At 41.3% G+C, this 230,686-nt stretch carries 221 protein-coding genes, 5 tRNA genes, 1 other RNA gene, 2 pseudogenes and 1 riboswitch (1 of these 230 cut by a window edge); of the genes and pseudogenes, 135 read left to right on the top strand and 94 right to left on the bottom strand.

Annotated features, from left to right (window positions below):
• Positions 1-64: 64 nt before the first annotated feature.
• A complete protein-coding gene (locus L3Q70_RS14735; RefSeq protein ID WP_237114516.1) occupies positions 65-652 on the top strand; it encodes a YceI family protein in 588 nt (195 codons plus the stop codon).
• A complete protein-coding gene (locus L3Q70_RS14730; protein ID WP_237114515.1) occupies positions 652-1,170 on the top strand; it encodes a DUF1285 domain-containing protein in 519 nt (172 codons plus the stop codon). The genes L3Q70_RS14735 and L3Q70_RS14730 overlap by 1 nt, the downstream gene beginning before the upstream one ends.
• Positions 1,171-1,174: 4 nt before the next feature.
• On the opposite strand, the gene yihA is transcribed toward L3Q70_RS14730, so the two are convergent.
• On the bottom strand, positions 1,175-1,822 hold the full coding sequence (gene yihA, locus L3Q70_RS14725) for a ribosome biogenesis GTP-binding protein YihA/YsxC (RefSeq protein ID WP_062568510.1): 648 nt from the start codon (positions 1,820-1,822) through the stop codon (positions 1,175-1,177).
• Positions 1,823-2,105: 283 nt separating this feature from the next.
• On the opposite strand from yihA, the gene L3Q70_RS14720 reads away from it, so the two are divergent.
• The 3 genes from L3Q70_RS14720 to L3Q70_RS14710 all read left to right on the top strand — a co-directional run bounded on the left by L3Q70_RS14720 (position 2,106) and on the right by L3Q70_RS14710 (position 4,602).
• A complete protein-coding gene (locus L3Q70_RS14720; protein ID WP_062568511.1) occupies positions 2,106-2,738 on the top strand; it encodes a c-type cytochrome in 633 nt (210 codons plus the stop codon).
• A gap of 752 nt (positions 2,739-3,490) precedes the next feature.
• Positions 3,491-4,090: a Der GTPase-activating protein YihI gene (gene yihI / locus L3Q70_RS14715; protein ID WP_237114514.1), complete on the top strand. Its 600-nt coding sequence runs from the start codon at positions 3,491-3,493 to the stop codon at positions 4,088-4,090.
• The gene (locus tag L3Q70_RS14710) at positions 4,087-4,602 is read left to right on the top strand and encodes a DUF2489 domain-containing protein (protein ID WP_193987880.1); all 516 of its coding nucleotides are present in this window, start codon (positions 4,087-4,089) and stop codon (positions 4,600-4,602) included. The genes yihI and L3Q70_RS14710 overlap by 4 nt, the downstream gene beginning before the upstream one ends.
• 72 nt (positions 4,603-4,674) lie before the next feature.
• On the opposite strand, the gene hemN is transcribed toward L3Q70_RS14710, so the two are convergent.
• Positions 4,675-6,048 (bottom strand): oxygen-independent coproporphyrinogen III oxidase, encoded by a 1,374-nt coding sequence (hemN, locus tag L3Q70_RS14705; protein WP_193987879.1) that lies wholly within the window; start codon positions 6,046-6,048, stop codon positions 4,675-4,677.
• 271 nt (positions 6,049-6,319) lie between these two features.
• Between hemN and L3Q70_RS14700 the strand changes: the two genes are divergently transcribed.
• The 5 genes from L3Q70_RS14700 (at position 6,320) to L3Q70_RS14680 (ending at position 10,776) form a co-directional block, all read left to right on the top strand.
• Positions 6,320-6,396: transfer RNA gene (locus L3Q70_RS14700), tRNA-Ile, on the top strand.
• Positions 6,397-6,611: 215 nt separating this feature from the next.
• On the top strand, positions 6,612-7,496 hold the full coding sequence (locus L3Q70_RS14695) for a sce7726 family protein (RefSeq protein WP_237114513.1): 885 nt from the start codon (positions 6,612-6,614) through the stop codon (positions 7,494-7,496).
• A complete protein-coding gene (locus L3Q70_RS14690) occupies positions 7,457-8,371 on the top strand; it encodes a sce7725 family protein (protein WP_237114512.1) in 915 nt (304 codons plus the stop codon). Before L3Q70_RS14695 ends, L3Q70_RS14690 begins: the two co-directional genes overlap by 40 nt.
• Positions 8,372-8,635: 264 nt before the next feature.
• Positions 8,636-9,421: an RES family NAD+ phosphorylase gene (locus L3Q70_RS14685; protein WP_237114511.1), complete on the top strand. Its 786-nt coding sequence runs from the start codon at positions 8,636-8,638 to the stop codon at positions 9,419-9,421.
• Between the two features lie 494 nt (positions 9,422-9,915).
• Positions 9,916-10,776: a phage integrase N-terminal domain-containing protein gene (locus L3Q70_RS14680; RefSeq protein ID WP_237114510.1), complete on the top strand. Its 861-nt coding sequence runs from the start codon at positions 9,916-9,918 to the stop codon at positions 10,774-10,776.
• Between the two features lie 63 nt (positions 10,777-10,839).
• On the opposite strand, the gene L3Q70_RS14675 is transcribed toward L3Q70_RS14680, so the two are convergent.
• Together L3Q70_RS14675 and L3Q70_RS14670 are read right to left on the bottom strand one after the other, a co-directional pair.
• Positions 10,840-11,601, bottom strand: a complete 762-nt coding sequence (locus tag L3Q70_RS14675) for a hypothetical protein (RefSeq protein WP_237114509.1) — start codon at positions 11,599-11,601, stop codon at positions 10,840-10,842.
• 37 nt (positions 11,602-11,638) lie between these two features.
• The gene (locus tag L3Q70_RS14670) at positions 11,639-11,905 is read right to left on the bottom strand and encodes a helix-turn-helix transcriptional regulator (RefSeq protein ID WP_138616106.1); all 267 of its coding nucleotides are present in this window, start codon (positions 11,903-11,905) and stop codon (positions 11,639-11,641) included.
• Positions 11,906-12,017: 112 nt separating this feature from the next.
• Between L3Q70_RS14670 and L3Q70_RS14665 the strand changes: the two genes are divergently transcribed.
• The 6 genes from L3Q70_RS14665 to L3Q70_RS14640 all read left to right on the top strand — a co-directional run bounded on the left by L3Q70_RS14665 (position 12,018) and on the right by L3Q70_RS14640 (position 15,984).
• Positions 12,018-12,227 (top strand): hypothetical protein, encoded by a 210-nt coding sequence (locus L3Q70_RS14665; RefSeq protein WP_237114508.1) that lies wholly within the window; start codon positions 12,018-12,020, stop codon positions 12,225-12,227.
• A gap of 55 nt (positions 12,228-12,282) precedes the next feature.
• A complete protein-coding gene (locus L3Q70_RS14660; protein ID WP_237114507.1) occupies positions 12,283-12,660 on the top strand; it encodes a hypothetical protein in 378 nt (125 codons plus the stop codon).
• Positions 12,661-13,177: 517 nt separating this feature from the next.
• Positions 13,178-13,378, top strand: a complete 201-nt coding sequence (locus L3Q70_RS14655) for a helix-turn-helix domain-containing protein (protein WP_033032042.1) — start codon at positions 13,178-13,180, stop codon at positions 13,376-13,378.
• An 8-nt stretch (positions 13,379-13,386) separates the two neighbouring features.
• Positions 13,387-14,184 (top strand): replication initiator protein A, encoded by a 798-nt coding sequence (locus L3Q70_RS14650; protein ID WP_267145282.1) that lies wholly within the window; start codon positions 13,387-13,389, stop codon positions 14,182-14,184.
• Positions 14,185-14,539: 355 nt separating this feature from the next.
• Positions 14,540-15,514, top strand: coding sequence for a hypothetical protein (locus L3Q70_RS14645; RefSeq protein WP_237114505.1), 975 nt, complete (start codon positions 14,540-14,542; stop codon positions 15,512-15,514).
• A complete protein-coding gene (locus tag L3Q70_RS14640) occupies positions 15,511-15,984 on the top strand; it encodes a Panacea domain-containing protein (protein WP_237114504.1) in 474 nt (157 codons plus the stop codon). The genes L3Q70_RS14645 and L3Q70_RS14640 overlap by 4 nt, the downstream gene beginning before the upstream one ends.
• A gap of 60 nt (positions 15,985-16,044) precedes the next feature.
• Here the strand turns inward: L3Q70_RS14640 and L3Q70_RS14635 are convergent, their stop codons facing one another.
• Entirely contained in the window at positions 16,045-17,361 is a 1,317-nt protein-coding gene (locus L3Q70_RS14635; protein WP_237114503.1) for a tyrosine-type recombinase/integrase, read from the bottom strand.
• A gap of 412 nt (positions 17,362-17,773) precedes the next feature.
• Here L3Q70_RS14635 and L3Q70_RS14630 point away from each other — a divergent pair, with 412 nt between their 5' ends.
• From L3Q70_RS14630 to L3Q70_RS14620, 3 genes are all read left to right on the top strand, one after another.
• Positions 17,774-18,259, top strand: coding sequence for a hypothetical protein (locus tag L3Q70_RS14630; protein ID WP_237114502.1), 486 nt, complete (start codon positions 17,774-17,776; stop codon positions 18,257-18,259).
• On the top strand, positions 18,256-18,678 hold the full coding sequence (locus L3Q70_RS14625; RefSeq protein ID WP_237114501.1) for a hypothetical protein: 423 nt from the start codon (positions 18,256-18,258) through the stop codon (positions 18,676-18,678). Before L3Q70_RS14630 ends, L3Q70_RS14625 begins: the two co-directional genes overlap by 4 nt.
• A 120-nt stretch (positions 18,679-18,798) precedes the next feature.
• The gene (locus tag L3Q70_RS14620; RefSeq protein ID WP_193987876.1) at positions 18,799-19,221 is read left to right on the top strand and encodes a hypothetical protein; all 423 of its coding nucleotides are present in this window, start codon (positions 18,799-18,801) and stop codon (positions 19,219-19,221) included.
• Positions 19,222-19,358: 137 nt separating this feature from the next.
• On the opposite strand, the gene galE is transcribed toward L3Q70_RS14620, so the two are convergent.
• The gene (gene galE, locus L3Q70_RS14615; protein ID WP_193987875.1) at positions 19,359-20,372 is read right to left on the bottom strand and encodes a UDP-glucose 4-epimerase GalE; all 1,014 of its coding nucleotides are present in this window, start codon (positions 20,370-20,372) and stop codon (positions 19,359-19,361) included.
• A 211-nt stretch (positions 20,373-20,583) separates the two neighbouring features.
• Here galE and L3Q70_RS14610 point away from each other — a divergent pair, with 211 nt between their 5' ends.
• A complete protein-coding gene (locus L3Q70_RS14610; RefSeq protein ID WP_237114500.1) occupies positions 20,584-21,087 on the top strand; it encodes a DUF3016 domain-containing protein in 504 nt (167 codons plus the stop codon).
• A 134-nt stretch (positions 21,088-21,221) separates the two neighbouring features.
• On the opposite strand, the gene L3Q70_RS14605 is transcribed toward L3Q70_RS14610, so the two are convergent.
• Positions 21,222-21,512, bottom strand: a complete 291-nt coding sequence (locus L3Q70_RS14605) for a prephenate dehydrogenase (RefSeq protein WP_237114499.1) — start codon at positions 21,510-21,512, stop codon at positions 21,222-21,224.
• Between the two features lie 72 nt (positions 21,513-21,584).
• Here L3Q70_RS14605 and L3Q70_RS14600 point away from each other — a divergent pair, with 72 nt between their 5' ends.
• Positions 21,585-21,797, top strand: coding sequence for a hypothetical protein (locus L3Q70_RS14600; protein WP_237114498.1), 213 nt, complete (start codon positions 21,585-21,587; stop codon positions 21,795-21,797).
• Here L3Q70_RS14600 and epmB read toward each other — a convergent pair whose 3' ends face one another.
• Positions 21,798-22,811 (bottom strand): EF-P beta-lysylation protein EpmB, encoded by a 1,014-nt coding sequence (gene epmB, locus L3Q70_RS14595; protein WP_193987871.1) that lies wholly within the window; start codon positions 22,809-22,811, stop codon positions 21,798-21,800. It lies immediately after the preceding gene.
• 41 nt (positions 22,812-22,852) lie between these two features.
• Between epmB and efp the strand changes: the two genes are divergently transcribed.
• Together efp and epmA are read left to right on the top strand one after the other, a co-directional pair.
• Positions 22,853-23,419: an elongation factor P gene (gene efp, locus L3Q70_RS14590; protein ID WP_062568522.1), complete on the top strand. Its 567-nt coding sequence runs from the start codon at positions 22,853-22,855 to the stop codon at positions 23,417-23,419.
• 67 nt (positions 23,420-23,486) lie between these two features.
• Positions 23,487-24,461, top strand: coding sequence for an elongation factor P--(R)-beta-lysine ligase (gene epmA, locus L3Q70_RS14585; RefSeq protein ID WP_237114497.1), 975 nt, complete (start codon positions 23,487-23,489; stop codon positions 24,459-24,461).
• A 68-nt stretch (positions 24,462-24,529) separates the two neighbouring features.
• Here epmA and L3Q70_RS14580 read toward each other — a convergent pair whose 3' ends face one another.
• Positions 24,530-26,629 carry a TonB-dependent receptor gene (locus L3Q70_RS14580; protein ID WP_237114496.1) on the bottom strand — a complete coding sequence of 700 codons (2,100 nt, stop codon included), beginning with the start codon at positions 26,627-26,629 and terminating at the stop codon, positions 24,530-24,532.
• Positions 26,630-26,780: 151 nt separating this feature from the next.
• Between L3Q70_RS14580 and L3Q70_RS14575 the strand changes: the two genes are divergently transcribed.
• From L3Q70_RS14575 to L3Q70_RS14540, 8 genes are all read left to right on the top strand, one after another.
• The gene (locus L3Q70_RS14575) at positions 26,781-27,170 is read left to right on the top strand and encodes an acyl-CoA thioesterase (RefSeq protein WP_062568525.1); all 390 of its coding nucleotides are present in this window, start codon (positions 26,781-26,783) and stop codon (positions 27,168-27,170) included.
• A 189-nt stretch (positions 27,171-27,359) separates the two neighbouring features.
• A complete protein-coding gene (locus tag L3Q70_RS14570; protein WP_284438293.1) occupies positions 27,360-27,695 on the top strand; it encodes an META domain-containing protein in 336 nt (111 codons plus the stop codon).
• Positions 27,696-27,760: 65 nt separating this feature from the next.
• A riboswitch (TPP riboswitch) is annotated at positions 27,761-27,862 on the top strand.
• Between the two features lie 146 nt (positions 27,863-28,008).
• On the top strand, positions 28,009-29,961 hold the full coding sequence (gene thiC, locus L3Q70_RS14565; protein ID WP_237114495.1) for a phosphomethylpyrimidine synthase ThiC: 1,953 nt from the start codon (positions 28,009-28,011) through the stop codon (positions 29,959-29,961).
• 68 nt (positions 29,962-30,029) lie between these two features.
• Positions 30,030-31,034 carry an FAD-dependent oxidoreductase gene (locus L3Q70_RS14560; protein WP_237114494.1) on the top strand — a complete coding sequence of 335 codons (1,005 nt, stop codon included), beginning with the start codon at positions 30,030-30,032 and terminating at the stop codon, positions 31,032-31,034.
• An 8-nt stretch (positions 31,035-31,042) separates the two neighbouring features.
• Positions 31,043-31,240: a sulfur carrier protein ThiS gene (gene thiS / locus L3Q70_RS14555; RefSeq protein WP_171041525.1), complete on the top strand. Its 198-nt coding sequence runs from the start codon at positions 31,043-31,045 to the stop codon at positions 31,238-31,240.
• Between the two features lies 1 nt (position 31,241).
• Positions 31,242-32,024 carry a thiazole synthase gene (locus tag L3Q70_RS14550; RefSeq protein ID WP_193987866.1) on the top strand — a complete coding sequence of 261 codons (783 nt, stop codon included), beginning with the start codon at positions 31,242-31,244 and terminating at the stop codon, positions 32,022-32,024.
• Between the two features lie 15 nt (positions 32,025-32,039).
• On the top strand, positions 32,040-33,563 hold the full coding sequence (gene thiE / locus L3Q70_RS14545; protein WP_193987865.1) for a thiamine phosphate synthase: 1,524 nt from the start codon (positions 32,040-32,042) through the stop codon (positions 33,561-33,563).
• A 1-nt stretch (position 33,564) separates the two neighbouring features.
• Entirely contained in the window at positions 33,565-34,332 is a 768-nt protein-coding gene (locus tag L3Q70_RS14540; RefSeq protein ID WP_237114493.1) for a HesA/MoeB/ThiF family protein, read from the top strand.
• Positions 34,333-34,383: 51 nt separating this feature from the next.
• Here the strand turns inward: L3Q70_RS14540 and asd are convergent, their stop codons facing one another.
• Both asd and rsgA read right to left on the bottom strand, forming a co-directional pair.
• Positions 34,384-35,250: an archaetidylserine decarboxylase gene (asd, locus tag L3Q70_RS14535; RefSeq protein ID WP_171038291.1), complete on the bottom strand. Its 867-nt coding sequence runs from the start codon at positions 35,248-35,250 to the stop codon at positions 34,384-34,386.
• 18 nt (positions 35,251-35,268) lie between these two features.
• Positions 35,269-36,327, bottom strand: coding sequence for a small ribosomal subunit biogenesis GTPase RsgA (gene rsgA / locus L3Q70_RS14530; protein WP_193987862.1), 1,059 nt, complete (start codon positions 36,325-36,327; stop codon positions 35,269-35,271).
• A gap of 122 nt (positions 36,328-36,449) precedes the next feature.
• Here rsgA and orn point away from each other — a divergent pair, with 122 nt between their 5' ends.
• From orn to L3Q70_RS14505, 5 genes are all read left to right on the top strand, one after another.
• Positions 36,450-36,995: an oligoribonuclease gene (orn, locus tag L3Q70_RS14525; RefSeq protein WP_237114492.1), complete on the top strand. Its 546-nt coding sequence runs from the start codon at positions 36,450-36,452 to the stop codon at positions 36,993-36,995.
• A 259-nt stretch (positions 36,996-37,254) separates the two neighbouring features.
• Positions 37,255-37,330: transfer RNA gene (locus L3Q70_RS14520), tRNA-Gly, on the top strand.
• Positions 37,331-37,402: 72 nt separating this feature from the next.
• Positions 37,403-37,478 (top strand) — tRNA-Gly (locus L3Q70_RS14515).
• A 99-nt stretch (positions 37,479-37,577) separates the two neighbouring features.
• Positions 37,578-37,653: transfer RNA gene (locus L3Q70_RS14510), tRNA-Gly, on the top strand.
• A 258-nt stretch (positions 37,654-37,911) separates the two neighbouring features.
• Positions 37,912-37,987 (top strand) — tRNA-Gly (locus L3Q70_RS14505).
• A gap of 69 nt (positions 37,988-38,056) precedes the next feature.
• Here the strand turns inward: L3Q70_RS14505 and L3Q70_RS14500 are convergent.
• From L3Q70_RS14500 to L3Q70_RS14490, 3 genes are all read right to left on the bottom strand, one after another.
• Complete coding sequence (locus L3Q70_RS14500; RefSeq protein ID WP_237114491.1) at positions 38,057-38,482, bottom strand: secondary thiamine-phosphate synthase enzyme YjbQ; 426 nt, start codon at positions 38,480-38,482, stop codon at positions 38,057-38,059.
• Positions 38,479-38,946: a chemotaxis protein CheX gene (locus tag L3Q70_RS14495; protein ID WP_062568535.1), complete on the bottom strand. Its 468-nt coding sequence runs from the start codon at positions 38,944-38,946 to the stop codon at positions 38,479-38,481. Before L3Q70_RS14495 ends, L3Q70_RS14500 begins: the two co-directional genes overlap by 4 nt.
• Before the next feature lie 76 nt (positions 38,947-39,022).
• Complete coding sequence (locus tag L3Q70_RS14490) at positions 39,023-39,457, bottom strand: transcriptional repressor (RefSeq protein WP_062568536.1); 435 nt, start codon at positions 39,455-39,457, stop codon at positions 39,023-39,025.
• A 95-nt stretch (positions 39,458-39,552) separates the two neighbouring features.
• Here L3Q70_RS14490 and L3Q70_RS14485 point away from each other — a divergent pair, with 95 nt between their 5' ends.
• Both L3Q70_RS14485 and L3Q70_RS14480 read left to right on the top strand, forming a co-directional pair.
• A complete protein-coding gene (locus tag L3Q70_RS14485) occupies positions 39,553-40,173 on the top strand; it encodes a MarC family protein (protein ID WP_062568537.1) in 621 nt (206 codons plus the stop codon).
• 98 nt (positions 40,174-40,271) lie between these two features.
• Positions 40,272-40,751: a hypothetical protein gene (locus L3Q70_RS14480; protein WP_193987860.1), complete on the top strand. Its 480-nt coding sequence runs from the start codon at positions 40,272-40,274 to the stop codon at positions 40,749-40,751.
• Between the two features lie 238 nt (positions 40,752-40,989).
• On the opposite strand, the gene L3Q70_RS14475 is transcribed toward L3Q70_RS14480, so the two are convergent.
• The gene (locus tag L3Q70_RS14475) at positions 40,990-42,378 is read right to left on the bottom strand and encodes a HipA domain-containing protein (protein ID WP_237114490.1); all 1,389 of its coding nucleotides are present in this window, start codon (positions 42,376-42,378) and stop codon (positions 40,990-40,992) included.
• Positions 42,362-42,628: a helix-turn-helix transcriptional regulator gene (locus L3Q70_RS14470; protein WP_083515294.1), complete on the bottom strand. Its 267-nt coding sequence runs from the start codon at positions 42,626-42,628 to the stop codon at positions 42,362-42,364. The genes L3Q70_RS14475 and L3Q70_RS14470 overlap by 17 nt, the downstream gene beginning before the upstream one ends.
• 612 nt (positions 42,629-43,240) lie before the next feature.
• Here L3Q70_RS14470 and dusA point away from each other — a divergent pair.
• The 7 genes from dusA to L3Q70_RS14435 all read left to right on the top strand — a co-directional run bounded on the left by dusA (position 43,241) and on the right by L3Q70_RS14435 (position 48,072).
• The gene (gene dusA, locus L3Q70_RS14465; protein ID WP_267135527.1) at positions 43,241-44,254 is read left to right on the top strand and encodes a tRNA dihydrouridine(20/20a) synthase DusA; all 1,014 of its coding nucleotides are present in this window, start codon (positions 43,241-43,243) and stop codon (positions 44,252-44,254) included.
• Positions 44,255-44,490: 236 nt separating this feature from the next.
• Positions 44,491-45,165 carry a PspA/IM30 family protein gene (locus tag L3Q70_RS14460; protein WP_237114489.1) on the top strand — a complete coding sequence of 225 codons (675 nt, stop codon included), beginning with the start codon at positions 44,491-44,493 and terminating at the stop codon, positions 45,163-45,165.
• Positions 45,166-45,175: 10 nt separating this feature from the next.
• Positions 45,176-45,382: a PspC domain-containing protein gene (locus tag L3Q70_RS14455; protein ID WP_193988998.1), complete on the top strand. Its 207-nt coding sequence runs from the start codon at positions 45,176-45,178 to the stop codon at positions 45,380-45,382.
• 9 nt (positions 45,383-45,391) lie between these two features.
• Positions 45,392-45,718 (top strand): hypothetical protein, encoded by a 327-nt coding sequence (locus L3Q70_RS14450; protein ID WP_062568543.1) that lies wholly within the window; start codon positions 45,392-45,394, stop codon positions 45,716-45,718.
• An 80-nt stretch (positions 45,719-45,798) separates the two neighbouring features.
• Complete coding sequence (locus tag L3Q70_RS14445; RefSeq protein ID WP_237114488.1) at positions 45,799-46,305, top strand: copper chaperone PCu(A)C; 507 nt, start codon at positions 45,799-45,801, stop codon at positions 46,303-46,305.
• Between the two features lie 8 nt (positions 46,306-46,313).
• Positions 46,314-47,300: a DUF2333 family protein gene (locus L3Q70_RS14440; RefSeq protein ID WP_237114487.1), complete on the top strand. Its 987-nt coding sequence runs from the start codon at positions 46,314-46,316 to the stop codon at positions 47,298-47,300.
• Between the two features lie 4 nt (positions 47,301-47,304).
• On the top strand, positions 47,305-48,072 hold the full coding sequence (locus L3Q70_RS14435) for a TIGR04219 family outer membrane beta-barrel protein (protein WP_062568546.1): 768 nt from the start codon (positions 47,305-47,307) through the stop codon (positions 48,070-48,072).
• Positions 48,073-48,102: 30 nt separating this feature from the next.
• Here L3Q70_RS14435 and L3Q70_RS14430 read toward each other — a convergent pair whose 3' ends face one another.
• Complete coding sequence (locus L3Q70_RS14430; RefSeq protein WP_193987857.1) at positions 48,103-48,990, bottom strand: TIGR03899 family protein; 888 nt, start codon at positions 48,988-48,990, stop codon at positions 48,103-48,105.
• A complete protein-coding gene (locus L3Q70_RS14425; protein WP_237114486.1) occupies positions 48,959-49,444 on the bottom strand; it encodes a hypothetical protein in 486 nt (161 codons plus the stop codon). The genes L3Q70_RS14430 and L3Q70_RS14425 overlap by 32 nt, the downstream gene beginning before the upstream one ends.
• 277 nt (positions 49,445-49,721) lie before the next feature.
• Between L3Q70_RS14425 and L3Q70_RS14420 the strand changes: the two genes are divergently transcribed.
• Together L3Q70_RS14420 and L3Q70_RS14415 are read left to right on the top strand one after the other, a co-directional pair.
• Entirely contained in the window at positions 49,722-51,917 is a 2,196-nt protein-coding gene (locus tag L3Q70_RS14420) for an EAL domain-containing protein (RefSeq protein ID WP_237114485.1), read from the top strand.
• A 122-nt stretch (positions 51,918-52,039) separates the two neighbouring features.
• On the top strand, positions 52,040-54,220 hold the full coding sequence (locus L3Q70_RS14415; protein ID WP_237114484.1) for a YgiQ family radical SAM protein: 2,181 nt from the start codon (positions 52,040-52,042) through the stop codon (positions 54,218-54,220).
• 75 nt (positions 54,221-54,295) lie between these two features.
• On the opposite strand, the gene mgtE is transcribed toward L3Q70_RS14415, so the two are convergent.
• The 12 genes from mgtE to L3Q70_RS14355 all read right to left on the bottom strand — a co-directional run bounded on the left by mgtE (position 54,296) and on the right by L3Q70_RS14355 (position 63,660).
• A complete protein-coding gene (gene mgtE / locus L3Q70_RS14410) occupies positions 54,296-55,654 on the bottom strand; it encodes a magnesium transporter (protein ID WP_062568551.1) in 1,359 nt (452 codons plus the stop codon).
• A gap of 210 nt (positions 55,655-55,864) precedes the next feature.
• Positions 55,865-56,137, bottom strand: a complete 273-nt coding sequence (locus tag L3Q70_RS14405; protein WP_062568552.1) for an HPr family phosphocarrier protein — start codon at positions 56,135-56,137, stop codon at positions 55,865-55,867.
• A gap of 13 nt (positions 56,138-56,150) precedes the next feature.
• On the bottom strand, positions 56,151-56,996 hold the full coding sequence (rapZ, locus tag L3Q70_RS14400) for an RNase adapter RapZ (RefSeq protein WP_062568553.1): 846 nt from the start codon (positions 56,994-56,996) through the stop codon (positions 56,151-56,153).
• Positions 56,997-57,449 carry a PTS IIA-like nitrogen regulatory protein PtsN gene (gene ptsN, locus L3Q70_RS14395; RefSeq protein WP_062568554.1) on the bottom strand — a complete coding sequence of 151 codons (453 nt, stop codon included), beginning with the start codon at positions 57,447-57,449 and terminating at the stop codon, positions 56,997-56,999. It lies immediately after the preceding gene.
• A 3-nt stretch (positions 57,450-57,452) separates the two neighbouring features.
• Entirely contained in the window at positions 57,453-57,740 is a 288-nt protein-coding gene (gene hpf, locus L3Q70_RS14390; protein WP_062568555.1) for a ribosome hibernation promoting factor, read from the bottom strand.
• A gap of 26 nt (positions 57,741-57,766) precedes the next feature.
• The gene (locus L3Q70_RS14385) at positions 57,767-59,266 is read right to left on the bottom strand and encodes an RNA polymerase factor sigma-54 (protein WP_237114483.1); all 1,500 of its coding nucleotides are present in this window, start codon (positions 59,264-59,266) and stop codon (positions 57,767-57,769) included.
• A gap of 109 nt (positions 59,267-59,375) precedes the next feature.
• Positions 59,376-60,101 (bottom strand): LPS export ABC transporter ATP-binding protein, encoded by a 726-nt coding sequence (gene lptB / locus L3Q70_RS14380; RefSeq protein ID WP_062568557.1) that lies wholly within the window; start codon positions 60,099-60,101, stop codon positions 59,376-59,378.
• Positions 60,098-60,619 (bottom strand): lipopolysaccharide transport periplasmic protein LptA, encoded by a 522-nt coding sequence (gene lptA / locus L3Q70_RS14375; protein WP_062568558.1) that lies wholly within the window; start codon positions 60,617-60,619, stop codon positions 60,098-60,100. Before lptA ends, lptB begins: the two co-directional genes overlap by 4 nt.
• Positions 60,609-61,163 (bottom strand): LPS export ABC transporter periplasmic protein LptC, encoded by a 555-nt coding sequence (gene lptC / locus L3Q70_RS14370; RefSeq protein WP_062568559.1) that lies wholly within the window; start codon positions 61,161-61,163, stop codon positions 60,609-60,611. Before lptC ends, lptA begins: the two co-directional genes overlap by 11 nt.
• Positions 61,160-61,711, bottom strand: a complete 552-nt coding sequence (gene kdsC / locus L3Q70_RS14365) for a 3-deoxy-manno-octulosonate-8-phosphatase KdsC (RefSeq protein WP_062568560.1) — start codon at positions 61,709-61,711, stop codon at positions 61,160-61,162. The genes lptC and kdsC overlap by 4 nt, the downstream gene beginning before the upstream one ends.
• A gap of 2 nt (positions 61,712-61,713) precedes the next feature.
• Positions 61,714-62,685, bottom strand: coding sequence for a KpsF/GutQ family sugar-phosphate isomerase (locus L3Q70_RS14360; RefSeq protein WP_062568561.1), 972 nt, complete (start codon positions 62,683-62,685; stop codon positions 61,714-61,716).
• A 3-nt stretch (positions 62,686-62,688) separates the two neighbouring features.
• Positions 62,689-63,660: a calcium/sodium antiporter gene (locus tag L3Q70_RS14355; protein WP_193987852.1), complete on the bottom strand. Its 972-nt coding sequence runs from the start codon at positions 63,658-63,660 to the stop codon at positions 62,689-62,691.
• 246 nt (positions 63,661-63,906) lie between these two features.
• Here L3Q70_RS14355 and L3Q70_RS14350 point away from each other — a divergent pair, with 246 nt between their 5' ends.
• The 7 genes from L3Q70_RS14350 to murA are packed head-to-tail and all read left to right on the top strand — an operon-like array spanning position 63,907 to position 68,572.
• A complete protein-coding gene (locus L3Q70_RS14350; protein WP_083515295.1) occupies positions 63,907-64,725 on the top strand; it encodes an ATP-binding cassette domain-containing protein in 819 nt (272 codons plus the stop codon).
• Complete coding sequence (gene mlaE / locus L3Q70_RS14345; RefSeq protein WP_062568564.1) at positions 64,718-65,497, top strand: lipid asymmetry maintenance ABC transporter permease subunit MlaE; 780 nt, start codon at positions 64,718-64,720, stop codon at positions 65,495-65,497. The genes L3Q70_RS14350 and mlaE overlap by 8 nt, the downstream gene beginning before the upstream one ends.
• 13 nt (positions 65,498-65,510) lie before the next feature.
• The gene (mlaD, locus tag L3Q70_RS14340; RefSeq protein ID WP_062568565.1) at positions 65,511-66,059 is read left to right on the top strand and encodes an outer membrane lipid asymmetry maintenance protein MlaD; all 549 of its coding nucleotides are present in this window, start codon (positions 65,511-65,513) and stop codon (positions 66,057-66,059) included.
• 2 nt (positions 66,060-66,061) lie between these two features.
• Entirely contained in the window at positions 66,062-66,748 is a 687-nt protein-coding gene (locus L3Q70_RS14335; RefSeq protein ID WP_237114482.1) for an ABC transporter substrate-binding protein, read from the top strand.
• A complete protein-coding gene (locus L3Q70_RS14330; protein WP_062568567.1) occupies positions 66,741-67,034 on the top strand; it encodes an STAS domain-containing protein in 294 nt (97 codons plus the stop codon). The genes L3Q70_RS14335 and L3Q70_RS14330 overlap by 8 nt, the downstream gene beginning before the upstream one ends.
• Positions 67,035-67,039: 5 nt before the next feature.
• Positions 67,040-67,297, top strand: coding sequence for a BolA family protein (locus tag L3Q70_RS14325; RefSeq protein WP_062568568.1), 258 nt, complete (start codon positions 67,040-67,042; stop codon positions 67,295-67,297).
• 15 nt (positions 67,298-67,312) lie between these two features.
• The gene (murA, locus tag L3Q70_RS14320) at positions 67,313-68,572 is read left to right on the top strand and encodes a UDP-N-acetylglucosamine 1-carboxyvinyltransferase (RefSeq protein ID WP_237114481.1); all 1,260 of its coding nucleotides are present in this window, start codon (positions 67,313-67,315) and stop codon (positions 68,570-68,572) included.
• A 55-nt stretch (positions 68,573-68,627) separates the two neighbouring features.
• Here murA and L3Q70_RS14315 read toward each other — a convergent pair whose 3' ends face one another.
• The 3 genes from L3Q70_RS14315 to L3Q70_RS14305 form a co-directional block, all read right to left on the bottom strand.
• Entirely contained in the window at positions 68,628-69,710 is a 1,083-nt protein-coding gene (locus L3Q70_RS14315) for a trypsin-like peptidase domain-containing protein (protein WP_062568570.1), read from the bottom strand.
• 98 nt (positions 69,711-69,808) lie between these two features.
• Positions 69,809-71,161, bottom strand: coding sequence for a Do family serine endopeptidase (locus L3Q70_RS14310; protein WP_062568571.1), 1,353 nt, complete (start codon positions 71,159-71,161; stop codon positions 69,809-69,811).
• Positions 71,162-71,327: 166 nt separating this feature from the next.
• Complete coding sequence (locus L3Q70_RS14305) at positions 71,328-71,771, bottom strand: YhcB family protein (protein WP_062568572.1); 444 nt, start codon at positions 71,769-71,771, stop codon at positions 71,328-71,330.
• A 176-nt stretch (positions 71,772-71,947) separates the two neighbouring features.
• On the opposite strand from L3Q70_RS14305, the gene zapE (L3Q70_RS14300) reads away from it, so the two are divergent.
• From zapE (L3Q70_RS14300) to L3Q70_RS14265, 8 genes are all read left to right on the top strand, one after another.
• Positions 71,948-73,036 carry a cell division protein ZapE gene (zapE, locus tag L3Q70_RS14300; RefSeq protein ID WP_237114480.1) on the top strand — a complete coding sequence of 363 codons (1,089 nt, stop codon included), beginning with the start codon at positions 71,948-71,950 and terminating at the stop codon, positions 73,034-73,036.
• 276 nt (positions 73,037-73,312) lie between these two features.
• Complete coding sequence (rplM, locus tag L3Q70_RS14295; RefSeq protein ID WP_062568574.1) at positions 73,313-73,741, top strand: 50S ribosomal protein L13; 429 nt, start codon at positions 73,313-73,315, stop codon at positions 73,739-73,741.
• Between the two features lie 8 nt (positions 73,742-73,749).
• Entirely contained in the window at positions 73,750-74,142 is a 393-nt protein-coding gene (gene rpsI / locus L3Q70_RS14290; RefSeq protein WP_095209788.1) for a 30S ribosomal protein S9, read from the top strand.
• Positions 74,143-74,766: 624 nt separating this feature from the next.
• Complete coding sequence (gene petA / locus L3Q70_RS14285) at positions 74,767-75,357, top strand: ubiquinol-cytochrome c reductase iron-sulfur subunit (RefSeq protein ID WP_062568575.1); 591 nt, start codon at positions 74,767-74,769, stop codon at positions 75,355-75,357.
• Positions 75,357-76,622, top strand: coding sequence for a cytochrome b N-terminal domain-containing protein (locus tag L3Q70_RS14280; protein WP_062568576.1), 1,266 nt, complete (start codon positions 75,357-75,359; stop codon positions 76,620-76,622). Before petA ends, L3Q70_RS14280 begins: the two co-directional genes overlap by 1 nt.
• A complete protein-coding gene (locus tag L3Q70_RS14275; RefSeq protein ID WP_062568577.1) occupies positions 76,619-77,356 on the top strand; it encodes a cytochrome c1 in 738 nt (245 codons plus the stop codon). Before L3Q70_RS14280 ends, L3Q70_RS14275 begins: the two co-directional genes overlap by 4 nt.
• A gap of 79 nt (positions 77,357-77,435) precedes the next feature.
• Positions 77,436-78,062, top strand: coding sequence for a stringent starvation protein SspA (sspA, locus tag L3Q70_RS14270; protein WP_062568578.1), 627 nt, complete (start codon positions 77,436-77,438; stop codon positions 78,060-78,062).
• Positions 78,062-78,502, top strand: a complete 441-nt coding sequence (locus L3Q70_RS14265; protein ID WP_062568579.1) for a ClpXP protease specificity-enhancing factor — start codon at positions 78,062-78,064, stop codon at positions 78,500-78,502. The genes sspA and L3Q70_RS14265 overlap by 1 nt, the downstream gene beginning before the upstream one ends.
• A 59-nt stretch (positions 78,503-78,561) precedes the next feature.
• On the opposite strand, the gene dolP is transcribed toward L3Q70_RS14265, so the two are convergent.
• Genes dolP through L3Q70_RS14245 form a run of 4 tightly spaced genes read right to left on the bottom strand, consistent with a single transcriptional unit; the run spans position 78,562 to position 82,020 of the window.
• Positions 78,562-79,128 carry a division/outer membrane stress-associated lipid-binding lipoprotein gene (dolP, locus tag L3Q70_RS14260; protein WP_062568580.1) on the bottom strand — a complete coding sequence of 189 codons (567 nt, stop codon included), beginning with the start codon at positions 79,126-79,128 and terminating at the stop codon, positions 78,562-78,564.
• Positions 79,121-79,714: an SIS domain-containing protein gene (locus L3Q70_RS14255; RefSeq protein ID WP_062568581.1), complete on the bottom strand. Its 594-nt coding sequence runs from the start codon at positions 79,712-79,714 to the stop codon at positions 79,121-79,123. Before L3Q70_RS14255 ends, dolP begins: the two co-directional genes overlap by 8 nt.
• Positions 79,715-79,746: 32 nt before the next feature.
• Positions 79,747-80,118 (bottom strand): YraN family protein, encoded by a 372-nt coding sequence (locus L3Q70_RS14250; RefSeq protein WP_062568582.1) that lies wholly within the window; start codon positions 80,116-80,118, stop codon positions 79,747-79,749.
• A 24-nt stretch (positions 80,119-80,142) separates the two neighbouring features.
• Positions 80,143-82,020 carry a penicillin-binding protein activator gene (locus L3Q70_RS14245; RefSeq protein ID WP_062568583.1) on the bottom strand — a complete coding sequence of 626 codons (1,878 nt, stop codon included), beginning with the start codon at positions 82,018-82,020 and terminating at the stop codon, positions 80,143-80,145.
• A gap of 61 nt (positions 82,021-82,081) precedes the next feature.
• On the opposite strand from L3Q70_RS14245, the gene rsmI reads away from it, so the two are divergent.
• From rsmI to L3Q70_RS14225, 4 genes are all read left to right on the top strand, one after another.
• Entirely contained in the window at positions 82,082-82,939 is an 858-nt protein-coding gene (gene rsmI / locus L3Q70_RS14240; RefSeq protein WP_237114479.1) for a 16S rRNA (cytidine(1402)-2'-O)-methyltransferase, read from the top strand.
• 42 nt (positions 82,940-82,981) lie between these two features.
• Positions 82,982-83,347, top strand: an RNA gene (rnpB, locus tag L3Q70_RS14235) — RNase P RNA component class A.
• Positions 83,348-83,630: 283 nt separating this feature from the next.
• Positions 83,631-83,873, top strand: coding sequence for a DUF465 domain-containing protein (locus L3Q70_RS14230; RefSeq protein ID WP_237114478.1), 243 nt, complete (start codon positions 83,631-83,633; stop codon positions 83,871-83,873).
• Between the two features lie 169 nt (positions 83,874-84,042).
• Complete coding sequence (locus L3Q70_RS14225; RefSeq protein WP_237114477.1) at positions 84,043-86,727, top strand: M14 family metallopeptidase; 2,685 nt, start codon at positions 84,043-84,045, stop codon at positions 86,725-86,727.
• A 29-nt stretch (positions 86,728-86,756) separates the two neighbouring features.
• On the opposite strand, the gene L3Q70_RS14220 is transcribed toward L3Q70_RS14225, so the two are convergent.
• Positions 86,757-88,601, bottom strand: a complete 1,845-nt coding sequence (locus L3Q70_RS14220) for a metallophosphoesterase (protein ID WP_237114476.1) — start codon at positions 88,599-88,601, stop codon at positions 86,757-86,759.
• A 49-nt stretch (positions 88,602-88,650) separates the two neighbouring features.
• Positions 88,651-91,407: a TonB-dependent receptor gene (locus tag L3Q70_RS14215; protein ID WP_237114475.1), complete on the bottom strand. Its 2,757-nt coding sequence runs from the start codon at positions 91,405-91,407 to the stop codon at positions 88,651-88,653.
• A 233-nt stretch (positions 91,408-91,640) separates the two neighbouring features.
• Here L3Q70_RS14215 and L3Q70_RS14210 point away from each other — a divergent pair, with 233 nt between their 5' ends.
• The 4 genes from L3Q70_RS14210 (at position 91,641) to L3Q70_RS14195 (ending at position 97,063) form a co-directional block, all read left to right on the top strand.
• Positions 91,641-92,180, top strand: coding sequence for a sigma-70 family RNA polymerase sigma factor (locus L3Q70_RS14210; protein WP_062568589.1), 540 nt, complete (start codon positions 91,641-91,643; stop codon positions 92,178-92,180).
• Positions 92,181-92,225: 45 nt separating this feature from the next.
• Positions 92,226-93,107: a FecR domain-containing protein gene (locus L3Q70_RS14205; protein WP_237114474.1), complete on the top strand. Its 882-nt coding sequence runs from the start codon at positions 92,226-92,228 to the stop codon at positions 93,105-93,107.
• A 71-nt stretch (positions 93,108-93,178) separates the two neighbouring features.
• Positions 93,179-96,043, top strand: a complete 2,865-nt coding sequence (locus L3Q70_RS14200) for a TonB-dependent receptor (RefSeq protein ID WP_237114473.1) — start codon at positions 93,179-93,181, stop codon at positions 96,041-96,043.
• Between the two features lie 99 nt (positions 96,044-96,142).
• A complete protein-coding gene (locus tag L3Q70_RS14195) occupies positions 96,143-97,063 on the top strand; it encodes an NPP1 family protein (RefSeq protein ID WP_237114472.1) in 921 nt (306 codons plus the stop codon).
• Positions 97,064-97,125: 62 nt separating this feature from the next.
• On the opposite strand, the gene L3Q70_RS14190 is transcribed toward L3Q70_RS14195, so the two are convergent.
• Positions 97,126-98,586 carry a Gfo/Idh/MocA family oxidoreductase gene (locus tag L3Q70_RS14190; protein ID WP_237114471.1) on the bottom strand — a complete coding sequence of 487 codons (1,461 nt, stop codon included), beginning with the start codon at positions 98,584-98,586 and terminating at the stop codon, positions 97,126-97,128.
• Between the two features lie 274 nt (positions 98,587-98,860).
• Here L3Q70_RS14190 and L3Q70_RS14185 point away from each other — a divergent pair, with 274 nt between their 5' ends.
• From L3Q70_RS14185 to L3Q70_RS14160, 6 genes are read left to right on the top strand one after another with little or no spacing between them, the layout of a single operon-like run.
• The gene (locus tag L3Q70_RS14185) at positions 98,861-100,126 is read left to right on the top strand and encodes a D-tagatose-bisphosphate aldolase, class II, non-catalytic subunit (protein WP_237114470.1); all 1,266 of its coding nucleotides are present in this window, start codon (positions 98,861-98,863) and stop codon (positions 100,124-100,126) included.
• A gap of 23 nt (positions 100,127-100,149) precedes the next feature.
• Entirely contained in the window at positions 100,150-101,268 is a 1,119-nt protein-coding gene (locus tag L3Q70_RS14180; protein WP_193987834.1) for an SIS domain-containing protein, read from the top strand.
• Between the two features lie 17 nt (positions 101,269-101,285).
• Positions 101,286-102,209: an ROK family protein gene (locus tag L3Q70_RS14175; protein WP_193987833.1), complete on the top strand. Its 924-nt coding sequence runs from the start codon at positions 101,286-101,288 to the stop codon at positions 102,207-102,209.
• Complete coding sequence (nagA, locus tag L3Q70_RS14170) at positions 102,187-103,350, top strand: N-acetylglucosamine-6-phosphate deacetylase (RefSeq protein WP_237114469.1); 1,164 nt, start codon at positions 102,187-102,189, stop codon at positions 103,348-103,350. The genes L3Q70_RS14175 and nagA overlap by 23 nt, the downstream gene beginning before the upstream one ends.
• Positions 103,351-103,365: 15 nt before the next feature.
• On the top strand, positions 103,366-105,060 hold the full coding sequence (locus L3Q70_RS14165; protein WP_237114468.1) for a GMC family oxidoreductase: 1,695 nt from the start codon (positions 103,366-103,368) through the stop codon (positions 105,058-105,060).
• Positions 105,053-105,565: a hypothetical protein gene (locus L3Q70_RS14160; protein WP_237114467.1), complete on the top strand. Its 513-nt coding sequence runs from the start codon at positions 105,053-105,055 to the stop codon at positions 105,563-105,565. The genes L3Q70_RS14165 and L3Q70_RS14160 overlap by 8 nt, the downstream gene beginning before the upstream one ends.
• 30 nt (positions 105,566-105,595) lie before the next feature.
• Here L3Q70_RS14160 and L3Q70_RS14155 read toward each other — a convergent pair whose 3' ends face one another.
• The gene (locus tag L3Q70_RS14155; RefSeq protein WP_237114466.1) at positions 105,596-106,927 is read right to left on the bottom strand and encodes a sugar MFS transporter; all 1,332 of its coding nucleotides are present in this window, start codon (positions 106,925-106,927) and stop codon (positions 105,596-105,598) included.
• Positions 106,928-107,087: 160 nt separating this feature from the next.
• Between L3Q70_RS14155 and agaR the strand changes: the two genes are divergently transcribed.
• The 3 genes and pseudogenes from agaR to tatA all read left to right on the top strand — a co-directional run.
• Positions 107,088-107,852: a transcriptional repressor AgaR gene (gene agaR, locus L3Q70_RS14150; protein WP_062568600.1), complete on the top strand. Its 765-nt coding sequence runs from the start codon at positions 107,088-107,090 to the stop codon at positions 107,850-107,852.
• 314 nt (positions 107,853-108,166) lie between these two features.
• Positions 108,167-110,983, top strand: coding sequence for a TonB-dependent receptor (locus L3Q70_RS14145; protein ID WP_237114465.1), 2,817 nt, complete (start codon positions 108,167-108,169; stop codon positions 110,981-110,983).
• 70 nt (positions 110,984-111,053) lie between these two features.
• Positions 111,054-111,203: pseudogene (tatA, locus tag L3Q70_RS14140) on the top strand (twin-arginine translocase TatA/TatE family subunit); the annotation flags it as partial.
• Positions 111,204-111,221: 18 nt separating this feature from the next.
• On the opposite strand, the gene L3Q70_RS14135 reads toward tatA, so the two are convergent.
• Positions 111,222-112,295: a mechanosensitive ion channel domain-containing protein gene (locus L3Q70_RS14135; RefSeq protein WP_062568602.1), complete on the bottom strand. Its 1,074-nt coding sequence runs from the start codon at positions 112,293-112,295 to the stop codon at positions 111,222-111,224.
• 122 nt (positions 112,296-112,417) lie between these two features.
• Here L3Q70_RS14135 and L3Q70_RS14130 point away from each other — a divergent pair, with 122 nt between their 5' ends.
• The 3 genes from L3Q70_RS14130 to L3Q70_RS14120 all read left to right on the top strand — a co-directional run bounded on the left by L3Q70_RS14130 (position 112,418) and on the right by L3Q70_RS14120 (position 115,292).
• Positions 112,418-113,395: a YihY/virulence factor BrkB family protein gene (locus L3Q70_RS14130; RefSeq protein WP_062568603.1), complete on the top strand. Its 978-nt coding sequence runs from the start codon at positions 112,418-112,420 to the stop codon at positions 113,393-113,395.
• 73 nt (positions 113,396-113,468) lie between these two features.
• Complete coding sequence (locus L3Q70_RS14125; RefSeq protein WP_237114464.1) at positions 113,469-114,311, top strand: pirin family protein; 843 nt, start codon at positions 113,469-113,471, stop codon at positions 114,309-114,311.
• Between the two features lie 9 nt (positions 114,312-114,320).
• Entirely contained in the window at positions 114,321-115,292 is a 972-nt protein-coding gene (locus L3Q70_RS14120; RefSeq protein ID WP_193987827.1) for a glutathione S-transferase family protein, read from the top strand.
• 31 nt (positions 115,293-115,323) lie between these two features.
• On the opposite strand, the gene L3Q70_RS14115 is transcribed toward L3Q70_RS14120, so the two are convergent.
• The 4 genes from L3Q70_RS14115 to L3Q70_RS14100 form a co-directional block, all read right to left on the bottom strand.
• Positions 115,324-115,899, bottom strand: a complete 576-nt coding sequence (locus tag L3Q70_RS14115) for an AAA family ATPase (protein WP_193987826.1) — start codon at positions 115,897-115,899, stop codon at positions 115,324-115,326.
• 95 nt (positions 115,900-115,994) lie between these two features.
• A complete protein-coding gene (locus L3Q70_RS14110) occupies positions 115,995-116,252 on the bottom strand; it encodes a hypothetical protein (RefSeq protein WP_062568607.1) in 258 nt (85 codons plus the stop codon).
• On the bottom strand, positions 116,249-116,698 hold the full coding sequence (locus L3Q70_RS14105; RefSeq protein WP_062568608.1) for a hypothetical protein: 450 nt from the start codon (positions 116,696-116,698) through the stop codon (positions 116,249-116,251). Before L3Q70_RS14105 ends, L3Q70_RS14110 begins: the two co-directional genes overlap by 4 nt.
• A 5-nt stretch (positions 116,699-116,703) precedes the next feature.
• Complete coding sequence (locus tag L3Q70_RS14100) at positions 116,704-117,045, bottom strand: DUF883 domain-containing protein (protein ID WP_130149392.1); 342 nt, start codon at positions 117,043-117,045, stop codon at positions 116,704-116,706.
• Between the two features lie 470 nt (positions 117,046-117,515).
• Here L3Q70_RS14100 and mraZ point away from each other — a divergent pair, with 470 nt between their 5' ends.
• The 16 genes from mraZ to lpxC all read left to right on the top strand — a co-directional run bounded on the left by mraZ (position 117,516) and on the right by lpxC (position 135,241).
• Entirely contained in the window at positions 117,516-117,974 is a 459-nt protein-coding gene (gene mraZ / locus L3Q70_RS14095) for a division/cell wall cluster transcriptional repressor MraZ (RefSeq protein ID WP_036971213.1), read from the top strand.
• 30 nt (positions 117,975-118,004) lie between these two features.
• On the top strand, positions 118,005-118,940 hold the full coding sequence (rsmH, locus tag L3Q70_RS14090; RefSeq protein WP_062568610.1) for a 16S rRNA (cytosine(1402)-N(4))-methyltransferase RsmH: 936 nt from the start codon (positions 118,005-118,007) through the stop codon (positions 118,938-118,940).
• A complete protein-coding gene (ftsL, locus tag L3Q70_RS14085; RefSeq protein WP_062568611.1) occupies positions 118,940-119,266 on the top strand; it encodes a cell division protein FtsL in 327 nt (108 codons plus the stop codon). The genes rsmH and ftsL overlap by 1 nt, the downstream gene beginning before the upstream one ends.
• Complete coding sequence (locus L3Q70_RS14080) at positions 119,263-121,080, top strand: penicillin-binding transpeptidase domain-containing protein (protein ID WP_062568612.1); 1,818 nt, start codon at positions 119,263-119,265, stop codon at positions 121,078-121,080. The genes ftsL and L3Q70_RS14080 overlap by 4 nt, the downstream gene beginning before the upstream one ends.
• Positions 121,073-122,551 (top strand): UDP-N-acetylmuramoyl-L-alanyl-D-glutamate--2,6-diaminopimelate ligase, encoded by a 1,479-nt coding sequence (gene murE, locus L3Q70_RS14075; RefSeq protein WP_193987824.1) that lies wholly within the window; start codon positions 121,073-121,075, stop codon positions 122,549-122,551. The genes L3Q70_RS14080 and murE overlap by 8 nt, the downstream gene beginning before the upstream one ends.
• The gene (gene murF, locus L3Q70_RS14070; protein ID WP_237114463.1) at positions 122,548-123,936 is read left to right on the top strand and encodes a UDP-N-acetylmuramoyl-tripeptide--D-alanyl-D-alanine ligase; all 1,389 of its coding nucleotides are present in this window, start codon (positions 122,548-122,550) and stop codon (positions 123,934-123,936) included. Before murE ends, murF begins: the two co-directional genes overlap by 4 nt.
• Positions 123,930-125,012: a phospho-N-acetylmuramoyl-pentapeptide-transferase gene (gene mraY, locus L3Q70_RS14065; RefSeq protein WP_193987822.1), complete on the top strand. Its 1,083-nt coding sequence runs from the start codon at positions 123,930-123,932 to the stop codon at positions 125,010-125,012. Before murF ends, mraY begins: the two co-directional genes overlap by 7 nt.
• Positions 125,013-126,338: a UDP-N-acetylmuramoyl-L-alanine--D-glutamate ligase gene (gene murD / locus L3Q70_RS14060; RefSeq protein ID WP_193987821.1), complete on the top strand. Its 1,326-nt coding sequence runs from the start codon at positions 125,013-125,015 to the stop codon at positions 126,336-126,338.
• Positions 126,335-127,507: a cell division protein FtsW gene (ftsW, locus tag L3Q70_RS14055; protein ID WP_062568617.1), complete on the top strand. Its 1,173-nt coding sequence runs from the start codon at positions 126,335-126,337 to the stop codon at positions 127,505-127,507. Before murD ends, ftsW begins: the two co-directional genes overlap by 4 nt.
• Positions 127,504-128,580 (top strand): undecaprenyldiphospho-muramoylpentapeptide beta-N-acetylglucosaminyltransferase, encoded by a 1,077-nt coding sequence (gene murG / locus L3Q70_RS14050; protein ID WP_193987820.1) that lies wholly within the window; start codon positions 127,504-127,506, stop codon positions 128,578-128,580. Before ftsW ends, murG begins: the two co-directional genes overlap by 4 nt.
• Positions 128,580-130,031 (top strand): UDP-N-acetylmuramate--L-alanine ligase, encoded by a 1,452-nt coding sequence (gene murC / locus L3Q70_RS14045; protein ID WP_062568619.1) that lies wholly within the window; start codon positions 128,580-128,582, stop codon positions 130,029-130,031. Before murG ends, murC begins: the two co-directional genes overlap by 1 nt.
• Positions 130,028-130,948, top strand: a complete 921-nt coding sequence (locus L3Q70_RS14040; RefSeq protein WP_193987819.1) for a D-alanine--D-alanine ligase — start codon at positions 130,028-130,030, stop codon at positions 130,946-130,948. The genes murC and L3Q70_RS14040 overlap by 4 nt, the downstream gene beginning before the upstream one ends.
• Position 130,949: 1 nt before the next feature.
• On the top strand, positions 130,950-131,729 hold the full coding sequence (locus tag L3Q70_RS14035; protein WP_062568621.1) for a cell division protein FtsQ/DivIB: 780 nt from the start codon (positions 130,950-130,952) through the stop codon (positions 131,727-131,729).
• On the top strand, positions 131,726-132,958 hold the full coding sequence (gene ftsA / locus L3Q70_RS14030) for a cell division protein FtsA (protein WP_062568622.1): 1,233 nt from the start codon (positions 131,726-131,728) through the stop codon (positions 132,956-132,958). Before L3Q70_RS14035 ends, ftsA begins: the two co-directional genes overlap by 4 nt.
• Before the next feature lie 21 nt (positions 132,959-132,979).
• Complete coding sequence (ftsZ, locus tag L3Q70_RS14025) at positions 132,980-134,227, top strand: cell division protein FtsZ (protein ID WP_062568623.1); 1,248 nt, start codon at positions 132,980-132,982, stop codon at positions 134,225-134,227.
• Positions 134,228-134,329: 102 nt separating this feature from the next.
• A complete protein-coding gene (lpxC, locus tag L3Q70_RS14020) occupies positions 134,330-135,241 on the top strand; it encodes a UDP-3-O-acyl-N-acetylglucosamine deacetylase (protein ID WP_062568624.1) in 912 nt (303 codons plus the stop codon).
• Between the two features lie 59 nt (positions 135,242-135,300).
• On the opposite strand, the gene yjjG is transcribed toward lpxC, so the two are convergent.
• Genes yjjG through L3Q70_RS14005 form a run of 3 tightly spaced genes read right to left on the bottom strand, consistent with a single transcriptional unit; the run spans position 135,301 to position 137,475 of the window.
• Positions 135,301-135,975: a pyrimidine 5'-nucleotidase gene (gene yjjG, locus L3Q70_RS14015; protein WP_062568625.1), complete on the bottom strand. Its 675-nt coding sequence runs from the start codon at positions 135,973-135,975 to the stop codon at positions 135,301-135,303.
• Between the two features lie 11 nt (positions 135,976-135,986).
• Positions 135,987-136,526 carry an inosine/xanthosine triphosphatase gene (yjjX, locus tag L3Q70_RS14010; RefSeq protein ID WP_062568626.1) on the bottom strand — a complete coding sequence of 180 codons (540 nt, stop codon included), beginning with the start codon at positions 136,524-136,526 and terminating at the stop codon, positions 135,987-135,989.
• Positions 136,527-136,575: 49 nt separating this feature from the next.
• Positions 136,576-137,475 carry a phosphoribulokinase gene (locus L3Q70_RS14005; RefSeq protein WP_062568627.1) on the bottom strand — a complete coding sequence of 300 codons (900 nt, stop codon included), beginning with the start codon at positions 137,473-137,475 and terminating at the stop codon, positions 136,576-136,578.
• A 166-nt stretch (positions 137,476-137,641) separates the two neighbouring features.
• On the opposite strand from L3Q70_RS14005, the gene L3Q70_RS14000 reads away from it, so the two are divergent.
• Both L3Q70_RS14000 and L3Q70_RS13995 read left to right on the top strand, forming a co-directional pair.
• Positions 137,642-138,511 (top strand): hypothetical protein, encoded by an 870-nt coding sequence (locus L3Q70_RS14000; protein WP_237114462.1) that lies wholly within the window; start codon positions 137,642-137,644, stop codon positions 138,509-138,511.
• A 64-nt stretch (positions 138,512-138,575) separates the two neighbouring features.
• Positions 138,576-138,941, top strand: a complete 366-nt coding sequence (locus L3Q70_RS13995) for a hypothetical protein (RefSeq protein ID WP_062568629.1) — start codon at positions 138,576-138,578, stop codon at positions 138,939-138,941.
• Positions 138,942-138,982: 41 nt separating this feature from the next.
• On the opposite strand, the gene L3Q70_RS13990 is transcribed toward L3Q70_RS13995, so the two are convergent.
• From L3Q70_RS13990 to L3Q70_RS13965, 6 genes are all read right to left on the bottom strand, one after another.
• Positions 138,983-141,553: a M1 family metallopeptidase gene (locus L3Q70_RS13990; RefSeq protein WP_237114461.1), complete on the bottom strand. Its 2,571-nt coding sequence runs from the start codon at positions 141,551-141,553 to the stop codon at positions 138,983-138,985.
• Between the two features lie 112 nt (positions 141,554-141,665).
• Positions 141,666-142,343 (bottom strand): hypothetical protein, encoded by a 678-nt coding sequence (locus L3Q70_RS13985; protein ID WP_237114460.1) that lies wholly within the window; start codon positions 142,341-142,343, stop codon positions 141,666-141,668.
• Between the two features lie 102 nt (positions 142,344-142,445).
• Positions 142,446-142,796, bottom strand: a complete 351-nt coding sequence (locus L3Q70_RS13980) for a DUF2750 domain-containing protein (RefSeq protein ID WP_062568632.1) — start codon at positions 142,794-142,796, stop codon at positions 142,446-142,448.
• 17 nt (positions 142,797-142,813) lie between these two features.
• Positions 142,814-143,392: a glutathione S-transferase N-terminal domain-containing protein gene (locus tag L3Q70_RS13975; protein ID WP_237114459.1), complete on the bottom strand. Its 579-nt coding sequence runs from the start codon at positions 143,390-143,392 to the stop codon at positions 142,814-142,816.
• Positions 143,393-143,449: 57 nt separating this feature from the next.
• Positions 143,450-143,731: a peptidylprolyl isomerase gene (locus tag L3Q70_RS13970; protein ID WP_237114458.1), complete on the bottom strand. Its 282-nt coding sequence runs from the start codon at positions 143,729-143,731 to the stop codon at positions 143,450-143,452.
• A 77-nt stretch (positions 143,732-143,808) separates the two neighbouring features.
• The gene (locus L3Q70_RS13965) at positions 143,809-144,378 is read right to left on the bottom strand and encodes a glutathione peroxidase (RefSeq protein WP_062568635.1); all 570 of its coding nucleotides are present in this window, start codon (positions 144,376-144,378) and stop codon (positions 143,809-143,811) included.
• 73 nt (positions 144,379-144,451) lie between these two features.
• Between L3Q70_RS13965 and L3Q70_RS13960 the strand changes: the two genes are divergently transcribed.
• From L3Q70_RS13960 to L3Q70_RS13935, 6 genes and pseudogenes are all read left to right on the top strand, one after another.
• Entirely contained in the window at positions 144,452-144,943 is a 492-nt protein-coding gene (locus tag L3Q70_RS13960) for a GNAT family N-acetyltransferase (RefSeq protein ID WP_062568636.1), read from the top strand.
• A 143-nt stretch (positions 144,944-145,086) separates the two neighbouring features.
• Positions 145,087-147,042, top strand: a complete 1,956-nt coding sequence (locus L3Q70_RS13955) for an ATP-binding protein (protein ID WP_237115277.1) — start codon at positions 145,087-145,089, stop codon at positions 147,040-147,042.
• A gap of 21 nt (positions 147,043-147,063) precedes the next feature.
• On the top strand, positions 147,064-148,191 hold the full coding sequence (locus L3Q70_RS13950) for a response regulator (protein WP_237114457.1): 1,128 nt from the start codon (positions 147,064-147,066) through the stop codon (positions 148,189-148,191).
• Positions 148,192-148,494: 303 nt separating this feature from the next.
• Positions 148,495-148,719, top strand: a pseudogene (locus L3Q70_RS13945) (integrase core domain-containing protein); the annotation flags it as partial.
• A 170-nt stretch (positions 148,720-148,889) separates the two neighbouring features.
• Positions 148,890-150,494 (top strand): AAA family ATPase, encoded by a 1,605-nt coding sequence (locus L3Q70_RS13940; RefSeq protein WP_237114456.1) that lies wholly within the window; start codon positions 148,890-148,892, stop codon positions 150,492-150,494.
• On the top strand, positions 150,487-151,326 hold the full coding sequence (locus tag L3Q70_RS13935; RefSeq protein WP_237114455.1) for an HNH endonuclease: 840 nt from the start codon (positions 150,487-150,489) through the stop codon (positions 151,324-151,326). Before L3Q70_RS13940 ends, L3Q70_RS13935 begins: the two co-directional genes overlap by 8 nt.
• 368 nt (positions 151,327-151,694) lie before the next feature.
• Here the strand turns inward: L3Q70_RS13935 and queG are convergent, their stop codons facing one another.
• From queG to L3Q70_RS13900, 7 genes are all read right to left on the bottom strand, one after another.
• Complete coding sequence (gene queG, locus L3Q70_RS13930) at positions 151,695-152,828, bottom strand: tRNA epoxyqueuosine(34) reductase QueG (RefSeq protein WP_237115276.1); 1,134 nt, start codon at positions 152,826-152,828, stop codon at positions 151,695-151,697.
• Positions 152,829-152,900: 72 nt separating this feature from the next.
• Positions 152,901-154,118 carry a methyl-accepting chemotaxis protein gene (locus tag L3Q70_RS13925; protein ID WP_237115275.1) on the bottom strand — a complete coding sequence of 406 codons (1,218 nt, stop codon included), beginning with the start codon at positions 154,116-154,118 and terminating at the stop codon, positions 152,901-152,903.
• A gap of 84 nt (positions 154,119-154,202) precedes the next feature.
• A complete protein-coding gene (locus L3Q70_RS13920; RefSeq protein WP_062568637.1) occupies positions 154,203-154,901 on the bottom strand; it encodes a glycerophosphodiester phosphodiesterase family protein in 699 nt (232 codons plus the stop codon).
• On the bottom strand, positions 154,898-155,764 hold the full coding sequence (locus L3Q70_RS13915) for a DMT family transporter (RefSeq protein ID WP_193987811.1): 867 nt from the start codon (positions 155,762-155,764) through the stop codon (positions 154,898-154,900). Before L3Q70_RS13915 ends, L3Q70_RS13920 begins: the two co-directional genes overlap by 4 nt.
• Before the next feature lie 87 nt (positions 155,765-155,851).
• Positions 155,852-157,378 carry a polyamine aminopropyltransferase gene (locus L3Q70_RS13910; protein WP_237114454.1) on the bottom strand — a complete coding sequence of 509 codons (1,527 nt, stop codon included), beginning with the start codon at positions 157,376-157,378 and terminating at the stop codon, positions 155,852-155,854.
• Positions 157,368-158,186 carry a hypothetical protein gene (locus L3Q70_RS13905; RefSeq protein ID WP_237114453.1) on the bottom strand — a complete coding sequence of 273 codons (819 nt, stop codon included), beginning with the start codon at positions 158,184-158,186 and terminating at the stop codon, positions 157,368-157,370. The genes L3Q70_RS13910 and L3Q70_RS13905 overlap by 11 nt, the downstream gene beginning before the upstream one ends.
• A 20-nt stretch (positions 158,187-158,206) precedes the next feature.
• Entirely contained in the window at positions 158,207-159,055 is an 849-nt protein-coding gene (locus tag L3Q70_RS13900) for a DUF350 domain-containing protein (protein WP_228074320.1), read from the bottom strand.
• Between the two features lie 181 nt (positions 159,056-159,236).
• Here L3Q70_RS13900 and rnr point away from each other — a divergent pair, with 181 nt between their 5' ends.
• The 3 genes from rnr (at position 159,237) to L3Q70_RS13885 (ending at position 164,536) form a co-directional block, all read left to right on the top strand.
• Complete coding sequence (rnr, locus tag L3Q70_RS13895; RefSeq protein WP_193987808.1) at positions 159,237-161,720, top strand: ribonuclease R; 2,484 nt, start codon at positions 159,237-159,239, stop codon at positions 161,718-161,720.
• Positions 161,717-162,463, top strand: a complete 747-nt coding sequence (rlmB, locus tag L3Q70_RS13890; protein ID WP_062568643.1) for a 23S rRNA (guanosine(2251)-2'-O)-methyltransferase RlmB — start codon at positions 161,717-161,719, stop codon at positions 162,461-162,463. Before rnr ends, rlmB begins: the two co-directional genes overlap by 4 nt.
• 168 nt (positions 162,464-162,631) lie before the next feature.
• Entirely contained in the window at positions 162,632-164,536 is a 1,905-nt protein-coding gene (locus tag L3Q70_RS13885; protein ID WP_237114452.1) for an alpha/beta fold hydrolase, read from the top strand.
• A 97-nt stretch (positions 164,537-164,633) separates the two neighbouring features.
• Here L3Q70_RS13885 and L3Q70_RS13880 read toward each other — a convergent pair whose 3' ends face one another.
• The gene (locus tag L3Q70_RS13880) at positions 164,634-165,560 is read right to left on the bottom strand and encodes a manganese-dependent inorganic pyrophosphatase (RefSeq protein ID WP_062568644.1); all 927 of its coding nucleotides are present in this window, start codon (positions 165,558-165,560) and stop codon (positions 164,634-164,636) included.
• Between the two features lie 150 nt (positions 165,561-165,710).
• Here L3Q70_RS13880 and L3Q70_RS13875 point away from each other — a divergent pair, with 150 nt between their 5' ends.
• On the top strand, positions 165,711-166,202 hold the full coding sequence (locus L3Q70_RS13875) for a hypothetical protein (protein ID WP_062568645.1): 492 nt from the start codon (positions 165,711-165,713) through the stop codon (positions 166,200-166,202).
• A gap of 11 nt (positions 166,203-166,213) precedes the next feature.
• On the top strand, positions 166,214-167,023 hold the full coding sequence (gene mutM, locus L3Q70_RS13870) for a bifunctional DNA-formamidopyrimidine glycosylase/DNA-(apurinic or apyrimidinic site) lyase (protein WP_062568646.1): 810 nt from the start codon (positions 166,214-166,216) through the stop codon (positions 167,021-167,023).
• Between the two features lie 45 nt (positions 167,024-167,068).
• Here mutM and L3Q70_RS13865 read toward each other — a convergent pair whose 3' ends face one another.
• Genes L3Q70_RS13865 through L3Q70_RS13850 form a run of 4 tightly spaced genes read right to left on the bottom strand, consistent with a single transcriptional unit; the run spans position 167,069 to position 170,627 of the window.
• A complete protein-coding gene (locus tag L3Q70_RS13865) occupies positions 167,069-167,524 on the bottom strand; it encodes a DUF3299 domain-containing protein (RefSeq protein ID WP_228074505.1) in 456 nt (151 codons plus the stop codon).
• A gap of 41 nt (positions 167,525-167,565) precedes the next feature.
• Positions 167,566-168,852 carry an ABC transporter permease gene (locus L3Q70_RS13860; protein ID WP_237114451.1) on the bottom strand — a complete coding sequence of 429 codons (1,287 nt, stop codon included), beginning with the start codon at positions 168,850-168,852 and terminating at the stop codon, positions 167,566-167,568.
• On the bottom strand, positions 168,839-169,537 hold the full coding sequence (locus L3Q70_RS13855) for an ABC transporter ATP-binding protein (RefSeq protein ID WP_062568649.1): 699 nt from the start codon (positions 169,535-169,537) through the stop codon (positions 168,839-168,841). The genes L3Q70_RS13860 and L3Q70_RS13855 overlap by 14 nt, the downstream gene beginning before the upstream one ends.
• A 16-nt stretch (positions 169,538-169,553) precedes the next feature.
• On the bottom strand, positions 169,554-170,627 hold the full coding sequence (locus L3Q70_RS13850; protein ID WP_193987804.1) for a CDP-glycerol glycerophosphotransferase family protein: 1,074 nt from the start codon (positions 170,625-170,627) through the stop codon (positions 169,554-169,556).
• A 217-nt stretch (positions 170,628-170,844) separates the two neighbouring features.
• On the opposite strand from L3Q70_RS13850, the gene L3Q70_RS13845 reads away from it, so the two are divergent.
• From L3Q70_RS13845 to L3Q70_RS13825, 5 genes are all read left to right on the top strand, one after another.
• Positions 170,845-171,951, top strand: a complete 1,107-nt coding sequence (locus L3Q70_RS13845) for a phosphoribosylaminoimidazolesuccinocarboxamide synthase (RefSeq protein WP_237114450.1) — start codon at positions 170,845-170,847, stop codon at positions 171,949-171,951.
• Between the two features lie 171 nt (positions 171,952-172,122).
• The gene (locus L3Q70_RS13840) at positions 172,123-172,776 is read left to right on the top strand and encodes a methylamine utilization protein (protein WP_062568651.1); all 654 of its coding nucleotides are present in this window, start codon (positions 172,123-172,125) and stop codon (positions 172,774-172,776) included.
• The gene (locus tag L3Q70_RS13835) at positions 172,769-175,084 is read left to right on the top strand and encodes an EAL domain-containing protein (RefSeq protein WP_237114449.1); all 2,316 of its coding nucleotides are present in this window, start codon (positions 172,769-172,771) and stop codon (positions 175,082-175,084) included. Before L3Q70_RS13840 ends, L3Q70_RS13835 begins: the two co-directional genes overlap by 8 nt.
• The gene (locus L3Q70_RS13830; RefSeq protein ID WP_193987800.1) at positions 175,071-175,904 is read left to right on the top strand and encodes a DUF3034 family protein; all 834 of its coding nucleotides are present in this window, start codon (positions 175,071-175,073) and stop codon (positions 175,902-175,904) included. The genes L3Q70_RS13835 and L3Q70_RS13830 overlap by 14 nt, the downstream gene beginning before the upstream one ends.
• On the top strand, positions 175,904-176,323 hold the full coding sequence (locus L3Q70_RS13825; RefSeq protein WP_062568654.1) for a group 1 truncated hemoglobin: 420 nt from the start codon (positions 175,904-175,906) through the stop codon (positions 176,321-176,323). Before L3Q70_RS13830 ends, L3Q70_RS13825 begins: the two co-directional genes overlap by 1 nt.
• Here the strand turns inward: L3Q70_RS13825 and L3Q70_RS13820 are convergent.
• Entirely contained in the window at positions 176,320-177,219 is a 900-nt protein-coding gene (locus L3Q70_RS13820; protein ID WP_237114448.1) for a glycosyltransferase family 9 protein, read from the bottom strand. The genes L3Q70_RS13825 and L3Q70_RS13820 overlap by 4 nt on opposite strands.
• A gap of 489 nt (positions 177,220-177,708) precedes the next feature.
• Between L3Q70_RS13820 and L3Q70_RS13815 the strand changes: the two genes are divergently transcribed.
• A complete protein-coding gene (locus L3Q70_RS13815; protein ID WP_237114447.1) occupies positions 177,709-178,548 on the top strand; it encodes a sulfurtransferase in 840 nt (279 codons plus the stop codon).
• Here the strand turns inward: L3Q70_RS13815 and L3Q70_RS13810 are convergent.
• From L3Q70_RS13810 to L3Q70_RS13800, 3 genes are all read right to left on the bottom strand, one after another.
• Complete coding sequence (locus L3Q70_RS13810; protein ID WP_237114446.1) at positions 178,523-180,061, bottom strand: sulfotransferase; 1,539 nt, start codon at positions 180,059-180,061, stop codon at positions 178,523-178,525. The genes L3Q70_RS13815 and L3Q70_RS13810 overlap by 26 nt on opposite strands.
• 108 nt (positions 180,062-180,169) lie before the next feature.
• Positions 180,170-182,602: a TonB-dependent receptor gene (locus tag L3Q70_RS13805; protein WP_237114445.1), complete on the bottom strand. Its 2,433-nt coding sequence runs from the start codon at positions 182,600-182,602 to the stop codon at positions 180,170-180,172.
• A 180-nt stretch (positions 182,603-182,782) separates the two neighbouring features.
• Positions 182,783-183,139: a DUF5522 domain-containing protein gene (locus L3Q70_RS13800; RefSeq protein ID WP_193987795.1), complete on the bottom strand. Its 357-nt coding sequence runs from the start codon at positions 183,137-183,139 to the stop codon at positions 182,783-182,785.
• 43 nt (positions 183,140-183,182) lie between these two features.
• Here L3Q70_RS13800 and L3Q70_RS13795 point away from each other — a divergent pair, with 43 nt between their 5' ends.
• Positions 183,183-183,506, top strand: a complete 324-nt coding sequence (locus tag L3Q70_RS13795; protein WP_062568660.1) for a hypothetical protein — start codon at positions 183,183-183,185, stop codon at positions 183,504-183,506.
• 40 nt (positions 183,507-183,546) lie between these two features.
• Here the strand turns inward: L3Q70_RS13795 and L3Q70_RS13790 are convergent, their stop codons facing one another.
• Positions 183,547-184,515: a class 1 fructose-bisphosphatase gene (locus tag L3Q70_RS13790; RefSeq protein WP_062568661.1), complete on the bottom strand. Its 969-nt coding sequence runs from the start codon at positions 184,513-184,515 to the stop codon at positions 183,547-183,549.
• A 161-nt stretch (positions 184,516-184,676) separates the two neighbouring features.
• Here L3Q70_RS13790 and L3Q70_RS13785 point away from each other — a divergent pair, with 161 nt between their 5' ends.
• Both L3Q70_RS13785 and L3Q70_RS13780 read left to right on the top strand, forming a co-directional pair.
• Positions 184,677-187,106 carry a zinc-dependent metalloprotease gene (locus L3Q70_RS13785; RefSeq protein WP_237114444.1) on the top strand — a complete coding sequence of 810 codons (2,430 nt, stop codon included), beginning with the start codon at positions 184,677-184,679 and terminating at the stop codon, positions 187,104-187,106.
• 104 nt (positions 187,107-187,210) lie between these two features.
• Complete coding sequence (locus L3Q70_RS13780) at positions 187,211-187,993, top strand: YggN family protein (protein ID WP_062568663.1); 783 nt, start codon at positions 187,211-187,213, stop codon at positions 187,991-187,993.
• 53 nt (positions 187,994-188,046) lie between these two features.
• Here the strand turns inward: L3Q70_RS13780 and L3Q70_RS13775 are convergent, their stop codons facing one another.
• Both L3Q70_RS13775 and rsuA read right to left on the bottom strand, forming a co-directional pair.
• Positions 188,047-189,672, bottom strand: a complete 1,626-nt coding sequence (locus L3Q70_RS13775) for a methyl-accepting chemotaxis protein (protein ID WP_062568664.1) — start codon at positions 189,670-189,672, stop codon at positions 188,047-188,049.
• A gap of 115 nt (positions 189,673-189,787) precedes the next feature.
• On the bottom strand, positions 189,788-190,486 hold the full coding sequence (gene rsuA, locus L3Q70_RS13770) for a 16S rRNA pseudouridine(516) synthase RsuA (RefSeq protein WP_062568665.1): 699 nt from the start codon (positions 190,484-190,486) through the stop codon (positions 189,788-189,790).
• A 58-nt stretch (positions 190,487-190,544) separates the two neighbouring features.
• Between rsuA and zapE (L3Q70_RS13765) the strand changes: the two genes are divergently transcribed.
• Complete coding sequence (gene zapE, locus L3Q70_RS13765; RefSeq protein ID WP_062568666.1) at positions 190,545-191,657, top strand: cell division protein ZapE; 1,113 nt, start codon at positions 190,545-190,547, stop codon at positions 191,655-191,657.
• Between the two features lie 58 nt (positions 191,658-191,715).
• On the opposite strand, the gene L3Q70_RS13760 is transcribed toward zapE (L3Q70_RS13765), so the two are convergent.
• On the bottom strand, positions 191,716-194,736 hold the full coding sequence (locus L3Q70_RS13760) for a TonB-dependent receptor (protein ID WP_062568667.1): 3,021 nt from the start codon (positions 194,734-194,736) through the stop codon (positions 191,716-191,718).
• A 336-nt stretch (positions 194,737-195,072) separates the two neighbouring features.
• Between L3Q70_RS13760 and L3Q70_RS13755 the strand changes: the two genes are divergently transcribed.
• Positions 195,073-197,202 (top strand): winged helix-turn-helix domain-containing protein, encoded by a 2,130-nt coding sequence (locus tag L3Q70_RS13755; RefSeq protein ID WP_237114443.1) that lies wholly within the window; start codon positions 195,073-195,075, stop codon positions 197,200-197,202.
• A gap of 2 nt (positions 197,203-197,204) precedes the next feature.
• Here L3Q70_RS13755 and L3Q70_RS13750 read toward each other — a convergent pair whose 3' ends face one another.
• Both L3Q70_RS13750 and L3Q70_RS13745 read right to left on the bottom strand, forming a co-directional pair.
• On the bottom strand, positions 197,205-197,534 hold the full coding sequence (locus L3Q70_RS13750) for a 5-carboxymethyl-2-hydroxymuconate Delta-isomerase (protein WP_062568669.1): 330 nt from the start codon (positions 197,532-197,534) through the stop codon (positions 197,205-197,207).
• 11 nt (positions 197,535-197,545) lie between these two features.
• A complete protein-coding gene (locus L3Q70_RS13745) occupies positions 197,546-198,133 on the bottom strand; it encodes an outer membrane beta-barrel protein (RefSeq protein ID WP_193987791.1) in 588 nt (195 codons plus the stop codon).
• Positions 198,134-198,236: 103 nt separating this feature from the next.
• Here L3Q70_RS13745 and L3Q70_RS13740 point away from each other — a divergent pair, with 103 nt between their 5' ends.
• The 6 genes from L3Q70_RS13740 to L3Q70_RS13715 all read left to right on the top strand — a co-directional run bounded on the left by L3Q70_RS13740 (position 198,237) and on the right by L3Q70_RS13715 (position 203,180).
• Positions 198,237-198,707, top strand: a complete 471-nt coding sequence (locus L3Q70_RS13740; protein ID WP_062568671.1) for a CreA family protein — start codon at positions 198,237-198,239, stop codon at positions 198,705-198,707.
• 3 nt (positions 198,708-198,710) lie between these two features.
• A complete protein-coding gene (locus L3Q70_RS13735) occupies positions 198,711-199,493 on the top strand; it encodes a hypothetical protein (RefSeq protein ID WP_062568672.1) in 783 nt (260 codons plus the stop codon).
• Between the two features lie 7 nt (positions 199,494-199,500).
• A complete protein-coding gene (locus L3Q70_RS13730) occupies positions 199,501-200,121 on the top strand; it encodes a LysE family transporter (RefSeq protein ID WP_062568673.1) in 621 nt (206 codons plus the stop codon).
• Between the two features lie 8 nt (positions 200,122-200,129).
• Entirely contained in the window at positions 200,130-200,645 is a 516-nt protein-coding gene (locus L3Q70_RS13725) for a gamma-glutamylcyclotransferase family protein (protein ID WP_062568674.1), read from the top strand.
• Entirely contained in the window at positions 200,642-202,189 is a 1,548-nt protein-coding gene (locus L3Q70_RS13720) for a serine hydrolase (RefSeq protein WP_193987790.1), read from the top strand. The genes L3Q70_RS13725 and L3Q70_RS13720 overlap by 4 nt, the downstream gene beginning before the upstream one ends.
• A gap of 70 nt (positions 202,190-202,259) precedes the next feature.
• Complete coding sequence (locus tag L3Q70_RS13715; RefSeq protein WP_062568676.1) at positions 202,260-203,180, top strand: histone deacetylase family protein; 921 nt, start codon at positions 202,260-202,262, stop codon at positions 203,178-203,180.
• On the opposite strand, the gene L3Q70_RS13710 is transcribed toward L3Q70_RS13715, so the two are convergent.
• Positions 203,177-203,470 carry a hypothetical protein gene (locus L3Q70_RS13710; protein WP_062568677.1) on the bottom strand — a complete coding sequence of 98 codons (294 nt, stop codon included), beginning with the start codon at positions 203,468-203,470 and terminating at the stop codon, positions 203,177-203,179. The genes L3Q70_RS13715 and L3Q70_RS13710 overlap by 4 nt on opposite strands.
• A gap of 78 nt (positions 203,471-203,548) precedes the next feature.
• Between L3Q70_RS13710 and L3Q70_RS13705 the strand changes: the two genes are divergently transcribed.
• Positions 203,549-206,047: an EAL domain-containing protein gene (locus L3Q70_RS13705; protein WP_237114442.1), complete on the top strand. Its 2,499-nt coding sequence runs from the start codon at positions 203,549-203,551 to the stop codon at positions 206,045-206,047.
• Position 206,048: 1 nt separating this feature from the next.
• Here L3Q70_RS13705 and L3Q70_RS13700 read toward each other — a convergent pair whose 3' ends face one another.
• The 13 genes from L3Q70_RS13700 to rsmD form a co-directional block, all read right to left on the bottom strand.
• Entirely contained in the window at positions 206,049-206,858 is an 810-nt protein-coding gene (locus L3Q70_RS13700; RefSeq protein WP_062568679.1) for a DUF2797 domain-containing protein, read from the bottom strand.
• A gap of 45 nt (positions 206,859-206,903) precedes the next feature.
• Positions 206,904-209,402, bottom strand: a complete 2,499-nt coding sequence (locus tag L3Q70_RS13695) for an EAL domain-containing protein (RefSeq protein WP_237114441.1) — start codon at positions 209,400-209,402, stop codon at positions 206,904-206,906.
• 93 nt (positions 209,403-209,495) lie between these two features.
• Positions 209,496-210,782, bottom strand: coding sequence for a phosphoribosylamine--glycine ligase (gene purD / locus L3Q70_RS13690; RefSeq protein ID WP_237114440.1), 1,287 nt, complete (start codon positions 210,780-210,782; stop codon positions 209,496-209,498).
• A gap of 16 nt (positions 210,783-210,798) precedes the next feature.
• Positions 210,799-211,617, bottom strand: coding sequence for a methyltransferase (locus L3Q70_RS13685; RefSeq protein WP_237114439.1), 819 nt, complete (start codon positions 211,615-211,617; stop codon positions 210,799-210,801).
• A 96-nt stretch (positions 211,618-211,713) separates the two neighbouring features.
• Positions 211,714-213,300 (bottom strand): bifunctional phosphoribosylaminoimidazolecarboxamide formyltransferase/IMP cyclohydrolase, encoded by a 1,587-nt coding sequence (purH, locus tag L3Q70_RS13680; protein ID WP_062568683.1) that lies wholly within the window; start codon positions 213,298-213,300, stop codon positions 211,714-211,716.
• A gap of 252 nt (positions 213,301-213,552) precedes the next feature.
• Positions 213,553-213,843, bottom strand: a complete 291-nt coding sequence (gene fis / locus L3Q70_RS13675; protein ID WP_002957804.1) for a DNA-binding transcriptional regulator Fis — start codon at positions 213,841-213,843, stop codon at positions 213,553-213,555.
• A 21-nt stretch (positions 213,844-213,864) separates the two neighbouring features.
• Entirely contained in the window at positions 213,865-214,836 is a 972-nt protein-coding gene (gene dusB, locus L3Q70_RS13670; RefSeq protein WP_062568691.1) for a tRNA dihydrouridine synthase DusB, read from the bottom strand.
• A gap of 271 nt (positions 214,837-215,107) precedes the next feature.
• Positions 215,108-215,989 (bottom strand): 50S ribosomal protein L11 methyltransferase, encoded by an 882-nt coding sequence (gene prmA, locus L3Q70_RS13665; RefSeq protein ID WP_237114438.1) that lies wholly within the window; start codon positions 215,987-215,989, stop codon positions 215,108-215,110.
• A 65-nt stretch (positions 215,990-216,054) separates the two neighbouring features.
• Complete coding sequence (gene rpoD, locus L3Q70_RS13660) at positions 216,055-217,914, bottom strand: RNA polymerase sigma factor RpoD (protein WP_237114437.1); 1,860 nt, start codon at positions 217,912-217,914, stop codon at positions 216,055-216,057.
• Between the two features lie 119 nt (positions 217,915-218,033).
• Positions 218,034-219,785, bottom strand: coding sequence for a DNA primase (dnaG, locus tag L3Q70_RS13655; RefSeq protein ID WP_062568694.1), 1,752 nt, complete (start codon positions 219,783-219,785; stop codon positions 218,034-218,036).
• Positions 219,786-219,920: 135 nt separating this feature from the next.
• Positions 219,921-220,367 (bottom strand): GatB/YqeY domain-containing protein, encoded by a 447-nt coding sequence (locus L3Q70_RS13650; RefSeq protein ID WP_062568695.1) that lies wholly within the window; start codon positions 220,365-220,367, stop codon positions 219,921-219,923.
• A gap of 21 nt (positions 220,368-220,388) precedes the next feature.
• Complete coding sequence (gene rpsU, locus L3Q70_RS13645) at positions 220,389-220,604, bottom strand: 30S ribosomal protein S21 (RefSeq protein ID WP_002957797.1); 216 nt, start codon at positions 220,602-220,604, stop codon at positions 220,389-220,391.
• Positions 220,605-220,749: 145 nt separating this feature from the next.
• Positions 220,750-221,367 carry a 16S rRNA (guanine(966)-N(2))-methyltransferase RsmD gene (rsmD, locus tag L3Q70_RS13640; protein ID WP_062568696.1) on the bottom strand — a complete coding sequence of 206 codons (618 nt, stop codon included), beginning with the start codon at positions 221,365-221,367 and terminating at the stop codon, positions 220,750-220,752.
• A gap of 211 nt (positions 221,368-221,578) precedes the next feature.
• Here rsmD and ftsY point away from each other — a divergent pair, with 211 nt between their 5' ends.
• The 5 genes from ftsY (at position 221,579) to glsB (ending at position 227,260) form a co-directional block, all read left to right on the top strand.
• Positions 221,579-223,441, top strand: coding sequence for a signal recognition particle-docking protein FtsY (ftsY, locus tag L3Q70_RS13635; RefSeq protein ID WP_237114436.1), 1,863 nt, complete (start codon positions 221,579-221,581; stop codon positions 223,439-223,441).
• Between the two features lie 55 nt (positions 223,442-223,496).
• Entirely contained in the window at positions 223,497-224,174 is a 678-nt protein-coding gene (gene ftsE / locus L3Q70_RS13630; protein WP_062568697.1) for a cell division ATP-binding protein FtsE, read from the top strand.
• Complete coding sequence (gene ftsX, locus L3Q70_RS13625) at positions 224,171-225,157, top strand: permease-like cell division protein FtsX (protein WP_062568698.1); 987 nt, start codon at positions 224,171-224,173, stop codon at positions 225,155-225,157. The genes ftsE and ftsX overlap by 4 nt, the downstream gene beginning before the upstream one ends.
• Before the next feature lie 239 nt (positions 225,158-225,396).
• Positions 225,397-226,260 carry an RNA polymerase sigma factor RpoH gene (rpoH, locus tag L3Q70_RS13620; RefSeq protein WP_062568699.1) on the top strand — a complete coding sequence of 288 codons (864 nt, stop codon included), beginning with the start codon at positions 225,397-225,399 and terminating at the stop codon, positions 226,258-226,260.
• A 79-nt stretch (positions 226,261-226,339) separates the two neighbouring features.
• Positions 226,340-227,260 carry a glutaminase B gene (gene glsB / locus L3Q70_RS13615; RefSeq protein WP_062568700.1) on the top strand — a complete coding sequence of 307 codons (921 nt, stop codon included), beginning with the start codon at positions 226,340-226,342 and terminating at the stop codon, positions 227,258-227,260.
• Positions 227,261-227,266: 6 nt separating this feature from the next.
• On the opposite strand, the gene L3Q70_RS13610 is transcribed toward glsB, so the two are convergent.
• A complete protein-coding gene (locus tag L3Q70_RS13610) occupies positions 227,267-228,571 on the bottom strand; it encodes an inosine/guanosine kinase (RefSeq protein ID WP_062568701.1) in 1,305 nt (434 codons plus the stop codon).
• A gap of 231 nt (positions 228,572-228,802) precedes the next feature.
• Here L3Q70_RS13610 and tadA point away from each other — a divergent pair, with 231 nt between their 5' ends.
• Entirely contained in the window at positions 228,803-229,300 is a 498-nt protein-coding gene (gene tadA / locus L3Q70_RS13605; RefSeq protein WP_062568702.1) for a tRNA adenosine(34) deaminase TadA, read from the top strand.
• Here the strand turns inward: tadA and L3Q70_RS13600 are convergent, their stop codons facing one another.
• Positions 229,301-229,474: a hypothetical protein gene (locus L3Q70_RS13600; RefSeq protein WP_162898022.1), complete on the bottom strand. Its 174-nt coding sequence runs from the start codon at positions 229,472-229,474 to the stop codon at positions 229,301-229,303.
• Between the two features lie 100 nt (positions 229,475-229,574).
• Positions 229,575-230,686, bottom strand: partial view of a membrane-bound lytic murein transglycosylase MltF gene (mltF, locus tag L3Q70_RS13595; RefSeq protein ID WP_237114435.1) — the 3' portion only. 367 nt of this gene lie beyond the right edge of the window; 1,112 of the gene's 1,479 nt are visible here — the last part of the coding sequence; the start codon falls outside the window, past its right edge; it ends in the stop codon at positions 229,575-229,577.

The raw sequence follows: 230,686 nt of genomic DNA, 5'->3' as shown, positions 1-230,686 counted from the left end.
TGCACAAATTAACCTAGATGATACCATCAAAAGTGATTCTTATTTACTTTCGAAGGAATGCGTTATGTTTAAATCTATGGCAATTGCTGCCTTTTCATTATCGAGTTTATTAGTTGCCCCTTTAGCCAGCGCAAACTGGCAAGTTAATAATGAGCAAAGCAAAGTGAGCTTTGTCTCTATCAAGAAGAATTCAATCGCTGAAGCACACCATTTTAAAAAGCTATCAGGAGGCTTGAACGAGCAAGGTCAATTAAAATTAATGATTGATTTGACGTCTGTGGAAACTCTCATTCCAATTCGTAACGAGCGTATGACTAAATTACTGTTTGAAACACATGAATTTCCAAACGCAATTTTGACGGCAGATCTCAGTAAAACACTTGCAACCCTTAAATCAGGCCAACATGTACTAAAAGGTTTAAAGGCTGAATTAGACTTTCATGGTAATAAGAAAGAGTTAACGATTGATGTACTTGCTAATATGTCACCGAAAGGCGATGTAACCGTATCATCTCTTACGCCAGTTATTATTAATGCAAGTGATTTCAAAGTAACAGAAGGCATCAGCGAATTACAAAAGCTAGCGGGTTTACCATCCATTGCAACAGCTGTCCCTGTTACTTTTTCGCTCACGCTTGATAAAGAAAAGTAATGCAATCGCTTGCTGAGTTAGAAGCCGCCCTTCAGACACCCGATAAACCGTTTGATCAATGGCAGCCACAAAGTTGTGGGCAATTGCCAATAACGATTGATGCGCAAGGGCGGTGGTTTTATGCCGGCAGTGAAATAAAACGCGAGGCAATGGTTAAACTCTTTGCCTCCGTGCTTTGCCAAGAAGCTGACAGCTATTTTTTAAAAACGCCTGTTGAGAAAATGGCTATTACAGTCGATGATGTCCCCTTTATTATTGTTGATTGGCGTTTTGAAGAGACTGAACAAGGTCGTGCGCTTTGCTGTGTTGATAATTTACAGCGCAACTGGTTGGTATCAGAAAAACAGCCATTAGAGCTACGTGAATTTGCTGGGGTGAGTGTACCTTACTTACAATTGGCCCATGGCTTGGCTGCAAGGGTATCGAGAAAGGTGTATTATCAGTGGGCGGAAATAGCCTGCTCAGACGAGCAGGGCTATTACATAGCATCATTAGCCAAGCGTTATTACTTAGCTTGATTGGTTACGCTTCTGGTTGTTCTTCAGACTCAGGTGCTTGAGCTTCAATTGGTCCTAAAAACCACTCATCTAGCTTTTTAGCAACTTCAGGTAAGCCTGTGCCTTTTAATGAAGAGAAGGCATGAACTGTAATATCACCCTCTAAGCTGCTTAACTCACGGCGAACGTGTAAAACTTGCGCTTTACGTGCGCCTTGTTTGAGTTTGTCGCACTTGGTTAATAGTGCCAGCACAGGAATTTCACTGCCCACAGCCCAGTCGATTAAGTCACGGTCTAAATCTTTTAACGGATGGCGAATATCCATTAAAACAACGATACCTTTTAAGCTTTGACGCTTTTGTAAGTATTCACCTAGCGACTTTTGCCATTTTTTCTTCATTTCGATAGGAACTTTAGCGAAACCGTAACCCGGTAAGTCGATAAGGCGTTTATCGGCATCAAGTTCAAAGGTATTGATCAACTGAGTACGACCTGGTGTTTTAGAAGTACGTGCTAATTTTTGATCTGTTAAGGTATTAAGGGCACTTGATTTACCCGCATTCGAACGACCAGCAAACGCGACTTCAATCCCCGTATCAGCAGGTAAGCGTGAGATATCAGGTGCGCTAGTAACAAAGGACGCAGTATTATATTTGATACGAGATTTGAGCACAGGCTCTCCTAGTCTTTTAAAAATAATGGTAGTCAGTGGCCTAAATCCACTCAAGGCTCGTATTTTATACTATTAAAGCAGCATTCAAAAGCGTATTTAAGAGTGCTAAGCTGGCTTTGAACGAGGAAAATTTCTAGGTAGAAACTTAATCTAAGTCAAATCCCTATAAATTATGAGCTTAATGTGGGCAGAAAACGTGCCAGAGAATTTATTATCGTGTAGAATATAGAAATCACAACATCCATATTGTAGATGATACAGGGTCGGAAACAGAGAATTCACCATGAAAAAAATAGCACTATCTTTAACTATATTGCTTGGTACGTTGTCAGCAAGCAACGCAACAGCATTTGATGGCGATGTAAACGCAGGTAAAGAGAAATCGGCAACGTGTGCGGCTTGTCACGGCCCAGACGGTAATGCACCGGTTACTATCTACCCTAAAATTGCAGGCCAACACGCAGATTATATCTATAAACAATTACAAGAGTTTAAATTAGGTATGACATCTGGTGGCAAAGAAGGTCGTATGGATCCAGTCATGAGTGGCATGGCAATGCCACTTAGCGATCAAGACATGAAAGATCTAGCAGCTTACTTCTCTTCTTTAAATATGTCTGAAGGTACAACACCTAAAGATGTAGTCGAAGTGGGTCAACAGCTTTATAAAGCAGGCGATGCTGAGCGTGGCATTCCAGCATGTGCGGCGTGTCACGGTCCTCGTGGTAACGGCACGTCACTTGCTAAATTCCCGAAAGTTTCGTTTCAACATCCTGAATATATTAAGTCGCAACTTGAAAAGTTCCGTGATGGCACGCGTAATAACGACTTAAACGGTATGATGCAAGACATCGCTAAAAAACTAACAGATAAAGACATCGAAGTGCTTTCAAAATACTTAGGTGGCTTACACTAAAGTCTGATTGCGAGCTGTATTGCTTCGCACTAAAATTTATTTAGTTTGTAAAAAGCAGCGTAAGCTGCTTTTTTTATCTTTATCCTGTGTCGAAATATCCTACTCTTGTGTGAGACATTGACCATACCTTGGTGTGAGCTAAGTCTTATTTTTATTTTATCTTTAAATGTAACTTATTGTTATTGAATGAAATGAGCTTGTTTCAATATCTTCAATGTAAGAAAAGTTATATAAATTAGTTGTAACAAAATTATTAATAAGTAAATTAACCACTGTCGCTGAAACAATAGAACAACATGGACAATGTTAATAAGGAAAGTCATTGCGGCGAATCTTTAGGGGTAGACACTGGTTAGGTGTCCTAAAGGAAATAACAAAAAAGTGTCAGGATTGACCGAGAATAATAAAAGCTCATGGAAGTTTAATAATAAAAACAAAATGGAATGCTACACGGAAGGTAAAAATAATAACAAAATGGAAAACAATAATAATAAAAATAATAAAGACTAAAAAAGTCGAAGGGAGAAGTGTCCAGATAACTGGCGCTCAGATTAGTAGGCGGTAGAGATGTTTTCTCTACCGCCTTTTTATTTGTCCTGTTACAATAGCCCCCGTTTATACGATAAGTATAAAAAGTGCGCAGGTTATCGTGTTGACCAATATCATCCGCACACACCAAATTCTTCTGGTTATGCCAGCATTACAATGCCTAGAGGCGTTGTGCACAACCTCTTAAGTGAGACGATCAAGATATGAGTAGAAAGAAAAAGTCGCGTAAAATTCCATCGAATGGTCCAGTACGTCTAAGTAAAGAAAAGCTTAGAGAAATGCGCGCATTAAAAGAGCAGCGAGTAAAGAAAACAAAAGGGGCAAAAGCCGGTACTCGCAATGCACCTGATGCTTTAAAAGATGATAAAGCGACAACAAACAGTCAGCCTAAAGATAAGCGAACGGGCAGTAAAAAGCCTGTTTCATTGGTGGCACCAAAAGCTGAACCAAAAGTTGAAATGAAACGTAACTTAAAACCAATGGTTGAGCTCAAAAAGGTGAATGAGCCTGAGTTAACGCCAGAGCAAGAGTTAGAGGCACTTGAAAGTGACGAGCGCCTGCTTAAGCTTGTTGAGCGTCATGAACGTGGCGAGTTACTAACAGGCAAAGATGCCAAATACTTTAACAGCCGTATTGCGCGTCACCAAGCGCTCTGTGAGCTTTTAGGTATCGAAGATGAAGATGATTACGAAGACGACTTTGAAGATGATTTTGATGCTGAAGGCGAGTCTGATTTTGATAAGTACTTATCAGACGATTTAGCGAATGAGTGGTTTGATGAAGACGATGAGGATGAGCGATGAGCATAACCTTGATTATTGCCATAGTAATTGGTGCGGCAATTATCGCAGGGCTTGCGTTTTATGCAGGACAACTTCTGTATAAATTAAAAGAGCAAAATAAGCTGATCGCCAAGAAGCAGGCTGAGCATGAGCAGCAGCTTGCAGCATCAAAAATGAAACGTAACGCAAAATTGGCTGATAGCATTCACTTGATAGCGCGTGCTATGAATGAAGAGCAGTGTGAATTTTCAGAAGGCTGCTTACGTATCTGGGTATTGATGTCTCAATACAGCTTTGCTGAAGAGTTCGAGTTGAGTGAGCGCTATCCTGGCATTTTTAAAATGTACGAAGTGGTCAAAGATATGCCAACTCACGATGCCCGTAAAAAATACTCTAAAAAAGAGGTTTTCAAGATGGATACAACTCGTTGGCGTGCAGAAGAACAACATAGCGACGAGATAAAAGCAGATTGTGCACGTTTGATCGAAGAATTTAAAGCTGCACCTGGCAGTGAAAACGTCGTATTCAATTAAGCGGGTTGGTAAAGCCGTTATAAAAAAGCAGAGCATTTTATTGCTCTGCTTTTTAGTTTGGGCGTGAAAATATCAAATAACCCGTGAAAAACGTGTTTGTTTGATTTGTTGTTGTAAGTGCGCATCAAAGCACATACAAATAATACGAATAAATAAGTTACCACGTGCAGTGACCGTGATTTTATCTTGGCTAACTGACACTAAACCATCAGCACGTAATGGCTCGAGAGCGAGTAGAGCTTCACTGAAATAGCTTGTAAAGTTAATTTTAAACTGCTGCTCGATTACAGGAATATCAAGCTCAAACTGACAAATCAGTTGTTTTATTACAGCTGCACGCAAGGTATCGTCATCACTGAGTAAAACACCTTTACATACCGCGCTGCCAAAACCTTCTTGCACAGCTTTATAATAGTGCTTAAGCTCTTTTTCATTTTGTAAAATGGCATTGCCAATTTGCGAAATTGACGACACACCTAAGCCTAATAAATCACATTGACCATGCGTGGTGTAGCCTTGGAAGTTGCGGTGTAACTGACCTTCGTTTTGTGCAATAGCTAGCTCATTATCTTTACGGGCAAAGTGATCCATACCGATAAACTGATAGCCTGCAGCTAACATCTGCTCAAGCGTATTTTTAAACATTGTGAGCTTGTCACTAGCAGACGGTAAGTCGGCATCCTTAATTTTACGCTGCGCTGCAAATCTATCTGGTAAATGAGCATAGTTAAATACCGAGACGCGATCTGGGTTTAATTCAATTAACTGCGCAATCGTCTCTTTAAAGCTCTCTGGAGTTTGTAGTGGCAAACCGTAAATCATATCTGCATTAATTGATTTGAAGCCAAGCTCACGAGCCTCACTGATTAAACCTTTTACTGACTGCACGCTTTGCGGGCGATTAACTGCCAGCTGTACAGCATCATTGAAATCTTGAATACCAAACGAGACACGATTGAAGCCAAGCTTGCGCAGGTGTACTAGCATGTCATCAGCTAAAGAACGAGGATCAATTTCAATACCGCGCTCGGCATCATCAGCAAAATTAAAGTGCTGCTCAACCAATGCCATTAAACGGCTCATTTGCTCTGCCGATAGAAAGGTTGGTGTTCCCCCCCCTAAATGCAGTTGTTCAACGCTATAATCAGCAAATAGCGTTGCCTGCTCAGCAATCTCAAGCGCCAAGTTATCTAGGTATAAATCGGCTTTCGATTGATGACGAGTGATTACTTTATTACAACCGCAGTAATAACAAAGCTGACTGCAAAATGGGATATGGATATACAAAGATAAAGAACGGCTCTTCGAGGCCGCAATCGCATTGATCATATCTTGTTGTTTATAACCATCAGCTAAAGACAATGCAGTGGGGTAAGAAGTGTATCTAGGCCCAGAAATATTGTATTTGTTGATCAAAGATTGATCCCAGCTTGGTAAATTTATCACAGTCAGCACTCCGCAATTAATAGAGTGACCATTTTAACGAGTTTACTCATTCTGCTATTTGATCTAGGACAATATCGACGCCTACAAACTAGCCAGCATAGCAGAGGTAATTGAAAAATAGATAAGTTTACTATTTGAGCAGTTAGAGTATTGATTGTTAAAATAAAGAGTTTTGCTAGTGACAAGGCTAAAAAAAGTTTTTATACTGCAACCCGCTTTAGAGACTTATGTCTATAAACGCATCTAAAAAATTAGCTTTCGCTAATAGCATGGCCCCTTAGCTCAGTTGGTTAGAGCACACGACTCATAATCGTTAGGTCCCCAGTTCAAGTCTGGGAGGGGCCACCATTTTTACAAGCTTCCCAAGTAAACACCTACTAACAGAAATTACCCTGTGCTACCTCTGTGCTACTTTTTATTATATACTCTACTCTATGATAATAACCATAAATTATATAAATTGGTTCAGAACCTGTTTTTGTATATAGTGTTTAAATCAAGGAATAAGAAATCGTATATTTTACGATCTCATATAGACAAGAACATGTTACTTGGACACTAAAATGACTTATTCACCAAGAGAAGCTTCAAAGTTATTTAATAGCAAAACCTTATCATCAATCGCGGATGGTGATTTTTCATTCATCCATCAAGTTTCTAATAACTTTTTAGATCTAGAGTTCGACAAAAGTAAAATTCGATGTATTTTTAATTTAACTTTTGAAAAACTGCTTAAAGAGTATCGTTCAGAATATATATTCAAAAATATTGTCGCTCAACGACATTTAGTTGGACGACACTCATTAAAAACAGCCACTATGCTTACAGAGTTCAGAGTTGGTAATAGTAAAGCTGATTGTGTGATTCTAAACGGTAAATCTACATGTTATGAGATAAAGACTGAATACGACTCACTAGCACGATTAGAAGATCAGCTTAATGATTATTCAAAGGTTTTTGATGAAGTTTTTGTTGTTTGTAGCCCAAACCACATTGCAAGTGTCTTGAAAAATACATGTGAACACATTGGAGTTTTGGAGCTCACTTCTCGTAATTACCTCAGCGTTAAAAGAAATGCAAAATACAGAAAGACAACACTAAATGTACCAACGTTGTTAAAGTCCATGAGAAAAGAAGAATATATAGCGCTAACTTCCAGGGTGATAGGACAAGTACCTAATGTTCCTAATAGCCAGCTTGTTGCTACATGTTCAGAAATGTTATCAACAGCTTGTAATATTGAAGTTGGCAAAAGTTTTGTTGAAGTTTTGAAGAAAAAACGTTTAAATAATGACAGGTTAATAAATGGCCTACCAACTTCTCTTCTTAATGCAGCAATTAGCTATAAGTTTTCAAGCAGACAAGAAAAGCAGTTGTTGAACATTTTCAATGTGAACAAGGATGAACAATGTATTTCCCCTACCTCAGAGGTAAACAGTTTGATCTGATAGCTATTAGAGAGCTCTCTGATAATTTACCAAAAGAATTGTTTTGCCCAATAATTGAGCCAGTTAGAACTAATCTTGCACCTCTACTAAAAACTATAAAGCACTTGAATAATAATAATATTTCTCCTGTTATTATCGTTACTCCTCAAGTTGGTGATTGTGTAGGAGAAACTGATTACCTTCTGGATGGGTTAGCTGGTGATGATTTGGAGTACCTACCATGTGTAGTTATCAAAGGTGGAAATTACCAATTAGCAACAGAAACTATTCGTAAAATAAATAAGCCTTATGCAGTGCAAATTACAGATGGAATAAGTGCTGAATGTATCGATATAGCTAACAACTCAGAGTTAAATATTGTAGATAGTGATTTCCCTCCAGGAGCGTTAACTAGAATTAGAAATGTAGTGTTATTTGGTGACTTTTTCCAAAAGCAAAAAAGAAATGCTGATTATAAATTAGAGTCGGGGTTTTCTCATCTTCATACAACTTTTTCTAATCTAGCTAATGCTGTGGGATTTAGTGATTATACTATTGTTAGTAGTGAGTACTCAGAGTCAGGTGGGCCTGCTTTCGTCGTTACAATTCATATGTCTTATATTAATAAAACTATGTTCGATGAAATGTTTATAAGGCATTACTCATCAACAGATGATGGCACTCCAGCGGATCCTGCTGCTAAGTTTGCCGAAGCGCTTCAAAAAATGGTAGCTGATGCGAATGCAATAAACAGCATTTTCTTCCAGTCTAGGGCATTGGATGAGTTTAGAAAATTACATGAGCGTGGACATTTTCCTGGTTTAGGGCATGTAAAAAAGCTATCAATAGAGCATCATATAGAAACTGTATGTCACTACCTTAAGTCAGATAATTAAATGAGTTCTTGTTGTCTAAATTGCTTTACAGATAAAGCTATAATAGAGCTCATTCAAAGGGAGGGGGTATTTGGTTTTTGTTCTTTTTGTCATTCAGACGATATTCTATGTGTGGAGCCAAAGAGAATAAGTAACATCCTAGAATTGCCTCTTATTTGTCTTTTTCCAAATGAAAATGGTAAGCAGTTACATGAGCTCTATCAATCTGATCTGATGCTTATTAGTAACAGGGTCGAATGCGCTCAAACACTCTTGAATGAAATTATGGACGATGAGTATTTGGGTAGATGTTATTCTTTAAAAGAGTCTATTACTGATTATCAAAATGCATGGGATGATTTTAAGGATCAACTTATTAAGATAAATAGGTTTTTTCCTCGAAGTTCTTTATATAGTCGCATATTTACTTCTGATTTATTGATTGAAGATCAATCCACAGTTGAGTCTGGTGTATTTCTAAATACAATTGAAGCATTAAGTAAAACACGTCATAGAAACCATGTGTTTTATAGAGCAAGAATCTCCGAAGAAGAGTTACTTTCTAAGGATATGGGGGCTCCTCCTCCAGATAAAGCTGCTGCGGGAAGGGCTAACCCGATAGGCATTCCTTATTTATATTTAGCTGAAGAGTTTAATACTTGTTGCAGAGAGGTTAGGCCAAGTAATGGTGCTACCCTTTATGTTTCTGAAGTTTTAGTTTGCAGAGAATTGAAATTAGTAGATCTGACATCTCCGAAGCTAAAAATCTCCCTTCTTAAGTTTGTGGAAGACGAATTAGAGTTAGTTTTAAAGTTCCTTAATTTATTGCAGCAATTTGCTGATGAGTTATCCAAGCCAGTTTTACCTGAGAAATCTCACTTGGAGTATATACCAACTCAGTTTTTATGTGAGTATATTCGGACAATTGGACCTTATGATGGGATTGTTTTTAACAGTTCTTATGGAAATGGGAAGAATGTCGTACTTTTCTCAGGAAGTGATTTAGAGATACAAACTCCAACTCCACATAAAGTTACTTCAATAGATGTAACAACATGTGAAGTTTTTTAGTCGTACCTACTCGAAGAGGTAGGGACGACTCACAGAGTCGCCTACCTCAAGGCCACTGCTCATGATGCCTTGAGAACTATTATCAAACCGCAAAATCGCAAGGCCAGAAGAGGGAAGGGTATCCACTAGAAAAAATAGCTATTTGCAATCTAAGATCAATATGCTAATTTAAATATGAAATAGCTCACTTTGAGCAAATAAGAAAACGGGCGTTTTCCAACTGCCCTCGACACGTCAAGAGGAGCTACAACCGTAGCTGTCAGGCTCAACAGAGCCAGAATAGTAATTACCAAAACCACTATAGTCTGCGCCTTGAATCAACAGACTCAGTGCCGCTTTGCTTGTTTGCTTTTGATCAGCCAGCCCATGTGTCTTATGACAACTTTTTTAGTTATGCACTAACTAAGTGGCTTTAAAACTTACCTTTATTGGCTTACGCCCCCTGATCTTCGGTTTTGGTTTTCTATCTTCCACTTAAATTTTGAGGAGTTGATATGAGCCAGTTGGGATATTCACTAAATCAGTTAAACATTAATAACAAAGAGCGTAGTCATGCTACACGTCAAAATAGGAAGAGCATTTTTAATCTTGTTGCTAAACAGCTTCATGGCTTTGGCTTTAAGTTAAAAGATGCAAAAGGGTTAAAACCTAAACACGTAAATGCTTTAGTAAAGCATTGGCAAGATCAAAAGCTTGCAAACAAGACTATCAAAAATCGAATGTCGGCCATTAGATGGTGGGCAGACAAAGTAGGTAAACGTAATGTAGTCGGTCGTACTAATGATGAATACGGTATTGATAAGGTACGCAATAGTCCTTTGGGGAAATCCAAGGAGCTTGATATGCAGAAGCATGCACAGATTAATTGCCCATACGTAAAGTTTTCACTGCGCCTACAACAAGAGTTTGGACTACGCCGAGAAGAGGCGATAAAGTTCAATGTCAGCTATGCAGATCAAGGTAATTATATCCGCTTAAAAGGCTCATGGACTAAAGGCGGTAAACCCCGTACCTTACCTATCCTGAAAGAGTCACAGCGCTCTCTGCTTGATGAAGTTCGCTTTTTTACACGCTCATCATTAATTCGCGTGACAGACCGCTACGTAGACCAAATGCGCCGCTATGAGCGCGAAACTAATAAGGTAGGCCTTAGCAAAAATCATGGTTTACGCCATCACTATGCCCGTCAACGTTATCTAGAACTAACTGGTTGGCAATGCCCCGCTAATGGAGGGCCACGTCGTATGCATTTAGTAGGCAAAGAACGAGAGCTAGATTACAAGGCACGAATGATAATTAGCCGTGAGCTTGGACATGAGCGGTTTAGTATTACGTATACATATTTGGGGAGCTGATCATTAAACGTGTGAAGTATCACAGCACTTATTTTTGAGGCTATAAAATTAGGCATGCCTAATTTAATAGTCTCCAATGTCTATAAATTTGCTGTCAGCAAGTGTCCACTTATAATAAAAGTCTCGGTGATTTCTGGGAATACAAATAGCTCCCTTATCAAGTTCTATTTTTACAGCGCCAATAATCCCGTGTGCTGTGAGTGTTCCTAAACTCTGCCAGTTTTGTATTCGATTAAGATCTTCTGCAAAAAGAGGCGGATGAAATTTATAAACGGACAGCTGCACATTGTGTATTTGTTCATCACAATCAATTACCCCTAATATAAGTTCATCTATCCCATCACCATCGATATCAAATTGTGCAACTATATATTCATTTGTATTTTTAGGGCATAAAGGTGGTTCATCTACTTCTTCGTAACCAACATTGAAGAACTTAGGTAACTCAATCGATTGACCCCTGTCAAAATATACCCTAAATCTCAGGTCTGTTTGTTCAAAGTAAGCGCAAATTTTTGTTGGGTACTGGTGAAATTTTTGCTTAATCAGGTTAAGTTTCAAAATATCGCCATTGAGTATTTCACTGATAGTTAGCTCACATGCATTAATCTTGCTTGAGCCTGATAGGCTTTTGAAGTTCTTCTGTTGAAGTTTGATGTGCTCAAACCAAGGAATTAAGTCACTTCTAATAAGTGGAAAGATACTAACGATTGCTAACATTAAAACAATTATTGGTTCTAAGTTCTCTTCGGGAAAAAAGATCCATGTTACAGCTAATAGAATGACTAAAATTAACAACCAGAATGAGATTGTGGGCTTTCTCATTAAAACTCCTTTTAAAAATTTACTATGCCTAAGTTTATTAGCTCACAGACCAAGTTAATATACTTTCAGCCAATTCATCTTCGATACAAAACAGGTACGCAGTTGGCACTTCTAAAATATCAGCCAGAGCTTTCACTGTTTTAAAGTCTGGAGAATGTACGCCTTTTTCGTACTGGTTCATTCTTGCTGATGCTGCAAACTGATCCATTCCAGCCAAAATTCCCAACTGTTTTTGCGATAGCCCTTTGGCTTTTCTTGCCTCTTTTAAGCGTTTTGGAAATGGTGATTCGTCATTAGTTTTCATTATTTATTGTTCTTAGCTTGAAAACTAAGAGTTTCTTAGCTTTAATTGAATCTAGATACTAAGGAATCCTTAGTTTTTGCTTTTGTAACGAATTTAGTTTGGAGGAATGAATATGCTTGAAACATTTGTGTGTATATCAGTCGGGACTATCTACTTGTTGGTAAGTATATTTACAAGTGATGAGCAGTCGTCGAAAGAAAACGAGCAACTAGATAAATTGAATGATGGTATGGGCAATATTATCGCTGATGGTGAATTTATGTCGCATGCAGAGGCAGAAGATGCTCAATCACGTGGTGAGCTTTACGACACCTATTACTAATCACTTAAAGAATAGGGGAGCAAAATTAGGCATGCCTAATTTTAAGGAGCAATTTATGCTACTTTTAGAGCTATACAAAAATGTTGAGCTAAGGCCATTCATCCCAGTAGTCGTTGAGTTTCAAAGCCGCTTGGCTGGTATCGAAGCTGAATGTGAACCATTAGGGCTATCATTTGAGAAAGAATTGCAATCAGAGCAAGAAATGTTTTTTGCTTTGATTTCTCAAAAAGCGTTTGCTTTCGATGTGACAAATGAAACCGGTGAGGTTTGGGATATTAGATTAGAGCCTTTCAGTCATTTTAAGTCTCGAAGCAAAAAAATAACTTTTCCCTTTATGGGTTGTAATGAGCAGAAGCAACAAAATATTAGTGAGTGGATTATTGCTTTGTGTAATTGGGAAGGATCTTTTCTATACTCAAGTGCAAAGCATTAGCAGAGATTGCAGTTATGACAATATACGAATGGTTTCAAATGTGGATTTTAATGGTGTTAGCTATTAGAGCCACTCGTCGTTACGACAAGTTAAAAAATAGCCTTTTTGCAGCAATTAAAGAAGGCAGGATTTAAACATGGCTCCTGTACTCGCTGGTTGCGCTTTGATTTTAAGCCTTGTGATCTTCTTCGCTGTTTTGTTTTATTTCAAATGTAAGTGATATTGCATAGAGCCTCTCCAAAAGCCTACTTAAAAAGCTTATCAAGCAAATTTTTTTGTAGGTGTTTTTATTAGCTAATCCCATTTTAAAAAAATAATAACTATAAAAATCAAATGGTTAGTTTTTATAGTTACTAAGTTGTGTTGCTTTCCCCTAAAACATTAAAAACCCCCCGAAAGTTCCCCTAGCTTTTAAAGGACAACTGTTGGAACACTAAATTACCATTGTTGCTCAACTAATTAATAATGTGTTGAGCTAATAATTGAGCTCAACACTTACGCTTTGAGGTCAATAATAATGGAAAAGGTATTTTATCGTTCGGAAGAAGTAGCCGACTTACTTTTTATCAGCAAACAAGCTCTTTTTAATCAAATCTCTAAGAACAAACAAGGCTGTGGAAATTACCCATTACCACCGCATATTAAAATTGGCGCTCGATTACTTTTCCCTGTTGAAGACTTTCACAACTGGTTAGCTTCTCAACCAAGAAATAAGTAACGCTAGTTATGGCGTATTTCGAGTGCAAAATGACTCATGTCAATTTGAAATCAGATATGTTTTCAATGGTGTGGCCTGTGTTTGCATTAGACGGAAAGTCTAAAGGTACGTTAGATTTCTCATATAAAGGTGTATCGATAAAAATTGTTCCGAGCGTCCAGGGTCGAGCAACCATCAAAGATAAAGAAGTACTCATTTATTGCTTGAGCCATATCATGGCTGCAAAAAATGCTAAGTTAGAGCTCAGTAACACAGTTCGCTTCAACACCTATGATTTCCTAAAGGCTACAGGGAGAGGAACATCAGGAAAAGAGTACAAACTTGTTGAAAAGGCTTTATATCGACTCGCAGGAACTTTAATTACGACTGATTACAAGTTTAATGGCCGAAGATTTTTGGAAAATATGGGTCTCATCGAAGGCTTTAAGTTAATCGAAGGTAGTGGTTTAAGCCGCTGGCAAGTAACATTGCCCGATTGGCTCATTGAGACGATTGATGACAATGATGTATTAACATTACATGAAGACTACTTTCAATTATCAAAACCATTTGATCGCAGACTTTATGAAGTCTGCCGGAAGCGCTGCGGTAGGCCTTCTAAGCAAGTTATCAAATTAGATAATTTACGAGAAAGAATCGGTGTAAGGCTACCGCTATCAGCTTTAAAGAATCGTATCCAAAAAATTAAAAAAATTTTAGATTATCGAATTAGAGTTGAGAGCGATGACGTATTAATTTTTCGTGATACTGAAAGCGGCAGAAGACAGCTTGCAAAGTTTGAAGTTGAACGTTTACGAAAAGGGTAATGGGCAGATAAGAATCGTACTTTTGGTTTTGGATAGTATCGTACTTTTGATCCAAACCATCGTACTTTTAGTTTTTATGAGTCGTACTTTTGATTTTTTATCTTTTCTGGAAGCGTTGTATTTACTGCATATTTGAAGCGCTAAACGGGTAGGGTTGTGAAACGTATTTAAATATATAAATAAACCCAAAATAGGTAATGATTAGTAAAAATATATTTAGAGGAATCTAAAAAATATTTTATTTACATTGTTAATATCTTTTTGATACCACACTTTTTAATTCCGTTTTAAAAAGTAAGGTGGGGGTGTTAATATCAGCGTATAGTTAATACTTGAACTTTCAGGGAAGATTAGATTGTTTAGCAAATTTGGATTTAGTGGTAAATCGGACATTTTCATAAGACTTGGAGATGGCTTTGGTAAAGGGTTGTTTATTTTTTTTGCGACATCAGGGACTATATTGCTGTCTTTTGGTAGTGCTTTCGCTGGCAGCTTCGATTTAAATAAAAGCTGGGGTGAAGTAAGCGGTATCCCTGACAGTGTGAGCTTTATTCTTTTTAATCCATATTCAGTTTTAGGCTTTGGTGCTTTACTTTTTTTGTTGGGCGCAATAGGCACATATCAAGACCAAGGTAAACAAAATAAAAGAATGGATGAGCTTTCAGTCGAAAATCAGAAGCATGCTGAGACTAAAAGTGCACTCAATACTGCTCAAGAAGAGGTACAAGAAACTAAGTCTAAACTAATTGAAAAGCATAATGAGCTCGTTACTACTTTTCTAAAAGGTGTATTCAGGCAGCTAGACTTAAATACTCATGCTAGAGTATCACTTTACTATGAGCATGATGAAGAATTTTATATTTTGGCTAGGTATTCGGCAAATCCCACGTACTCTAAAATTCATAGGCAAAAGTTCCCTTTAAATCAAGGGGTTATAAGTAAGGCTTGGCAGCATAATTGCCACGAGGAGAATAATTGTCCATCCGCAAGTGCTGACTTTAATGCATATCGGCAATACTTAAAAGATACTTATTCGTACGAAATTGATAAAATAAATGCTCTAGCGATGAATAGTTGTAGGTATTACGCGAAAGCAATTGTGGATGCAGATGTTCATATTGGTGTTATAGTATTTGAAAGTACGCAAACAGATTTCCTTGAAGGTACTCTGAAAGTAGATGTCAATACTTACTGTGAGAGCCATCAAGGACAAATTTCTAAATTTGTGAGAGATAGTTTGAACTTTGACAAAGAGGTAACAATCAAACGTTCTGGCGTTCAATTATCAGTTGAAGATGATTTATTAGAAGTGTTAGGAGGGGGATCATGAATAAACTACAAAATATTATCGCTTTTATTTGTGTGCATTACCCATACAAATCAGAGCTAACGAAAGCAAGAGTAACAAAACTTGTTTATTTAGCTGATTGGTTTTCCGCACTTCTTGATAAACAACAGATGACTGATATTAAATGGGTATTTAATCATTATGGGCCTTATGTAGATGATGTGGTTGATGCTGCGCATAGTTCTTTTGGTTTTAAAATAGAGCATCAAAGTACGATGTATGGCTCATCAAAATATGTTTTGTCTTATAATGGGAAGGAAGATGCTATTAAGTTAGCAGAACGAGATAAAGACATATTGAATGCAGTTATGGAAAAGACTAAATCGATGTATTTTAATCAATTTGTTGATTACGTTTATTCCACATACCCTGTTAAAACAAAAGAAAGATACTCAACCTTTAATTTAGTTAAACTTGCAGAAAATTATAAAAGTAAAGAAGCTGCAATTTGAGGATCGTCAATAAAAAGTCCCTAAAAGGGACTTTTTTGTTTAACATGTACTAGCTCAGACTCAACTTAACAAAGTGCTCATCAACTCAACCTTCTGTTCCTTAGTAAAGCTTGCCAACAGACTTTTCATTTCACTCATTTTATTTTCTGGCTCTCGTTCAATCAAACCAGCATATTTGGCTATTGTTTCTGTTACCTTTTCTGCGGGCTCTTTAAGCTCTTCAGCGGTTAAAATTAAATAGCCAGCAGTTACATCACTTTTATCTGTAATATGGTTTAGAAGGCGTTTCAGGAGGTATCCTGATACTCCGCTACTCTCAGCCATTGATGTAAATGTACGGCGCAAATCATGCGAAGTGATTTTTACTCCTGCAATTTGGCATACATGTTTCAACGTTTTTTTAGGATCAGTGAGGTAGCCCTTTTTACTGTTTGTCCCAAACACATAGTCAGATACTTTGTATTCTTTTCGTCGATTAAATATCTCAGCTAATCGATCTGTAATAGGAAACTCGACGTCCAAGCCATTTTTTGTATCTTCTAAAATGAATATCCTATCTTCAAGGTGTACTTGTGACCAAGGAAGTTGCAGTAACTCTGATCTTCTTAGGCCTGAAAAGGTTAAAAATTCTAGGTAATCACAAAAAGCAACGCGGCTATTTTGACGATACTTGGCAGCTTCATTTCTAACTTCATATAGCGCGTCTATGAATGGTTTTAGTTGTGAACGGCGCAGTCTTGTTGTTTTACGCTTTACATTATTCCAGCTTCGTTTTTCAGAAAGAGCATCTACAGGATTTTCTGGAAATAATGAACGACCTTCTGAAGATTTGTATTCAGCCTTAGCAAAGTTAAATAAAGCACGCATTAGGCGCATGGTATAATTTGCCTGAGCAGGGCTTCTTGAGGTGATTTCTCGTTGGCGTTTTAAAATCATTGTTTGATTAATATCGGCTAAGCGCTTGTTATGCCAGTCCGGTAGATAGCAGTCCATTTTTTGCTTATAACCTCTTTCAGTTATAGGCTTAAGAGCTCTAGATTCGATGTACGAATCAAAAGCTTCTTTCAAGGTAACTGAAGCCGCTCTAAACTGGCGCTTAAGGTCATTAGGATTAATACCCTCAGCGATATCTGCCATTACCTTTCTAGCCATTCGCCTTGCATCATCGAGTGCAATTGATGGAAAGTAACCAAGGGTGACATTAATAGGGGTGTCTCTCCCTGGGATCTTTTTATAAACTCTAAATGATTTTTTACCAGCTACGCTCACATCTAAAATCAGTCCTGACAATAGGCTGTCATAATAGCGAGTGCGTTTACCGTTTGATTCAATCTTTTCAAGCGACAATTCTGTGAAGCGAAATTTTGTGTCAGACATATGGTGCTACCTCTGTGCTACTTTGAACGTAAAATTTAACGTTCTGAAATACATAATGATTTATGCATCAGAGGTATGGGTTATTCAATAACCCTATGATATAGCTATGAAAATTAGTAAATGGTTATATCAAAAAGTAACTCGTAGTAAGTCCTTATTTTGCAACTCATAATCGTTAGGTCCCCAGTTCAAGTCTGGGAGGGGCCACCATTTTTACAAGCTTCTCAAGTAAACACCTACTAACAGAAATTACCCAAACTATTTTTACAATAATTTACGAGCTGTATTGGCTTTTGACCAACAAGAACATTCAAGTATAGAAAGTAATCAAAAATTGATGTCCCCTTTTTCTTTTATTAACGAGGGAATATTATGTCAACTGAAAAAATGATCGAACGAAATAATAGGTGTATTGCGCGATAAAATCAGAAATGCAGATACAAAAACCGTTATGGGCTGTGTTGCGATTGCAACGAGCGCGGATATGTTATCTGGTGCAAAACTATCTAAGTCACAATATAGTCATATTGTTAATAACCCTCAGCGATGTAATTTAATTAAAATCGCTTTATATAAAGATTTAACTAGATTAATAACAGAGAAAGCTATACCCAAATTATTATCTGCTGCAGATCCAACTTCAGATTTATCTGAAGTAGCTTTTATGTCCGAAGCATTAGCTGATGCTGCTGGCGAGACTTTAGAATTAAAAACTGGTATACCTGCATTTAAAACAGTAGCTGTTTTGAATGCATTAAGTGCAGGTATTCAAATTAAAACCATGTGGGATATACAGGCGATTGAAAGTAGCTTTGCGCAAAGTCCCATGCAGTTTGAAAAGTTATTCGCCGATTGGAGAAGCTGGAATATCGCAGAGCGTTATCAGGTGGCACAATGAAAAAGTTTTTAGTTTTATTATTACCAAGTACATGCTTTGCACAGTTTTCAGATTTATCTTTGTGTGAGGATAAGCAAACTATGCTAGGTATGGACTTTTATGATAAGTGCGTAGGTGTAGCAGACGCCTCTGTACAAAAGTTAAAGTCTGATATAACAGCGAAGCAACTTTATGATTACATCACAATGGGCATCAAAGATGTGAACGCTTTGGAAAAACACCTTTCTGATGACTTGATTGGTATAGTGCACGCATTAATATCGATTGACCCAAACCCGCTTTATTACACGACTGTTGGTAATAATATTTTAGTGAACACAAGAGAAGGGCTAAATATTTTTGAAAAGCATGATGGCTACTGGTTGCAAAAGTTAGTATCAAATAGACCTCATGAGGAATATGATTCATCCGAAAACTAATTCAATATTGAATAACCATTTTAGTAAACCTCACTTATACAGCTTGAGGTTTAACGCAGATTAAAAGTTATTCGCCGATTGGAGAAGCTGTAACATCGAAGAGCGTTATCAGGTGGCACAATGAAAAAGTTTTTAGTTTTATTATTACCAAGTACATGCTTTGCACAGTTTTCAGATTTATCTTTGTGTGAGGATAAGCAAACTATGCTAGGGGTGGATTTTTATGATAAGTGTGTGGGTGTGGCAGATGCCTCTGTACAAAAGTTAAAGTCTGACATAACAGTAGAACAGCTTTATGATTACATCACAACGGGCATCGAAGATGTAAATGCTTTAGAAAAACACCTTTCGGATGACATGATAGGTAGGGTACATGCATTGATATTGATTGATCCAAACCCGCTTTATTACACGACTGTTGGTAATAATATTTTAGTGAAGACTAGGGAAGGGCTAAATATTTTTGAAAAGCATGATGGCTACTGGTTGCAAAAGTTAGTATCAAATAGACCTCGTGAGGAATATGATTCATCCGAAAACTAATTCAATATTGAATAACCATTTAAGTAAACCTCACTTATACAGCTTGAGGTTTAGTGTAGATTAAAAGTTATTCGCCGCTTAAAAAGCCGGCATAAACACCGGCTTAAAAACATATTTAAAGCGCTAATACTGGCTGATTACTTATAACCATTAGGGTTATTGCTTTGCCAACGCCACGTATCTTGCATCATTTCATCAATACCTCGCTCAGCTTGCCAACCTAGTTCATTGAATGCCTTTTCAGTTGCAGCATAACAGGCGGCTATATCGCCAGAGCGACGTGGTGATATTTGGTAAGGTACGGCTTGACCACTGGCTTTCTCGAAGGCGTTGACCATCTCTAGTACTGAATAGCCGTTTCCTGTGCCAAGGTTATAAATATGGGCACCTGTATTATCGGCAATGCGTTCTAGTGCTTTTAAGTGGCCTAATGCCAAATCAACCACATGGATATAATCACGAACACCGGTACCATCTTTTGTATTGTAGTCATCGCCAAATACGCTGAGTTTTTCGAGCCTTCCTACAGCAACTTGTGAAATATACGGCAATAAATTATTTGGAATATCATTAGGGTCTTCACCAATGAGGCCTGATTTGTGCGCCCCTACAGGATTGAAGTAGCGTAGTAATGCTAGGGCAAAACGGTCATCTGATTTAACAATGTCTTGCAGTATCATTTCAACCATAAGCTTAGATGTGCCATATGGATTGGTTGTGCCACCCACAGGAAAATCTTCACGAATAGGTAAACTCGCAGGGTTACCATAAACGGTTGCAGATGAACTAAAAACTAATTTGAATACACCTGCATCACGCATGGCATCCACTAATGTAAGGGTACCTTGTACATTGTTTTGATAGTACTCAATAGGTTCAGCAACAGATTCGCCTACAGCTTTTAAACCAGCAAAGTGGATGACGCTATCAATGTTATGATGCTTGAAAATCTCATCAAGGCATTCTCTATCTTGTACATCTCCTTGATAAAAAGTAATTTCTTTTTCAGTGATTTGCTTAACGCGTTTAAGCGATTCGTTGGATGAGTTACTTAAGTTATCAAGAACAATAACTTCACTGCCTTGTTGGAGTAGCTCTAACACTGTATGAGAACCGATGTATCCAGCTCCGCCGGTGACTAAAATGGCCATAAAAGCTCTAAGATTAATACGTGGTTGAATAGCCTCTATTTCATCATACTTTGTAGCAAAATTATATTCTAAATTTACAATAGTAAGGGGTGTCTATTGTCTTGCTTTGGGTTACATTTTATACCATATTGGTTACAAGTGAACGATGTGGTTAAGCTATAGTTAAAGGTGACTGTTTAGTTTATATAATCGTATTTCGATGGAGAGAAAGATGAATACATTAAAGAAAATAACTCTCGCTATGATATTTGTATTGCCAGCCTTCACTTATGCGGGAGAGGCAAAGATAAAATGGCACGATTTTGATGACTATCGGGATGTACGCCCAGGGAATAACTCGACTAAAGGATCATTTCATAAAAGTGTAGCGAACAACCTTGAAAAACACTTTAGCAAGCTTGCTGAAAAACTACCAGAAGGGTATACGCTGAATGTTGAGGTGACGGATCTTGATCTTGCTGGTGATGTTCGTTTTGGTTCGATGAACGAACTGCGCATTATTAAGCCAATTTATTTTCCTAGAATCGATTTAAATTATTCAGTGACAGACAAAAGTGGCAAGGTATTAAGCGAGGCCAACGATGTAAAACTCAAGGACATGGGCTTTATGGATCGTATGAAAATGGGCCGTGATGAAGCTTATTATTACGATAAACGTTTAATCACGGATTGGTTTGAAGATGAGCTATTACCATCGTTAAACCTTGGCGAGTAATCACTATAAGCTGTAAGCCGTCAGCCATCAGTTAGGCACGGCCAAGCAGGCTTGACGTCTACGTTTGATGTAGGCGTGAAATTTATTCCGCGCGATAGCCTCTATTTACAATAAATGAAATAGAGGCTTCTACGTTACTTGAACGTCGCTAATAGTTGTAATAACTGTTGAAGCTTAATAACTGTTTTTTTCAGTTTTTCTTCGTCCATCCCGTCGTTGCTTAAGCTTTCTACATCAGCAGCAACATCGAGAACATAAGGTTTAAAGCGTTTGGCTTCAAATTCAAAACCAGCGTCTTGTGCAAATAAGGCTTTAAACTTACCATGGCCTTGTTGTTGTAGGTCATCTAATTTTTTATCGGCATCAAGTGCCTGACGATAAACAATTTTTAAATTAGCATTGAGCTGTTCAATGATCGAATCCATTTTTTTCCTAAAGCTTTAGACTGCAATGCCGATATAGTACGTGGATTGTTATAAAAAGTCAGGTAGTGAACTATGAATATATCAGGATCAAATTTACCGGCAATGAGTGGCAGTGGCGAAAGTGCGGAGCTTTATAGTGCTGCTCTTGCAAAAAAACAGCAAAAAGCTGAAGGTGCTGCTGCACTTGCGCTTATTGAAGGTGCTGCAGTAAATACGAGCGCCGCACAAACACCTGCAAAGTCTGTAACCGCAACGCTGGGTAATAATATAAACGTATACGTGTAACTAAACTAGATTGAGGTCGATAGGGGTTTTACTTTTTTCGCCACCGATCTCTCTAACTAGTTTGGGGACTAAAAACCCAGGTAATGCTGCTAGCATGTCTGACATTATTTTTTTTGCTAGTTGCTCAGGTATATCAAAATGACTCGCCCCTTCCACTTTATCGAGTAGGTGCAAGTAATAAGGCAGTATGTCAGCATCGAATAGAGCCTCACTGAGGGCTATTTGCGCGCTTGCTGTATCATTTATATCTTTTAATAACACCGCTTGATTTAACAAAGTGACCCCCACTACTTTTAGCTTTTGCATAGCCGCTTTAAAGTCATCATCAATTTCGTTTGCATGATTAATATGGTTGATAAACACCACTTTTAAAGGTGATGCTGCAAAACGGGCACACAGCTCATCGGTAATTCTTGCTGGGATCACCACAGGCAAGCGGCTATGAATACGTAGGCGTTTAATTTGTGGAAGCTGTTCTAACTCATCCATAAACCAACTAACAGCATCATCTTTAGCCATTAATGGGTCGCCACCACTTAAAATAACTTCGTTAATGTTGGTATCTGCTTTTATATAGGCGAGGGCTTCAATTAAGCTGCGCTTATTCAATTGATTTTCTTGATACGGAAAGTGGCGTCTAAAACAATAACGACAATTGACCGCACAGCCTGTTTTAAACATAACCAAAACACGAGAGCGATACTTGTGTAATAAACCAGGTTGGTCGTTATCTTGCTCTTTTAATGGATCTTTGTTGTATCCTGTTTGTGCTAAAAATTCTTGGTGCCTTGGCATTACTTGCAGCAAAAGTGGGTCGTTGATGTCGCCATAACGCATTTTTTTGATAAAAGGCTGCGGCACGCGGACAGGAAAAAGACTGCGTGCTTTGAGGTCTTTTTCGTCTACTTTGCTTGATAATCCTAGCATTTCTAGCAAGCGTTCAGGGCAAGTGACAACATTTGCCAATTCTTTTTGCCAGTTTTTATGCAAATTTACTTCATTTCTTTGTATCATTGACACGTAGACTACTCGAAATTATTTAGACAGAGGAAACGATGGCGAATTATAGCACCAATGAGTTCAAGGGCGGCCTAAAAATTATGTTAGACGGCGAACCTTGCAGCATCTTAGAAAATGAAATGGTAAAACCAGGTAAAGGCCAAGCGTTTAACCGTGTTCGTATTCGTAAACTTATCACAGGTAAAGTACTAGAAAAAACATTCAAGTCAGGTGAAACAGTTGAAGGTGCAGACGTAATGGATACAGATTTAGCGTATCTATACACTGACGGTGAGTTCTGGCACTTTATGAACAACGAAACATTTGAGCAAATCGCTGCTGATGAAAAAGCGCTTGGCGACAATGCTAAATGGTTAGTTGAAAATGACGTGTGTACAATCACACTTTGGAACGGTAGCCCAATCGCTGTGACGCCACCAAACTTTGTTGAATTAGAAATTACTGAAACAGATCCAGGTCTAAAAGGTGATACAGCGGGTACTGGCGGTAAACCAGCAACATTAAGCACAGGTGCTGTTGTTCGTGTTCCTCTATTCGTTCAAATCGGCGAAGTGATCAAAGTTGATACACGTAGCGGTGAATACGTGAGCCGTGTTAAGTAATAGGCTTAATTAAGCAATTTATTATAAAATCCCAGCTTCTGCTGGGATTTTTTTTGGGAATCACTTTATGTCTAATGTCCTTTGGCAACCAAGCGCCGATATTGAAACATTACGCGAGCGCGCTGCAATCATTCGCTGCATTCGTGAGTTTTTTTACACTCGTGATGTGATGGAGGTTGAAACGCCCAGCCTTAGTGCTGCCAGTGTAACCGATGTGCATTTAGCCACATTTAGCACAAAGTTTGTTGGCCCAGGCCATGCTGGTGGCTTGCCATTGTATTTACAAACGTCACCTGAGTTTGCCATGAAGCGTTTACTTGCTGCGGGCTCTGGTGCTATTTTTCAGCTTTGTAAAGCATTTCGAAATGAAGAAGCAGGAAGCCATCATAACCCTGAATTTACAATGCTTGAGTGGTATCGCCCTGGTTTTGATGAATTTGCGCTTATGGATGAAATGGATGAGCTTATGCAATTAGTGCTCGGCGTAGAACCCGCAGAGCGACTAACTTATCAGCAAGCCTTTATTAATGCTTTAGCTGTAGACCCTTTAACGGCTGATATCAGCACATTACAGCAACTAGCAACAGAGCAGGGTTTTGCCGATATTGCTGCGCATGAAACACATCGCGATACCTTGTTGCAGCTATTATTTTGTATGAAGGTAGAGCCAACGATTGGCCAAGAAAAGCCTTGTTTTATCTATCATTTTCCGGCTTCGCAAGCAGCGCTTGCACAAATTTGCCAGCATGATGAGCGGGTAGCAGGGCGCTTTGAGTTGTATTTTAAAAATATGGAACTGGCAAATGGCTTTAATGAATTAACGGATGCTAAAGAGCAGGCTGCTCGCTTTAAAGAAGATAACCAATACCGTGAAGCGAATGGCTTAAAACAAGTGCCAATGGATGAGCGTTTAATAGCAGCACTTGAAAATGGGCTACCGCAATGTGCGGGTGTGGCACTGGGAATTGATCGACTCATTATGCTGGCAACCAATAAGCAAAAGATTAAAGACGTACTCGCCTTTGATGTTGAAAGGGCTTAATTGTAGAGCGGGTTTACCCCGCGATTTTCGTTGATTTTAAAAGCGCGACATAAAGTCGCGCCTACGATTTATAGCTCGTAAATAAATGTCACGCCGGCAACCATAGGTTCGCCTAGTTGTGTGTAAGTGTGAGTCGCGTAACCATCTAATGGGTCGTTACCAAACTCAAAGCCACGGGTTGGTACGTCTTCGTCAAATAAGTTACGTGCCCATGCATTAATGCTCCAATTATCACTTTCATAACCAAACGAAGCATTCACTAAGTTAGTGCTTGGCGCTTTTGAGTTATGGCTATCAGAGAAGTAGTAATCGTCTTTGCCTTCTACACCAATTGATGCGTAAAGTGCTGGCGTAAAGTTATAGCGCGCAGTGAATGCATATTGGTATTTAGGTGCTTGTGCTTGGTCACGACCATCTTGATCAAGGCCTGATTGTGCAACAAAGTCATTAATTTCAGTGTGTAGATAACCCGCACTACCAGTGAGTAGCAGATTATCGGTGGCTTGGAAGCTGCCTTCAATTTCTAAACCGTAGTTTTCGCCAGAGCTTGCGTTATCGATATAGCCTGTGAACTTTTGACCTTCAACTTGCCATGATTTTAGCTGCATATCTTCGCGATACATGTAAAAAGCGGCGAGGCGTAATACAAATCTATCGTCAAGTGAGCTGCCTTTCACACCAAACTCACCGCTCCATAAATATTCAGGGGCAAATGATGTGTGATTCGCAAAGAAATCAGCATCTAGATTTAAGCCTTCATCTTTTGCTTTTGCCAGTGCTTCAGAGTTAATACCGCCCGCTTTGTAGCCACGAGTAATACTGGTGTAGATCATGGTGCGATCAATCACTTGGTATTCAAGTGCAAGCTTACCACCTACCATGACATCATCGGTTTCTTCAATAAAGCCATTGTTATCAATGTAGTCGCCTTGGTATTGCTCAACGCGCAGACCCGTAATTAAGGTTGTTTTTGGTCCTATAGGGGTTGCTACTTGACCATATGCAGCGATGTTGCTGGTTTCATAATTTGAGGTAAATGGTTGTGTCAGCCATGTGTATTGGCGTTCTAAATCAACTTCACGACCTTGATAATAAATGCCCGCTACCCATTCGCCAGACTTGCCATTAAATTGCAGTTCGGCCGCTTGATCTTTACGATCACGCAAGTAAGTATCTGTTGAGCTATAGCCCCACTCATGTAAACCTGCGGCGCAAAGCTCTGGCTGAGCTTCATCGTTACACACCCAATCTTCGTCAAAACTGTAAAGTAGCTCACTGTCGATACCTGACACATTAAGGCTTACATCAAATAAATCGAAGCCGGTGTACGTATTGGCAAGGCCAACTGCAATGCTTTCTTGGTTATCTTCGCCAGGCTCATCAGCAACACTGTAACGGCTATTATCGAGTGTGAATGCATCGTAGCCATTATTAATATCAATATAGTGAACACTCAGTTCTGTGCGTAAGTTATTTGTTAGCTGGCTGTGTAATTTAAAGCGAGAAACGAGCTCGTCTTGTCGCTGGGTATCTTTATTTAAATAACGGTTTTCAACATAACCATCAGACTCTCGTTGATAAATGCTGGCGCGCACTGCGGTGTCGTCGGTAATACCCGTGCCGGCAGCAATACCTGCCTCATAGCTGTTGTAATTACCTGCGCCAAGCTGCACTTTTACACTTGGATCAAGGGTTGGTGCCGCTGATTCCATTTGAATCATACCGGCAAGCGCATCAGCACCAAAGCGTGTGCCTTGAGGTCCACGGTAAATTTCAACTTGGTCAACATCAAATAATAATGAACTACCACCAAGGCCAGAGTAGTTAATACCGTCGATCACCAAACCTACAGATGGGTTAATTGGGTCAACAAACTGTGAGCGCAAACCAACACCACGAATTTGCACATAACGACCACGTGATGCGCCAGACGTAAAGTTCACATTCGCGGCACTTGCTAGCATCTCATCTAAAAACTTAGCGCCTCGCTGATTGATCTCATGATCAGAAAATAAGCTGGCGCTGGCGCTAAGTGTTTGAATACTTTCTTTTTGGAAATCACCAGTGACTAAAATTTTTTCTAGCTCACCGTCTTCAGCATAAGCGATTGTTGATGCTGCAAATAATGGCAAAATAGCAGCAGATAATAATGATAAACGTCGTTTCATGCGGTTCTTAACTCTATTTTAGGGACTGCTATTCTAGCAAGCCTGCTGGCCAAATGGCTATTGCTACCCAAACAAAGTGAATCTTTAGGTTGTTTAGGTATTTATGATATAAACGCAGGCAATTATACGTAAATTGATTAGGAATACGACTATGACCTTTAAAGTTGACTTTAAAGTGCGAGATTATGAGTGCGATTTACAAGGCATTGTTAACAACAGTGTGTATTTTAATTATCTTGAGCACGCACGTCATGAGTTTTTACATGCTAAAGATATCGATTTTGCAAAATTAGCCAAAGAAAAAGTGAATCTTGTGGTGCTTCGCAGTGAAATGGATTACAAAGCCTCTTTAGTACCTGGCGATGAATTTTATGTTGTGGTAGAACCTGAGCGAGTTAGTCGACTAAAGTTTGCTTTTAGACAAACTATTTATCGTAAATATGATGATAAAGTTATGTTGCAAGCATTTGTAATTGGCACGTCAGTTAATGAAAAAGGTCGTCCTTTTTTACCAGAAGAAATCGATAAGTTATTCAAATAACCCGTGTTGTTCTATAAAGAGCTAGCTTAGAACATTTTTTTACAGATAAAACATGTTTTTTTAACGATCAAACACGTTAAATATTGTTATCATTACTAAATTGAAAATAAAGTCGAAAAACATATGAAGCTAGTCGCCTTGCCAATTCTTTTTGTATTATTTTGTGTGGGATGCTCATCAACTGGGAGCGTGTCAAGCGAACACTTAAAATACACACAATGGCAGCTATCAAAAATAAATGGTTTATCTATCCCTGTGTCACAAAGTGCATCAATGCGTTTTATTGAAGCCATGCAAATCAATGGCTTTGCGGGCTGTAATAAATTTTTTGGTGAAGGGCAGCTCGTCGAAGACACATTGAAAGTAAATAAGCTAGGTATGACTCGTAAGTCATGCGGTGAAAAAGTGGATGAGCTAGAACAGAAATTATTAATGACTTTAAAGCAAGGCGCAGCAATTTCACTGAATGATGAAAAGTTGGTGTTACAAGGCGAGCATCACTTCACTTTTATCGTTAAAAACTAAAACGCTTAGCTTGCAGCTATTTTTTAACTCACGTACACTCATTGTGTTTTTATAAAACAACGAATTTAAACTTGTCGGAGTGCCTTTAATAAGGCTGAGATCGCGAAAGCGGGATCCGTGAACCTGATCAGGCTAACACCTGCGTAGGGAACAAGCTGCCTCACCGGGCGCTTGTGCGCCAAATATAGGGGCATAAGCGGCATATAGGCTGCAACAGTAAGTGTTTATCTTACTAACGATCCAATGGCGTTTGCCACTCTCTATTGCACTTGCAATATCTGACAAGACAACCCTTAAAGCAATGAGGTAAGTCATGTCAAACACACCAACTAAACCGTCTCGCCGCGAAACACGTGCGGCTGCATCAGATTATATTTACAACCTAACCGGTCAACCTTTTCCTAACTCACATAAAGTCTATGTTGAAGGCACACAAGAAAACGTACGTGTGGGAATGCGTGAAATCACCCTTAGCGATACCTTTATCGGTGGTACTGAAGAGAACCCCGTATTTGAACCCAATGCGCCAATTCGTGTTTACGATACTTCGGGCCCATACACTGACCCTGATTTTCAACTTGATGTACGTAAAGGTCTTGAAAAGTATCGTGAAAAGTGGATTGAAAAGCGTGGTGACACTGAAATTTTAGACTCAGTGACGTCGCAATTTTCTCAGCAGCGTATGGCAGATGAAGGGTTAGATCATATCCGCTTTGAACATCTACCAAAGATCCGCCGTGCCAAAGCGGGTAGAAACGTTACCCAAATGCATTATGCGCGACAAGGTATCGTGACGCCTGAAATGGAATATGTGGCGATCCGTGAAAACATGGGACGCGAAAAAATTCGTGAAGAGTTACTCGCAGCCCAGCACAAAGGCGAATCGTTTGGCGCCAGCATTCCTGATTTTATTACCCCTGAATTTGTGCGTGATGAAATTGCCCGTGGTCGTGCCGTGCTTCCTAACAACATCAATCACCCAGAAACTGAGCCGATGATTATTGGCCGAAACTTCTTAGTTAAAGTGAACGCGAATATTGGTAATTCGTCGGTCACTTCATCAATCGAAGAAGAAGTAGAAAAAATGGTGTGGTCTACTCGTTGGGGCGCTGACACGGTAATGGACTTATCAACGGGTCGCTATATTCACGAAACCCGTGAGTGGGTGGTACGTAACTCACCAGTACCAATTGGTACCGTGCCGATTTATCAAGCCCTTGAAAAAGTAAACGGTGTTGCCGAAGACCTAACGTGGGAAATTTTCCGCGATACCTTGATTGAACAAGCAGAACAAGGTGTTGATTACTTTACTATTCATGCTGGGGTATTACTGCGTTACGTGCCAATGACCGCAAAGCGTGTGACCGGTATTGTTTCGCGTGGTGGTTCAATCATGGCGAAATGGTGTTTAGCGCATCATAAAGAAAACTTTTTATATACTCACTTTGAAGATATTTGTGAAATTTTAAAACAGTATGATGTGTGTTTCTCATTAGGGGATGGCTTGCGTCCGGGCTCTATTGCCGATGCCAATGACGAAGCCCAGTTCAGCGAATTACGTACTTTAGGTGAGCTGACCAAACTTGCTTGGAAACATGATGTGCAAGTGTTCATCGAAGGCCCAGGCCATGTGCCAATGCATATGATCAAAGAGAACATGGAAGAGCAGCTAAAACACTGCGAAGAAGCACCGTTTTACACTCTTGGCCCATTAACCACGGATATTGCCCCTGGCTATGATCATTTCACATCAGGTATTGGCGCTGCGCAAATTGCGTGGTACGGCTGCGCCATGCTGTGTTATGTAACCCCTAAAGAGCATTTAGGCTTACCGAACAAAGAAGACGTTAAAGAAGGTTTGATCACCTACAAGATTGCTGCCCATGCCGCCGATTTAGCAAAAGGCCACCCTGGGGCGCAAGAGCGCGATAACGCACTATCAAAAGCGCGCTTTGAGTTTCGTTGGCACGACCAATTTAACATCGGTTTAGACCCTGAACGCGCTCGCGAATATCATGACGAAACGCTGCCGCAAGAATCGGGCAAGATAGCTCATTTTTGCTCTATGTGTGGTCCTAAATTCTGCTCAATGAAGATCACTCAAGAAGTACGTGATTATGCCAAAGATCTTGAGCAAAGAGGGATTGATTTTAATACCTTAGGTGAGGGCATCGAAATCAAAATGGTTGATGTCGAAGCCGAGATGAAAGCGAAATCAGATGAGTTCAAAAAAACAGGCTCTGAGATATACCACAAAGCAGTTTAGGCTAGTTGTAGGCGCGATTTTATATCGCGCTATTTGCTTAAATCTTATCGTTTAAGGCTGAGGTTAATATGTCTTACAACATTGCAGTGATTGGTTTTGGCTTAACGGGGCGCTTAGCGGCATTGGCGTTAAGTAAGCAGCATCAAGTTACGGTGTTTGAGCAAGATGATGAACATGCTAGCAACAGTGCTGGTAGCGTTGCTGCAGCGATGTTAGCCCCCCTTGCTGAATCAGTCCTGTGTGAACAGGATTTAGCCCTACAAGGGCTTAATAGCATCACTCGTTGGCAGCAAATTTTAAGTGAACTTGATGACGCTGTGTATTTTCAACAAACAGGCAGCTTGGTGGTTGCTCATCAGCAAGATAAGGGCGATTTACACAGTTTTGTGAGTCGCTTAAAACCGCTTGAAAGCTATCAAGCACAGACATTGGTTGGCACTCAAATCGCTGACCTTGAGCCAGAGCTAGCTGGGCGGTTCCATCAAGGTGTGTATTTACCTTGTGAAGGGCAACTCGATAATCAGGCATTTTATAGCGCTAGTTTTAAAAAGCTTACCTCGCAAAGAGTGCAATTTAACTTTGGCTGTAAAATTGCTTTGAACGCTCATCAAGTGAATGGGCAAAGCTATGATTATGTGTTTGATTGCCGCGGCTTAGGTGCTAAACAATCTGAACCTTTACTGCGTGGAGTAAGAGGGGAAGTGGCGCGTTTATATGCACCAGAGGTGAACCTAACCAGACCGATACGACTGATGCATCCGCGCTATCCAATTTATATTGCTCCTAAGCCAAATCATCAATTTGTGATTGGTGCGACTGAAATCGAATCGCAAGACCGAGGTAAAGTCACCGTACGCTCGGCGCTGGAGTTATTGTCTGCTGCTTATACGGTGCATAGCGGCTTTGCTGAAGGGCGTATCGAGAGCTTGCAATCGGGGCTTCGTCCAGCGTTTGCAGATAACCGCCCGAAAGTCACAAAACAAGGTCAAGTGATCAGTATTAATGGCTTATACCGTCATGGCTATTTACTTGCGCCTCAGGTGGTCGATGATGCAGTGAGCTTAATTGCTTAAGGATAAAAATGAATATTTTAATTAATGGTCAGTCAGTTACAGTGAATGATAATACATCGCTGACTCAGGCGTTAAGTCAATTTGGCGCAAGACCGCCATTTGCCGTTGCCGTTAATGGTGACTTTGTGCCGCGCAGCCAGTGCGACGCTAAAACCCTCAACGAAGGTGACAGCATTGAGCTATTGTCGCCAATTCAAGGAGGCTAGGATGGATAGTTTTTCGGTTTATGGTGAACAATTCACGAGTCGTTTACTGATTGGCTCAGCATTGTATCCTTCACCGAGTGTTATGCAGGATTCGATAGTGGCCTCACAGGCTGAGATTGTAACCGTTTCACTAAGACGCCAGCAAAGCGTTGCTGCGGGTGATGATTTTTGGCAATTGATAAAAAATACCGGGTTAAAAGTGCTGCCAAATACGGCGGGTTGCCATAGTGTGAAAGAAGCGGTGACTTTGGCGCAAATGTGCCGAGAAGTGTTTACCACTGACTGGATTAAGTTAGAACTGATTGGTGATGAATATAATTTACAGCCTGATCCAATTGCACTGCTCGAAGCCACTAAAATTTTATTGGCTGATGGCTTTAAAGTTTTACCTTATTGCACCGATGATTTAGTGCTGTGTCAGCGCCTCGCAGATTTAGGCTGCGAAGTACTTATGCCTTGGGGCGCACCGATTGGCACGGGTAAAGGTTTGCTGAATCCTTACAACTTAAAAATGATCCGTGAGCGCTTGCCAAACCATACGTTAATTGTTGATGCAGGCTTAGGTTTACCATCTCATGCCTGCCAAGCGCTTGAATTAGGGTATGATGCCGTATTATTAAATTCGGCAATTGCAGGTGCAGGTTGCCCAGTGACGATGAGTAAAGCGTTTAAGAGTGCTGTAGAGGCGGGGCGGTATAGCTATGTGGCCAAAGCGATGCCAGAGAAAGACGTAGCAAGCCCATCAACGCCGACGCTCGGTATGCCATTTTGGCATCAAGAATAAAATGTGAGGAATAACATGAATCAGGTTGTATGGACCATAGCAGGCTCAGATTCGGGCGGCGGTGCAGGAATTCAAGCCGACATTAAGGCAATGCAAAGTTTTAATGTACATGGCTGTACAGTTATTACTGCTTTAACGGCACAAAATAGTTTAGGTGTAGAAGCGCTAAACCCGATTTCAACAGAAGTGATTGAGTCGCAACTATTAGCCTTAGCCAGTGATATGCCTGCCAGTGTGATTAAAATTGGCATGCTTGCCAATGTGCAGCAAATACAGCTTATTAGTGAGCATTTAAAACATTATAAAGCAACTTGGGCAGAACCGCCTTTGGTTGTTTATGATCCGGTTGCCATTGCCTCGAGTGGTGATTTATTAACAGAAGAAGATACCGTTAGTGCCATCAAAGAGTGCTTATTACCATTAGTTGATGTAGTAACACCGAACACCCACGAAACGCAGTTATTAACCGGTGTTTATTTGATTGGCCCAAGCGCAGTGAAAGAAGCCGCTGAAAAGTTAACAAGCTATGGTGCAAAAGCGGTGATTATTAAAGGGGGTCATTGGGATTACCCAAGTGGCTATTGCATTGATTACTGCGTGCAAGGCGAACAAGCATATTGGCTTGGCAACGAAAAAATTCAAACTCCGCATAGTCATGGCACTGGATGTAGTATGGCTTCTGTTATTGCTGCGTGTTTAGCCAAACAGTATCCACTCAAAGATGCCTTTATTTTAGCGAAAGCCTATATAAACCAAGGTTTAAAAGCAGCCGTTCGATATGGTGAAGGGATTGGTCCTGTTGCACACACTTGCTTTCCAACAACGCTGGCGGATTACCCACAAGTCATCGAAGCGGGGAGTTGGTTAGGTGATGAGCTCGACTTTGATTGCCCAGTTAATTTTACCATGGCAGCAGGCTTTGCAGAATGTGACTCGAAACAGCTTGGGTTATATGCCGTTGTTGATACCCTTGATTGGTTAGAGAAGTGTTTAGCCGAAGGGGTTAAAACGGTTCAATTAAGAATGAAAAATGCAGACGATGCAGCACTTGAAGAGTCGATTGCAAGTGCGGTTATGCTGGGGCAGAAGTACGATGCGCAGGTGTATATTAATGATTATTGGCAATTGGCGATTAAGCACGGCGCTTATGGTGTGCATTTAGGACAAGAAGACTTACAAACCGCTAATTTAATTGCCATAAAAGAGGCTGGGTTACGTTTAGGTGTTTCGACCCATGGTTTTTATGAGATGCTACGCGCGCACAATTACAGACCAAGTTATATGGCATTTGGCGCTATTTACCCAACCACCACTAAAGACATGACGGGGCAAATTCAAGGCTTAGAAAAGCTCGAAAAATTTGTGCCGCTAATGGCCGATTATCCAACAGTCGCAATTGGTGGGATTGATTTATCACGTGCAGAGCAAGTTGCGAGTACGGGGGTTGGCAGTGTTGCAGTAGTACGTGCGATTACTGAAGCCGAAGACTACCAAACAGCCATTGCCAAGTTAAAACTGCTGGTCGAAGGTCAGTCTTAATATGAGCGCGTTAAGCGACAAAGAGCAAATTCGTTATAGCCGCCATTTACTATTAAAAGAGGTGGGGCATGCGGGCCAGCAAAAGTTAAAGTCTGCGCATACTGTGGTTGTCGGGGCGGGGGGACTTGGCTCTCCAGCACTGTTTTATTTAGCGGCGGCTGGAATCGGAACGCTCACTTTAATAGACGATGATAAGGTTGAGCTTTCAAACCTACAGCGACAAATACTGTATAAAATAAACCATATGGGGCAGGCAAAAACACAGGCAGCTGCCAAGGTGTTAAGCAGTTTAAATAATCAAATAACGGTTAAACCTTTATGCCAAAAGCTTGATGAAAGTAACTGTGCTGAGCTTCTTGAGGGTGCTGACATCATCCTTGATTGCAGTGATAACTTTGCTACCCGTTATTTGGTTAATCGTTATTGTTTAGCTAAATCTATCCCACTTGTATCAGCTGCTGCTATTGCAACACAGGGGCAGGTGATGAGTTTTGATTTTCGTCATAAATATAGCCCTTGCTATGGTTGTGTATTCCCGAAAATGGAGGAGCAAACAGCGCTTAATTGTGACAATGCTGGGGTATTGAGCCCGTTACTGGGGGTTATGGGGAGCATGCAAAGTTTATTGGCTATCAATATATTACTTGGCCATAAAGCGGGCAGTGAGTTTATTCAATTTGATGGGCTAACACTAAAACAGCAGCGCTTTAATATGCAAAAAGATAGTGAATGCTCAGAGTGTAATCGTGAGGGTAGGCGCGATTTATAGTGAATTTTAAGCAAACCACTTTTGCTAAAGTGGTTTGCTTAATTGAACTTATTAGTCGTTAATTTTCGCAAAGGGTGTGCCCATACGCGTCACTGTTTCTGGGTGTTGATCTGATAAGAACTCAGCTTGATTTGCACCCCAAGCTAAAATAACGGTAGAGCCTAACTTAAAGCGACCCATTTCTTCACCCTTCTTAAGGGTAATCGCATTGTCGCCTTCAGTTGGGTAATTCCAACTAAATACATCTTTACCCGCTGGTGGCGTGACTGTGCCTGCCCAGATAGTCTCGATGCTAGCAACAATTGTCGCACCAACCAGCACCATAGCTAGTGGGCCAATTTCGGTTTCAAAGATAGCCACAACACGCTCGTTACGAGCAAATAGGTTAGGTACATTTTGTGCTGTTAACGGGTTTACCGAAAATAAATCACCCGGTACGTAGATCATTTTGCTCAGCGTACCATCAACAGGCATGTGAATACGGTGGTAATCTTTTGGTGCTAAATAAATAGTCGCAAACTTACCGCCTAAAAACGGCGCTGTGTCTTCTTCTTTGCCACCAAGTAGTGCTTGTAAGCTGTAGTCGTGGCCTTTTGCTTGGATGATTTGACCGTCGACTACATCGCCTAATTGGCTAATTGCACCATCAACTGGGTGAGCAATAATGTCGCTTTCTTCAGCAAGTGGACGAATGCCTTCTTTTAATGGGCGAGTGAAAAACTCATTAAAAGTTTTGTAATGAGCTGGATCTGGGTATTTAGCCTCACTCATATCAATTTTGTATTGTTTGATAAACAATTTAATTAAGGCCGTTGTTAAGCCACCCGCTTTTGCTGCTGCTAACTTGCCAACCATGCGCGAAATGAAATGTTTTGGCATGGCATATTGCATAGCAATTTTGAATTTATCTAAACTCACTTGTTATTTCCTAAATAGTTATACGCGAGGAGCGCGTGCACCAGCACGGCCGTCGGCCATAGTTTCTAAAATTCGGTGGTAACTGTCAAAGCGAAGTTCTGAAATTTCACCATCATCAACAGCTTGGCGAATTATACAGCCAGGATCGTTTAAATGCTTACAATCGCGAAAACGACAGCCACCAATAAAATCACGGAACTCTTTAAAGCACCACGTAACGCGCTCAACATCTAAATGCCATAAGCCAAACTCACGAATTCCTGGTGAGTCGATTAGGTTACCGCCACTTGGTAAATGGTGTAATCGCGATACGGTGGTTGTATGCTGGCCAAGGCCGCTGTTTTCAGAGACTTCTTGAGTTAAAATTTCAGCGTCGGGTAGCACTGTATTGACTAAGGTTGATTTACCCACACCACTTTGACCAACAAAAATGCTGTTTTTATCTACCAGCTTTTGTTTTAGCTCATCTATGCCATGACCTGTTTTATTACTGACTAACAGTACTTGATAACCTAGCTCACGATAGATATCGAGAATTTCATCAATAAAAGCAAGGCCTTCATCGTCTATTAAATCTATTTTGTTAAGTACCAAAATAGGCTCAATACCCATGTCTTCACAGGCAACTAAATAACGGTCAATAATGTTTGGCGTAAACTCAGGCAGTACCGCCGAGACCATTAAAATTTGGTCGATATTGGCAGCGACGACTTTCACTCCGTCATAAAAATCAGGGCGTGTTAGTTGTGAGCGACGTTCATGGGTTGCTTCAATAACGCCTGCTAAGTCGCCTTCGCTGACTTTTGCACGGCGAAAAATAACTTCATCACCACACACAAGGCTTGATACGGTTCTGCGTATATTACAGCGCAGCACTTCGCCTGATTCGGTTTCGATATCGGCATGTTGGCCAAATCGACTGATCACAACCGCATTTTCGGCAGGGCCTAAATTATCATTTTGCCATTGCACTGCAGCCCCTTTCTGTTGCTTTTTATCTGCATTAGAGAGGCGTTTTTGGTGATTGGCCTTAATTCGACGTGATTGGCCTTTACTTAATTTCTTTTGTTTTGCCACTTTTGGCCCATAACTTGATTAAATGTCGGGCTTTTTGAAAAAAAAGCTTTAGGTCGACTGATGATACTAATATGATATATCTAAATGCGTTGGATCTAAAGGAAAGCACCGCTAAGGTAACTATGTCTTTTCATAAATCAAATCTTATCTGGCTCGACCTGGAAATGACTGGCCTCGAACCAGCAACAGATAAAATACTCGAAATTGCCACTGTTGTCACCGACAGTGATTTAAACATCTTGGCTGAAGGCCCTGTTATTGCTATTCATCAAAGTGATGAACTGCTTGATGGCATGGACGAGTGGTGTACAACTCAGCACGGTCAATCTGGTTTAACAGCTCGTTGTAAAGCAAGCACATTCACTGAACAAGATGCTATTGATCAAACACTGGCATTTCTAAAGCAATGGGTACCTGCGGGTGTTTCACCTATGTGTGGTAATTCTATCGGCCAAGACCGCCGCTTTATGAATAAGTACATGCCTGAATTGGAAAACTACTTTCACTACCGTAACCTTGATGTGAGTACAGTTAAAGAACTTGCACGTCGTTGGAAACCTGACGTATTAGCGCAAGTGAACAAAAAAGGTTCACATCTAGCCCTCGACGATATCAAAGATTCGATCATGGAATTAAAGGTTTACCAAGAAAAATTCTTTAATTTGTAAAAAACATTTGCAAACACATCGGATTATTGTAGAATCCTGCCCCGCTTAAGACGTTAACCCTCGTGGGGTTCGTATGTCTCTAAGTAATTGAATGCGGCACTAGCTCAGTTGCCGGAACGTTTTACCGCAACCTTCAAGGTTGTGCAGCAACGGACAAATTACTGACTACTTTTGAATGCGGCACTAGCTCAGTTGCCAGAACGTTTTACCGCAACCTTCAGGTTGTGCGACAACGGACAAATTACTGACTACTTATAAAGCGGCACTAGCTCAGTTGGTAGAGCGCAACCTTGCCAAGGTTGAGGTCACGAGTTCGAGCCTCGTGTGCCGCTCCAATTTCTCACTAAAAGAAATTGGCTTAAGTTTCAAGGGGAAAGTTGAAAGCATTAGCTTGAAACTAGAAAAATGCGGCACTAGCTCAGTTGGTAGAGCGCAACCTTGCCAAGGTTGAGGTCACGAGTTCGAGCCTCGTGTGCCGCTCCAATTTCTCACCAAAAGAAATTGGCAAGTTTCGAGGGGAAAGTTGAAAGCTCCAAGCTATTCCAACTTTTAACTTGAGTCTTATAACTAGTAACTTATTGTGCGGCACTAGCTCAGTTGGTAGAGCGCAACCTTGCCAAGGTTGAGGTCACGAGTTCGAGCCTCGTGTGCCGCTCCAATTTCTCACCAAAAGAAATTGATATAAGTTTCAAGGGGAAAGTTAAAAGCATGAGCTTGAAACTAGAAACTTGCAGCTTACAAGTTATTTATGCGGCACTAGCTCAGTTGCCAGAATGTTTAACCGCAACCTTCAGGTTGTGCGCCAACGGACAAATTACTGACTACTTTTGAATGCGGCACTAGCTCAGTTGCCAGAATGTTTTACCGCAACCTTCAAGGTTGTGCAGCAACGGACAAATTACTGACTACTTATAAAGCGGCACTAGCTCAGTTGGTAGAGCGCAACCTTGCCAAGGTTGAGGTCACGAGTTCGAGCCTCGTGTGCCGCTCCAATCTCTAGACAAATCCCAAAACACTTTTTCAAAACAATACAATCAAAAGCTAAGTTTTACTTACAGCTTTTAGAGTTGACCTTGAATCGTCGCGACAATACGTCTTGCACCACCCTGATCTCGGTGTTCACCTAAATAGATACCTTGCCAAGTACCTAGCATTAAACGGCCTTGATTAATTGGAATGGTGAGCTCAGCACCTAATGTACTGCTTTTTATGTGGGCTGGCATATCATCATCACCTTCATAATCATGACGATAATAACTTTGTCGTTCTGGCACAAAATGATTGAAGTGACTTTCCATATCCATCCTTACTGTGGGATCTGCATTTTCGTTAATAGTTAAGCTTGCAGAAGTATGCTGAATGAAAAGATGTAACAAACCAACTTTGTATTGCCTTATTTCAGGAAGTTGACGAAGTAGCTCGTCATCAATGATGTGAAAGCCTCGTGAACGAGGCTTCAATTGAATGGTTTTTTGCTGCCAGCTCATAGTTTATCAAAGCTAACTTCAATATTAGCGTTACCATCAGCTGAAGTGAATGGAATTAACACCTTAGCACCCTCACATTTATGAGCGATTGTATGTCCTTTACCAGACACAACGACAGGTGTTGCCATATCAAACTCATAGCCTTTTTCGCCGAGTAGGTTTTTAGCGCCACCTGTTACCATATTGGTAATTTCGCCCACCATGTCAGTGACTTCTTCATTGACTGAGTCTGGTCGCTCACCTAGCATTCTTTCCATAATGGTTAATGCTAGATTTTCATCAAAAGTAATTGATAGTGAGCCTTTTGTTTGTGGCCCCACCATACCAATCAAGCCTGACACATCGCCACGGGCTAACTCATCTTTTTTTAAACTTGGTTTACCCGGTTTTAATTCTGTTTGAGCCATGGTGCTCAATACATTCAATAATGATGATAAAAAAGGGTTGATGAACTCTACATTCATTGTTTATTTTCCCTCAGATTACGCAGTTAAACTGTTTTTCTAACTATAAGTGTAGTGGCTGTATGTGACAGCGCACTTAATCTTTGCAATTTTCACATTTACCGTGAGCTTCGATAGTTTGTCCTGAGACAATAAACCCACTCTCTGCGGCTAGGTTATTTAGTTCGTGTGAAATAACGGTTGAGTGTAATTCTTTAACATAGCCACAACTGTCACATATGAGTAATTGTACAGGGTGAATATGATCAAAATGATGGCACAACATAAATGAGTTGGTACTTTCAATTTTGTGAATAAAGCCAAGTTCTGACAAGAAATCGAGAGCACGATAAATAGTGGCAGGTTTTGCGCCTGACTCTGTTAATTTAAGTTGTTCTAATAAGTCATAAGCACCAACGCCACCCTGAGCACTTGCTAGCAGGCGGAATACTTTCTCACGGATAGGTGTGAAACGTGCCCCACGATTATCGCAGACTTGTTTTGCTTTACTGACGAGTGATTCTATATTCATCTTCTCTTATCCTTACGCTACCGTGATATACTAACATACTGTATTGTAGTTGCAGTGTTTTTATTCGCTAACACGTTTTATAGGGAGTTTTCTTAATGAATGAATTGCTTGCTGCATTCATTTTCTTTTTTGCCGTCATTGATCCTATCGGTACAGTGCCTGTTTTTATTGCTGTTACACGCTGGGATGACGCCAAATTTAAGCGTAAAGTTGCGTTAAAGGCAGTTGGCGTTTCTGCATTAGTTTTATTGTTCTTTGTGATTGCTGGTGAACTACTTTTAAACGCGATCAATATTCCGCTTTCAGCGTTTCAGATTGCTGGAGGTATCGTATTATTAATTTTTGCCTTGTCGATGATATTCGGTGAAAGTAAACCTGAAACTGAAATCAAAAGCGTTCGCGACAGTACCGAAACGGCTATTTTTCCATTAGCCATTCCTTCTATTGCCAGTCCAGGTGCCATGCTTGGTGCGGTGCTAATGACTCGAAATACAGAATACACTTGGTATGAGCAGCTTGTAACATCATCAATCATGCTTTCTGTATTAGTGATTGTGTTGGTTTTATTATTGCTCGCAACACATGTACATAAGTTAATTGGCGATAGTGGGGCAAGTATTATTAGCCGAGTAATGGGATTAATTTTATCTTCCGTGGCTGTGACTAATATTTTGGGGGGGATTGCCCATTACTTTGGTTTAGCTGTGACAGCATAATTTAAATTTAAAGTGCATTTTCAGTAATTTAAATTTTGAATTATTGCCTGCTTTTATCTAACTTAAAGGAAGGCAATATAAAATTTAAGGAACAAAGAATGCTCATTAAAAATGTTATTTTATCTATTTTTCTGATTTTTAGTTTAGGCGCTTGCATGGAGCCAACCTATGATAGTGGTAAGCTAAAAGTGATTGAAGTGACCGACCACGATTTTAAAATTAATGGGGAGAGCGCCGTTACGATAATTGTAGGCCATGCTAATGTGGCGGAATACAGCTTTTCTATTCGTAAAAGTGATCTTAAAAAGGGCACACTTTTGCAGTCTGAGTCTGATAACAATTCAAATGTGCGTGCCGATGGTACTTTCTTTAGCGAGTATTACGTACAGTCAAAAGATCATGATACACATGCATCCATTGAAATTGTAGAGATAGATCCTGCCCAGAAAGTTGCTCGCATTGCAGTGGGTGCTAAATTGGTTAATCTGAAAAATGAAGATTATAAAGAGCTTGAAATCACTGTTTTAGAGCTTACAGGCAAAAACCTTGAGCACCTTCTAAACGAAGTGAAAATTTAGTCTTTACATTTTTATTTTATTCATCGAAGAAGTGAGATTGCAGTACACTTCTTCGCCTCTTTTCATCATCTGATCTTCGATTAAGCCATGTGCCATTTTTCTGTAGCACCCATGTTAGAAAGTAATCATACACGCAAAAAAATCGATTTAATAATATGATTTATAAGTACTTTTATTCGATGTCTACTTATTGTCATGCCACTTTAATGAAATAAATAGAAATAGCTAGAAATCCACACTAAATTAAGTCGCTCATTTCCGTTATTTTATCCACTTCTGAACTTAGCTTTTCAACTGTTTCATCGATGATTTGAATACAGGTATCAACATGCTGTATTTCAGAATCAGTTAACTGCTGTTTAAGCGCATCAGCTTTGGCTAAATCAACAGAGCTTTGCACTTGTTTAATCATTTGCCTCATCAACAATTGCAGACGTGCGAGCGATATTTCGAATTCTTGGGCGAAGTCAGCCAACATGTAAGCGGTAAATGGGTGATTAAAATTACCTGCACTGCCAGAACCATATTCACCTATAGACATCGCAAATTGGTTTGCCATTGGTATTTTAGAATTTTCCTCAGCTTGTCTTGCTTGGATCTCTCGAATAATGGCCTCAATATTTACTAAATCGTAAAATGGCGTAAGACTTAGCCCTTGTTTACCCACAAAGAAACTGATGTTCTTGCCGTGCGCATCATAGTTGCGTACCAAAATATTAAAGGTCATCCAGCGTATAAGTTGTGTTTGGTACGCTTCGGCATTAGTTGTTTGTACATTAAATAGCTTCACAAAAGACACACCATCACGAATATAAATACCGTCGCCTTCATCACCATGTTGACGTTCGTATTTGTATGATGGGGGTAGGTTGGTTGCTTGGCAGCCATCGATAATGTGACGGCGCATAACACGCTGTTGCTCAGTTATTAACTTGCGGTCAAAACGGTCAATCACAAACACACTGACTTCTCCGTATTTTCGTACTGCTACGTTTGGTACATCAATACCCGAATGCTTTGCCAATAACATGGTAAATAACTCATTCACGGCGATAAAAGGTGCTTTTCCCGTTTCAAACTTAAAGATCTTATTGGAGCAAAGCTGGCCTTCACCAAACCCTAATTTGCCCTCAATTTCTAATAAGTTGAGTTTATCTTGTGCACCCGCGACTGATAGCCTTGTACGACCATCCCAATAAGTAATAGATTCTCCAGCATTCTTAAAACGAGCTAGCTTTTCGGTTAGTTCTTCATTAGTGACTTCTCGAAATGAAGTTTCGGTTTCTTCATTGTTTTGACTTGTAAATGATAACGCGCCAGATGTGTCAGCGCCGATGATCTTGATAAGCCCAAAGGTATTATTTTTGGAGATAGTTGTATTACTAATGATCTCTTCTAACCCTTTACCCTCAGGCAACAAGTTTTGTAAAAAGTTACGGACAGCCCTGTGATCAAACTCACCGTTCAAAGGCAGGTGGGGCGAGATAGCAAAACCCTCTTTGATCCAATCAGGCTCGTAAGTTAAGGTTAATTCGGTTTCAGAGCCTACAGGAATGGTTATTATCGCAATTTTACGACCATGACCGATATAAACGTTCAGGGTATTTAGATCAGTACCAGTCATCACTTACCTCTGTTCCTTCTTTGGAAGTAGCATCATCACAAAGAAGGCTAAATGAAAGACCAAGGTATTCCATTACTTTGAGTAGGTTCGTTAACTTTACATTGGTATTGCCTTTTTCTATTTTCACCAGCGTTGGCTTTGAAATCGATAATGCTTCAGATACATCTACTAAAGACAGCTTCATACCTGTTCGCTTTGCAGTGATCGCTTCAGCGAGTTGAGTCGGGGTAAAGCGTTCTGATAAGTTAGGCATGGCTGTTGCCTTAACCGCCTTACCTGTTCTGTTTGTTTTGGCTAAATTACCCATATAAGTTAATTATTATTTACTTTTAAATATAAAGTAATGCTGAATTGGTTATAAGTCAAATATAATTAACTTATAGGTTTTAAAAAGCCTTTTTTCTTTAAAAGTCAGTTATAATTTACTTTTAATTCTCTATCTAGGAGTCTAGGGACGTTTTAATAGCACTCCTTACTTCTGCACTTTGATGACCTTTGTAACATAACGAGTATTCTTGTATCCAATCATGCGCTTCTCCAATAGAAAGAATATGCATTGAGTGCATATCATCACTCAAAATTGCATAGGCTACGTCTAATTCGGAAGTGTTTTTTGTCTAGGCTTTCTGCCAGAACTCTTTTACTGAATGTTTTACTTTCGTTGTGTATAATCTTCTCTTTAGACTTCTCGCACTCTATATATTTTATAGCGGTAGTCACCAGAGGCAAGGCGGCGTTTTTCGATATTATGAAGCCATGATTTAACCCTAAGTTTTTGCTCAGTCCTACCCCGCGGGGGTGACTATGGGGCTCTCTATATCGAAACTCGCGGCGATTTAAGGTAATTCAAGGCAATTCAGACTATATGAGTAACACACTAAATAAGGGCTCTAGCCCAGTAATAGCAGGTAATACAGGGTTTAGACGGTTTAGCGTGGCACCCATGCTTGATTGGACTGATCGTCACTGTCGAACGTTTCACCGTAAAATGACTAAGCATGCTGTGCTATACACTGAGATGGTGACAACCGGCGCTATTTTATTTGGTAAAGGCGATTACTTACACTTTAATGAGCATGAAGGGCCAGTGGCACTGCAACTTGGTGGCTCTGACCCAGAAGCGTTGGCGAAGTGTGCTAAATTAGCGGCTGAACGCGGCTATCATGAAGTAAATTTAAATGTGGGATGTCCGTCTGATCGCGTGCAAAATGGTCGTTTTGGTGCTTGTTTAATGGCTGAGCCTAAACTCGTTGCTGACTGCGTTGCTGCAATGAAGGCCGAGGTAACTATTCCTGTTACGGTTAAAACTCGCATTGGTATTGATGAGCAAGACTCGTATGAGTTTTTGTGTGCCTTAATAGAAGCAAGTCATGATGTGGGGTGTGATGACTTTATTATTCATGCCCGTAAAGCATGGTTAAATGGTCTAAGTCCAAAAGAAAACCGTGAGATCCCACCTCTAGATTACCCGCGTGTTTATCAGTTGAAAACAGATTACCCACAACTGCACTTAAGCTTAAATGGCGGCGTGAAAACCATCGCTGATAGCATAGCTCATCTTGAGTATGTTGACGGTGTTATGATTGGCCGTGAAGCGTATAGTAATCCATTTATTTTATCTGAAGTGGATGAAAAAATTTATGGTGATGAAGCTTTTATGCTTAATCGTCATCAGGTTGTGCGCGCTATGTATGACTATATTGAAGATGAAATGAGTAACGGCGCTAATTTTTGGCATATTGCTCGTCACATGTTGGGGATTTTCCAAGGGCAACCAGGTGCGCGTGGTTTTAGACGTCATTTGTCTGAGAACGGGCACGGTAAAGCGGCTGACTTATCTGTTATGGATAAAGCCTTAAGTTTTGTCCCAGAAGCCTAATCATATATCTCGTTAAAAAAGCCACATTTTGTGGCTTTTTTTGATCCTAAAATTTGGTGAAAAAGTTAGCTTTTTAGTCAAATTAGTTATTTTTCATTCAGTCACTAGTCAGCCGAAAACTAAACTTAAGTCATTTAACTCTTTGTATTTATTTAATAAATTAATTTTATTTGTTAGTTGGCACAAGAATTGGAGTCTCCTAGCTGTATTAACCCAATTATCAACAGGAGAGTCACATGGGTGTATTAAATCGCGTAAATGACATTATTCAGGCAAATCTTTCTGCAGCACTCGATAAAGCGGAAGACCCTGAAAAGTTACTTAATCTACTCGTGCAAGAAATGCAGGATGCACTAACTGAATGCCGTGCAACCGCTGCGACATTTTTAACGCAAGAAAAGCAAATGAAGCGTGAAATAGCTGCAAAACAAACGAAAGTAGCAGACTGGCAAGCGAAAGCAGAAAAAGCGCTGAGTAAAGAGCGTGACGACCTTGCCAAAGCTGCACTAGTAGAAAAGCAGCGCTTAATTACAGAGATTGAAGCGCAGCAAGCTGAAATGGATAAGGTGGCTGAATCACTGTCTAAATTAACTGAAGATTGTCAGCGTTTACAAAACAAGCTTGCAGATGCCAAAGCCAAGCAACTGACCTATATGCAAAAAGAGCGCGTCGTTACAGCACGTTTAAGAGTAAAAGAGCAGTTGCATAGCAATAAGGTGACGGATGCACTAGCGCGTTTTGACTACTTAGAGCAGCGCGTTGAAAACATTGAATCGCAAGTCGAAGCGTACGAGTTAACGCACGCAGATGCTGCCAACTCAACCGCTGCTCAAATCGCTGCCTTAGAGAAAAATGAGGCAATCGATAAAGAGCTTGCTGATTTAAAAGCTACGATGAAGCAGTCAGCTTAGGAGGTTAATGATGAACACTTATCATACATCATCACGTTGGTACCGAGATTTAAGCAATAAGAAAATCTCGGGAGTGTGCAGTGGACTCGCTGCGCGCTTAGGGTTTCCAGTATGGTCTACGCGATTGGTGATGATCATATTACTGATTAATATGCCGCTGTTAATAGGCGTGGGTTATTTAGTTGCTCACTGTTCTTTACCAGTAAAAGGTTACTAGGAGTAGAGCATGAAAACGTTAGCTATCATCGTCTTAGCAATGCTATTGCTATGTACCGATGCAGTGTCATTCGTATCGTTTGACTCATGGCAGTTGCCGTTATCAATTGCTGATATGAGCTGGGCAGGGCTTGAAGTCATCGGTGCGATAGTGGCAGTGATTGCCGTTGTGGCAGGTGTTGCATTATTCACTATTGGCCTACTTGGCGCTGGTGTTGTTGCTGTGATAGGTGTTGTGCTTGCGTTTCTATTTGGCTCAGTGATGGTTGCATGGCCATTGTTGTTAATCGCCGCATTATGCTGGTTGATTGCTGATAACAAAAAATCAGCGGCTTAGCGCCTTAATAAACTGCCTTAATAAACAAAGTATGCTAAATTTAGCGGGTAAGTTGATGTCTTAACAAGGATTAAAGCACGATGAAGCTGTTACCCGCACTCTCTTTTCTTACTGCAAGTTTACTTTATAGCACTTTTTCATTTGCTCATAGTGGTCATGACCATACTGATAGCGCTGAAATTTCAGTCAGTAATGCGCAAGTCCGTGAGTTTTTACCCGCGAGCAAAGCCAGTGTTGCCTATTTGACTATCACAAACCCTAGCAATCATGCTGCTGTTTTAACGAAGGCTGAACTAGATGGTTTGGGGCGCGTTGAAATTCATCAGCATACACATGTGGATGGCATGATGAAAATGGAGCAGGTTTTATCATTAGAGATTGATGCCCACAGCAGCGTTGAGTTTAAACCTGGGGGGTATCATTTGATGGTGTTTGAGCCAGAAGATAAGCTACAAGCAGGGCAAGAACGAAAACTCACGCTATATTTTAAAGATGGAAATCGCGTTTTTACTCAAGCTAAAGTTGTATCTTTACAAACAATGACAGAAGAAAAACCGCAAAAAAGTAAAGAGCACTCACATCACTAGGAGATAATATGTCTGAACACAAAGGAAAAATAGCCAGTGCGTTGCTTATAATTTTAATTATTTTTTATGCAATTGCCGTTTATTGGAGTAGTGAGCCTGCTCGTATGGATGTGGTAAGCAAGGCGAAGCAAGAAGCACAAATGCGCGGCGATAAATTTGTGACGGGCTATACCACGACAAGCACACTGATCAACGTTGCTGATACACTGTTAAATAAACCGGGTGGTTATCTATCTAATGATATTATGCCACCGAGTGTAATGATGGATAATATGCCTGCATGGGAATATGGCGCGCTTGAGATGACGCGAGACTTAGTGTTGTCGATGCGAAAAGATTTTAGCCGTTCACAATCTCAATCAACAGAACATGCAGCACTTAAAAAGGCACAACCACAATTTAATATTAGCTCTGAGGCGTGGGCATGGCCTAGTGCAGAAGCAGAGTATCAAAAAGGTATCAATTACCTCATTGTTTACCGTAGCCAAATTGCCGACCAAAATGACAGAGACAGTCAATTTTATGCTCGTGCAGATAACTTGCGTAGCTGGCTAAAAGAGGCTGAGAAGCGCCTTGGTAGCTTAAGCCAACGATTAAGTGCCAGTGTCGGTCAAGAACGTTTAAACACAGACTTAGCCGGCGATACAGCGGCTCATCAAGCAACGTACACGCCATTGCAAAATCAAGTGAAAACATCTTGGTGGCAAATTGATGATGTATTTTATGAATCGCGAGGTGCAACATGGGCATTACTGCACTTTTTACAAGCGGTGGAGTATGATTTTGCCGATGTACTAGAAAAGAAAAATGCTCGAGTGAGCCTGCAGCAAATTATTCGTGAATTAGAGGCTACACAAGAAATAGTGTGGAGCCCGATGATTCTCAATGGCAGTGGGTTTGGCTTTGTAGCAAACCATTCACTGGTGATGGCAAATTATATTTCGCGAGCCAATGCGGCTCTAATTGAACTTAGCGAACTTTTAGCGCAAGGATAAAATGATGAAAAAGTACTGTTTAGCGGCCGCGCTGTCGATGGCCTGTTTAGCACCTACAGCACAAGCTGATACTTTATTGGGCCTGTACTTGGGTGTTGATGGCTGGCGGTCAGATAATAGTGGTAGTTTTGCTCAAAACGACAACTTACAAAACTTTAATTATGATGATGAGACATTCATTAGTTATTACGCGGCACTAGAGCATCCCGTACCTTTAGTTCCTAACTTTAAATTTAAGTACACTGAGCTTGAGCTAAATGGCTCAACAACCTTAGATGATACGTTTAGTTTTGGTGATGCTGATTACGTTGTTGGTACGCAAGTAGGCACGGTGAGTGATTTATCTCATATCGATTATATTCTTTATTACGAGATTTTTGATAATGATCTCGTTTCGATTGATTTAGGCTTAAACGCTAAGCAATTTGATGGTGATATCGTTGTCACTGGTACGTCACAAAATGGTGGCCCTGCATCAACAGAACGTGTTGATTTTTCTGGCTTCGTTCCTTTAGTTTACGGTCGTGCGGAAGTGGGTTTGCCACTGACAGGTATGAGCGTTTTCTTTGAAGGAAGTATGCTTGCGATTGATGATAGCAAAGTACAAGACTACCAAGTGGGTATCGCGTATGCGTTACTTGATAATCTTGCGATTGATTTAGACGTTAAAGCCGGTTACCGCTCAATGACCTTAGAACTTGATGATGTTGATGATATTTATACAGATATTGATGCATCAGGCCCATTTGCGGGTATTCAAGTACACTTCTAAGTACTTTACTTAGTAAAAGCAGCTGGCAGGTTATTTGGTTACTTGCCAGCTAGTTTCGAATTCCTCTTCCAACGATGTAGATACTATTTGCTTGTAGGCCTTGTTAACAGGTGAAGCGATAAGTTTTCTTAGCTCATCCCCCGTTTGTGTAAATTTATAATAGCTCAGTACTAAGTCATTACTTTTTGCTTTTAGGGTTAGGCGCTGATGCATAAAGCTTAAATTAAACTCTTGTCCGGCCTTTAAAACAGCCGATTCGATCTCTTTTCGGTATAACAGGTTAATATCCATCAGTGTCAAAATATCAGGAAAACTGACAGGTGTTTTACCTAAGTTTAATGACACCTTGTTACCTTTACGTAGTAAATCAAACAAGGAAGGCTTTTTATAAAAGCCCAACAAAATAAGGTTGCTGTTATCTTTTTCATTAAAACCACATAGCGACGTGCAGCGCTGAAGTGCGTCAGCTTCACGCTGAGTCATATGCTTGAGTGTTTGCAGGCTTTTTATGGAAAAAGTACCAGGCGAAACAGTTTCACCTGCCAATATCTTAGCCCAGAGCTTTTGCATTGAAGTATTGGCCGTATCTTCGCATAAACTTATGAAACGCTCTATCCAATCCGAGTCAGGTTGATGGCGTCCTGTTACATCAGGGCAAAAGCCCATTGCCATAGCCATGATTGTTTCTATGTTTTCTTGGCGTTTAATAAATTGAATCTCTTGACGAGTGTGAGCTCGCTCTAATAAGCCGACATCAGCCTTTATTTTGTAGGGAAGTTGTTGTTGCCCTTGTGAAGAATAGCTATCACTGTCTAGGTTATTAATTCTTGCAGAAGGGGACTTATGAATAGAATACCCGAGTTGGTTTTCTATAATATTGGCAAGGTTAACTCTTGCTTGTGCCGTTTTGACTGTCATCGCTGGCATTGGCCTTGTTGGTAGTGGTTAATTGCGCATGTGTTTTTATATTATTAAGCGCAAGCTTTACCGTGTTGTTAAGTATGTATTGGCTTAAAAGGGCAAGGTAGCCACCTATAATTGGGGTGTTTACCTCACCATGAAGCGTGCATATGATTTCAACATCATTGCCTTGATTTAAGTAACGAATAGAACCTCGAGCAATGTGTTCTTGGTTAAATAAAATGTTGAAGCTCATTCCTTCGTCGTTCATTTGTGTAATTGTCATTTCACCCGCTCCCCAGCGACTATCCCAAAATTGATGGGCGCCGACACCTTGACTTGGTTCTGCTATTGTAAACTGAATACTCGGATCGACTGCTTCCCAAGGTTGCCATTGTGGCCATTGGTTCAAGTCCGTAACGAGCGAGGCAATATCGTCACGCTTAGCGGTGACTGTTATTGCTTTATTCACAGTATATTGCTGTGCAAGCATCAGCCCAATTACTAAAATTATAAGGGCACATATAAACAGTGTCTTTATACACAGAACGAAGAGTTTAATAATCTCACCTCAGGTAATAATTTTATAGCTTTCATAACATTATACGTATCATAGACTATAATCTACACAATATAAGTTATCAGCAATGTATCATAGTCAAATTAAGTGGTAGAATTTTCCATCAAGGCTGTAAAATGGGACGGAACCATCGTTGCAGTTTTTAGATGGGTAGTCTAAGGAATTATTAATGGCATCAGAGAGTAACGACTTTTTATTTAGTGATCAGGATGATGAACAGCCGTTAGAGGAGTCTGTTTCGGATTTTTGGGATGTGTTAATCGTTGATGATGACCCAGAAATACATTCTGTTACTAAACTTGCCCTCTCTGGTGTAGAGTTTTGGGATAAAACGTTACGCTTTCATCACGCCTACTCAGGAGCCGAGGCGCTCACTGTCCTTAAAGAAAACCTATCAATTTCTGTTGTATTACTTGATGTTGTGATGGAGTCTGATGATGCAGGCTTGCAGGTGGTTAAACAAGTTCGCGAATGCCTAAATAACCATAACGTACGCATTATTTTACGAACAGGACAACCAGGTTATGCCCCAGAAGAAAAGGTAATTCGTGAGTATGATATTAATGATTACAAGACGAAAACAGAATTAACACGTAGTAAGCTGATTACATCACTGGTTACTGCTATTCGCTCCTATGAGCAAGTTTGTCAACTTGAGTTTCAAAGTCGTGCGCTGAATAACATTCTTTATGCTTCAAAAGCTATTTTAGGGTTTACTGATATTAAAGCATTTACGATGGCTGTGATTAAACAGTTATCGTTTATTTTAGATTGTGAGCCGAAAGGGGTCGTGTGTGGCTCCTTAGAAGATGATAATCAAATATGTGTGTTAGGGGGCTGTGCAGAATATAACAGTTTTATTGGACAAGGTATTGAACAACTTGATGATGGTCGCATTATTTTACAAGTTAAAAATTGCCTAGAGCAGTCACAGCACCAACATACAGATATCGATAGCACTTACTTACTGAAAAGTAAAAACCGTCAAGCAGCAATCTACTTGGAAACAGAGCATATTCCAAGCCCGTCACAACTTCAGTTTGCTGAAATATTCCTCACCAACGTCAGTGTAGGATTAGATAATGTGCGTTTATTTAATCGACTGCGTGATGCTGCCTATAAAGATATCTTAACGGGCCTGTCTAACCGCAATGATTTTATGAACAAAATTGAACGCTTCTACCAGCCAAATAAAAATGATTACGTATTTTTATTAATAGATGTTGCGCATTTTTCAGATATAAACAATGGCTTAGGTCAAGAAATTGGCAACCTGTTATTAATGGCCATCGTTGAAAGGCTTGAGCAAGAATACCCTAATGCAGAGCTAATATCGCGTATTGGTGCGGATGTGTTTGGTTTACTATTGCCAAAAGAGCAGTATGATCTTGAGCTACTTCGAGAGCATTTGAGTTTGCCATTCAATGCAGGAGAACATATTTTACCTATTAATTTTAAAATAGGTTTATGTAACCAAAGTGATTTTCAGCAAGCAGGGATTGAGACTTTAAAACTAGGTTATATCGCGCTAAACCAAGCTAAAAAGCAGTCAATGGAAGCTGTGGTAACTTATACGCCTGATATGGAAGAAAAAATGGCGTGGCGATTAGGAATTATTAGACAGTTACGTCAAGACTTTGAGCAACGTAAACTAGAAGTATGGTTTCAGCCACAACTTGATTTAACGACCCTTAAGATTATTGGCTGTGAGGCATTGTTGCGTTGGCCCTCTGGTAATGGTCAATATATTTCTCCGGCTATTTTTGTGCCTATGGCCGAAGATGCTGGCTTAATTGTTGATATTGGCCAATGGGTACTTGAACAAGCATGTATGCAGCAAAAGCGACTTGAAGCCATAGGCATCGAAATTAGTATAGCGGTTAATGTGTCAGTGCCTCAGTTTAAAGTGAAAGGTTACGCGCAGCAGGTAAAAGATACATTAAATCAATACCAAGTTAAGCCGCAATTTATAGAGTTAGAAGTAACAGAAAGCGTGGTTATGGACGAACTTGCAGGTGTCATTACCACCTTAAAAGAATTGAAAGAGTTTGGCATAGAGATTGCGATTGATGATTTCGGTACTGGTTTTTCATCACTCAGTTATTTACAACAACTCCCGTTAGATCGCTTAAAAATTGATAGGGCATTTGTCAAAGACTTACCAGATAAAGATAGTGAAGCAATTGCAGCGTTAATTATTTCTTTAGGTGCAAGACTCGGCTTGAAAACCATCGCAGAAGGGGTGGAAACACAAGCTCAAGCTGATTATCTTCTAGAGCTTGGCTGTGATGAAGTACAAGGCTTTATGTATGCTAAGCCTATGCCAGAAAAAGAGTTAATAACGTATTTGCAAGCCAAGCATTAAGTGGCTCTTTAAAAAATGCACCCACATGCTAACGCCCTTCAAATTGAAGGGCGTTTTGTTTTCTATAATAATGACTCATAGTGGGGTATAATTCGCCCCCTTTTGGTAGCAGAGTACATTTTATGAGCGCATTAAAAGCCGAGCGCGGCCTGTTTTCTTATCCTAAATATTGGGCCGAATGCTATGGCACAGCGCCATTTTTACCCACTACTCGCGCTGAGATGGATGCGTTGGGCTGGGATAGCTGTGACATTATTATCGTCAGCGGTGATGCGTATGTTGATCATCCTAGCTTTGGTATGGCGGTGATTGGTCGCATGCTTGAATCACAGGGGTTTCGTGTTGGTATCATTGCCCAGCCTGATTGGAACTCTAAAGATGCTTTTATGGCGTTAGGTAAGCCTAACTTATTCTTTGGTGTAACCGCGGGTAACATGGACTCAATGATCAACCGTTATACCGCAGAAAAGCGTATGCGTCATGATGATGCTTATACACCAGGTAACATAGGCGGTAAACGTCCTGACCGTGCGGTGGTTGTATATAGCCAACGTTGTCGCGAGGCCTATAAAGACGTGCCGTTGATCATCGGTGGTATTGAGGCGAGTTTACGTCGAATTGCTCATTATGATTACTGGCAAGAAAAAGTACGTCGAAGTGTGTTGTTTGATGCCAAAGCCGACATTTTAATTTACGGTAATGCTGAGCGTCCACTCGTTGAGGTTGCCCACCGCATCGCTGGTGGCGAAGCCATAGAGACTATTCAAGATATCCGCGGTACTGCGGTTATTCGTAAAGAGCCTTTACCTGGCTGGCGTGGTAGTGATTCCACTGCCATCGATAAAATCGGTAAGATTGATCCCATTCCAAATCCGTATGGTGCCGATGATGTTGGTTGTAGTAAGTCTGAGTTTAAACAAGCGGGTATTGATTTAACCGCCGAGGCTGCTAAACCAATTACTATTCAACCTGCACGGCCTAAGCCATGGGAAAAGACATACGTAAAGTTGCCAGCGTATGAGCAAGTCAGTGTGAATAAACCACTTTATGCCCATGCATCGCGTATTTTACACCAAGAAACAAACCCTGGCTGTGCGCGTGCGTTATTTCAGCGTCATGGCGATCGTTCTATTTGGGTCAATCCGCCTGCATTCCCACTTGAAACAGAAGAGATGGATGGGGTATTCGGTTTACCCTATCAGCGTATTCCACATCCAAGTTATGGTGATGAGAAAATCCCTGCCTACGAGATGATAAAAACCTCAGTGAATATTATGCGTGGTTGTTTCGGCGGCTGTTCATTCTGTTCGATTACTGAACATGAAGGACGCATTATCCAAAGTCGTTCTGAGCAATCTATCATTGATGAAATTGAGCAAATTCGTGACAAAGTGCCAGGCTTTACAGGGGTTATTTCTGATTTAGGTGGGCCGACAGCGAATATGTACAAGCTGCGTTGTAAGAGTAAAAAAGCAGAAAGTACGTGTCGTCGTTTATCCTGTGTATACCCTGATATTTGTAAGCACATGGACACTGATCACACGCCAACTATCGAACTTTATAAAAAGGCTCGTGGCGTTAAAGGCGTGAAGAAGATTTTAATTGCCTCTGGCGTTCGTTATGACTTAGCAGTTGAAGATCCTCGTTACGTAAAAGAATTAGTTACTCACCATGTTGGTGGTTACTTGAAAATAGCCCCAGAGCATACTGAAGATGGCCCGCTCTCTAAAATGATGAAGCCGGGTATGGGTGCCTACGATAAGTTTAAAGAGTTATTTGATAAGTATTCGAAAGAAGCGGGTAAGAAGCAGTACTTGATCCCGTATTTTATTTCTGCTCATCCAGGCACCAAAGACGAAGATATGGTGAACATGGCGTTGTGGTTAAAGAGTAATGACTTTAAACTTGATCAAGTGCAGAATTTTTATCCATCACCCATGGCCAATGCAACAACGATTTATCATACTGAGATGAACTCGCTGCGCAATATTAAAAACAATACTGAACAAGTGCCAGTACCAAAAGGTGCACGTCAGCGTCGCTTACATAAGGCTATATTGCGTTATCATGATCCAGCAGGTTGGCCAATGATCCGTGAAGCGCTGAAAAAAATGGGTAAGGCGAACTTAATTGGTAAAGGACCAAATTGCTTGATACCTGAAGAGAGCCGCAATGAGAAAGCAGCGAAAGGAAAGGGCGGTAAAGGCCGTGCAGCACTGACACGTCACACTGGTTTTAGCCAGTTTAAAAAGGCCAATACTAAACCTAGAGTTGGTAAAAATAAGCAGCGTGCAAGTAAATAGAAATAAAAACGGCCCTTAGAAGGGCCGTTTTTATTTATACCAATTCGCTTAATTAAGTATTATTGCGAATTGGTATTAGATCAACAACCAGGTTGCGGTGCCTAAAAAGGCAAAAATACCCACAATATCGGTGACGGTGGTCAGCACGACACTGCCTGCAAGAGCAGGGTCAATTTTCATTTTCTTTAAGATCAAAGGAATGCTCGCACCAGCAATACCTGCTGCAACGAGATTCATAAACATCGCAAAGGCAAGCACCGCACCGAGCTTAAAGTCCCACTGCCAGAGTGCGACAACACCGGCGATTAATATCGACCAAATAACACCATTTAGCGCCCCAATCGCGAGTTCTTTGAGTAATAAAAAGCGTTGGTTGGTTTGATTAATATGGCCAACGGCTATACCACGAATAACTAAGGTAAGTGTTTGGCTACCAGCAACTCCCCCCATTGAAGGCACAATTCCATTAAGTACCGCAAGGATTGGTAAGATTGCTAAGGTGTTTTCAAAGAAGCTTGCAACGATGGCAGCTAACAATGCGGTTAATAGGTTCACCCCAAGCCAAATAGAGCGACGCTGCGAGCTTTTCAGAACGGGTGCAAAGGTGTCTTCTTCATCATCAAGACCCGCAAGGCTAAGCATGCTATGCTCTGCATCTTCACGAATGACGTCAACGATGTCATCGATGGTTATACGACCAAGCAAGTGGGCGTTATCATCCACAACAGGCGCTGAAATCCAGTTATGACGCTCGAATAGTTGAGCAACATCACTTTCGTCCATCGAAATGAGAATAGACTCACATTCTTCATCCATTAAATCGCGAACAATTTTGTCTGATGGGCTGGTTAAAAGTGTTGTTAATGACAAGGCACCTAAAAAGCAATTATGTTTATCAACCACGTACAGATCATCTGTACCTTCAGGTAGCTCACCACGTAGACGTAAATAACGCAGTACAACGTCTAATGTGACATCGGGGCGAATAGTGACGGTATCACTATTCATTAGTGCGCCTGCAGAGCGCTCCTGATAAGAAAGTGCTTGGGTCGCTCTTTCTCTATCTTGCGTATCCATAGCCCCGACAACATCTTGATAAACAGTATCAGGTAAGCTACGAAGTACTTCACCTAAGTCATCATCGTCCATGTCCTCAGTTGCGGCGGCAATATGCTCAGGTTCCATCTGGGCAATAATGCCAAGGCGTACATCTTCTGAAAGCTCTTCAAGTACGTCACCACGTACATCTGGATCAACGAGTTGCCACAACATGCGGCGGATTTTATGAGGAGATGACTCAAGTAACAGTGCTGTATCGCAAGGTGCTGTTTTAGCTAGCATACCGCGCACTTGAACAAATTGACCACTATTAAGTGACTTGGTCACCTGTTTAAGTTGTTGTAGTGGGTAATCTTGTTCAAAGGCTTCTGGCATTGGCGTCCTTACAACTAAAAAAGTGAGCTCTGGCTAAATAAATACAGCATAGTTGCACAATAATAAATTTGCTGAGTTATCGTTTAAAGCAACCATTATATTAAGAATATTTGTTATATAAGATGAACGAATGACTTAAAAGTAAGATATTTAAGAGGAATTTAAATACCTAAGTTAAGTTTAACGCAAATCTTTCGTGCTTAGCAAATGCTATTCTTGCTCATGAAAGCGTTGTGCTATTAATTCACCTATTGCATTAAGTGCAGCAGTTGCATCAGGGCCTTCGCATACAACGCGTACTTCTTTACCTTGGCTGCTTTCTAATAACATTAGAGCAAGTACACTGTCACCTTCAGCTTCTTTGTCATCTTGATATAACATAATTTTAGCATCAAATTGAAGTGCAAGTTGTGCAAGTACAGTTGCTGCCCGAGCGTGTAAGCCAAGTTTGTTTTGAATTAAAAACGTATTTTCAGCATACATGTTAAAGCCCTTATTATAAGTCTTGCTCACGATGGCGAATTTTTACATTTGCATGGCTTTTCGCGAAACTTTCACCAATCGTCTGTGCTAAGTAAACCGAGCGATGCTGTCCACCTGTGCAGCCAATTGCGATCGTTAAATAGCTGCGGTTATTACGTTCAAGGTGTGGTAACCACGTTTGCACAAAGGTTTGAATCTGCCAAGTGAATTTTTGCACTATGCTATGGCTTGCAAGGTAATCTTTAACTGGTTGGTCGAGACCCGTAAGTGGCTTAAGATCTGGCTCCCAGTGTGGGTTTGGTAAAAAGCGTGCATCAAATACATAGTCAGCTTCTTTCGGGATACCATGCTTAAAGCCAAATGACATAAAGGTAATAATAAGCTTTTTGTCTTTTTTACCGAGAATCTTCTCACGAATTGACTCTGCTAGCTGATGTACACTTAAATCCGTTGTGTCGATCATAAAGTCGGCGCGGGTAATTAGTACATCGAGCAGTATTTTTTCTTGCTTAATTGCTAAATCGAGTGGTAAAGAATCTAAAGAAAGCGGATGTAAACGTCTTGTCTCAGAGAAACGTCTAATGAGTGTTTGATCATCACTATCAAGGTAAAATAAGGTTGGATTGGCGAAACCTGGCAAGTATTCAAGAATATCATTAAATTCTTGTTGCTCTTTTGGCAGGTTACGTACGTCGATACTGACTGCTATTTTGTCGTAATTATCAGAGACGCTGCGCACTAGCGAAGGTAATAGGTTTACAGGAATATTATCAACGCAATAATAACCAAGATCCTCAAGGACTCGTAAAGCGACTGATTTACCTGAGCCAGAACGGCCACTGATAATAATTAATTCCATTTATGCCTCTGATGCAATAACTTGAAACAGTTCCTGATCGGTTTTAGCGCTGCGTAACTGTTTACAAAATTCTTTGTCTTTTAGTCTATCAGCAATTGTTGATAAGGTCTTTAAATGAAGTTGGCAGTCTCCATCAGGTACGATGAGTGCAACAAAAATATCAACAGGGCGGTTGTCAATTGCATCAAAGTTAATTGGAGATTCGCTCACTATAATAAACGCATGCGGTTTATCAGCACCTGACATACGACCATGCGGAATAGCAATACCTCTACCAATTCCTGTGCTCCCCAATTTTTCTCGATTGAGTAAAGCATTAAGAATATCTTGCTGCGATAGATGAGGAAGCTGCTCATGAGCGAGTTCGCTGATAAATTCGAGAATTCTTTTTTTGCTATTAAAAAGGACCGCAGCTTTGCTGCAGTCCTGGCTAGTAAGTGAACTAAGTTTCATAATTTAGTGTCGAGCTAATTTCTCTTTGTGTTTAATTACTTGGCGATCAAGCTTATCAATTAGCGAGTCGATGGCCGCGTACATATCTTGATGCTCTGTAGAGGCAAACAGTTCGCCTCCGTTTACATGTAAAGTTGCTTCTGCTTTTTGACTTAATTTTTCTACGTCTAAAATGACATGAACATTATTAATATGATCAAAATGCCTTTCTAGTTTCGCAAACTTGGTGTTTACATAGTCTTTTAATGAATCTGTGATTTCTACATGACGACCAGTTAGGTTTAGTTGCATAAGCATTTTCCTTCTATGTAAAACGTCTAAATCAAGCTTTTACGCTGATTAGACGGCGGTATTGCTAGAGACTCTCGGTATTTTGCAATTGTACGTCTAGCTACTTTAATTCCTTGCTCAGCCAATATATCTGCAATCTTACTATCACTCAATGGCTTCGCTGAGTTTTCTGCGGCAATAAGCTTTTTGATTAAAGCGCGTATTGCCGTTGATGAACACTCGCCACCATTTTCTGTGCTGACGTGGCTTGAGAAGAAATATTTCAACTCAAAAATACCCCTTGGGGTATGCATATATTTTTGCGTTGTAACCCGTGAAATCGTCGATTCATGCATTTCGACCATTTCAGCGACATCATTTAGCACCATCGGTTTCATCGCCTCAGGGCCGTGTTCAAAGAAAGCCTGTTGTTGTTGAACAATACAGTTCGTTACTTTTAATAAAGTATCATTCCGGCTCTCTAAGCTTTTAATAAACCACTTAGCTTCTTGCAGATGAGAGCGAATAAACTGACTGTCGCTGCTTGATTTTACAGAGCGTGACATAGCCGCATATTGGCTATTCACTCTGATCTTTGGCATACAGTCAGGGTTAAGCTCAACGACCCAACGACCTTTTACTTTTTTTACTGATACGTCGGGTATGACGTATTCAGACTCTTCACGTACGATGCTATCCGCGGGCTTAGGGTTCAAGCTATGGATAAGCGTCATGACTTCTTTTAGCTCGTTTTCTTTAAGCTTAGTCTTTTTCATCAAAGTACGATAGTCGCGACTTGCTAATAATTCGATGTGCTCAGATAAAACCATTTTAGTTTCAGCCAAATAAGGTGTATCTGCATCGAATTGACGAAGTTGAATACATAGGCACTCTTGTAAACTGCGAGCACCAATGCCGACAGGATCAAATAGCTGTATTCTTTTTAGGACCGCTTCGACTTCATCAAGTTCTATTTCTTCTTCTTCATCATCGTTTTGATTAAAGCTTTCAACAATATCCTCACAACTGACGGTTAAAATACCTGAGTCATCAATAGCTTCGACTATAGCAACAGCAATTGCTTCATCAGTTGGACTAAATGGGGTCAACTGTAGTTGCCACATCAGATATTCGTGGAGAGTTTCGGTTGACGCACCTTGATAAATAGACTCATCTTCTGGCATTGGCCCTGAAGAGGTTGAAGGAGCTGCACTCATGTACTCATCCCACGTGACGTCCATTGCTAGGTCGTCACTAACGGTATCTTTATTGAGTGCATCACTGCTTTCTTGCTCGTACTCACTTGGTGCTTCTTCTGCCGTAGCAGTGACTTGTGAATCATCAGAGTCAGATTTTTGTTCGTTTTTACCGATTACGTCTTCACTGTAATCCGCTTCTTCCACTTCAAGTAGAGGATTACTATCAAGCGCTTCTTGTATTTCTTGCTGGAGATCCAATGTACTAAGTTGCAATAAGCGAATGGCTTGTTGCAGTTGTGGAGTCATTGTAAGTTGCTGGCCCATGCGCAGCTGTAATGATTGCCTCATGTATCCCTAACAATCCTTTTTAAATCATTTATTGATACTAATTTGAGTCAATATCAATATGTTGTCATTATTGTAAGTCTAGCAGATGCTCTAGTCGGTGGTGTATTGGTTACAACCTGAATTGCTCGCCTAGATAAACATCGCGTACGGTTTGGTCTGCTAATACGTGTTCAGGCGTGCCTGATGCAATTAGCTCCCCATGAGAAACAATGTAGGCTTTTTCACAAACATCAAGGGTTTCTCGAACATTATGGTCAGTTATTAGTACACCGATACCACGGTTTTTCAAATGCTCTATAATTTTCTTTATATCTAACACTGAAATTGGATCAACACCAGCAAAAGGCTCATCTAGCAGAATAAATTTTGGATCTGCGGCTAATGCTCGCGCGATTTCAACACGGCGACGCTCGCCTCCTGATAGCGCCATACCTTGGCTATCTCGAATGTGCTGAATACTAAATTCATCAAGCAGGTTATTGAGTGTTTCTTCTCGTTGCTGTTTTTTAAGATCTTTACGTGTTTCAAGAATCGCCATCAGATTTTGGTAGACCGTCAACTTTCTAAAAATGGATGATTCTTGGGGTAAATAGCCAATACCTAATCGAGCGCGATTGTGCATGGGTAATAAAGTGATGTCGTTGTCATCAATACTAATTTTACCTTTGTCGCTTGGCACTAGCCCAACAATCATGTAGAAGGTGGTGGTTTTACCTGCACCATTAGGGCCTAGTAGGCCAACAATACTGCCAGCTTCGACTTCTAGTCCCACATTTTTGACAACTTGGCGGCCTTTATAGCTCTTTGCTAACAGCTCTGCTTTTAATGTACTCATGGCTGGCCTTTATCATCTTTTTTATTATCAACAGGCACTAAGATTGTATGCACACGATCCGTTGAATTTTCGTCTTTTTCAGCACTAATGAGTTGTTGTTCCATGTCATAAGTTATACTTTTTGCACTGACTTTTTGCCCTGCTTGTGTCACTTGTGCATCGCCAACTAAAGTGAGTAAACGCTTTGCTACATCGTAACGTACTTCGTCTGCACTGGCGCTCATAACCGTGCCATCTTCTTGTTTTTCTTCAAAGTAGGCTGGCTTACCTGTGGCAATGATAAGTGAAACAGTACCATCAACCTCACCAGCATGTGCTTCTAGGCGATCTGCGGTAATACGACGATTACCATGGGTTATTTCTACATTTTCTTCAAAAATCCCGACTCCATTTTTTAACTGACCTACTTGGCGATCTGAGCTAATGCTGATAGGAGTACCCGCTTGGTCTGCAGCAGCGCTTGAAAACGCAATCAATAAGCTTGGGATTAGAAGTAATTTTTTAAGTTTATTGGTCATAGTATATGGTTCGTGTATGGTTAGTTAACTCGACGATTTCGGCTTTTAAATCAGCTTTTAAACCTTTACCGGTAATCTTTAAGTTTGGGCCTGTTAATGTAACAGGTTGTTTTGAGTACATAGTCATTTTTTCAATATCAACATTGATATTTTCTGCGTTGATATCTTCAATCATGCCATTATGAGTTAGATTTTTTGCAACAACGTCACCTTCAAAAATAAGTTGATCGTTTTCGTACAAGGTAGCCTCTTTTGCTTTCACCTGCCAAACCTGTTGATCCCCATAAATGGTAAAAATAGGCTGTTCAAAAAAAGTAAACCCTAATTGCTGGTATAGCTCCATTTTAGCCGCAGCGACTTTATGGCTGATGTTACCTTGCTCATCATACGCCGTTTGCTTTAGCGCAATGGCGGTGTAATCCGGTGTTGCGATTATCTCGTCTTCACTGTTTATTGCGCCTGTTGGTTGGCTAAAGTACGGATACCATAACCAGATCATGCAACAAACAAAAACAATACTCAGTAAAATACGGGCTATATTCATGCGCTGGTTCCATCAGTTGTTAACGCTTTCGCGTTTTCCAGCATTAATAAATCTGTAAGCTCTCGCACAGCGCCAAACCCTCCGGGTAACATGGTGGTGTAATGAGCGAGTCTTTTTATAAGTGGGTGAGCATCGTTTACAGCAACCGCAAAGCCTACTTTTTCCATGACAGGTAAATCAGGGCCATCATCACCGATATAGGCTATTTGCTCATCGCTCAAAGTCAGTTTGTCTTTTAATTCTTGATACGCAATAAGCTTGTTTTCTTGACCTTGATAAATGTGTTGTACTGTTAGGCTAGTCATGCGTTGCTGAACTATTTGTGAATGTCGCCCTGTAATAACCGCAACCTCAAAGCCACTATTTATTAATGCTTTAATACCAAAGCCATCTTTGGTATTGAACGCTTTGAGTTCTTCACCGTTATTTCCTAAGTAAATACGGCCATCAGAGAAAACGCCATCAATATCGCAAATGAGTAGTTTTATTTTCTGAGCACGTTGGCTTACATCGGTGCTTAATGGCTGATAAAGCTCGGCAAACGTCATCTTTAAAGTACCCCTGCTTTTAAAAGGTCTTGCATATTAAGTGCGCCAATCGGTGTATTACTTTCATCGATTATTATTAAACCGTTAATGCGTTTTCGTTCCATAATATTCAATGCTTCCGCAGCGAGCATATCAGCATGTGCGGTGGTGCATGAGCGCGTCATTACTTGGCTAATCGATGTGTTATGAATATCGACACGTTGCTCTAAAATACGGCGTAAATCACCGTCAGTAAACAGACCTGCAAGCTTTTTGTTTTCATCGACAATAGCTGTCATACCGAGGCCTTTGGCTGACATTTCTATTAGTGCATCTTTAACACTTTGGGATTCGGTAACGATAGGTGTGGCACTGCCAGTATGCATGACGTCTTCAAGGCTCAGTAATAAGCGCTTACCTAGGCTTCCCCCCGGGTGAGATAAAGCAAAATCATCGGCAGTAAAACCGCGCGCTTCAAGTAGGGCAACGGCTATCGCATCGCCCATAACTAATGTCGCAGTGGTGCTGGCAGTCGGGGCGAGGCCCAATGGACACGCTTCTTGGCTAACTTTGATGCACACATGGACATCCGATAGCTTCCCCATAGTTGAGTTAGGGTTACCTGTTAGAGATATCATTTTTGCGCCAATACGCTTAATAACAGGAATAATACCAAGCACTTCACTGGTTTCACCTGAATTTGAAATGCACATCACAACATCTTCACGTGTGATCATACCTAAATCACCATGACTCGCTTCACCTGGGTGAACAAAAAATGCAGGGGTGCCTGTACTTGCTAATGTAGCGGCTATTTTGTTGCCGATATGGCCTGATTTACCCATACCTATGACAATAATACGACCTGTGCAATGAAACATTAATTGGCAAGCATGTTCGAAATCAGCATTGATATACTGTTCAATTTCTCTTAATGCTTGCGCTTCAACTTCAAGAACTCGCTTACCTTGCGCAATAAAGCTTTGCTGCGTCATTTGTTATCCTATTTGACTGAAAATATAGCCTTGGTATGCAATAAATGCGACTAACAATAAACCACCTTCAATTCTATTGATACGACGAGCACCTCTTAAGTTCAATGACATAGCGATTAAAGCAATGGTTGCGCCAATCATAATCAAAGCATCTCGGTTAGCCGCTGAAGGGTCGATGATTGATGGGTTGATAATCCCTGCAAGAGGCAGTACCGCCAATAGGTTGAATAAGTTTGAGCCAACAATATTACCTAAGGCTAAATCATCTTCATTTTTTAGTACGCCGGCTATACAGGCTGCTAGTTCAGGTAAACTGGTGCCAATAGCAATGATGGTTAACCCAATCACCAAGTCGCTTAAGCCAAAGTATTTTGCAATATCTACTGCCGAACCAACCAGAAAGTGTGAACTGATAGGAAGAAGGATCATACCCACGACAAGCCAAAATAAAGCTGAACCTGTAGAAACATTATCAGGGATGTCTTCACACGCTTCAGAAACGAAAGGGTCATCCGCTTGGTTTTTATCCCTTAAAGAAATAATAACTAAGCCTGCAATAAAAACAATAAAGCCAATAAGGAGCGCAACACCCTCAGCAAATGAAAAGAAGTTATCAGAGAATATGTACCAAGAAGCCACCGACACTAATAGTACTAGTGGCATCTCACGTTTGAGTGTTGTTGAAGAAACAGATAAAGGCCTTAACAGTGCTGTAATACCTAATACTAGTAAGATATTAGTAATATTAGAGCCAACAGCATTCCCTACCGCGGTATCTGTTTTGCCTGCAAGGGCTGCTGATGCTGACACCATCATTTCCGGTGCCGATGAACCCATGGCAACAACCGTAAGGCCAATGATTAGGGTTGGGATCCCCATGTTTTTTGCCAGTGCCGCTGCCCCGTAAACAAAACGGTCTGCACTCCATACAAGTGCGGCAAAACCGATAATTAAAATGACAAAAGAAGTCACCATTTTTATACGCCAATATTACTTAAACAGATGACTGCAAATAGTAACAAAAGCAAACCTGAAAGTATAAGTAAAAGAATAGACTGAATGTTTTAAATGGGTGTTTTTTGGAAACTAAATTTAAGCGTGTATTAAGTTCGACATTTCTAGCATAGATTATTTTGATAGAAAATATTACAAAATTTTACGATTTGTTTTTTCCATCTTGACTAAAAAACCCTTAAAATGGCAAAACTAGTGAAAAAAGTTATGGAGAGCGACTTGTCGCAATCAATAGTAGAAATCAAGGATGTAACCTTTTCACGGGGCGATAGAATCATATATAAAAATATGACTTTTAACATTCCGAAAGGCAAAATTACCGCTATTATGGGACCAAGCGGCATTGGTAAAACCACCATGTTACGCTTAATTGGTGGCCAACTTAAGCCTGACGCGGGTGACATTTTATTCGAAGGGCAGAGTATCCCTAATATGTCACGCAAGGCACTTTATGCTGCCCGTACAAAAATGAGCATGTTATTTCAAAGTGGCGCTTTGTTCACTGATATGACTGTATTTGATAACATTGCTTTTCCCTTACGTGAACACACGCAACTCAGTGAAGACTTAATTCGTCTTGTCGTGTTAATGAAACTACAAGCCGTTGGTTTACGTGGTGCACAAGATTTGATGCCATCTGAGTTATCGGGTGGTATGGCAAGGCGTGCTGCACTAGCGCGTTCTATTGCACTTGATCCTGAACTCATTATGTATGATGAGCCTTTTGCTGGCCAAGATCCTATTTCGATGGGGGTGTTAGTGAAACTCATAAAATCACTTAATCAGGTGCTCGGTTTATCCTCTTTAATTGTGACACATGATGTCACTGAAGTTTTAAGCATTGCAGACCATGTTATTATAATTGCTGAACAAGGGGTGATAGGCGAAGGCTCCCCTGAGCAAATGCAGAACCACGAGTCTGAATTAGTACAACAATTCTTAAAAGGTTTGTCTGATGGCCCCGTGCCTTTTCATTACCCTGCTCCTGAATACAGTGAAGAGTTATTAGGAGTGCGCAATGTTTGATCTTTTGCAAAAGCTAGGACATAAAACCTTAGGGCGTTTTGCGGCACTGGGTCGTTCTACACAAATGTTATTTGGCGCCTTAGTCAATAAGCCGAACTTTAAAAAGGGCACGCCTTTACTTATACGTCAGTTGTATATGGTGGGGTCGCAATCGCTGCTTATTATTATGGTGTCAGGCTTATTTATAGGCATGGTACTTGCGCTCCAAGGCTACACTGTATTAGTTGGTTATGGTGCTGAGGACAGTTTAGGTCCATTGGTTGCACTTAGCCTATTGCGTGAGCTTGGGCCTGTGGTTACAGCACTGCTTTTTGCCGGTCGAGCGGGAAGTGCTTTAACGGCGGAAATCGGTCTAATGAAAGCAACAGAGCAACTATCGAGTCTAGAGATGATGGCAATTGATCCGCTCAAGCGAATTATTGCACCTCGATTCTGGGCTGGCTTCATTAGTATGCCCATATTAGCACTTATTTTTTCTGCGGTAGCTATTATAGGCGCTCATTTAGTGGGTGTTGATTGGCTTGGTGTTGACTCGGGTAGCTTCTGGTCAATCATGCAATCGCAGGTGTCGTTTCAACAAGATATCGTAAACGGCATGATTAAAAGTTTTGTTTTTGCCATGATCGTGACTTGGATTGCTCTTTATAAAGGGTATGACTGTATCCCAACCTCAGAAGGGATAAGCAAAGCCACAACAGAAACCGTTGTGCACTCGTCACTGGCAGTATTAGGTTTTGACTTTATTTTAACAGCGGTAATGTTTACCAGCTAATTAGGGTATAAAGATGAATTCACGGAAATTAGAAATTTTAGTTGGCTTTTTTGTAGCCCTTGGTATTGCTGCATTTGCGCTATTAGCATTTAAAGTTGCCAATGCGGGGATCAGCGGTAATGGTGAGACCTACCAGCTTAATGCAAAGTTTGAAAATATTGGCTCTTTAAAAGCGCGTGCGCCAATTAAAGTGGGTGGTGTTGTTGTGGGGCGTGTCGAGTCTATCTCCATTCATCCTAAAGAGTTTGTTCCTGTGGTTAACATGGCTATTGATGCGAACTATTTATGTAAGTTTTCGGATACGACATCAATCTCTATTTTAACGTCAGGTATTTTGGGTGAGCAATATTTAGGTATCAATCCTGTTATTGCGCCACAGTCAGCTGAGCAACGTTGCATGGGAAGTGAAGTCACTGCCGATGAGCAAGATGCAGGCTTAGATGAACTATTTGGTGTCGAGAGTAAAGCATTAGCTGATGGTGATTATATTACTGATACTAAATCAGCATTAGTACTTGAAGAACTAATCGGTCAGTTCTTATTCAACCAGGGTGGTGAGTAATTATGTTTAAGAAATTTTTGTTATGTTTAAGTGCTGTATGTGCACTAAGTGCACTAAGTGCCAACGCGGCTGAACCAACCGTCGATTTAAAAGATCCATATAAAATGGTGCGTGAAGTGTCTGACAATACATTCGCACGCATTACTAAAGATCAGCCATTAATTGCTAAAGACAAAGAGCACTTGCGTGTTATCGTTGAAGAAGAATTGATGCCATACATTGATTATAAATACGCAGCGCTGCGTGTTTTGGGTAATCATGTTTCAAAAGTAAGAGCAATCGAGGATAAGGCTGAAAAAGCAAAAGCAATTAAAGAGTTACAGCGCTTTATTGACGTGTTTCAAAAGTATTTAATTGCGACATATGCAGGTGTATTCACACAATATACAAATCAAAGTGTAGAGTTTGGCCCTGCTCAGCCTTTTAAAGGTCAAGACGTTGTTTTAGTTAAGACAAAAATTGTTGAGTCGGGCAAACCTGATATCAAAATTGATTTTAAAGTACGTGAAGATCGTGATGGTGATTGGCGCGCTTACGATATGATTGCAGAAGGGATCAGTTTACTGGATGCAAAGCAAAGTGAGTTCCAAGGTATCTTACGTCAACAAGGTATTGAGCATGTGAGTGACTTACTAGAGCAAAAGAGCCAACTGCCAGTGCAATTTAGAGGTGAAGGTGGGAATGAGTAAAGTATCGATTACTCAACTCGATGATGACCAATTTCGCGTCAGCGGTGAACTGACTCGAAATTCTATCGGTCATGAACGACTTCTGAATATGAAGCCACAAACTAAGCATAAAACATGGTATTTTGACCTTTCTGAGGTCTCTAGGGTTGACACGGCGGGCTTAGCTTGGTTAATTCATTCTTTCGCAGAATTAAAGCAGCAAGGTGTGCGCCTTGAGCTGAAAAACAGCCCTGATCAACTGCAGAAATTAATGCAATTAGGTCAGGTCACAAACCTTTTTGAGTGAGATTTATGGAAACAAGCCAAGTCGAAACGTTATTACGCGACGAATTAAAATTAGATGAAGTAATTGTTAAAGCAAACGGTAGCCACTATGAAGTGATTGCTGTTGGTGAGTGTTTTGATGGTTTATCTCGCGTTAAAAAGCAGCAACTGGTATATGCTCCATTAATGGCGACTATCTCAGACGGTACCATCCACGCAGTGTCAATCAAAGCATTTACACCAACAGAGTGGAAACGCGAACAAAAATTTATACTTCCACAATAGTCACAGGACCTCCTCATGGATCAATTTGTTATTCAAGGTGGTACATCACTGGCAGGTGAAGTCACTATCTCTGGCGCTAAAAATGCCGCTCTGCCAATTCTTTTTGCTGCACTGTTGGGACAAGGCAAAAGTACCTTTAGTAATGTCCCTCGCTTGCGCGATATCGGTACCACAGAAGCCTTGCTTAAAACCCTCGGTGCTGATGTAGAGTGGCAACAAGATAAGCTTGTAATTGATGGCGCAACCGTCAATAAGACACTTGCACCTTATGAATTAGTAAAGCAGATGCGTGCCTCGGTTTTAGCTTTAGGGCCGCTGGTTGCGCGTTTTGGCGAAGCCCAAGTATCACTGCCTGGCGGCTGTGCAATTGGTGCTCGTCCGGTTGATATCCATATTCAGGGCCTTGAGCGCATGGGCGCGGCGATTAAGGTTGAAAACGGTTATATAAATGCCAAAGTTGACGGTCGCTTAAAAGGTGCTGAGATTTTCATGGAAATGGTCAGTGTCGGCGCTACTGAAAACTTATTAATGGCGGCAACGCTGGCTGATGGTAAAACCGTACTTGAGAATGCAGCCCGTGAGCCTGAAATTACCGACCTTGCTAATTGCTTAATCGCAATGGGCGCAAAGATCACTGGTGCAGGTACGAGCCGAATCGAAATTGAAGGCGTTGAGTCGCTTTCTGGCTGTGAATATAGCATATTGCCAGATCGTATTGAGACAGGCACCTTCTTGGTTGCTGCGGCAATGGCCGGAGGCGAGGTACTGTGTAAAAATACCCACTACCATAGCCTTGACCCTGTGATTGAAAAACTGCGTGCTACCAATGCATTGGTTGAAGTGACAGATAACAGTATTTACCTAGATATGCGCGGCCGTGATTTAAAAGCCGTGAATATCAAAACCATGCCACACCCAGGTTTTCCAACAGATATGCAAGCACAATTTACTGCACTCAATGTTGTGGCAAAAGGCAGTGCAACAATCACAGAAACTATCTTCGAAAACCGTTTTATGCACGTGCCTGAGTTGCAGCGTATGGGGGCTAATATTCGTTTAGAGGGCAATACAGCGATTTGTGGAGATACCGATAAGTTGTCAGGTGCACAAGTAATGGCAACGGATCTACGCGCTTCAGCGAGCCTTATCTTAACGGGGATTGTAGCGCAAGGTGAAACGATTGTTGATCGTATTTATCACGTTGATCGTGGTTACCAGCGCATTGAGGATAAACTTAGCGCGCTGGGTGCTAATATTAAGCGCCGCTCAAATTAGTTAGAAAACGTTAAGTGTAAAAAAGGCCTAATACTAAGTTAGGCCTTTTTTGTGCTTATAATTTGGTTTCGAGTTCAGCAACTGTCACCATGATTTTCAATATTTTACCATCACGGTAGAGCTCAAATTCAATTTCTTTACCAGGTTCCGTGTTCCCAATTTTTTCAAGAACTTGCTGTGGGTTAGCGACCGATAAACCGGCGATCTTAATCACAATATCTTGCTCTTTAATACCCGCTTGCCAGGCAGGGCCTAGGGGATCGAGGTTATTAATACGCATTCCAGTGACGGGGGTGTAGTTGTCACTCACATCTTTACCCGTGCTATCAACAGCTGTACCCGTAAAGCCAAGATAGCCTCTGACAACTCGGCCGTGTTTAATCAGCTTGTCCATAATATCCTTCGCCAGTGAGTAGGGCACTGCAAAGAAAATACCTTGTATATCTAAATTTTCACGGGTCTTAAATTGTGCAGAAGTAATACCAACTAAATCACCCCGAGAATTAACTAATGCACCACCGGAGTTACCCACGTTTATCGCAGCGTCCATCTGGAGCAAGTTATTGTAAGGACTATCTGTAATTTTTTGTTTTCCTGTTGCACTGATAATACCTTGAGTAATTGTTTGCCCTAAATTAAGTGGGTTACCAATCGCTAAAACAACATCACCAACGCGAGGCTTGAAGTCATCATTAATCGGGATAACAGGTAAATGATCAGAATTGATCTTTAATAAGGCCAAGTCAGTGATTGTATCAAAGCCAATTAACTGAACATCATAGAAGCGACGACCATCAGTTAAGATAACAATGATTTGATCGGCATTATTAATGACATGGTAATTCGTTAAAATATACCCGTCTTGCGACATGATTACACCAGAGCCAAGCTCTTGAATGGTATTTTGTCGCTTGTAACGAGGTTGATTACTGATGCTCTCTGAAAAAATAGTCACTACCGAAGGCGCTGCACGATGGACTGCGTCCGCAAAACTCATATGTTGAGTGGATATTGCATCCGGTAGGCTGACATTCGGAAACAGCGCCGCGCGCATCGTAGGACTGAGCAAAACGACTAAAAAGGCAATGCCTAAGCCTGTGAAAAGTGGTGGAAGAATAAATTTTAAAAGTTTAAGCACAGTATTCTTATTATCAGTGAGCAATCCCTTAATGATGGCACAAAAAAAATAACAGCGGCAAGCACCACTGTTATTTTTTCATGATTAATCAATTAAGTTTATTGGATAAGAACAAAAATAAGCTCTCTTCCACGTTTTACACCTAGGACAATATTGCCTTGGGTGTTTTCAATAATCTTGTGCATATCTCGGATATTCTCAACGCGTTGTCGGTTGACTTGCATGATCACATCTCCCTCTTCCAAGCCTACTCGTGCTGCTGGTGAGCGAGCTTCTACCGAGGTAACCTCTACGCCTTTACCATCACTTTTTTGCGTGTTTTCAAGGGTTGCGCCTTGGAAAGCAGGGTGGGTTTCTTCGCCAGCGGACACTGAGCTTGCTGCACCATCTAAGGTAACGCTCACTGTTTTAACTTTACCATCACGATAAATGCCCAGTTTGACTTTTTTACCTTCACCTAGGGTAGCTATCTTACTGCGCAGTTCATGAAAACCACTGATCTCGCTACCATCAACACTAATAATGACATCACCAGCCTTTATGCCTGCTTTACTCGCTGCGGTATCATCCATTACTTGCATCACATAAGCACCTTGTTTCACATCGAGCTTTTGCGCTTTAGCAAGGCCTGCATCAAGTGGACGACCTGAAATACCTAGTGAGCCACGTCGAACCTCACCGTGCTCAATAATTTGGTCAACAAGGTTTTTCATCATGGTTGATGGAATGGCAAAACCAATACCTACGTTACCGCCTGAGGCGCCTAAAATAGCCGTATTGATACCAATTAGTTCACCGTTTAGGTTAACTAAGGCGCCGCCAGAGTTACCTTGGTTAATAGCAGCATCGGTTTGAATAAAGTCTTCATAGCCTTCTATATTTAAACCGCTGCGGCCAAGGGCACTGACGATACCTGATGTCACGGTGTGACTTAAACCAAATGGGTTACCAATCGCAACGGCAAAGTCACCCACACGAAGTTTATCTGAATCGGCAATCTTCAGGGCTGTTAAGTCTTCGGCATCAATTTGCAGCAATGCGACATCAGACTCTTTATCACTACCGATTTTTGTTGCTTCATACTCACGACCGTCCTCTAACGTGACGACCATTTTTTCTGCGTCTTCGATCACATGGTTGTTGGTGACTACATAACCCTCTTTTGCATCAATGATTACACCTGACCCAAGACCGCTAAACTGGCGTTTTTGGCTACCACCTCGGGGGACACCAAAAAAGTCATCAAAGGGTGTTGCACGGCGGCGTACTTCTTTTGAGCCAGAAACTTGGATACTGACAACCCCAGGGGTGATCTGTTCAAGCATAGGCGCTAAGGTAGGTAACTGTTGACCATTAACTGCAATAGGAAGTTTTGCAGTTGCAATCGCCGGACTCAATAATAAGCTTGACGATAAAAGGGCAGCACTAATAACAGATAATTTCATTTTCATAGTCTGGGTTTACTCCACTTCAGAGATTTCAGAGTTAAAGCAAATGAGGCGTGTTAATTTTTGATGTTAACTCGCCCAAAAAGAAAAAGGCTGCGTAAGCAGCCCTTTTCTTGGTTTAGATATAAAGCTGTTATACCTAAAGACTATGGGGTCAAAAAAAAGTTCATCAAGAGGCTTTAGAATGTTCTGAAACTTTATTTTCACCGGCAAACAAGCCACTCTCACCAACAACGTAGTCAGCTGGCTGAGCCTCGGCGTTTGAGCGATCGCTGCTGCGATCTTTTAATGAGTTTTGTAGCTGCTCAGTGGTTTCTTTCGAAAAGAAAGGCTCAGCAGGGTGCTGCTTCTTATCAGCAAGTAATAACTTATTTGTTTCTTCAACATGGTTAAGCAATTGGTCATAGTTATCCTTCATTTTAGATACTAGTTTACCTGTGCTTGCGAGATGATCAGCAACATCTTGGCGATATTGCTCAAGTGCATTGTTGGCTTGTTCAACTTGCTCTTCTAATTCGTCTTGTTTAAATTGCTTTTTAGTTACAAATGCGCCAATGAAGAATGCCGAGATTGCAACAATGATTAAAATACCTATCCAGGTAATAGTACCCATAAACCTACCCCTTTGGGAAAAATAACAAAAACTATGCTGTTGAAGCCTTTATAGTCCAATCTATATTAAAAAAAGCTTAATGTGATTGTGAAATCATACTGCGGGTTAATATACCCTGAGATACGATGCGTGTTAATATACTGTGCAAATTTAACTGTGTTTTATTGTAACGACCTATGACTCCTTGGCAAAAATACCAACAAGATTTACAGCGAGAAGACTTTGTACATGATGTAGCGCAAGAAAATGCAGTGCGCCATTTGCAAAGACTCTATGATGACCTAACGGCAGACAAACCCGCCGCGAAGGGATGGTTTGCCAAACTATTCTCTAAAGATAGCACGCCTAGCATAAAAGGGCTGTATTTTTGGGGCGGAGTGGGCAGAGGTAAGACCTATTTAGTTGATACGTTTTACGAAGCTTTACCCACCGAACGTAAAATGCGTGTGCACTTTCACCGTTTTATGCATCGCGTGCATGATGAGCTTAAAAAGTTAAAAAACACCCGTAATCCATTGAACGTTGTTGCCGATATCTTTAAGTCCGAAACAGACATTATCTGTTTCGATGAGTTCTTTGTACAAGATATTACCGATGCAATGCTGCTAGGTGGTTTGATGGAAGCATTATTTGAACGCGGCATTGTGCTCGTTGCGACGTCAAACATTGTGCCTGATGAGCTGTATCGTAACGGTTTACAACGGGCCCGTTTTTTACCAGCGATTGAGTTGGTAAAAGCGAATACCGAAATCGTCAATGTTGATTCTGGCATTGATTACCGATTACGTACACTAGAGCAGGCTGAGATTTTCCATAGCCCGCTTGATAAGCAGGCTGATGAAAATTTATTTGAATATTTCGATAAATTGTCGCCTGAGCCAGGTGTGCTTGATAAGGCAATTGAAATTGAAGGGCGGATGATCAAAACCCGTAAAGTTTCAGACTGTATTGCCATGTTTGAGTTTAGTGAACTGTGCGAAACAGCTCGCAGCCAAGTCGATTATATGGAAATAAGCCGACTTTATAATACGGTGATTTTGTCGAACGTAAAAGCACTTGGTCAGGCTAATGATGATGCGGCACGTCGTTTTATCGCCTTAGTGGATGAATTTTATGAGCGTCATGTAACCCTGATTATCTCCGCTGAAAAGCCAATAACCGAGCTGTATAGCGAGGGAAATTTAAATTTTGAATTTAAGCGTTGCATTAGCCGATTACAAGAAATGCAATCGCTCGAATATTTAGCAAAAGAGCATTTGGCATAAAGCTGTTGGCGCAATTTCTTTCTTTGAAATGTGCCTGACAAGCCTAGCAGCTATGCTTTATTTTTTAGAATAAAAAACGACCATCATATAGCAATGTGGTTTAAGTGCTGGTATACTCCCGCGTCTGCCACGTTGCGTTCTATTGCCTGATATTAGTTTAGCCTCTAATTGATGGCTCAAAGTCTTAAACTCGAAGGGGTTAAAGCATTCAACTTAGAGCGGTAATTAATGATAATTACCTGTGGTTTTAAATAAGAAAACATTGGATTTTAATAAATGAAAACGTTTGTTGCTAAGCCAGAAACAGTAAAACGTGACTGGTACGTAGTTGACGCTGAAGGTAAAACTTTAGGTCGCATCGCTACTGAAATCGCTCGTCGCCTACGCGGTAAGCATAAAGCTGAGTACACTCCTCACGTAGATACTGGTGATTACATCATCGTTATCAACGCAGAGAAAGTGACTGTTACTGGTAATAAAGCAAAAGACAAAATGTACCACGCTCATACTGGTTTCCCAGGTGGTCTTAAGTCTACTACTTTCGACAAGCTTCAAGCTGCAAAGCCTGAAATGATTATCGAAAAAGCTGTTAAAGGCATGTTGCCACGTGGTCCTTTAGGCCGCGCAATGTACCGTAAACTTAAAGTTTACGCGGGTACTGAGCACAACCATGCTGCACAACAGCCTCAGGTTCTAGACATTTAAGGAGCACTATCATGGCAAATCAATACTACGGTACAGGTCGTCGTAAAAGTTCAAGTGCTCGCGTATTCTTACGCCCAGGCACTGGTAACATCGTAATCAACAAGCGCTCTCTAGAAGAGTACTTTGGTCGTGAGACTGCTCGCATGGTTGTTCGTCAAGCATTAGAGCACGTAGAAATGACTGAAAAGTTTGACCTACACATCACTGTTTCAGGTGGTGGTACTACTGGTCAAGCTGGTGCTATCCGTCACGGTATCACTCGTGCACTTATGGAGTTTGACGAGTCACTACGTCCTACACTTCGTAAAGCAGGTTTCGTTACACGTGATGCACGTAAAGTTGAGCGTAAGAAAGTGGGTCTTAAGAAAGCACGTAAGCGTCCACAATTCTCAAAACGTTAATATTTACGTTTATCAGAATACCAAAAACCCAGCTTCGGCTGGGTTTTTTGTTTTCGTGTAAAAAGTGTATTGATTTATTCAGCCGCCACGGTTAACTCACAAACCATATTCTCATTCCTCACTTTAAGTGGCTGACTCTCAATTCGTGATAGAGGGGGAGCAAAATCAAGCATCCTTTACGCACAGATGTTTCTTTTTTTCGCTCGATATTTAACCGCTCTTAGTAATTCCTACGTATTACAGTAAAAAAACTTCATGATTTAGCAAAATTAGCTTAAATCCATCAGTTAATTGATGAATTTTTTTGCTACAATTGGAGGGCAAGTAATGTGAGTGAGTTCAACAACAGCTAATACAGAATTCTGTTTCCTCTTAGTGAGGTTGATCTTGGTCAGTATATTGTTTTTTTATATGCGTTATCATAAATAGCGGCTTCATACTCGAGCTAACCCAAATTAATAAAGTATTAAAACGGGTTTATTCAAGCATGAGACTGTGAATAACCTTGTTTTAATCAAGGCTTTTAATTATGATCGCGTCTATTTTGAAATTTCTAAAAATTAACCTGCTGTAACTGATGTTCTCAATATGGCAAGTGTTGGGAATCATAGTGGAGATAAGTGGATGAGCAATGCGCCTGTAGACAATGGCCGACGTCGCTTTTTAACCATAGCTACCTCTGTTGTTGGTGGTGTTGGTGCGGCTGGGGCTGCTGTTCCTTTTATTGCGTCTTGGAATCCAAGTGAGCGAGCTAAATCTGCGGGTGCGCCTGTAGAAGTAGATATCAGCAAGCTTGAGTCAGGACAATTAATACGTGTCGAGTGGCGTGGTAAGCCTGTATGGGTTATATCACGTACCCCGAGAATGCTTGAACAGATGAAAGAGCATGAAGGTCAACTTCGTGATCCTGCATCTGAAGAGCCTCAACAACCTGAATCATCAACCAATGAATACCGTTCACAACGACCAGAGATTTTCGTTGCTGTGGGTATTTGTACACACTTAGGTTGTTCTCCGAGCTTCTTACAAGGTGGCTTTGGTGAAAAAGTAGAGGGCACAGATGACGGTTTCTTCTGTCCGTGTCATGGTTCTAAATTTGATATGGCTGGTCGTGTATTCCAATCTGTACCTGCGCCATTAAATCTAGAAATCCCTCCGTACACCTTCATTGATGACACGACTATCTTAGTCGGTGAAGAAGAAGGAGTGGCATAATGTTTGGTAAAATTATTGGTTGGATCGACGATCGTATTCCAATGACACGTGTTTGGAACATGCATATCGCACAGTATCCAGCACCAAAAAACTTTAACTTCTGGTACTTCTTTGGCTCATTAGCCATGTTAGTACTTGTTAACCAAATCGTAACGGGTATTTGGTTAACAATGAACTTTGTGCCGTCTGCTGAGGGTGCTTTCGCATCGGTAGAATACATCATGCGTGATGTTGAATACGGCTGGTTACTTCGTTACCTTCACTCAACAGGTGCTTCAGCGTTCTTTATCGTTGTTTATCTGCACATGTTCCGTGGCATGATCTACGGCTCTTACCAAAAACCACGTGAGTTACTGTGGTTATTCGGTATGTTCATCTTCTTAGCACTTATGGCTGAAGCTTTCATGGGTTACTTACTTCCTTGGGGACAAATGTCTTTCTGGGGGGCACAGGTAATCATTTCACTATTCGGTGCGATTCCGGTTATTGGTGATGACTTAACGCTTTGGATCCGTGGTGACTACGTAATCTCTGGTGCAACGCTTAACCGCTTCTTCGCGCTTCACGTAATTGCGTTACCTTTAGTTATCGTTATTTTAGTATTCTTACACATTGTTGCACTTCACGAAGTGGGTTCAAACAACCCAGATGGTGTTGAAATCAAGCGTAAGAAAGGTTCTGTTGCTGAAGAAGATAAACCTAAATTCAAATTCCACGAGTATTACACCAACAAGAAAGACATTGTTGATGCAATCCCGTTCCACCCTTACTACACAGTGAAAGATATTGTGGGTGTGGTTGGTTTCTTAATCTTATTCTGTTGGGTTGTATTCTTTATGCCAGCGATGAATGGTTTCTTCTTAGAAGCGCCAAACTTCGAAGCTGCGAACCCACTGAAAACACCTGAGCACATTTTCCCTGTTTGGTACTTCACGCCATTCTATGCGATTCTGCGTGCTATCCCAGATAAACTAATTGGTGTTATCGCGATGGGTGCATCTATCGTAGTGCTTGCGTTACTACCTTGGATTGACCGTGGTTCGGTTCGCTCTATTCGTTATCGTTGTGGCTTACACAAGTTAAACATTGCTCAATTCGTGGTAACTTTCATTATCTTGGGTTGGGTTGGTGCAACACCACAAACTGATTTCAAAACGCTGTTATCACAAATCACGACTGTGACATACTTCATGTTCTTCGTATTGTTATTTGTTTACAGTAAGAATGAGAAAACTAAGCCATTACCAACGAGGTTGACGAAATGATGAAAAAGCTAATTATCGGTTTATTCGCATTGTTGCCATCGTTGACAATGGCAGCAGGTCCTTCGGTTCCGTTAATGGATGCGAACATTGACCTAAAAGACAATGCGTCTTTACAACGTGGTGCTAAATTGTTCATGAACTACTGTCTTGGTTGTCACCAAATGCAGTATCAGCGTTATGAACGTACGTTCCGCGATATCGGTATTCCTACTGAAATTGGTCAAGAACAACTTATTTTTGACGGTTCAAAAGTAGGTAGCCATATCAAAAACGCGATCGGTAAAGAAGATGCTGCTAAGTGGTTTGGTGCTGCGCCACCAGACTTAACACTTGTAGCACGTGTTCGTGGAACTGACTGGATTTATACATATCTGAAGTCGTTCTATAAAGACGAATCACGTCCGTTTGGCGTAAATAATATTGTTTTCCCATCGGTAGGTATGCCTCATGTTCTTCAAGAGCTGCAGGGTTTACCAACACCAATCACTGAAGAAGTCGAAGAACATGGTCATACTGTGACTAAAGTTGTTGGCACTGAAACAGATGGTACCGGTGAAATGAGTGACGATGAGTACGACCGTGCTGCTCGTGACTTAACTAACTTCTTGGCTTATGTTGGCGAACCGTCACGTTTAGAGTCAGAAGCGTTAGGTCTTAAGGTAATTGGTTTCCTAGTGATTCTATTTATCTTGGCATTCATGCTGAAGAAAGAATACTGGAGAGATGTTCACTAATCCTGGGCATGTTGAAAGGTAATTTTGTGATAGGGGCTTAAGCCCCTATTGCTGTTTTTGTAATATAATGGAGGTAGGCATGGCCGTAGCTGCCAATAAGCGCCCTGTAATGACCCTGTTTTCTGGTGCTAACTGTATGTATAGCCATCAAGTACGTATTGTACTTGCTGAAAAAGGTGTAAGTGTTGACATTCACCTGGCTGAAAAGGATAACCTGCCAGAAGCACTTCATGAAATTAACCCTTACGGTACAGTACCCACACTGATCGATCGTGAGCTTGGTTTATATCAGGCAAACATCATCATGGAATACCTTGATGAACGTTTTCCTCATCCTCCACTAATGCCAGTTTATCCGGTTATGCGTGGCCGTAGTCGTCTAATGATGCATCGCATTGATACTGACTGGTATAGCTTAGCTAACAAAATCTCAAGCGGTAGCAGTGAAGCAGCTCAAGCGCGTAAAGAGCTGACAGAAGCATTACTTGCAATTGCTCCTATCTTCTCTGAAGCGCCTTACTTCATGAGTGAAGAGTTCAGCCTAGTTGATTGTTACTTAGCGCCACTACTTTGGCGTTTACCAGAACTTGGTATAGAGCTTACTGGTGCAGGCGCGAAAGAGCTTAAAGAATACATGTTGCGTTTATTTGAGCGCGAATCATTCCAAGCTTCACTAACTGAAGCTGAGCGTGAGATCCGTTTATAATGACGCCTAATCGTCCTTATTTACTACGCGCTTTCTTTGATTGGATTGTTGATAATCAGTGCACACCGCATTTAGTTGTGAACGCTGATTTTCCTGCTGTACAAGTGCCAACTCAGTTTGTTCAAGACGGCCAGATCGTTTTAAACATTAGCCCATCGGCAGTTACAAATTTTGCTATGGATAACCAACAGCTAAGCTTTAATGCGCGCTTTGGTGGACAGCCTATGCAAGTATACGTACCCATGGGCGCTGTACTCGCAATTTACGCACGTGAGAATGGTGAAGGGACTGTATTTACTGCAGAAGAATTCATCGAGGACGAAGAAGAGTTTGCTCCGGTATTAGAAAGTGTTGAAACACCTGACGATATTACGCCAGATGATGAGCCGCCGACTAAACCAGAGAAGAAAAAAGGGTCTCACTTACGAGTGATTAAATAACCTTTCAGACTTACAAAAAACCCGCTTCGTAGCGGGTTTTTTATTATTAGTGGTAAAAGTTATAGGTATTCGAATACCTTAATGACTCGTTCAACACCTGAAACATTACGTGCCACTTCAACGGCTAAATTAGCTTCTGTATTGCTCACTAAGCCCATTAAAAAGACTTCGCCATTCTCTGTGACCACTTTTATATTATTGCTACTGATGTTCTCTGTGGTGAGTAATTGCGTTTTTACTTTTGATGTTAGCCATGAGTCGTGAGTTTGTGTGCTCATACCAATATTTGAGCTTATACGAATTTGGTTATGAATTTTACGTATGCCATCCACGCCTTCGATAGCACGTTGTGCTTCGTTTTTCATTTCTTGGTTAGCAACTTGCCCAATCATCAGTACAATGCCATTCACACTGATTACATTGACATTAGCAAATTTGTGCAGGCGCTCATTTTCACTTATAGCAATAGAGCTTTTAATTTCAATGTTGTTGTCATCAATTTGTGAGCCTATTGTACGGCGATCATTGGCTGAGGTGACAGCACCTGCTGTGCCAGCAACGACTGCTGCAGCGCAACCCTGTAGAAGTAATACGGTACTTATGACAATAAGAGACTGTTTAAACATTGTTTTCTTCCTGTGGGAATAAGGTTAAATCAATAAGCTCACCTAAGCAGTGTAAATTAACGAGATGAGATTCAACAATTCGACTTGGGCGTTTTGAAGGGACGCGGATCTCTACATCGTTAGGGCCTAATAAACCAACTAATTCTCCGCCATCATCACCGACTAATACAATGACTTTCATATCGCGGGTTAGCGCAGCCTCTACAGCAGAAATAATTTGTTTCTCATTGCCATTCACTGCAATAGCGAGTAGTAAGTCACCTTCTTGAGCAAAAGCGCGAATTTGTCTCGCAAAAGCTTCATGTTCATCGTTATGATTGCTTTGGCCAAGGTTAACTTGCTCTTGCGCAAGCGCAACAGCGGGTAGGCAAGGGCGTTCAGTTTCATAAAAGTTAATAAGTAAGCCTGCCATATGTTGTGCAAGCATATGACAGCTGGCGGTACCGCAACAAAGTAACTTATTTCCATTTATAAGACTTTGTGCAATGGTAAATGCTGCAGACTCAAGAGCACTTGGCAAAACTTCACCAGCGGCTATTTGGACTTGAATATTTTCGGTAAAAATCTTTTTAATAGTTTCTTGCATAACCTACCAGTAAGGCTTGTTGGCCTTTGATGTTAATATACATTTCTAAACCAGTTTATTTCACTATCTTGTTCACCTGTTATGGCGACGTAATCAATGCGCATACGCTGGTTGGGTAATTTTTTATCTGCAAGGTAATGGGCGATAGTTCGCCTAAGCCGTTGCTGCTTTTGTTGGCTAAGCGCATAATTTGCGCCACCACGAAGTTTGTTCTTTCTAAACTTCACTTCGACAAATACGAGTGTATTGCCTTCTCGCATAATGAGATCAAGCTCACCATATTGGCATAAGTAATTACACTCAATGGTTTTTAAGCCGTGCTGCTTCAGGTAGCTTTCGGCTTGCTTTTCATAATATAAACCTTTCTCGCGGCTATTTTGCCATAACTCTTTGAACCACGACATGACCTCATCCTTGAATCTTATTGGCTATTCTGCAGAGCTAATTCCTGAAGCTGACTGCATGAATAACGGTATAGGTTGCTCAGTTGCTAAATCAACAGCAATAATTTGTTTATTCTTATATTGCGCCCAATCTAAAGAACGTGTGACATGGCCATTGCTGGCAATGCTCAACTCGCCGCTGATACCATTAAAGCGCTTGCCTGCAACCATACTCAATTGTTTTACGCTTCCTAGCATACTGGTTGCATCATAGGTCATCGCAAATAAACGCTGGTTAATATCGGCATTTTCAGGCCAAAGGCGCTCATATTGCTGACGCAAGTTATGTTGCTTTATTTGACCTTCGAGCATCCAAGGGAGTTCCGTGAAATAAAGGCCATCTAGGTCACCTTTGTCAGTTCTATCTATTTGCTTACTATGACTTTTTGAACTAGCGTAAAGCGGAATACGTTCAGCAAAAGTACTGACATTAACATCTAAGTAAGGCTTAATTAGGCGTGTCTCAGTTGCATCTCCAAGAATATAGATAACATCCACATCGCTACGCGATCGCGTTTCGCTCTCAACCTCTTGCCTAAATAATGACTTAACTACTTTAATGCGCTCTTTACTTTGGTCTACTTCTAATAAGCCTGTAATAGTTTTAGGCATATCATCTTTACTAGCGTAAAAGCCAACTTGTGGTTTAACCTCACTATAGCGTTGCCACTGCTGGTTGAAGTATTCAACTAAGCGTTGGCCATTACTATTATTTGGTGCCAGCAGCATAGGTTTTTGGTAACCCGCTGTTAAAAAGCGCTCAAGTGCTTGTTGCACTTCATGTTCAGGGTTTAAAGCAAAGAAAAAGTGCTGTTGAGACACTCGTTCACCATCAAACGTATTTAGGTGCATAACAGGGTAATCAATAAGTGTTTGCGCTGTGCTTAATTTTTCAATATTGCTTTTGAGTAAAGGGCCAATAACAAAATCGGCTTTAAATTCACTGAGTTTTAGGGCAATTTCTGCCGCTGACAGCGATTCGTCTATAAATAAGGTTTCTTCTAGCGGATTGTTATCAAGTGCAGCGAGTACTCCTGCTTTGAGTGCATCGCCTAAACGTTCATTCGCGCCTGACTGTGGAATAAGCACCGCTAAACGGTTGACATTAAGAGGCTCAACTTGCACAAGCTCAGTGACTTTCTTAGGTAAAACCTCTGCGGCAGGGTGACCTGGATAGCGTCGCATCCAGTTGTTCATCGCTTGATGCAATTCAACCGGCGCCCCTAAATATACTTGATGATAAAGCGCTAAATTAACCCAACCTTGTTGCACAACAGAACCGCGGTTAAAGCGCTCTAGTGCATACGATGAAAGCTGAGTAAGGCTATGCCATAAATCCTGATTTAAATTTGCAACGCTAAAGTTGTTATCATTACTAATTGTTGAAGCCGCAAAATAATAGGGCATGGCTTGTTTTGGCAAACCTTGTGATGCGTAAACTCGACCCGTTAAATACTGATGCCAAGCCTTATGTTCAGGCAGACTTAGCTCAGGCTCAAGTACTCGTAGTTGCTCAAGTGCAAGATCGCTTTTACCTTGCTGCTCTTGTGCTAACGCAATATAAAGCTTGTTTTGAATTTGGTCTACGCTGGGAGTTGCTTCAAGCTCTAAACAGATATTTTCTAAAAGAGACCAACGCTCTTCACTAATCGCTGCATCTCGGGCTGTATAAAGTAGTTGGATTTTATCAGCACCTTGGCGATTAAGTGCCGTTTGATACATAGATTGTGCGTCGGTTAATTGTGACAGAGCACTACTCGATTGGCTCGATGGATTTTCTGTACTATTTGATGGTTTTTCGGTTGTGCTACAAGCCGATAACCCTGACAATACAATTAATAGACTAACAAGTTTAAGTCGCACAATGATTTCCCAATACGTTAACGCGATTTGCTTATATTACTGACTGACGCAGGAGACCTCAATGTTAAATGAGGACAATTCAGATAAAATCGGCACTCTTTACATTGTTGCCACGCCTATTGGTAACTTTGATGACATTAGCCAGCGTGCCATTCAAACCCTATCTGAGGTTGACTTAATAGCCGCTGAAGATACTCGTCATACGGGGAAGTTGTTAAGCCACTTTAATATCAAAGCAAAAACCTTTGCTTTACATGATCATAACGAGAAACAAAAAGCGCAGCAAATAGTTGACTGGCTTGAGCAGGGAATGAACATTGCACTGGTATCAGATGCCGGCACACCATTAATTAGCGACCCAGGTTATGCAGTTGTCAATTTATGTCGTGAACAAGGCGCACATGTAACGCCTGTGCCTGGTGCCTGTGCTGCGATCACTGCGGTATGCTGCTCAGGCTTACCAACTGACCGTTTTCAGTTTATTGGATTTACGCCAGCAAAAAGTAAAGCCAGACAAACTTTTTTTATGGAAGCGGTAAACTCAGGTATAACCAGCATCATGTATGAAAGCACCCACCGTATTATGGCAAGCCTTGATGATTTAGAAGAGGCGCTCGGCTCAGAGCAGCCTGTGGTGTTTGCGAAAGAGCTAACAAAAACCTTCGAAACCTTCTTTAACGGCAGCGTTGCCGAGCTAAAGCAGTTTTTAACAGATGATCCAACTAAGCAGCGCGGCGAAATTGTGCTTATGCTCCCTGGTAAGGTAAAGCAAAGTGATGATATTCCAGAAGATGCGCGCCGTATGCTTGGTTTACTCGAAGCCGAAATGCCACTGAAAAAAGCTTGTGGTGTTGTAGCTGAGTATTTTGGTTTGAAGAAAAACGCACTTTATAAAGCAATTATTGACGAAAAAGACTAATTCTTTACTGCATAGACGTGCGCGCTCAGGTATACTGCGCGCCGAGTCAGCCGAGATAATCGCTGCCTGCAACGAAAATGCGCAGGGGGAGGAAAGTCCGGGCTCCACAGGGCAGGGTGCCAGCTAACGGCTGGGGGGCGCGAGCCTACGACAAGTGCAGCAGAGAGGAGACCGCCAACTTCGGTTGGTAAGGGTGAAAGGGTGCGGTAAGAGCGCACCGAGCCACTGGTAACAGTTGGTTGCAAGGTAAACTCCACCCGGAGCAAGACCAAATAGGGTTCTATCATTTTAAATAATGAACGCGTGGCCCACGTGAGAACCGGGTAGGTTGCTTGAGCCATAGAGCAATTTATGGCCTAGACGAATGATTATCCACGACAGAACCCGGCTTATTGGCTGACTCACCAAATTAGATTAAAGCCCCGCAGCGATGCGGGGCTTTTGTTTTTTTGGGGAAGAAAATCCACTCCGCGCATACAAAACATCGCTTACTGGCTGACTCATCAAATTAGATCAAAGCCTCGCAGTAATGCGGGGCTTTTTGCTTTCTAAATCACAAGCAATTTTTAACCAAGTACTATTATTCCCTAATCGCCACCATTATTGATCTCGAACAAGGTTGCGACGTTGACTCTATTTTGCACAATGTTACAGTGAATTTGAAATCTAATTCTAATCAAAGGAGTTGCCCATGCTAGGCGAAAAACACTCGTTATTGAATGAATTCCCAGAGTTTAATGAATTAATCCACAACCTTGCTAAAAGTGATGCGCACTTTAAAAATACCATGCAGCGATATGATGATATGGATAAAGAAATTAGAGAACTTGAGCTCAATAGTTCTCCGATTGATGACAGTGAAATGCATGAAAAGAAACATCAAAGAGCGGCGCTGAAAGATAAGCTGTATGATTTCTTGAAGACCAAGGCATAAAATCAAATCACACCTAATGCCCCTTGCACTTATGACTCTCGCTGACAAGGGGTGTTATTTCCAGTTAACTCTAATTTAAGCCTTTCTAACGCTTTTAATTCCCTTATTTTCAATAGTTTTATATGTTGATAACTAGTTTATTTACGTTTTTCTAATGGGTGGAATTCATATGTTAGCAAAGGGAGCAATCAAAGCAGTCTCAATGTGCATGATGGCAATGTCTGTCAGCTTTAGTGCCACTGCAAGTATTAACAATACCGAAGTGATGTGGCCTGGTACTGTTTACAATACCGATATACCTACGTTTAAGCAGGTTCTTGGTTATGATGTAGGTGAGCGTATTACTAATTATAACGATATGCGCCGTTACCTCAGTGCCCTTGAAAAGGCGGCACCTAATCGTATTAAAGTGTTTAAGTACGCAAATAGCTGGGAAGGGCGTGAGCTGGTTTATGCGGTGGTTGGCACCGCTGAGCATATTCGCTCACTAGAAACCCTTGCGAATAACACACAAGCTTTGGCTGATCCGCGAATTACTTCTGAAAAAGAAGCTAAGTCGCTGATTAAAAACTTACCGACATCAGTGTGGCTTCAGTACGCGGTGCATGGTAATGAAATTAGCTCAACCGATGCCGCATTATTTACAGCGTATCACTTATTAGCAGCCCCTAATGATGCTGTTAACAATAAAATTTTAGACAATACAGTGGTCTTTATCGACCCATTACAAAACCCAGATGGTCGTGAGCGATTTGTTACTCGTTACTATGCAACCGTCGGTCTTGAGCACAGTGCCGATCGCTTAAGTGCAGAGCATAATGAGCCGTGGCCAAGAGGTCGAACAAATCATTATTTGTTTGATATGAACCGTGATTGGTTAGCACTTACTCAGCCTGAAACAAAGGGAAGAGTGGCTGCAATCAATAAATATAAACCACAAGTGGTGGTTGATATTCATGAAATGGGCGGCGATCAATCTTACTACTTTGCACCAGCTGCTCAGCCATTTAACCCACATATGACAAAAACACAAATCGCCAATATGGATGCGATTGGTCAAAATCATGCGAAGTATTTTGATGAGTTTGGCTTTGATTATTTTACCCGTGAAATTTTTGATGCCTTTTACCCAGGCTACGGCGATAGCTGGCCCGTATTTTATGGGGCGTCTGCATCAACTTACGAAGTAGGTTCAGCTCGAGGGCACGTGTTTGAGAAAAACACCGGTGAACTGCTCAGTTATTTTAATACCGTAAAACGTCAGTTTATAGCGTCAATTTCAACCGCAGAAGGTGCCGCCAATCAACGTGAAAAATTACTGGGTGATTTTTATCAATATCAAGTTGATGCGATTGATTCGGGTAAAGATAGCAAAGAGCGTGTTTATATCTTACCTAAACAAAGTAACCGTGAAGGCGCTCATAGACTCGCAACCTTAATGGCTGAACATGGTGTTGAAGTTAAACAAGCAACTGAAGACTTCAAAGCATGTGGCGTTAAGTATAAAGCGGGTAGCTATTTTATTGATACCGCACAGCCGCGTGGTGTATTTGTGCGTACCACGTTTACAGACCAAGTTGATATGGCTGAGGCATTTGTAAAAGAGCAAGAAAGACGCCGTGCGCGTAACCTTGACGATGAAATTTACGATGTCACAGGTTGGTCACTGCCGATGATGTTTAATGTTGATAGCGATAGTTGTGACCGTACTGTTAGCGCAGACAGCAAAGCGGTTCTGGCCGATGACACATTGCTTGGTAAAGTGAATAATCCAGAAGCTTCAGTGGCTTATGTTGTTGCCTGGGGTGATACGGCTGCAGCACGCTTTTTAACAGCAGCATTGCAAGCAGGCATTAAACTGAAAAGTGCTGACCAAGCATTTGTATTAGGCGATAAAACTAAGTACCCAGCGGGTAGTTTAGTAATCGAAAAGCGTTTAAACGACAAAGAACTACTTGCTAAAATTAGCAAAATCGCGGAGCAAACAGGTGCAATTGTTGATGGTGTCAATTCTAGCTGGGTGATTGAAGGCCCAAGTTTTGGTAGTAACAAAACAGTGCCCATGGTGGCGCCAAAAGTGGCGATGGCATGGGATGCACCCACCAGTGACCTAAGCGCCGGTAACACCCGTTTTGTTATCGAAAGGCAGCTAGGTTACCCAGTCACGGCGATTCGCACGCCAATGCTCGCATGGGCTGATTTAAGTGATTACCAGGTGCTTATTTTACCGGAAGGTGATTACGAGCAAGTGCTCGCTAAATCAGGCGCGGCTAATTTAAAAAGCTGGGTTGAAGCAGGCGGCGTGTTGATTGCCCTTGGTAATGCAAACCGCTTTACTAGTAATGCCGATTACGGCTTATTAGATGTTAAGCGTGAGCAAGCTTACCGTGAAGATAAAGCCGACAGCAGCGATGATAAAAGCAGTAAAGTGGCAGGGCAGCTGTTCACATCTCGTGATGATTTAAAAGCAGCAAGCATCGAGCCTCACACATCGCCAGACTATGTAGCGGGTGTACTTGCTAATGTTGAAGTAGACCAAGAGCATTGGTTAACAGCAGGGGTTGATAAAAACCTCGTTGCGGTGGCTTACGGTAACGATATTTACACACCAATAAAACTGAACTCAGGTAAAAACTTAGCATGGTTCACAGGTAAGGACGATGTGCTAGCAAGTGGTTATCTATGGCAGCAAAATAAAGCACAGCTTGCGTATAAGCCATTATTAGTTCATCAATCGCAAGGTAAAGGCATGGTGATTGGCTTTACACAATCACCAACCTATCGTGCTTACCTTGAAGGTATGAATGTACTGCTAACTAACACAATTTTCCGTGCTGCAGCACATGCTCAGTAATCGCAAAAAATAATAAAAACGGCATCGACTTAGGTGCCGCTTTTATTTATGGAATCACAGGTTTTTGCTGGCTTATTAGTTTTTAGATTCAGATCAATGATCAAGCAGCGGTCATTTTCACCTGCTGCTAGTTTTTCAAAAATAGTAAGCGCTTTGCTAAGGCCCACTTGTAGAGTACAGACATCAACTGTTTGCGCTATTTTACTCATTTGCCTTGGTAAGCATTGCCCCATAGCATTTAACTGCTGTGTTATCAGCTTATAAGTTTTGAAGTGTTCTTTTGAAATATCTTCAAATGCTAATGAACCTGCATTTCGTAGTAGGTAAAAGTCACGAATAAAATCAAATAAAGTGACTTTACTCAACAAAGCATCTGAAGCTTGCGTTATTGGAGGGCTTGTAGGGCTATCGTAAAGTGTTAATAGCTCCTGGAAGCTATATGAGATTAGCTGGGTTTTAAAACTGTCAGGCCACTCTTTAGGTATAAATCGCCATTTTGCGAGTCCGGCTAGGTGTTGCAAAGTAAATTGCTGATAGTTTTCGCTGCCTAGAATATCCGCAAGCCATTTTTCATCTGGATTATGCTCTGCTAAGTGATCGTATTCTCTCTCATAAGCAGGAAATAATGTGTCAAAGTTAGCTATGGAATCAAGTAGTACTGTATCAACTTTGGCTTCACTTCCAAGTATACTTACGAGCTTGTAAGCTGGGCGGTAAGCGCTTATGGATGGAGCTTGAATATTATAAAGCGTGTTTTTCTTTGCTCTAATTATACGGGTGTCATTCATATGCATATGGCCGCCAATATGCAAACGTAGCCCAGTTTCAGCTAACGCACTTTGCGTCTGATTTGTGGGTTTTCGAGTTAGTTGAAAAGCGTTGTCGCCGAACAAGTCCTTAATTGATTCACTTTGCTGATCGTAAAACTCTCCCATTGGAAAGTGACTAAATGCAATCAGTGTTTTGTGCTGTTCTTTTGCTGCGGTAACAAGCTGTTTTATCCAGCTTAATAAGTACGGCTTTTCCGTTAAGACCTTGTTGTATCCTGCATTGCCTGATCCCTTGAAAGTAAGTTGGTTATTCTTAAACTCAGGTAAATAAACATTGGCATCGATAGCTAAAAGCCATAACCCTGCAACAGGTTCAACAAGGTAACTCGTATCAGGGAGCATTACACAGTGCTTATTATCATTAGTGCACTGTTGGTACTGCCGCTCGGATAAAGAAGCGTGATTATTTAAAAAAGGTGTTTGCCATAGCAAGTCTTGGCTCTGTGGCTTTAAACCAAATTCAGACATCGCGTCCATGATTTCTTGATAGCCACCGTGGCTAATAGCATCATCGCAAAACAAGAAATCAGTATGAGGGGTTTTACACATAGCGTGGTCGTTACTAAAAATTGCCACCTCACGGCCTTGCTCATCTAAAAAGTCTGATTTACCAGCCGCACTTCTTATTGGCTTAACAGGATCATGATTGCCTGGAATAGCAAAAAAGCGCATTCCATAGCGTTTGCTGTAATCACTTAAAAGAGTTTTTAATCCCTTTAGGTGAACAGGTTGTCCGTCGTCGGTAAAATCCCCCGGTAATGCCACTAATTTCACGCCGCGTGCGGCAATATCATCTAGCGCTGCTATCAGAGCAAAGTAGTTTTCATTAAATAATCGAGTTGAGTGAAGCTGAGATTTCATGCTGCGAATAGAGACAGGCTTCGATTGGTTATCGAGCTTAATGCCAGCGAAGCCAGCTTGGCTAAAGTCAGCGTAAATATCGTGAAAATGTATATCTGGTATAAAAGCAATTTGCGTGTTTAGCTCTTTGGCATAGAGTTGAAACGTCGCAAAAAGCAGTGAAAGTAGTGCAAATAATCGCATTAATATAGCCTTACTGAAAAAATCGGGGCGCACCGCCCCGATGATCCGCTTAGAAACTGCCGCGTAAGCCTAATGAGAAGCGACGACCCGAGAACTCATACATAGTTGGGAAAGCAGGTGCTATGGTGTAGCCCGTGGTCTCCTCATCAGTGATATTGATGCCCTCAAGGGTGATTTTTATCGTGTCATTTATTTTGTAGCCAAACGAAACATCTGTTTGACCGTAAGCATCGCGGTAAACTGGATACATATCGCGTTCTATGTATTCAACATATTTATCTTTGTAGTTGTAAGAAATGCGTGCATCAAAGCTGTCATTCTCAAAATAAAAGGTAAGGTTATAGGTTTCGTCAGCTAAGCCTTCTGGTGGTGTTGGAATCGCTAAATCAGACGCGCCAGTGAGCGAGTTATCAAGCGTCGTATAGTTAGCATTTATACCAAAACCTTGTAACATTGGGTGGAAGCGGGAAAATGGAATTTGTGCAATAAATTCAAGACCACTTACATCATAAGACCCTTCAGCGTTTACTTTTTGATAAACGTCAAAATCATACACGCCATCGACAGTGCCATTGTCGTTATATTTAGTTACGTCATTTACAACACCTGTTAGGGATTCACGTACTACACCTTCAATTTCTTTTTCGAAGTAAGACACAGCAAGTAAACCACCTTCTTCTAAGTACCACTCTAGCCCGGTTTCCCATTGGTCTGCGTAAGTAGGTTTAAGATCAGGGTTACCGTCACGATATTTAAATTCACTTAAGCTAACTGTACGTTTGTAGGCAATATCAGTCAGTGCTGGGCGAATAAATGTTTCTGATGCAGCAGCGCGGAATAATAGGTTGTCTGTAAGCTCTAAACTAAAGTTAATGCTTGGTAGGGTCTCTTTGTAGTTACCTTCTTTTGAAATAGGCGCAGGCGTATAGCCTGTGCTACCGTCATCACTTTGTACTTGGTGATAGCCAGAAGAATTAACATCGGTATCGATATAACGGACACCCGCGTTTAAAGTAGCTGGTAATGTGCCAATATCAAATACAAAGTCAGCCATAGCGTAAATAGCGGTGGTTTTTTCTGATACTTCGTAAAACTCATCCGGTGCGAAATCTACTGCAAAACCATCGTAACGTAATTCATTTCGTGCATAATTATTTGAAATTTGACTCCAGTCTTGTTTAGACGATACATCAGATAGATACTCACCACCTGACACTAAATCTGAAATATCATGGATTTCGCTATCAGCTAAAGTACGTGTGCCTACCCATGATGAATCACCTGCAGAAGAGCCTGTAACTCTGTTACTACCATAATTACGTTGTTTAGATTTATCTGTATAACGCGCACCGAACTGTACTTTTGATAATGCAGGGAAGAAGTCTAGTTGAAAATGGCGGCTAAAATCGAGCTGAGCCGCATATTTGTCATCAGAGATATCTTCTAAATTTACCTCATAATAGTCAAATGTATAAGCTTCAGGAGAATTATACATGTCAAATGTATCTGGATTATCACTGGGAATCGTTTCGCCACCAGTTGATGTATAGCGAGTACGAGTTGGGCGGTATGCTGTGTGCTTTAAATTAGTTGTTTCTGCTAGTTTGTCTGCACCACTGTAACCAACTACTCCGTAAACTTCCCAATCGCCCAGCATCCAATCAAGGGTTAAGCTAAATTGTTGGTAGTCTGTATCGCTACTATTTTCCTTACTTAAAAATTCGTGCTGCGTTGCGGCATAGTTAACATCAGTTAAAACGGTAATACCATAGTCAGCAAGGGTGGTGTTATCGTAATTGTTTATTTTTTCTAATGAGCTGATACTTGAAGCAGAGTAGGCCGCTGCGTCATATTGATCCTCATGATTATCAAAGTTACCAAGTAAAGCATCAAAGGTGAGGCTGAACTCACTGCTCGGTTTATATTGCAGTGATAAGGTTGCGCCCCACTTTTCTTGTTCTGTTAAGAAAGCTCTGTCGCCGACTTTATTCATAAACACTACACGGCTAGTTTCATCTTTATCGAAACGATCATTTATAGTGATACCCGTATCGCGTTCTAGAACATCAGCAGCTTGATCTGATTGCCATTGCGAGGATCCTGACTTTTCTAGCCAGCGTGATAAAGGACGAAAATCAATACCAGAGTTGCTATCTGTTCTGTTGGTACGTTCCGAGTATGCAAGTGAGGCAAGCGCACCCCAGTCGCCAAAGGTATCACTTGCTAAGAATGCAAATTTAGGATCGCTCTTTTCTGAGATGTCGTTATATGCCCCCTCAACTGATGCTACGATTTGACGACCATCATAGTCAAATGGGCGCGCAGTGGTAATGGCTACAGAGCCGGCAATGCCACCTTCTTCGTCTGCTGCTGTTGGTGATTTTTTTACAGTGACACTTTGAATTATCTCTGAAGCGAACATATCAAATTCAACATCACGGCCACCACTGCCAGAGGCTGTGGCAAGATTATTAATAGAAACAAATGTAAACTCAGACGGTAAGCTTCGTACATTGACTTTTTGACCTAGGCCTTTATTACGTTCAATAGTAACACCTGGCATACGCTGTAAAGCTTCCGCTAAGTTTTGCTCTGGGAAGTCAGCAATATCAGATGCCACTATTGAATCTGAGAAGCCAATATTTGTGCGTTTTAAATCAATCGCTTTTTCTAAACTTTTTATGTAGCTGCCAGTGACAACAATTTCTTCAATCGGTTCTTGGTTTTCTTCTGCGTAAGCGGGAGTGATTAATAATGAGCCAACAGCAAGTGCTAAAGGTGATAATGAAAATCCACGGTACGTCATGTGAGTTAATTCCTGTTAAATGCAATATTTGGTTTAAATTCGCCTGTAAAGACGCTGCAATAACAAAGAAGGGGACGCCTTTTTTCGTGAAGCTTTCGTGACGTTTTTAAGTCGATAATTACTTAAAACTGTAACCAAATGATCATCAAACAGCTGTCCCCTTTAGGCTAGCATTTACGTCATATCTAGATAAATAAGCTAGCCTTCACCACTAAATTATGGCTTTACCTTCAATGACTAACGGTTTGAATAATACAGTTACAGCGCATAGCAGAACCTTATTGCAGTGCTTTATAGCCAATCAAGACGCGCTTAAAGGTTTTTTTTGCAAAGCCGTTGCAGAGCGTGCGGATGCGGACGATTTATTTCAAAAGTTACTGCTAAAAGCACTTAACTCTGAGCATTTAGATCCGATAGATAATCCACTGGCATATGGTTATCGAATGGCCCAGCACTTGGTTATTGATCATCATCGTGAGCAAAAGAAAATACCAGAAAGCTTAGAGCATGAGCCGCATTGTGAGGCGTTATCTCTTGAGTCCGCGCTTGAGTATGAGCAGCGTATTGCGCTCTATCAGCGTATTTTGTCACAAATGCCAGCACTGCGTAGAGACGTGTTTATTCGGCGTCGGATTAAAGGCCAAACTCGTTCTGAGATCGCAAGCAGTTTGGGGATCTCTGAAGAAGCGGTAAAAAAACATATTTCGCGGGCAATGGATATGCTAAAAAATGCCATGACTGAGTATTTTTTAATGCATGAGTGTCCCCGTTAGGGCGATTAATCCGTCACATTAGTATTACGAGTAATTGAGATAACGATGAACTCTTCACACCAACATGATTACGAATCGGATAATGCGCTAGAAAAGGCTATTTGGGACGACCCTGCATTATTAGCCGCGCTTGAGCTGGTGGATACGCAACAGAATGAACAACTTGAACAAGCTAAAAAACGTCGTCGTTTAGCGCAATACTCTTGGGGCTGCGGTGCTGTAGCAGCGTGCTTTGCTATTTTCATGTGGACGTTAATGCCACTAAATGAACAGCGCTCGATACCAGCCTCTAATCTTGTAGCTGTGCAGCAATTTAGTAGTGATACAGCACAGCAAGTCAGCTTGTCTGACGGGACACAGGTTGCAATGAATGTGCATGCTCAACTTGAATTTACTGAAAATAGTCAAACTCGAAAAGCAATCTTAACTAAAGGCGAAGCGTACTTTTCTGTGCACCGTGATGAATCGCGGCCATTCACTATTGATGCAGGCAATGCCACGATTGAAGTGCTTGGTACGGCTTTTAATGTGGATAAAACATTGCGTGAAACCTTAGTCGAGGTTTTTCATGGCAAAGTGTCAGTGACTAGTTTAGATGGATTGCAGCATGTTGAATTAGTGAAAGGACAGCGTGCCCGAGTGAGCGGTTCTGCAATACAGGTATCGCAATTTAATGCTTTACAACCTGATTGGCAGCAAGGCTGGTTGGACTTAGATAACGTGTCTATCAATGATGCTCTATTTCAGTTAAACCGTTATAGCGAAAAACCTGTCGTGTTAAAAAATGTGTCGGCAGATATACAAGTAAGTGGTCGCTTTGCTGTTAACGATATATTTGGGGCCGCAAAGTTAATTGCTCAGCTAAATACACTCGATGTCAAGCAGTATCCTGATAGCATTGAGTTAAGTAAAAAGGCTCGAAATTGACATGATTTTGTCATAAACCTTTCATCGAAAATAGACACAATGTTTTCCTCTAGTAATGAGGATGCAAGTTAATGGGGCGTATTTTCTGCTTTGCTTTGATGCTGTTTGGTGTGTATGCCAAGCAGCTATATGCTGCACAAAGCACCCTAAAAGCAGCGCTTAATGCACTGGCTGAGCAGTACCAAGTTGCAATCATTTACCCAGATAAGTTAGTGAGTGACGTGGTTTTACCGTCAGCTGAAGTTCCTAAAGCTAACAGTATAGAAGCACGCCTTGATACATTATTACTAAAAAATGGCTTTATTTGGCAGCAAACCCCATCGGGAATTGTGGTTTCAAAGTCTGTTAAAATACAAAGTAAAACTCCATCACAGCTTGTGATGGAAGAAGTGACGGTGAGGGGCGATAAGCATAGCAAAGCCTATACACGTCTTTATGACCGAAACTATCAACAAAGTGCAGACTATGCACAGCAACAAAAGCAAAATTACTTAGGTGAAGCTGACTTTGCTAATGGCGCAATGCTTTCTTTATTGCCCGCAGAGAATTTAGCTGAGGCATTGCAGGCTATTCCTGGTATGAGTATTTCCCGAGATCGCGGCGAAGCACTTAATATAAGTGCGATGGGACTTGGACCAGAGTATCAATTAACGTTATTGAATGGTCACAGGTTAGCGAATACTGAAAACGTTCGTAACTCGAATCAATACGGTCAGCAGTACCGTTTTGATACATTTAGCGCCGAACTTTTCTCTAATATTGCGGTATACAAATTGGCTGACTCAAGGTTTCCAAGCGGAGCGGCAGGAGCGACAGTTAACTTGGTGAGTGATGATCCGCTTTCATTTGATGGTGATCATTTAAAGGTAACTCTGACCAGTGCTGCACTTGCAGGTGAGCGTAACTTTCAACCAAGTTTTGGCTTAACAGCGAATACTCTTTCAGCTGATGAGGAGTTAGCTGCGGTTGTTAAATTTAATTACGAGAACCGATTACAAAGGCAATTTCAATTTGAAACGTGGCACTGGGGCAATAATGAGGGAGCTCCCGCAGCTTATTATTGGCAGGGATTAGAAAGTAATAGCTTAGTACCTACCGATACGCTAGCACTGACCATCGAAAATGAAGACAGGACACGAACGAGTTACTATGCAAACCTAGCTTGGCGACCGCACCCGCAGTTCGAGTTAGATACGCTATGGCTTCGTTCGGATACAGATTTTACTTACGATGAGCATCGTCTCTCGATTAATCCTCTAAGTGAACAGGCTAAAGCCACCTTAGATGAAAAGAACAATAGTGTTCAAAATGTGCAGTTTGGCGCCACGCAAAGTAAATCCTCACGAGAAGAATCCGGTCTTTATTACCGTAATCAGACCTTTCAAATCATACCAACATGGTATGCAAAAGACGGTAGCCACTGGCAAATAAGTCCGTTTTATAGCCATAGTGAATCACTTAGTGCAACCAAAGCCCCTATTACTCGAACTCATGTTGATTTAAAGCCTGTGCCAGCAGTGGTTTCGATTTCAGGCAAAAAATTGGCTCAGTATGAATTTGCTACAAATCTGGCACTGGTTAATAGTTACTCGCAGTTGTCGCAGTTGAGTCGACGTATGATAGAGGTCAATGACCAAGTAACAGAGTGGGGAGTCGATAATACATGGCAAGTTTCATCTAGTTGGGGGTTGTCGAGTGTGCAGTTTGGTGCCGTAAAATCAGCACAATCTCATCAATACCTGCGCCAAGATATTAATTTATCTAAAGCACAATTAGCTGCTTTACCTGATCTTGATGGCCGTTGGTTGGAGCCTCTGAATAAGCCATTTAAAGCTGATTTTCTATCGCAGCCAATGCAAGCTTGGTTGATCCCAAAACGTGATCTTTTGCAGCTTTATGATATTGAGCTGCCCTTTTCTGAGCGACACACCAATGATTACTTGAATAGCTATGAAAACAAATTTACTGCCTATGAAAGCTATATTCACAGTTTATGGCAGATACCAGAACTTGAAAGCTTAACGGCTGCTTTTGGACTTAGGTATAGTGATACAAGGAGTAAAACATTAGGGTATCAGCTCAATGAGAATAACCAATTAGAAGAGCTTTATAAGCAAGTTAAATTCTCTATGTGGTTGCCTTCTTTGAATATTAAATGGCAATTGTCTGACCAATGGCTTGGTCGATTAGGCTATAGCCGAGCAGTGAATCGACCTAATTATTCTGACTTAAACCCAAAGCTTCATGTTAATTCTGGAGGATTACCTTATGCAGAAGTCGGCAATCCAACTCTAAAACCCGTGGTAGCAGATACGACAAGTCTATCGCTCAATTGGTTAACAGAAGAAAATAACCTGCAACTCATGGCCTTTAATCACCAACTCGATAATTTTATTGTTGAACAAATTAAAGCCATTACCTATCAACAGCAACAGTACCCAGCTTTACAGGCAACCAATGATGGCCAAGCAACAATAAATGGGCTGCAATTAAGTGCTGATTTGAGTTTGCCTATGCTATCAAACTCTTTTTTGCAAAGTCGTATGATAACGAGTGTTAGTCAGTTGCTGGACGCTAAATTAACGGCTAAGCAAATTAACAACCCTGAGATTGAAGGGGTCTCTGAACTAACAGCAAATCTGCGCTTCTTGTTTAATGCTAAGAGATGGCAAAGTGCTGTTAACGTTAATTATCGAAGCGAGTTTTTAGAGCAACGAGACTTATCGAATAATGCTGATGTATATATTGATGAGTTTACCAGTGTTGATCTCAGCTACAGTTGGTTTTTCTCTGATGCGGTAGCATTGCGTTTTGATATTTTTAATGCCACAGACAAAAGTCTTGTTCGAGAGGTGCAAACAAACGATGCTTCATCTCTTATGAAGGTTGAGCAATTTGGTCGCCGTTTTGTACTTAGCCTTTCATTAACTCTGTAAGAAAACTTTCATTGAATTTCTTGTCCACTAAATGGGAAATGTTTCGTCTAAATAGTGGCACTCAAGTGTCACTCATCAACAGAGAATAAGGAACATAATATGGATAAATTAATGGCATTAACCACGGCAAGCCTTTTAATAACGAATGCTGCTTTTGGGCAAGAATTGCCTCGTTTAGATGAAGCAGTGACTTGGTATAATCAAGCAGCAGTACGTAATTTTGCACCGGTATTTGATTTTGACTCGGACGGCTGTTATCCAGCCACACCTTTTGATAAAAATAATAATTTGGCGCAAAACAAAGGCGAAGATGCGGCATGGAAAACGCCTTGGGGAGGATGTAGAGATACTGGCTGGGAGCTATTCGCGAATACTATGCATCGTCAGTTATGCCATCAAACAGATAACCAAGACCAATACTGTGCGCACTTTTATGAGCTCTATTTTGAAAAGGATCAATCAGTTCACTGGTCATTTGCGGGTGGACATCGTCATGACGTTGAAACGGTGATCGTTTGGACTGTGAAAGAAAGGGGTAATGAGTATATTAGTCACGTAAGCACCAGTGCCCATGGTAATTATGATACGCGAGCGTTTAATGAAGTGCTCCAGCAAAACGGTCATCCTATGGTTGTTTATCATAAAGATGGTATTGGTACTCATGCATTTCGCTATGCAAATCAGCAAGACAAAGAAACAGTCGAATTTTTAGGTAACTGGGGAGTGTTCTATACGCCAGTGATTGTTAGTCATTACCGTGGTACAGATACATTTTATAGCGACAGTTGGGATCGCTATTGGGCAAATAGAACTTACCGTGAAACACTCGAGGCCAGCGATTTTGGTTCAGCAAGTTTTAAAACACGTCAAGAAAATATGATGATAGATCAAGCAAATACAGCAAAACCAAACTCAGGTGGATGGCAACAAGTCACTTTCAATGCATTTGATGCAGCGCAAACTCGCCACGCTGAGTTTCAAGCAAACTATGCTGATATTGCGTCGCAAATTAACGAATAATTATTATTGATTAGGAAAGCTCGCAGCATACGCTGCGGGCTTTATATTTTAGTTAAGGTGTATTAAGCCACAATCCCCAGAGGCTTGCCTGTTTGCCAAGCGCCACGGGTAAAGTCTGGAATTGTTTTGCTGTTACTTCTATCTGCAACCGATGCCATACTTTGCGGGAAGATTGATGACCATGCTGCGGCATCGTATACATCTTGATCGAGTGGCTCATTATTACGTAAGCAGTAGATCATCCGCCAAAGCATAATGAAGTCCATACCGCCATGGCCACCGTTACGAACCGCTTCTTCACCCATGCGTTTCCACAGTGGATGATCAAATTCAGCACGCCATTTTTCCATATCTTGATCCCAGCTATGGAAATTTTGCATATGTGGCTTACGACCTTGCGAGCCGGCTTTTTCCCACGCAGCGAGCTCAGCTTCATATTGCTGTTGATAAATTTTTGCAATCGCTGGTGGCACATCTTCAAGGGCAATACGATTAGGGAAACCTGCAAATGTACCATTAGTACCTTGAATTAGGTTATGGCGGCTATACGGACGCGGGCTAGTGGTATCGTGCTGAACCATAATGCTACGACCTTTCACTGTTTTAATAATGCTGGTGTTCATGTCGCCAGCAGTAAATTTAAGTGAACGACGTTCGTGGCCTGCAGGGAATTCACGCTCTGCATAAGCGGCGCGGCCAAGTGCTGGTGAACTGACTGATGTAACAAAGTCAAAGCGATCCCCTCGGTTGATATTCATATACTGAGATACAGGGCCTAAGCCATGGGTTGGGTATAAGTTACCGTTCACTTTTGTATGCCAGTAAGTGCGCCACGAGCCAGTACTGCGATCAATTTCTTTCATTTGCCAACGCAGGTCATGAATATAAGCGGCTTCACCGTGTAGTAATTCGCCAAATACGCCTTTACGAACCATGTTTAATACCATTAACTCGTCACGGCCGTAGTTAACGTTTTCCATCATCATGCAGTTCTTTTGCGTACGCTCAGCAGTGTTCACTAGTTGCCAACACTCTTCCATCGTAGTTGCTGCAGGTACTTCAACAAAGGCATGTTTACCACTTTCCATGGTCTCAACACTCATCGGTGTGTGCCATTTCCAAGGTGTTGAAATGATCACAATGTCGATGTCATCGCGAGCCAGCATGTCTAAATAGGCTTTGTCAGACCCCGTATAAGCAGTAGGTTTAGGTAAGCCTTTTTCAACAACATAGTTAACAGACTTGTCTAGCATCAGCTGATCTGTATCGCAAATCGCTTTAATTTCAACACCTTCAATGTGGCAAAGGTGTTTTACATGGCCGCTACCACGTTGACCAACCCCAATAAAACCAACACGTACCACATCCATTGCTGGCACAGCTAAGCCCATTACGCTTTTACCTTGTGCTGCAAGTGGGGTGCTCTGATTATCACCTTGTTGGCTTTTCGCACAGCCAGTCACGACTGTCGCGGCGGTAATGGCTGCGGCAGATTTTAAAAAACTACGTCTATCTATTGTCATAACGATACCTAAATCACTGAGATTATTTTAATAGTGTGTTTCAGTTGTTTCTGTTATATCGCAACTCAAAGTTAATTACAATTAAATGCTTTCAAATTCTTTCGTAAATTTGGTTTTTACTATTTCAATCCTTGTAAAATAGCGTGCTTAGTGTATTTTAAGCTTACTTTTTGTCTTTCATTTTCTTTCATTATATTGTGTGTGGTTTCGCTCTGTGCTACTGTAATTTCAAATCAGATATCTAACCATTAGCGTAAGCTGCTTGGAGAAAACCATGAATGCATTAAAAACGATTATAAATAACAATCGAGTAGGGCAAGCGCAGGGTATTTATTCTGTGTGCTGTGCACACCCGCTCGTTATCGAAGCAGCAATGTTGCAAGCTCTCAATGATGACACCGAAATTTTAATTGAAGCTACAGCGAATCAAGTTAACCAGTTTGGTGGTTACACAGGTATGAAGCCCCATGACTTTGTTGAGTTTGTTCATGCAATAGCCGAAGAAGTAGGGTTAGATACCCAGCGCATTATTTTAGGTGGTGATCATTTAGGCCCAGTGTGTTGGGTGAATGAGCCTGCAGACGTTGCGATGATAAAAGCTGTAGAACTAGTAAAAGCCTATGCAAGTGCTGGTTTTAAGAAAATTCACTTAGATGCCAGTATGCCATGTAGTGATGATGGTGCGCGTTTAGCTGATGCTGAAATTGCGAAGCGTGCAGCATTGATGTGCCAAGCTGCTGAGTTAGTCTCAAAAGATAACGATATTCTTTATGTAGTGGGTACTGAGGTTCCTCCTCCGGGTGGCGCTACAGAAGAGCATGAAGTTATTGAGGTATCGCATGTTGAGGGGGTACAGCAAACAATTGAATTACATCAGGCTGCGTTTGCTAACTTAAACATGAGTGATGTGTGGTCGCGTGTTATTGCTGTTGTTGTGCAGCCAGGCGTTGAATTTGATAACCATCAAGTTTTTGACTATCAACGTAATAAAGCGAAAAAACTGAAAGAGCTTATTACTACTGTCGATAATCTTGTTTATGAGGCTCACTCTACTGATTATCAGCCAGAACATTGCTACCACGAGTTGGTGCAAGATCACTTTGCCATATTAAAAGTGGGTCCACAGCTTACCTACGCACTACGCGAAGGGTTGTTTGCTTTATCTTATATTGAAGATCAATTAGTTGAGCCTGCTAAACGCTCTCATTTGCGGGATGTGTGTGAGCGTATCATGCTAGAAAAGCCACATTACTGGAATAAGTTTTATCCAACAGAAGGTGCTGAAGCTAAGCTGTTTAGAGCTTATAGTTATAGCGACCGTATTCGCTACTACTGGCCTGAAGATGAAATAAAACAAACAGTAGAAACCTTATTTGCCAACTTAGAAGCGCAAACTATTCCACAGACTTTGCTTAGCCAATTTATGCCAGCGCAATACAAGGCATTGAATAATGGCAAAATTAACTCATCACCGCGTGAGTTAGTACTTAATAAAATAATGGAAGTAACGAATACCTATTCGCTTGCTTGCAATCAATAAGTGGTGTTGAGAGAGAATTAATTATGACGCAGTATCTATCATTAAACGAAACAGAACTTAAGCAACAAAGCGCTTATTGGACAGCAAAAGAAATTTCACAACAGCCAAGTTCATGGCGTAATACAGCAAAACTGGTTGATAATAATCGCGCTGAAATTAATGACTTTTTAGTGCCGATTTTAGCATTTAAAAACTTAAAAATAGTTTTAACTGGTGCGGGTACATCAGCCTATGTTGGCGAAGCATTAGCACCTCACTTAAATGCTAAAACTGATTTAAATGTGCGTGCAGTTAGCACCACTGATATCGTATCTAACCCACATGGTTGTTTACAAAAGAATACGCCAACTTTACTTATTTCATATGCGCGCTCGGGTAATAGCCCTGAAAGCGTTGCAGCGGTCGATATCGCAGAGCAAGTCGTTGAAAAGTGCTACCACTTAGTGATTACCTGTAATGAAAACGGTGAGTTAGCTAAAAGGGCGGCAGCTAAAAAAAATAGTTTTAGTGTACTAATGCCAAAAGAAACCCTAGATGAAAGCTTTGCTATGACCAGTAGTTTCACCTCGATGCTGCTTTCAACATTATGTATTTTTACCCCTGATGTTAATCAGCTTGCACAAGTTGCCACGCAAACAGAGCACTTACTCGACACTCAACTTGAAGAGATCAAGGACTTTGCGCAAACTGATATTGAACGTTTGGTATTTTTAGGCGCTGGTTCGTTACTTGGCTATGCGAAAGAAGCGGCTTTAAAGTGCTTGGAGCTGACCAATGGGGATTTAATAAGTTACTTTGAAACGCCACTTGGCTTTCGTCATGGTCCTAAAACCATCATTAATGATAAAACCGCAGTGTTGTTAATGGCCTCAAGTGATGCTTATAGCAGTTCGTATGATACTGATTTATTTAATGAACTATTAAATGACCAACAATGTTTAGCGGTTAAAAAGCTGGCTTTAAATACTGAACTGGTCGAGCTAGATGATGTTTGGCAAGGTCTGTATTATATTGTCTATTGTCAGATTTTTGCATTTTATAAATCAATGTCACTCGGATTAACACCTGATAACCCTTGCCCTACGGGCGAAGTTAACCGTGTTGTAAAAGGGGTAACTATTTACCCGTTAACTTTTCGCTAAGTCGTGTTGGGTAAAGTATGGCTGTTTACGGACTCGATATTGGTGGTACAAAAATAGAGACCGCCATTTTTAATGATAATTTAGAGCAACAGCAAAGTTGGCGTATTACTACGCCAACTGATGATTATCGGCAGTTTTTACAGGCAATTTATCAGCAAGTGCTCAAAGCCGATGAACTGACAGGTTGCCAAGGTGTGGTTGGTATAGGTATGCCAGGTATTGTTAATGATGCAGGTAAAGTGTTGTCGGCTAATGTGCCGTGTGCCACAGGTAAAGTAATTGCCAACGATCTACAAGCGTTATTACAGCGCCCTGTTGCGATATTAAATGACACCCGTTGTTTTGCTTTATCTGAAGCAAATGGCGGTGCTGGTGAAGGTTATAGCCGAGTATTCGGTGCCATTGTTGGCACAGGTGCGGCGGGTGGTATGTGCATTGATGGAAGCTTGTTTAACCAAGGTTTAGGTATGTCGGGGGAGTATGGTCATTTACCGCTTTCTGCGTATTTACAACAAAAATACCACTTGCCTATTTTGAAATGTGGCTGCGGTTTAAATGGCTGTGTCGAAAGTTATATTGCAGGGCCTGGCGTACAAACCTTGTATCAGCATATTACGCAATCTCCTAAATCTGCGATTGAATGGGCGAATGATATCAAACGCTCTGATGAGCAAGCCTTAAAGGTGCTCGCTTGTTACTTAGATATTCTTGGTGAAACCTTTGCTGCCATTAGTAAAAGTTTGCACCCAGAAGTTATCGTGCTTGGGGGCGGGTTGTCGCTCATCGATGCGATCGTAGAAAAACTCCCTGACGCGATTCAAACTCATTTATTTTCAGGTTTTGCCGTACCAGAGGTGAAACGTGCAAAATTTGGTGATTCAAGTGGCGTAAGAGGCGCTGCAATAATAGGAAGTGTTCATGCTAATTCCAGCGCATCTTAATCGTTATTACTTAAAAGCCGCAAACGTGGTGACTGCTGATGCGGTTTTACTCGATCATGTGGTCTTGGTCGAGCAAGGTAAAATTAGTGCTATTACCACGCAAATAGAGCCCGAGATCGAGGTAATAGACTTAGGTGAGCACAGTTTATTTCCGGGCTTTATCGATTTGCATATTCATGGCCGTGAAGGCTGCGATATTATGGATGGCACCCCAGAATCACTAGAAACTATTTCTCGTGCTTTAGCAAAGCATGGCGTAACGGGGTTTGTTGGCACCACGGTGACCGCAGACTGGGACGTATCAATTCAAGCTTATAAAAATATGGCGAGTGCCTATCAAAAAGGCTTAGCGGGTGCGCAGTTGTTGGGGGCTTATAACGAAGGTTTATTCTTTGCAGAAGCGCATAAAGGCGCGCATAACGAGTCATTTTTTTTAGAACTGACTAAACAGCGATTTGATGAAATTTATGCCGCATGTGAAGGTTGCTTAAGCTCTTTTGCATTAGCGCCAGAACTACTTAAATCACCTGACATGATCCGCTATATCACTGATAAAGGTGTACGGGTGATGCTGGGCCACACAGATGCTAATTTTGCGCAAACAACACACGCTCTTGCCCATGGTGCCTGCGGTGGTGTGCATATTTTTAATGGTATGCGCGGTATTCATCATCGTGACCCTGGTTGTACTGGCGCACTGTTGATGGACAACGATGCCATGGTTGAGCTTATCCCTGATGGTATTCATTTGCACCCAAGCATCATGAACATGGTTTACCGCTTAAAAGGGGCAGATAAAATTGCTCTAATTACAGACTGTGTAAGTGCCGGAGGCTTACAAGATGGTCGCTACCGCTTAGGAGAGCTTCCTATTGTGGTTGAGCAAGGGGTTGCAAGAACCGAAAGCGGCTCTTTAGCGGGCAGTACATTAACCATGGAAGTGGGCGTTGAACGTTTTTATAACCTAACTGATGCAAGCCTAGTTGAAGCAACTAAAATGGCCAGTTTAGTACCCGCTGAGTTTTTAAATAAAGCGGAGCAAATAGGCAGTATTGCGGTTGGTAAACACGCTAATTTTGCACTGCTCGATAAAGACTTTTCTGTTCAAGCAACGATATGTGCGGGTAAGCAAATCTTTTAAAAGTTAACGATACGAATGCAGGCAAAAGTATTTGATGCCATTGTTATTGGCAGTGGCATTACAGGCGGCTGGGCTGCCAAAGAACTGACTGAAAAAGGGCTCAATGTACTGCTACTTGAACGTGGCAGGCAGGTTGTGCACGGTTCTGACTATTTCACTGCGTTTAAAGACGATTGGCAACTGCCATTTCGCGGCAGACCTAGCCTGCTAGAAAAGCGGAATCAAGCTAAACAAGCACGCACTGGCTATGCCACCAAACAGTCAATAAAACACTGGTTTGTGAATGATTTGCAGCACCCTTATCTAGAATCGCAACGTTTTGACTGGATCCGAGGGTATCACCTTGGTGGGCGCTCATTAACTTGGGGGCGGCAATGCTTACGCCTCAGTGATATAGATTTTGCAGCCAACAAACAAGATGGTCACGGCGTTGATTGGCCAGTGCGCTATCAAGATATTGCGCCTTGGTACGATAAAGTCGAAGCCTACATCGGGGTTATTGGCGAAGCGCTAAATTTACCTCAGCTACCTGATGGACCTTACTTGCCTCCCTTCGCGCTTAATGCCGTAGAACAGCAACTTAAACACAGTTTATTAACCCACTACACTAATCGGCACCTAACAATCGGGCGAGTGGCGCATTTAACCAAGGCAAAACCTGAGCAAGGTCGTGCCGCATGCACCAAGCGCAACCGCTGTATGCGTGGTTGCCCAACCGGTAGTTACTTTAGTAGTTTAGCCTCGACCTTGCCTGCTGCAATGCGCACTGGGCGACTTACCATTCAGACTCACTCCATTGCCAAAGAGATTATATACAACCCAGAAACTAGGCAAGCCACAGGTGTGACTGTGATTGATGCTGAATCTAAAAAAGAGCGTATTGAACGAGCGAACATTATTTTTTGCTGTGCATCAACGGTGGCAACAACAGCCTTGTTATTAAATTCAACCTCTGCACGTTTTCCTAATGGCTTAGGGAACGACAGTGGAGAGCTTGGCCATAACCTCATGGATCACCATTTTAGGGTTGGCGCAACGGGTGAGCCTAAAGGCTTTGATAATGATCTCAATGATGGCGATAGACCCGTTGGCTTTCATATCCCGCGTTTTCGAAACCTTAATAATAAAGAGCAGCATAGCTTTATTCGTGGCTATGGCTATCAAGGGTATGCAACACGTAAAGATTGGCGGCGCGGTTTTAAAGAACTTAGCTTTGGTAAGTCTTATCGAGAAGAGCTCGCCAAACCAGGGCCTTGGCAAGTTGCATTGATAGGCTTTGGTGAATGCTTGCCTTATCATCGTAATAAAATGAGCTTAGATCCGGTATTAAAAGATCAATGGGGATTACCTTTAGTTAATTTCGATTGCCAATTTGCTGAAAACGAGCAGCGCATGCGCGAGGATATGAAAGCGCAAGCCGTCGAGATGCTGACCAAAGCAGGTTACCAAAATGTGCAAGCGTACGATAAAGGCTCAGCGCCGGGGCAGGCCATCCACGAAATGGGAACTGCGCGAATGGGGCATGATGCGAGAAGCTCTGTGCTTAATCGCTATAACCAAATTCATAGTGTGCGTAACGTCTATGTCACTGATGGCTCGTTTATGTGCTCGTCGGCTTATCAGAACCCTTCGTTAACCTATATGGCATTTACTGCAAGAGCCGCCGATCATGCTGCACGACATTATCAAAATGGGGTGTTCAATGGCTGATTTACAAAGGCGAAATGCGATTAAATGTTTAGCAGCATTATTCGGTGCGGCTATTACGCCAGTGGCTGCGACTCAGCTATTTGATAAAGTGGATGACAATCATTTTGAGGTGCTTACAGCAGCGGCTCACCGGGATGTGGTCACGCAAATGCAGGCGGTTATTTTAGAGCTAGAGCCCAATGAGCAGCCGTACTTTAATTTAGTCGCTTTTACAGATTTAATGCTAGCAAATACGCTAAGTGTGACTGAGCGTATGGCATGCTTAAAAGGCGCAAAGCTAATTGCAGAAGGTACTCTATCATCGTCGCAATTAGCAGGTAAACTCACAGGTTTATTTTCTATCTCTTTGCAGCAGCAACAGCGCATAATAGCGCAGCAAGCCTTACCTCTTTCAGAAGTGAGCCCTGATAAGCGTGACGAGTATTTAATTTATAAGTGTATTTTTACCGTGCGTGAATTTTTGCTACTGGGCTATTTCACATCAGAAAAATTGCAGGCTAGTTAAATAGTAAAACAACTAAGCCTGCCCATGTCGTTACTTACGCCAACTTGTTAGTTTGTGACCAATCAGTGCGTAATAAAGAATAAACGCATAGCAAGGGATCAACAGATAATAAGCTTGTTGTGCATTGCCGGTGTACTGTGCAAATACTCCGTATACCAAAGGCAATAGAGCGCCACCAGAAATCCCCATAATCAGTAATGCTGCGCCGGTTTGAGTTTTATCGCCAAGATTTGCAAGGGCCATAGGCCAAATGGTCGGCCATACCAGCGCATTCGATAAGCCAAGTAATGCAACAAATAACACGGTATCTGGAAAACTGTTATCAGCAAGCCAAAAGAGCACTAAATTCGAAATCGCAGTTTGTTGCGGTTCAATCAAAATGATACCAAGTGAAAACGCGCAACCACTTAACGCAGAGAATATCAGCGCCTGTTGCTGACTAAAAAAACGAGGAATTAACACGATACCTAAAACATAACCTAGCACCATAAAGCCCATGGTGTAAGATGTGAGATCAGCAAACTGCAATACCCCTTGTTCTTTGCCGTAAAGGCCAATAGTGTCGCCGGCAATGACTTCTGCACCTATGTAAAAGAATAGGGCTATCACGCCTAAAACTAAGTGTGGAAATTGCAGTACTGATTTGCTCTCGCTGTTGTTGCTGGTTTTTGGTTGCTCAATATCAGGTAGCGGGGCCAGCATGATTAACGCCGCTAATATTGCTAATGCGATTGCCATTACAAAGTAAGGAGTAATTAAACGATTAGCCAGTTCTTGTAACTGCAATTGTTTTTGAATGCTGTTTAATTGAGCAAGGGCTTCAGGGCTAAAGCTCGCAATATCACTAAACACCATTGCTGAGAAGAGCAGTGGAGCAACCACACCGGCGCTCTTATTGAGAATACCCATAATGCTAATGCGCACCGCAGCCGTGTCTTTAGAGCCAATGAGTACAATGTAAGGATTCGCAGCGGTTTGTAATAAGGTGAGGCCGCTACCGAGAGTAAATAAGGCAACCAAAAACAACCAATACGCTTGAATTTGTGCTGCAGGAATAAACAGCATTGCACCAAATGCCATGGTGCCTAAACCGAATGACATACCCTGTTTATAGCTGAAGATTTGCAAAATCTTCGCGCTTGGCAGTGCCATCACAGTATAGGCGATATAAAACACCAGTGTCACCATGTAAGCTTCAATATGATTGAGATCGCAGACCATTTGTAAAAATGGGATCAAGGAGCCGTTTAGCCAGGTTATAAAGCCAAATAAAAAAAACAAGCCACCTATAATCATCATAGGCAGTAATTGCGTGCGATTGGTGTGTTCTGTTTGCTCTAACAGTGAGCTTTGTGTTGTCATTTTTGTCACCAAAGAAGTTTATTGTGAAATAATCATAAAACATATTCCGTAAGTTTTGAAAGTTTTATTTTATTTCGAAACTAATTTTGGCTTTGGAACTGTAAATTGTGTAATATTGAACTACGAATTTGAAAGCAGCTATTAAAACAACAGGCCAGCTATGTTAACCACAATAGAAAGAAGACAAAAAATCGTTCTGATGACCGAGGAAAATGGCAAAGTAAATGTTAAAGATCTTGCAAAGATCTTTGATATTTCGGAGGTTAGTATTCGCCATGATCTTAACGAGCTCGGTAAACGAGGCTTAGTTGTCCGTTCACGTGGTGGGGCAATTGCCTGCGATAAATTGGCTAAAGAGCTTTCGGTAAAAGATAAGCATAACGAAAACTACGCTGTGAAAGTGTTATTAGCGAAAGCTGTGGCAAGTTTAGTTGATGATGGCGACTCATTAATTATTGATTCTGGCACCACAACAGAAGAAGTTGCTAAAGCATTAACCAATAAACAGGGCCTTACCGTGATGACAAACGGCCTTAATATTGCCCATGTACTGGCTGATATTGATGATGCAAATGTGTTTATGCTGGGTGGACAATTACGAAAGAAATCAATGTCTTTCTACTCAAATGAAGTTGAACAAGCACTCAGTAAGTATAACTTTAAAAAGGTTATTTTAGGGGTTGATGGTATCGACTCAGAAGCAGGGATCACCACCCATTATGAACCCGAGGCAATGTTGAATCGCACTATGTGCACTCGCGCGGATAAAGTCATTGCAGTAACCGATTCAAGTAAATTTGGTAAGCGTGCTTTGTATAATGTATTGCCGCTGAAATCAATTGATGTGCTGGTAACCGATAAAAGTATGCCGGCAGAGTTCGTTGAGTCATTAACAAGCTTAGGTATTGAGGTGATTACCGTTTAATTTTCTAGTTAAATAGGATCATGAAAAGGCAGCGTTAGCTGCCTTTTTTATTATCCTAAAAAACCGTACCAGCTCACTTAAAAGACAACCTTCAAAAAAAATTGTTATCGTAACTTTCGAAATTAAATTCACGTCCATAAAGGCTTTTAAAGCCATTTCTGTCATTTTTAAAACTTGTTTCGTAACTATCGAAAGTTTCGGTAGGTGATTTGTTGTTGCTAATTTGTTTCGTTTTGTTATAGATTAAATATAAGGCCTTACTCATTACCATTTTAATGGTGAAAAAAACTGAACATTAAAAACAGGAAATCATCATGGCAACAACAACTAGAAAAACATATTTGAGTGTGCTGATAAGCTCGATTCTGGCCTCATCAATCAGTTTTGCTGCAACTGCTCAACAACAAGAAAAAGATAGTAAGGCCGAAGAGGATGTTGAGGTTATTGAAGTTACAGGGATCCGTAGCAGTATTAAAGAATCAAACTTTCGAAAGAAGGAAGCAACGACAGTCGTTGACGTCGTTGTCGCTGATGATATCGGTAAGTTCCCTGATGAAAACTTAGCCGAAGCATTGCAGCGTATTCCGGGCATCACCATTACTCGTAATGGCGGTGAAGGGCAAAATATCCTCGTGCGTGGCTTAGGTGGTGGCTACAACATTACCACTTTGAATGGTCGTAAACTGGCGTCTGAAAACTCAGGCCGCGACTTTAACTTTGACACAATTGCCTCAGAATTAGTAGGAGCGCTTCAGGTTTATAAGTCGCCAGAAGCACGTTTAATTGAAGGGGGCATTGGTGCGGTTGTTGATATTGAAACTCGCAAACCATTAGACCAAGACGGCTTTACTTTGAGCGCTTCTGCAAAAGGAATTTATGAATCACGAACAGGCGATGTACATCCGCATGCTTCATTCATCATTGGTGACAACTTTAATGATGATACCTTTGGTGTACTTTTCTCGGGTGCTTATTCAAAGAAAACCTTACGTGCAGACACATACTCTGCTAGCGGCTTTTTTGACGAAGAAGAAGGTTGGGGGGCAGACAGCGCAGGTGTGCCAGTCGATATGAATGGCAACGGAGAAATTGATGGGCAAAGTGAAATATTTGCCTCAAAAATTCCGAGTTACATGTATTTTGCGAACGCGCAGGATGTGCGTGAGCGCTTCGGTGCGACGTTAGCAATGCAATGGCGTCCAACAGATACCCTAGATATAAACTTTGATGCTCTTTATTCACGTTACAATACTGATGGTCATCGCTATCAAATCGGTTTTGTAAACTATGATGAAAGCTGGACGCCAGGCACGCCAGTGTTTACTGATGCAGAATTTGATGACACAGGCCGTGTAGTATCAATGACGCAAACCGGTAATACCATGGTGGAGTTACTCAACTTAACCAACCCTCGTAAAACCGACACTTATCAGTTTGCCCTTAATGCCAAATGGTATCCAATGGATGGTCTAACATTGGCTGTGGATGTTGCACACTCAAAAGCGAAAAACGAAAACGGTGGTGATAATCGCTTCGTGGTAGCGCGTGGTTTTATTGACTCGATTGGTATCGATTACACCACAGGTAATATGCTACCAGATGTGACTTTATCGCCAGGCTTAACTGCGGATCAATCTTACGGTGCTCACTATAGCCGTAACACAGGTACCGGTGTTGAAGACACGGTTAATGACTTTAAGTTTACCGGTACGTTTGTGCCGGAAAGTGATTTAGTTACCCGTGTTGATTTTGGTTTAACTTATCTTGAACAAACTAAGAGTCAACTTGAATATGCATCAAAAAATGCCAGCCAATTTAGCAATGGTGGTCAATACTTAGAGCGCGATGGTTATGAATTTGATGACAGCACCGTGGTGAATGTCGGTGACTTTAACCTATTTGAAATTCCAAGCGATGTGTTCGTTGAGGCCAATTTCGATAACTTCTTAGAAGGCGAAAGTAGCATTACACCTGAGCCTTGGCCAAGTTTTGATTACGATAAGTTACTTGCTTACTATCGTTCAATTAATGCTGAAGCAACTGATAAAAGTATCGTTGCATCGCTTAATTCATCGGGTACTTATGAGGTAACCGAAGAGGTTCTTACTGCGTATGCGCAAGTGACGCTCGAAAGTACCCTTGCAAAAATGCCGTACATGTTAAACGTCGGTATTCGCGGTTCGCAAACGGAAGTGAGCTCTAAAGGGTCGGTGTATGATTTATCGTTAATTGATTTACAAGATGATGGTAAACCACTCGAAAATGGCTGGCGCGATACCGTTGAGCAATCATTTAAAGGTGATTACAGCAATATTTTACCTAGCATGAACTTTAAACTGAGTATGACAGATGATTTTATTTATCGTTTTTCAGCCGCTAAAGTCATTAGCCGCCCATCTTTAGCTTATTTACGCCCATGGCTTGCGCCAAACTTTGATACTTATCGTGAAGGTTTACCACAACTTTCGATGGGGGATTCATCGTTAACACCAGAAGAAGCTAATCAAGCCGACATGACCTTAGAGTGGTACTTTGAAGACAGCAGCTCGTTGAGTGGTGGGGTGTTTGTAAAAGACCTGAAATCATTTATCGATTACGTCGAAAGCCCGGTTGAAATCGAAGGCGTTCGTTACTTTGCATCTTACCCTGGTAAGAGTGAATATGGTGCAACTATTAAAGGAGCTGAGTTTGCTTATCAGCAATCGCTTGAGAACTTATTACCTGAACCCTTCAATGGCTTAGGTTTTCAGCTTAACTACACTTATGTTGACAGCAGCTACGAGGAGCCAGAGCTGAAAGAGTCAGGCTTGCCATTTAGAGGTATGTCGAAAAACTCATACAACGCCGTGGTTTACTATGAGCAATATGGTTTCCAAGCGCGTTTAGCGTATAACTGGCGTAGCAAATTCTTGTCGGATCCTGATGCATGGGGTGGTCCATATTGGATCTCTGATTATGGTCAGTTAGATGCCAGCATGAGCTATAACATCAGTGACCAATTCACTGTGTTTGCCGAAGCAACGAACTTAACAAATGAGCGTTATTGGGGTTACACAAAGCGTACTGACCAAGTGAGTTATCTTGAGCGTTTTGGTACTCAAGTTGCCTTGGGTGTTCGAGCTAGTTTCTAATTTTAGTATTCCTAATGTTAGTGTTGTACAAGCGCCTGCAAGGGCGCTTTTAATTTAAAAAAAGGTCGTTATGGCAGGAATTAGTGTTTGGCAATTAGTCATTATTGCCGCAATTGTGGTGCTTTTATTTGGCACAAAAAAACTATCTCGAATAGGTGGCGATTTAGGGACGTCAGTCAAAGGGTTTAAACGCGCTATGCAAGATAAACCTAATGATGAAGCCTAGTTCGCAATTACTTTAAATTATATTACTCCCCTGTTCAGGGTCACGAGATTGATCTGCCTGTTCGCGAATATCATCGGCGTCACTGCTAACGTCATCAAGGCTGTGGTCGTCGAGTGATTTTGTTGCTTTTACAGGCGCACTTTCGGTGTTGCTTGGTTGATCGGTATCGCTATTTAAAATAATTCGCTCGCGAGCATCATCAGGCATGCTTATTTGCTCGGCTAAGTAAGTATTGACCAGCTCTCGCATTAATTGTGAGGCGACTTTTACAGTGCTATGCTCGTTGCTGTTCACCCAAAAATATATTGTTAAGTTGAGAGTGGCAGAGCCAAGCGATTCAATCAAGACCTGACTCGGTGGATCATTAATAACAGCAGGGTTTTGATTAACCACTTTCATCGCTAGTTGCTGAGCGTAGCGAATGTCATTGTCGTAACCAATGCCAACAGTAAAATGGCCTCGCATTTTGGGGTTGGCTGTGAGGTTTTTAATCACGTTTTTATACACGGTCGCATTGGGTATTTGAATGTGATTACCATCAAAATCAACCAAGGTAGTAGCGCGAGCCGTAACCTTTTTAACGACCCCTAAACGACCATCCACTTCGATAACATCATCAATACGAAAAGGGCGTTGTACACTGAGCAGCATGCTTGAGATAAAGTTTTCGGCAATATCGCGAAAGGCAAAACCTAAAATAAGCCCGACTAATCCTGTACCGCTCATAATGGCTACAGCAAAACTGGTGAGCCCTGCAAGACGCAAAAATAAGTACACGCCAAACAAGATTATAATGATGCTAAAAAAACGCCGTGTCACCACATGTAATAGTTTACTTTCACTTACAAAACCAAGCGGCTTTATCAATAGATACGATAAAGGGCGAGCTAATAAGTAGCAGATAATGATGGCTGTAATACCGAGTGTCAGTGCGGGTAACATTTGCCATGCAGTGTGTAAGAACTGCGTAACTTGTGAGTTTAAATCTTGCCAAGATAAACTATCTACGACCGCCTTTGGTACTATAGGTGTGTTCGATATAAGTAGATTAGCTAATTGATTTTTAAAGATTAAATAATAACTCATTGCACCGTTCCCTGGATAATTGCTTTACTCTTATAAGCTTAGCTCAATGCAAATTAGGCGCCATTAGGATTGGCAAGTTGTTTGCACCTTTATAATCATCTAAGCAATTTTTTAGGTCACATATGACTAAAGACAATCGCGGTTTTCAGGCTCACTCGCCGGTGGAAATTCCAATGCGAGGTTGGTGGGATATTAGCAAGCGGGTGTACCATAATTTATCACAAGATAACTTATCATTTGTAGCGGCTGGTGTGGCATTTTATGCACTATTGGCTATTTTTCCCGCTTTGGCTGCGATTGTATCTGTTTATGCTTACTTTGCCTCACCAACCGATATTCATGATCAGCTTGATAAAGTGATTGCCATCTTACCTGCTAGTAGTCGCGATATTATTCTGATGCAAGTCAGTGAGGTGACACAGCAGTCGCAAAAAGTGTTAAGTATGAGTGCAATAGGTACGTTGTTATTGACTGTTTGGAGTAGCAGTAAAGGCTGCCAAGCGCTAATCACAGCTTGTAACATTACCTATCATCAATATAACAAACGACAGTTTTTTGTGGCATTACTGGTACGTTTTCTATTTTCACTTGGCGCGATAGTTGTTGCGCTAGTGGCATTATTGATCATTGGTATCTTACCGATAGTGCTTAATTTAGTAGGCTTAACTGAGCTTATTGATTTAATGATTAAACTCATTACTTGGCCGTTGCTAGCTATTATTTTTAACTGCGCACTGGCATTCTTATATCGGTACGCACCTCACCGTACCCCCGCAAAGTGGCGTTGGATTACGCCAGGTTCGATTATTGCCACTTTATTATGGATTCTCGCATCCATTGGCTTTTCATATTATGTCTCGCAATTTGCAAGTTACAACGAAACGTATGGCTCGTTAGGTGGTGTTGTGATCATGTTGATGTGGCTTTATATCAGTGCTTATTTCATTGTTTTTGGTGCGGCCGTTAATGCCAGTATAGAACAGCAAACACTGGTTGATAGTACTGTAGGGCCAGTAAAAGAAGTCGGCGAGCGCGGAGCAACTGTGGCTGATAGATTAACTAGGCAACAAAATGAGCATTCTAATAAAAAGAATGATTAGCGCGAATTTTACGCATGGTTGTTAGTTAAATTAGCGCCTACAATCATTTCATACAATTTACGGGAGTAAAGTTATGAAAGTGATTCAACAGCTAAATAGCCGTGCCACACAAGATGGCGATGGTGTAAATATTAGCCGTATTCCAGGCTTTGATGGTAAATATTTAGACCCCTTCTTAATGATCGATGAGCTTAAGTCAGATGATCACAGTGATTTTATGGGGGGCTTTCCTGCACATCCTCATCGTGGTATCGAAACCTTTACGTATATCATTAAAGGTGGCTTTGAGCATCAAGATCAAATGGGTAACAAAAAAGCCATCCGTGCAGGCGATGTGCAGTGGATGAGTACCGGCTTTGGTGTCATTCACAGTGAAATGCCATTGGCTGATGCTAAAGAGGGCATGCATGGTTTTCAAATTTGGCTAAATATGCCAAGTGCAGAAAAACTCAGAGCGCCACGCTATCAAGATACTACAGAAGCGCCAGCGCCAATGACTCGCAATGAGCAAGGTGTAGAATTTAAAGCACTTGCTGGGAGCTGGCAATTCGCCGGTGAGCAGCAGGTTTCTAGTCTACAAGACTTAGCAGCTGATGGCATGCTCGCTGATGTAACTTTACCGGCTGGTACACAGTTTTACCATGCGCCGCTTACACAAACCAAGGTGATGCTGTATGTCCATACCGGAGAAATTCATACTGAACAGGGCGGTCCAGTTAAAGCTGGCAGCTTACTGATTTTAGAGCCTGGTAGTGACATTGAATTTAACTCACAAACAGGTGCTGGCGTTTTGATACTTGTAGGCTCGCCACTTAAGCAACCAATCGCCCATATGGGCCCGTTTGTAATGACGACTCAAGCAGAATTACATCAAGCAGTACAAGACTATCAACAAGGTAAATTTGGCACACTATAGGAGGTTATTGTGGGATTACTCGTAAATGGCCAATGGCAAGATAAATGGTACGACACAGACAACAACCAAGGTGAATTTAAGCGAGAGGCAGCCCAGTTACGTAACTGGATCACCGCAGATGGCAGTGCAGGACCAAGTGGTGATGCTGGCTTTAAAGCAGAAAAAGATCGTTACCACCTTTATGTCTCTTTAGCCTGTCCTTGGGCGCATCGCACTTTGATTTTTCGCCATTTAAAAGGCCTTGAAGATTATATCAGTGTGTCGGTTGTAAGCCCTGATATGCTAGAGCACGGCTGGACGTTTGATAAAGACAATCACAGCACCGGTGATGCACTTTTCAATAGTGACTTTATGCATCAAATTTATACGCGTAATAAAGCTGATTATTCAGGCCGTGTTACGGTTCCTGTGCTTTGGGATAAAAAAACGCAGCGCATTGTCAGTAATGAGTCTGCTGAAATTATCAGAATGTTTAATAGTGCGTTTAATACCCTTACAGGTAATGAGCGAGATTTTTATCCACAGTCGCTACGCTCTGAAATTGATGAAATAAACGAGTTTGTTTATCACAACATCAATAACGGTGTGTATCGTGCGGGTTTTGCAACGACACAAGACGCTTATACAGAAGCCTTTGATGATCTGTTTGCCGCTTTAGATAAAATTGAACAGCGTTTAACTGTTAATCGTTATTTAGTGGGCGAAACACTGACAGAAGCTGATTGGCGTTTATTCACCACCTTGATCCGCTTTGACAGTGTGTATGTGGGGCATTTTAAATGTAACTTACGTACTATCGAGAGCTATCCGGCGATCAGCAACTATTTACGTGAGCTATATCAACTTGAAGGTGTGAGTAAGACCGTTGATTTTTATCATATAAAACGTCATTACTATTTTAGCCACACCATGATTAACCCAACTCAAGTTGTGCCAAAAGGTCCTGAAATAGATTACAACCGAGCACATAATCGTGGCTAATTACAGCACGCAATAGCAGCTATTTCAGCTGCTATTGATAACCCTTCATTACGTCTTGAATGGTGTTGATGCCAAACATCACCTTTTGAATAAATGACTCTGAACTCTTCACTAAGTTAAAATTTGGGTGTTGCGACCAGACGGCTTGAAGTTTGTCGTCAAGTATAATTGCTTGGTTGTCTGATTCATTTCTAACAGGGTTATTTGAGTGGATGCTTTGACCTGATTTAGCCGCGGTTTCGAAAAATATAACAGCGTCGTATTGCGCGAGCTCGGTGTTTAAATCGGTGTTCAGGTATTTGAAAAACTCATCAGGGTTATCGGGCCAATAGGCGAGCCCATCTAAACTGCCACGATCGCAAAGCATTAAACGGTCTGGATGTTTGGTGCGTTGGATATGTTCAAGGTGCTTCTGGAGATTATAAATTGCTTGTTGTTGTGCTTTGATTAGACTAGGCGAATCATTACGCTCTATACCACCACTGAACAGCATAGTTGCGGATTCAGGAACAACTACAATTTGATTTGAAAACTCACGTCGTAATAAATCAATTGCCGTTGTTTTACCACCACCAGGTCCACCTGTTAACACAATCCGTTTTTTCACAATTTATCTATCCTATTAGTCATAATAGCTTTAAGTTAATAGCATAAAGTGAAAATGAGAAGTAGCAAAATAGATTTAGATGATATAAATCATGATTATAGCAATCTTAGCAACCAAGCAAACTGAGTGACTTGCTTAACAGGACCTTTCGAAGGTTCATCACTTTTCATTGCTTGATAACCCATCCCTGCGGTAAAAGCACTTGCGATACCGGCTTTGCTTACTGCAAAGCGTTTTAAACGATAATTAAAAGCTTGATGATGTTGGCGTTTTAATTCATCAGCCAAATCCATTTGTTCGCTAAGTGAGCGTACATTTTTTTGAGGCTTATTAATAAAATAATCAATAATCATGATTCATCCTTATCAATATTAAGAAGCTGTTTAAAACTACGTACTGATTTATCAAACCCAATCTTGCTGCTGACATACCCTATATTCTTCCAAAGCCATACTAAACAAAGTAATTGCAAAGCGATTAATGAAATCGCTGATAATATTAGCGATTGACTTAGGGTGAATATCGCAATGCCGATTGTGGCAAGTAAACCAGCCCATAACAACACTAGACCACCTGCGAAACAAACCAGCATAATAATAGTGAGTGCCAACGAGCGTGTTGATAAACGCCACTCAGCGGCTGCTAACTCTTTACATATACCCGCTTGTTTTCGGTAGTCGACGTATAGCTGCTTAGAGTAGTCTGAGAGTTTGGCAAGATGATCTTGCCACTGATCAGCGTTTGACTTCTGATCAGTGGCATCTTGCGTTTTCTCATCTGTAGGTTGAGAAGATTGCATAACAATTACTTACGGCGAATAAGTGCAGTTACTAGCATACCCGCTGCAAACGCAATACCTGCTGTTGCAAGTGGGTTTTCTGAGGCAAGCTGACGTGTTTTGCCGCTGTATTCATTAAATTTAGCACGCGCTACAGCTTGTTTTTCAGAAAGCGTTTTAGCAGAGCTTGACGCACCTTGGCGAACACTGTGCTCGGCACTGGCTGCACGAGTCGATAAAGCATCCACAGCGTGATGTGCTGCTTCAGTTGCTTTATCTGTGAATGGCGCTTCAACTTGAGCCGCTTTTGGATCTACATTACTGTTGCTTGTTGCAGTTGAGTTCGATTTTGTCGTTGCGGTAGTCATAATCATTCCTTAAATATTGCCATTAGTTGGTAAACAACATGTCGCAACCTTCATACCAAATATAAATATCCTTAAGTTTTAATGGTTTATGGTTTTTCGAATTGAATGGTTTTTGTTTTAGCACTATTTTCTCGTAACTCTTGCAGGGTAACTGAGTAAAAATTACAGTGCGATAGAAATAGTGTAACTATTCATTGCTCATTCATTCATCATTTTTGCCCAATAGCATGCCAATAAAACAGGTAAAAAAAATTTTTTCTTTGTTTGCCACTTTTTCCCACTTAATTCAGTAGCTTTGCTTGAGGCCTTATTTTTTCTGGCTTTAGAAGGCGAGTATGATGATCAGCTTACTTGACAAAATGGCTTGTCAAGCCCTAAACTGGAGCACTGTGGTAAAAAGTGGTTTTTAGTGGATCAAATTGGATCGGAAATAATCGTCAGCGATTAACAACCTAATTTTAAGGCAAGCTATGTTTCGGGGTGCGAGCTCTCTGAGTTTGGATGATAAAGGACGCTTTGCGGTACCAACCAAGTACCGAGATGCGATCTTGTCTGAAGATCAGGGCACGGTTATTTGCACTGTTGCTTTAAACGAGCCTTGTTTGTGGTTGTATCCATTAGCTGAATGGTTAGAAATTGAATCACGATTATTAAAGATCTCTAACATGAATCCACGCGCACGCCGTATGCAACGAATGTTGCTCGGTAATGCTACAGAATATCAACTCGATAAAAATGGCCGAATCTTGCTTGCGCCGTCGTTACGGGCTCATGCAGAACTTGGAAAAAAAATCATGTTGGTTGGCTTGATGAATAAGTTTGAAATTTGGGATGAAGATCGTTGGCATGAGCAAATGCGCCAAGATACTGAAATTGAACGCCTAGGTGATTTTGAGGCGAACCCTGAGTTCGATAACTTTTCACTCTAACCACAATAATAAAAAGGCAAAAAATAGCTAATGACAGCGCAATTTGAACATGTCTCTGTACTGATGGACGAAACCATAGATGCTTTGGACATTAAACCCGAAGGCATTTACATGGATGGCACATTTGGTCGCGGCGGACATTCAGGTCAAATTCTTGCGCGTCTAAGTGACCAAGGTCGCTTACAAGCAATCGATCAAGATCCGCAAGCGATTAAAGCCGCCGAAAAATTTGCCGACGATACGCGATTTTCAATTGCCCATACCCGTTTTTCAAACTTAAAAACGGTTGCTGAAGATAACAATTTAATCGGCAAGGTTGATGGTATTTTGTTAGATATCGGTGTTTCTTCACCACAGCTAGATGATGCTGAGCGCGGCTTTAGTTTTATGAAAGATGGCCCACTTGATATGCGCATGGATCCAACCAGTGGTCGCAGCGCAGCACAATGGCTAGCTGAAGCTGAACTTGAAGACATCACTCATGTGATCAAAACCTATGGCGAAGAAAAGTTTGGTCGCCGTATTGCTCATAAAATTATTGAGACTCGTGAGCACACTGCGATTACTAGTACCAAGCAGCTTGCTGATTTGGTCGATGAAGCAGTCCCTGTAAAAGATAAACATAAGCACCCTGCAACACGCACATTCCAAGCGATCCGTATTTATATCAACAGTGAACTTGAAGAAATTCAAACTGCACTGCAAGCCGCTGTTGACGTTTTAAAACCAGGTGGGCGTTTAGTCGTTATCTCGTTCCACTCGTTAGAAGATCGCATTGTTAAGCAGTTTATTAAAAAACAGAGTAAGGGAGAGGCGATACCCAGAGGTCTGCCTTTAACGGACGCACAAATAAACAAAAACCTGACGTTAAAGGCAGTGGGTAAAGCCATTAAGCCTAGCAAAACGGAGATTGAAATGAATCCTCGTTCGCGTAGTTCGGTACTAAGGGTTGCGCAGAGATTGTAATGAAAGCTAAAGCGACGCATCGCCAACCAAATTTATTTAAAGAAATTTTTAAAGGCCTAGGAGCGAATAAGCTGACCTTGGCCTTGTTGGTTGTGATCCTTGCATCGAGCTTAGCTGTGGTTCAAGTGACACACTTAGCGCGTCAACAGCTAATTGAACAGGATAAATTATTGCAAGAGCGTGATGAACTCGATTTAGAGTGGCGCTACTTGTTGGTAGAAGAAGAGTTTTACTCACAGCATGCACGCATCGAAGAAGTTGCGACCATGCAGCTTGAAATGAAAAGGCCAACTAGCCAAGATGAACAGGTGGTAGTACTGCAATGAGAAGCAGAGGGAAAAAGCCAACAAATACCTTGATCACATGGCGCTTTACGCTCGTGTGTTCAGTTGTTCTACTCGTCTTTATGACGTTAGTTGCTCGTGCTGCCTATTTGCAAGTGATTGAGCCTGATAAAGCCCGTTCAGAAAGTGATAAACGCACAGTACGAGTTGAAAAACAACATGTACAACGAGGTATGATTTTTGACCGCAATGGTAAAGAACTTGCTGTTAGTGTTCCTGTTGTTAGCGTTTATGCAGATCCAAAAGCACTTCATAAATCTTTAGTAAGCAAAGTACTCCGTCAAGCCCGTAAAAATGGTGAAGACCAAAATGCCCTTGCTGAAAACACCAATGAGCTCAATAAACGTATTGCCACGTACTATAACCACGATTTACGTTGGCGAGAGCTGGCTGATGTGCTTCGTATTGAGCCAAAGAAAATTAATGCACGCCTACGCGATAACCCTAAACGCCGCTTTGTTTATTTAAAGCGTCAAGTGACTCCCGCTGTAGCAAATTATATTGGTGATTTACGTTTACCAGGTATCCATTTACTTGATGAATCAAAACGCTATTACCCTGCCGGTGAAGTGACTGCGCATGTTATTGGTTTTACTAACATTGATGGCCACGGTATTGAAGGCATTGAAAAACTTTACGAAAAACAACTTACAGGTGTCGAAGGGCAACGTACTATCCGTAAAGATGCGCAAGGTCGTGAAGTGGAAGTACTTGATGAGCGTGAGCGTGTTGAACCCGAAAATATTCAACTTAGTATTGATCAACGTATTCAGGCAATCGCCTATAAGGCTGTTAAGTCGGCAGTGTTGACATATAAAGCAACCTCAGGATCAGCGATGGTTGTTGATGTAAAAACAGGTGAAGTGTTAGCGATGGTTAATAGCCCTTCGTTTAACCCTAATAACCTTAACGATGCAGCACCTCATAAGCGTCGTAACCGTGCTATTACAGATTTATTTGAGCCAGGCTCAACTGTTAAGCCGCTAGCCATTTTAGCTGGTTTAGACTACGGCTCGATCCAACCGGATGACATCATTGATACTTACCCAGGCTGGATGCGCGTAGGTGGCAGCTTAGTACAAGACACACGAAACCATGGTGAAATGACTTTAAGAGAAATCTTGAAGTATTCAAGTAATATGGGTGTTACAAAAGTGAGCCAAACCGTACCGAAAGACTACTTTGTTGGTCTTTATCAAAAAGTAGGTTTCGGAAGCGATAGTGGAACAGGCATGGTCGGCGAAAGTAGTGGCTTATTTTACCCTAATCGACGTTGGTCAGATCATGAGATAGCAGCGCTTTCATTTGGCTATAACCTAGCGGTTAGCACAGCACAAATGGCCCGTTTCTACGCCATGCTTGGCTCGGGTGGTGTAATGCGTCCGCTAACAGTTTTAAAGCAAGATTCAATCCCTGAGGGTGAGCGTGTTTTTCAACAAAAAGACGTTGAGGCCGTAGTTCACATGATGGAGAGCGTATTTGAAAAAGATGGTACGGCTAGAAGCGTTAAAGTTGATGGCTATCGTGCAGCGGGTAAAACCGGCACCTCTAAAAAAGCTGCTGTGGGTGGCTATGGTGACGAATATGTCGGTTACTTTGCAGGTGTCGCGCCGGCTAGTAACCCTCGTTTAGCTGTTGTAGTAATGATTAATGAACCCGGTGGAGATGTGTATTATGGCGGTGCGACGGCAGGCCCTGCGTTTGCAGAGATTGTCTCCAATGCCTTAAGAATTTTAAACGTCGCACCGGACAAAGATGCGGTTGCGTACGTAGAAGGCAAAGATAACGATGCGTGATTTAAAACCGATTCTTAATCATATTGATGTTGAAGCTAATAGCTTATTGGTTAACCAACTTCGTCTCGATAGCCGAGACGTAAAACCTGGCGATGTATTTGTGGCAATTAAAGGACACCAACTTGATGGTGGCCAGTTTATAGATAAAGCCATTGAAAACGGTGCTGTGGCAATCATTGCTGACCGCTTATGTCAGTTTGAGAGCCATTTTGAAGTACTTTTTTTAATTACTGATTTAGCTAAAAAATTGCCTGCTTTGGCCGCTGCTTTTTATGGTCAGCCTTCTAAACAGCTCGAATTAGTGGGGGTTACGGGTACCAATGGTAAGTCAACAACCACAGCTATGATTGCGCATTTAGCCCAGCAGTGTTACAAGTCAGCTGCGGTTATAGGCACCTTAGGTTATGGTCATCCTGATAATTTAACGCCGCTGATGAATACTACGCCTTCAAGTGTTGACTTACAGCGTATTTTAGCTGAATTAAAACAACAGCACACTGACATTGTGGCAATGGAAGTTTCATCCCATGGCTTAGTGCAACAACGTGTTGATCATTGCCAGTTTAAGGCGGCAGTATTTACTAATCTTTCACGGGATCATTTAGATTATCATGGCTCAATGGAAGCGTATGGTGACGCTAAATTGATGTTAATGCGTGACCATAATCCTGAACTTGTCGTTCTTAATCAAGATGATGCGCAAGTTGAATTGTGGTTAGAAAAATACGACTTTAATAACCTTGTTTGTTATGGACACAAAAACTTAACACCTGAAAATGCACGTTTTGTCTATTTCAGTGACGTAACCTATGACAACACAGGTATTTCCGCTAAGTTCGAAACCAGTTGGGGCGATGTACATATTACATGCGCTTTATTTGGTGAATTCAATCTTTATAACTTGGCTGCTGCACTCGCAACGCTTCTTGGCTTAGGGTATCCACTTAAATTATTAGCTGATGCGTGTAGTACTTTGCAGCCTGTTGCAGGGCGTATGCAGGCATTTAGTGCGCCAGGTCAACCAACCTGTATTGTAGATTACGCTCACACTCCTGATGCGCTGGCACTTGCATTACAAGCATTGCAAAAACATGTTCCGGGTGGCGTGAGTTGTGTTTTTGGCTGCGGCGGTGACCGCGATAAAGGCAAACGCCCAATGATGGCAAAAGCTGCAGAAGGGAATGCAGACCGTATTATTGTCACCAGCGATAATCCACGCAGTGAAGATCCTGATGCGATTATTGCTGATGTGATTGCTGGGCTTGAACACCCAGAGCAAGCGCATAGTGAAGCAGATCGCGCGCGTGCAATCAGCTACGCAATAGAACAAGCAAGTGCTGATGATGTCATTCTTATTGCAGGTAAAGGCCACGAAGATTATCAAATTATTGGCGAGCAACGTATCGATTTTTGTGATCGTCAATATGTACAACAACAATTAAAAGAAAAATCGCAAGGGGCGCAGTTATGATCCCTATGGATTTTGATTGGCTAGCAAAGGTTCTAGCAACCGATTACCAAGGTGGTAATCAACAAGTTAAAAATATAAATACAGATACGCGCACACTTTGTGAGGGAGACGTGTTTTTGGCGCTTCAAGGCCCAAACTTTGATGGCCACAAATTTATAGCACAAGCCAAAGAAAAAGGGGCGATTGCCGTGATAGTGGCACATCCTGTTAATGTCGATATTGTGCAGTTTGTGGTCACTGATACACGCATTGCGCTAGGTGAAATTGGCTCAGCCGTTATGGCACAAGTTGCACCTAAAACTATTGCGATTACAGGCAGTGTTGGTAAGACAACCGTAAAAGAAATGTGTGCGGCAATTTTGTCAGGGCACGGTGAAGTGCTTTCGACGAAAGGCAACTTTAATAATGACATTGGTGTGCCACTGACTTTATTACGCCTTGAACCACAGCATGAATATGCGGTGATTGAATTGGGTGCGAATCACATCGGTGAGATTGCTTACACTGTTGCAATGACTAAACCCGATGTCGCCGTGGTGTGTAATGTAGCAGCTTCTCACTTAGAAGGTTTTGGCTCATTACAAGGTGTAGCAACAGCAAAGGGCGAAATCTATGATGGCTTAAAGCCAGATGGTGTAGCCGTGGTTAACTGTGACAGCGATTTTGCTGATTTTTGGCTCGCCAAACTAAATGATCGCAACGTAAAACGTTTTTCTACCAGCAAGCAATTAGATTATTGGGCAGAAGATGTGGTGCTTGATGAACAGGCTCGCGCATCTTTTATGCTGTGTAATCAAGATAAAAAAGTACCTGTCACCCTTGCTCTACCTGGTAAGCACAATATTGCTAACGCATTGATTGCCACAGCCTTAACGACTGAGCTTGGCGTAAGCCTTGAAAGCATTGCATCGGCACTGGCAACCATGGGTGAAGTTAAAGGTCGTGTGAATGTGCTTAAAGTCTCTGACACCCTGACTGTGATTGATGACACTTATAATGCCAATGTACAGTCTGTAAAGGCGGCGATTGATTTATTAAGTGATATGCCTGGTCGTCGCATTTTTGCACTAGGTGATATGGGCGAGCTTGGCGAAGAAGCGCGTTTTTATCATCAACAAGTCGGCGAGTACGCACAGCAAAAAGGGATTGATGAGCTATATAGCTTAGGCGTATTGAGCAAGTCAGCCAGTGATGTATTTGAAAAGCCAAACCGCCACTTCTCAAGCCGCGAACAATTACTACAACAATTGCAGAGTGTGCTTGCTCAGTCTCAGCAAAAAACCACGATAGTTGTAAAAGGGTCACGTAGTTCTCGTATGGAACTAGTCGTCGCAGATTTAGTTAATAGCCAGCAAAATGGCAACAATGGAGTATCGTCATGTTAGTTTGGCTGGCAGAGTATTTAACACAATATTACAGTGGTTTTAATGTATTTTCGTACCTAACGCTGCGCGCGATTTTAGGTATTTTAACAGCATTACTGATATCACTTTATTTTGGTCCAATATTAATCCGTGGCTTGCAAAAGATGCAAATTGGTCAAGTTGTTCGTCATGATGGACCAGAGTCTCACCTGTCGAAAAAAGGCACGCCAACCATGGGTGGCATTTTGATTTTAGGTGCGATTTTTACCAGCACACTGTTGTGGGCTGACTTATCTAATAAGTATGTTTGGGCAACCTTATTTGTTGTGGGATCATTGGGTATCGTTGGCTTTATTGATGATTACCGCAAGGTTATTCGTAAGGATCCAAAAGGGCTGATTGCTAAATGGAAGTATTTTTGGCAGTCAGTCATTGCTTTAGTCGTAGCAAGTGCATTGTACTTTACATCCCAGCAAGCAAGTGAAACGTCTTTGGTTGTGCCATTTTTTAAAGATGTACTGCCGCAACTTGGTTTGTTTTATATCGTCATGACTTACTTTGTAATCGTCGGCACATCGAATGCAGTAAACCTGACAGACGGCCTAGATGGTTTAGCGATTGTACCTACTATTTTAGTGGCTTCGGCCCTTGCTATTATTGCTTACCTTACCGGTAATGTGAATTTCTCAAGCTACTTACATATTCCGCATTTACCACTGGCAAGTGAGCTGGTTGTGGTATGTACCGCGATTGTTGGTGCAGGCCTTGGCTTTTTATGGTTTAACACTTACCCAGCACAAGTCTTTATGGGCGATGTCGGCTCATTAGCGCTGGGCGGAGCACTTGGCATTATTGCGGTACTCGTTCGACAAGAACTTATTTTAATTATTATGGGTGGTGTATTTGTAATGGAAGCATTATCGGTGATTTTACAGGTAGGCTCTTACAAATTACGCGGCCAACGTATTTTTAGAATGGCACCCATTCATCATCACTATGAGTTGAAAGGTTGGCCTGAGCCACGTGTAATTGTGCGCTTTTGGATTATTTCAATCGTGCTAGTTCTTGCTGGCCTTGCTACATTGAAGATCAGGTAAATGACAGTTATTAACGAGATAAAAAATAAAAAAATTACAGTGCTCGGACTCGGTGTAACCGGTCTGGGCATTGTGCGTTTTTTATTATCTCAGAACATCAGCCCTAGGGTAGTTGATAGTCGTCAACAGCCACCAGGTGCAGATTGGTTAAGCGAGCATGCTCGTGAGTTAACGACTCACTTTGGTGATTTAGATAATGCACAGCTGAGCAGCAATGACATTATTATCATCAGTCCTGGTTTAAGCTTAGCGACACCGGCTGTCGCAAACGCAATTGATGCTGGTGTTGAAGTGATTGGTGATGTTGAGTTGTTCGCGCGCCTAACAAATAAACCCATTGTCGCAGTGACGGGTTCAAATGGTAAGTCGACCGTTGTTACATTGGCGTTTGAAGTGCTTAAAGCGGCGGGTTATAAAGTAGGCCTTGGCGGTAACATTGGCACTGCGGTGCTTGATTTACTGTCGCAAGACTGCGATGTGTATGTACTTGAGCTGTCGAGCTTTCAGCTTGACACCACGCACAGCTTAAAAGCCAAGAGCGCTTGCGTACTTAATGTGAGCGAAGATCATTTAGATCGTTATTCAAGCTATCAAGCTTATATAGATTCAAAACAAAGTATTTATAACGGATCAGAGCTTGCTGTCGTCAATGCTATTGATGTGGCAACGCACACAGCAAAACAACCACAAGTAAGCTTTGCCCTTGCGCATGCTGACTATGCACTGATTGAGCATCAAGGTGAGCAATATTTTGCAGCTTATGGGAAACCCGTGTTACCCGCAAGCAGCTTGAAAGTGGTGGGCTCGCATAATCAACAAAATGCCTTAGCTGTAATGGCATTGCTCAGTCCTTTTGACATAACAGCGGCGCATTATGAACAAGCATTCGGCGCATTTACAGGACTTGCGCACCGTTGTCAGTTTGTTGCTGAAATTAAGGGTGTAAAGTATTTTAATGACTCAAAGGCGACCAATGTCGGCGCAACCATCGCAGCCATTGAAAGCCTAGCTGATCAAGCAAAGCAGTTAGTTGTTATTGCGGGTGGTGATGCGAAAGGGGCTGATTTAGATGCTCTAAAACCGTATTTAAGCAGCAAAGTCAAAGCCTTGGTATGTTTTGGTAAAGACGCCAAAGCCCTCGTGGCACTGAGTGAAAAAGGTCACTTAACCACGAGTATGCATGAAGCTGTGCAGCTAGCGAAAAACCTCAGTGTTAATGGTGATATCGTACTTTTAGCGCCAGCTTGTGCCAGTATTGATATGTATAACAACTACATGCAACGTGGTGATGATTTTACGCAATGCGTATTGGCGGAGGCAGTATGATTGCATTTGCAGATATCCGTGACGCATTAACGCCTAAGCAGTCCGCACAGCTTTATGACGTCCCCTTATTGTATTGCATGATAATGCTGATTGGTGTTGGTTTTGTCATGGTAACCAGTGCTTCTATGCCTACCGCTGAAAGGTTATTTGACGACCCTTACCATATTATTATTCGCCATGCGATGTTCCTTGTTATGGGGTTTATCTTATTTTGGATCACAACCAATGTACCTATGGATTGGTGGAAACGAAGTAATCCCTATTTGTTATTGCTTGGTCTTGCTTTGCTTTTATTAGTCCTTGTTGTGGGTCGCGAAGTGAATGGAGCAAAACGCTGGATCCCGATTGGGCCTGTGGGTTTTCAGGTTGCTGAAGCCGCTAAATTATACTTTTTTAGTTACATCGCTGGCTATTTGGTTCGTAAGCGAGAAGAAGTGCAAGAAAACTTAAAAGGCTTTGCAAAGCCTATGGTGGTATTCGGTGCATATGCTTTATTAATTTTATTACAGCCTGACTTGGGTACCGTAGTAGTACTATTTGTTACGACGGTGGGCCTATTATTTTTAGCCGGTGCGAAGCTATGGCAGTTTTTTGTCTTGATTTTAACAGGCGTTGCTGCCGTTGTCGGATTGATCATTGCTGAACCTTACCGTATGGCACGTGTTGTAGGCTTTTTAGAGCCGTGGGAAGACCCGTTTGGTAAGGGGTATCAACTCGTGCAGTCACTAATGGCATATAGCCAAGGGGGCTGGTTTGGGCAAGGTTTAGGTAACAGCGTACAAAAATTGCAGTATCTACCAGAAGCGCATAATGACTTTATCTTTGCTGTAATTGGCGAAGAACTCGGCTTTTTTGGGGTTATGAGTATTTTATGTGTGTTGGCTGTTTTGGTATTCAGGGCATTATTAATTGGTCAAAAGGCACTTAAATGCGGAAAAGAGTATGAAGGCTATTTTGCGTTTGCGATAGGTATTTGGTTTGCTTTTCAAACCATGGTAAATGTCGGTGCAAGTGCTGGTATTTTACCAACCAAAGGCTTAACACTGCCATTTATTTCTTATGGTGGTTCGAGTTTATTGGTGATGACGATAGCCACAGGTGTACTTTTACGTATTGACTTTGAAACTAAAATGGCCACCAAGCAAGCGACTTCAGGAGGTAAGCGATGAGTAAAAAATTACTTGTTGTTGCCGGTGGTACTGGTGGACATATTTTTCCGGGCATTGCAGTGGCTGACTTTCTCAAACAGCAAGGCTGGCAGGTTAGCTGGATTGGTACACCTGATCGAATGGAAGCAACTGTGGTTCCTAAGCACAACATTGAAATTGATTTTATCGATGTCAAAGGGGTGCGAGGTAATGGCATTAAACGGTTAATTAAAGCACCATTTATGGTGATGAATGCGATTTTTCAAGCACGTAAAATTTTAAAAGCACAACGCCCTGATGTGGTACTTGCAATGGGTGGTTATGTGACAGGCCCAACAGGGATTGCAGCAAAAAGTTTAGGTATCCCGTTAGTGATTCATGAGCAAAATGCAGTCGCTGGTATGAGTAACCGTTGGCTAGCCAAGTTTGCCAGTAAAGTATTGGCGGCTTTTCCTTCAGCATTTGCTAAGGGGCAGTGCGAGGTAGTCGGTAATCCAGTGAGGGCAAGTGTTGCTCAAGTTAGTGCAAAACAAACAAGCACACCCATTAATATATTAGTCGTGGGGGGATCGTTGGGAGCGCAGGTGCTTAATCACACTTTACCTGCTGTATTCAGTGCACTTTCAGCGCAAACAACGCTTAATATATGGCACCAAACCGGAAAAAATAATGAACAAAAAGTCACGGCAGACTATCAACAACTAGGTCTTGCTGAAAATACGAAAGTGGCTGAGTTTATTGATGATATGGATAGTGCGTATCAATGGGCTGATTTGGTAATTTGCCGTGCTGGTGCATTAACGGTTAGTGAGATTGCCGCAGCAGGTCGAATGGCATTATTTGTGCCGTTCCCACATGCAGTGGATGACCATCAAACTGCTAATGCTGCTTATTTAGTTAATTCAGGTGCTGCACTGATGATGCAGCAAAACGCGTTTTCTAAAGAGGCGGTGGTGGATTTGTTGACACCGTACTTAATTGCACCAGAAAAAATTTCCATAATGGCAAGCAAAGCAAAACAGCTTGCTATTTTAGATGCCACAGCCAAGGTTGCAAACCGCTGTGAGCAGCTAGTAGATAGAAGAGATTCGTAGTGAAAGAAAGCATGATAAAAGAAAACAACACGCGCCCTGCGATGCGTCGTATCGACACCATCCACTTTGTCGGAATTGGTGGTGCAGGGATGGGTGGTATTGCCGAAGTACTTGCTTTTGAAGGTTACCGTATTACCGGCTCTGATATTGCGCATAGTGCAATGACTGAGCGCCTAATTCATGTTGGCGCAGAAGTGTTTATTGGCCATGATGAAAACAATGTAAAAGATGCCAGCGTTGTGGTGGTATCAAGTGCCATCAATGAGCAAAATCCCGAAATTAAAGCGGCCAGAGCAGCGCGTATTCCTATTGTTCGTCGTGCAGAAATGCTCGCTGAACTAATGCGTTTTCGCCACGGTATTGCTGTGGCAGGAACGCACGGTAAAACAACTACAACCAGCTTAATCGCGAGCATTTATGCGCAAGCAGGTCTTGATCCAACCTTTATAATTGGTGGTCTCTTAAATAGCGCAGGTAGTAATGCCAAAGTCGGTAAGAGTGATTTCTTGATTGCAGAAGCCGATGAAAGTGATGCATCATTTTTGCATTTACAACCTATGGTATCGGTGATCACGAATGTTGAAGAAGATCATATGGATACCTATGGTGGCAGTTTAGAGAAGATGAAAGATACCTATGTCGATTTCATCCACAACCTGCCATTTTACGGTCTCGCTGTTGTGTGTATCGATTCAGACGTTGCTGCTGAGCTTATTCCACGTTTTGGCCGCCCAGTGATCACCTATGGTGAGTCAACGGATGCAGATTATAGAATGCTTAACTTCAGTCAAACAGCTAACACATGCTCGTTCGATGTTGTGAATAAACAAGGTGAAAGCTTACCTGTAACTCTAAATATGCCTGGTAAGCACAACGCTTTAAATGCAACAGCGGCTATTGCTGTTGCCAAAGATCAGCATATTGCTAACCAAGCGATTTTAGAGGCGCTTGCGCAGTTTGAAGGAGTGGGTCGTCGTTTTCAGCATTACGGCACTTTTGATAATGAACGTGGTAATGTCATGTTGGTGGACGACTATGGTCATCATCCATCTGAAGTTGCAGCAACCATTGCGGCAGTGCGCGAAGGTTGGCCTGATAAGCGTTTAGTGATGGTTTATCAGCCTCACCGTTATAGCCGTACACGTGACTTGTATGAAGATTTCGTGAAGGTATTGGCAGATGTCGATCAACTTTTATTACTTGATGTGTATTCAGCAGGTGAAGAGCCAATAGTCGGAGCAGATAGTAAGAGTTTATGTCGTAGTTTGCGTCAACGAGGCAAAGAGCCTATTCATGTTGCCAATAGCTCTGAGCTTGCAGGCGTTCTTGCTAACCTTCTGCAAGATAACGATTTAGTATTAACTCAAGGTGCTGGTAATATTGGTCAGTTAGTTAAGACGCTCGCGGCTACTAACTTATCTATTGAACAACTTAAGCAGGTAAATGTATGAGCCAGTTAAGCGACAAATTTGGCAAAGTAGCAGTACTTTTTGGCGGCACGTCTGCTGAGCGAGAAGTTTCTCTAAAATCAGGCCAAGCTGTGTTGAACGCTTTGCAAAATGTCGGCGTTGATGCCATTGCTTTTGATCCAAAAGACCAGCCGCTGTGGCAATTAAAAGAGTTAAATGTTGAACGTGTGTTCATTGCTCTACATGGTCGTGGTGGTGAAGACGGTACGATTCAAGGTGCACTTGAATTTATGGGGATTCCTTATACCGGTAGTGATGTTTTAGGCTCAGCACTGGCGATGGATAAAGTACGCTGTAAACACTTATTTAAAGCAATGGGCTTAAGTACCGCTCCTTATGCTGTTGTTGATAGCCGTTATGAGTTTGATAGCCAAGCAATTATTAATCAGTTTGGCAAAGTGATGGTTAAGCCGTCACATGAAGGCTCAAGTATTGGTATGGCAGAAGCAAACAGCGCAGAGCAACTAGATACTGCGCTCAACGCTGCATTTAAGTTTGATAGCCAAGTGCTTGTTGAGCAGTGGATCACGGGGCGTGAGTTTACCGTTGCTGTGCTTGGACACGATGTTCAGCCGGTCATTGAGATGACCACGCCAAATGGTTTTTATGACTATCAAGCTAAGTATCAGTCAAGTACAACTCAGTACCATTGCCCTGCGGATATATCTGTGCAAGAAACTGAACTGTTGCAAGATATGGCATTAAAAGCATTTGATTTAGTCGGAGCCAGTGGTTGGGGGCGTGTCGATGCGATGCGCGATGAGCAAGGTAATTTTTACTTACTTGAAGTCAATACAGTTCCTGGCATGACTGAAAAATCATTGGTACCAATGGCAGCAAAAGCCAACGGAGCGAGTTTTGAGCAATTAGTTGTTCGCATTTTGGAGCAAACCCTTTAATATGCATCACTTTTTAGAAAAAGCACAACAGTTAAAGCAGCGGCTCAATTGGTCGTTGATCTTTGGCGTGAGCTTTTTTCTTATCGTGATTTTTAGTTTGATTAAAATCACTACCGGTGTGTCAGATTGGTTGGTTGAAAATAAAGATGCGCAAATAAAGCACTTAGCTGTACAAGGTGAGCCTAAGTATACAGATGAAAAGGCTATTATTAGCGCAATAAAAAAAGCCGACTTATCGAGTTTTTTTGAATTGGATGTTAAACATGTGCAACGCTTAGTACAAAGTTTGCCTTGGGTGGCGACGGCATCGGTCAGAAAGCAGTGGCCTGATACTATTCAAGTGTATGTGGTTGAACATGAAGCGGTTGCACATTGGAATGATGATTTATTGTTAAATCAGTCTGGTGAAGTGTTTCAAGCAAGCAGTGATAAATTACCAAACACATTACCTAAGCTCTATGGCCCTGAAGGGAGTGAGGTAGAAGCATGGACGGCATTTGGTCAATTTAAAGCGATGCTAAAAGTGAATAATTTAGAGCTAACAAGCCTCGCGCTTTCAGAGCGTTTTTCATGGCAGCTGTGGCTTGATAATGGCATTCGCCTCAATTTGGGGCGTAAAGAAAAAGCAAAGCGTGTACAACGTTTTATAGATGTGTATCCGCGCATGGAACAACGTGTAGATGCACAAATTGATGTTGTTGATTTACGGTACGATACCGGTCTTGCAGTGAGCTGGAAGCCATTGCAAGAGGAACAATTAGAAAATAAGAGTAAGGCATGACTAAGTCAGCAGAAAGAAACCTAGTGATTGGATTAGACGTTGGCACCTCAAAGGTAGTGGCCACCGTTGGTGAAATCACCGCAGATAATAAACTCAGCATTGTGGGTGTTGGCAGCCAAGTTTCGCATGGTATGGACAAAGGTGGCGTTAACGACCTTAACCTTGTTTCTGAATCGATTCGTCGCGCTATTGATGAAGCTGAACTAATGGCAGATTGCCGTATCAGTTCTGTTTATTTAGGTATTTCTGGTAAACATATTCAGTGTCAAAACGAAAGCGGCGTGGTTGCGATTAACAACACTGAAGTCACTGATGAAGATATTGAGAATGTGATTCACATTGCACGTTCAGTGCCTATTTCGGCGGAACGAAAAATGCTACATGCGTTACCGCAAGAATACAGTATTGATATGCAAGAGGGGATTAAAAACCCATTAGGCATGAGTGGGGTACGTATGGAAGCGCGTGCGCACATCATTACTTGCTCAAATGACATGGCTAAAAACATAGAAAAATGTGTTGAGCGCTGTGGGTTAGAAGTTGATCAACTGATATTTACTGCATTAGCGTCATGCTATTCCGTTCTGACAGATGATGAAAAAGAGCTGGGCGTGGCTGTTATGGATATCGGTGGCGGAACGATGGATATCACCATTTATATTAATGGTGCGCTTCGTCACTCAGCAGTTATTCCGGTTGCGGGCAATCAGGTGACTGGCGATATTGCAAAAATATTTAGAACACCTATATCGCATGCTGAATCACTCAAAGTACAATATGCGTGTGCAAGCAGCCAAATGGCAAGCAATGAAGACACTATTGAAGTGCCGAGTGTGGGTGGTCGACCTGCACGTATTATGTCGCGTCATACCTTATCTGAGGTTGTTGAGCCACGATTTAGAGAATTATTTGAGTTGGCAATGGAAGAAATACGCCGCTCAGGTTTAGAAGACCAAATTGCTGCCGGTCTTGTCATAACTGGCGGGACGGCAAAAATGACAGGCGCAATGGAAGTGGCAGAAGACATTTTCCAAATGCCTGTAAGAATTGGCAAACCAATTGGGATAGTTGGTTTGACAGATTATGTTGATGATCCTTCGTACGCAACCGCTGTTGGTTTGTTACAATACGGCCGTACAATGCAATCGATGAATGCACAAAAGTCGAAAGCAGAAGGTGATAATAATTGGTGGAACCGTATTACGAAGTGGTTCCAAGGTGAGTTTTAAGACTCAAGTCGGAGAGTAAAGATGTTTGATATAATGGAACAGCACAGCGAAGAAGCTGTCATTAAAGTAATTGGCGTGGGCGGTGGCGGCGGTAACGCTGTTGAGCACATGGTAAAACAACAAATTGAAGGTGTACGCTTCATTGCGGCGAATACCGATGCACAAGCACTGCGTAATTCATCAGCAGATGTCACTGTACAGCTAGGTACGCAAATCACTTCTGGCTTAGGTGCTGGAGCCAACCCTGAAGTGGGTCGTAATTCAGCGGAAGAAGATGCTGAAACAATCCGTGCAAGCCTTGAAGGTGCTGACATGGTGTTCATCGCTGCAGGTATGGGCGGTGGTACAGGTACCGGTGCGGCTCCTGTGGTTGCTAAAATTGCTAAAGAGTTAGGGATCTTAACTGTTGCAGTTGTAACACGCCCGTTTGACTTTGAAGGTAAAAAGCGTGCCGCAGCGGCTGAACAAGGTATTAATGAATTGTCAGAAACTGTTGATTCACTTATTACAATTCCGAACAATAAATTGCTTAAAGTTTTAGGCAAAGGCACGACATTATTAGATGCCTTCGCAAAAGCAAACGATGTGTTATTTGGTGCGGTTCAAGGTATTGCAGAATTAATCACACGCTCTGGTCTAATCAACGTGGATTTCGCCGACGTACGTACTGTTATGTCAGCGATGGGCACTGCGATGATGGGGACTGCGTCAGCGTCTGGCCCAGACCGTGCGCAAGAAGCAGCAGAAGCCGCTATTTCAAGCCCATTACTTGAAGATGTCGATTTAACCGGTGCTAAAGGCATTCTAGTTAATATCACAGCAGGTATGGATATTGCGATTGAAGAGTTTGAGATTGTTGGTAATCACGTTAAAGCGCTTGCGTCAGAAAACGCAACGGTGGTTGTTGGTGCGGTAATTGACCCTGAAATGAGTGATGAGTTACGCGTTACAGTCGTTGCAACTGGTTTAGGTGGCGAGCGTCGTCCACAGTTTGGTATTGTTGATAATGGCTTTAAAAAAGCATCGGGTTCAGATGTGCAAAGCACAACAAGCCAATCGACTAGCAGCATGTACGTGCCAAGCTTTGCAAGCCAAGGTAGTAGCGACGATGTAAGCGTGTCAGCAGGTGTTGATAAGCAAGAATCTGTGAAGCAAAATACAGCAAGTAGTTCAGTATCAAGTAATACTGAAAGCAGCAAAAAGTCTGATAAGTCAGAAGGTGGCGATTATTTCGACATTCCAGCGTTTTTGAGAAAACAAGCTGACTAAGATTTTTTTATGGTATTTTGCCTGAAAAGTAAACAAATTTGGCAGTTGAGTGTATTTATGATACAATCCGCCGTCTAACTGTAACTATAAGTGAGCGAACCTATGATTAAACAGCGTACGATTGCAGAAGTAGTCAAAGCCATAGGAATTGGACTTCATAAAGGTGAGAAGGTCACTATTACTCTCCGACCTGCGAGCGCAAATACTGGGATTGTATTTCGTCGTGTGGACCTTGACCCGGTTGTTGATTTTGAAACAACACCTGAAGCCGTTGGCGATACGCAATTGTGTACCTGTTTAACAAACAAAGATGGTGTTCGTTTATCAACGACTGAGCACCTTATTGCTGCCGTTGCGGCAATGGGGATTGATAATCTAATTGTTGAATTAGATAGCTCAGAAGTGCCGATTATGGATGGTAGTGCATTACCATTTATTTACTTGTTACAAAAAGGCGGCATTAAAGAAGTAAATGCAGCTAAGCGCTTTATTCGTATTAAAGAAAAAGTACGTATTGAAGAAGGCGATAAATGGGCTGAAATAGAACCCTATGATGGTTTTCACATCGACTTTGAAATTGCGTTTGATCACCCAGCAATCAATGAAAGCCGTCAACGTATCGGTTTAGATATTACTACGCAGAGCTTCACTGAAGAAATCAGCCGTGCACGTACTTTTGGCTTTATGAAAGATATCGAGTATATGCATGCTAATAACCTAGCATTAGGTGGTAGCATGGATAACGCAGTTGTTTTGGATGACTTTAAAGTACTAAATCCAAACGGCTTACGTTATAGCGATGAGTTTGTTAAACATAAAATCTTAGACTGTGTCGGCGACATGTTTATGACTGGCCACAACATTCTAGGTAAAATCACGGCTTATAAATCAGGTCATGATTTAAACAATAAACTACTTCGTAAAATTATGGCGACTGAGTCAGCATGGGAATGGGCAACATTTGAGACCCCAGTGACTATGCCTGCACCAGGCCTAGAAGTAGCGACAGCTTAATCGCAAGCATATTACAGTTATAAAAAATGACGCTTTTAGCGTCATTTTTTTTGCCTTGTTTATAATCCAAGAATAGCTTCAAGCTCTACTAACTGATTGATTTGATAAGTTGGTTTAATATCTTCAGGTAATAGAACACCTGGGTGTTGCAACCAGCAAGTATCGATACCCACATTATAACCCCCTAAAATATCGCTGGCTGCTGTATCACCAACCATTAAGATTTGCTCTTTTGGCGGATTGCCCATTAATTGAAACGTGTGCTGAAAAATTTCAGGAGCAGGCTTTGCTTTACCTACTAACTCCGAAATAACGAGCCAATCAAACATATCTTGTAAACCTGTATGCTCTAGGCGTTTTTGCTGTAATTTAGCAAAGCCATTAGTAATAATGCCCAGCTTTGCATGTGGCTTTAACTTTGCCAACAACTCAACAGCACCAGGCAGTGGCACACAAATTGATGCCATCGCATCTAAAAAGCCATCATTAAGAGTTTTAGCGGGAACATTGAGCTTGTTAGCCCACTGGGTAAAACGGGTTATTTGTAGCTCACTGGCAGTGATCTCATGCTTTTGATAGGCAATCCAAAGAGGTTTATTAGTGGCTTGGTAATGCTGATAGTCTGCATCAGTAAATTTTACGCCATAATTGGCGAACATCACCTTTAACCCTTCAAATGCATTAAAACTGAATAGGGTTTCATCGGCATCGAATAATACGTGGCTATACTTCATGGTTATCCTAACTACTGATTAAATAAGCTCGGGTGTAAAAATGGCGCCATTGCGAGTGTAAGCGCTTGTATATAGGTGCTTTCGCGGGTAGCAAGGTGATTGGTTAATAAGCCAATAGCGCCCCCTTGTTGTTTGATATTAACTGTATTGAATGCCTCATCCATGACATCACCCAGTTCTTTACCGGCCAATAAGGCATCGTAAAAAGGTTGCGGTAAGGGGAGGTTACTACTGCGACCAACACTAAATTGTTGTTTATTTGCAATAACTACATATGCAAAGGTTGCTGCACCATAACTAAACTGTTCTGCGCCACCTTCCATTGCTGCATAAAAGTCAGCGTTAAAGTGAGTTTGGCAGTATTTTACGCGGTTTTCAGCACCTATACGGGTCTCATCTTCCCCCAATGGCTGATCAGGCACATCGGAAGGGGCGTGTTCACCTTTGCATTCAATGATATGGTCTGGGAAGTAAAGGCTAAAGACATGTTTAGCTGCATTAATTTTAACAGGGTTCTTTGAACCGACAATAACACGTAATATTTCTTTCAAGCTGACGACTCCATCATTGTTGGTTGAGTCAGCAGTGTACCCGAGTGATTTAAATCGGCAAGTCAACTGGGGCTAAATTTTCCAGTGCACGTTTTTTCAAAATGATGTCTTTGATTAGCGGTGTTAAAACAAGTTCCATCGCTAAGCCCATTTTCCCACCTGGTACAACTAGGGTGTTTATACGTGACATAAAACTACCTTCAATCATGCGTAGATAATATGGAAAATCTACATCTTCAATGCCACGAAAACGGATAACAACAAAGCTTTCGTCTAGTGACGGAATATCTTTAGCGCTAAATGGATTTGAAGTATCAACCGTTGGCACGCGCTGGAAGTTAATATGAGTACGTGAGAATTGTGGCGTAATGTGGTTGATGTAGTCGTCCATACTGCGCACAATTGAGCCCATGACAGCCTCGCGAGAGTGGCCTCGCTCTGAGGTATCACGGATTAGTTTTTGGATCCATTCAAGGTTGATGATAGGCACCATGCCAATAAGCAAATCAACATGCTTGGCTACATCATGGTCTTGATCAACTGCACCACCATGTAAGCCTTCATAAAAGAGGATATCGGTATTGGCTTCTAGGTCTTGCCAAGGAGTAAAGGTTCCAGGCAACTGGTTGTAAGGCACGGCTTCATCAAAAGTGTGCAAGTAGCGTCTAATTTTTCCTTGGCCAGTTTCACCATATTGGTAGAATAATTCTTCGAGTGCACCAAAGTCGTTAGCTTCACGACCAAAATAGCTTATGTGCTTGCCCTCTTGCTGTGCTTCACGAACTTTTTTATCCATTTCAGGACGCGTATAACGATGAAAGCTATCACCCTCAATAAAGGCCGCATCAATATTTAAGCTTCTAAAGATATGCTTAATGGCATTCGTGGTGGTGGTTGTGCCTGCACCAGATGAGCCGGTAATTGCGATAATTGGGTGTTTAGCTGACATAATTGTTCTCGTTATTAGTGAAGTCGTGTTATTTGCTCAAGCACTCAGTTAAAGTAACAAAAAACAAACACGCCTTAGTTATAAAGGTCGAGTATAGTAAGGTCAAGTGACTGGCCAATTAAATAACGCTATCATGAGCGAATAAGAATTAAAACGAGAGAGCAACATGAAATTAATTTCGCCTTTATTTTTTGCGCTGACAAGTACATTTTTATCAACTGCAGTGGATGCTGCGATGCCGAAAAGCGAAATATTATTAGCGGATCTTGATACACCTTATGGCATGAAGGTGTCTCGTATTACCGATGATACAAGCTATAACAATCAACCATTTTTGATTGACCAAGGTGTTTATTATACCCATGAAGTAATTGCTGAGCAGGGGCAATCACAAACTGACTTGTACTATTTTGATTTTGCCAGTCAAAGTGCCTCTAACCTAACAAATTCTCCTGTTAGTGAATATTCACCTACTTTAATGCCTGACAAACAGGCTTTATCAGCCATCGTAGTGGAAAAGGATGGTAAGCAAAAATTGTGGCAATACCCTCTAAAATCAGACCAACAAGCAAGTCGTATTTTTGAATGGATTGAGCCTGTTGGCTACCATGCATGGGGAGCCGACAATGATCTTGTTATGTTTATTTTAGGCGAACCACATACCTTACAATACACATCACTCGCTGCTGCTAATCCTCAAATTATTGCCGGTGATATAGGTCGTACACTTATTTTTGATAAACACACAAACAGCTTTTTGTTTAGTTATAAAAAAGATAACCAGCATTGGTTGGCACGCTTTTCAGCTAAGACGAATGAAGTTGCCGATTTATTCCGACTACCTGACGCAGTACAAGATTTTACATTAGTGAATCACAACACAGTGGCGTATGCGGTTCAAAGCCGTATTTATAAACGTGACTTGAATGATGCAGGGGGGGTGTCGCAGTGGCTTGATTTAGGTCGTTATTGTGAAACCTCAATTACACGATTAAGTTATCATAATCGTAAGCTTGCATTTGTGTGCAATAAATAAGTAACGATTTTCAATAGATTACTGTACTGTGTTTATTATTGAACATTTTTAACAAGGCGCGCACTTGTCTTTATCCGCAGCACAACTTAGTGAACAGCTTATAAAATTAGGCTGTCGTAGTAATTTTAAAATAAAAAATATTAACGAGTTCATGCTTGCTCACTCCAAAGAGGCGTTTTATGTGCATGAGCAAAGTGGTCAGGCTAAATTAATTATAAGGCCTGCTTTTGAAGTGTTTAGCGCTGATTTTGAAGCTTTGGAAGGTATCTCTAGAGTTAAAGACTACTTTCATAGTAGTGAAATGACACGCTTCCCTACGCGGATTTATAAAAGTGCTCAGCCCATTCATTATGGTGTTGCTTTTAAAGTGACAACCACCCAAGCCGTTGAATTATTTATTAAGCGGTTAAGTGCTATTTTAGCACAATGAAAAGGGCCACAGATGTGGCCCTAATCTAATGTGGCTGGTTGTTAGCGTTTAAGAAAACTATTCACTGAGCTTAGCTCACGTTTCTTCAGTGCGATACAATCATTCACTCCTTCCTCTAACTTACTCAAAGTGCGAGCATAGCCAGGTTGTTCAGAGATTTTATCAGTAAAGAAGGTTTTGGTTTTTTCTAAACTTTTCGCATCACAGTTTGCGGTTGTGAAGAATGGCAAGTTTGGTATAAAGAACGGCGGTAAGCTCTTAGTGATAGCATCGTAATTTTTGTAGATCCAATCAATGAACAACGCTTGGCGTTCTTTACCATAACTTAGGCCACCTAATAAAGTACGCATATCTGAGGCTGTTACTTCATCTGTTAGGCTATAATCTAATACCGCTTTTTGTAGCTCAGGCTTTCCGAAATACCCCATCGCAGCTAGCATTTTAGTACGTACTTGCGGATCTTTGGTTGTTTTAAAGGTTTGCTTGTACTTTTCAAGGAGCTTTGCATCGCCGTGATAGGCTGCCAAATTTAGGTAGGTTGAAGCTAAATATGGGTCAACATTTTCAGGGTTATTCAAATAAAGCGCTGCTTGTGCTTTTGCTGTATCAATCACTTTTTGATCTTCGCCATCAAAACCTAAACGGCTAATAACCTGTGCGCGTAATTGTGATACAGCAGCATCTTCATTTGCTTTTGCTGTTAGGCCGTATTGCTTCGCCGCCGGTGCAATGCTGTTACGGATAAATTTCGGCCATAAATCACGGTTGCTGTCATCTTCAAAGACACGTTTTTGCGACGCTAAATAACCAAGGGCTGTATTAGCAACAAGCGGGTGCGCATCGCTTACGAATGCTTCAAGAGTTTGCATTAGATTTGCAGCGGAAATAACGCCTGCATCTAATAGAGAGTCTACCGCCGAAAGAAGCGCTAGGCGCTCTCGCACGGTTAGCTTATCCGCTGCGTTGTCGAGTAGGGCACTAAACTGTGCGTCATCTAATAGCCAGCGGTAATAACCCATGGCGCCTTGATCTGGATAAATCCACTCTGGTTCAAAATCGAGGGTTAGCTGTTGTGTCTCTTTGTTCAGCAATATATTCGCTGTTTCAACTTTATCGCCTGCACCATATTTAATTGCCACCGGAACATTCCAAAGTTGTGCTGGCGCATCAACACCGGCATTCACAAAGCGGCTTTGGCTAATATTAATTTTCTTTCCGTCTTGGGTTACTTTGATTAGTGGGAAAGATGATTGTTCAATAAACGATTTTAATACACTTGCAACGTCTTTATTCGAGGCTTCGCCTAATGCTTGCCAAAGGTCTGCCGCTTCTGCATTTTTATATGAGAACTTCTTCAAGTAAGCTTGAATACCTTGCTGGAATGCCTCTTCACCAATCCAGTTCTCCACCATTGAAAGCACCGCACTGCCTTTACTGTAAGCAAGGCCAAGGCCATCCATGATGTCAGCTTCGGTTTTTATAGGCTTACGTATAGGCTTAGTACTTAAGCGTGCATCGAGTGCCATTACATGGTTTTGTGGTAAGTCTAAGTGTGACTCAAACTCAGGGTTGATTTGTGCGGTGATTTTCGCAGCCATCCAGCTTGCAAACGCTTCGTTTAACCATAAGTCATTCCACCATTTCATGGTGACTAGGTTACCGTACCATTGGTGAGCTAATTCATGGGCAATGATTGATACATTGCGCTCTTTTTTACTACGTGTTGCAGTGGCAAGGTCGACTAGAAGAATATCTTCACGGTAAGTAACAAGGCCTGCATTTTCCATCGCGCCAAATGGGAATTCTGGTACTGCAACTGAATCAAGTTTTTTATAAACGTAAGGGATGCCAAAGTAATCTTCCAGTGCTTTTAATACGCGTGGCATATTTTCTTTTGCGTAATCAGCAAGATGAATTTTACCTTGCGGCGTCAGTACACGACCAGGAATTGGCATGCCTTTAATTTCAAGCTCTTCAAATGGGCCTACAGCCATTGCTACTAAGTAAGAAGGAATAGGCGGCGTTTTATCAAAAAAGTGTGTTGTCATCTCGCCATCAACTTTGGTTTTTAATACAGGTGTGTTGGCATACACTTTTTGAGATGTGGGCGCTGTGATTGTTAGCTGGAATGGAATTTTATAGCTAGGCTCGTCAAATACAGGGAATGCACGGCGGGCATCGCTCATTTCAAATTGAGTAAATAGGTAAGGCGTACCCTGATCAAGTGTTTTATATAAACCGACACTTTGACGGTTGTAAGGTGCTGTAAAATCAATTTTTAAAGTGTATTTACCAGGCTGAATTTTTTCATCACAGGTGAATTTAACTTTACCTGTTTTTAGCATTTCAGCACTGAGGTCGCAGTTCTCTGCACCTAAAATCTTGGCCATACTCACAGCGTAATCAATACCGTTTAGTTCGATATAATTCGTTGCTTTAAGTACTTCAAGGGCAATGTCGGTATGACCAGAAAAATTGTCTTTTGCAGGATCAAGCGTAAGTTTTACTTGTTGTGAGCTAGGCTTGGCAAGCTTTTCGATAACATATTCATTGGCATGGGCTGAGCTAACAGCAAGTGCAACACTCACTGTTAATAGGCTTTTTAAGAACATAAGTATCCCTGATTTTTTGTTGTTAGAAAGGCACCTGCTATGAGGGGCGAAATACCATGCTATCAGGTTTTAATTTGAACAGTAATAAATAGTTAGTAACAAAGTTTGTCAGCTAATGATGGCGGTCGATGAAACGTTGCCAATGTAGTTGCGGGTTGATTTGTCGCACATTTTGTAGCACGGTGTTTAATAGTGGCATATCCGTAAAACGTTGCTCGTTGAAATCTTTAAAACCAAGTAAGTAGTTAAAGGCATCTTTGCTGTTTGCTTGCAGTGCATGAATACGAATTTGTTGTTCAAAGTTGAGCCGTAAGCTACTAATCGCCGTTTTCATTCCTTGTTGGTCAACACTGGGAATAGCACATTTTTGTAAATAACCAGCACGTTCACCTTCACCGGAAAACCAAATGCGTACTTTTTCGCTATAGCGGCCTGATTTAGCCGGTAAATCAAACATTAGCCGTTGTTGGTTTTGTTCGCTTAAAAAGTCTAAGTACTGATCAAGTCCTGCATTAAGTAATGCATTGTGGATGGGTACATAGCGTGGTTTTATCTTACCATGAGTGTGAAAATCAAAGCAGCGAACACCATCACACGTGACAATGTTATCAAGAGTTAAATGACCAATTTCATCGCTGTAGGCACCGGTGTAATAAGCGAACAAAGGCAGCCAAAAGTGCCAATGCTTTGCTTGCTCACGAGGAAGACGTTGGTCACTGTAGATGTAACCGTTATACAGGGTATGTAATTCCATGGCCGAAAAGGGCCGGCGACCGAGATGGGACTTCAACCTAATACCTTGATAATAAAGACGCTTTAAGGAGTATACCTGAACAACGTTTAGTTTCCAGCCTAACGACACTACGACATAGAGCATAGTGTCGTGATAAAATTAATCACAAAGTGCTTTTGCAAGTCCTACAGGCTCAATTTCTACACATACTTGGTCATCATTCCAGTTTAAACCAACCAGTGCATCATCTTCGTTTAGATCTTCAACCCATTCATCAAGAAACTCATCAAGGCCAATTTCAACTGGCGTATAGTCTTGCCATTCGTCTTTGCATTGCGCCTTTGCAGCATCTTCGGTGCCCCAAAGTAATAGGACATCAGTGTCACTAAATTGGTTTGATTCACAGACAACAAAACCACCATCTTCAGCACCCAGTGCCCACATCGTTTCGTTGAGACGAACTTTTTCAACGAAGCTTACTAATTCTGATTCAATTTCGATATCGCTCATTTGCCTAACCCTTACCTTTATTTTCGTGGATCTGTTTGTTGTACCGCCGCTTTATCTGCGAATTGATGGTAAAAGCCAACTAAATTTTCTAGTTGGCTAAAATCAGTTAATTCGCGGAAGCGGATCCAATCTAGCAAGCAGTATAAACTGATGTTGAGGTATTCACAGCTTTTAAATACTGGCTCAGATAAATGATTATTTAAATAGGCTAATGTTTCAGCAATTCGTTCATTCTGTAAATTAAAAAACAGTGTGTCAGTGTGTGTGTCGAATCCTGAGCGTTGACATAGAAGCATTTCTACTAATGAGTCATTACAGGCATTAATGATGGTAAGAAAATTCTCTTGTCGCCAACTCAACAGTGGTTGATTGTTTTTTTCGAATAGGTAGCGAATAATTGAATTTGAATCGGATAGGCTAAAGCCATTATCAATAAGAATAGGAATTTTTCTTGCGGGGCTATGAGTTATCATCGTCTGCCTATCTTGCTCAGAAAATATATCTAAATTTTTAAATACTAAAGCAAGTCCATTTAAATCAGCCCATATTCGAATACGTCTCACAAAGGGGGAGGTTGTTGAACCGAGTAATTCCATGACGATCTCCTGTCGAAAAAAAAGCCGCTGTGAGCGGCTCATTTGTTGGTATTTGTATCAATCTGTACGGCTGGTGACTTCAAGTAAGTGATAACCGAACTGAGTCTGAACTGGGCCTTGTACTTGGTTTACTGGAGCAGAGAATACCACTTTATCGAATTCTGGCACCATCATACCGGGTCCAAACTCACCTAATGCACCGCCATCTTGGCCTGATGGGCAATTTGAGTGAGCTCGTGCAAGATCTGCAAAGTCTGCACCTTGTTCTACTTGCTGTTTTAAGTCTAAACAGTGTGCTTCACTGTCTACTAAGATATGCCTCGCGCTGGCTACTGCCATAATTACTCCCCACAATGTGTGTTTTTGTGAATTAAATGAATAGTCTAGTTCAATATTTAACGAACGAACAATTAAATTTATTGTGTAGCTAGCGCTGTTTCTATAGCTTTGCGCAATTTCTCTGACTGCGGTTTGGTTTTGCTGTTAAAGCGCGTCACTGTTTTTCTGTCGGCGGAAACAAGATATTTATAAAAATTCCAGTTTGGTGAGCTAGTTACCTTATTTAAATGCTGAAATACAGGGTTTGCGCCGCTGCCTCTCACTTCACTGGTAGCGAACATGTTGAAAGTGACCCCATAGTTTATGAAACATACATCGGCAGTCTCTTTTTCATCATCTTCTTCTTGGAAAAAATCATCAGATGGAAAACCCAATATAACTAAGCCTTGGTCTTTATATTCTTTGTTTAGTGCTTCTAAGCCTTCAAACTGCGGGGTAAAACCACAGTTGCTTGCGGTATTAACGATTAGCAGTGGTTTATTTTTAAATTGGCATAGGTTTATCGTTTCTTTGGAACGAAGCTTCCGTAATTCAACATTAGTGAAATCATCACATTGTGCTTGTGTTGTGTTTGATGATGCGGGCGTTTGAGCTGCAACCTGAGTGGTTAGAAGAGTTGCACTAAGTAACAAAGCAAATTTATACATGGTTATTTCCTGCTAGTTTTTCCAATCGAATATACGCTAATATGCGCAAAAGTGATCACCAAATATTCGTTTTATGACTATTCGTACAGCAACCTATGATGATTTAGCGGCAATCGTCGCAATCTACAATGAAACAATCCCAGGACGTATGGTAACAGCCGATACCGAAGAGGTAACTGTTACAGATAAAGAAGCATGGTTTTTATCCCATTCTATTAATCGGCCTATTTTTGTATATGAACAAGAAGGAAAGGTTTTAGCATGGATAAGTTACAAGTCTTTTTACGGACGGCCCGCTTACGATGGAACTGTTGAAGTGAGCATTTATATTACCGCAAGTGCACAAGGAAAAGGGCTAGGTAAACGATTGCTGACATTCGCGGAGACCCATGCAAGCACACTTAAAATAAAAGTACTTTTAGCATTTATTTTTAGTCATAACCTACCGAGTATTAAGTTATTTAATCTATTTAATTATAAAGTATGGGGTGAATTGCCAAGTGTGGCAATTATGGATGGAAAACCTTACAGCTTAACTATTTTGGGAAAACATTTAGATTCATAGTTTGTTCATAAACTAATAAAAAAATACGGTGTAAATTGTGCTGCATCGATTTTTTTCGACTACGCTAATTAAGTAATATGATTAATTGGGCGTAGCGTAAAGTGCGAAAGATATTAATTGTTGATAGTAATAGTGTTTTAGCAATGCGAGTAAAGGTGTTACTAGAGCTCATAGGGTGTAGGGTTGAGCTGATACACTTTTCAATGGTTGATAATGCTGTTTTAGCGCAGCAATTTGACCTTGTTGCTGCTTCACACGGTGTACCAACAGATACTATCAAAAAGCTAATGGCGGTATTTTCTCAAGAGCATCTTTTACTTTTGGCACCTAAAGCACAGCGCAGTGATTTACTTGAGCACTTTAGTGAAATTAATCGCTTACTACCTAATGCGGTGGTCATATACCCTTTCTTTGCCAACAAAGAGATCAGCGCTCTATTAGAAGGCGTGCTTGAACTTGATTCCGATAATATCTTAAAACTTCCTACGGTTTTACTTGTTGATCACTGCCCTGAGCGATTAAATACGATCGCGCACAATTTAAAAGGTGCACATATTAAAACCTTCACCGCAGAAAATATATTCTCAGCGGTAGAGTTAGTGAACCAGCATGCAATTGATTTATTAATTAGTGACTTTACCTTTGAAGATGGTACAGGTCTTGAGCTATTTAATAAATTCAAAACATTGCAACCTAATTGCCGTTGTTTACTTTATACCTCTAAGCCTGATCAAGTCTCTATGGTTGCAGCCATTCGTCAAGGTGTTGAAGATGTTTTAATTAAGCCAATAGATGACAATAGCTTGCTGCAATCGGTCCATAAGCTTTGGCAAACTGAATTGTTAAAACGCCACAATGCAGAGTTGGTAGAGCGTCTACAAAACACGGTTGATGCATTAATCGAAAAAGACAGCTTATTACGTGTTATTTTTAAGCACACCCCCGATGCGATCATTCTATTTGATCGTAACGGTAAAATTATTGAGGCCAATGATGCCTGTGAGTCATTATTTGAGAAATCGTTAAAAGAGTTTGAAAATTGCTCGGTGTATGACTTTTTTGACTTAGCTTCGACTACACGTATAAAAGACAAGGTCAGTACACTTAATAAAAATCGTCAATTTAGTTGTGATTTAAAGGTACTGAAGGAAAATGGTGCATCGGTTCCATTGGTGGGCTCGTTCAATGAAATTGACCATCACGGTGAAATAGCACTTGCTGTAATCTTTAAAAATGTTACGCACCTGAAAGAGAAAGAAGAGCTACTTCTTGAAGCAAAAGATACCCTAGAAGAAGAAGTTAAAGCACGCACAGCCCAGTTAGAGCACGCAAAAAATGTCGCTGAAGCTGCCAATCACAGTAAGTCAGAGTTTTTAGCTAATATGTCTCACGAGCTTAGAACACCGATGCATTCTATTCTTAGCTTCGCACGGTTTGGCTTAGAAAAAGTAGCTAATGATGACCTCAGTAAAGAGAAGCTTAATAAGTATTTATCACGAATAGAGCAAAGTGGTGAACGGTTACTTTCTTTACTCAATAACTTGCTCGACTTATCTAAGCTTGATGTTGGTAAATTTCCTTTTAACCCGCAGAAGCATAGCCTGATGAATATCATAAAAACCAGTATTGATGATGTCTCGGGTACAGCACTTGAACGTAATATCACCATTAAATTAATTGCACCTAATACAAACATCACCATTGAGTGTGATGAAGAACAAATTAATCAAATTATGCGTAACTTACTTGGCAATGCGCTTAAATTTAGTGAGCCCAATAGCGATATAGACATAAAGCTGGCGCTAAGCAATGGATCGGCTGAAATTGCAGTTGTTGATCGTGGTATAGGTATACCTGACGACGAATTAGAAAAAGTATTCGCAAAGTTTGAACAAAGCAGTAAAACCAATAGCGGTGCAGGAGGCACCGGACTCGGTTTAGCAATTTGCCGTGAGTTTGTTTTGCTACATCAAGGCACTATTGTGGCAAGTAACAACGAATACGGTGGTGCCACTATTTTAGTGACCCTACCTTTAGAAATTGACTTTCCTCAGCATTTAACAAATGAAGAGCGAGTGCAAAGTAATTATGAAGCTTAATTTAAAATGGAAGAGGGTGAGATGGCCTTAAAACGAATTTTAGCAGTTGATGATGAGCCTTTTAATTTAGAGATCATTGAAGAGATCTTAGAAGAGCTCGATTTTGAATTAAAAATGGTTAATAGTGGTCCAGAATGCTTAGCTGTAGTTGAAGAGTTTGACCCACAAGTTATTTTACTTGATGTGAGTATGCCGCAAATGAGTGGCTATGAGGTATGCCGAAAGCTTAAAGAAAATCCAAACACAGCAAATATTATTGTTATGTTTGTGTCGGCAAGAGGCACAGTTGAAGAGCGTATGGAAGGGTATTCTGTTGGTGCCGAAGATTATATTGTGAAGCCATTTGGGCATGAAGAATTAAAACTGAAGCTTCAGCATCTACACCAAGTACTGATTGAAAAAGAGTCCTTAGAACAACAAGTCGAGGATGCAACATCGACAGCGTTTAACGCGATGGCAAATAGCAGTGAGATGGGGCAAATTGTTAATTATATTGAACATATTGGTTCTATTGATAATGAACAAGAGCTAGGAAAGGCATTGCTCCACTGTTTAAGCTCATTTGATTTACAAAGCAATGTTGAGTTTCGTCTTGATTCGGGGGTAGAGCATTTTTCTGTAACAGGGATATGCTCACCTATTGTGGTTGAACTGTTTGAAATGCTAAAAAATAAAGGCCGCTTACATGAGTTTTCGAGCCGCATTTTAGTGAACTATGAAATGATCAGTTTATTGATTCTCAATATGCCTGAACAAGACCCTGATAAGCATGGCCGAATTCGAGATCATATTTGTTTTTTGGTGAGTGTTACCGAGCAACAGCTTAAAGCGATTATTACTAAAAAAGAGCTTATTCGTCAGCAACAGCAATTAAATGACGCGGTGGGTAAAGTACATAGTAAGTTTCGTGGTTTGATTGAGCTGTTAAATGAGAACCGTCTCAATAATGAAGCTGTTTTTAAACAACTACAGGAAGACCTTGAACAGCGAATACCAACAATGGGCCTTGATGAAGACCAAGAGGTTTTCATTTATCAAAAAGTTGATGAAACGATTCAAAACTCAGTTGCACGTGAAGAGTCAGTACAAGGTGTTAAAGCGGCATTTAAAGAAATTGAAAATGACCTATCGCAATTATTAAAGCAATAATCAAAGTAGCTAGAGGTTAGGCTCTAGGTGCTGGGTTAGCACTTCCTTGTAGGTCGTGTTTTAGCGCGTTTTATATGATGCCGTAAATGGCGACCTACAACTCAATACATCTACTCCTGCCTTTCTCGCCTCAACGAGCAGTATACTTGAAATTATAACAACGATAAGGTTTTTGAATATGAACTGGTTATAAATTGCGCATATAGCAAGTGGTTAACTAAAAATATTCGGGATAAGCTAAATCACTTTTTGAACCATGCGTGAGGTAGTGGCAAAAAGCAAGCCTTGACCCCATGATTCGTAGGTGATGTAGGGGCGTGTTGGGATAGCGCTGTTGTAGAAAGGTTCTTTGGTAGCTTGGAACATGACTGGTTGCATAAAGTGACTGAACCAACTCGTGAGCAAATGAAAAATGATGTTGCTGAATATATGAAGTATTACAATCTGGAAAGGCTACACTCAGCTAATAACGATCAGTCCCCAGTAGTGCATGATAATTCTTTAAGAAAAGTGTCCGGCTGGAATTGATCAAAACAAAGTTCGTTGCTATTAAAATCTAAATACACACTTCTATCTATCCAACATACTTGTTATTAATTTCACTCCATAAATTCAAAAATACCTTAACTTAATAACTCTTAAGTAGCAATTAGTCAATTCTTAAGCTAACATGAATCCATTTTAACCAGCTGAATTAAATGAAAATTTACTATTCTGAACATGATATACCTGCGGATTTATCTAGTGATTTCCTTGTTTTCTTACCTGACCATTATGGTAAGGGGTTTTCATACCTTTGGGATGACTATGGATATAAAACTACATTTAGAGTTTATTTCGTTCATAAAAAGACTAATTTTGATTTAGGCTTCGCAAAAATTCTATTCAAAAATAAAACTAATAGCCATGAGTTTATTAAAAATACATTTCCAGAAGTGAATGGTATTTATGTATTGAGTAATTTACGTCATTATGAATTTGTGTCTATAGGTAGCGAAATTACCTACTATCGTAGGTTAAATAAATACTTTAATAATAACAAGCATATCAATACTTATTTAAAGTTAATTAATGATGCATGCTACTTAAAATTTAATGGGGACGATTATACTAGTTGGAATGGCTTCAAAGATTCTCTCTTAAGAGATTCATCCGGAACTTCAATTTTAGAGAAGGGCTATGCGATAGCCAAAGGAAATTACAAACATTTAGAGAAGTTTACTTTTTCAGTTGATACCCCTTTCAAAAAGAACCTATCTTTTAGCTTTGATAGAAAAGATCAACTATCAGGAAACATCAATTTAATAATTGGAAAAAATGGCAATGGGAAAACTGCCACTTTGCAGAACATTTCCGACATTTTTGTTGGCTTAAAAAGAAATATAGAATCTTGGCCTTATTTTAATAAACTAATAGTTGTCTCTTTTTCACCATTTGAGAATTTCTATTCTGAAAGTGAACTACGAAGAATGCTCAGTCATGAGGAAGAAATAGAAGAAAGACCTGATTTAATCAACGAATATACGTACGTTGGTTTGAAAAGCAGTTCTTCACGATTTGACCTTTCGAGTATAAAAGAAAAAAGCGCTCGCTCTTATATTGATGCCATAAAATATGATAGAGCAAATTCATGGTGGGCACCAACTAGCAAAATAAATTTAATCGATGAGACTCTTAAGCAAGCTATGAAATATAGTTCTATATCTTTCAGGGGTTTAGATGGTAAATTAATAAAGTCTGAGTGTATTTATAATGACTTTACTTTAATCGACAAAGTTGATTTCTCTCATGGACTAATTTTTCTAACGAAAGATGAAAAAGAAATGAAGCTTAGTTCAGGTCAAATGATTTACTCACTTTTTACTCCACGAATAGTAAGTGAAATAAAAGAAGAGTCTTTAATCTTAATTGATGAACCTGAATTATATCTCCATCCAGAATTAGAAGTAGGACTAATTTCTATGCTGAAAGTGATCCTCAGAGATACTAAATCATTTGCAATTGTTGCAACACATTCATCAGTTATAGCTCGTGAAGTTAAAAGTGATTATATTCACGTAATCAGAGATAGTTTAGAAATAGAACAACCCGAAGTTGAAACAATTGGGAATTCATTGGACAGGATAACGGGCGAAATCTTCGGAGACTACGATATAGAAAAACCATTCCAGAAAATGATAGATGACATCCTTTCTAACTCCAAAGACATCGATAAAACAATAGAGGCGCTTACTTCTGAATTCGGAAGTAAAGGTATTTCATACATATATGAACTAAAAAGAAAAAGAAAACTTAATGATTAAAGTAACCGAATTCAAGTTATCCAATAATTATGACGATGGCTTTCTTGGATTTGCTATTAATTCAAGAAAAAAATCAGCTCGAAACATTAATCGGTTATCTCCATTTATACGACGAAGATATCAAGTATATGAGCAGACAATACTAAGATTTAATAAACGCCCTACAGATTCTAATCTATTAAAACATCATGATATGTTAGTGGATTATTTCGGAGACCGTGCTCCTTCCAAAATTAAAGAACAACTTAATGAAAGAAGAGAACGCCGTCTTCGGCATTGTCCTTATTGCGGAAAACCTTGTAAGCCAAGAATCTTGGATCACTTTTTACCAAAGAGTAAATGGCCTGAGTTTTCTATATTTCCAAATAATTTAGTTAATCAATGTGAAAGCTGCTCAAGTAAAAAAGGTAATGACTATTACTGTGATGAAAGCAACGTAGTGAAGTTTGTACATCCTTATTTTTTTGACATTTTAACCCATGTTCGGGTTGATTTTGACTTAAAGGTTTATAACCCTTTACAGCTATTTGATGTTGATATTAAAGTGCGATTTATTATTTCAAATAAGCTCAAATCTAGACATAGAAAAAGAGTTAGGCTCCACTTACGAGAATTATCTGTCAGCTCTTATGCAGAAAAATATGCAAGAATAAAATACGAAGAAAAATTAGATGAAGCTGATGTACAGGCAACTGATATGGTTTTCTTACTAACAGAGCAGCAAAAGGTTCTTAAGAAATTAAGCCCAAATTGCTGGGAAGCAGCTTTATATAAATCGATGTTAAACAACCATGCAATAAAACAGTATTTAATTAATAAGTCTCCAAAATAATCTACTTTAAGTTTTAGTAAAATTAAAAGTAGCGAACCTTAGTTTTAGAGCATAGGTTGGATCTTAAGAAAACTTAAAGTTGAACGTAGCGTTTAGCTAACGACACCCAGCTTGTTTAATGTTCCAAGGTAAAAGCGATTAAAGATTATCAGGCTGCTCAACAAGGAGCTGTAAACAAGTAGAAATATAATCATGTATTCAAAAATGGGGTCGCATCTTGCCTTGTTCCTGTTTATTGCCGAACAAAAAGCTATAAAATGCTCGGGAACAACCCTCAATAAATCAGCGAACTTGCAGTGAGCGCAGTGCAACCTGTGTCAGTGCCACCATCTAGTGGCGCTGGCTCAAATAGTCTGGATTTTAAGCTATCAAGCATCTCTGGGTAGGCCTTTTTCAATAATGCGAATTAAGCGCGCTGTTTTACGTAACTGTTGTTGGCGCTTATGGGTCTGTTGATCAAGCGCCCATTCAATATGCTCTTTTACAAGTGAAGTTGCGCTTTTAAGCGCATCGCTTAATGTTGCCACTATTTCTTCGTTATATTCAGCATTACCTAAGCCTACAGCGAGATTTCTCTGCCATCGCTGGTGGCCTATTCGTCGGATAGGGCTACCTTCAGTATTTTTTAAAAATGTTGTTTCATCCCAAGCAAAAAGAGTTAACAGGTCTTGATCTTTTAATTGCTTTCGCGGGTGAAAATCAGCTTCATCCGTTATTTGACCATAACGATTCCATGGGCAGACGAGCTGGCAATCGTCACAGCCGTAAACCCGATTACCGAGTAAAGGACGGTACTCTTCAGGGATCGCACCCTGTAGCTCGATTGTTAAGTATGAAATACATTTACGAGCATCCACTACATAAGGCTCTACAATCGCGCCTGTAGGGCATAACGTCATGCAAGCGACACATTTACCACAGCCTTCAAAGGTGTTTTCCTCATCGATAGGCAGTGGAATATCAACAAATAACTCACCTAAAAAAAACCAAGAGCCTGCCTCTTTATTGATTAACAAACTATGCTTACCTCGCCAACCTAAGCCTGCTTTTTCAGCAAGTTGCCTTTCAAGTACTGGCGCAGAGTCGACAAATGGGCGAAACCCTAGCTCGCCAACATGCTGCTCAATCTTTTGGCCGAGCTTTTTTAGGCGATTACGAAGTAGCTTATGGTAGTCCCGACCCAAGGCATAGCGGCTGATGTACGCTTTGTTTGTTTGCTTTAAGTTTTTTGCAAAGCTGGCATCGGGGGGCAGGTAATTCATTTTAACTGAAATGACCCTTTGTGTGCCGGGGACTAATTCAGCAGGGCGAGCACGCTTCATACCATGGGCAGCCATGTACTCCATCTCACCATGATAACCTTTATCTAGCCAGCGCTGAAGCTGTGCTTCATGCTTAGTGAGATCGATATCGGTGATCCCCACTTCGGCAAAACCAAGGTCTTTACCCCATTGTTTAATTTGCAAAGCGAGTTGTTGGTAATCGGTAGTAGGAGTTGTCACAGTCAATAAAAAAGTAGCCAAGAAGTGGCTACTTTACCATAAATAGTTAAAACAAAAGAGCTAAAACAGACCTTAAACAAAGCGTTTTAATTGTTGTAGTGTTTGTTGACTTAGTAAATGTGATTGCTCACAATCAGCCAGTGACTCATCTATTTGCTGTTTCGCTTGTTCACCTAATGTCACAATTTGTTCAACACTTTGATGAGTTTGTGTTTGTGTTTGTTCCAGTAAATGTACTGCACTGACTATTTGTTGTAATTGCTGCTGATTTTGCTCAAATTCGCCAAGCATATTACTAAACCCTGCAGAGGTATCACTGATCGCTGTTTCTGCATCGCTAGAATGACTAATTAACTGCTCAGACTCTTTGTTTGTTTCATTAACTAATGTATTCATTTGATTAATGAAGTCACTTATTTGACGAGTCGCATCATTCACTTTTACTGAAAGTGTTCTCACTTCATCTGCAACCACAGCAAAGCCTCGTCCAGCTTCGCCAGCGCGTGCCGCTTCAATGGCTGCATTTAATGCAAGTAAATTAGTTTGATCGGAAAACTCTTCAACCATTTTTAAAATAGCGCGAATATTTTCACTGTTTTCTTTTAAACCTGAAATAGTCGCAGAGAAGTTAGCTAAAATCTGGCTAATCATCGCAACCTTATTTACAAGTGCAGAGAGCTCTGTAGCTGAATTTTTTACAAATGTCAGATGCTCACTATTAATCGTATGTACACTGTCTGTGTTAGCCGAAATATGTTCTAAGCTTGAAGTAATTTGGTTACTTGAATCAGTAATTGTATGGCTAAATTTAATCTGCTGATGGCTAATCTCTGCCGTCTGTTGCATTGACTGAGTCATCTTTGAACTGCTGTCAGCACTGGCTTGCGCACTTTGATAAGTTGTCGCAAGTAGCTCACCTAAGTGTGCCGTAAAGGTATTGTATTGTTCGCTGAGATCTCTGAATTCATCAAATGTGAAGTGTGGTAACTTAGCAGATAAATCAGCATCATGGCGGTTAATGTGCGCTAGTGTGTCACGCATGGCTTGGACTGGGCGTACAATTAAAAAACGCATATAGAAAATAGTAAAAATAAAGCTCGCGACGATGATAAGTGCCATTAACCAAAACAAGCTCATGCTTGCTTGTTGCTCTGAAAGGCTATTGTAAAGCCAGATTAAAGTGATCGCCTGGAATGCAAACACGAATCCTAAATTACCGACAATTTTACGCGTTAAGGTGTAAAAGAAAGTCTGTTCGATAAAATTATACATGCGCATATAGCTACTCATTAAGGTGTTGTGTTGATTCATTTGGACGTTTCTTAGTCTTGTTCAATGCCACTCAATTCAACAGTATAGCTTACTCTTGCTGAGTTACAGTGATTGAAGTGTCATTTGTGTATGACAGGGGAAATTGGTAAAAATACCATCCACGCCATAACTTAACATTAATTCAATATCTTCTACTTTATCGACCGTGTAAGCATAAACTTGAAGGCCTCGTTGTTTTGCATCTGCAACAAATTCATGGTTTATAAAGTTTTTATCTATATGAATGCTGTAGGCATGCAGTTTTTGAGCAAATTCACTGTAATTGATTGGAATTGAAGCCGTAAGAGCGCCAATTTTTACCCATGGTAACTTTTGTTTGAGCCACATGAGTTGATGATGATCAAAAGATGATACCAAAATATTATCTCTTGATATTTTTCCAATACTAATATTTGACTCTACCATCTCAACAAACTTATCTAAAGAAAAAGTGTGTTTTAGTTCAAGGTTTAAAAGCGTTTTATCTTCTACCCAGTCAATGGCATCTTGCAGACAGGGAACAACTTCTCCGTTACCTGCATCATATTGTTGAATTTGCTCTTTTGTGCAGGCATTTACTTTACCGCGACCAGAGGTTGTGCGATCGAGCCAAGTGTCGTGAATGATCATGTAATCATCAAGGCAGCTCTGTACGTCAATTTCGATACCATCTACTGCCAAATCTACTGCGGCAATAATGGCGCTTTTGGTATTTTCTGGATAGGTACCACTGGCACCTCTGTGAGCGAATACTTTCATCATTGCTTATGTTTCCGAGTCACTGACCATGTTTCATAAAAAGCGGCACTAATCACTAATGTACCACCAATAAGTGTGCTAATTGTAGGTTGCTCATGCAAAATTAAAAAAGCGAAAAACGTACCGTATAAAGGTTGCAAACAAGATATTAAACCAGCGGTTGAAGCGGATAAATGTTTTAAGCTTGCTGCAAACAGTGAATGCGGTGCTGCTGTAAAAATAACCCCTACGGTAATTAATAGCAGCCAATTTATTGTATCAACTTGTAATGGTGGTACTTCGACAAACGCGCATAACATAATACACGCGATCCAAGTTTGATAAAGCATGGTTTGTGGGCCGCCATATTGGCTAAAGTAACGCTTATGCACAATATTTCTAAAAGCAAAAAAACACGCTGACAAAATACCAATGGCAATCCCTAGAGTCACATCATTTCCTAAGCTGGCATCAGGAATGAGTAAGTAAATACCCAACATCACCACCAAGGCACTTGCTATATCTTTGAGTTGCGGTTTGCTGCCATGAAAAAAAGGCTCTAAAAATACCGTAATCACAGGGTAAGTAAAAAAGGCAATCATACCCACTGCAATCCCTGCCAATTGCATACCAGCAAAGTAGGTGAGCCAATGAACTCCAACCGTAATGCCAAGTAACAAGGCTATTAGGTAATCACGGCGAGAATGAAGCTTAATGGCTTTGTGTTGAATTGTGAGTAAAATCAGCAAGGCACAGCCCGCAATCGCTGTCCTATAAACGGTAATATCTAATGCACTTAGGCTGACCAATTTGGCAAACAATGCGGTGCCACCGAATAGTAGCACTGCAATATGTAAGTACATAAGGCTCTGTTTGTGCGCCTGCATTACAAACCTTGCTTTTGTTGTTATTAACTCTCTTTGTAACGGTAATCCTTTACTTTGTAAACTCCCTAAATAGGCTAATCCATTCGGTTAGTTCCAATATTTCCAACCTTGCAAGTAATAGTGGAGCACATTAGGCTCATCAAGCGTCGATACTTTTTCATTGTTAGCGCTAATATCGGGGGTGAAAATAAACAGTTGAGCATCATTTTCTGGACGATAAAAGCGAGTGTTAACAGGCAATAACTGGTGGTTACTACACATCAGGTTACACGCCATGACAAAGCCCCATTCACCAAACGACGGTACGTTCAAATGATAAGGCAAAGTATGGGCGAAGCCTGCTGCATTGAGCGTATTGTTGATAGACCAAAATGCCTGCTTCGCAAAAAACGGGCTCGTTGCTTGGGTCACAACAATGCCATTGTCAGGCAAGCTAGCTTTTACTAATTGGTAAAATTGTTTGCTGTAGAGTCGTGCTAAGTTAATCGCCTTAGGGTCAGGTAAATCAATAAAAATGATATCGAACAGTTGCTTGCCTTGCTCAATAAACACATAGGCATCTTGGTGAATAACTTTAACCTTTGGATCATTTAGCGACTGTTGATTAAGGGTTGTTAAGTTGTGATTAGTCCTTGCAAGCTTGGCAACAGCAGGGTCTAAATCGACAAGGGTAATAGACTCTAGTTGCGGGTACTTCAAAAGCTCTCTAGCTGCTAAGCCGTCACCACCGCCTAAAATTAGAATTCGTTTTGCGTTGCCATGGCGCACCATAGCTGGATGAATAAGCGCTTCGTGATAGCGATATTCATCAATCGATGAAAATTGTAAGCCACCATTTAAATAAAGCCGAATATCATCTTTATGGCGAGTCAGAACAATTTGTTGATAAGGCGTTTGCTCTGAGTGGACGACACGATCATCATAGATTTGGCTTTGCCAAAGGTGGGTGAGTTGTTTACTAGCAAATAAACAAAGCACCAATATGAGACTAACTAAAATGAGCGTGAACCTTAGCACCTGTCGACGATGGGTGCTGATATGGTCAATAAAGTACCACAGCAATAACAGCGCAATACTTAAGTTCATTAGGCCAAAGCTTAAGGCTGTTTTAAATACCCCCAGCCAAGGTAAAAATAGAAAAGGGAATAGTAAAGTTGCGAGCAGGGCACCAAAGTAGTCAATTGATAGTACATTGGCAAGGTTTGCTTTTAGCGCATAGTGCTTTTCCATTAAGCGACTTAACAGTGGAATTTCTAAACCAATTAAAATACCTATTAAGGTGGTGAGTAAAATACTAATCGCTTGTAGTGGTAAGCCATACGCATAAGCGAAGTATAGTAATGGCACACTCAAGCCACCTAGTAATGCTAGTAGTAACTCAAAACCGATAAAATAAACCAGCAATGGCTTATCAGGCACGAAGCGAGAAAAATAAGAGCCAACCCCCATTGCCGCCATATACACGCCAATTGTCAGGGAAAATTGGGTGATGCTATCACCTAAAAAATAGGCGCCAGTGGTCGCAATTAATAATTCATAAATTATAGAGCAAAGACCGGCGACAAAAATACTAAACAGTAAAATGTGGCTTTCGCGAATTGACTTACTTACCACCTGGGCCGCCTCGTGAACGGAAACCTGCGCTGCCAATACTTTGCTCACGTAATTGTTTATCAACGTTTATATTGAAGTGGTGATATGAATAAACTTGCCAATCGTGCTCATCATCGCCTTTGCTATAAGCCAACAAAGATGCAACTAGCACAGGCACGAAAAACAACAATGCAATTGGCCAAGCTGGGATATGGGTTTCCATTGCTTTCATAGCCTCTGGGCTTAACGTGTTGATTGGTTTATAAGTAAGTTCAGAGTTTTTTCTCTTTGCGCCAAGTCGATGCAAAATAACAATGAAAGAGAAGCCTGTTATTATGCCAGTGATCCAAAGTAGAGGGTCGATGAAGCTGATGTTGCCTTTGATTGGAATGATGCGAAATGTATAATTGAAATGCTTAGCGCTATTACTGGGGCCAAAGCTACTGCTCACATATGCACTATATTGGCCTTTTTTAGGGAAGTGCACATCATGATAAGCCCTGCTCTTATATTCTCGCCATTCACCTTCAGAATCACGCCCTGATTCAGACCATAGCTCATCAGAATAACTAAATAGATAGTTGCCTTCAGGGTCAAAAATTTCCATATCAATGGCTTTCCATGAATTTAAAGGCAGGCTACCTGTTATTTCTAAACGCATCATTTGGCCATCTTCAGGCACTGTAAATAGGTAGGCTTTGTCTTGTCCATCGTAGTCTTTAAAATTACCATCTTGGTCACTGATTAGGGGCGTCTGTAGGTCTGAACGTATTATTAAGCAGGCCAAAAATGTGATGGCAGCGATAATACAAAGCTTATAGATGTTCATCCGTTACTCCATAAATAAGCTTAAATAGCGATGGTAATGATTACAGCAACACACACTGCAATGCTACTTTCAATAACCGCCACCGCAGTGTTGTTGTCGTGCATTGCTTGGTCGAGGGAGATTTTACTAAAGATAATTTTATCAACGAGGTAGCGCACAATTGGTAAAATTAAAAAGCCAAATAATGCGTCAATAAAGAATAAACTCAGGCTTTGTTGCCAGCTGTGGAAGCCACCAATCAGCGCATGGCATAAGATTATGGCTAATGCCAACATAGTGGCAGAAAAGCTAAGTGCGACGGCTTTATTACCTTTTTCGAGTTGCTCATGAAGGTTGAAACTTGTTAGGCGATCATAGCCTTTGGCAAAAATGATCAGCATCAGTTGCCCGAGTAAATAGAATACGATGGCTGATAACCACGTTCCTTCGCCTGTTAATGCGCCACCAATAATCAGTGCTGCGGCCATATAGTTAGCCGCTTGTACTAGGCCAACCGCCTCGTTTTGTTGGTTGATTAATTGTGCTTCATTGCAGAATAAGCGCAGTAGTAACTTGTCATTCAAAATGCGTGAGCAAGTAAGTAGCACCATACCTAATACGCTGTAAAGTGATACATTCATTAAATCGCTCAGTAGACCTTGACTAGGCCCTGCTAACACAAAACCATAAATAATAGTAATCGCACCTAAGTAGCCGCCAATGGATAAACCTAAAGCACTGTTGGCATTGTCGGTTAATTGGCTGGTGGTGTTATAAGGGGTCGCTAGGTTATAGGACAATTTTGCAACGGCTATAATCGCAATGAACAAACCAATATAGGCGCTGTTATAGGCCATCGTTGATAGGTAGTGGGTTAAGTTAATATCCATATAAATTTGTTAGTGTGTTGTTATTTACCGAAAATATTAACACAGAGTGTTTGCTGCAAAGAATATTAAAGCCCCATTTTTAGCAGAATTAATCAATTTCTTAAAAGTTTCATAGCTTTTGCCTGTCTCATTGTTAGGTTATGGGTTAAAATAACAACATAACCAACTAACAAGATAGTGAATGTCAAAACAGGATCCCAATCTCAGTCGAGAGCAAGAAAAGTACGAAAACCCCGTCCCTAGCCGTGAGTTTATACTTACTCACTTAGAATCTCGCGCTAAACCAGCAAACTTCACACAACTTTGTGACGAATTACAGGTGAATGATACAGAGCGTCAAATTGCGTTCAAACGTCGTTTACGTGCAATGGAGCGCGATGGTCAACTGTATTTCAATAAGTTTAAATGCTACGCATTGATAGATGAATCAGGCCTCGTTAAAGGCAAGGTCATTGGTCATCGTGACGGATTCGGCTTTTTAGAAGTTGAAGGTGAGAGTAAAGATTGGTTTATCGCAAAGCACCAAATGAATATGGTGTTGCACGGTGACATTGTGCTTGCTAAAGGCAATCGCAAAGGTTCAAGTGGCAAATGCGAAGCACGTATTATTAAAGTATTAACTAATGAACGCGCGCCCATCGTCGGCCGTTATTTTGTTGAGCATGGTATCGCCGTTGTTGTGGCGGAAGACCCACGCATAACGCAAGATATTATGATACTGCCCGGCAGTGAAAATGGCGCGCGCCATAATCAAATGGTGCAGGTGCAAATTACCCAAAACCCAAGCCGACATATGAATGCAGTGGGCAAAGTCACCGAAGTTCTCGGTGAACACTTAGCACCAGGGATGGAAATTGAAGTTGCACTGCGTAATCACGATATTCCCCATGTGTGGCCAGAAGCGGTTGAAAAGCAAGTTGCTCATTTAGGGGAATTTGTTGATGAGCAAGCAAAGCAAGGTCGTGTAGATTTACGTGACTTACCACTGGTTACTATCGACGGTGAGGATGCCCGTGACTTTGACGATGCCGTTTATTGTGAGCGTAAACCATCGGGTGGTTGGCGTTTGTGGGTAGCCATTGCCGATGTGTCGCATTATGTAGGTATGAACACACCACTGAATAAAGAAGCGATCGAGCGTGGTAACTCAGTGTATTTCCCTGAGCAAGTTATTCCGATGCTGCCAAAAGTATTATCCAATGGCTTATGCTCATTAAACCCAGAAGTTGACCGTTTATGTATGGTTGCAGAGATGACGGTGTCTGATGCGGGTAAGTTGTCTGGCTATAAGTTTTACGAAGCAGTGATGAACTCACACGCTCGTTTTACCTACACTAAAGTGAATGCGATTTTACAAGGCGATGAAAAGCTGCGTGAAGACTATGCCGAGATGGTGCCGCACTTAACTGACTTACAGCAAATGTATATGGCACTTAAAGCTGCACGCCAAGAGCGTGGTGCGATTGAGTTTGAAACCTTAGAAACACGTTTTGTGTTTAATGCACACCGTAAGATTGAATCAATCGTGCCTGTGGTGCGCAATGATGCGCACAAACTTATCGAAGAGTGCATGATTTTAGCGAACGTATCGGCAGCCCGATTATTAGAAAAACACGAGGCGAGTGCGCTATATCGTGTGCATGATGAACCGGATGCTGAAAAGCTTGGTTTTTTCAGAAACTTTTTATCAGAGCTTGGTATCGAAACCGCGATTTCTGATGAGCCAACACCAAAAGAAATAACCCAAGTGTTAGCAAAATTAGGCGACCGCCCTGAAGCTGAGCTTATTCAAACCATGTTGCTACGCTCAATGAAGCAAGCGGTTTATCAGCCTGATAATATTGGTCACTTTGGATTAGCGTTACCTGCTTACGCCCACTTTACATCGCCAATTCGTCGTTACCCTGATTTAGTGGTACACCGTGCAATTAAAGCTGTGCTTAAAGCGCAAGGCCAGCAAACATCGGGTGAGTACGCATACACTGATGACGAAGTTGATATGTTAGGTGAGCAGTGTTCAACCACTGAACGCCGTGCTGATGACGCAACTCGCGAAGTAGCAGATTGGCTTAAATGTGAATTTATGCAAGACCATGTTGGTGACGAATTTGGTGGGGTGATCTCATCGGTGACTAACTTTGGGTTGTTTGTGCGTTTAGACGATTTACAAATCGATGGCATGATCCACGTAACCAACTTAGGCAATGAATATTTCCATTACGATGGTGCTAAGCATTGCTTGATTGGTGAGCAAACCCACACTGTTTATCGTTTAGGCGATAAATTAACGGTTCAGGTATCATCTGTCAGTCTTGATGAGCGACGCATAAACTTAGTGTTAGCAGGCGAAGCACAGCAAGACCGTTATGCCCGTCGTCGTGGCCGTAGCGCCCCTGCAAAACCAAGTGTTCGTGCCCAGCTAAAAGCAGGTAAAATTCCTGGTAAAAAATCTGAATCAAGTCGCTTTGAAGCAAAATCAGGCGATAAAGACAACGAAAAACGTGGCAAGTCTTCTCCTTCTAAAGGGCGCAAAAAGCCAAGTAGTAAAAAAGCTGATGCAGTAAAAGCCAGTAACAAAAAGAGTAAGAAAAAAGCCACTAAAAAGGCAAAAAGACCGGGTAAGAATGCCCGTAAACGTAATGGCCGAGGAGCAAATAATACGTGAGTAATGAATTAATTTTTGGCTTTCACTCAGTTGAAGCAATTTTAGCAAAAGAGCCTGAGCGCTTTTTAGAAATTTATGCTTTAAAAGGCCGTGAAGACAAACGTTTAAATCCGGTTATTGACCAAGCACGTAAATTCGGTATTTCTGTACAGTTTATGCAGCGTAAAGCGCTTGATAATAAAGCCAATGGTGAGCAACACCAAGGCATTATTGCCAATGTAAAAGCGGCGCGTATGTATAACGAGAAAGATCTAGATGAGATCATTGCCCGTGAAGAAACGCCTTTCTTATTGGTGCTTGATGGTATTACTGATCCGCATAATTTAGGGGCCTGTTTACGTAGCGCTGATGCCGCGGGTGTACACGCGATTATTGTGCCTAAAGATAAATCTGCCAAACTCAATGGTACAGCACGCAAAGTAGCATGCGGCGCAGCGGAAACAGTACCATTGGTACAAGTCACTAATCTTGCACGTACCTTGCGTGAAATTAAAGACGCCGGCGTGTGGGTGGTTGGCACTGCCGGTGAAACAGATACGGAATTATTTGATGCAAACCTGACAGGGCCAATGGCTGTTGTTATGGGTGCCGAAGGAGATGGTATGCGCCGCCTGACTCGTGAGCATTGTGATTTACTTGTTAAAATTCCAATGGCAGGCACGGTATCTAGCTTAAATGTATCAGTGGCGACCGGTATTTGTTTATTTGAAGTGTTACGCCAGCGTAATGCGACCCAGCTATAAAGCTGACTGCAACCCACTGAATATCATTAAATAACCACCTTTATAAAGGTGGTTATTTAATATCTAAAAGCTCTTCAAAAACGTTAACTAAAAATTAATGCTGTGTTAGCTTTTCCTGTGTGTTATCCTTTTATTAGTCATTTAACTGATTAATTCAAAAGGGAAAATATGTTAAAAGGAATCGTGACAATCCTGCTTTTGGCAACATTCATTGTCAATGCAAAAGCCCCTGCATGGGAACAATACGCCAAACTTCCAATGGTTGAGCAGCCAAGCTTATCGCCAAATGGTGAGCTTATTGCGACACTCTATAATACTGATTCGGGCCCAACGATTAGTGTTACTAAGTTTCCTGATATTGATTTTAAGGTGCTGGCACGGTTAAAGAAAAACAAAGACCGTGTTGATTTTATTCGCTGGTCAGGCAATCGCTACATTATCGTTTCGGCAAGTTATCCCGAATATGTAAATGGTCAGTTTTTCAGAGTATCTAGGTTGTACTCTATCAATGTAGAAACCTCTGAAACTAAAGTGCTCACATCTCCACGTTTTACAGATGATCGTTGGTATAAGTATCAGTCGTTTGAGTTAGTATCATCACTCAAGGATGAAACCGATTACGCGCTTATTTCCACCTACGACAAAAATGATAAGGGCTATGTTGTCTATCGTGTGCATTTAGGCACATCTGACTTTGATAAAGTTCAGGGTAATAAAAATGATATTGGTAGCTGGTATGCTGATAGTAAAGGGGTTATCAGACTTGGACTAGCCGTTGAAGAAAAAGACGACGTATTTACCGCATCAATTTGGTACAGAGCAAATAAAGACGCAGAGCTAAAAAAAATTCACTCACAGGTGTGGGGCGAAGATGACACTTTTTCTATTCAAGCTTTATCAAAAGATGGCTCGAAAGCGTATGTGCTCTCTAATAGGGAGCTTGGACGTGAAGCTCTTTGGCTCTATAACATAGAAGCAGGCAAGTTTGAGGAGTTGATTTTTAGTAATGATAAATATGATCTCGATGGCGCAATAACTGATAATGAGGGCGAGTTTATCGGTGTATCTTTTTTTGATGACTACTATCGCACTCACTATTTTGATGACAAAGATGGCGCACAAGAGCGTGAGGTAGCAGGCCTATTTAAAGGAAAGCAAGCCACAATCAGCAGCCGTAGCCGAGATCATACGCGATTATTAGTGTCAGTCACTAACGATGTTACGCCGCCAACTTATTATTACTTTGACTTAAATACTCAAAAAGGAGGTGTTTGGTTATCGAAATACCCTTATTTAGTCAGAAAGTCATTTAGCCCTGTACAAAATTATAGCTTTAAAGCCAGTGATGGTCTGGAAATAACGGGTTACTTTACGCAGCCAGCAAATGTTAAAAATCCGCCATTGATCGTTATGCCGCATGGTGGTCCGCATGCCAGAGATTATAAGTATTTTGACAAAGAGCTTCAGTACCTTGTTGAGTTAGGGTTTTCTGTATTACAAGTTAACTTTAGGGGCTCTGCAGGCTTTGGGAGCGCATTCGAAACGGCTGGTTATTACCAGTGGGGTAAACGCATGCAACAAGATGTGTATGAGGCAATGGATTGGGCAATTGCGCAAGGCTTAGCTAAAAAAGACAATGCCTGTATTTTTGGTGCAAGTTACGGTGGGTATGTTGCCTTAACAGCAGCCTTTCAAGAGCCTAAGCGCTTTAAATGTGTGGTGAGTATATCAGGCGTCTCTGACCTTGAAACTTTTGTTACTAAAACCGATAGACAAGGGAAATACTTAGGTAATATTGTTGATGTTAAAGATGATAAGTCTATCGATGCGTTAGCTGAGGTATCAGCAATAAGAAAAATAAACCATATTAAGGCACCTATTCTTTTAATACATGGTAATAACGATACGCGCGTTAATTATAATCAATCGAAAGATTTCTATGACAAAGCGAGAAAGCAGTTAGATATTAAATATGTTGAAATAGAGGATGGAACACACTTTTTTGACGATCAAGAAAGCCAAGTAAAGTTATTCTCTGAGATAACGCCGTTTTTGAAAAAGCACCTATTATAGGTAGCCTTAGTAACATCTAGATAAAATTTAAATAATAGAGTAATAAAAAAGCCGATGTTTGAAGTTACATCGGCTTTTTTGTATCTATTTCGTGAGATTAGATTTTTGCAAAAGCGTCTTGTAGTGGCGGTACTACTTGCTTCTTACGACTTAGTACACCATCTAACCAAACTTGGTCATTTTCAGACTCAACACCGTAAGCTGTTTCGATAACCGATGTGTCATCCGATGCGATCAGCATTTGCGAGCCTTCTTTCATGATGTCTGTTAGTAGTAGTAACACTGAATGACGACCGCCTTCTTCTTTCAGCTTTGCGATATCAGCTTCAAGGTCTGCTTTAATCTCATCAAATACAGCAAGGTCGATCACTTCTAGCTGGCCAATACCTACTAGCTTACCGTTCATGTTGAAGTCTTTAAAGTCACGCATGACTAAGTCGCGTGCAGGTGTGCCTTCAACCGCTGATTTCACCTTGAACATTTCCATGCCAAGCTCTTTAAAATCTTCGATACCTGCGATTTCAGCAAGTGCTTCAACACACTTGATGTCAGCCGTTGTGCACGTTGGTGATTTAAAGATTACTGTGTCGCTTAAAATTGCACATAGCATGATGCCAGCGATATCTTTTGGAATCTCTACATTATAGAAGTCATACATCATTTTGATGATAGTGTTTGAACAGCCAACAGGACGGATCCAACACTCAAGCGGTGTTGATGATGTTAAATCGCCCAATTTGTGGTGATCAACAACACCGACAACACGTGCTTGATCGATGTCATCAGGTGCTTGCGTTTTTTCTGTATGGTCAACGATATAAACGTCTTCACCTGCGTAGCTAAGCTTTAGCTCAGGGGCTTCGAAACCAAATTTATCTAGGATAAACTGTGTTTCAGGCGATACTTCACCTAAACGCGTTGGTATTGCAGGTTCTTCGATTTGGTTTTTTAAATAAGCAAGCGCAATTGCACCGCAAATTGAATCTGAATCAGGGATCTTATGACCCACTACATACATTGACATTGACGGAACTCCTTTAAATTTGGCGGATATTTTAGCAAAGTCTCTACAGATTGATACATAACAGACATGAAATTTTGTTGATCAATTACAACTGCCAATTAACGGGCTTTTTAGTTACACTTTAAGGTATTGAAAAGTGAGGAAGATACGATGCGTTTGAGCCGAAAAGCATGGAATAATGTGGTGATTATTTCGATGCTGTTGATGATTTTTTTCTTTAACGGTTTGCACAAAAAGCTCAATACTCCCCCTGCGAATGAGGGCGTTCAAGCTCTACTGCCTGAGCAAAGCTTTATTTTAGCAATGGCTTTTCCTGAACTGAAAATTGAGCGCATAGGAACTTCGTGGCGGAGCCAAAAGTTACAAAGCATTACCTGGCAAGCCGATGAACAAACACTAGAGCAATTAGTTGAGCGTTGGCAGCGTCAGCAATTAACCATCGCAGCGCTGCCAGTGAGTAAAATTTCAAAGGCGTCAGCGGATTATGTTGCCTCTGTATGGCTTGCTGGTGAGCAATTGCCAGCGGTGTATCAGCTATATAGCATTGAGCAGCAATACTATTTATTGGATAAGCGGTTACAGCGGGTGTTTGTGCTTGAGCAAGCCGATGTCGTTCAGTTATTTCCGCTATACCCGTTTTAAGAGAGTCATAGATGCCTGAATTACCAGAAGTTGAAGTTAGCCGTTTGGGAATAACGCCGCATGTGCTTGACCAAACAGTAACCAAAGTAAATATTCATAACGCCAGCATGCGTTGGCCTGTGCCTGATGATGTTTATCAATTACAAGGGCTTAAAGTTACGTCCGTTGAACGTAGAGCAAAATACTTATTACTTGGCTGTGAACTGGGTAGTGTTATTTTGCATTTAGGTATGTCGGGTAATTTACGTGTTGTGGATGCTACAGAGCCCTTAAAAAAACATGACCATATTGAGTTTATTTTAGCATCTGGTAAAGCGTTACGGCTTAATGATGCTCGTCGCTTTGGGGCTTGCTTATGGCAAGCGCCAAATGAATGCCATACCTTGCTGTCAAAGCTAGGGCCTGAGCCGTTAACAGAAGAGTTTGTTGCAAAGCGCGTTTTTGAGCAGTCACGCAACAAAAAAGTACCTATTAAACAATTTATTATGGATAACGCTGTGGTGGTTGGTGTAGGTAATATCTATGCTAATGAGTCGCTATTTAAAGCCGGAATTCATCCAAAACGTGAAGCCGGCAAGGTATCATTAAAGCGTTATCAGCAATTAGTGCCCATTATTAAAGAAACCCTTGCAGCGGCGATTACACAAGGTGGCACAACATTAAAAGACTTTGCCCAAAGTGATGGTAAACCTGGTTATTTTGCGCAGCAATTGCTGGTTTATGGCCGCAAAGGCGAGCCGTGCGTTAACTGTAAAGAGCCACTAAAGGAAATTAGATTAGGGCAAAGAAGCACAGTTTACTGTGCTAATTGCCAAAAGTGACTCTGAAAGTAACCATGAAAAAGCACGCCTCGGTGTGCTTTTAAATTATAGTTCAAATGGTGCGACACCGACCGCTTTCATTTTATAGCCAACTTGGGCAATTTCACCCGACCACGTTTCTGTGCTAATCACCCCTGTAACAACGATTGCATCATAAAGGCTCTCAATAGGCACACCACCTTCAATTGTGACATGCACAATTTGGTTTGGTGGCGGTGGTGGTACGTGGATACAGGCACCAAAATATGGTACCAGTAAAAACTCAGTAATCACTTCGCTGTCGCCCTCTAGTGGCACTACAAAGCCAGGCAAACTTACTGATTGGCCGTTCAGTTCTTTAACAACCGGCGCATCTAAATCAGGTTGCACCCAATTTTGTTCTGAACCCTCATGGTTAGCTTGTGCTTGAGTGTCAATTTGTACATGCCCTTGAGGGATTAAGTCTTCCCAAAAAATTTCTTTAGGTTTGCCTGCATTCGCAAAAGTGCAAGATAAAAGCATGGCAACAGCAATAAATTTTTGAAAAAATTGCATAAAATTCCTTAAATTTTGATACTCATGCCATCGGCAAGTGAGTAAAAATATGCGCGGGTTGCAGGTATCAACCCGACGATAAAACCTGCAAACATTATCGCAGCTAATAGCATGAGTTCATAGGCCGATAATAGCGCTATATTAAGGCTTATTCCGGCATGGCTTTGCAAGTAACCTGCGCCGAATAGCATTAAACCGTAGAACAAGGCGACACCAACAAGGCAGCCTAGCCCAGTGATGAGTAATGATTCTGCGCTTATCAATGTAAAAATATGCCAAGGCCTAGCGCCTACCGAGCGCAAAATAGCCAATTCTCTGCGACGCTGATTTAAGCTCGACAGCAGGCTGGTCAACATGCCAAGTAAACTAATAATGACCACCACAATTGAAAAAAGTAATAATATTTTTTCGACAATTGAGAGCATTTCCCACAATTCGCGTAAGGTCACACCAGGCATGATGGCAAGTAATGCCTCCTCTTTGTATTGGTTGATATTGCGGCGTACTTGTAGGGTGTACAATGGCGAATCAAAACCGAGTAGAAAAGCGGTTATTTGTTTTGGTGTGCCGATGAGATCGACAGCATCATGCTGGTCGTGGTCGTGGTCGTGGTCGTGGTCGTGGTCGTGGTCGTGGGCTTTTTCATGTTGATGACTATGACCACCATGAATTTCATCAATCGCTGCAAGTGGAATATGCAAGGTTTTATCAACGGGTGTACCTGTTGCTTGTAAAATACCAACAACGGTAAATGGGTTATCATCATGGTTATGAAAGCTAGTATTACCCATGCCGTGAGCAATCACGACCTTATCACCCAGTTGATAGCCAAGGGATTTGGCTACATCAGCACCAAGAACAACGTCAAATAAGTGATTAAACTCATGGCCGTTTGCAAAGCTTAATGGCTGCTTCTTACCAAAGCGATAGTGAGTAAAGTAGTCCTTGTTTGTGCCAAGCACCGCAAGGCCTTTATGGCTATCACCTAACGACAGTGGAATGCTCCAGCTTACTCCTCGTTGCTTTGCAATATACTGATAACTTTGCCAACTGACGCCGTTATTAGCATGTCCAATACGAAATACAGAAGAGAGCAGCAATTGAATGTCGCCCGTGCGAGCGCCAACGATCAAATCTGTGCCAGAAATGGTATTACTAAAGCTACTTTTGGCATCGATACGAACACGCTCAATCGACATGAGCAACATCACACTAATAGCAATAGTGAATAACGTAAGCAAAGCACTGGCTTTGCGATTGAATAAGCTTTTTGCGGCAAGTTTAAGTAGTAGCATGTCTGCCTCCTTGTAGTTCAACAAGGTCAATGCTGCGTTTGAAAAGGCTGCGCAGGGTCTCATCATGACTGACAAACACGAGTGTGCTATTAGTGGCTGTGGCTTGGGCAAACAGTAACTTCACAAATGCTTGACGGTTTTGTGTGTCCAGTGCCGAGGTTGGTTCATCGGCGATAATGATTTCTGGGCTACCTATAAATGCTCTGGCTGCTGCAACACGTTGTTGTTGGCCAATACTTAATTCACCGACAGCTTGATGCTGTAAGCTGCCTGTTAACCCTAACGCTGTAAGCAGTCGGCTCGCTTCTGCACTAATAGTGGCATTGTTTTGAAGCGCATGGTGTTTGCGAGATGGTGAAAATTGGCAGCCTAATGTCACGTTTTCAATGGGTGATAAGTAAGACAGTAAATTAAAGTTTTGGAAAATATAACCAATATGGTCGGCACGAAAACGGTCGCGTTGGCTATTACTAAGTTGGTTTATTGCTTTGCCAAGTAACTCTATTGTGCCTTTGTTAGGAGTAGCAACACCGGCAAGCAAAGACAGCAACGTTGATTTACCGCAGCCACTCGGGCCATGAAGAAAAACATGTTCGCCTTGATCAATCTGCAATTGTGCAATATTGATCGTTGGCGCCGTTTGTTGTGAGTGCCACTTAAATAGCACATTTGAAAGCGTGATCATAACGACCTATAAGTTGTTACCATCGCCAGTAATTTAATTTTTTACGCATTTTTAGGTTACGAATAAAATTACGTGGTTTTGGCTTAAGTGCTGGATTAGTCAATAGTAATTCATTGCTGGCAGCAAGTACACGTTGACTCGATAAGCCGTCCTGATATGGGTGTAACTGTTGGCAGAAGTGCTCAATTTTAGCCATTAGCTCATCGGGTTCTGTGAGAGCATAATCGATGGCCTGTTCGATTTTGTCTGCATCTGTAATGTCAACGAGATGTTCCCCTGGGTTTTGGTTGCAGAAGGTCACCACAGGCTTACGTTGTAAAATAAACATCAGTAATATCGATGAGGTATCACAGAGCATCACATCCGCTGCTTTTAGAAGCGGTAAAACATTGTCGGTTTCTACAAAGGTTAAGTTTTCATTTTGTAGCGCTTTATATTGCGCAACGAGTTCACTTGGCATTTTAGGATGAAACTGCATTAAAATGCGCCATTTTCCTTGCTCGCTAAAGGCTTTAATTTGTTCATAAAGCTTTGGAGCAAGTGAGATACGCCTAGAAAAAGTCGAGCAAATGAGCAATGTTTTACGCGGATCTTGCTTATCTTCATAGGGGTTATTTTCAATCTCAGAAAAGTAGGGATCAAGTGTTGGCCAACCTGTTTCTTTTACTTGAAAGTAGCCATGCTTCTGAGCAAGCTCTATAAAGGTGGTCGTAGTTGATGGCCCTTGCGTGCAATATAAATCAAAACAGTCACGAATTTTAAAATGATTATCTAGGCCATTATTAACGCGTTTTCCTGAGTTAAAGCCATGAAAAACTTTGACTTTTTTACCAGGGATAAAGTTTGGAACAATATTTCCTGGTAGATAGACAATATCGGGCTGCCATTTTTTTACATCGTTTAATGACATCAAACGTTGTTCTTCTTGGTGAAGAAAATCAGGGTTAACCTCGTCTCCTTCTAGAAACCACTTAACCTCACCGCCATGAGCTAAAATTTCTTGCTGTAGAGGGCGCAAGATGGCGTATGAATAATTCTGTGAAATATACATTAAGTATTTTTTTTCTGCGGTAGCTGCTAAGTAATCCAAGAAAACCTCCTATTGTGAGGGCGCTATTATAGCGAAGTTTTGTTTATGACAGCAAAATTACAGAACATTTAAAGTTTATTGATTTTGTTATGAGAATTGAAAAGCGGATCGTAGCGCAATGATTGAGCTTTCATAGCGTCTAGATTATTATAGGCGGCCATAACCCCAATCCCATACACGTGCTCATTTGAGCATGCCAAATACTTTCGGAGATAGCATGACTAGCTATAAAGTTTTAGACGTAAACGATGATTTACCGATCCGTACCAAAGGTGCGGTACACAGTGGTAAAGTGCGTTCAGTTTATTGGTTAACTGATGAAGACAGCGCTCGTTTAATTAATGAAAAAGGTTACCAAGTTCCAGAGGGAACTGAGCTAGCTATTATGGTTATTTCAGACCGTATTTCTGCGTTTGATTGTATTTGGCAAGGTGAAAATGGCTTAAATGGTGTGCCAGGTAAAGGCATTGCCTTAAACTCAGTGGCATCACATTGGTTTAAGTTATTTGATAAAGCAGGTCTTGCAGGTAATCATATTGTTGATATTCCACATCCTTATGTGTGGATTGTGCGTAAAGCAAGTACAGTAAAAGTTGAAGCAATTGCTCGCCAATATATTACAGGTAGCATGTGGCGTGATTACGCGAAAGGCACACGCAATTTCTGTGGTATTGATTTGCCTGAAGGGCTAACAGCTAATCAAAAGTTAGATGATGTACTTATTACACCATCAACAAAAGGGATTATTACAGGTGTTGCCGAAATTCCTGAGGTGGACGATGTTAATATCACTCGCGAAAACATTACGAATAATCTATCAGTATTTAACTTTAAATCTGAAGATGATGTCGCTAAATATGAGCAATTGCTAGTTGAGGGCTTTAAGCTTATTAGTGATGAGTTAGCACAGCTTGACCAAATCTTCGTAGATACTAAGTTTGAGTTTGGTTACGTAGAAGATATCGATGGCTCAGACAAGCTTATTTATATTGATGAAGTGGGTACGCCTGACTCATCACGTATTTGGGATGGCCCTGCTTATCGTGATGGTAAAATAGTTGAAAATTCAAAAGAAGGTTTCCGCCAATTATTAATTAATAATGTGCCAGACAGTGATGTATTGTTAAATAAAGATCGCATGGGTGAGCGGGAGCAATTAGCAAAAGACTACACATTGCCTGAATCTGTGATGCTTGAAGTGTCTGATACTTATGTTGGTATCGCAAGTAAAATAGTGGGCGAAAAAATAACGATACCAAGCGACCCGCGTGGTGAAGTGATTGCTATTTTAGACAGTGAATACGGTTTGATTAAACACAGTTAAATACCTTTTTAGGCCTAACATTCCTCCAAGGCCTTTATTATTTTTAAGCCAGGTTTGTATTTTAGGTACATCTGCTTGGCTTTTTTCTTGCTTTTCCTGCTTTCAGTCATTAACTTAACACAAGATTAATCTATACTAATTAGCAGAATAAGCTAAGCAAGGAACCAACCTATGTTTTTATTTGCGCATTGGCTTCGCGCGACGTGTGGTCTTGCACTCTTTACCAGTTCAACTTTGTTTGCAGCGGATATTTCATTTGTTGTTCGTGACCAGCTAGGAAATCCGTTATCTGACGCTGTTATTGAGCAGGTTGCAATAAAAAATAATGAATCTACGCCTCTTCCAGTCGCGGTAATGGATCAAGTTAATAAACAATTTTCTCCTACGGTACTGATTGTTCAACAAGGGCAGTTAGTGGACTTTCCTAATAGTGATGATATTCGCCATCATGTTTACTCTTTTTCGCCTGCTAAAGTCTTTGATATAAAACTGTATGCGGGGCAACCCGAAAAGCCTGAAAAATTTGATACCTCAGGTGTTGTGGTACTTGGTTGTAATATCCATGATTCAATGGTGGGCTATATCTATGTCGCTAAAAATCATCGGGCTACAAAAACAAATCATCAGGGAATGGCAACACTTAACGACGTTATATATCCACTAAGTTTAACTATTTGGCACCCAAACCAAGTAAGTGATATTACTTTTAAGCAGTCACTGATTGTAAATCAACCTCCTAAAAAGTTTTATGAAGTTATTGTTGAGACTGTAGAACCTGCACCACGAAATACATTTGGCGAGATGTTTAAGGTAAATAATGGTTAATAGTTTAAGAGGGCGAATTATTGCGCTATGCGTGGGTTTAGTTCTACTTACCACACTGGTGAGTTTATTGAGTTCTTGGTGGTCAACAAATCGTTTTAATAATCAAAAGTTAGTTGAAGATATCAATGTTGCTGAGAATGTGTTCAAGCAGTATCTTAGCGCCAAAGAAAGCTTATTGTTAACGGCTGCGAAAGTGCTGACTGCTGATTTTGGTTTTAAACAAGCTATTGCCACGCAAGATGCCGACACAATCAGTAGCGTTTTAAATAATCACAGTCGACGTATTAACGCAGATTTAATGATGTTAATTGATTTGTCGGGTCAACTTGTATCGGCAAATACTGACTTAGATCATACCTCTGATGAGTTTACCCCTTTGATGCGTGAACTGCTGAAGCATGCTGAGCAATCAAATTTTATTATAATTGATAAAACTTTATATCAGGTGATCCTACTGCCAGTGCGAGCGCCTCGTACAGTGGCATACAGCCTCGTTGGTTTCAAAATTACAGATTTAGTCGCTAAAGAGTTGAAAAACCTGACCACTATGGATGTGAGCTTTATTGGTCAAGAGGATGATGTTGTCGAAACATCGCTCACTGATGAGCTTTATGAAAGCTCAGTACTTGATCACTTCAATAATAAAATGACACATCGTATTTTTGGTGAGAAGCCAGTTTATCGTAATCGTATAATTCAGCTACCTTCATTGTCAGGACATCAGGTTACGGTATTACTTAGTGCAGATTTAACGCTAAGTTACCGAGAATTTGAGCAGCTCTTTTTTACTATCATTATTTTAGCGGTTATTACGGTGTTTATTGGGGTTTTGACCAGTGGCTTTTTAGCTAAAAATTTAACGACGCCTTTATTACAGCTGACATTACTGGCGCAACAATTTGCCCGTGGTAATTATCAGGCAGACTTTGTTGGTAAAAAGCAAAGTAGTGAGATTACAACACTTATCGACGCTTTCAATAACATGGGTAATGATATTAAAGAGCGTGAGCAGCAAATCAGCTTTCAAGCGAGCCATGACTCTTTAACTGGCTTTTTAACCCGCAGTGCCATGCTCGAAAAAATGGAGTCTTTGTTAGGACTTGGCATTGATTACACCTTAGTGGCAATTGATATCAGAGGCCTTCGACATATTAACGATAAACTGGGCCCACGGATTGGTGATGAATGCTTAAAAGCGGTGGCAGAGCGAATTTGTGAGTACTCAGAGCAAATTGGCGGAGTGAATGCTCGAATTGGTGGCGATGAGTTTTTAACTTTATTTCCAAGCCAAAAAGCAGGGCAGCTAAAAAGTAGTGTGATGGAGTTAATGGCTCAATTACAAGTGGCTTATTTGATCCGAGGATTAAATATAAGCTTACGGTTTAGCGCTGGTGTCGTCCATTGTATGTCACAAGGCGTGAACCCTGATGATTTAATGCGCCGTGTATTAATTGCTGTTGATACAGCCTCATCTGAACAAAAAAATGTGCACTACTATCAAGAAGGTGAGGATGAAGAGCATCTTGAACGATTGGCTATTATAGATGAACTAAAGCAAGCGTTATTTGATGATGACGGGCAGCTTTTTATGACCTATCAACCCAAGCTAAATATTAAAACGCAATGTATTGATAAAGTTGAGTCACTGATTCGTTGGCAGCGTAAAGATGGTCAATGGATTTCCCCAGAGTTATTTATCGATTTAGCAGAGCAATCCGGTGTGATTGTTGAGTTAACGTCTTGGGTGGTAAAAACGGTAGTATCACAAGTTGCACAGTGGCAGCAAATGGGAATTTCGATGCAGGCTGCCATCAATGTATCGGCGCAGGATATTGCTTACCCAAGCTTTTACTCTCATTTGTCTAAACAACTTAAAGCACACCAGTTAAGTGGCCATTTAATCACAATCGAGCTTACAGAACGTGACATGATAGAAAATGAAGAGCAAGGGATAAAAGCGCTTGAAAATCTAAAGAGCTTAGGTGTTAAGATTTCTTTGGATGATTATGGTGTGGGACAAACATCACTTGGACGCCTGAAGTCGCTGCCTATTGACGAGTTAAAGCTAGATAAGTGTTTTATTTTAAAGCTAGATCAATCTAAGCAAGACCAATACATAGTTCAATCGACCGTAAGCCTGGGCCATCAACTTGGCTTTTCGGTTGTGGCAGAAGGAGTTGAGAATGAAGCATCTCTTGATTTACTTACACAAATACAGTGTGACTATGCACAAGGGTATTATTTAAGTCGACCTCTCAAGTCCGAACAATTTATTCAATGGTTAGCACAATACAATGAAACATTGTAAATGGCTTATAGGTTTATACTGTTTAGTTAATGTAGCTTCAAGCCTTGCAGCAACGGGCAAGTTGCTGGCAACACCTGGGGTTTCGCAAGTTGAAGGAAGTGCTGGGGGCGGGTTAGTACCGTGGGCGCAATTAGCGGGTTATGCAAGCGCTGATGAAGTGGCAATCAACGGTTTTTGTAGTCGTGCAGATGTAACTGACTACCGCTTAGATGTGTGTGGCGTGCAGTTTAACTTATTCGACCGTGTAGAACTTAGCTATGCGCAGCAGCAGTTTGATGTGCCTGCACTGGACACTCAAATTGAACAATCAATTAGTGCGGCTAAAATAAGGCTTTATGGTGATATTGTTTACAGTGAATGGCCACAAGTAAGCTTAGGCATGCAGCATAAGGAACTACAAAACGGTGCGCTTGCTTCACTTTTAGGCGCTAAGGATACAAAAGGCACGGATGTGTATATTGCAGCAAGTAAACTCCATTTAGGGGCACTTGCTGGATATAATTGGTTTTGGAACACTACTGTGCGTTACAGCGAGGCTAACCAGTTAGGCTTACTAGGATATGGCGGGGAAAACAGTGCTGAAAAATTGTTATTTGAAGCATCCAGTGCTGTGTTTTTAACGCATCAGGTGGCAGTGGGTATCGAGTACCGTGAAAAAAGCAATAACCTTGGTCTTTCGGAGCAAGATTGGAAAGATATATTTATTGCTTGGTTTCCTAATAAACATATTAGTGTCACTGCTGCATGGCTTGATTTAGGGCGTATTGCGGGGGCAGATGATCAAACAGGTTGGTATTTGTCAGTGACAGGATATTGGTAATGAAATATGGTCTTTATGTTTTTGCACTTGTGGTATTGCTGAGTGGGTGTAGAGCAACAAACCAGCTTAGCCTCTATCAACAACTAGATGGACAGCAAGGTATAGAAAAGCTGGTTGATAGTTTTATTAACCAAATCGGGCACGATAGCAGGATTCTTGAGTATTTTAAGCAAGCAAATGTAGCGCACTTTCGCCAAGGTTTCATTTTGCACCTATGCTCAGTCACTGATGGGCCTTGCAGCTATACAGGCGATTCGATGATTGATATTCATACCGGTATGAATATATCTGAAAAAGACTTTAACCGCGTGGTTGAGCTTTTAATAAACGCAATGGACGAGCAGCAAATACCTCAACGGCTGCAAAACACGCTTTTAGAGCGCTTAGCGCCCATGCGTTCAGAAGTGATCAATATTTAAATTAGCTGGTTAACCGCCTCACAAATTTGGCTAGGCTTGATGTCTCTTATTAGTTCACTGTCTATTAATTGCTGGCCGTTGGCAATCAAGGCAATGTAATTCTTTTGCTTCGGAGCGACGGTACTCCAAGGCGATGTGCCTAACCCGACTAATGCTACAAACGGGATATTTGCGGCGGCTGCGATATGCATAGGGCCAGAATCAATGGTGATAAATAAATCTAAAGACGCAACTAAGTCGAGCATTTCTAACATAGAAGTTTGACCGGCTAGGTTTGTGATTGACACGTTACTCTTATTAAGTTTGGCGATTAACTGCTCAGCTTCATCCTTCTCAGAAGGGTCGCCAACAATGTAAAAGTCGAAGTCAGGGTGCTCTTCACTGAGTTTTTCTAAGGTTTGAATGGCGAGATCTTCAGGGTAATGACGGCATCGTTTATTTTTACCACCAAAGTAAATCCCCAGCTTTTTCTTTTTATCACCTTTTAAAAAACTACTTTTTTTAGCTTGTACTTCGGTATTGGGGATTTCAGAGAAAGGAGACCCATGTGTCTCGTTTATTAAACGGCAATAGCGGTAAATATAATGGTGATTTTTATTAAGCTTTAATGCGTGAGTTAGTAGTGGCGAACGTCCATTTTGTGCATAGCCAATACGATATTTAATCTTAGCTACAAAACAAAGGAGCGCTTCTGAAAGAGAGTTTCTGAGTATGATTGCTAAGTCAATATCGGCTTTTTTTAATATACTCGCTTGGCTTAAAAGTGAGCAAGGCTGATGCGTATTAAAGCGATTATCAGCAATAACCTCAATCGAGTGATCTCGAGATAGCATTTCAACAAGATGTGGGCGCGCTAACACATAGATTTTTTTGTTCGGGTAAAGTGTTTTAAGCATTTTTATTGCTGGGGTGCAATTAATTGTATCGCCAATGAACTTGGGAAGTACAACCAGTATATTTCCTTGGATTTTTTTACTATCAATTGTTTGGTTTTTGGGCATTTGAATGAGGCCGAGACGTTTTTATTTGCTATATTCTTGAGAGATTAATCTTTAACTACTTCTTGCTAATGCTTATCTTTTTAACGTCAGATTAGTGAGTTAGCAAGGGCTTTTTTATTCTCAATAAGTTTACTTTTATCTTATTTTTCCAAAGATGATAGAGAGTATGAATGACAATACCCAGCTCATTTTTTGAAAGAATAAGGCTCAATTTTGCTGGGGTTAGACCGTTATTTTCTAATCGAGTTCTTGCCCAGTTATGTATTTATTTGTAGTTTATCATCATAATAAGAAAGTGCGTATGAATATGACATTAAATACAACGTATTATCTAGACTTATTTGAGCTTAAAGTTGAGTTAGTTATTCCAGTTGGAAGGTCAAAATGAAAAATATAATTACGCCAGAGTGGCTCAATAAAAATTATAATAACGCAAATATCATTATTTTTGATGCGGGAATGGTGCGCCCTGGTATGCTTGGCGAGTATGTGCCTCAAGCAATGCTGCCTAATGCACAGCGTTTTGATTTTAAAAAGACGCTAGCAGATAGCACTAACCCTGTACCAAGTATGATGTGCAGTAGCGAGCAGTTTACAGAGCATATGCAGCTTGCCGGTGTAAACCAAGACTCACTGGTAGTCATTTATGAAGACCAAGGCTTATTCAGCTCTGCACGTGCGTGGTGGATGTTCAAAGCAATGGGCTTTGACAACGTTAAAGTTTTAAGCGGCGGTTTGGCTAAGTGGCAGGCACTTGGTTTTGCAACACAAGCAAGCTATTCAGCTGCGACTGGTCAAGGTAACTTTGTTGCTAGCCCCCGTGCTGATTACTTTATCAGTGCAGAGCAAGTGCTTAACTCACTGGATGAACAAAGCACACTAACATTGGATGCTCGCCCTTATGAGCGATTTACCGGCGAACACGCAGAGCCGCGCGAAGGCATGCGCAGTGGTCATATTCCAAATAGTCGCAGTTTGTCACTTGCAAGTGTACTGGATAACGGTGAGCTAAAACCGCTGGGTGAATTACAGGCATTATTTGAGCAACATATTGCAGTGCATCACACCCAGTTACAATTTAGCTGTGGCTCAGGTGTAACAGCTTGTGCAATTGCATTGTGCGCCGATGAATGCGGTTACACCAATTTACGTGTCTACGATGGCTCATGGAGTGAGTGGGGCGCTCGTCACGACTTACCTATTGAAACAGGTCCGCATCAATAAATTTAGCGTAATTTTGCCAGCTGCCGATACTGCTTTTATTCAAAGGCTGGCGAATTTGCTTTTTACTCGCCGTGGCTGAGGCTGCATTGTTTTTATAAAAGGATAAGCAGCTTTCTTGCCAGCTTAAATCGCAAAAAGCATAGAGCTTTTGAGTCTGTTGGGTAGGCTCTGCCACGAGTTGTTCATAGCTTTGTAAAAAAACGTTTTCAGGATACTTGTTGGCAAAATGACTGACTAATGCAGAGTAATCTTGATGGTATGAGGCAATATCTTCAATTGCAAAGCTGTAGTGATGAAACACACTTTGCGGGTTATACAGCTGCCTAAAGTTGGCAATGCTGCAATCTCGCCAGTCCCGCTGCATACAAACTATTTTAGCATTAGGAAAAGCCGCTAATATAAAATCAATATAGTAAAAGTTAAATGGCTGTTTATCACAACTTCTAAGGCCATCACTTAGTTGCTCGGCTCTTTGTTGATAGTTGGTAAGTGCTGCCTTTATTGCCTTAGATGTATATGCTTTATCGAGCATTTCGCTATCAATCACATGAACTGATTGTGTGGCGTGTTGTATGAGTTGCGCAATATCGTTTAGCTCACCGATGCCTTTTAGCTGCTCACTTTGATTAAGGATTTTCTCAATTAAGGTTGTGCCAGAGCGGGGCATACCAACCACAAAAACGGGCGAGAACGCAGAGTCACTACTTTCAATTGCTTGCTGTTTGCTCTTGGTAATAAGTTTTTGACAAAAGTGGCGATGCTGTGTGGTTTGATAATTAACTTTACTGGCTATGGCTTGCTTACTTAGTGCAAAGTATTTAAATGCATTTTTGTAGTCATCAAGGTGCTCATAATTAAGCGCAAGACTATGAAAATACACTTGTTGTTCTATAATGGTTTTTTCTTTATTCGCCAAGGCTTGTAGTTTTTGGATATGTAGCTTGGCATCTACATCAGTATTGAGTTCAGCCTGTGAATAGTGGGCTTGATAAAAGTAAGGTTGCTTTGTAGTTAGTTGCTGTAGCACGTTTTTTGCTTCATCGAACAGTCCGTGAATTTTATTACACACCGCCAAATTATAGCTAATTTGTAGGTTATCTTTGTTGCGTTGGTAGGCTGCTTTTTGCAAGCTAAGGGCGTCGTCATAATACCCTAATCGGGTCGCAATATTGGCTAAGGTATCAAAGTCAGCGGCACTCAAGTCAGTTGTTTGCAAAGCGTCTTGATAATGCACAGCTGCATTACTTACTTTGCCTAACAGTACGTATACCTTGGCAAGGGCTAAATGGTATATCGCAAAAGAGGCTAAGCTGAGCGCTTTTTCAAGCAGTTTAATCGCTTTGTTGATATCGCCCGCAGCAGCGTTGACTTCGCTAAGTAAAAAGTAACAAACGTGGTCTTCAGGGTTTTGCTTTAGGCGCTGCACAAGTAGAAAATGTGCATCGTTTAGTTGCTTGTTGGCTAACAACTGTTGGATATGAGCGCGAAGCGCTTGTTGGGTATCATTTAGCATAAGCGCATAGTATACCAATTCACAATAATACTTAATTATTTTAAGGCTTATACCAATCCCAATAAAAGCCCTGCCTAAAGATGGCAAGGCTTTTATGGGTATGTTTAATCACAGCTCAAAGTTGTAGCTAAACTTCATACCAATAGTACGCGGTGTTGTGGTGTAGTGACCATAAACACGCTGTAGTTCAGGTAGTTCTTTGTTAAGTTCAGCATATTGCGACATACCAGCCCAAGACTTATCACGACGTACAGAAGTAAACGCATATTTATCGAATAAGTTATCTACGTATAGGGTTGCAGACCACATATCGCCGGTAATTTTGGCTGATAAATTGCTTAGTGCGTAACCTGGTAATACTTCGCCGTCTGCTTTTAGGCCGACTTTGGTGATCACATCGCTTTGCGCTGTAATACCGTAGTTTACGCTTAATAGTTTATCGCCTAGGATATCTTGCTCGTAACGAAGACCAAACGAGAATTGATGCTCAGGCGCACCTGGTAAACGGTCGCCTTTAGTACCATCATAGTAGCTTTGGTATTGCGCTAAGTCGTCGGCTAATACGCCAAATAAGTAGGGGGCATCTTCGGTTAATTCAGCCTTTGCATAAGCGTATGTCGCATAGGCAGCCCAGTTATCACCAATCATAGCGCGGCTTGAAAGCTCAATACCTTTTGAATTAGCAGAACCCGCATTCGAAGTAATTAACTCCTGACCATTTACCGTACTGCTACCAACTTGCGCATCTTTCCAATCAACGTTAAAGAGCGCTGCATTGAAGTGTAGGCGGTTACGTAACCATGATGACTTAAAGCCTAGCTCGTAGTTGACTGTGGTATCTGGTTTGTAATCTTCTTCGTTTGGCAGGGCACAAACAATTTGTTGTTCAGGTAATACATCAGGGCAAGGAGCAATACCGTTACCACCACCAATGCGGAAACCTTCACTCACGGTAAAGTAAGCAAGTACACCATTATCGAATGTATAGTTAGCATTAAACTTAAATAAGTTACCGTTATCGCTAGCGCTCACATTTTCCATAACAAGGTTATCTAGTGAATCAAAATCACCAGAATAGAGCGGTGTTGCAGAACCTGATGTTGTAGAAACATCGTATTCGTAAAAACGTGCACCTAAGGTCACATCAAATTGCTCTGTGATGCTGTAGCCAATTTCACCAAAAAGTGCTTTTTCAGTGGTTTCGCTGTCTGAAATTAGAATATACTCAAGATCTTGTTCAACGTTAGGAATGCCGCCACCCCAGTACTCAGTTAAACCAGGTGTGTATTCACGATCATCTGAGTGGCTTTCTAATTTGTTGTAAAAGCCGCCCACAATCCAGTTAAGAGCGCTACTACTATTTGATACTAAACGAAGTTCTTGCGTAAAGGTATCGCGCTCTGAGGTATCGTGCGTGTAGCCAACAAATGAAGGGAAGTCGGCATAACCTGACCAAATATCGTAAAGTAGATCGGTTTGATCGCGCTGACCAGATTGCTCATAGCTAGACCAACCAGATGCAGAGACCAGCTCAGCAAAACCAAGATCTGCTTTTACTTCTAAGCTTAATAAATCATTTTCTTCTTCACCAGGCTCAAGTACACGGGCTACGTTTTCGTATTTACCTGGCACACCTTGCAGCGCACTGCTATTAGCAAGTGAGCCGTATTGCGATGTCGAGTTGCCTCCATTTTCTTGTTTTTGATAGAAGTAGTTAAGCGTTGCATCAACATCTTCGGTTGCAAGCCAGCGAAGTGATAAACGTGCTGTGGTGATTTGCTCATCGTTAACATCACTGACGCTTTTTAAGTTGGCATTTACATCGCTGCTGTCAGAAAAATCAGGGTCCGGGTTTGATACACCCGGCTTTTGAACTACATGGGTGTAATCGATGTAACCTGGGTTATCGTAATAATTTAAGCTAGTACGTAATGCTAGTTTATCGTTGATTAGTGGCGTGTTGAATACCACGCCAAACTCACCACCGGTACCGTCACTTTCGTTGATGCTAAATACATCGCCTGTTACTTTGCCCTCAGTAATATCAAGCTCAGGTTGCTTTAGTAAGTAACGAATCGCACCGCCTAAAGTGCCTGCACCGTATAGCGTGCCTTGTGGGCCGATGAGTACTTCCATGCGATCAACATCAGTTAAACGTAAATCAATACTAAGTGGAATTTCACCAACATAAGTTGCGACTGTGCCGCTATCAGAAATACGATCAGAGGTATTGGTGTTCAAACCACGAACGATAATCGGAGAACTCTCACGGCCACCTTGATCAGAAATCGTTAGGCCTGGCACCCAGCGTGCAACATCTTCTAAATCACTAATATTTTGGTCGCTAATGACATCGCCATTTAGGGCCGTAATATTGAGTGGTGCATCTTGCACAGAACCTGCTCGTCGTGTTGCAGTAATTTGAATTGTTTCAATTGATTTATCGACTTCGATAGCATCTTCTGCTGCAAATGCCATATTGCTATTGATTAAAACCGCAGAAATTGCACTTGCAAGTAGAGCAGGCCTAAAGGTATTCATGTTTGATTCCGATGTAGTTACAGTAAATTTATGCTTAAAAAATAGGCGTAGCTAGTAATTCAAGCTTAAAAGAGATTGATTTAGTGAATTTATATCCAATTATAGTGTATTTTTATTCTTATAGTCATGCGTTATTTGCAATAAAATGCAAAATAATTGAATAAATACTCTATCTGGATGTTAACTATCGGAAAAAGGGCAATGGGTGCAGCCGTTTTTACAGCAATGGCCGCGCTTTAAAAAGAACCAGCGACTAAATACCATGTAGTTGTTTTGCATCGTGTAATCGAGATTTTCAATTAACTTACCTTGATCATAGAAAGGTTTGGCAAAAGCGAGCTGTTGCTTTAGAGGCTGTTGGTATAGTTTGAATAAAAATAAATTTATTTTCTTAATCGTACAATCACGGCACAAACAGGATGTAGTTGCTTCATCAAGTGGTAAAATGGCGGGTAACTCATTACACCAACACGCATTTATATTGTCGACTTGGCAGTTAAGTGTTGCTTTGCATTGTGAGCAAGTAAGGGTTGTCATTCTGTAAAAAGATGCTTTGAGATTGAAAAGGTAAGCATAGCAAATGGATAAATTAGACGCATTAGATGAGTTTGCTCGATTTGGTGAAAACCGATTTGAGGCAATCGCCATTATTACCAGCAGCCCTGACAATCAAGGTGATGTGTATATTGTTACGCAAGACGTTTTTTGTCAGGTTTTACAGCGTGTTATTGACGGTGAAATAGATATCGATGAATTAGAACTTTGGGCAAATGTATTAGAGTCTCGTCAAGACATCGACGAAAGTGCGGTTGAAGGCGCAATCTTTGCCTTAAGTAATAACGAACAAATGGGTGAGTTGAGTAAAAGTACGCTAAAGAAGTTATTAGAACTGATCTTAGGCTGAAAGAGTCTTATATCTTTCAGCCTAAGGTATGTACTTGTTGCTACTTATGATAGTTCAAGCAGGTTTCAACTTCGTTTTTCGAGCCTAAGATCACCGCAACACGTTGGTGGATAGCGTCAGGTTGAATATCCATGATGCGCTCTGTGCCCGTTGAGGCAATACCGCCAGCTTGTTCGATTAACATTGCCATAGGGTTTGCTTCGTATAGTAAACGTAATTTGTTAGGCTTATTTGGATCTTTCGTATCGGTCGGGTAAGTGAAAATACCACCACGACATAAAACACGGTGCACATCACCCACCATTGCAGCAATCCAGCGCATGTTGAAGTTACGACCACGAGGGCCTGTGTCACCAGCAATTAAGTCATTGATGTAATTTTGCATCGCCGGTTGCCAATGGCGCTGGTTAGAGGCATTAATAGCAAATTCGCTGGTGTCTTCAGGTACTTTTGCAAAATCTTCTGTTAATAAGAAGGTACCGTGCGTTTTATCTAAGGTGAAAAAGCGTGTGCCTTTGCCAGTTGTTAATGCCAGCACGGTAGATGGGCCATATAATACATAACCCGCTGCAACTTGGTTTTTACCCGGTTGCATAAAGATACTTGGATCAGCAGGATCCGCGCCATCAGGCGCTGCCATAATTGAGAAAATCGTACCAACCAGTGAGTTAATATCGGTATTTGAAGAGCCATCAAGCGGGTCAAAGGCAACGATGTATTTAGCATCAGGATTACCCGCAACGGTAAAGTCTTCTTCCTCAGAAGCAATGGCTTTTACGTAGCCCGATTCGAGTAAAATGTCTTTTAGAAGCTGATTGGTAAGTACATCTAATTTCTTTTGTGTTTCACCCTGAATATTTTCATCAAGAGTTGAACCTAACACACCTGATAAGGCACCTTGACCAACACGGAATGAAATTTCTTTACATGCCGCAAGCACTGTTCTGATCAATGAGATCAGTTCACGAGGGCAACCATCTTCTAATAATACCGGTGGGAGTCTACGCATTCTATTTTCCTGATAACGTTGTAGCCAGACATTTTTAAGTGTGAGAGAGAATGTCTTAGCAAGCGCTGAATTTCGTCTTAAATAGCTGTTTTTTGTTGGCGATACTTTATACTGCCAAATACCTGTACAGTATTTAAAACGCGAATAACAAAGATAAGATTATGCAAAAAATACCATTACTACGATACCTGCTCTTAGCTGTGCTGCTTACTATAATAACTCAAGCACACGCAGCAATTAAGCCTATAAATGATTTTACTGAAAAAATGAGTCATTTTTCGGGCTATTATTCTTTCTATTATGATTCTGAAAGCGGCAAAGTGTACGTTGCAGTTGATAAACTCAAGCAACCTTTTTTACTTCAGCAAAGCTTACCTTATGGGGTCGGCTCAAATGATATAGGGCTTGATCGAGGGCAACTTGGCAATACCTATTTAGTACAATTTGAACGTTTTGGTGATAAGGTGATGTTACGAGCATTGAATACTTATTATCGGGCGAATACGGCCAACTTGGCTGAGCAGCAAAGTATCAAAGAAGCGTTTGCTTCGAGTATTCTTGCGGGCTTTAGTGTTGTTGCAGAGTCAGACTCAGCGGTACTTGTAGACTATACTCCTTATTTATTGAGTGATGTGCACGGTGTAAGTCGTCGTTTAGCTGCAACTTCGCAGGGGAGCTTTAATTTAGATGGTAATCGAAGCGCAGTCTATTTAGCTCGTTCAAATGCATTTGTGAAAAATACAGAGTTAGAGGCAATACTCACTTTTCAAGGTAGTAACCCTGGTGAGTTTGTTCGTCAAGTGAGCGCTGATCCTCACGTACTTACAGTACATATGCATCATTCTTTTATTGAACTGCCTGATGATAACTACACACCACGTCAATTCCATCCTCAATCCGGTTACTGGAGTATTGAGCATAAAGATTATGCCGCGCCACTTGGTGAGTCTATGTATGTGCGTTACATTCCGCGTCATCGTTTAGCAAAAAAAGATCCGAGCTTGCCAATTAGCGAACCCGTTGAACCGATTGTTTACTATTTAGATCCAGGCGTGCCTGAGCCAGTTAAAACAGCCTTGTTAGAGGGCGCTAAATGGTGGAATGATGCATTCAATGCTGCTGGTTATAAGAACGCATTTATCGTTAAAGTGTTACCTGATGATGCTGATCCTATGGATATACGCTACAACGTGATCCAATGGGTACACCGTGCAACACGTGGCTGGTCGTATGGCAGCTCAGTGATAGACCCGAGGACGGGCGAAATTATTAAAGGCCATGTAACACTGGGTTCATTACGTGTACGTCAAGATATCCTTATCGCTGAGGCATTAGCTGCCCCTTATTTTGAAGGTAATGAAGTTGCTACTCGTTTACAAGCAATGGCTCTTGACCGTATTCGTCAACTAAGCGCTCATGAAATAGGCCACACGTTAGGGATTGCACATAACTTTTCAGCGTCGGTCGCTGATAGAGCATCGGTAATGGACTATCCTCACCCGCTACTTAGTTTCAATGAGCAAGGCAAACTGGATGTGAGCCGAGGCTATGCCTCTGGTATGGGAGTGTGGGACACACAAGTGATAAAATACGGTTATAGCGATTTTACAAACCAAGATGAACCACAACAACTGGCCGCAATTTTAGCTGAAAATAAAAGTAAAGGGCTGGAATTCATTTCGGACAGTGATGCACGTGCTAAAGGGGGCGCTCATCCAACGGGGCATTTGTGGGATAACGGTCGTTCACCAAGTGATGAGTTAATGCGTGTACTTGATGTTCGCAAACAAGCGCTGACGAGCTTTGGTATTGAAAATATCAAAACGGGGACTGCGTTATCGCAACTAGAAGAAATGCTGGTGCCACTTTATTTATTCCATCGCTATCAAGTTGAAGCTGCGGTTAAATTAATTGCCGGTGTTAATTACGAATATGAAGTACGTGATGGCTCAGAGCCAAAAGGGGCGCAAGTTGTAGCTAAGCAAACCCAGCAGGCGGCTGTTGATGCACTCCTTGCTACACTAAAAGCTGAGAATCTAGTTTTACCTGAGTCAGTGTTAGCGCTTATTCCACCAAAAGCGTATGGGGAATCTAAATCACGCGAGAGCATCGTCGGTCGTACAGGATTAACCCTTGATGCTATGGCACTGCCTGAAGTCGCGGCTGCACACAGTTTAAGCCTATTATTTAATAACCAGCGTGTTAATCGTCTCGCGCAGCAACAAGCGCGTAGCGATGCATTTTATAGTTTAGATTCATTATTAGCTCAAACTTATCAGCAAATTTTCGAGCAAAAAGTTGCCCAGGGGATGGCGGGTAAGATTAACCAACGAGTGCAGCTTTTAACGGCTAAGCAATTTGCTGATTTAGTAACGAGTGATAAAGTCGCCCCCGAGGTACAAGCACAGTTTCGTTATTATCTTGCCAAGCTTGCAAAGAGTTACCAGCAAGAATCAATGCTAGGAAGTGCATCAGTAGGTGATAGCGCCTTCAAACAATATTTAAGCGAACAAATCAGCCACTTTTTAGCAAGCGGTGAGTGGCCTGCAAACTTTAAAGTATTGCCAATGCCACCGGGTTCACCAATTTAACCCACCTTTATTTTAAGACGCCTAGCATAGCTAGGCGTTTTACTTGCATAAAACTGGATTTTTGCTAATCTAGCGACCTCTCTTTTTGTCTTCTTGGGGTGTATATGGCGTTTTTTTCTCGCTCGCTGCTTGCGGCAGCTATTACATTCTCGAGTTTTTCAAGTTATGCCTCATTAGCTAAAAAGCAATGCGAAGTTGAGCTTAGTCACGGCTTGATCATTACAGATGATGTTATTCGTATTGTTGATAAAGGCCAAACCCGTGTACAAATAAACAACAATACTCAGTTATTTATTCGTGGCTATTGGGTTGACCTTAATCCAGAAGAAAGCAAAGTCGTGGAGCAGTTTAGTTTAGGTATTCGTGACACTGTGCCTGAATTAGTTGAACTGGCCACTGACGGTGTAAATTTAGGTTTGAGTGCTATTGAGCAGGTCGTTGAGGGCATGTCCGACAAAGAACCTGAAGTACTTAAAACGCAATTACAGTATGTTGAACGTGCTTTGATGGATAAGTTTAAGCGTGGCGATGACTTTTTCTTTATCGCCCCGCAATCATTGTCGAAAATCGATGACTTTTTTACCAAAGAGATCAGCCAAAAAATTCACTCAGCTGTACATGGCTCATTAGGGGCTATTTTAGTTTCATTAGGTGATGCGTTTAAATCACGTGAGGGAAATATCGAAGATCGTATTAACGACATGGGTCAGCGTATGGATATTATCTCTAAGGAAATAGATAAGTCACTGCAAAAGAAAGCGGAGCAGCTTGAAATGAAAGCCTCTGAATACTGTGAGTGTTTAAACTCACTAGATGTCACTGAATCTCGATTACAAAAAATAGTGCCAGGAATGGCCGATTTCGATTTGGTACAGATTAAGTCTTAAAAGCCCAGTAAACTTACTGGGCTTTTTATGTCTGGCTTTTGATACGTGAATAGTTAGCTAAATTTAGCTGTTTCTGTCTCTAAATCAGCGGTAAGGCCTTTGATTGAATCGGTTGCCGTATGTGCCTGACTGGATACGTTAGCCGTCTGTGAGGCAGTATCTGAAATGGTGACCACACGTTTTGCTGTATCTTCACCTGCGTCTAATTGCTCTTTAGCTGCTATAGCAATTTGATGGCTCATTTGTGCGATTGCACTTAATGAACTCGCAACTCGGTTTAGTTCTTCATTGGCTTTGGTTGATTTAGCCACAGTTTGTTCACTGGTCGAAATACTCAGTGCAACAGATGACTTAGCATCTTGTGTTGCTGATTGTAATTTACCAATCATGTTGCGGATTTCTTCGGTACTGGTTTGTGTTCGTTGTGCAAGGCCACGGACTTCATCAGCAACAACCGCAAACCCTCTACCTTGTTCGCCAGCACGAGCTGCCTCAATGGCTGCATTAAGGGCTAATAGATTTGTTTGCTCTGCAATTCCTTGAATAACACTTAGCACATTAGCGATATTATTTACTTCATCATCAAGAACTTGAATGTTATTACCAGCGCTGTCAATTTGTTGCTCTAAAAGTGCGATTGTTTGTGCTGCTTCGTTGGTTAAGTGGCTTGCGCTTTGCCCTTGGTTCTCAGCTTCTTGTACTGAGTAAGCTGCTTGTTCGGCATGCTCAACAACTGTTTGCGCTGAGGCGGTTAGCTCAGTAATGGCTGAGGCAACCATTTGTGTTTCTTCATTTAAACTACGGGTGAGTTTATCAAGCTCAATAGAGCGAGACTCGTTATCAACACTTTGATTTTTGAGGCTATCAGTTACATCTTTGATACCATCAACAACGCCGCGTAAGCCTTGTTGCATGTAATGCATGGCCGCAATAATACTTTCACTTGGCGCATCTTGGCGGATAGTTGAGTGGAGGTTGCCACGTGATACGTTTTTAACGATATCAATAACTTCATTGATTTCACCTCCCAATGCATTGGTCAGTGATGAGCCAAAGCGTGCAATTGCAAACGTGAGGGCAATGGCAATGAGCATAGATAAACCCAATAGCCACTTTGCTGTGCTCCAGTATCGTTCATCGACTTCTTTTGCACTAATTCCTGTGCCAACATACCAGCCAAACAGCGGTGTTTTTTGTACAACAGACGTTAAGTCTACTGTTTCACCATCACGGACAGAGTCCCAGTGGTAAGTGATAATTTTATTTGTTGTGTTACCCACGAGTTGCTCGACCATGCGACCAATGCTGTTACCACTGGCATCTTTAAAGTCATTAAAGCTAGTACCATGCAATTCTGGGTCATGTGGCGTGGCAACAAAATCTAAATTATTGTCGACGACATAAACATACTCTGAATCGTGATATTTATTTTCTCTTAAAACCTGAGTTGCCAACTCTTTAGCCTGAGTTTCATCAAGCTGGCCATTTTTTACCATCAATTCGAATTGCTCAACGATATTAGTTGTGCTTTTCATCAATTGGTTAATACGCGCAATGTTATCGCTCTCACTTGCATGACGTAACGACTGTAAACCCAACAAGGCTATTGCGCAAAGTGCAATAAAAATGGCGGTAGCAAATAAGCTAATTTTTGTTTTTAAAGCTAGTCCTGATAACACAGTTAGCCTCCTTTTATTATATCCCCTCTACTTTTCTACCATGTTTATCGGCAACTTGTTAGCTTTTATTAAGTAAAAATGACAGCGTTATCATGATATTTGTTCAAGTACCTATTTAGAGTGAAAGCTCAGCAGCGGTCAAGGGGCGGTATTCACCACTAGCTAGATTTTCATCAAGATGAATATTGGCAATTTTTTCACGGTGTAGTTCAACAACTTTGTTATCAACTGCGGCCAGCATTCGTTTAACTTGATGATATTTACCTTCACAAATGGATAGGCGTAAGCTGTAGCTTGCAAGTTTTTCAACAATGGCTGGGCGAGTTAGCTCTTTTTCGTTGTGTAATTGCACCCCTTGCTCTAACGCTACTATTGCTTCTTCATTAATCGGTTCTTGCGTTTCAACTAAATAAGTTTTGAACTTGTTGTGCTTTGGTGAAGTTATTTTGTGCGACCAGTCACCATCATTGGTGATGATAACTAAGCCGGTGGTGTCTATATCTAAGCGACCAGCAACATGAAAGTCACTCATGTTTGGCTCATCGAGTAAGTCGAATACTGTCGGGTGAAGGTCATCTTTATTGGCACACACATAGCCTGCAGGCTTATGGAGCATGAAGTAGCGCTTGCCTAAAAAGACCAACGGCTCGCCTTGCCAGCGGATATCATCTTGTTCAGTGACTGAAAAGTCAAAAGAGGTGATCACCTCACCGTTTACGGTGGCGTATTTACGTTTTATACCAGCTCTGGTTTTACTGCGAGGTAATTCAGCAATATGACTGATAAATTTATCTAAACGGCATGGGAATTTCATTGGGATCACATTTTTAGTCGGCTACAATGGCCGCGAGTATAGCGGATACTGGTGACCTATGACAGTACAGCAAGGACAAATATTAAGGTATTACCAAGCGCAAATAGCCAAAGGCGAGCTGCATGAAGACCATGCTCAACGCACAGCGATTAATGCGCTTGATAATCTAGCCACAGAATTGGCTGCGCCAAGACATTGGTGGCAAAGCGCTAAGCCAATAAAAGGGGTTTATTTATACGGCCCAGTAGGGCGTGGCAAATCCATGTTGATGGATGTGTTTTTTAAGCTGGTTAACATTGATGCGAAGCAGCGTTTGCACTTTCACCATTTTATGAAGCAAGTGCATGAGCGTTTGATTCAGCTGCAAGGGCAGAAAAATCCGCTGACACTTATTGCTAAGGAGTGGGCACAGAACATTCGTTTGATTTGCTTTGATGAGTTCTTTGTTTCTGATATTGGCGATGCCATGATCTTAGGTGGCTTATTCAAAGCCTTGTTTGAGCACCAAGTGGTGTTAGTGGCGACGTCTAACTGTCAACCTGAGCAGTTGTATCGCAACGGTTTACAACGAGCACGATTTTTACCCACTATCGATTTGTTAAATGATCATTGTCATATTTTAAGTGTTGAAGGCAATACCGATCATCGCTTTCGCTTTGGTAAACAAACCGAACATTACTTTATTGATAACAAAAGTGCCCTAATAGGGCGCTTTTTAAAGCAAGAGCAAGCAGTACAAAAGCAAACAACGATAGAGGTTTGCTATCGTCAGCTTAGCTGTGAGCTGCAAGCTCAAGATGCCATTATGTTTGACTTTATGGCGTTATGTTCAGGTGCTAGAAGCACAGCAGATTACATTTATTTAGCAGAGCGCTTTCAGCGCATTTATTTGCTCAATGTGCCAGTAATGGGACGCGGAGCAACGGGTAAACAAATTGTGCATGGTATTGAAGACAGTTATCAACGTGAAAAACAGGATTTACAAGAGCACTTTTTAGATGATGAAGCCCGGCGCTTTATTGCTTTGGTTGATGAGTTTTATGACCGAGGTCGATTACTGGTGATCTCGGCTGAGGCGGGCATTAGTGATATATATCAAGGACAGAAACTGGCATTTGAGTATGCGCGTACAGAGTCTCGATTAGTCGAGATGCAAAGCTGGAAAAGATAAAAGGCGCATTAAAAAGTGCGCCTTTGTTGTCAGTCTAGCTGGGGTTTATATGAAAATGTTAAAAACTATATTGTGCGCCTACATACACATAACGACCTTTACCCCCACCATACTCAGAGTAATAATTACCACGCCCTGAAGGATAAAAATCACCTTTATTATCAAACACGTTATTTACACCACCGAATACACGTAGTTGGCTTTGTTTACCAAGTGACAAAGTGTAAGACGCTGAAAGGCTGTGCTTTAAGAACGAGCCATAATCTTGGTAGGCAAGCTTTTCTGGGTTACTAATACAGGTATCTTCACCAGCCTCACAGCGGGCATCATTTTCGGCTACATACTCATTGTAATCTTCTTCAAGACTCTGGCTTGCTTTAAACGAGCCTAAGAAATTTGTACGCCAGCGAATACGTAGATCATCATTACGCCAAGTAATCGACATTGACGCTTTATCTTTAGTGCGACCATAGCCTGCGTAATGACTGGTCACTAAGCTACCATCGAGGCCTTCATAGGTCTGTGAGTTTTCAATCACATGATTATAATCAAGCTTTAACGAGAGTTGACCATAACTGTCAAAATCAAACTTGTACTGTGCAACCACATCATAGCCTCTAGCTGTGAGCTCATCGAGGTTATATTGACGTTGTAAAACCTTAATAATATTGCCCTCATTATTACGGGTAATATCATTACAGAAGGTGTTTTCAGCTCCCCACGCAACTTCAGAGTCGTAACATTCACGCATGATGTTTTCATTACTGATTTGCGAAATTGCATCGACAATTGCAATATCATAGTAGTCAACCGCAAGGTTGAAATTGTCTAAGAACGCAGGTGCCACTGTGATGCCAAACGTATACGTATCGGCAGTTTCTTCTTTCAAGTTTTCATTACCAGCACCCGGAGAATAACTGTTATTTTCATCGTTAAATTCGAAATCAGGATCGGCAGCAAGTTGCGCAGCTAAAGTGGGCTCTTTACGACAGTTATCGTGACCAGGTTTAGTCGATGTTGCAGTTAAACCATCACAAATATCATCATAGCTGTCGTAATCGCCACGCGGTGGTGACATAAGTTCAGTGATGGTTGGCGCACGTTGTGCACGTGCATAATTCGCTCTAAAAGCATAGCCTTCGATAGGCTCCCAAAAAATACCAAGTTTGTAGCTGGCAACTGTATTGACGTTTTCCATGCTGTAATTAGCCAACCGAAGTGACGTTTCAGCACTTAAGTTTTTTGCCAGTGGTGCATCTTTTAACAGTGGGATTGCAAGTTCTGCAAAGGCCTCATAGACCTCAACTTCACCGTAGAAGTTTGGTACATAGTTAAAGGTGATCCCACCGGATTTCATATCATCACTGGTTTTCAGATCTTGGCTATCTTTACGGTATTCACCACCAAATACAGCCGACACTGAGCCTGCTGGTAGTTCAAATAAGTCACCAGCAATGTAACCGACTACGCCATATTGTTTTATTTCGGTATCAATAACCGGATTAGTACGTATCCATGCCGCCATGTCATCAGTGATTGACCCTTCGCCAAACAAGTTGATAGGCACGCAGCCTGCTGCGCGAGCTGCTTCATCAATACATTGGATTGTGCCATCAGCAAGCTCCTCAGCTTGTAAAGCTTGGCTTAGTTTTACTGTGTTTAACTCATTGCTACGAACTTGATGTTGAGTGAAGCGACCGTAGCTGGCTGATACATCCCAATCCCATTCACCGTTAAAGAGTGTCCCCTGTAAACCTGCCCAGCTACGAATCGTTTTACGTGTGTTATCAGTACTGATATTACCCACTTCACTAAAACGACGATCCCAATAAATACGATCTTTATATGGGTTGGCATCTAAGATTTCTTGCGGCACATAAGGATTATCAATTGGAATATAACCTGGTGCAACATCCGAAAGTGGATCGCCAGTGACGGGATCATAGCGAGGTACAAAAGCACCTTCGTACTCATCCTCTGGAGACTTATTGTTAAATGATCCACTGTCACTGTATTGTACCTGTGCGTACAGCATGACATCATCTGTTAAGTCAAAGTCGACTTTCAGTGCCGTTGAGAAGTTATCACTTGGCACATCCAACATCACGTATTGGTTAGAGTTGATGCCGTAAATTTCTTCGTTGCCTTTCCAGTCATCACGAAGAGTTTGACCATCGTACCAAAACTGGGTGTCGTTATTACCGTTTTCTAAGAACACACCGCCAGGAATACCGTCGCTCTTACTTACCCAGTCAGCTTGAGTGATGTCACGCATACATTGGTCGCCATTGGCTGTTTGCATCACATTACACATGCGATCAGGGTCATAATCGTAGCTATCTTCAATCTGGGCACGTTTACGGTCGTAAAACGTCATGCCAAAATCACGGTCCCAGTTAGCGCTAAAATACGCATAGCCGCGATCATCGGCAAATGAGGTGCCATAATTTAAATCAAGGGTAAACTCTTTGCCGCCACCATCAGTGGTTTCACCTGTATTGGCTTTAAAGTCGAAGCCTTCTTTTTTCGATTGAGTAATTATATTTACAACACCTGCGACCGCATCTGCCCCATAGGTTGCTGATGCACCGCCACTAATTATTTCAACGCGTTCAACCATGCCGCTAGGAATGGTATTTAAACTAACGTAATTACCACTGTAGCTGTTTGAAACAACGCGACGACCATCAATCAGTGTCAGTGTACGGTTAGCACCTAAGTCACGTAATTGAACAGTGGATAAACCAGTTGCAGAAACACTTGATTGGCTGGTGGTATTACCAATGCTTTCACTAAGCGCAGGCATGTTATCGACTAAAATATCAGATAAATTCGTTAACCCAGTATCCAAGATAGCGTCACGATCCATAGTAACCAGTGGCGTGGGTATCGAAAAGCTGTCTCGTTTTATACGTGAGCCCGTAACGATAATTTTTTCGGGTGTTTCGTTTTGTTCTTTGATTGCAGGGCTGGTATTAGCTGTGCGTGCAATGTCTGCTTCATTAGCAAGTGCATGTTGGCTAAAACCACTGGCAACAGCAAGCGCTATTGCACACGGCTTAGTTAGTAGATTTCTCACAGGCGTTCCTAGTTGTACTTATTTTATTTTTAGTTGTGTGAAACCAGAGCGCTGCTCTTTTAAGGGCAGTTAAAATTTACAGTGAACAACACCCTGGTTTGTCGGTATTGACGTAAAATTTTTTATAAAAATGTGAATACAACTGCAATCTTTAGTGACTCGTTTATCTCTCTATTTTATATCTATTTAATATCTATTCGTTTAAAATCAATGTGTTGTTATTTTTGCGCTGTCAACTTATTGACAATTATAATGCTGGTTAATCATTGTTATTTGAGATAAATTGATAGCTAAATACACGTCTAGAAATCTAAAAAGAGGTTAAGTTTAGACTTAATGGAAACCACTCATCACGCCTACCGTTTGGGTCGGTGTACAATTAATCCCCTTGAAAATAAACTAGTTTGTGATGATAGTGAGCACGTTTTACAGCCTAAATTCATCGAGTTATTAGGTTGTTTAGTTGCCCGTTATCCTGAGCCAATTACTCGCGAAGAGCTAATTAATCTTGTTTGGGATGGTAACCATTTTGTAGGAGAGAAGGCGTTAACAAATGCTATTTGGCATTTACGTAAGGCGTTTAAAGAATTAGACCCAAACTCAAGTTACATTGAAACCTTGCGTAAAACAGGGTATCGATTGGTTCAATCACCTGAAAAAATTGAACAGCAACCTAAAAAAAATATACCCAGTTTCAAACGTGCTCAAGTTTATAGTGTTGCTGCTGTATTTATGCTTTGCGTATTTGCTGCGTGTGTATTTTGGTATGTTTCTAGTTATCAAACAAAGCAGCACACGGCCTTTGTGATGCCGATAAATAGTATAGAAAGTGTAACAGCAAGCCCTGGGCGTGAAATTTATCCTGCCGTATCAAATGATCAACATTACTTGGTTTATTCATGGCGCCGTTTAGATAAATCTGCGGATTTATATTTACGTGACCTCCATTTTCCTGAGCATCCTGCAAAACAGCTAACCGACAGTGTAGAGACTGAAGGGCGCTCCGTGTTTAGTCCTGACTCAAGCACCTTATATTACTATCGTTATACGCAAAACAGTGCGTGCGAAATAGTGAAACTATCACTTGTAAATGCGACGAGCGTTGTCCTGAGTGAATGTCGCCGCGAAGGTGGAACTGATCTTGATGTCAGTGCCGATGGTAAAACACTCGCTTATATCGGTGAGTATGTAACCGAAGCCGGCGAAACGGTAAGCCGCACTAAGTTACTGAGCCTTGCATCAGATAACCTACATGAAACATCTATTCCTTGTGTTGATTATTGCCATATTAACGATGAGTCCGTGTCGTTTTCACCTGATGCAAAACATGTCGTGGTTACTCGTAATGTTGAAAACGACCAGCAAGCACTTTTTATGATTGATGTACAAACAGGGCAAGCTAAACGACTTACTCCAAACTTTGCCTTTATTCATGGTGTTGATTGGCATCCGAGTAAGAACTTACTGGTTTTTTCGGCAACTAAAGGCGGTAAGCGTTATGGTTTTTTCTACGATATTGAACAGCAAAAGCTGATTAACACTCAAGTGGCAGGGATGAGTTCGCCAAGGTATAGCGCTGATGGCAGTGTCTATTTTCATCAATGGGATATAGACAAGGTGATTACACGGCTAAAAATTGATGAGCAAGTTGCCAGTTCACCTTTTTCTATGCTTTCCACTAATTTTAGTTCGCTTTTTCCAGAATATAATTCGGCGCAGAAAAAGCTATTATATGTATCAAATGAGTCTGGCAGCTCTCAATTATGGATAGTTAACCCAGATGCAAGCTCGCGTAAACAGTTGACGAGCTTTCCACATGTTATTGGGCAAATACTTGACCCAACGTGGTCAAAGGATGGGCGCTACATTTTGTTTTCAGTGCTGGATAAAGGGCTGAGTACACTTTATCTATATGACTTTAAGCTCGATAAGAGGCAAGCGTTAAATATTCCATTTGCCTATGCACGCAAACCAACGTGGTCTAGTGATAACCAATCTATTCTTGTGTCTGACAACGATTATGTTTATCGATTTGATTTAAAAGGTAATAACCTTGGTAAAGTGATAAGTTCTCCTGCTAAATATGCTGTTGAGTTATCATCGGGTGATATTCTTTTTACTGATAACAATAAGGCTATATGGATAAAACACCATGGAACGGGGCAAGAACAGGTACTTGTTGACGATATCCATTTAGCGAGGCATTTTTCGTGGTTATTTGTCGAGAAGAATGAATACAATGATGCGCGTATTTATTACTTTAAAGTACGCGTTGGTGATTATCGTATTAGTTATTATGATTTGGCGAAAAAACAGCATTTTGATGTGATGGCATTACCCGAGCGTGCTTATAGTCGTTCATCAGGGCTGACCTATGTGGATGATGAACGCTGGCTTGTATACACGGGATACCTGTCACCTGAGATTGAAATTAAGCGTCTTCCTGCGGCATTTCTGCCGCAGTAAAATTAGCACTTACGATAAATATCAGGGCTCATATCATAAATGTTTACGCTTAAACTATAAGAACGGCGACAGTACTTTCTTAAGCAATTGAGTAGTTGTTCGCTTAGTTGCTGCTTTTGTTCAACGGTTCTACCTTCCATGATAGATGCAGCAATATGGATGAAGCCATCTTTCCCTTCACCTAGCTCATAGTGTTGGTAGGCAATAGCACGTGTTTTAATGGTCGATAATTCGAATAAACCAGAATCGAATACCGCTTGGTGGACTTTTTCAACCAGCACTTGAGGAAGAATAGGGAGATCTTCTGAATGTTCAATAACAATATGCGGCATGAGGCTCTTCCTTAAAAGCGGTAACTAAAACCGATGTTTGTTTGAAATTGGTTTAATACATCACCATCGAAGTGCCAAAGGCATTGTTCGTTTTCGGATGCAGGCAAAGTACATGAGATGTTACTTGCATTATTTACAATAGTCGCCAACCAGCGAGTTTCAACATAAATTCGCGCTTGGTCTGTAAATAGGTACTCAGCGCCACCGTATAAGCCTGAAGTAAAAAAAGTGTCGGAATCAGCAAAATCAGTACTGACGTGATTTGCGCCAATTTGGGCACCAACAAAACCAACTATATGGTCAGCTAATGGCACCTCTATGGCACTTTGAAATAGCAGGTATTGCATCTCGATTTGCTTATTGGCTTGGTCTTTCATATCAAGTTCGGTTGCTGAATAAAAGAATCCATAACGAGCATTATCAATGGTTCTGTCTAGGCTAACCGTAAAGTGACTATCATTTTCTAACTCGATTTTAAGGTTTTCTTCGGTCTGTACTGAGTTAGTAAAGTTTTTGCCGAAACCAGCGCTAATAGAGTAGCCAGCGTGAGCGGTACTACTTAAGAACATTAAACACAGTAAACTGAGCGGTTTTTTCATGGTTTAGGTGCTCGTTGTTGAAGATATTTTGAGATAGTATTGAAACATAGCAAGCAAATAGTTGTAAATGGACAACTATCGCTTTTTAATAAGGATAACGAAGATGAAGACACTAAAACTTGCTGCACTGACAGCCTCAATCATCTTGTTGAATGGTTGTTCGGATGACGCGGCTTCTGTAAGTTTAGGATTGTTTACGACTAAAGATATTAAAGTGGTGTCGCAACAAGACCCAATCATTAGTGGTGTTACCTGTCATATCAGCCATATTGAAGCAAATCTTGATTTTGCAGATCCTTCAGATATGTCAATTGCCTGTCGTCAAACTGGTCCCATTACTGCTGAACAGTTACAAAAAATAGACCGCAGTAAATCCGGTGATGTGGTATTTAAATCATCAAAGAGTATTTTATTTAAATCATTGAAGGTGCGTCGTATTTACGATGCACCAACCCGTACTCTTTTGTATTTATCATACTCGACAAAAGAATCATCAGGCAGTCATCACCATGCTTTATCAACCGTTCCGCTTTATAACACAGATGCATGGCAGTGGGCGCAAGGACAAGAGTAAAATATGTTAACCCTATTTAAATCTGCTCCCTTACTTGACGAGCAGGAGCAACAGTGGCTAATAGACACATTTATATGGGCTGTTGAGCATTTTGATAGCGATTACTTTTTACAGAAGACGCAGATTGTATTACCCAATAGCCAGTTTTTCCCAGACAGTGTCACGAGCGTTGAAGATATGGCTAAAACAGTATTTTCTCGCGTTGTTGGCTATGCGGGGATGAAGGCGTGGCCTGTAAGTTTGGTATCACCCTCACAGCTTGTTCCACAGGTATTTCCGCATTTTGAGTTTCAGGCTTCTCTAAGAGGAGAGCACGCTCAGTTAATCGTGCCTGCGAATCACTTAATTAATGTGTCTTTTAACCCAAACCAAATAAATCAGCCACAAGACTTAGTTGCAAGCTTCGCTGGAACACTTGCGACAATACTTATTCATCACGTTGGTGTTTTACCACCTGGAGGTAAAGAGTTTTTACCACAGGCCAGCGACGCACTTGCTTGTTTTTTAGGATTTGGTGTGATGATGAGCAATACTGTGTATCAATTTAAAGGGGGCTGTGGGTGTGGTTATAACCCCTATGCCAATCGCCAAGCCGCGTTAACGGAGCCGCAAACCTTATTTATGCATGCTTTGGTATCGCATTTTAAAGGCGATAATCAGTCTAAAAAATACCTAAAGCCTCATTTACGAGGTCAGTATAAGAAAGCGCAAAAGCAAATAAAGTTATTAGTTAATAGTAGTGCTAACCCGCTATTACTTGCGTTGGATGAACAAAAAGTAGGGTAAATAATCAGTGCCGTATTTAGATGAGTTTTTATTAATTGCTGTCGCGCATTTTTTTGCTGTTGCAAGTCCTGGCCCTGACTTTGCTGTTGTGCTTAAACAAAGTATTCAGCATGGCCGTCAAAATGCACTATGGACAAGTGCGGGGGTGGGGGCAGCCATTTTACTTCATGTTGCTTATTGTGTATTGGGTGTTGCCCTTATCCTATCGCAATCGCCGAGCTTATTTATGGCATTAAAATATCTGGCGGGTGCTTATTTAGCGTATTTAGGCGTACACGCTTTACGTAGTGCAAAACCGGCTGATAACACACAGCCAACGCTTGCTCAGGCTGAGCCTGAGTCGGTGTATAAAGCTTTTAGGCGTGGCTTTTTTACCAATGCACTGAACCCAAAAGCAACGCTGTTTTTTATGTCGCTTTTTACGTTAGTTATCAGCCCTGAGACCCCAGTATTAGTGCAAGCAAGCTATGGGGTGTATATGGCTTTGGCAACTTGGGTGTGGTTTTCATGTTTATCACTGGTGTTAACAAAAGCCGCTGTGCGAGAATTTTTCTTAAAAAGTGGTTTTTGGTTTGATAGAGGTATCGGCGTGATCTTAATTGCGTTGGCTATTCGTGTTGTTGTGTAAGGTGAATTATGACTATTTATAATTTTTCGTTTGGTTCAAACATGTCATCAAATCGGTTGTTGGCACGATTACCTCAAGCAAAACGTATCGGTACGGCCATACTCAGAGGCTATGAGCTGACATTTGATATGGTCAGTACCGATGGCTCAGCGAAATGCAGTGTTCGCCAAACTTCTCAGCCAGACGCACTGGTTTATGGGGTCGTCTATGAGCTTAATGAAGATGAAAAAGCGATTCTAGATACGATTGAAGGCCCTCGCTATGACTGCGTTGATGTGTCTGTTGAATTGTTAGATGGAGAGCAATTAACAGCACATTGTTATATCGCCAATACAGTAGACGCTGCACTTTTGCCATTCGACTGGTATCTACAGCATGTTCATCGCGGTGCGCTTGAAGCTGGCGTGCCAAATGATTACAGTGATTCAATACTCGCGCGCGAAAGTTGCGATGATCCAGATAAAACCCGAGCAGCGAGAGAGTTCGCTATTCACAACAATAAAAATGATCAAGGGACATTATGAAACTGTGTAAACTAGCCGTTGCTGCGGCCTTATTATCAAGCTGTTCATTCTTTAGTTACGCTGATATCGACAGTGAAAAAATTGAGCAAGTAATTGAAACATCAATGGCACGTTTTGATGTGCCTGGTATGGCTGTTGCCATTGTTGAAAATGACAAAGTCGTTTTGGCAAAAGGGTTTGGGGTGACCAACCTTGATACGGGGAAAAAGGTTAATAAAGACACTTTATTTGGTATCGCCTCAAATACGAAAGCATTTACTGCAGCCGCTTTAGCGAAGCTGATAGATGAGGGAAAGTTAAACTGGGACGACAAAGTAATTGATCATCTACCTGAGTTTCGCCTGTACGACCCTTATGTAACACGTGAAATGACGATTCGTGATTTATTGAGTCACCGTAGTGGCCTAGGTTTAGGACAGGGCGATTTAATGATTTGGCCTGACACTGATAAATCGATTGATGAAATCATTGCCGGTCTTAAGTACTTAAAACCCGCCAGTAGTTTTCGTAGTAAATACGCGTATAACAACTTAATGTTTGTGACCGCTGGTGAAGTTGTGGCACGTGTGTCAGGGATGAGCTGGAATGATTACATTGAGAAAAATATCTTAGAGCCACTTGATATGAAAAACTCTCGAGCTGGCTTTTCACGCATTCCAGAAAGTAATAAAAACTGGGCCACAGGGCATATTCCTATGGATGGCCAGTTACACCCGTTTTTTGTTAATTATTTAGAAGACTTTCGTGGTGCCGGTGCGATCGCTTCAAGTGTCAATGATATGAGCCAGTGGCTACGCACGCAACTTGCCCATGGCCAAATGCCAAATGGCGAACAGTTATTTACTGAAAAGCAGCAACAGCAAATGTGGCACCCGCATATTACCTCTTTAGCATCGAAAAGTGCATACGAGTCATACCATCAACAATTTAGAGGCTATGGTTTAGGCTGGAGTATTGAAGATTTTCATGGCATTAAAAAATTAGGTCATGGTGGTGGGATTTTAGGTATGGTCTCTCAGGTGACCTTACTACCAGAAAAAAACCTAGGTATCGTTATTCTAACCAACCAGCAAGCGTTTAGTGCGTTATCTGCAGTTACTTATGAAGTGCTTGAAGATGCGCTGGATTTGGAAGATAAAGATTGGGTCGAAGAGTTAGCTAAAAAGCACTTTGAAGGTAAAGAAAAAGCCTACGCAAATGCTAAACCAGAAACACCGGCAGATTATCAACCAAAGCTACCAAATATAAATTACACAGGCACACTGCATGATAACTGGTATGGTGATGTGGTAATCGAAGAGCTTAATGGGCAGTTACGTATCGACTTTACGCATACTAAACGCTTGAAAGGCCAGCTTGAACATTACACGGGTAATACGTTTATTGTGAAGTGGGATGAAAAGCTACTTGAAGCCGATGCATTTATTGAGTTTCAAATGAGTCCCGAAAACCGCGTTGAAAGTGCCAAAATGCGAGCAGTTTCAACTGCTGTGACAGATTTTAGCTTTGATTTTAGAAACCTAGATCTACAAGCTAAAAAGTAAACCAAAGTCGCAAAGCCGCTCAAAAGCGGCTTTGTTATAATTGGCTGACAATTACTTCAAGGAGCGCGTAATGAGAACGGCCGTTATCTCTCATCCATTTTGTCGAAAACATAAAATGATTGAAGATCACCCTGAGTGTCCTGCGCGTTTAGATATGATCACTGACCGCTTATTGGCAAGCGGTGTTGATATCGCAGTCACTCATTTACAAGCTCCTAAAGCCACACGTGAAGACTTTTTACGTGCCCACGATGAGTCTTTGGTGCGTCACGTAGAGCAAACTATTCCAGAGTCAGGCCTTGCAGAACTTGATGGTGACACATGGCTGTGTCCCGACTCAATGAAAGCAATTGAACGTGCTGTTGGAGCAGGGTTATTAGCTGTTGATGAAATTCTTGCTGATAAGCTAGATGCCGCTTTTTGTTCAGTGAGGCCGCCTGGTCATCATGCAAACAGGACCACCTCTGCTGGTTTTTGTGTGTTTAATAACTTAGCAATTGCCGTGCAGTATGCAAAAAGCAAAGGAGTGAAACGCATTGCCATTGTTGATTTTGATGTTCACCACGGCAACGGCACACAAGACATCTTTTTAAACGATGACAATGTACTGTTTTGCTCTTTGTTTCAGCATCCATTCTATCCTAATACAGCGGTTGAAAATAATCCGACTTTGGTAAATTCACCTTTACCTATTGCCAGCGATGGGACTGATTTAAAAGCGGTTTATTATGAGCAGTGGTTACCTAAACTAACTGAATTTAAACCCGAGCTATTGTTTATTAGTGCGGGGTTTGATGCACACTTAGAAGATGATATGGCAAGTTTGAAGTTTGTTGAAGATGACTACGCTTGGCTTACGTCACAATTAGCGGAGCTATGCCAGCAACAAGGCTGCAAAGGCATTGTGTCATTTTTAGAAGGCGGGTATGCCTTGTCAGCACTAGGGCGTAGTGCTGTTGCTCATATCAAAGCGCTGGTGGATACAGTTTAATTATCTAGCATCATAAAAGCTTGTTCCGGCGTTAATTGAGTCACTTTACTCAAGCAGCAGCTCCCCTCTTGTGCAAGTTGTTGCGTCACTCGTTTTGCCAGTTCTGTGCTTGTGATTGGTGTCACGTCGTTGTTATATAAATCAACATACCTTCCAGCTTTATTCAATAGTAAAAGCTCGTTTCGCTGCTCCTTAGTTAAACTATAGAGAAAATCATTTAAGTCGCTCTCACCTTCAAGGTACGCTACTTCTTGCTTACTAAAAATGATCAAAGGAAATGATAATTGCATTTATTGTCCTGTATCAAAGCCCGACATAATGAAATGATTATAATTGCTAATTCCTGTAAGAACTAGGTAAGTCTACTTATGAGTCAACCAAGACGGCATCAAAAGGTCGGGGATGTTATTTCGCAAAAGCTGGTATCGTGCCCTGCACATACCCCTTTGGTTGATGCTGTGCGGTTGATGCATGTTCATAGTGTGACGGCTATTTTTGTTAAACACGACCAATCCATTGTTGGTATATGGACTGAGGCGGACTGCCTAAACATTGATATTACAAGCCCTGAATTTAAAAATGTACCTATTCATGAGGTTATGTCAGCACCGGTGGTGTCCGTGCCAAGTCAGTGTTTACTGAGCGATGCGACACTGCGCTTTCAACAGCATGGTATTCGACACTTATTAGTGATGAATAGCGATAAACAGCCTGTTGGTATGTTGAGCTTGTCGGACATTGTGCACAATCAAGGGCTTGATCACTACCTACAGTTTCGTCCTATTCATGAACAATATCGCACTGAATTAGACATTGTTGATGCAAATTTGCCAATAGAAAGCGTGGTAGAGATTATGCGCACGAGCCGCCTAGAAAGTGTGCTTGTTTATAATTCAGCCTTAGCTATTCATGGCATTATCACACAGCGAGATATTGTTGGGCTAATTATTCAAACTGAATGGCTTAACCCTTGCTGGCAATACGCAAGTTATCCATTGATAGAGATAGACAGTGACAGCAGCTTGTTTGATGCATATCGTCTTATGTCTGAACATAATGTTCGTCATTTAGCGGTGAGAGAGACTGATATTTGTGGAGTCATTTCGTTTGCAGATTTAATCACAGAAATAGAGTCAGCGTATTGCTGCGAACTGGAACGAGCGATTGAGCAGCGCGATATTGCCTTACAAAAGTCGCAACGAAATTTATTTTTAGCTAATAAAATTATTGATGCGTCATTGGATGGCATCATGCTAACTCGTAAAGATGGCACGATTATTCAAGTTAATCCTGCATTTACTAAACTCACAGGGTTTGAAGAGCATGAAGTGATTGGCAAGCGACCGAGCATTTTAAGCTCGTCTATGCACAGCCGTTCATTTTATCAAAAAATGTGGCATGCCATAGAGTATGAAGGGGTTTGGCAAGGAGAAATTTGCAACCGTAAAAAAAGCGGTGAAGAGTTTGTTGAATGGCTGACGATTATTCAAATTAAAGATCCAAATGTTGATGAAGTACTCTATGCGGCTATTTTTAGTGATATAACAGAGCGTAAGCGAGCGGAAGAAAAAATCTCACAACTGGCGTATTACGATGAACTAACCGGTTTGCCAAATAGACGGTTATTTCACGATAGGTTGTCAATTGCGTTAAGTGCAGCCAAGCGTAATCAAGATTTATTAGCCGTTATGTTTGTTGACTTAGACCGTTTTAAAGAGGTGAATGACAGCCTAGGTCATGATGCGGGTGACAATCTTTTACAACAAATAGCAGAGCGCATTTCATCTGTACTACCTGAGGGGGATACCCTAGCTCGTTTAGGCGGGGATGAGTTTGTACTTTTATGCGAAGTTGAGAGGATTGAAGCATTACTTGGATTTGCAGAGCAGGTCTTGCAACAAGTCAGTATGCCTTTGTTAATTAATGAGCAGGTGGTGGCGATAACCGCTTCCATTGGGGCCGCAGTGTTTCCAGATGATGGTATCGATAGTGCTACCTTGCTTAAACATGCTGATATTGCAATGTATCGGGCAAAAGAGGTGGGTCGAAACTCATTTCAATTGTTTAAGCCGGCCATGAATGCACGCTCTCTTGAGCGTCTTGCAATGATGAGTCGTTTGCAAACAGCCATAGAGAACGATGAGTTTGAATTGTACTACCAGCCGAAGCAACACCTTGAAAGTGGCCGAATATCTGGCGTGGAAGCCTTACTGCGTTGGCAGGAGCCAAGCTTAGGTGTTATCTCTCCAGCTAAATTCATTCCATTGGCAGAGGAACTTGGCTTAATTGTAAAGCTGGATATGTGGGTTATAGAACAAGCCTGTAAAGAGTTAGCTATATGGCAGCGAAATGATATTGAAGCAGGGCGTTTAGCGATTAATATTTCAGCTAATCATTTACGGCAAGGGCAATTGGCTTCTAATGTTGAACGCTTATTGAGAGAGTATGAGGTGGACCCATGCAAACTTGAAGTCGAACTCACTGAGAGCTGCTTCATAAGTCATTTTAGTGAAGCTAAACAAGAGTTGCTGGCACTTAAAAAGCTGGGCGTTCATATTACGCTTGATGACTTTGGGACTGGCTATTCAGCATTGAGTTACCTAACCAAATTACCTATCGATACACTTAAAATTGACGCCAGCTTTATTGCTAAGGTCCCCGATGAATATGGCAATAGTGAGATTGTTTCGGCGATTGTCACACTAGCTAAGAGCTTAAATATACACGTTGTTGCAGAAGGTGTTGAGAAAGTGGAGCAGTTAAACTACTTACAAGGGCTTAACTGCGACACGATTCAAGGCTATTACTTCTGCCGCCCCATTACGAAACAGCAGTGGTATGACTTTTATCTTAATACTCAAACATAGTTTAGCTTAGGGTGATTTCATACGAAGTAAACTTTCGAATATTAATGACGCCAGTGTCAAAAATTAAGTATTGGCCTTTAATGCCTTTTAAAACACCTGAGACTTCTGGAGCCTTATCAAAATTGAATGAGCTGATCTTGGTTGGATATTCGTCGACAGGGTAATCAAGAGTCACAACGTCCTCATCTAGTTTTTCGATGGCTGTTGCACCAAATAACTCGGCAAGTTCATCTAACTTTTCTTCAATTTGTGGCAGTAACTCTGTGGCAGCAGCCTTTAGGTCGAGCACGTCAGATTGCCCTTTTAGCATATTACGCCAATTGGTTTTATCAGCAATAAACTTGGCTAACGCGACTTCAACTAAACCTGATTGCAAACGAGTCTGTACTTTAAAAATAGGTAGGGCTTGAGTTGCCCCTTGATCAATCCAGCGGGTCGGGATTTGTGTATGACGGGTAATCCCCACTTTTAAGCCAGAAGTATTTGCTAAATACACATAGTGCGGGATCATGCAGTTTTCTTCACCCCACTGTGGCTCACGACACGTGCCTTGGTCATAGTGACAAGTTTCGGGTTTCATAATACACATATCGCAACTTGCTAGTTTGCGCATACAGACAAAGCAGTGTCCTTGTGAGTAACTTTTTTTGGTTTTCTTACCACAGTTACAACAAAAGATATTGCCGGTGTGCGTAAGTGTGAGTGTTTTTCCTATATAGTCGTTTAAAGGTACTAGTTCATCACCAACAGGTAGTTGATATTGTACAGGTGTACTGTGAGTCGACTTGAGTTTACGCAATGTACCTTGCATCTTTACTTGGCCCCTAAAGATGTAAAAGGGGTAGTGTAACACGCTCTATTTCGATTGTGTGTCGATAAGCTCAAGATATTCATCAACTGCCAAGGCTTTGCTGTAAAAGTAGCCTTGGCCATGATCAGCGCCCATTTTTATAAGCAATTGCTCTGTTTCTTGATCTTCTATCCCCTCGACCGTGATATTCATGTCAAGGTTATGGGCCATATCAACCGCTGTTTTTACGATCACTTGGTGAGTATCGTTATTGGTTAAATCGAGAATAAACGATTTATCTACTTTAATTGTGCTAAACGAGTAATTAACTAAGTAATTAAGGGAAGAGTAGCCAGTGCCAAAGTCATCTAAAATCACTTGGCTCCCTAATTTATTTAACTCATTAACAAAGCGTATCATATCCTTGTGGTTTTTTATCAATGCATATTCAGTCAGTTCAAATTTTAACTGATTGGCAAAAATACCTCGTTTTAAAATGGTATTTTCAATTTTTTCAACCAGTTTAGGAATGGCTAAGTTTTTGGCACTTAAGTTAACACTAATCGTATGTTCTTTATGCCCGTGCTGATTGAGTTTTGCTATGGTTTGGCATGCTTTCTCAATTACCCATAAGCTCAATTCATTGATAAGTCCCGTTCGCTCAGCAAGCTGGATTAGTTGTTCGATATTTAAATTTTGATCAGCACTTGGCCAGCGTAGTAGGGCTTCAGCTCCTGCAATTTTGCCCGTGCGTAAATCAATGATTGGTTGTAAATATATCGCTAATTGCTCATTACGAATAGCGTGCTGTAATGATGCAGCTAAGCTTAAATCCATATCAACATAGGCAGAGTCGAGAGTTTTAATTGCCTGTTTTTGAGAAATTGCGAGAAACCCCCGTTGTAACCAAGAATCAAAGCCATCATTTTCAATGGGCTCGGTAACACTGAATCGGTAATAAAGCTGCAAATCGAGGCCTGCAATTTTATATTGCTTTGGCAGCTGTTTAGCGATATTACCTAACTCATCGTATAAGTCACTTTTAGGCTGGATTTTGGTTGATATAAAGGCCAGCATACCATTACCTAAATCAGCTATTTTAGGGCTATTATCCAGTGCATATTCAAGGTTAATAAACTGCCTATGCTTGGCTAAGTGGTTTTCTAACGAAAGAGCAACCGTTGTAATAATCTTACTACTTTGGCTCGGGTTTAAGATGCTAAGTAATGCATTGAATTGCTCAATCTTAATTAAACACAAATGTGCGCTGCGTTTTTCATTTATTAAACTCATGTATCCTTGCTTGAGCATGGCTTGGTTTAATAATTTTGTTTGTTGAGTGTGAGTTGCGTGATACAGCGCTTTTTCGCGTTGATAACGCACTCTGTCAGCCAGTGCCATTGCCATTAAAACAATTTCGCAAAGTATAGCCATTAAGAATAAGTGACGAGTTGTAAAACTGTAGGGAATAAAGCCAGTTAATTCCAGTGGCTGTACAGCAGCACCAATAATAAGCGGTATCCATGACATGACATAAAACTTCGCCCATCTGAAACCACTAATTAGTTTCTTATAAATCATGGTAATACATAAAATATAAAGAATGACCATAATGGCAAAAAAGATCTTCGAGGAGTTATATTCCAGCATAAAAAAGCTCATTAAGCCTAAGCTGAAAAGAACAGCCAAGAAGCTAAGGCTGAGTTTATATAGTCGGCAATTATCTTTGTGATAGCGCAAAAACATGGTGCAAAATGCAACCGTAAAAAAGGCAATGGCGTAGTTACTAAACACTATTTTTTCGTTAAAAAATAATTGCCACGACAGTGGCCAAAGATAAAAGCCAAACCCAAGCACAGAACCCATTAGTAACAGGGCAGAAAGAATGTAGCCAATATAAATGAGATAAACACGATCACGGATACCCAAAAAAAGTACAAGGTTATAAAGAGCAGCCATAATCAGCACGCCAATAAATATTCCCCAAATACCAGCTTGTGAACGCAATAAGTCTTGAAATTCTTTTTTACCGTAAATATTGATGGGTGTTTTGCTTATCCCGACAGTATCTACTTTTATGACCAAAGAGACTTTTTCACTGCCCTTTAATGTTAAAGAGGTGTGTGGTGTACTGTACTGAAATAAAGACAGCCCACTGACCTTATCACCTAGTTCAATCGTGCTAATAAGTTGTTGCTGTTCATTGAGTTGATATACAGTGAGGTAGTCAACCATAGGGTTATCAAAATGAATAAACAAATCAATCGGGTGCGGCTGCCTATTTTCTAAATCGAGTTTTAACCAGTAATCTTTTGCGGCTAAACCCCACTCAATGTGCTTAAAAGGCTTTTTTTCAAGTTTGCTCGGTTCACTTAAAAACTGTAAAAGAGTAAGCGACTTAGTCTCATCAATGCGGTAAGCATTTTGAGAGTAAACAGGGGCTGTTTTGTCAATGGTGTAACGAGTTGGGCTCGCCAAGTGAGACGATAAAGTGCAGATAATAAAAAATAAGATCGCAAGAATAAAAAATGACAAAAAATGATATTTTAGCGTTTTACTATTCAAAATGACTTCTTAGCTTAGTTTGGCTCCTCAATAGTGTAGCATTAAAAAAGCGCAGATAAACTGCGCTTTTTCTTAGATTTAACTGGTTTGACCTTACGCTTTTTCGCGCGCTATTGCGCGATAAGCTATGTCAGTGCGGTATTCCATACCTTCCCAGCTAATATCATCAACAAGCTTATAGGCACGTTGTTGTGCTTCAGTGACAGTATTGCCAAGTGCTGTTGCACACAATACGCGACCGCCAGCTGTAACTACATGCTCGCCATCTTGCTTCGTGCCTGCGTGGAATACTTTCTCACCTTCAGGGTAGGTTACTTGTAAGCCATTGATCGCATCACCTTTCGGGTAGCTGCCTGGGTAGCCTTTTGCAGCTAAAACAACACCCACTGCTGCACGAGGGTCAAATTCAATATCTGTTTTATCAAGCTCTTCGCGGTTAGCCGCTTCAATTAGCTCAACAAGATCTGATTTAAGACGAAGCATCATAGGTTGCGTTTCAGGGTCACCAAAACGACAATTGTACTCAATAACCTTTGGTGTTCCATCCGCAGCAATCATAAGGCCTGCATACAAGAAACCTGTGTAAGGGTGGCCTTCTTTTGCCATTCCCTCAACGGTAGGGTTAATCACTTCATTCATGATACGTTGGTGAATTTCATCAGTCACAACAGGCGCAGGTGAGTAAGCACCCATACCACCAGTATTTGGACCTTTATCGCCATTGTAAGCACGTTTGTGATCTTGGCTTGTTGCAAACGGCAGTACGTTTTTGCCATCGACCATGACAATAAAAGACGCTTCTTCACCTTCTAAGAACTCTTCGATAACCACACGGCTACCTGCTTCACCAAAGCTGTTGCCAGCAAGCATATCGCGAATAGCTTCTTCAGCTTCAAGCTCTGTCATGGCGACAATAACACCTTTACCCGCTGCTAAACCGTCAGCCTTAACAACAATTGGTGCACCTTTTTCTTTAAGGTATTCAAGGGCAGGGTCGATTTGCTCAAAGGTTTGGTAATCAGCAGTCGGGATCTTATGGCGAGCCAAGAAGTCCTTAGTAAACGATTTAGAGCCTTCTAATTGTGCCGCACCAGCTGTAGGGCCGAAAATAGCTAAACCGTGTTCACGGAATGTATCAACAACACCCAGTACCAGTGGTACTTCAGGACCAACAATGGTGAGTTCAACGTTGTTTGCTTTAGCGAAATCTAAAAGACCTTCAAGATCTTCAACATTGATTGCAACGTTCTCAAGTTTTGGCTCTAGAGCCGTGCCTGCGTTACCTGGAGCAACGAAAACGGTGTTTACTTTACTGTTTTGGGCAGCCTTAAACGCAAGTGCGTGTTCGCGGCCGCCACTGCCGATGACAAGTACATTCATGGCGAAATAATCCTATTTAAAGCGGTTTTTTAAACTTCAGCGTCATACGGTCACTTTCACCAATCGCTTTATACTTCGCGGCATCTTTTTCGCCTAAACGAAGGCTTGGTGGGAGTGTCCACACCCCTTTAGGGTGATCAGCTGTATCAAGTGAGTTTGCATTAATGTCACTGCTTGCTACCAGTTCAAAGCCAGCTTGTTTGGCAATATCAATTACATAGCTTTGCTTCACATAACCTGATGATTTTTGATCTTCATCGCTACGCTGCTCTGGTAAACGGTGTTCAACAACACCAAGTGTACCGCCTGGTTTTAGAGCTTTATAAAACGATTTGAATGCGCTTAATGCACCTTCTTTATCTTTGCCCATGTACCAGTTATGAACATTCCTGAAGGTTAAAACCATATCAGCACTGCCAGCAGGAGCAATATCAAGATGCGTGCTCGGTGCAAATTCTGTGAGTTTTACTTCACTGAAACGTGCATCTCCTGCAATTTTCTTTTTAAACCCTGCGAGTGAACGCTGGTAGTAACCTACTGAGGAATCAGCTGGGAAATGTGCTGCATAATAAGTCCCTTTACCTTTTAATGCTGGAGCTAAAATCTCAGTATACCAGCCACCGCCAGGCGCAATCTCAACGACAGTCATTGATGGCTCAAAACCAAAAAAGTTAAGCGTTTCGATCGGGTGACGATATTCATCACGGGCACTGTTATCACTACGCTCAGCTGCACTGACTGCTTTAGTGAGTGCTGAGTTTAGGTCTTGGCTAAGAGCGTGAGCAGAAGCAAGCGTAAGGCTTGCAACAAGTATAGATTTTAGAGCAAATTTCATCGTCTGTTCCTTCATTAATTAAGCAATTAGTAATCAGAATACGTGAATTTGTAGCAAACAAAAAGGGTTAAACACGCTGTTTAACCCTTTGTGTGATTAGTGGCGGAAATGGCGCATACCTGTGAATACCATTGCCATACCTGCTTCGTCAGCTGCGGCGATAACTTCTTCATCACGCATTGAACCACCAGGTTGAATAACAGCTGTGATGCCTGCGTCGCGAGCGGCATCAATACCGTCACGGAACGGGAAGAATGCATCAGATGCCATAACAGAGCCTTTTACTTCTAAGTTCTCATCAGCTGCTTTGATACCTGCAATTTTCGCTGAGTAAACACGGCTCATTTGGCCTGCACCTACACCGATAGTCATGCCGTCACGTGCATAAACAATCGCGTTCGACTTAACGAATTTAGCGACTTTCCAGCAGAATAGTAAGTCTTTTAACTCTTGTTCAGTTGGCTGGCGCTTAGTGACAACTTTAAGATCGCTCTGCGTTACCATGCCAAGGTCGCGGTCTTGAACTAGGATACCGCCATTAACACGCTTAATATCATGACCTGTTGCATTACCTGTCCACTCGCCGCACTCTAATAAACGTACGTTTTGCTTAGCAGATACAATTTGTGCTGCTGCTTCAGATACTTTAGGTGCGATGATAACTTCAACAAATTGACGCGCAACAATCGCTTCTGCCGTGTCAGCATCTAATTCTTTGTTGAATGCAATGATGCCACCAAATGCTGATGTAGGGTCAGTTTTGAATGCGCGATCATAGGCTTCAAGAATGTTATCACCAATTGACACACCACAAGGGTTCGCATGTTTTACAATAACACACGCTGGTACGTCGAATTCTTTTACACACTCTAATGCTGCATCAGTGTCAGCAATGTTGTTGTAAGAAAGTGCTTTACCTTGCAGTTGTACCGCCGTTGCAACAGACGCTTCAGTTAACTCGCTTTCAACATAAAAAGCGGCGTCTTGGTGTGAGTTTTCACCGTAGCGCATATCTTGTTTTTTAGTAAACTGCATGTTGATTGTGCGAGGGAACTTAGTGTCTTCAGCGGCTTCCTCAGTATAATCAGGAACCATTTTACCGAAGTAGTTTGCAATCATGCCATCGTACTGAGCGGTGTGCTCATAGGCTGCAATAGCTAGATCAAAGCGTGTTTTATACGTTGTTGAACCATTATTGCTTTGCATCTCGCTGATTACACGGTCGTAATCTTTTGCATTGACAACAATAGTCACGTCTTTATGGTTTTTCGCCGCAGCACGAACCATCGTTGGACCACCAATATCAATGTTCTCAATTGCATCTTCTAGGCTGCAGTCTTCTTTCGCAACAGTGTTTGCGAAGGGGTATAAGTTAACTACAACGATATCGATAGCTGAGATGTTGTTCTCACTCATCACGTCTTCATCTTGACCGCGACGCGCTAGAATGCCGCCATGAATTTTTGGATGAAGTGTTTTAACGCGACCATCCATGATCTCAGGGTGACCAGTATGGTCAGATACTTCAGTGACTTTAATGCCATTATCAGCAAGTAATTTACAAGTACCGCCCGTTGATAAAATATCGACGCCTTGAGCTTCAAGAGCGCGAGCAAATTCAACGATACCGGTTTTATCTGACACACTTAATAGTGCGCGACGAATTGGACGATGTGTATCCATTGTAGTTTTGATTACCTCAGTGTTTGAGCTAGCTTAGAAAGGCGGTATTTTAACTGAATATGGCTCAAAAGACGATGTTTAAAGGATGAGGATTTTGCATAGTTTTTGTTGTTATAAAAAAAGCACCCGAAGGTGCTTTTTTCAAAACTCTTATACCAGTTCTTAAAAAAACTTTTATACCAGTTGTATTGGATTAGTAAGCAATTATAACGATAACTCGTTAGAATGATTACGGTTTCCATATACCCGGTATTAGTTCATGCCGTATTTTTTAAGCTTCTTACGTAAAGTACCACGGTTGATACCTAGTAAGATTGCTGCACGAGTTTGGTTACCACGCGTATACGTCATTACTTCTTCAAGTAATGGTGCTTCTAGCTCAGAAAGAACAAGGTCGTATACGTCTTGTACGTCTTGACCATTAAGTTGCTTTAAGTAGTGATGAACCGCTTTTTTCACTGCATCACGCAACGGCTGTGGTTTCTCGTGTGACTGTACATGAGGGTTTGTGATAAATGGAGAAGTCACGTTTTGTTCGAACATCGTTATATGTCTCTTTCTTTCTTAGTTAGCTGCTAGTGTTTTAAAGTATTCTTCTAATGCGTCGATTTGTGCCTGTGGGTTATCTAACGCATTAAATACTCGCCTAAACTGACCGTCACTGTCATGGGTTTGCAAATACCAAGATACATGCTTTCGAGCGATACGCGCTCCCATTGGCTCCCCGTAAAACTGATGAAGATTGTCTAAATGCTCCATCAAAATGCTTCGCACCTCTGCAATTTCAGGTGCTGGCAAATGTTCTCCAGTTCGCAAATAGTGGTCTATCTCCCTAAAAATCCAAGGGCGACCTTGGGCGGCTCGACCAATCATAATGGCATCTGCACCCGTATAATCTAAAACCTGTTTTGCTTTTTCTGGTGATGTAATATCACCATTGGCGACAACAGGTATAGATACTGAACGTTTAATATCCCTAATTGTGGCGTACTCCGCTTCACCTTTATACATACATGCGCGCGTGCGTCCATGTACAGCCAGTGAAGCAATGCCATAGCGTTCAGCTATGCTCGCAATCTCGACACCATTACGGTTATCCTGATCCCATCCAGTGCGGATTTTCAGTGTTACTGGGACATCGACTGCATTAACAACCGCATCGAGTATCTCTTCTACTAATTCAGGAAACTGTAATAAGGCAGAGCCTGCGAGTTTCTTATTCACTTTTTTAGCAGGGCACCCCATATTAATATCTATGATTTGTGCACCATTGCTGACATTGAATTGTGCTGCCTGTGCCATAAGCTCAGGATCGGCTCCGGCAATTTGCACCGAGCGAATACCCGATTCACCGCTGTGATCCATACGGTTCATCGACTTTTCGGTTTTCCACACTTTCGGGTTCGACGAGAGCATTTCAGATACAGCAAGCCCCGCGCCTAAGCGTCGGCAAAGTTGTCGAAATGGTCTGTCTGTAATGCCTGCCATAGGCGCGACAATTACATTGTTCTCAAGTTGGTATGAACCGATACGCACTGTTATTCAATAGGCCTCTTTTCAAGGGGCGCTAAGTTTACGGTTTTTTTTCCAAAAATCAAAGGCTATAAATTGAACAAAAGTGACTTTTTTTTGCCCTTTTTGTATTGACTTTTGATAACAGTTTGACGAGCGGGTCGATTTGTTTGTTATTTAAACAAAAAAAATTTAGCCGTTTTAAAATGGTAAAATTTACGCATGTAAAAATAAGGTAAAGCCTGTTAAATAGTGGCTTTACCTTGCGTGTTATGGATTAAAAGTATTGTGTGTTTTATGCCTTTTTTGTGCCGCTCACGCGTGTCCATTCACCTTCAATGGCGATATCATCAAGGGCTAAAAATGGGGCATAAACGTCGGCAATTGATTGCGCTTGCTCTTCTAAAATACCTGACATGGCAATTTTACCATTGGGTTTCAACAACCCTAAAATGATCTCATGAAGCTCCCTTAATGGTTGCGCAAGAATGTTTGCAACGACGATATCAGCGCTAAATTCAGGCTGATCTTCTGGCAAGTAAACTTCAAGTTTGTCGGCCACGCCATTACGCTCGGCATTATCGCGGCTCGCTTCAATGGCCTGTGGGTCAATATCAATACCGATCATACGCTCAGCACCTAATTTTATGGCCGCTATGCCTAAAATACCCGAGCCGCAACCAAAATCGACCACAGTTTTACCTGTTAGATCTTGGCTTTCTAGCCACTTTAAACATAGTGCAGTCGTTGCGTGTGTACCCGTACCAAATGCAAGGCCTGGGTCAAGCAATACGTTAACAGCGTCAGGATCAGGAATATCTCGCCAACTCGGACAGATCCAAAGGCGTTCACCAAATTGAATCGGATGGAAGTTGTCCATCCACTCACGTTCCCAGTCTTTGTCTTCAAGTTGTTCAATTTTATAAACAAGCTTGTCAGCGAGTGTCGCTTCTGCTTTTAATGTCGCCACTACACTGTCCATATCATGGTTAGCGTCATAGAGGCCAATCACTGTGGTATCAGCCCATAGTTGAACGGTCCCCAGTTTTGGTTCATAAATCGGGGTGTCTTTTGCATCGACATAAGTCACTGATGCACTACCTGTGTCCATCAGTAAATCACTGATCATGTCAGCATTATCAGCGTTTGCATTAATTCGAATTTGGATCCAAGCCATGATAATCTCTCGAATAGAAAAAAGGCCGCAACAGCGGCCTTTTAGTTATTAATAGTGCAGTGTAATTACTTCGCGTCTAAGAAGCTTTTTAGTAAGTCTGAGCGAGAAGGATGACGTAATTTACGTAACGCTTTCGCTTCGATTTGACGAATACGTTCACGTGTTACGTCAAATTGTTTACCTACTTCTTCTAATGTATGGTCTGTGTTCATATCGATACCAAAACGCATACGAAGTACTTTCGCTTCACGGGCCGTTAAGCCAGCTAATACGTCGTTGGTTGCGCCACGTAGCGATTCCATCGTTGCAGAATCAATTGGCGAATCAATGGTCGTATCTTCAATGAAGTCACCTAAGTGCGAATCTTCATCATCACCGATTGGCGTTTCCATTGAAATAGGCTCTTTCGCGATTTTCAATACCTTACGAATTTTATCTTCAGGCATTAACATACGCTCAGCTAATTCTTCTGGATTAGGTTCGCGACCCATTTCTTGTAACATTTGACGAGAAATACGATTCAGCTTGTTGATCGTCTCTATCATGTGCACAGGAATACGGATAGTACGCGCTTGGTCTGCAATTGAACGTGTAATTGCTTGACGGATCCACCATGTTGCATAAGTCGAGAACTTATAACCACGACGATACTCGAACTTATCAACCGCCTTCATTAGACCAATATTACCTTCTTGAATAAGGTCTAGGAATTGTAGTCCACGGTTGGTATATTTTTTCGCAATCGAAATTACAAGACGTAAATTAGCTTCTACCATTTCCTTTTTCGCACGGCGAGCTTTCGCTTCACCAATGCTCATGCGGCGGTTGATGTCCTTAATACGTTCAATACTTAAACCCGTACTTTCTTCGATAGCGCTTAATTTTTGGATACAGCGAATGATCTCAGGTTTTACTTCTTCAAGCTTAACTGAGTGTTTATCGTTAGCTGCAATTTCAAGGTCGATCCAGCTAGTATCTGTTTCATTATTAGCAAAGTGCTTAACAAACGTTTTCTTTGGAAGCTTAGCAATTTGAACCGCTTGCTTCATGATAAGACGTTCTTGAACACGCACTCTGTCCATCATTTCGCGCATGTTATTTACCATGCGGTCAAACTGTTTTGGAACTAGCTTAAATGTTTTAAATAATTCGCCGATTTCGGTAATAGCAGTTAATGAGTCAGGATGAGAGCGACCTTTTTCTTCAAATGTATCGCGCGCTTTATTATAAAGATCACGTAGATTTTCGAAGTGAATGCGTGCTTCTTCAGGATCTGGTCCTGTATCAGCTTCATCATCATCACCGTCGTCATCATCATCACTGTCTTCATCGTCGCTATCATCGTCTTCTTCGTCTAACTGTTCTTCGTTTAACTCAGAACCGATATGCGTTGCCGAAATTTGTGATTCGTCTTCATTATTAGGATCGAAAAAGCCTGAAATAATGTCGCTTAAGCGCATTTCTTCAGCTTCAAATTTATCCCACTGCTCGAGTAGGTAAGTAATTGCTTCAGGGTATTCAGCAACTGAAATCTGAACTTGGTTGATACCTTCTTCGATACGCTTAGCGATTACAATTTCGCCTTCACGCGTAAGTAGTTCAACAGTACCCATTTCACGCATGTACATGCGGACAGGGTCAGTTGTTCGACCGATCTCTTTTTCTACAGTCGCAAGTGCAGCGGCCGCGGCTTCTGCTGCGTCTTCGTCTGTCGTTGTTTCTTGCATCATTAATTCATCGGCATCAGGTGCGTTTTCACTTACCTTGATACCCATATCATTAATCATGCTAATGATATCTTCTACCTGATCTGAGTCGATAATGTCTTGTGGAAGGTGATCATTAACTTCTGCAAAAGTTAAATAACCTTGCTCTTTACCTTTTTGAATCAGAAGCTTTAATTGTGACTGAGGAGTTGGATCCATAGAGATTTATTCTTCCACTCTGAAAGTTGATACAACAGGCGCCAGCTCGCTTTATAAGCGAAACGAAAACTAACTAGACGCAGTGAATAGCACAGTATAACAGCATAATTCAAATCTGACTAGCTGTTGCTGCCTTTTAACGCTTGTGTCAGTAAGTGACACTCAAGACGTTCTTCGCTTGTTAACCCTTGGGTCTTGTCTTTTATTAATAGGGTCTCTAGTCGATAATTTAAACACTGGTCTTCAATAAATTTAAAAGTATTTTTAAAAACAGTTTCTAAACGATCGTCATTTATTTGATGTTGCCAAGTTGCTAATTTAACAAGGGCATCATACTGCGCACTATCACGAAATGACTCAAGAATTTGTGCCGTGGTTATTCCTGGTCGCTCTAGTGCTAAGTGTTGGATGTGCAAAAAAAGTTCAATACCGGCAATTTTCATTTCTGCCAACTCTGGCATATAAGCAATGCTGGTCGCTAAGTTTGGATGTTGCAATAAAATACCGATTGCTTGGCGCATTGGCGTGATTTTAAATTTACGTTCAATTGCATGTTGCTGCTTTGGTGATTTTACGCGGTTATTTAACTGTTCTCGCGTTCGACCAATTAAGCGGCCAAGGTGTTCTAAAATATTCTCTTGGTAAAAATCACTGGGAATTTTTTCAATCAGCGGCAGGGCATCACTCAGTAATTTTGCTTTACCTGCATCCTGGGTTAAGTCAACCTCTTGGCTGAGCTTATTAAAGAGCACTTTACTAAAATCATCCGCGTCCTTTAATCGTGCTTCAAAAGCGTCTTTGCCTTCTTTTTGTACCAGCGAGTCTGGATCTTCACCGTCAGGTAGAAATACAAATTGTAATGACTTTCCATCTGCAAGGTAAGGAAGTGCATTCTCAAGTGCACGCCAAGCAGCATCGCGACCAGCACGGTCACCATCGTAACAGCAAATCACTTTATCTGTGGTTCTGAATAATGTGTGCATATGCTCTGCGGTGGTTGCTGTACCAAGGGCTGCAACGGCATATTCAATGCCTTGCTCAGCTAAAGCAACCACATCCATATAGCCTTCAACAATTAAAATATGTTCCAGTTTTTTATGAGCTTGCTTAGCTTCGTACAAGCCGTAAAGTTCAAAACCTTTATGGAAAATACGCGTTTCTGGTGAATTGAGGTATTTAGGCCCTTGATCTGCTTGCATTACACGGCCACCAAACGCGATTACCCGACCGCGTTTGTCGCGAATAGGGAACATGAGTCGGTCACGGAAAAAGTCAAATTGGCGACCAGGCGACTTTTCAGAGGCAAGCTTTAACTCTACTAGCTGTTCTTTTTGCTCTTTATTGCGACCGAGTTGCTGACACAGTGCTTCCCACTCACTCGGGGCATAGCCAATCATGAATTTTTTTGCTGTTTCGCCACTTAAACCACGACCTTTAATATAATCAATCACGGTTTTAGAATTAGCATGATGCTTTAGTTGATGCTGATAAAAGCGTGCAGCATGGAGCATTAAATCGTAATCAGAGCGCTTTTGTTCAGCGGTGCGTTGCGGACCTGAGCTTGTGCCTTGCTCGCGAGGTACGTCTAAATTGAGCATACTCGCTAATTCTTCGATAGCATCAACAAATTCTAGTTTGTCATATTCCATGACAAATGAAATGGCATTACCATTCGCACCACAGCCAAAGCAATGATAAAACTGTTTATCTTGGGAGACGGTAAAAGAAGGGGTTTTTTCGTTATGAAAAGGACAGCAAGCTTGGTAGTCTTTTCCCGCTTTTTTTAGGCCAACTTTTGAATCAATTAACTCAACAATATCGGTACGAGCGAGTAAATCATCAATAAACTGTCGAGGGATTTTTCCGGCCATGGCTGTTGTTTTTTCCTGCACTATTTTTGCATTTAAAGTAAGATTTGAACACAAAAGGTGATTATATAAAAGCTCAAAAGCAAGAAACCGAGCACTAGGCTCGGTTTGCTTGAATCATACATCTGTATGTGGGGGTTAGGCAGTTAATCGTTGCTTGATTAAGCCAGAAATCTTACCTAAATCGGCACGACCTTCAGCTTTGCTTTTGATCACTCCCATTACCTTACCCATGTCTTGCATACCCGCTGCGTTTGTATCAGCAATAGCCGAGTCAATAAGTGCTATGATTTCTTCTTCACTCAATTGTTGAGGTAAGAATTCTTCAAGAGCTTTAATCTCATTGGCTTCAATTTCAGCTAAATCTTCACGACCCGCATCAATATACTGGGTGTAAGAGTCGCGACGTTGTTTTACAAGCTTCACTAAAACAGCGGTAATACCGTCGTCGTCTAGCGTGATTTGCTCGTCAATTTCACGTTGCTTGATTGCAGCAAGTACCATGCGGATAGGCTTAAGACGTTCTTTGTCTTTTGCCTTCATCGCATCTTTTTGCGCATCTTTTAGCGTTAATAAAAGGCTCATTTATACAAGACCAAATACTGATTAGTATAATTTAACGCGACGTGCGTTATCGCGAGAAAGCTTCTTCATGTGACGCTTTACTGCAGCAGCTTTTTTACGCTTACGCTCAGCTGTTGGTTTTTCATAGTGCTCGCGACGACGAACTTCTGAAAGGATACCTGCTTTTTCACATGAACGCTTGAAGCGACGAAGTGCTACGTCAAACGGTTCGTTCTCTCTTACTTTAATTACTGGCATTAAAAATTCACCTACCTAAATAATGAGCGTTGCTCAAGTTGATCGAATAACGATCAAGTGGTTCAAAAATGGTGCGGTATTGTAATCCGAAGCAACACCACATGTAAAGGATAATATTAACAGAAACTGGGATGGCAAAACAGCGTTAATTTGTCGCGCGTTGATACAAGCGACAAATTACTTGCCCAGCGGTTTTTTCTTTTAATAGCAACCAGTTACTAGGAGTCTCTAGGCTTTTTAGTTCGCTTTCAACTTCCACATAAATTAACGCTTGCTCAGTTAACCATTGATTTGATTCGAGTAATAAACAACTTTTTTCGGCCAAATTTTGGCGAAAGGGTGGGTCAACAAAAACTAGATCAAACTGTTTATTTTCATCATTATTATCTAATAGCGCTAGGCTATTACCTTGTTTTACAGTGGCATTATCAAGTTGCAAAGTGGCTATGTTGTTGTTTAGCTGTGCCGCTGCGCTTTTATCAAGTTCAAAAAAGACCGTATGTGCAGCAAACCGAGAAAGCGCTTCAAAACCAAGCCCTCCAGAACCAGCATAGCAATCGAGTACGCTTGCACCTCGGGTATCTTGCATTAACCAATTAAACACGGTTTCCTTTATTCGATCCGTTGTTGGGCGTAAGCCTTGTACATCTTTGACCGGAAGTTTTCTACCGCGAAATTGACCACTAATGATACGAATAAAACCATGGCTTGATTTATTGCTTGTCGCTTTAATTTGGCGATTAGGTGTTGATTTTTTTCTCATTTAACTCACTAATAAATGGTAACTGATACCTAGCTCAGATAATATTGTGCTTTATAGCTAGTGTGTCATTTTTCTACTGCACTAAAAGTGTTACTATTAGTGTCTTAGCGATAGATGGTACCCGTTTTGGTTTGGCTGAAAGTAGCTGAACTATCACCAACCTATTATTCATGTAAGTTTATCAGATTTTTATAAGTGGTTATTAGCAAGTATGGCAAAAAAAAATAAATTCTTGTCTTGGTTTGGTTTTGGCAAATCAGAAAAACAACAAACAGAGCAAGCAGCAAAAGAGGCTGATAACCAGAAGCAATTAGAAGAACAACAGCGTATTGAAGCCGAAAAGGCGGAAACTGAACGCTTAGAGCAAGAGCGCATTGCAGCAGAAAAAGCGGAAGCTGAACGTTTAGCTCAAGAGCAGCAAGCGGCAGAGCAACAACGTCTGGAACAACAAGCTCGTCTCGCTGAGCAAGAAGCAGCAATGAAATTAGAGCAAGAACGCGTTGCCGCTGAAAAAGCAGAGCGTGAAGCTGAGCAAGCTGCTGCTGAAAAGGCGCAGCGTGAAGCCGAGCAAGTTGCAGTAGAGCAGGCAGAAGCAGAGCGTGTAGAGCAAGAGCGTATTGCAGCAGAAAAAGCACAAGCTGAGCGTCTAGAGCAAGAACGCATTGCTGCAGAAAAGGCAGAAGCAGAGCGTTTAGAGCAAGAACGCATTGCTGCAGAAAAGGCAGAAGCAGAGCGTTTAGAGCAAGAACGCATTGCAGCAGAAAAAGCACAAGCGGAACGCGTTGAACAAGAACGCATTGCAGCAGAAAAAGCACAAGCGGAACGTGTTGAACAAGAACGCATTGCTGCTGAAAAGGCGGAAACTGAGCGTGTAGAACAAGAGCGCATTGCTGCAGAAAAAGCACAAGCGGAACGCGTTGAACAAGAACGCATTGCTGCTGAAAAGGCGGAAGCTGAGCGTGTAGAACAAGAGCGCATTGCAGCAGAAAAAGCACAAGCGGAACGCGTTGAACAAGAACGCATTGCTGCTGAAAAGGCGGAAGCTGAGCGTCTAGAACAAGAGCGTATTGCAGCAGAAAAGGCTGAAGCTGAACGTTTAGAGCAAGAGAAAGCTGCACAAGCCGCAGCTGAAAAACCAAAGAAAGAAGGTTTCTTCGCACGCCTTAAAAAAGGTCTATTAAAAACTCGCGTTAATATTGGCTCTGGCTTTGCCTCTATCTTTAGTGGTAAGAAAATAGACGATGAGTTATTCGAAGAACTAGAAACACAGCTATTAACAGCAGATTTAGGTGTTGATACAACAATGAAGTTGATTGATAACCTAACTGATGCAGCGGATCGTAAGCAGTTAAAAGATGGTGATGCTCTTTATGAGTTAATGAAGCAAGAAATGGCTGATATGCTTAAAACTGCTGAGCAGCCGTTGGTTGTTTCAGGTGATAAAAAGCCATTTGTGATCTTAATGGTGGGTGTCAATGGCGTTGGTAAAACAACGACTATCGGTAAACTAGCGAAGCAATTCCAAAGTGAAGGTAAGTCGGTCATGTTAGCCGCAGGTGACACCTTCCGTGCTGCTGCTGTTGAGCAGCTACAAGTATGGGGTGAGCGTAACAGCATTCCGGTCATTGCTCAGCATACTGGCGCAGACAGTGCCTCAGTTGTATTTGATGCTTTTCAAGCGGCAAAAGCACGTAATGTAGATGTGTTAATCGCTGATACAGCAGGGCGTTTGCAAAATAAAGATAACCTTATGCAAGAGCTTGAAAAAATAGCCCGCGTAATGAAAAAAATAGACCCTGATGCGCCGCATGAAGTCATGTTAACAATTGATGCGGGTACGGGTCAGAATGCGATTAGCCAAGTAAAACTTTTTAATGAATGCGTTGGTTTAACTGGTATCACATTGTCTAAGTTAGATGGTACGGCAAAAGGTGGGGTCATCTTTGCTGTAGCAGATAAGTTTAATATTCCAATTCGTTACATAGGTGTTGGTGAGGGTATTGACGACCTGCGCACTTTTAACAGTAATGACTTCATTGATGCGCTGTTTAGCCAAGATGAGGACGATGCATAACTAATTAAAAAGGGAGTTAACTCCCTTTTTAGCTGTAAGATGATTGATAATTAAAATGATAAATTTTCAGCAAGTCAGTAAAACCTATCCGGGGGGCCATCGTGCCCTTGAAAAAGTCAGCTTTCATATTAAGCCTGGCGAGCTTGCTTTTTTAACAGGCCATAGTGGTGCTGGTAAAAGTACTTTGTTAAAGCTCATTAGCCTCATGGAGCGCCCATCAGCAGGGCAGGTACTAATAAATGGTGTGGATTTAAATGCCGTTAAGTCACGCCAGGTGCCGTATATTCGTCGTGATATTGGTATTATTTTTCAGAACCATCGCCTTTTAGAGCGTTATTCTGTATTTGATAATGTTGCCTTACCGCTTGTGATTGAAGGAACGCACCACAAGCAAATTGCTAAACGTGTTCATGGTGCATTAGATAAGGTTGGCTTGCTCGATAAAGCTAAATGTAGCCCTGCTACTTTATCTGGTGGTGAACAACAGCGTGTAGGAATAGCCAGAGCGATTGTTAATTCGCCACCAATTTTATTAGCTGATGAACCAACAGGTAATTTAGATCCTGAGCTTTCAATGGATATCCTGCGCTTATTCGAGGATTTTAATCACCATGGTACAACGGTATTAATTGCAACTCATGATATTGGCTTGATTGCCCGTATGCGTTACCGCAGCCTCACGTTAAAGGATGGTCGAATGATTCAAGATCCGTTAGCGGAGGAAACACTATGAGCTTATTATTCAAAAGTCGTTCAAGCCAAACAGAGGGACAACAAAAATCACTTTTTGCTTCGCCTTACTTTTTTATAATGAACCTTATTCGACAAGGTGTGCACAGCCTCGGTGAAATGTGGCGAACACCTCTTGCATCACTGATGACGATTGCTGTTTTAGGCTTGAGTTTAACCTTACCGGCCACTTTGTATTTAGTGGTTAAAAATGTATCTCAAGTGAGTAGTGGTTTTGAAGACGCGGCAGAAATTTCGTTGTTTGTTAAAGAAAGTATGACTCAGCAACAAACGCAAACCCTAGTGAAACGTTTAGCTCTTTATCCTGAAATCGATAAAGTGGAGTTTATTTCAAAAGGGGATGCACTTACTGAGTTTAAACAGGTATCTGGTTTTGGCCAAGCACTGGAATACCTTGATGCAAATCCACTGCCTGATGTTGTTATCGTTACGCCTACCATTCGTCACCGTCAACCAAATGCAGCAGAGCAATTACTTAAAAAACTAGAGGCTGAGCGTGAGGTTGATTTTGGTAAGCTTGATATCGCGTGGCTTGAACGTTTGAATGCACTATTAAGTTTATTAAAAGAGAGCGTCATCACTATTGCCCTACTATTATTAACCTCTGTTACTTTAATCATTGGTAATACTATCCGTTTATCGATAATGGACAAAAAAGAAGAAATTCAAGTGATGAAGCTTGTCGGTGCGACAAACACCTTTATTCATGCGCCATTTTTATGGACAGGGGTGTGGTACGGTATTATTGGTGGTTTGTTCTCTTTTATTTGTGTTGCTTTAATGATGTGGTGGCTAGGCAGTGCGGTTAGTGAAGTGGCGGGCGTCTATGAAACCAGCTTTGATTTAATCGGTCTGACAATGTCGGAATTCGGCGTTTTAGTTGCACTTGCAACAGCACTCGGCTTTGTCGGGTCTTACTTATCAGTTAGCCGCTATATAAAAGAAATAGAACCCGATAAAGTATAACAATAAAGTGTAACAATTCGTTGTTACACTGCTCTATTAGCGCTAAATAAAGTAGTAATTAATTTATCGCTTTTTCAATCAAAGCTAGAATTCACCGCATATTCAGCGTGTTAGCGTAAACTAAAAATAGATAAAAAAAACCACTTGATCTGAGGTTCAAAAAAGTTTTTAATTGAAATTAGCACTCTCGCTTAAAGAGTGCTAAGATGGTTTTAAAATGTTTATCACTGAGGTGAAAAATGAGTAAAGATTTATACGCAATGGCACTTACTGTAGGTCAACAAAGCGCAAGTATGGATGGCTATCTTCAAGCTGTTAGCACCATTCCTATGCTTGATGCTGAGAAAGAAAAACAGTTAGCGACACGTCTTCAGGAAGAAGGTGATCTTGATGCTGCAAAGCAACTCATTATGTCACATCTTCGCTTTGTTGCTCACATTGCAAAAAGCTATTCAGGCTATGGTCTACCGCAAGCCGATTTGATTCAAGAAGGTAACATCGGTCTGATGAAAGCGGTAAAACGTTTCGACCCAAGTGTCGGTGTTCGTTTGGTCTCATTCGCAGTACATTGGATCAAAGCAGAAATTCACGAATACGTATTGAAAAACTGGCGTATCGTGAAAGTTGCAACAACAAAAGCGCAACGTAAGTTATTCTTCAATCTACGTAAAAACAAAAAACGTTTAGGTTGGTTCAACCAAGCTGAGGTTAGCACCGTTGCAAACGAGCTGGGTGTTAGCGAAAAAGAAGTACGTGAGATGGAATCACGTATGAGTGGCCAAGATATGGGCTTCGATTTAACGGGCGACGACAATGATGACGCACCGACAAGCACATACTCGCCAGTACAGTATTTAACAGATGGCAGTGCTGACCTTGCTGATGATATTGAAGAGCAGCAATGGCAAGAGCAATCTCATGCACGTTTATTTAGCGCATTAAAAACCCTAGATGAGCGTTCGCAAGATATCGTTAGTGCGCGCTGGTTAGCGGATGATAAAGCAACACTGCAAGAGCTTGCTGAAAAATACAATGTGTCAGCTGAGCGTGTTCGCCAGCTAGAAAAAACAGCGATGAAAAAGCTGCAATCAGCAATGAGCTAATAGCGATCGCTATAGCAAACCATCTCTAGTAGACTACAGAGCCTCGCAAATGCGGGGCTTTTTGTTTTAAGGACGCGGTATGTCACAGATTGATTATCAACATGTATTAGATGAAATAACCAAAGAAGTTCAGCCATTACTGAGCCAAGGTAAGGTTGCTGACTATATTCCTGCGTTAGCAGAGGTTGAGCCAAATCAGTTCGCTATAGCGATTCATACCGTAGACGGTCAAACTTACTGCGGTGGTGATTGTAGTGCGCGTTTTACTATTCAATCAGTTTCTAAAGTGATGACCCTGACTTTAGCGCTTCAGCGTTATGGGGATGAATTATGGCAGCGAGTAGGTAAAGAGCCTTCTGGTACAGCGTTTAACTCATTGACCCAACTTGAGTTTGAACATGGCATCCCGCGTAACCCATTTATTAATGCTGGTGCCATTGTGACATGTGATGCGCTTTACAGTCGACTGTCTGCACCGATGCATTCTATGCTTGAATCATTTCGGCAGTTATCAGGGAATCCAAGCGTCATAATCGACAAAAAAGTGGCTAACTCTGAATATGAGTTTCGTCATCGCAATGCGGCCATGGCACATTTAATGAAATCATTTGGTAATTTTAATAACGAAGTAGATGATGTCTTATGGGCTTATTTTAATTTCTGTGCCATCGAATTGAACTGCGTTGAATTAGCAAAAGCTTACAATTATCTCGCTAATCAGGGCAAAGATGCCAACGGCAATAAAGTGCTGAGTGCAAGGCAAAATAAACAACTTAACTCGTTACTGTTTACCAGTGGTTTATACGATGCAGCGGGGGACTTTGGTTACCGTGTCGGTATGCCCGGAAAATCAGGGGTATCTGGAACAATCTTAGCAGTACTACCTAATCAGTTTACGGTTGCGGTATGGGCACCACGTTTAAATTCATATGGTAACTCAGTGGCTGGGATAGCGGCCCTTGAGCGCTTATCCCAGAAACTGGATATTTCGATTTTTTAGTCGCGATTACTGCTCCCAGTATACTTGCTCTAAACAATCTTCACGTTCAGGTAAGCCACGCGATAAACGTGGTGAGTGCTGAACAAGCACTTCATAACTTGCACGGTTAGCGTATTTACTAATTTGTGCAAGCGATGAGTACGTCATAGCAGGTTGCTGATGCTTCGCTGAGTTTGCCACATTGAGTTTGTGGTAAACGTTTGCTGATAAATCATGTAATACCGCAGCAAGCGCACAATCACCTGCACCGTTTGTGTTTTTGATGCTATCAGGACCACCCATAAACGGTGCGGTATGGCTATAGGCACGAATAGGGTTTTGGCAGTCATCTTTGCGCATTGCGCGCGAAAACTCGTAGCGGTTAAAATCTGCGATTGCACCTGGTAGAAGCGGGTATTCTGTTTCGCGCTTGAATGAATCATCTACATAACCGGCCATAAATAAGCCTTTCTCGCCAGCTGTGCATATCACTAAGTCAGTCCAATCAAGGGCTTTATCTGCTGCAAGAAGCGGATCTTCAAAACCTGTAATGGCGAGACCTTCTTCCTCGTTCATCGCAAGAATATCAACGTGTTCTTTAACAAATTTAGCCCACCAAGTAGGGTCTTGTTCAATTAAGAACTTAGTGCCGAGTGTTAATACCACGGGGACACCTGCATCATTGGCATACTTAACAGCCTGCATTGTTGCGTCGGTCATGGTTTCATCGCCTTGTGTACGCATTAAGTAGGCGCTGATCACCAGTGCTGAAGAGTTCTCAATGAGTTCTTTATCAATTGATTCAGGGCGAAGGTGGTTCATAAGGCCTGCACTAATGGCGAAAGTACGTTCACCCGTTTCGTCAATCAAGGTAAAGCAGCGACCGATGGGTCCGTCAACCGGTTGTAAGTAATTAAGATCTACGCGGCTAGAGGTATTACATAAAAAGCGGTATGCATAACTACCAATTTTGATATTTTCACTCATCACACCAAGTAGTACTGAGCGGTCATCAGCAAGTGTTGAGTAATTGTGCATTGTGTTGCCAATAGTGCCACCAGCGAACTCATAATCGACCATATTATTGAGCTTTAGGCGGTCGTATAGGGCATTGGTAATATCGTTATCAATGACTTGCGACATACCACGGCGCAATTGAAATTCATCAAGGAAAGCTTGATCAACTTTAGCTTCAATGTCGACCACAATTTGATCGATACCGGTTATATAACTACGTTGTAGTCGTTCCGTTGAGTTGAGTTGATTAGTAAGTGGATCTTTAGCTTCCACTGGAAAATAATGTTTATGCCTGCGGCGTCCAGGAAATTTCATTTGCTACCCGTGTATTGATATCAATTGCAAATTGTAAATCAACAAATTTACCTAGTTGAATTGCTATTAGCGAAATAAAAAAAGCGCGAGATTATAGCGCAATATGGGTCCGTTGAGCCATGAAAAAGCCACTAAAATTTGCGTTAATTTTTAAGTGTAGCAGTATTTATTGCCCTTTTTATTGACTAACTAGGTATAATTACTCACAGTTTTACAAGTTTTGTGTGATTTATGAGCGAACAATATAGTGACGAGTATTGGATGGAAAAAGCCCTCACTTTTGCAAGTAAAGCAGAAGCGATTGATGAAATTCCTGTTGGTGCAGTACTGGTAAAAGATAATCAACTCATTGCTTATGGTTATAACCGCTCAATTACTGATAATGACCCCTCTGCTCATGCTGAGATGATGGCTATACGTGAAGGGGGTAAAGTACTTAATAACTATCGTTTGATTGATTGTACTTTATATGTGACCTTAGAGCCTTGTTCTATGTGTGCAGGATTGTTAGTGCATAGTCGTATCAAACGTTTGGTATTTGGTGCTAAAGATGCAAAAACAGGATCTGCAGGGTCAATTATGAACCTATTACAAGAACCAAGACTAAATCATCAAGTTGAAGTAACCGGTGACGTAATGAGTGAACAGTGTGGCGCGGTAATTTCAGCGTTTTTTAAACGCCGTAGAAAAGAGAAAAAAGCGGCGAAGCTTGCTGCTCGCAACGCCTAGTTAAACAACCGGCGTTGCTGGGGTTTCTTGTGCTTCCATTAATTGCATGGCAAATAAACGGCGGCGCCAAATAACTTTTTTGTGTGTGTTACGTAGCATGATGCGACGGCGTGTCGCTGTAGAGTAAATCACATTACGTTTAAATTTATGTGTGGTACGTCTTCTTTTTAACATGTGAGCTCCTAAAGTGAGAGAAAGCATGGCATGAATTGGGATATTGTTCTAGAAGATAATGATCATTTGATGACAAGTAAACTGATTTCTGCTGTATTGGTTAGTTATTGTTTAACTTGTTTTGTTCAGTATTAGCAGCTTGTTGCTCATTGTCAGGTTTGCTCTGCTTGTTGTCATTATCCGGCAAGTTAGGGTCTTCTTGTTGCGTTATTGCTTCTTCATCACTCGGGTTTGAAATAGCGTCATTTTCATCAAGCCAAACTAAAGCGTCATAGTAACGACGAATGTTATCAACGTATTTCACGGCAACATCACCACGTGCATAGCCATATTTAGTTTTACGGTAATAGCGTTTTTTAATTAAAAGCGGTAAACGTTTTTTCACATCAGCCCATTTATCCGGGCTTGCACCTTCTTGTTCGGTAATAATACGCGCATCATTTACATGCCCCCAACCTACATTATATGAAGCGAGCGCAAACCATGTACGGTCAGGTTGTGGGATCCGCTCAGGGATCCAAGAGATTAGCTGGGCTAAATATTCAGCGCCACCTTTGATATTTTGCTCTGGTGCTAAACGGTTGGTTACGCCAACTTGTTTGGCAGTGGCTTGAGTTAACATCATGATACCACGGACCCCAGTAGGCGATTTAGCCTTAGGGTTCCACATCGATTCTTGATAGCTCAGTGCAGCAAGTAAGCGCCAGTCAATATTACCAGCATATTGTTCAAACCAAGGCTGGTACTTTGGTAAGGTTTCTTTAATCGCTTCGATATAGGCAAGGGTATTTACATAGTTAAACTGGCGTACATGACCAAAGTACTTTTCTTCAAGTACGTAAAGCTGGTTCGTTTGTTTTATATCGCCAAAAAAAGGCACCATTAAAGCATATAAAGAGTCATCACCATCTTTTCTTAAAACCCATGCAATTGGATCGTTTCGGGTGACCGAAAAGCCAATGCTTAAATTAGGATGGTAACGGCGAAACAGTGACAATGTATGCGAGTCAGCGAGGGTGTAGTCAATCTCACCATCAATCACAGCTTGCAACAATTCTTCTTCATCCATGTCCTCAGTTTCATTCCAGCTCAAAGTCGGGTGAAGTTGTTTTAATTGCTGTAAAGCAAGTGAGTGACTGCTTTTTGCAAGCACAGTTAAGTTGCCAGTTAAATCGTCGAATTCGCGGGGGCGGACACGGCCTTGTTTGTAAA

This window comes from Pseudoalteromonas sp. CF6-2 (assembly GCF_021729425.1).
Taxonomy (GTDB): Bacteria; Pseudomonadota; Gammaproteobacteria; order Enterobacterales; family Alteromonadaceae; genus Pseudoalteromonas; species Pseudoalteromonas arabiensis.
The sequence above is the reverse complement of the archived record's forward strand: the minus strand, read 5'-3'. Positions and strand labels throughout refer to the sequence as shown.

Coding starts and splice junctions, on each gene's coding strand:
- L3Q70_RS14735 (WP_237114516.1), top strand. CDS start 65: ATGTTTAAATCTATGGCAATTGCTGCCTTTTCATTATCGAGTTTATTA.
- L3Q70_RS14730 (WP_237114515.1), top strand. CDS start 652: ATGCAATCGCTTGCTGAGTTAGAAGCCGCCCTTCAGACACCCGATAAA.
- L3Q70_RS14720 (WP_062568511.1), top strand. CDS start 2,106: ATGAAAAAAATAGCACTATCTTTAACTATATTGCTTGGTACGTTGTCA.
- yihI (WP_237114514.1), top strand. CDS start 3,491: ATGAGTAGAAAGAAAAAGTCGCGTAAAATTCCATCGAATGGTCCAGTA.
- L3Q70_RS14710 (WP_193987880.1), top strand. CDS start 4,087: ATGAGCATAACCTTGATTATTGCCATAGTAATTGGTGCGGCAATTATC.
- L3Q70_RS14695 (WP_237114513.1), top strand. CDS start 6,612: ATGACTTATTCACCAAGAGAAGCTTCAAAGTTATTTAATAGCAAAACC.
- L3Q70_RS14690 (WP_237114512.1), top strand. CDS start 7,457: ATGTATTTCCCCTACCTCAGAGGTAAACAGTTTGATCTGATAGCTATT.
- L3Q70_RS14685 (WP_237114511.1), top strand. CDS start 8,636: ATGGACGATGAGTATTTGGGTAGATGTTATTCTTTAAAAGAGTCTATT.
- L3Q70_RS14680 (WP_237114510.1), top strand. CDS start 9,916: ATGAGCCAGTTGGGATATTCACTAAATCAGTTAAACATTAATAACAAA.
- L3Q70_RS14675 (WP_237114509.1), bottom strand. CDS start 11,601: ATGAGAAAGCCCACAATCTCATTCTGGTTGTTAATTTTAGTCATTCTA.
- L3Q70_RS14670 (WP_138616106.1), bottom strand. CDS start 11,905: ATGAAAACTAATGACGAATCACCATTTCCAAAACGCTTAAAAGAGGCA.
- L3Q70_RS14665 (WP_237114508.1), top strand. CDS start 12,018: ATGCTTGAAACATTTGTGTGTATATCAGTCGGGACTATCTACTTGTTG.
- L3Q70_RS14660 (WP_237114507.1), top strand. CDS start 12,283: ATGCTACTTTTAGAGCTATACAAAAATGTTGAGCTAAGGCCATTCATC.
- L3Q70_RS14655 (WP_033032042.1), top strand. CDS start 13,178: ATGGAAAAGGTATTTTATCGTTCGGAAGAAGTAGCCGACTTACTTTTT.
- L3Q70_RS14650 (WP_267145282.1), top strand. CDS start 13,387: ATGGCGTATTTCGAGTGCAAAATGACTCATGTCAATTTGAAATCAGAT.
- L3Q70_RS14640 (WP_237114504.1), top strand. CDS start 15,511: ATGAATAAACTACAAAATATTATCGCTTTTATTTGTGTGCATTACCCA.
- L3Q70_RS14635 (WP_237114503.1), bottom strand. CDS start 17,361: ATGTCTGACACAAAATTTCGCTTCACAGAATTGTCGCTTGAAAAGATT.
- L3Q70_RS14625 (WP_237114501.1), top strand. CDS start 18,256: ATGAAAAAGTTTTTAGTTTTATTATTACCAAGTACATGCTTTGCACAG.
- L3Q70_RS14620 (WP_193987876.1), top strand. CDS start 18,799: ATGAAAAAGTTTTTAGTTTTATTATTACCAAGTACATGCTTTGCACAG.
- galE (WP_193987875.1), bottom strand. CDS start 20,372: ATGGCCATTTTAGTCACCGGCGGAGCTGGATACATCGGTTCTCATACA.
- L3Q70_RS14610 (WP_237114500.1), top strand. CDS start 20,584: ATGAATACATTAAAGAAAATAACTCTCGCTATGATATTTGTATTGCCA.
- L3Q70_RS14605 (WP_237114499.1), bottom strand. CDS start 21,512: ATGGATTCGATCATTGAACAGCTCAATGCTAATTTAAAAATTGTTTAT.
- L3Q70_RS14600 (WP_237114498.1), top strand. CDS start 21,585: ATGAATATATCAGGATCAAATTTACCGGCAATGAGTGGCAGTGGCGAA.
- epmB (WP_193987871.1), bottom strand. CDS start 22,811: ATGATACAAAGAAATGAAGTAAATTTGCATAAAAACTGGCAAAAAGAA.
- efp (WP_062568522.1), top strand. CDS start 22,853: ATGGCGAATTATAGCACCAATGAGTTCAAGGGCGGCCTAAAAATTATG.
- epmA (WP_237114497.1), top strand. CDS start 23,487: ATGTCTAATGTCCTTTGGCAACCAAGCGCCGATATTGAAACATTACGC.
- L3Q70_RS14580 (WP_237114496.1), bottom strand. CDS start 26,629: ATGAAACGACGTTTATCATTATTATCTGCTGCTATTTTGCCATTATTT.
- L3Q70_RS14575 (WP_062568525.1), top strand. CDS start 26,781: ATGACCTTTAAAGTTGACTTTAAAGTGCGAGATTATGAGTGCGATTTA.
- thiC (WP_237114495.1), top strand. CDS start 28,009: ATGTCAAACACACCAACTAAACCGTCTCGCCGCGAAACACGTGCGGCT.
- L3Q70_RS14560 (WP_237114494.1), top strand. CDS start 30,030: ATGTCTTACAACATTGCAGTGATTGGTTTTGGCTTAACGGGGCGCTTA.
- thiS (WP_171041525.1), top strand. CDS start 31,043: ATGAATATTTTAATTAATGGTCAGTCAGTTACAGTGAATGATAATACA.
- L3Q70_RS14550 (WP_193987866.1), top strand. CDS start 31,242: ATGGATAGTTTTTCGGTTTATGGTGAACAATTCACGAGTCGTTTACTG.
- thiE (WP_193987865.1), top strand. CDS start 32,040: ATGAATCAGGTTGTATGGACCATAGCAGGCTCAGATTCGGGCGGCGGT.
- L3Q70_RS14540 (WP_237114493.1), top strand. CDS start 33,565: ATGAGCGCGTTAAGCGACAAAGAGCAAATTCGTTATAGCCGCCATTTA.
- orn (WP_237114492.1), top strand. CDS start 36,450: ATGTCTTTTCATAAATCAAATCTTATCTGGCTCGACCTGGAAATGACT.
- L3Q70_RS14500 (WP_237114491.1), bottom strand. CDS start 38,482: ATGAGCTGGCAGCAAAAAACCATTCAATTGAAGCCTCGTTCACGAGGC.
- L3Q70_RS14495 (WP_062568535.1), bottom strand. CDS start 38,946: ATGAATGTAGAGTTCATCAACCCTTTTTTATCATCATTATTGAATGTA.
- L3Q70_RS14490 (WP_062568536.1), bottom strand. CDS start 39,457: ATGAATATAGAATCACTCGTCAGTAAAGCAAAACAAGTCTGCGATAAT.
- L3Q70_RS14485 (WP_062568537.1), top strand. CDS start 39,553: ATGAATGAATTGCTTGCTGCATTCATTTTCTTTTTTGCCGTCATTGAT.
- L3Q70_RS14480 (WP_193987860.1), top strand. CDS start 40,272: ATGCTCATTAAAAATGTTATTTTATCTATTTTTCTGATTTTTAGTTTA.
- L3Q70_RS14470 (WP_083515294.1), bottom strand. CDS start 42,628: ATGCCTAACTTATCAGAACGCTTTACCCCGACTCAACTCGCTGAAGCG.
- dusA (WP_267135527.1), top strand. CDS start 43,241: ATGAGTAACACACTAAATAAGGGCTCTAGCCCAGTAATAGCAGGTAAT.
- L3Q70_RS14460 (WP_237114489.1), top strand. CDS start 44,491: ATGGGTGTATTAAATCGCGTAAATGACATTATTCAGGCAAATCTTTCT.
- L3Q70_RS14455 (WP_193988998.1), top strand. CDS start 45,176: ATGAACACTTATCATACATCATCACGTTGGTACCGAGATTTAAGCAAT.
- L3Q70_RS14450 (WP_062568543.1), top strand. CDS start 45,392: ATGAAAACGTTAGCTATCATCGTCTTAGCAATGCTATTGCTATGTACC.
- L3Q70_RS14445 (WP_237114488.1), top strand. CDS start 45,799: ATGAAGCTGTTACCCGCACTCTCTTTTCTTACTGCAAGTTTACTTTAT.
- L3Q70_RS14440 (WP_237114487.1), top strand. CDS start 46,314: ATGTCTGAACACAAAGGAAAAATAGCCAGTGCGTTGCTTATAATTTTA.
- L3Q70_RS14435 (WP_062568546.1), top strand. CDS start 47,305: ATGAAAAAGTACTGTTTAGCGGCCGCGCTGTCGATGGCCTGTTTAGCA.
- L3Q70_RS14430 (WP_193987857.1), bottom strand. CDS start 48,990: ATGACAGTCAAAACGGCACAAGCAAGAGTTAACCTTGCCAATATTATA.
- L3Q70_RS14420 (WP_237114485.1), top strand. CDS start 49,722: ATGGCATCAGAGAGTAACGACTTTTTATTTAGTGATCAGGATGATGAA.
- L3Q70_RS14415 (WP_237114484.1), top strand. CDS start 52,040: ATGAGCGCATTAAAAGCCGAGCGCGGCCTGTTTTCTTATCCTAAATAT.
- mgtE (WP_062568551.1), bottom strand. CDS start 55,654: ATGCCAGAAGCCTTTGAACAAGATTACCCACTACAACAACTTAAACAG.
- L3Q70_RS14405 (WP_062568552.1), bottom strand. CDS start 56,137: ATGTATGCTGAAAATACGTTTTTAATTCAAAACAAACTTGGCTTACAC.
- rapZ (WP_062568553.1), bottom strand. CDS start 56,996: ATGGAATTAATTATTATCAGTGGCCGTTCTGGCTCAGGTAAATCAGTC.
- ptsN (WP_062568554.1), bottom strand. CDS start 57,449: ATGAAACTTAGTTCACTTACTAGCCAGGACTGCAGCAAAGCTGCGGTC.
- hpf (WP_062568555.1), bottom strand. CDS start 57,740: ATGCAACTAAACCTAACTGGTCGTCATGTAGAAATCACAGATTCATTA.
- L3Q70_RS14385 (WP_237114483.1), bottom strand. CDS start 59,266: ATGAGGCAATCATTACAGCTGCGCATGGGCCAGCAACTTACAATGACT.
- lptB (WP_062568557.1), bottom strand. CDS start 60,101: ATGAGTACATTAAAAGCAGAGCTGTTAGCAAAGAGCTATAAAGGCCGC.
- lptA (WP_062568558.1), bottom strand. CDS start 60,619: ATGACCAATAAACTTAAAAAATTACTTCTAATCCCAAGCTTATTGATT.
- lptC (WP_062568559.1), bottom strand. CDS start 61,163: ATGAATATAGCCCGTATTTTACTGAGTATTGTTTTTGTTTGTTGCATG.
- kdsC (WP_062568560.1), bottom strand. CDS start 61,711: ATGACGTTTGCCGAGCTTTATCAGCCATTAAGCACCGATGTAAGCCAA.
- L3Q70_RS14360 (WP_062568561.1), bottom strand. CDS start 62,685: ATGACGCAGCAAAGCTTTATTGCGCAAGGTAAGCGAGTTCTTGAAGTT.
- L3Q70_RS14355 (WP_193987852.1), bottom strand. CDS start 63,660: ATGGTGACTTCTTTTGTCATTTTAATTATCGGTTTTGCCGCACTTGTA.
- L3Q70_RS14350 (WP_083515295.1), top strand. CDS start 63,907: ATGGAGAGCGACTTGTCGCAATCAATAGTAGAAATCAAGGATGTAACC.
- mlaE (WP_062568564.1), top strand. CDS start 64,718: ATGTTTGATCTTTTGCAAAAGCTAGGACATAAAACCTTAGGGCGTTTT.
- mlaD (WP_062568565.1), top strand. CDS start 65,511: ATGAATTCACGGAAATTAGAAATTTTAGTTGGCTTTTTTGTAGCCCTT.
- L3Q70_RS14335 (WP_237114482.1), top strand. CDS start 66,062: ATGTTTAAGAAATTTTTGTTATGTTTAAGTGCTGTATGTGCACTAAGT.
- L3Q70_RS14330 (WP_062568567.1), top strand. CDS start 66,741: ATGAGTAAAGTATCGATTACTCAACTCGATGATGACCAATTTCGCGTC.
- L3Q70_RS14325 (WP_062568568.1), top strand. CDS start 67,040: ATGGAAACAAGCCAAGTCGAAACGTTATTACGCGACGAATTAAAATTA.
- murA (WP_237114481.1), top strand. CDS start 67,313: ATGGATCAATTTGTTATTCAAGGTGGTACATCACTGGCAGGTGAAGTC.
- L3Q70_RS14310 (WP_062568571.1), bottom strand. CDS start 71,161: ATGAAAATGAAATTATCTGTTATTAGTGCTGCCCTTTTATCGTCAAGC.
- L3Q70_RS14305 (WP_062568572.1), bottom strand. CDS start 71,771: ATGGGTACTATTACCTGGATAGGTATTTTAATCATTGTTGCAATCTCG.
- zapE (WP_237114480.1), top strand. CDS start 71,948: ATGACTCCTTGGCAAAAATACCAACAAGATTTACAGCGAGAAGACTTT.
- rplM (WP_062568574.1), top strand. CDS start 73,313: ATGAAAACGTTTGTTGCTAAGCCAGAAACAGTAAAACGTGACTGGTAC.
- petA (WP_062568575.1), top strand. CDS start 74,767: ATGAGCAATGCGCCTGTAGACAATGGCCGACGTCGCTTTTTAACCATA.
- L3Q70_RS14280 (WP_062568576.1), top strand. CDS start 75,357: ATGTTTGGTAAAATTATTGGTTGGATCGACGATCGTATTCCAATGACA.
- L3Q70_RS14275 (WP_062568577.1), top strand. CDS start 76,619: ATGATGAAAAAGCTAATTATCGGTTTATTCGCATTGTTGCCATCGTTG.
- sspA (WP_062568578.1), top strand. CDS start 77,436: ATGGCCGTAGCTGCCAATAAGCGCCCTGTAATGACCCTGTTTTCTGGT.
- L3Q70_RS14265 (WP_062568579.1), top strand. CDS start 78,062: ATGACGCCTAATCGTCCTTATTTACTACGCGCTTTCTTTGATTGGATT.
- dolP (WP_062568580.1), bottom strand. CDS start 79,128: ATGTTTAAACAGTCTCTTATTGTCATAAGTACCGTATTACTTCTACAG.
- L3Q70_RS14255 (WP_062568581.1), bottom strand. CDS start 79,714: ATGCAAGAAACTATTAAAAAGATTTTTACCGAAAATATTCAAGTCCAA.
- L3Q70_RS14250 (WP_062568582.1), bottom strand. CDS start 80,118: ATGTCGTGGTTCAAAGAGTTATGGCAAAATAGCCGCGAGAAAGGTTTA.
- rsmI (WP_237114479.1), top strand. CDS start 82,082: ATGTTAAATGAGGACAATTCAGATAAAATCGGCACTCTTTACATTGTT.
- L3Q70_RS14230 (WP_237114478.1), top strand. CDS start 83,631: ATGCTAGGCGAAAAACACTCGTTATTGAATGAATTCCCAGAGTTTAAT.
- L3Q70_RS14225 (WP_237114477.1), top strand. CDS start 84,043: ATGTTAGCAAAGGGAGCAATCAAAGCAGTCTCAATGTGCATGATGGCA.
- L3Q70_RS14220 (WP_237114476.1), bottom strand. CDS start 88,601: ATGCGATTATTTGCACTACTTTCACTGCTTTTTGCGACGTTTCAACTC.
- L3Q70_RS14215 (WP_237114475.1), bottom strand. CDS start 91,407: ATGACGTACCGTGGATTTTCATTATCACCTTTAGCACTTGCTGTTGGC.
- L3Q70_RS14210 (WP_062568589.1), top strand. CDS start 91,641: ATGACTAACGGTTTGAATAATACAGTTACAGCGCATAGCAGAACCTTA.
- L3Q70_RS14205 (WP_237114474.1), top strand. CDS start 92,226: ATGAACTCTTCACACCAACATGATTACGAATCGGATAATGCGCTAGAA.
- L3Q70_RS14200 (WP_237114473.1), top strand. CDS start 93,179: ATGGGGCGTATTTTCTGCTTTGCTTTGATGCTGTTTGGTGTGTATGCC.
- L3Q70_RS14195 (WP_237114472.1), top strand. CDS start 96,143: ATGGATAAATTAATGGCATTAACCACGGCAAGCCTTTTAATAACGAAT.
- L3Q70_RS14190 (WP_237114471.1), bottom strand. CDS start 98,586: ATGACAATAGATAGACGTAGTTTTTTAAAATCTGCCGCAGCCATTACC.
- L3Q70_RS14185 (WP_237114470.1), top strand. CDS start 98,861: ATGAATGCATTAAAAACGATTATAAATAACAATCGAGTAGGGCAAGCG.
- L3Q70_RS14180 (WP_193987834.1), top strand. CDS start 100,150: ATGACGCAGTATCTATCATTAAACGAAACAGAACTTAAGCAACAAAGC.
- L3Q70_RS14175 (WP_193987833.1), top strand. CDS start 101,286: ATGGCTGTTTACGGACTCGATATTGGTGGTACAAAAATAGAGACCGCC.
- nagA (WP_237114469.1), top strand. CDS start 102,187: ATGCTAATTCCAGCGCATCTTAATCGTTATTACTTAAAAGCCGCAAAC.
- L3Q70_RS14165 (WP_237114468.1), top strand. CDS start 103,366: ATGCAGGCAAAAGTATTTGATGCCATTGTTATTGGCAGTGGCATTACA.
- L3Q70_RS14160 (WP_237114467.1), top strand. CDS start 105,053: ATGGCTGATTTACAAAGGCGAAATGCGATTAAATGTTTAGCAGCATTA.
- L3Q70_RS14155 (WP_237114466.1), bottom strand. CDS start 106,927: ATGACAACACAAAGCTCACTGTTAGAGCAAACAGAACACACCAATCGC.
- agaR (WP_062568600.1), top strand. CDS start 107,088: ATGTTAACCACAATAGAAAGAAGACAAAAAATCGTTCTGATGACCGAG.
- L3Q70_RS14145 (WP_237114465.1), top strand. CDS start 108,167: ATGGCAACAACAACTAGAAAAACATATTTGAGTGTGCTGATAAGCTCG.
- L3Q70_RS14135 (WP_062568602.1), bottom strand. CDS start 112,295: ATGAGTTATTATTTAATCTTTAAAAATCAATTAGCTAATCTACTTATA.
- L3Q70_RS14130 (WP_062568603.1), top strand. CDS start 112,418: ATGACTAAAGACAATCGCGGTTTTCAGGCTCACTCGCCGGTGGAAATT.
- L3Q70_RS14125 (WP_237114464.1), top strand. CDS start 113,469: ATGAAAGTGATTCAACAGCTAAATAGCCGTGCCACACAAGATGGCGAT.
- L3Q70_RS14110 (WP_062568607.1), bottom strand. CDS start 116,252: ATGATTATTGATTATTTTATTAATAAGCCTCAAAAAAATGTACGCTCA.
- L3Q70_RS14105 (WP_062568608.1), bottom strand. CDS start 116,698: ATGCAATCTTCTCAACCTACAGATGAGAAAACGCAAGATGCCACTGAT.
- L3Q70_RS14100 (WP_130149392.1), bottom strand. CDS start 117,045: ATGACTACCGCAACGACAAAATCGAACTCAACTGCAACAAGCAACAGT.
- mraZ (WP_036971213.1), top strand. CDS start 117,516: ATGTTTCGGGGTGCGAGCTCTCTGAGTTTGGATGATAAAGGACGCTTT.
- rsmH (WP_062568610.1), top strand. CDS start 118,005: ATGACAGCGCAATTTGAACATGTCTCTGTACTGATGGACGAAACCATA.
- ftsL (WP_062568611.1), top strand. CDS start 118,940: ATGAAAGCTAAAGCGACGCATCGCCAACCAAATTTATTTAAAGAAATT.
- L3Q70_RS14080 (WP_062568612.1), top strand. CDS start 119,263: ATGAGAAGCAGAGGGAAAAAGCCAACAAATACCTTGATCACATGGCGC.
- murE (WP_193987824.1), top strand. CDS start 121,073: ATGCGTGATTTAAAACCGATTCTTAATCATATTGATGTTGAAGCTAAT.
- murF (WP_237114463.1), top strand. CDS start 122,548: ATGATCCCTATGGATTTTGATTGGCTAGCAAAGGTTCTAGCAACCGAT.
- mraY (WP_193987822.1), top strand. CDS start 123,930: ATGTTAGTTTGGCTGGCAGAGTATTTAACACAATATTACAGTGGTTTT.
- murD (WP_193987821.1), top strand. CDS start 125,013: ATGACAGTTATTAACGAGATAAAAAATAAAAAAATTACAGTGCTCGGA.
- ftsW (WP_062568617.1), top strand. CDS start 126,335: ATGATTGCATTTGCAGATATCCGTGACGCATTAACGCCTAAGCAGTCC.
- murG (WP_193987820.1), top strand. CDS start 127,504: ATGAGTAAAAAATTACTTGTTGTTGCCGGTGGTACTGGTGGACATATT.
- L3Q70_RS14040 (WP_193987819.1), top strand. CDS start 130,028: ATGAGCCAGTTAAGCGACAAATTTGGCAAAGTAGCAGTACTTTTTGGC.
- L3Q70_RS14035 (WP_062568621.1), top strand. CDS start 130,950: ATGCATCACTTTTTAGAAAAAGCACAACAGTTAAAGCAGCGGCTCAAT.
- ftsA (WP_062568622.1), top strand. CDS start 131,726: ATGACTAAGTCAGCAGAAAGAAACCTAGTGATTGGATTAGACGTTGGC.
- ftsZ (WP_062568623.1), top strand. CDS start 132,980: ATGTTTGATATAATGGAACAGCACAGCGAAGAAGCTGTCATTAAAGTA.
- lpxC (WP_062568624.1), top strand. CDS start 134,330: ATGATTAAACAGCGTACGATTGCAGAAGTAGTCAAAGCCATAGGAATT.
- yjjG (WP_062568625.1), bottom strand. CDS start 135,975: ATGAAGTATAGCCACGTATTATTCGATGCCGATGAAACCCTATTCAGT.
- L3Q70_RS14005 (WP_062568627.1), bottom strand. CDS start 137,475: ATGTCAGCTAAACACCCAATTATCGCAATTACCGGCTCATCTGGTGCA.
- L3Q70_RS14000 (WP_237114462.1), top strand. CDS start 137,642: ATGAAATTAATTTCGCCTTTATTTTTTGCGCTGACAAGTACATTTTTA.
- L3Q70_RS13990 (WP_237114461.1), bottom strand. CDS start 141,553: ATGTTCTTAAAAAGCCTATTAACAGTGAGTGTTGCACTTGCTGTTAGC.
- L3Q70_RS13980 (WP_062568632.1), bottom strand. CDS start 142,796: ATGAGCGATATCGAAATTGAATCAGAATTAGTAAGCTTCGTTGAAAAA.
- L3Q70_RS13975 (WP_237114459.1), bottom strand. CDS start 143,392: ATGGAATTACTCGGTTCAACAACCTCCCCCTTTGTGAGACGTATTCGA.
- L3Q70_RS13970 (WP_237114458.1), bottom strand. CDS start 143,731: ATGGCAGTAGCCAGCGCGAGGCATATCTTAGTAGACAGTGAAGCACAC.
- L3Q70_RS13965 (WP_062568635.1), bottom strand. CDS start 144,378: ATGTATAAATTTGCTTTGTTACTTAGTGCAACTCTTCTAACCACTCAG.
- L3Q70_RS13960 (WP_062568636.1), top strand. CDS start 144,452: ATGACTATTCGTACAGCAACCTATGATGATTTAGCGGCAATCGTCGCA.
- L3Q70_RS13955 (WP_237115277.1), top strand. CDS start 145,087: ATGCGAGTAAAGGTGTTACTAGAGCTCATAGGGTGTAGGGTTGAGCTG.
- L3Q70_RS13950 (WP_237114457.1), top strand. CDS start 147,064: ATGGCCTTAAAACGAATTTTAGCAGTTGATGATGAGCCTTTTAATTTA.
- L3Q70_RS13940 (WP_237114456.1), top strand. CDS start 148,890: ATGAAAATTTACTATTCTGAACATGATATACCTGCGGATTTATCTAGT.
- L3Q70_RS13935 (WP_237114455.1), top strand. CDS start 150,487: ATGATTAAAGTAACCGAATTCAAGTTATCCAATAATTATGACGATGGC.
- L3Q70_RS13925 (WP_237115275.1), bottom strand. CDS start 154,118: ATGAGTAGCTATATGCGCATGTATAATTTTATCGAACAGACTTTCTTT.
- L3Q70_RS13920 (WP_062568637.1), bottom strand. CDS start 154,901: ATGATGAAAGTATTCGCTCACAGAGGTGCCAGTGGTACCTATCCAGAA.
- L3Q70_RS13915 (WP_193987811.1), bottom strand. CDS start 155,764: ATGCAGGCGCACAAACAGAGCCTTATGTACTTACATATTGCAGTGCTA.
- L3Q70_RS13905 (WP_237114453.1), bottom strand. CDS start 158,186: ATGAACATCTATAAGCTTTGTATTATCGCTGCCATCACATTTTTGGCC.
- L3Q70_RS13900 (WP_228074320.1), bottom strand. CDS start 159,055: ATGGATATTAACTTAACCCACTACCTATCAACGATGGCCTATAACAGC.
- rnr (WP_193987808.1), top strand. CDS start 159,237: ATGTCAAAACAGGATCCCAATCTCAGTCGAGAGCAAGAAAAGTACGAA.
- L3Q70_RS13885 (WP_237114452.1), top strand. CDS start 162,632: ATGTTAAAAGGAATCGTGACAATCCTGCTTTTGGCAACATTCATTGTC.
- L3Q70_RS13880 (WP_062568644.1), bottom strand. CDS start 165,560: ATGTCAATGTATGTAGTGGGTCATAAGATCCCTGATTCAGATTCAATT.
- L3Q70_RS13875 (WP_062568645.1), top strand. CDS start 165,711: ATGCGTTTGAGCCGAAAAGCATGGAATAATGTGGTGATTATTTCGATG.
- mutM (WP_062568646.1), top strand. CDS start 166,214: ATGCCTGAATTACCAGAAGTTGAAGTTAGCCGTTTGGGAATAACGCCG.
- L3Q70_RS13865 (WP_228074505.1), bottom strand. CDS start 167,524: ATGCTTTTATCTTGCACTTTTGCGAATGCAGGCAAACCTAAAGAAATT.
- L3Q70_RS13860 (WP_237114451.1), bottom strand. CDS start 168,852: ATGCTACTACTTAAACTTGCCGCAAAAAGCTTATTCAATCGCAAAGCC.
- L3Q70_RS13855 (WP_062568649.1), bottom strand. CDS start 169,537: ATGATCACGCTTTCAAATGTGCTATTTAAGTGGCACTCACAACAAACG.
- L3Q70_RS13845 (WP_237114450.1), top strand. CDS start 170,845: ATGACTAGCTATAAAGTTTTAGACGTAAACGATGATTTACCGATCCGT.
- L3Q70_RS13840 (WP_062568651.1), top strand. CDS start 172,123: ATGTTTTTATTTGCGCATTGGCTTCGCGCGACGTGTGGTCTTGCACTC.
- L3Q70_RS13835 (WP_237114449.1), top strand. CDS start 172,769: ATGGTTAATAGTTTAAGAGGGCGAATTATTGCGCTATGCGTGGGTTTA.
- L3Q70_RS13830 (WP_193987800.1), top strand. CDS start 175,071: ATGAAACATTGTAAATGGCTTATAGGTTTATACTGTTTAGTTAATGTA.
- L3Q70_RS13825 (WP_062568654.1), top strand. CDS start 175,904: ATGAAATATGGTCTTTATGTTTTTGCACTTGTGGTATTGCTGAGTGGG.
- L3Q70_RS13820 (WP_237114448.1), bottom strand. CDS start 177,219: ATGCTTAAAACACTTTACCCGAACAAAAAAATCTATGTGTTAGCGCGC.
- L3Q70_RS13815 (WP_237114447.1), top strand. CDS start 177,709: ATGAAAAATATAATTACGCCAGAGTGGCTCAATAAAAATTATAATAAC.
- L3Q70_RS13810 (WP_237114446.1), bottom strand. CDS start 180,061: ATGCTAAATGATACCCAACAAGCGCTTCGCGCTCATATCCAACAGTTG.
- L3Q70_RS13805 (WP_237114445.1), bottom strand. CDS start 182,602: ATGAATACCTTTAGGCCTGCTCTACTTGCAAGTGCAATTTCTGCGGTT.
- L3Q70_RS13800 (WP_193987795.1), bottom strand. CDS start 183,139: ATGACAACCCTTACTTGCTCACAATGCAAAGCAACACTTAACTGCCAA.
- L3Q70_RS13795 (WP_062568660.1), top strand. CDS start 183,183: ATGGATAAATTAGACGCATTAGATGAGTTTGCTCGATTTGGTGAAAAC.
- L3Q70_RS13790 (WP_062568661.1), bottom strand. CDS start 184,515: ATGCGTAGACTCCCACCGGTATTATTAGAAGATGGTTGCCCTCGTGAA.
- L3Q70_RS13785 (WP_237114444.1), top strand. CDS start 184,677: ATGCAAAAAATACCATTACTACGATACCTGCTCTTAGCTGTGCTGCTT.
- L3Q70_RS13780 (WP_062568663.1), top strand. CDS start 187,211: ATGGCGTTTTTTTCTCGCTCGCTGCTTGCGGCAGCTATTACATTCTCG.
- rsuA (WP_062568665.1), bottom strand. CDS start 190,486: ATGAAATTCCCATGCCGTTTAGATAAATTTATCAGTCATATTGCTGAA.
- zapE (WP_062568666.1), top strand. CDS start 190,545: ATGACAGTACAGCAAGGACAAATATTAAGGTATTACCAAGCGCAAATA.
- L3Q70_RS13755 (WP_237114443.1), top strand. CDS start 195,073: ATGGAAACCACTCATCACGCCTACCGTTTGGGTCGGTGTACAATTAAT.
- L3Q70_RS13750 (WP_062568669.1), bottom strand. CDS start 197,534: ATGCCGCATATTGTTATTGAACATTCAGAAGATCTCCCTATTCTTCCT.
- L3Q70_RS13745 (WP_193987791.1), bottom strand. CDS start 198,133: ATGAAAAAACCGCTCAGTTTACTGTGTTTAATGTTCTTAAGTAGTACC.
- L3Q70_RS13740 (WP_062568671.1), top strand. CDS start 198,237: ATGAAGACACTAAAACTTGCTGCACTGACAGCCTCAATCATCTTGTTG.
- L3Q70_RS13735 (WP_062568672.1), top strand. CDS start 198,711: ATGTTAACCCTATTTAAATCTGCTCCCTTACTTGACGAGCAGGAGCAA.
- L3Q70_RS13725 (WP_062568674.1), top strand. CDS start 200,130: ATGACTATTTATAATTTTTCGTTTGGTTCAAACATGTCATCAAATCGG.
- L3Q70_RS13720 (WP_193987790.1), top strand. CDS start 200,642: ATGAAACTGTGTAAACTAGCCGTTGCTGCGGCCTTATTATCAAGCTGT.
- L3Q70_RS13715 (WP_062568676.1), top strand. CDS start 202,260: ATGAGAACGGCCGTTATCTCTCATCCATTTTGTCGAAAACATAAAATG.
- L3Q70_RS13710 (WP_062568677.1), bottom strand. CDS start 203,470: ATGCAATTATCATTTCCTTTGATCATTTTTAGTAAGCAAGAAGTAGCG.
- L3Q70_RS13705 (WP_237114442.1), top strand. CDS start 203,549: ATGAGTCAACCAAGACGGCATCAAAAGGTCGGGGATGTTATTTCGCAA.
- L3Q70_RS13700 (WP_062568679.1), bottom strand. CDS start 206,858: ATGCAAGGTACATTGCGTAAACTCAAGTCGACTCACAGTACACCTGTA.
- purD (WP_237114440.1), bottom strand. CDS start 210,782: ATGAATGTACTTGTCATCGGCAGTGGCGGCCGCGAACACGCACTTGCG.
- L3Q70_RS13685 (WP_237114439.1), bottom strand. CDS start 211,617: ATGAAATTTGCTCTAAAATCTATACTTGTTGCAAGCCTTACGCTTGCT.
- purH (WP_062568683.1), bottom strand. CDS start 213,300: ATGGATACACATCGTCCAATTCGTCGCGCACTATTAAGTGTGTCAGAT.
- fis (WP_002957804.1), bottom strand. CDS start 213,843: ATGTTCGAACAAAACGTGACTTCTCCATTTATCACAAACCCTCATGTA.
- prmA (WP_237114438.1), bottom strand. CDS start 215,989: ATGGCTTGGATCCAAATTCGAATTAATGCAAACGCTGATAATGCTGAC.
- rpoD (WP_237114437.1), bottom strand. CDS start 217,914: ATGGATCCAACTCCTCAGTCACAATTAAAGCTTCTGATTCAAAAAGGT.
- dnaG (WP_062568694.1), bottom strand. CDS start 219,785: ATGGCCGGAAAAATCCCTCGACAGTTTATTGATGATTTACTCGCTCGT.
- L3Q70_RS13650 (WP_062568695.1), bottom strand. CDS start 220,367: ATGAGCCTTTTATTAACGCTAAAAGATGCGCAAAAAGATGCGATGAAG.
- rpsU (WP_002957797.1), bottom strand. CDS start 220,604: ATGCCAGTAATTAAAGTAAGAGAGAACGAACCGTTTGACGTAGCACTT.
- rsmD (WP_062568696.1), bottom strand. CDS start 221,367: ATGAGAAAAAAATCAACACCTAATCGCCAAATTAAAGCGACAAGCAAT.
- ftsY (WP_237114436.1), top strand. CDS start 221,579: ATGGCAAAAAAAAATAAATTCTTGTCTTGGTTTGGTTTTGGCAAATCA.
- ftsE (WP_062568697.1), top strand. CDS start 223,497: ATGATAAATTTTCAGCAAGTCAGTAAAACCTATCCGGGGGGCCATCGT.
- ftsX (WP_062568698.1), top strand. CDS start 224,171: ATGAGCTTATTATTCAAAAGTCGTTCAAGCCAAACAGAGGGACAACAA.
- rpoH (WP_062568699.1), top strand. CDS start 225,397: ATGAGTAAAGATTTATACGCAATGGCACTTACTGTAGGTCAACAAAGC.
- glsB (WP_062568700.1), top strand. CDS start 226,340: ATGTCACAGATTGATTATCAACATGTATTAGATGAAATAACCAAAGAA.
- L3Q70_RS13610 (WP_062568701.1), bottom strand. CDS start 228,571: ATGAAATTTCCTGGACGCCGCAGGCATAAACATTATTTTCCAGTGGAA.
- tadA (WP_062568702.1), top strand. CDS start 228,803: ATGAGCGAACAATATAGTGACGAGTATTGGATGGAAAAAGCCCTCACT.
- L3Q70_RS13600 (WP_162898022.1), bottom strand. CDS start 229,474: ATGTTAAAAAGAAGACGTACCACACATAAATTTAAACGTAATGTGATT.